Origin of the sequence: Streptomyces sp. HUAS 31, assembly GCF_028198125.1 — a bacterium.
Classification (GTDB): domain Bacteria; phylum Actinomycetota; class Actinomycetes; order Streptomycetales; family Streptomycetaceae; genus Streptomyces; species Streptomyces chartreusis.
The window spans coordinates 7810669-8041354 of sequence record NZ_CP116353.1; the positions used below are offsets into that span (position 1 = coordinate 7810669).

195 protein-coding genes, 1 tRNA gene, 5 pseudogenes and 1 riboswitch (2 of these 202 running past the window's edge) are annotated in these 230686 nt (G+C 71.2%); of the genes and pseudogenes, 120 read left to right on the forward strand and 81 right to left on the reverse strand.

The genetic code is table 11. The features are described from left to right. From PGH47_RS34575 to PGH47_RS34615, 9 genes are all read left to right on the forward strand, one after another. A protein-coding gene (locus tag PGH47_RS34575) for an SCO3242 family prenyltransferase (protein WP_271666672.1) crosses the window boundary here: on the forward strand, nt 1-437 show its 3' end. It extends 679 nt beyond the left edge of the window; the window shows 437 of its 1116 coding nt (coding positions 680-1116); the start codon falls outside the window, past its left edge; it ends in the stop codon at nt 435-437. A gap of 34 nt (nt 438-471) precedes the next feature. Next, nucleotides 472-1332 (forward strand): sugar phosphate isomerase/epimerase family protein, encoded by an 861-nt coding sequence (locus tag PGH47_RS34580; protein WP_271666673.1) that lies wholly within the window; start codon nt 472-474, stop codon nt 1330-1332. A 142-nt stretch (nt 1333-1474) separates the two neighbouring features. Further along, nucleotides 1475-2176 (forward strand): EboA domain-containing protein, encoded by a 702-nt coding sequence (locus tag PGH47_RS34585; RefSeq protein ID WP_271666674.1) that lies wholly within the window; start codon nt 1475-1477, stop codon nt 2174-2176. A 2-nt stretch (nt 2177-2178) separates the two neighbouring features. Further along, a complete protein-coding gene (locus PGH47_RS34590) occupies nt 2179-3033 on the forward strand; it encodes a TatD family hydrolase (protein WP_271666675.1) in 855 nt (284 codons plus the stop codon). A gap of 6 nt (nt 3034-3039) precedes the next feature. After that, nucleotides 3040-4197, forward strand: coding sequence for a metabolite traffic protein EboE (gene eboE, locus PGH47_RS34595; protein ID WP_271666676.1), 1158 nt, complete (start codon nt 3040-3042; stop codon nt 4195-4197). Continuing rightward, a complete protein-coding gene (locus PGH47_RS34600) occupies nt 4194-5582 on the forward strand; it encodes an alkaline phosphatase family protein (RefSeq protein ID WP_271666677.1) in 1389 nt (462 codons plus the stop codon). The genes eboE (PGH47_RS34595) and PGH47_RS34600 overlap by 4 nt, the downstream gene beginning before the upstream one ends. Then, a complete protein-coding gene (locus tag PGH47_RS34605; protein WP_271666678.1) occupies nt 5579-6766 on the forward strand; it encodes a cytochrome P450 in 1188 nt (395 codons plus the stop codon). Before PGH47_RS34600 ends, PGH47_RS34605 begins: the two co-directional genes overlap by 4 nt. A gap of 38 nt (nt 6767-6804) precedes the next feature. After that, complete coding sequence (locus PGH47_RS34610; RefSeq protein ID WP_271666679.1) at nt 6805-7311, forward strand: O-acetyl-ADP-ribose deacetylase; 507 nt, start codon at nt 6805-6807, stop codon at nt 7309-7311. Nucleotides 7312-7550: 239 nt separating this feature from the next. Beyond that, entirely contained in the window at nt 7551-8057 is a 507-nt protein-coding gene (locus tag PGH47_RS34615) for a GNAT family N-acetyltransferase (RefSeq protein ID WP_271666680.1), read from the forward strand. 48 nt (nt 8058-8105) lie between these two features. On the opposite strand, the gene PGH47_RS34620 is transcribed toward PGH47_RS34615, so the two are convergent. Further along, on the reverse strand, nt 8106-8606 hold the full coding sequence (locus PGH47_RS34620) for a DinB family protein (RefSeq protein WP_271666681.1): 501 nt from the start codon (nt 8604-8606) through the stop codon (nt 8106-8108). 153 nt (nt 8607-8759) lie between these two features. Next, nucleotides 8760-9746 (reverse strand): alpha/beta fold hydrolase, encoded by a 987-nt coding sequence (locus PGH47_RS34625; protein ID WP_271666682.1) that lies wholly within the window; start codon nt 9744-9746, stop codon nt 8760-8762. A gap of 211 nt (nt 9747-9957) precedes the next feature. Between PGH47_RS34625 and PGH47_RS34630 the strand changes: the two genes are divergently transcribed. From PGH47_RS34630 to PGH47_RS34640, 3 genes are all read left to right on the forward strand, one after another. After that, nucleotides 9958-10638 (forward strand): hypothetical protein, encoded by a 681-nt coding sequence (locus PGH47_RS34630; protein ID WP_271666683.1) that lies wholly within the window; start codon nt 9958-9960, stop codon nt 10636-10638. After that, nucleotides 10635-12164, forward strand: coding sequence for an FAD-dependent monooxygenase (locus tag PGH47_RS34635; protein WP_271666684.1), 1530 nt, complete (start codon nt 10635-10637; stop codon nt 12162-12164). The genes PGH47_RS34630 and PGH47_RS34635 overlap by 4 nt, the downstream gene beginning before the upstream one ends. Before the next feature lie 149 nt (nt 12165-12313). Continuing rightward, nucleotides 12314-12730: a hypothetical protein gene (locus PGH47_RS34640; RefSeq protein WP_271668220.1), complete on the forward strand. Its 417-nt coding sequence runs from the start codon at nt 12314-12316 to the stop codon at nt 12728-12730. Nucleotides 12731-12754: 24 nt separating this feature from the next. Here the strand turns inward: PGH47_RS34640 and PGH47_RS34645 are convergent, their stop codons facing one another. Next, entirely contained in the window at nt 12755-13117 is a 363-nt protein-coding gene (locus PGH47_RS34645; RefSeq protein ID WP_107908384.1) for an ArsR/SmtB family transcription factor, read from the reverse strand. A gap of 155 nt (nt 13118-13272) precedes the next feature. Between PGH47_RS34645 and PGH47_RS34650 the strand changes: the two genes are divergently transcribed. Next, nucleotides 13273-14754, forward strand: a complete 1482-nt coding sequence (locus PGH47_RS34650) for an AlkA N-terminal domain-containing protein (protein ID WP_271666685.1) — start codon at nt 13273-13275, stop codon at nt 14752-14754. A 10-nt stretch (nt 14755-14764) separates the two neighbouring features. Next, on the forward strand, nt 14765-15247 hold the full coding sequence (locus tag PGH47_RS34655; protein ID WP_271666686.1) for a methylated-DNA--[protein]-cysteine S-methyltransferase: 483 nt from the start codon (nt 14765-14767) through the stop codon (nt 15245-15247). A gap of 10 nt (nt 15248-15257) precedes the next feature. Here PGH47_RS34655 and PGH47_RS34660 read toward each other — a convergent pair whose 3' ends face one another. After that, nucleotides 15258-15626, reverse strand: coding sequence for a VOC family protein (locus PGH47_RS34660; protein WP_271666687.1), 369 nt, complete (start codon nt 15624-15626; stop codon nt 15258-15260). A gap of 151 nt (nt 15627-15777) precedes the next feature. On the opposite strand from PGH47_RS34660, the gene PGH47_RS34665 reads away from it, so the two are divergent. From PGH47_RS34665 to PGH47_RS34680, 4 genes are all read left to right on the forward strand, one after another. After that, nucleotides 15778-16419 carry a hypothetical protein gene (locus tag PGH47_RS34665; protein ID WP_271666688.1) on the forward strand — a complete coding sequence of 214 codons (642 nt, stop codon included), beginning with the start codon at nt 15778-15780 and terminating at the stop codon, nt 16417-16419. 105 nt (nt 16420-16524) lie between these two features. Beyond that, nucleotides 16525-16752, forward strand: coding sequence for a ferredoxin (locus PGH47_RS34670; RefSeq protein ID WP_271666689.1), 228 nt, complete (start codon nt 16525-16527; stop codon nt 16750-16752). Then, nucleotides 16742-18133 (forward strand): NAD(P)/FAD-dependent oxidoreductase, encoded by a 1392-nt coding sequence (locus PGH47_RS34675; RefSeq protein ID WP_271666690.1) that lies wholly within the window; start codon nt 16742-16744, stop codon nt 18131-18133. Before PGH47_RS34670 ends, PGH47_RS34675 begins: the two co-directional genes overlap by 11 nt. A 24-nt stretch (nt 18134-18157) precedes the next feature. Continuing rightward, nucleotides 18158-19396 (forward strand): cytochrome P450, encoded by a 1239-nt coding sequence (locus PGH47_RS34680; protein WP_271666691.1) that lies wholly within the window; start codon nt 18158-18160, stop codon nt 19394-19396. A gap of 122 nt (nt 19397-19518) precedes the next feature. On the opposite strand, the gene PGH47_RS34685 is transcribed toward PGH47_RS34680, so the two are convergent. From PGH47_RS34685 to PGH47_RS34695, 3 genes are all read right to left on the reverse strand, one after another. After that, a complete protein-coding gene (locus tag PGH47_RS34685) occupies nt 19519-20265 on the reverse strand; it encodes an SIR2 family NAD-dependent protein deacylase (RefSeq protein WP_271666692.1) in 747 nt (248 codons plus the stop codon). 161 nt (nt 20266-20426) lie between these two features. Beyond that, nucleotides 20427-20933, reverse strand: a complete 507-nt coding sequence (locus tag PGH47_RS34690) for an NUDIX domain-containing protein (protein WP_030955233.1) — start codon at nt 20931-20933, stop codon at nt 20427-20429. A 115-nt stretch (nt 20934-21048) separates the two neighbouring features. Beyond that, nucleotides 21049-22125: an ADP-ribosylglycohydrolase family protein gene (locus PGH47_RS34695; RefSeq protein ID WP_271666693.1), complete on the reverse strand. Its 1077-nt coding sequence runs from the start codon at nt 22123-22125 to the stop codon at nt 21049-21051. A 192-nt stretch (nt 22126-22317) separates the two neighbouring features. Between PGH47_RS34695 and PGH47_RS34700 the strand changes: the two genes are divergently transcribed. Next, complete coding sequence (locus PGH47_RS34700) at nt 22318-23436, forward strand: glycerate kinase (RefSeq protein WP_107908386.1); 1119 nt, start codon at nt 22318-22320, stop codon at nt 23434-23436. Between the two features lie 169 nt (nt 23437-23605). Here PGH47_RS34700 and pssA read toward each other — a convergent pair whose 3' ends face one another. The 10 genes from pssA to PGH47_RS34750 form a co-directional block, all read right to left on the reverse strand. After that, nucleotides 23606-24421 carry a CDP-diacylglycerol--serine O-phosphatidyltransferase gene (gene pssA / locus PGH47_RS34705; protein WP_107907974.1) on the reverse strand — a complete coding sequence of 272 codons (816 nt, stop codon included), beginning with the start codon at nt 24419-24421 and terminating at the stop codon, nt 23606-23608. 22 nt (nt 24422-24443) lie between these two features. Then, nucleotides 24444-25103, reverse strand: a complete 660-nt coding sequence (locus PGH47_RS34710) for a phosphatidylserine decarboxylase (RefSeq protein ID WP_030948297.1) — start codon at nt 25101-25103, stop codon at nt 24444-24446. Nucleotides 25104-25273: 170 nt separating this feature from the next. Further along, on the reverse strand, nt 25274-26479 hold the full coding sequence (locus PGH47_RS34715; RefSeq protein ID WP_107907975.1) for an acyl-CoA dehydrogenase family protein: 1206 nt from the start codon (nt 26477-26479) through the stop codon (nt 25274-25276). Nucleotides 26480-26481: 2 nt separating this feature from the next. Beyond that, entirely contained in the window at nt 26482-26994 is a 513-nt protein-coding gene (locus tag PGH47_RS34720; RefSeq protein WP_030948303.1) for a MaoC family dehydratase, read from the reverse strand. A 5-nt stretch (nt 26995-26999) separates the two neighbouring features. Continuing rightward, on the reverse strand, nt 27000-27962 hold the full coding sequence (locus PGH47_RS34725) for an HpcH/HpaI aldolase/citrate lyase family protein (RefSeq protein WP_030948307.1): 963 nt from the start codon (nt 27960-27962) through the stop codon (nt 27000-27002). Beyond that, nucleotides 27959-30007 carry a protein meaA gene (locus PGH47_RS34730; protein WP_271666694.1) on the reverse strand — a complete coding sequence of 683 codons (2049 nt, stop codon included), beginning with the start codon at nt 30005-30007 and terminating at the stop codon, nt 27959-27961. Before PGH47_RS34730 ends, PGH47_RS34725 begins: the two co-directional genes overlap by 4 nt. A gap of 17 nt (nt 30008-30024) precedes the next feature. Continuing rightward, nucleotides 30025-31368 (reverse strand): crotonyl-CoA carboxylase/reductase, encoded by a 1344-nt coding sequence (gene ccrA / locus PGH47_RS34735; protein WP_126901226.1) that lies wholly within the window; start codon nt 31366-31368, stop codon nt 30025-30027. Nucleotides 31369-31728: 360 nt separating this feature from the next. Continuing rightward, on the reverse strand, nt 31729-31878 hold the full coding sequence (locus PGH47_RS34740) for a hypothetical protein (RefSeq protein ID WP_271666695.1): 150 nt from the start codon (nt 31876-31878) through the stop codon (nt 31729-31731). A 67-nt stretch (nt 31879-31945) separates the two neighbouring features. After that, on the reverse strand, nt 31946-32758 hold the full coding sequence (locus tag PGH47_RS34745) for a TetR family transcriptional regulator (RefSeq protein WP_030948315.1): 813 nt from the start codon (nt 32756-32758) through the stop codon (nt 31946-31948). Nucleotides 32759-32945: 187 nt separating this feature from the next. After that, the gene (locus tag PGH47_RS34750) at nt 32946-34751 is read right to left on the reverse strand and encodes a 3-hydroxyacyl-CoA dehydrogenase family protein (RefSeq protein ID WP_271666696.1); all 1806 of its coding nucleotides are present in this window, start codon (nt 34749-34751) and stop codon (nt 32946-32948) included. A 378-nt stretch (nt 34752-35129) separates the two neighbouring features. Here PGH47_RS34750 and PGH47_RS34755 point away from each other — a divergent pair, with 378 nt between their 5' ends. Beyond that, entirely contained in the window at nt 35130-35705 is a 576-nt protein-coding gene (locus PGH47_RS34755; protein ID WP_271666697.1) for an adenylosuccinate lyase, read from the forward strand. On the opposite strand, the gene PGH47_RS34760 is transcribed toward PGH47_RS34755, so the two are convergent. The 4 genes from PGH47_RS34760 to PGH47_RS34775 all read right to left on the reverse strand — a co-directional run bounded on the left by PGH47_RS34760 (nt 35696) and on the right by PGH47_RS34775 (nt 39465). Continuing rightward, nucleotides 35696-36232 (reverse strand): GNAT family N-acetyltransferase, encoded by a 537-nt coding sequence (locus PGH47_RS34760; RefSeq protein WP_271666698.1) that lies wholly within the window; start codon nt 36230-36232, stop codon nt 35696-35698. The two genes, PGH47_RS34755 and PGH47_RS34760, sit on opposite strands and share 10 nt — an antisense overlap. A 40-nt stretch (nt 36233-36272) precedes the next feature. Beyond that, nucleotides 36273-36671: a RidA family protein gene (locus PGH47_RS34765; RefSeq protein ID WP_269639486.1), complete on the reverse strand. Its 399-nt coding sequence runs from the start codon at nt 36669-36671 to the stop codon at nt 36273-36275. Between the two features lie 53 nt (nt 36672-36724). After that, nucleotides 36725-38275, reverse strand: coding sequence for an alpha/beta hydrolase (locus PGH47_RS34770; RefSeq protein WP_271666699.1), 1551 nt, complete (start codon nt 38273-38275; stop codon nt 36725-36727). A gap of 146 nt (nt 38276-38421) precedes the next feature. Then, on the reverse strand, nt 38422-39465 hold the full coding sequence (locus PGH47_RS34775) for an Rv2578c family radical SAM protein (protein WP_271666700.1): 1044 nt from the start codon (nt 39463-39465) through the stop codon (nt 38422-38424). 192 nt (nt 39466-39657) lie between these two features. Between PGH47_RS34775 and PGH47_RS34780 the strand changes: the two genes are divergently transcribed. The 5 genes from PGH47_RS34780 to PGH47_RS34800 all read left to right on the forward strand — a co-directional run bounded on the left by PGH47_RS34780 (nt 39658) and on the right by PGH47_RS34800 (nt 48383). After that, entirely contained in the window at nt 39658-40101 is a 444-nt protein-coding gene (locus PGH47_RS34780; protein ID WP_126901217.1) for an SRPBCC family protein, read from the forward strand. A 145-nt stretch (nt 40102-40246) separates the two neighbouring features. Then, nucleotides 40247-42643 (forward strand): MFS transporter, encoded by a 2397-nt coding sequence (locus tag PGH47_RS34785; RefSeq protein ID WP_271666701.1) that lies wholly within the window; start codon nt 40247-40249, stop codon nt 42641-42643. 187 nt (nt 42644-42830) lie between these two features. Beyond that, the gene (locus PGH47_RS34790) at nt 42831-45266 is read left to right on the forward strand and encodes an ATP-binding SpoIIE family protein phosphatase (RefSeq protein ID WP_271666702.1); all 2436 of its coding nucleotides are present in this window, start codon (nt 42831-42833) and stop codon (nt 45264-45266) included. Nucleotides 45267-45448: 182 nt separating this feature from the next. Beyond that, a complete protein-coding gene (locus PGH47_RS34795; protein WP_271666703.1) occupies nt 45449-46174 on the forward strand; it encodes a class I SAM-dependent methyltransferase in 726 nt (241 codons plus the stop codon). Nucleotides 46175-46592: 418 nt separating this feature from the next. Further along, nucleotides 46593-48383 (forward strand): FAD-binding dehydrogenase, encoded by a 1791-nt coding sequence (locus PGH47_RS34800; protein ID WP_271666704.1) that lies wholly within the window; start codon nt 46593-46595, stop codon nt 48381-48383. A 16-nt stretch (nt 48384-48399) separates the two neighbouring features. Here the strand turns inward: PGH47_RS34800 and PGH47_RS34805 are convergent, their stop codons facing one another. The 7 genes from PGH47_RS34805 to PGH47_RS34835 all read right to left on the reverse strand — a co-directional run bounded on the left by PGH47_RS34805 (nt 48400) and on the right by PGH47_RS34835 (nt 53247). After that, entirely contained in the window at nt 48400-48816 is a 417-nt protein-coding gene (locus tag PGH47_RS34805; RefSeq protein ID WP_271666705.1) for a universal stress protein, read from the reverse strand. A 1-nt stretch (nt 48817) separates the two neighbouring features. Then, a complete protein-coding gene (locus PGH47_RS34810; RefSeq protein WP_271666706.1) occupies nt 48818-50314 on the reverse strand; it encodes an APC family permease in 1497 nt (498 codons plus the stop codon). A gap of 113 nt (nt 50315-50427) precedes the next feature. Then, nucleotides 50428-51291, reverse strand: a complete 864-nt coding sequence (locus tag PGH47_RS34815) for an energy-coupling factor ABC transporter ATP-binding protein (protein ID WP_271666707.1) — start codon at nt 51289-51291, stop codon at nt 50428-50430. Then, the gene (locus PGH47_RS34820) at nt 51288-51431 is read right to left on the reverse strand and encodes a hypothetical protein (RefSeq protein ID WP_271666708.1); all 144 of its coding nucleotides are present in this window, start codon (nt 51429-51431) and stop codon (nt 51288-51290) included. The genes PGH47_RS34815 and PGH47_RS34820 overlap by 4 nt, the downstream gene beginning before the upstream one ends. Then, the gene (gene cbiQ, locus PGH47_RS34825; protein WP_271666709.1) at nt 51428-52177 is read right to left on the reverse strand and encodes a cobalt ECF transporter T component CbiQ; all 750 of its coding nucleotides are present in this window, start codon (nt 52175-52177) and stop codon (nt 51428-51430) included. Before cbiQ ends, PGH47_RS34820 begins: the two co-directional genes overlap by 4 nt. Before the next feature lie 3 nt (nt 52178-52180). Continuing rightward, a complete protein-coding gene (locus tag PGH47_RS34830; protein WP_271666710.1) occupies nt 52181-52549 on the reverse strand; it encodes an energy-coupling factor ABC transporter substrate-binding protein in 369 nt (122 codons plus the stop codon). Beyond that, nucleotides 52546-53247, reverse strand: a complete 702-nt coding sequence (locus PGH47_RS34835; protein ID WP_271666711.1) for an energy-coupling factor ABC transporter permease — start codon at nt 53245-53247, stop codon at nt 52546-52548. Before PGH47_RS34835 ends, PGH47_RS34830 begins: the two co-directional genes overlap by 4 nt. A 30-nt stretch (nt 53248-53277) precedes the next feature. Then, nucleotides 53278-53463, reverse strand: a riboswitch (cobalamin riboswitch). A 100-nt stretch (nt 53464-53563) separates the two neighbouring features. Between PGH47_RS34835 and PGH47_RS34840 the strand changes: the two genes are divergently transcribed. From PGH47_RS34840 to PGH47_RS34875, 8 genes and pseudogenes are all read left to right on the forward strand, one after another. After that, nucleotides 53564-54397 (forward strand): M55 family metallopeptidase, encoded by an 834-nt coding sequence (locus tag PGH47_RS34840; protein ID WP_271666712.1) that lies wholly within the window; start codon nt 53564-53566, stop codon nt 54395-54397. Further along, nucleotides 54390-55691: a M20/M25/M40 family metallo-hydrolase gene (locus tag PGH47_RS34845; protein ID WP_271666713.1), complete on the forward strand. Its 1302-nt coding sequence runs from the start codon at nt 54390-54392 to the stop codon at nt 55689-55691. The genes PGH47_RS34840 and PGH47_RS34845 overlap by 8 nt, the downstream gene beginning before the upstream one ends. 17 nt (nt 55692-55708) lie before the next feature. Continuing rightward, nucleotides 55709-57661, forward strand: coding sequence for a S9 family peptidase (locus tag PGH47_RS34850; RefSeq protein ID WP_271666714.1), 1953 nt, complete (start codon nt 55709-55711; stop codon nt 57659-57661). Further along, entirely contained in the window at nt 57658-58593 is a 936-nt protein-coding gene (locus tag PGH47_RS34855) for a S66 peptidase family protein (protein ID WP_271666715.1), read from the forward strand. Before PGH47_RS34850 ends, PGH47_RS34855 begins: the two co-directional genes overlap by 4 nt. A 141-nt stretch (nt 58594-58734) precedes the next feature. Continuing rightward, nucleotides 58735-60513, forward strand: a complete 1779-nt coding sequence (locus PGH47_RS34860) for a CocE/NonD family hydrolase (RefSeq protein ID WP_271666716.1) — start codon at nt 58735-58737, stop codon at nt 60511-60513. A 56-nt stretch (nt 60514-60569) separates the two neighbouring features. Beyond that, nucleotides 60570-60824, forward strand: a complete 255-nt coding sequence (locus PGH47_RS34865; protein WP_107908001.1) for a LapA family protein — start codon at nt 60570-60572, stop codon at nt 60822-60824. A 19-nt stretch (nt 60825-60843) separates the two neighbouring features. Then, on the forward strand, nt 60844-61392 hold the full coding sequence (locus PGH47_RS34870) for a GNAT family N-acetyltransferase (protein WP_271666717.1): 549 nt from the start codon (nt 60844-60846) through the stop codon (nt 61390-61392). A 64-nt stretch (nt 61393-61456) separates the two neighbouring features. Then, nucleotides 61457-62181: pseudogene (locus PGH47_RS34875) on the forward strand (arginase family protein). Here the strand turns inward: PGH47_RS34875 and PGH47_RS34880 are convergent. Beyond that, a complete protein-coding gene (locus PGH47_RS34880) occupies nt 62172-62519 on the reverse strand; it encodes a VOC family protein (RefSeq protein ID WP_271666718.1) in 348 nt (115 codons plus the stop codon). The pseudogene PGH47_RS34875 and the gene PGH47_RS34880 overlap by 10 nt on opposite strands. Nucleotides 62520-62616: 97 nt before the next feature. Here PGH47_RS34880 and PGH47_RS34885 point away from each other — a divergent pair, with 97 nt between their 5' ends. Further along, nucleotides 62617-63117: a phage holin family protein gene (locus PGH47_RS34885; RefSeq protein ID WP_271666719.1), complete on the forward strand. Its 501-nt coding sequence runs from the start codon at nt 62617-62619 to the stop codon at nt 63115-63117. A gap of 69 nt (nt 63118-63186) precedes the next feature. Here the strand turns inward: PGH47_RS34885 and PGH47_RS34890 are convergent, their stop codons facing one another. Next, entirely contained in the window at nt 63187-64278 is a 1092-nt protein-coding gene (locus PGH47_RS34890; RefSeq protein WP_271666720.1) for an enolase C-terminal domain-like protein, read from the reverse strand. Between the two features lie 264 nt (nt 64279-64542). On the opposite strand from PGH47_RS34890, the gene PGH47_RS34895 reads away from it, so the two are divergent. From PGH47_RS34895 to PGH47_RS34955, 13 genes are all read left to right on the forward strand, one after another. Beyond that, nucleotides 64543-66234: an FAD-dependent oxidoreductase gene (locus PGH47_RS34895; RefSeq protein WP_443048626.1), complete on the forward strand. Its 1692-nt coding sequence runs from the start codon at nt 64543-64545 to the stop codon at nt 66232-66234. Then, entirely contained in the window at nt 66231-68078 is a 1848-nt protein-coding gene (locus PGH47_RS34900) for a transketolase (protein WP_271666722.1), read from the forward strand. Before PGH47_RS34895 ends, PGH47_RS34900 begins: the two co-directional genes overlap by 4 nt. Then, a complete protein-coding gene (gene ligD / locus PGH47_RS34905) occupies nt 68075-69001 on the forward strand; it encodes a non-homologous end-joining DNA ligase (protein WP_271666723.1) in 927 nt (308 codons plus the stop codon). The genes PGH47_RS34900 and ligD overlap by 4 nt, the downstream gene beginning before the upstream one ends. A gap of 78 nt (nt 69002-69079) precedes the next feature. Further along, on the forward strand, nt 69080-69412 hold the full coding sequence (locus PGH47_RS34910; RefSeq protein ID WP_271666724.1) for a gas vesicle protein GvpO: 333 nt from the start codon (nt 69080-69082) through the stop codon (nt 69410-69412). 52 nt (nt 69413-69464) lie between these two features. Then, nucleotides 69465-69890 carry a gas vesicle structural protein GvpA gene (locus PGH47_RS34915; protein ID WP_030953062.1) on the forward strand — a complete coding sequence of 142 codons (426 nt, stop codon included), beginning with the start codon at nt 69465-69467 and terminating at the stop codon, nt 69888-69890. After that, nucleotides 69887-70654: a GvpL/GvpF family gas vesicle protein gene (locus tag PGH47_RS34920; RefSeq protein ID WP_271666725.1), complete on the forward strand. Its 768-nt coding sequence runs from the start codon at nt 69887-69889 to the stop codon at nt 70652-70654. Before PGH47_RS34915 ends, PGH47_RS34920 begins: the two co-directional genes overlap by 4 nt. A gap of 4 nt (nt 70655-70658) precedes the next feature. Then, nucleotides 70659-70919, forward strand: coding sequence for a gas vesicle protein GvpG (locus PGH47_RS34925; RefSeq protein ID WP_030953067.1), 261 nt, complete (start codon nt 70659-70661; stop codon nt 70917-70919). Beyond that, a complete protein-coding gene (locus PGH47_RS34930; RefSeq protein ID WP_271666726.1) occupies nt 70919-71530 on the forward strand; it encodes a DNA primase in 612 nt (203 codons plus the stop codon). Before PGH47_RS34925 ends, PGH47_RS34930 begins: the two co-directional genes overlap by 1 nt. Further along, nucleotides 71527-72663: an SRPBCC family protein gene (locus tag PGH47_RS34935; protein ID WP_271666727.1), complete on the forward strand. Its 1137-nt coding sequence runs from the start codon at nt 71527-71529 to the stop codon at nt 72661-72663. The genes PGH47_RS34930 and PGH47_RS34935 overlap by 4 nt, the downstream gene beginning before the upstream one ends. Next, nucleotides 72660-73007: a gas vesicle protein gene (locus PGH47_RS34940; protein WP_271666728.1), complete on the forward strand. Its 348-nt coding sequence runs from the start codon at nt 72660-72662 to the stop codon at nt 73005-73007. Before PGH47_RS34935 ends, PGH47_RS34940 begins: the two co-directional genes overlap by 4 nt. Continuing rightward, nucleotides 73004-73798, forward strand: coding sequence for a GvpL/GvpF family gas vesicle protein (locus tag PGH47_RS34945; protein ID WP_271666729.1), 795 nt, complete (start codon nt 73004-73006; stop codon nt 73796-73798). Before PGH47_RS34940 ends, PGH47_RS34945 begins: the two co-directional genes overlap by 4 nt. Beyond that, on the forward strand, nt 73795-73983 hold the full coding sequence (locus PGH47_RS34950; protein ID WP_030953078.1) for a gas vesicle protein: 189 nt from the start codon (nt 73795-73797) through the stop codon (nt 73981-73983). The genes PGH47_RS34945 and PGH47_RS34950 overlap by 4 nt, the downstream gene beginning before the upstream one ends. Beyond that, on the forward strand, nt 73980-74264 hold the full coding sequence (locus PGH47_RS34955) for a gas vesicle protein K (protein WP_107908016.1): 285 nt from the start codon (nt 73980-73982) through the stop codon (nt 74262-74264). Before PGH47_RS34950 ends, PGH47_RS34955 begins: the two co-directional genes overlap by 4 nt. Nucleotides 74265-74288: 24 nt before the next feature. Here PGH47_RS34955 and PGH47_RS34960 read toward each other — a convergent pair whose 3' ends face one another. The 3 genes from PGH47_RS34960 to PGH47_RS34970 form a co-directional block, all read right to left on the reverse strand. After that, nucleotides 74289-74459, reverse strand: coding sequence for a hydrophobic protein (locus PGH47_RS34960; RefSeq protein WP_107908017.1), 171 nt, complete (start codon nt 74457-74459; stop codon nt 74289-74291). 41 nt (nt 74460-74500) lie between these two features. Further along, the gene (locus PGH47_RS34965; protein WP_271666730.1) at nt 74501-75346 is read right to left on the reverse strand and encodes a methyltransferase domain-containing protein; all 846 of its coding nucleotides are present in this window, start codon (nt 75344-75346) and stop codon (nt 74501-74503) included. Between the two features lie 175 nt (nt 75347-75521). After that, entirely contained in the window at nt 75522-77015 is a 1494-nt protein-coding gene (locus PGH47_RS34970; protein ID WP_271666731.1) for a bifunctional phosphatase PAP2/diacylglycerol kinase family protein, read from the reverse strand. 72 nt (nt 77016-77087) lie between these two features. Between PGH47_RS34970 and PGH47_RS34975 the strand changes: the two genes are divergently transcribed. The 3 genes from PGH47_RS34975 to PGH47_RS34985 all read left to right on the forward strand — a co-directional run bounded on the left by PGH47_RS34975 (nt 77088) and on the right by PGH47_RS34985 (nt 80139). Continuing rightward, nucleotides 77088-77747, forward strand: a complete 660-nt coding sequence (locus tag PGH47_RS34975; RefSeq protein ID WP_271666732.1) for a histidine phosphatase family protein — start codon at nt 77088-77090, stop codon at nt 77745-77747. Nucleotides 77748-77923: 176 nt separating this feature from the next. Next, entirely contained in the window at nt 77924-79543 is a 1620-nt protein-coding gene (locus tag PGH47_RS34980; RefSeq protein ID WP_030956367.1) for an ABC-F family ATP-binding cassette domain-containing protein, read from the forward strand. Nucleotides 79544-79863: 320 nt separating this feature from the next. Then, nucleotides 79864-80139, forward strand: coding sequence for a DUF6158 family protein (locus tag PGH47_RS34985; RefSeq protein ID WP_271666733.1), 276 nt, complete (start codon nt 79864-79866; stop codon nt 80137-80139). Nucleotides 80140-80149: 10 nt separating this feature from the next. Here the strand turns inward: PGH47_RS34985 and PGH47_RS34990 are convergent, their stop codons facing one another. After that, nucleotides 80150-80719: a type 1 glutamine amidotransferase domain-containing protein gene (locus PGH47_RS34990; RefSeq protein ID WP_271666734.1), complete on the reverse strand. Its 570-nt coding sequence runs from the start codon at nt 80717-80719 to the stop codon at nt 80150-80152. Between the two features lie 183 nt (nt 80720-80902). After that, nucleotides 80903-81310 (reverse strand): DUF2795 domain-containing protein, encoded by a 408-nt coding sequence (locus tag PGH47_RS34995; protein WP_271666735.1) that lies wholly within the window; start codon nt 81308-81310, stop codon nt 80903-80905. A 132-nt stretch (nt 81311-81442) separates the two neighbouring features. Here PGH47_RS34995 and PGH47_RS35000 point away from each other — a divergent pair, with 132 nt between their 5' ends. Beyond that, nucleotides 81443-81595 carry a hypothetical protein gene (locus PGH47_RS35000; RefSeq protein WP_271666736.1) on the forward strand — a complete coding sequence of 51 codons (153 nt, stop codon included), beginning with the start codon at nt 81443-81445 and terminating at the stop codon, nt 81593-81595. Here the strand turns inward: PGH47_RS35000 and fxsT are convergent. The 4 genes from fxsT to PGH47_RS35020 are packed head-to-tail and all read right to left on the reverse strand — an operon-like array spanning nt 81580 to nt 90157. After that, nucleotides 81580-85356 carry an FxSxx-COOH system tetratricopeptide repeat protein gene (gene fxsT, locus PGH47_RS35005; protein WP_271666737.1) on the reverse strand — a complete coding sequence of 1259 codons (3777 nt, stop codon included), beginning with the start codon at nt 85354-85356 and terminating at the stop codon, nt 81580-81582. The two genes, PGH47_RS35000 and fxsT, sit on opposite strands and share 16 nt — an antisense overlap. Then, the gene (locus PGH47_RS35010; protein ID WP_271666738.1) at nt 85353-86447 is read right to left on the reverse strand and encodes an AAA family ATPase; all 1095 of its coding nucleotides are present in this window, start codon (nt 86445-86447) and stop codon (nt 85353-85355) included. Before PGH47_RS35010 ends, fxsT begins: the two co-directional genes overlap by 4 nt. Nucleotides 86448-86489: 42 nt before the next feature. Next, nucleotides 86490-88304, reverse strand: a complete 1815-nt coding sequence (locus PGH47_RS35015) for a VMAP-C domain-containing protein (RefSeq protein ID WP_271666739.1) — start codon at nt 88302-88304, stop codon at nt 86490-86492. Between the two features lie 50 nt (nt 88305-88354). Beyond that, nucleotides 88355-90157 (reverse strand): thiamine pyrophosphate-requiring protein, encoded by a 1803-nt coding sequence (locus PGH47_RS35020; protein ID WP_271666740.1) that lies wholly within the window; start codon nt 90155-90157, stop codon nt 88355-88357. A gap of 265 nt (nt 90158-90422) precedes the next feature. On the opposite strand from PGH47_RS35020, the gene PGH47_RS35025 reads away from it, so the two are divergent. Beyond that, nucleotides 90423-91214: an RNA polymerase sigma factor SigF gene (locus PGH47_RS35025; protein ID WP_271666741.1), complete on the forward strand. Its 792-nt coding sequence runs from the start codon at nt 90423-90425 to the stop codon at nt 91212-91214. Nucleotides 91215-91247: 33 nt separating this feature from the next. Here the strand turns inward: PGH47_RS35025 and PGH47_RS35030 are convergent, their stop codons facing one another. Next, nucleotides 91248-92375: a GAF domain-containing protein gene (locus PGH47_RS35030; protein ID WP_271666742.1), complete on the reverse strand. Its 1128-nt coding sequence runs from the start codon at nt 92373-92375 to the stop codon at nt 91248-91250. A 125-nt stretch (nt 92376-92500) separates the two neighbouring features. Between PGH47_RS35030 and PGH47_RS35035 the strand changes: the two genes are divergently transcribed. The 4 genes from PGH47_RS35035 to PGH47_RS35050 all read left to right on the forward strand — a co-directional run bounded on the left by PGH47_RS35035 (nt 92501) and on the right by PGH47_RS35050 (nt 97140). Further along, nucleotides 92501-93217: an ANTAR domain-containing response regulator gene (locus PGH47_RS35035; protein ID WP_271666743.1), complete on the forward strand. Its 717-nt coding sequence runs from the start codon at nt 92501-92503 to the stop codon at nt 93215-93217. Between the two features lie 219 nt (nt 93218-93436). Further along, on the forward strand, nt 93437-94507 hold the full coding sequence (locus PGH47_RS35040; RefSeq protein ID WP_271668300.1) for a hypothetical protein: 1071 nt from the start codon (nt 93437-93439) through the stop codon (nt 94505-94507). 237 nt (nt 94508-94744) lie between these two features. Then, nucleotides 94745-95992, forward strand: coding sequence for an aminotransferase class I/II-fold pyridoxal phosphate-dependent enzyme (locus PGH47_RS35045; protein ID WP_271666744.1), 1248 nt, complete (start codon nt 94745-94747; stop codon nt 95990-95992). Next, nucleotides 95989-97140 (forward strand): MBL fold metallo-hydrolase, encoded by a 1152-nt coding sequence (locus PGH47_RS35050; protein WP_271666745.1) that lies wholly within the window; start codon nt 95989-95991, stop codon nt 97138-97140. Before PGH47_RS35045 ends, PGH47_RS35050 begins: the two co-directional genes overlap by 4 nt. 78 nt (nt 97141-97218) lie before the next feature. Here PGH47_RS35050 and PGH47_RS35055 read toward each other — a convergent pair whose 3' ends face one another. Then, on the reverse strand, nt 97219-97839 hold the full coding sequence (locus PGH47_RS35055) for a DedA family protein (RefSeq protein WP_271666746.1): 621 nt from the start codon (nt 97837-97839) through the stop codon (nt 97219-97221). Then, on the reverse strand, nt 97836-98609 hold the full coding sequence (locus PGH47_RS35060) for an MBL fold metallo-hydrolase (protein WP_271666747.1): 774 nt from the start codon (nt 98607-98609) through the stop codon (nt 97836-97838). The genes PGH47_RS35055 and PGH47_RS35060 overlap by 4 nt, the downstream gene beginning before the upstream one ends. An 82-nt stretch (nt 98610-98691) precedes the next feature. Here PGH47_RS35060 and PGH47_RS35065 point away from each other — a divergent pair, with 82 nt between their 5' ends. The 6 genes from PGH47_RS35065 to dnaK all read left to right on the forward strand — a co-directional run bounded on the left by PGH47_RS35065 (nt 98692) and on the right by dnaK (nt 106909). Next, entirely contained in the window at nt 98692-99099 is a 408-nt protein-coding gene (locus PGH47_RS35065) for a hypothetical protein (protein ID WP_030961912.1), read from the forward strand. Nucleotides 99100-99308: 209 nt separating this feature from the next. Next, nucleotides 99309-101339 (forward strand): phage holin family protein, encoded by a 2031-nt coding sequence (locus PGH47_RS35070; protein ID WP_271668221.1) that lies wholly within the window; start codon nt 99309-99311, stop codon nt 101337-101339. Nucleotides 101340-101420: 81 nt separating this feature from the next. After that, the gene (locus tag PGH47_RS35075) at nt 101421-102482 is read left to right on the forward strand and encodes an ATP-binding protein (protein ID WP_271666748.1); all 1062 of its coding nucleotides are present in this window, start codon (nt 101421-101423) and stop codon (nt 102480-102482) included. Then, the gene (locus PGH47_RS35080; RefSeq protein ID WP_271666749.1) at nt 102479-104290 is read left to right on the forward strand and encodes a vWA domain-containing protein; all 1812 of its coding nucleotides are present in this window, start codon (nt 102479-102481) and stop codon (nt 104288-104290) included. The genes PGH47_RS35075 and PGH47_RS35080 overlap by 4 nt, the downstream gene beginning before the upstream one ends. 65 nt (nt 104291-104355) lie before the next feature. Next, on the forward strand, nt 104356-104784 hold the full coding sequence (locus PGH47_RS35085; protein WP_030946875.1) for an OsmC family protein: 429 nt from the start codon (nt 104356-104358) through the stop codon (nt 104782-104784). Nucleotides 104785-105016: 232 nt separating this feature from the next. Beyond that, on the forward strand, nt 105017-106909 hold the full coding sequence (gene dnaK, locus PGH47_RS35090) for a molecular chaperone DnaK (RefSeq protein ID WP_271666750.1): 1893 nt from the start codon (nt 105017-105019) through the stop codon (nt 106907-106909). On the opposite strand, the gene narI is transcribed toward dnaK, so the two are convergent. From narI to PGH47_RS35120, 6 genes are all read right to left on the reverse strand, one after another. Beyond that, nucleotides 106906-107628, reverse strand: coding sequence for a respiratory nitrate reductase subunit gamma (gene narI / locus PGH47_RS35095; protein ID WP_271666751.1), 723 nt, complete (start codon nt 107626-107628; stop codon nt 106906-106908). The two genes, dnaK and narI, sit on opposite strands and share 4 nt — an antisense overlap. Next, on the reverse strand, nt 107625-108119 hold the full coding sequence (gene narJ, locus PGH47_RS35100; RefSeq protein ID WP_271666752.1) for a nitrate reductase molybdenum cofactor assembly chaperone: 495 nt from the start codon (nt 108117-108119) through the stop codon (nt 107625-107627). The genes narI and narJ overlap by 4 nt, the downstream gene beginning before the upstream one ends. Next, nucleotides 108119-109753 carry a nitrate reductase subunit beta gene (narH, locus tag PGH47_RS35105; RefSeq protein WP_271666753.1) on the reverse strand — a complete coding sequence of 545 codons (1635 nt, stop codon included), beginning with the start codon at nt 109751-109753 and terminating at the stop codon, nt 108119-108121. Before narH ends, narJ begins: the two co-directional genes overlap by 1 nt. Continuing rightward, nucleotides 109753-113445: a nitrate reductase subunit alpha gene (locus tag PGH47_RS35110; protein WP_271666754.1), complete on the reverse strand. Its 3693-nt coding sequence runs from the start codon at nt 113443-113445 to the stop codon at nt 109753-109755. The genes narH and PGH47_RS35110 overlap by 1 nt, the downstream gene beginning before the upstream one ends. 255 nt (nt 113446-113700) lie before the next feature. Next, nucleotides 113701-114516: an SAM-dependent methyltransferase gene (locus tag PGH47_RS35115; protein ID WP_271666755.1), complete on the reverse strand. Its 816-nt coding sequence runs from the start codon at nt 114514-114516 to the stop codon at nt 113701-113703. A gap of 61 nt (nt 114517-114577) precedes the next feature. Next, nucleotides 114578-115438, reverse strand: coding sequence for a helix-turn-helix domain-containing protein (locus PGH47_RS35120; RefSeq protein WP_271666756.1), 861 nt, complete (start codon nt 115436-115438; stop codon nt 114578-114580). Between the two features lie 227 nt (nt 115439-115665). Between PGH47_RS35120 and PGH47_RS35125 the strand changes: the two genes are divergently transcribed. Next, the gene (locus PGH47_RS35125; RefSeq protein ID WP_271666757.1) at nt 115666-116091 is read left to right on the forward strand and encodes a hypothetical protein; all 426 of its coding nucleotides are present in this window, start codon (nt 115666-115668) and stop codon (nt 116089-116091) included. On the opposite strand, the gene PGH47_RS35130 is transcribed toward PGH47_RS35125, so the two are convergent. After that, nucleotides 116073-116903 (reverse strand): helix-turn-helix domain-containing protein, encoded by an 831-nt coding sequence (locus tag PGH47_RS35130; RefSeq protein WP_271666758.1) that lies wholly within the window; start codon nt 116901-116903, stop codon nt 116073-116075. The two genes, PGH47_RS35125 and PGH47_RS35130, sit on opposite strands and share 19 nt — an antisense overlap. A gap of 4 nt (nt 116904-116907) precedes the next feature. Between PGH47_RS35130 and PGH47_RS35135 the strand changes: the two genes are divergently transcribed. From PGH47_RS35135 to PGH47_RS35160, 6 genes and pseudogenes are all read left to right on the forward strand, one after another. Beyond that, nucleotides 116908-117054, forward strand: a complete 147-nt coding sequence (locus PGH47_RS35135; RefSeq protein ID WP_271666759.1) for a hypothetical protein — start codon at nt 116908-116910, stop codon at nt 117052-117054. Between the two features lie 34 nt (nt 117055-117088). Further along, nucleotides 117089-117391 carry a 4a-hydroxytetrahydrobiopterin dehydratase gene (locus PGH47_RS35140; protein WP_107908046.1) on the forward strand — a complete coding sequence of 101 codons (303 nt, stop codon included), beginning with the start codon at nt 117089-117091 and terminating at the stop codon, nt 117389-117391. 3 nt (nt 117392-117394) lie between these two features. Continuing rightward, nucleotides 117395-118138, forward strand: a complete 744-nt coding sequence (locus PGH47_RS35145) for a class I SAM-dependent methyltransferase (protein ID WP_271666760.1) — start codon at nt 117395-117397, stop codon at nt 118136-118138. A 97-nt stretch (nt 118139-118235) separates the two neighbouring features. Next, entirely contained in the window at nt 118236-120110 is a 1875-nt protein-coding gene (locus PGH47_RS35150; RefSeq protein WP_271666761.1) for a rhamnogalacturonan lyase, read from the forward strand. A 109-nt stretch (nt 120111-120219) separates the two neighbouring features. After that, nucleotides 120220-120669 carry a MarR family winged helix-turn-helix transcriptional regulator gene (locus tag PGH47_RS35155; RefSeq protein WP_271666762.1) on the forward strand — a complete coding sequence of 150 codons (450 nt, stop codon included), beginning with the start codon at nt 120220-120222 and terminating at the stop codon, nt 120667-120669. Nucleotides 120670-120720: 51 nt separating this feature from the next. After that, nucleotides 120721-122475, forward strand: a pseudogene (locus PGH47_RS35160) (MFS transporter). Between the two features lie 28 nt (nt 122476-122503). On the opposite strand, the gene PGH47_RS35165 reads toward PGH47_RS35160, so the two are convergent. Further along, nucleotides 122504-125152 carry a cellulose binding domain-containing protein gene (locus tag PGH47_RS35165; protein ID WP_271666763.1) on the reverse strand — a complete coding sequence of 883 codons (2649 nt, stop codon included), beginning with the start codon at nt 125150-125152 and terminating at the stop codon, nt 122504-122506. A gap of 282 nt (nt 125153-125434) precedes the next feature. Next, nucleotides 125435-128350: a glycoside hydrolase family 48 protein gene (locus PGH47_RS35170; RefSeq protein WP_271666764.1), complete on the reverse strand. Its 2916-nt coding sequence runs from the start codon at nt 128348-128350 to the stop codon at nt 125435-125437. 251 nt (nt 128351-128601) lie between these two features. Between PGH47_RS35170 and PGH47_RS35175 the strand changes: the two genes are divergently transcribed. Continuing rightward, nucleotides 128602-130077 (forward strand): cellulose binding domain-containing protein, encoded by a 1476-nt coding sequence (locus PGH47_RS35175; RefSeq protein ID WP_271666765.1) that lies wholly within the window; start codon nt 128602-128604, stop codon nt 130075-130077. 33 nt (nt 130078-130110) lie between these two features. Next, on the forward strand, nt 130111-131829 hold the full coding sequence (locus PGH47_RS35180; protein ID WP_271666766.1) for a glycoside hydrolase family 6 protein: 1719 nt from the start codon (nt 130111-130113) through the stop codon (nt 131827-131829). 85 nt (nt 131830-131914) lie between these two features. On the opposite strand, the gene PGH47_RS35185 is transcribed toward PGH47_RS35180, so the two are convergent. Further along, the gene (locus PGH47_RS35185; RefSeq protein ID WP_271666767.1) at nt 131915-132685 is read right to left on the reverse strand and encodes a phytanoyl-CoA dioxygenase family protein; all 771 of its coding nucleotides are present in this window, start codon (nt 132683-132685) and stop codon (nt 131915-131917) included. A 137-nt stretch (nt 132686-132822) separates the two neighbouring features. On the opposite strand from PGH47_RS35185, the gene PGH47_RS35190 reads away from it, so the two are divergent. Both PGH47_RS35190 and PGH47_RS35195 read left to right on the forward strand, forming a co-directional pair. Then, a complete protein-coding gene (locus PGH47_RS35190; RefSeq protein WP_271666768.1) occupies nt 132823-133731 on the forward strand; it encodes a class I SAM-dependent methyltransferase in 909 nt (302 codons plus the stop codon). 96 nt (nt 133732-133827) lie between these two features. Next, nucleotides 133828-134529, forward strand: coding sequence for an SDR family oxidoreductase (locus PGH47_RS35195; RefSeq protein WP_271666769.1), 702 nt, complete (start codon nt 133828-133830; stop codon nt 134527-134529). 26 nt (nt 134530-134555) lie between these two features. On the opposite strand, the gene PGH47_RS35200 is transcribed toward PGH47_RS35195, so the two are convergent. Beyond that, a complete protein-coding gene (locus PGH47_RS35200; protein WP_271666770.1) occupies nt 134556-135251 on the reverse strand; it encodes a glycoside hydrolase family 75 protein in 696 nt (231 codons plus the stop codon). A 219-nt stretch (nt 135252-135470) separates the two neighbouring features. Here PGH47_RS35200 and PGH47_RS35205 point away from each other — a divergent pair, with 219 nt between their 5' ends. Then, nucleotides 135471-136082, forward strand: a complete 612-nt coding sequence (locus tag PGH47_RS35205; RefSeq protein ID WP_271666771.1) for a hypothetical protein — start codon at nt 135471-135473, stop codon at nt 136080-136082. 120 nt (nt 136083-136202) lie between these two features. Here the strand turns inward: PGH47_RS35205 and PGH47_RS35210 are convergent, their stop codons facing one another. Then, nucleotides 136203-137033 carry an aldo/keto reductase gene (locus PGH47_RS35210; protein ID WP_271666772.1) on the reverse strand — a complete coding sequence of 277 codons (831 nt, stop codon included), beginning with the start codon at nt 137031-137033 and terminating at the stop codon, nt 136203-136205. Nucleotides 137034-137345: 312 nt separating this feature from the next. On the opposite strand from PGH47_RS35210, the gene pqqA reads away from it, so the two are divergent. Genes pqqA through PGH47_RS35245 form a run of 7 tightly spaced genes read left to right on the forward strand, consistent with a single transcriptional unit; the run spans nt 137346 to nt 143692 of the window. Next, complete coding sequence (gene pqqA / locus PGH47_RS35215) at nt 137346-137495, forward strand: pyrroloquinoline quinone precursor peptide PqqA (RefSeq protein ID WP_271666773.1); 150 nt, start codon at nt 137346-137348, stop codon at nt 137493-137495. 22 nt (nt 137496-137517) lie between these two features. Further along, entirely contained in the window at nt 137518-138273 is a 756-nt protein-coding gene (pqqC, locus tag PGH47_RS35220; RefSeq protein ID WP_376059690.1) for a pyrroloquinoline-quinone synthase PqqC, read from the forward strand. Further along, the gene (pqqD, locus tag PGH47_RS35225; protein ID WP_271666774.1) at nt 138270-138524 is read left to right on the forward strand and encodes a pyrroloquinoline quinone biosynthesis peptide chaperone PqqD; all 255 of its coding nucleotides are present in this window, start codon (nt 138270-138272) and stop codon (nt 138522-138524) included. The genes pqqC and pqqD overlap by 4 nt, the downstream gene beginning before the upstream one ends. Then, nucleotides 138521-139606, forward strand: coding sequence for a pyrroloquinoline quinone biosynthesis protein PqqE (pqqE, locus tag PGH47_RS35230; protein ID WP_271666775.1), 1086 nt, complete (start codon nt 138521-138523; stop codon nt 139604-139606). Before pqqD ends, pqqE begins: the two co-directional genes overlap by 4 nt. Continuing rightward, nucleotides 139603-140784 (forward strand): glycoside hydrolase family 88/105 protein, encoded by a 1182-nt coding sequence (locus PGH47_RS35235; RefSeq protein ID WP_271666776.1) that lies wholly within the window; start codon nt 139603-139605, stop codon nt 140782-140784. The genes pqqE and PGH47_RS35235 overlap by 4 nt, the downstream gene beginning before the upstream one ends. A 4-nt stretch (nt 140785-140788) precedes the next feature. Next, a complete protein-coding gene (locus tag PGH47_RS35240) occupies nt 140789-141574 on the forward strand; it encodes a heparin lyase I family protein (protein ID WP_271666777.1) in 786 nt (261 codons plus the stop codon). Between the two features lie 48 nt (nt 141575-141622). After that, nucleotides 141623-143692, forward strand: coding sequence for a PQQ-dependent sugar dehydrogenase (locus tag PGH47_RS35245; RefSeq protein WP_271666778.1), 2070 nt, complete (start codon nt 141623-141625; stop codon nt 143690-143692). 30 nt (nt 143693-143722) lie between these two features. On the opposite strand, the gene PGH47_RS35250 is transcribed toward PGH47_RS35245, so the two are convergent. After that, nucleotides 143723-145549 carry an AMP-dependent synthetase/ligase gene (locus PGH47_RS35250; protein WP_271666779.1) on the reverse strand — a complete coding sequence of 609 codons (1827 nt, stop codon included), beginning with the start codon at nt 145547-145549 and terminating at the stop codon, nt 143723-143725. Nucleotides 145550-145799: 250 nt separating this feature from the next. Then, nucleotides 145800-147299: an MFS transporter gene (locus tag PGH47_RS35255; RefSeq protein ID WP_271666780.1), complete on the reverse strand. Its 1500-nt coding sequence runs from the start codon at nt 147297-147299 to the stop codon at nt 145800-145802. Between the two features lie 126 nt (nt 147300-147425). Between PGH47_RS35255 and PGH47_RS35260 the strand changes: the two genes are divergently transcribed. Further along, nucleotides 147426-148406, forward strand: a complete 981-nt coding sequence (locus PGH47_RS35260; protein WP_271666781.1) for an Lrp/AsnC family transcriptional regulator — start codon at nt 147426-147428, stop codon at nt 148404-148406. A gap of 106 nt (nt 148407-148512) precedes the next feature. Here PGH47_RS35260 and PGH47_RS35265 read toward each other — a convergent pair whose 3' ends face one another. Further along, on the reverse strand, nt 148513-149376 hold the full coding sequence (locus tag PGH47_RS35265) for a LysR substrate-binding domain-containing protein (protein WP_271666782.1): 864 nt from the start codon (nt 149374-149376) through the stop codon (nt 148513-148515). A gap of 180 nt (nt 149377-149556) precedes the next feature. Between PGH47_RS35265 and PGH47_RS35270 the strand changes: the two genes are divergently transcribed. Further along, nucleotides 149557-150567: a bile acid:sodium symporter family protein gene (locus tag PGH47_RS35270; protein WP_271668223.1), complete on the forward strand. Its 1011-nt coding sequence runs from the start codon at nt 149557-149559 to the stop codon at nt 150565-150567. On the opposite strand, the gene PGH47_RS35275 is transcribed toward PGH47_RS35270, so the two are convergent. The 3 genes and pseudogenes from PGH47_RS35275 to PGH47_RS35285 all read right to left on the reverse strand — a co-directional run. Next, nucleotides 150503-151738 (reverse strand): DUF4185 domain-containing protein, encoded by a 1236-nt coding sequence (locus PGH47_RS35275; RefSeq protein WP_271666783.1) that lies wholly within the window; start codon nt 151736-151738, stop codon nt 150503-150505. The genes PGH47_RS35270 and PGH47_RS35275 overlap by 65 nt on opposite strands. 19 nt (nt 151739-151757) lie before the next feature. Continuing rightward, nucleotides 151758-153644, reverse strand: a complete 1887-nt coding sequence (locus tag PGH47_RS35280; RefSeq protein WP_271666784.1) for a sialidase family protein — start codon at nt 153642-153644, stop codon at nt 151758-151760. Between the two features lie 132 nt (nt 153645-153776). Continuing rightward, nucleotides 153777-154249: pseudogene (locus tag PGH47_RS35285) on the reverse strand (zinc-binding dehydrogenase); the annotation flags it as partial. 8 nt (nt 154250-154257) lie between these two features. Here PGH47_RS35285 and PGH47_RS35290 point away from each other — a divergent pair. Continuing rightward, nucleotides 154258-154359 (forward strand): annotated as a pseudogene (locus PGH47_RS35290) (MarR family transcriptional regulator); the annotation flags it as partial. Between the two features lie 19 nt (nt 154360-154378). Beyond that, nucleotides 154379-154906, forward strand: a complete 528-nt coding sequence (locus PGH47_RS35295) for an isochorismatase family protein (RefSeq protein WP_271666785.1) — start codon at nt 154379-154381, stop codon at nt 154904-154906. Between the two features lie 97 nt (nt 154907-155003). Here the strand turns inward: PGH47_RS35295 and fdhD are convergent, their stop codons facing one another. The 5 genes from fdhD to PGH47_RS35320 are packed head-to-tail and all read right to left on the reverse strand — an operon-like array spanning nt 155004 to nt 161442. Beyond that, nucleotides 155004-155852 carry a formate dehydrogenase accessory sulfurtransferase FdhD gene (gene fdhD, locus PGH47_RS35300; RefSeq protein ID WP_271666786.1) on the reverse strand — a complete coding sequence of 283 codons (849 nt, stop codon included), beginning with the start codon at nt 155850-155852 and terminating at the stop codon, nt 155004-155006. Nucleotides 155853-155859: 7 nt separating this feature from the next. Next, nucleotides 155860-156720 carry a 2Fe-2S iron-sulfur cluster-binding protein gene (locus tag PGH47_RS35305; RefSeq protein ID WP_271666787.1) on the reverse strand — a complete coding sequence of 287 codons (861 nt, stop codon included), beginning with the start codon at nt 156718-156720 and terminating at the stop codon, nt 155860-155862. After that, nucleotides 156717-158549, reverse strand: coding sequence for an NAD(P)H-dependent oxidoreductase subunit E (locus PGH47_RS35310; protein ID WP_271666788.1), 1833 nt, complete (start codon nt 158547-158549; stop codon nt 156717-156719). The genes PGH47_RS35305 and PGH47_RS35310 overlap by 4 nt, the downstream gene beginning before the upstream one ends. 5 nt (nt 158550-158554) lie before the next feature. After that, on the reverse strand, nt 158555-160474 hold the full coding sequence (locus PGH47_RS35315) for a molybdopterin oxidoreductase family protein (RefSeq protein WP_271666789.1): 1920 nt from the start codon (nt 160472-160474) through the stop codon (nt 158555-158557). Then, nucleotides 160471-161442 (reverse strand): 2-dehydropantoate 2-reductase, encoded by a 972-nt coding sequence (locus PGH47_RS35320; RefSeq protein ID WP_271666790.1) that lies wholly within the window; start codon nt 161440-161442, stop codon nt 160471-160473. The genes PGH47_RS35315 and PGH47_RS35320 overlap by 4 nt, the downstream gene beginning before the upstream one ends. A 287-nt stretch (nt 161443-161729) precedes the next feature. On the opposite strand from PGH47_RS35320, the gene PGH47_RS35325 reads away from it, so the two are divergent. The 4 genes from PGH47_RS35325 (at nt 161730) to PGH47_RS35340 (ending at nt 165082) form a co-directional block, all read left to right on the forward strand. Beyond that, nucleotides 161730-163061: an OFA family MFS transporter gene (locus tag PGH47_RS35325; RefSeq protein ID WP_271666791.1), complete on the forward strand. Its 1332-nt coding sequence runs from the start codon at nt 161730-161732 to the stop codon at nt 163059-163061. Beyond that, a complete protein-coding gene (locus PGH47_RS35330) occupies nt 163042-163176 on the forward strand; it encodes an MFS transporter small subunit (RefSeq protein ID WP_271666792.1) in 135 nt (44 codons plus the stop codon). The genes PGH47_RS35325 and PGH47_RS35330 overlap by 20 nt, the downstream gene beginning before the upstream one ends. A gap of 149 nt (nt 163177-163325) precedes the next feature. Next, the gene (locus PGH47_RS35335) at nt 163326-164264 is read left to right on the forward strand and encodes a beta-ketoacyl-ACP synthase III (RefSeq protein WP_271666793.1); all 939 of its coding nucleotides are present in this window, start codon (nt 163326-163328) and stop codon (nt 164262-164264) included. A 140-nt stretch (nt 164265-164404) separates the two neighbouring features. Next, entirely contained in the window at nt 164405-165082 is a 678-nt protein-coding gene (locus PGH47_RS35340) for a GntR family transcriptional regulator (protein ID WP_125526584.1), read from the forward strand. Nucleotides 165083-165161: 79 nt separating this feature from the next. Here PGH47_RS35340 and PGH47_RS35345 read toward each other — a convergent pair whose 3' ends face one another. Next, nucleotides 165162-165662 carry a DUF4231 domain-containing protein gene (locus tag PGH47_RS35345; protein WP_271666794.1) on the reverse strand — a complete coding sequence of 167 codons (501 nt, stop codon included), beginning with the start codon at nt 165660-165662 and terminating at the stop codon, nt 165162-165164. A gap of 233 nt (nt 165663-165895) precedes the next feature. On the opposite strand from PGH47_RS35345, the gene PGH47_RS35350 reads away from it, so the two are divergent. The 15 genes and pseudogenes from PGH47_RS35350 to PGH47_RS35420 all read left to right on the forward strand — a co-directional run bounded on the left by PGH47_RS35350 (nt 165896) and on the right by PGH47_RS35420 (nt 187019). Continuing rightward, nucleotides 165896-167077 carry an ROK family protein gene (locus tag PGH47_RS35350; RefSeq protein WP_030948742.1) on the forward strand — a complete coding sequence of 394 codons (1182 nt, stop codon included), beginning with the start codon at nt 165896-165898 and terminating at the stop codon, nt 167075-167077. Nucleotides 167078-167224: 147 nt separating this feature from the next. Beyond that, nucleotides 167225-168745: a sugar ABC transporter ATP-binding protein gene (locus PGH47_RS35355; protein WP_271666795.1), complete on the forward strand. Its 1521-nt coding sequence runs from the start codon at nt 167225-167227 to the stop codon at nt 168743-168745. Next, the gene (locus PGH47_RS35360; protein WP_271666796.1) at nt 168742-169761 is read left to right on the forward strand and encodes an ABC transporter permease; all 1020 of its coding nucleotides are present in this window, start codon (nt 168742-168744) and stop codon (nt 169759-169761) included. Before PGH47_RS35355 ends, PGH47_RS35360 begins: the two co-directional genes overlap by 4 nt. A gap of 48 nt (nt 169762-169809) precedes the next feature. Further along, nucleotides 169810-170847: a substrate-binding domain-containing protein gene (locus PGH47_RS35365; protein ID WP_271666797.1), complete on the forward strand. Its 1038-nt coding sequence runs from the start codon at nt 169810-169812 to the stop codon at nt 170845-170847. 320 nt (nt 170848-171167) lie between these two features. After that, nucleotides 171168-172424: a Gfo/Idh/MocA family protein gene (locus tag PGH47_RS35370; RefSeq protein WP_271666798.1), complete on the forward strand. Its 1257-nt coding sequence runs from the start codon at nt 171168-171170 to the stop codon at nt 172422-172424. A gap of 36 nt (nt 172425-172460) precedes the next feature. Then, the gene (locus PGH47_RS35375; RefSeq protein WP_271666799.1) at nt 172461-173459 is read left to right on the forward strand and encodes a sugar phosphate isomerase/epimerase family protein; all 999 of its coding nucleotides are present in this window, start codon (nt 172461-172463) and stop codon (nt 173457-173459) included. A 302-nt stretch (nt 173460-173761) separates the two neighbouring features. Beyond that, complete coding sequence (locus PGH47_RS35380; RefSeq protein WP_271666800.1) at nt 173762-177484, forward strand: ThuA domain-containing protein; 3723 nt, start codon at nt 173762-173764, stop codon at nt 177482-177484. An 84-nt stretch (nt 177485-177568) separates the two neighbouring features. Then, nucleotides 177569-178696, forward strand: a pseudogene (locus PGH47_RS35385) (inositol-3-phosphate synthase); the annotation flags it as partial. 329 nt (nt 178697-179025) lie between these two features. Next, a complete protein-coding gene (locus tag PGH47_RS35390; protein ID WP_271666801.1) occupies nt 179026-180084 on the forward strand; it encodes an SCO3242 family prenyltransferase in 1059 nt (352 codons plus the stop codon). Between the two features lie 442 nt (nt 180085-180526). Next, entirely contained in the window at nt 180527-181441 is a 915-nt protein-coding gene (locus PGH47_RS35395) for a sugar phosphate isomerase/epimerase family protein (protein WP_271668224.1), read from the forward strand. After that, nucleotides 181438-182328, forward strand: a complete 891-nt coding sequence (locus tag PGH47_RS35400) for an EboA domain-containing protein (protein ID WP_271666802.1) — start codon at nt 181438-181440, stop codon at nt 182326-182328. Before PGH47_RS35395 ends, PGH47_RS35400 begins: the two co-directional genes overlap by 4 nt. Further along, entirely contained in the window at nt 182328-183248 is a 921-nt protein-coding gene (locus PGH47_RS35405; RefSeq protein WP_271666803.1) for a TatD family hydrolase, read from the forward strand. The genes PGH47_RS35400 and PGH47_RS35405 overlap by 1 nt, the downstream gene beginning before the upstream one ends. Before the next feature lie 3 nt (nt 183249-183251). After that, entirely contained in the window at nt 183252-184421 is a 1170-nt protein-coding gene (gene eboE / locus PGH47_RS35410; RefSeq protein ID WP_271666804.1) for a metabolite traffic protein EboE, read from the forward strand. Next, nucleotides 184418-185863: a nucleotide pyrophosphatase/phosphodiesterase family protein gene (locus PGH47_RS35415; protein ID WP_271666805.1), complete on the forward strand. Its 1446-nt coding sequence runs from the start codon at nt 184418-184420 to the stop codon at nt 185861-185863. Before eboE (PGH47_RS35410) ends, PGH47_RS35415 begins: the two co-directional genes overlap by 4 nt. A 115-nt stretch (nt 185864-185978) precedes the next feature. Next, nucleotides 185979-187019 (forward strand): sugar phosphate isomerase/epimerase family protein, encoded by a 1041-nt coding sequence (locus tag PGH47_RS35420; protein ID WP_271666806.1) that lies wholly within the window; start codon nt 185979-185981, stop codon nt 187017-187019. A 65-nt stretch (nt 187020-187084) separates the two neighbouring features. Here the strand turns inward: PGH47_RS35420 and PGH47_RS35425 are convergent, their stop codons facing one another. The 5 genes from PGH47_RS35425 to PGH47_RS35445 all read right to left on the reverse strand — a co-directional run bounded on the left by PGH47_RS35425 (nt 187085) and on the right by PGH47_RS35445 (nt 195077). Further along, complete coding sequence (locus PGH47_RS35425; protein ID WP_271666807.1) at nt 187085-188473, reverse strand: OFA family MFS transporter; 1389 nt, start codon at nt 188471-188473, stop codon at nt 187085-187087. 1 nt (nt 188474) lies between these two features. Further along, complete coding sequence (locus PGH47_RS35430; RefSeq protein WP_271666808.1) at nt 188475-189863, reverse strand: OFA family MFS transporter; 1389 nt, start codon at nt 189861-189863, stop codon at nt 188475-188477. Nucleotides 189864-189984: 121 nt separating this feature from the next. Then, the gene (locus PGH47_RS35435; protein WP_271666809.1) at nt 189985-192129 is read right to left on the reverse strand and encodes an acetate--CoA ligase family protein; all 2145 of its coding nucleotides are present in this window, start codon (nt 192127-192129) and stop codon (nt 189985-189987) included. Between the two features lie 4 nt (nt 192130-192133). Beyond that, on the reverse strand, nt 192134-193384 hold the full coding sequence (frc, locus tag PGH47_RS35440; protein WP_271666810.1) for a formyl-CoA transferase: 1251 nt from the start codon (nt 193382-193384) through the stop codon (nt 192134-192136). Nucleotides 193385-193394: 10 nt separating this feature from the next. After that, a complete protein-coding gene (locus tag PGH47_RS35445) occupies nt 193395-195077 on the reverse strand; it encodes a thiamine pyrophosphate-binding protein (protein ID WP_271666811.1) in 1683 nt (560 codons plus the stop codon). Between the two features lie 146 nt (nt 195078-195223). On the opposite strand from PGH47_RS35445, the gene sucC reads away from it, so the two are divergent. The 3 genes from sucC to PGH47_RS35460 all read left to right on the forward strand — a co-directional run bounded on the left by sucC (nt 195224) and on the right by PGH47_RS35460 (nt 198907). Beyond that, complete coding sequence (sucC, locus tag PGH47_RS35450; protein WP_030950509.1) at nt 195224-196357, forward strand: ADP-forming succinate--CoA ligase subunit beta; 1134 nt, start codon at nt 195224-195226, stop codon at nt 196355-196357. 14 nt (nt 196358-196371) lie between these two features. Next, the gene (gene sucD / locus PGH47_RS35455; RefSeq protein ID WP_271666812.1) at nt 196372-197256 is read left to right on the forward strand and encodes a succinate--CoA ligase subunit alpha; all 885 of its coding nucleotides are present in this window, start codon (nt 196372-196374) and stop codon (nt 197254-197256) included. 109 nt (nt 197257-197365) lie between these two features. After that, nucleotides 197366-198907, forward strand: a complete 1542-nt coding sequence (locus PGH47_RS35460; RefSeq protein WP_271666813.1) for an aldehyde dehydrogenase family protein — start codon at nt 197366-197368, stop codon at nt 198905-198907. Nucleotides 198908-198945: 38 nt separating this feature from the next. Here PGH47_RS35460 and PGH47_RS35465 read toward each other — a convergent pair whose 3' ends face one another. Continuing rightward, entirely contained in the window at nt 198946-200277 is a 1332-nt protein-coding gene (locus tag PGH47_RS35465) for a DUF2254 domain-containing protein (RefSeq protein WP_271666814.1), read from the reverse strand. A 142-nt stretch (nt 200278-200419) separates the two neighbouring features. On the opposite strand from PGH47_RS35465, the gene PGH47_RS35470 reads away from it, so the two are divergent. Together PGH47_RS35470 and PGH47_RS35475 are read left to right on the forward strand one after the other, a co-directional pair. Beyond that, nucleotides 200420-200504, forward strand: a tRNA-Leu gene (locus tag PGH47_RS35470). A gap of 320 nt (nt 200505-200824) precedes the next feature. After that, a complete protein-coding gene (locus PGH47_RS35475; RefSeq protein ID WP_271668225.1) occupies nt 200825-203491 on the forward strand; it encodes a SpoIIE family protein phosphatase in 2667 nt (888 codons plus the stop codon). Nucleotides 203492-203529: 38 nt separating this feature from the next. On the opposite strand, the gene PGH47_RS35480 is transcribed toward PGH47_RS35475, so the two are convergent. Beyond that, nucleotides 203530-204408: an ABC transporter substrate-binding protein gene (locus PGH47_RS35480; protein ID WP_271666815.1), complete on the reverse strand. Its 879-nt coding sequence runs from the start codon at nt 204406-204408 to the stop codon at nt 203530-203532. A 502-nt stretch (nt 204409-204910) separates the two neighbouring features. On the opposite strand from PGH47_RS35480, the gene fusA reads away from it, so the two are divergent. Continuing rightward, nucleotides 204911-206959, forward strand: a complete 2049-nt coding sequence (gene fusA / locus PGH47_RS35485) for an elongation factor G (protein ID WP_271666816.1) — start codon at nt 204911-204913, stop codon at nt 206957-206959. A gap of 322 nt (nt 206960-207281) precedes the next feature. Beyond that, complete coding sequence (gene rph / locus PGH47_RS35490; RefSeq protein ID WP_271666817.1) at nt 207282-209879, forward strand: rifamycin-inactivating phosphotransferase; 2598 nt, start codon at nt 207282-207284, stop codon at nt 209877-209879. A 91-nt stretch (nt 209880-209970) separates the two neighbouring features. Here the strand turns inward: rph and PGH47_RS35495 are convergent, their stop codons facing one another. Next, nucleotides 209971-211791 carry a coagulation factor 5/8 type domain-containing protein gene (locus PGH47_RS35495; protein WP_271666818.1) on the reverse strand — a complete coding sequence of 607 codons (1821 nt, stop codon included), beginning with the start codon at nt 211789-211791 and terminating at the stop codon, nt 209971-209973. Nucleotides 211792-211997: 206 nt separating this feature from the next. On the opposite strand from PGH47_RS35495, the gene PGH47_RS35500 reads away from it, so the two are divergent. The 5 genes from PGH47_RS35500 (at nt 211998) to PGH47_RS35520 (ending at nt 218556) form a co-directional block, all read left to right on the forward strand. After that, nucleotides 211998-213317, forward strand: a complete 1320-nt coding sequence (locus PGH47_RS35500) for an ABC transporter substrate-binding protein (protein ID WP_271666819.1) — start codon at nt 211998-212000, stop codon at nt 213315-213317. A 5-nt stretch (nt 213318-213322) separates the two neighbouring features. Beyond that, nucleotides 213323-214312 (forward strand): carbohydrate ABC transporter permease, encoded by a 990-nt coding sequence (locus PGH47_RS35505; protein WP_271666820.1) that lies wholly within the window; start codon nt 213323-213325, stop codon nt 214310-214312. Between the two features lie 7 nt (nt 214313-214319). Next, on the forward strand, nt 214320-215159 hold the full coding sequence (locus PGH47_RS35510) for a carbohydrate ABC transporter permease (RefSeq protein WP_107908098.1): 840 nt from the start codon (nt 214320-214322) through the stop codon (nt 215157-215159). Nucleotides 215160-215188: 29 nt separating this feature from the next. Then, a complete protein-coding gene (locus tag PGH47_RS35515; protein WP_271666821.1) occupies nt 215189-216553 on the forward strand; it encodes a GH1 family beta-glucosidase in 1365 nt (454 codons plus the stop codon). A gap of 128 nt (nt 216554-216681) precedes the next feature. Continuing rightward, the gene (locus tag PGH47_RS35520; protein WP_271666822.1) at nt 216682-218556 is read left to right on the forward strand and encodes a discoidin domain-containing protein; all 1875 of its coding nucleotides are present in this window, start codon (nt 216682-216684) and stop codon (nt 218554-218556) included. Nucleotides 218557-218612: 56 nt separating this feature from the next. Here the strand turns inward: PGH47_RS35520 and PGH47_RS35525 are convergent, their stop codons facing one another. From PGH47_RS35525 to PGH47_RS35545, 5 genes are read right to left on the reverse strand one after another with little or no spacing between them, the layout of a single operon-like run. Then, the gene (locus PGH47_RS35525) at nt 218613-221423 is read right to left on the reverse strand and encodes a DUF5682 family protein (RefSeq protein WP_271666823.1); all 2811 of its coding nucleotides are present in this window, start codon (nt 221421-221423) and stop codon (nt 218613-218615) included. Next, a complete protein-coding gene (locus tag PGH47_RS35530) occupies nt 221420-222544 on the reverse strand; it encodes an ATP-binding protein (RefSeq protein WP_126898663.1) in 1125 nt (374 codons plus the stop codon). The genes PGH47_RS35525 and PGH47_RS35530 overlap by 4 nt, the downstream gene beginning before the upstream one ends. A gap of 55 nt (nt 222545-222599) precedes the next feature. Continuing rightward, nucleotides 222600-224024: a vWA domain-containing protein gene (locus PGH47_RS35535; protein WP_271666824.1), complete on the reverse strand. Its 1425-nt coding sequence runs from the start codon at nt 224022-224024 to the stop codon at nt 222600-222602. After that, the gene (locus tag PGH47_RS35540; protein ID WP_271666825.1) at nt 224021-225415 is read right to left on the reverse strand and encodes a hypothetical protein; all 1395 of its coding nucleotides are present in this window, start codon (nt 225413-225415) and stop codon (nt 224021-224023) included. Before PGH47_RS35540 ends, PGH47_RS35535 begins: the two co-directional genes overlap by 4 nt. Then, complete coding sequence (locus tag PGH47_RS35545; RefSeq protein ID WP_271666826.1) at nt 225415-225936, reverse strand: hypothetical protein; 522 nt, start codon at nt 225934-225936, stop codon at nt 225415-225417. Before PGH47_RS35545 ends, PGH47_RS35540 begins: the two co-directional genes overlap by 1 nt. Before the next feature lie 207 nt (nt 225937-226143). On the opposite strand from PGH47_RS35545, the gene PGH47_RS35550 reads away from it, so the two are divergent. Next, the gene (locus tag PGH47_RS35550; RefSeq protein ID WP_271666827.1) at nt 226144-226542 is read left to right on the forward strand and encodes a hypothetical protein; all 399 of its coding nucleotides are present in this window, start codon (nt 226144-226146) and stop codon (nt 226540-226542) included. Nucleotides 226543-226578: 36 nt separating this feature from the next. Here the strand turns inward: PGH47_RS35550 and PGH47_RS35555 are convergent, their stop codons facing one another. Then, nucleotides 226579-226908 carry a deoxyxylulose-5-phosphate synthase gene (locus tag PGH47_RS35555; protein ID WP_271666828.1) on the reverse strand — a complete coding sequence of 110 codons (330 nt, stop codon included), beginning with the start codon at nt 226906-226908 and terminating at the stop codon, nt 226579-226581. A gap of 79 nt (nt 226909-226987) precedes the next feature. Then, complete coding sequence (locus PGH47_RS35560; protein ID WP_271666829.1) at nt 226988-227968, reverse strand: ATP-binding protein; 981 nt, start codon at nt 227966-227968, stop codon at nt 226988-226990. 166 nt (nt 227969-228134) lie between these two features. Between PGH47_RS35560 and PGH47_RS35565 the strand changes: the two genes are divergently transcribed. The 3 genes in view from PGH47_RS35565 to PGH47_RS35575 are tightly spaced (at most 3 nt apart) and all read left to right on the forward strand, a layout consistent with a single transcriptional unit that may run on beyond the window. Further along, nucleotides 228135-228668, forward strand: coding sequence for a GNAT family N-acetyltransferase (locus PGH47_RS35565; RefSeq protein ID WP_271666830.1), 534 nt, complete (start codon nt 228135-228137; stop codon nt 228666-228668). Nucleotides 228669-228671: 3 nt separating this feature from the next. Then, on the forward strand, nt 228672-230159 hold the full coding sequence (locus PGH47_RS35570; RefSeq protein ID WP_271666831.1) for an ABC transporter substrate-binding protein: 1488 nt from the start codon (nt 228672-228674) through the stop codon (nt 230157-230159). Between the two features lie 3 nt (nt 230160-230162). Next, nucleotides 230163-230686, forward strand: the start of a protein-coding gene (locus PGH47_RS35575; protein WP_271666832.1) for an ABC transporter permease subunit. It continues 1267 nt past the right edge of the window; only the first 524 of its 1791 coding nucleotides appear in the window; it begins with the start codon at nt 230163-230165; its stop codon lies beyond the right edge, outside the window.

A 230686-nucleotide genomic window follows, 5' to 3' on the forward strand; every position in this document is an offset into this window, starting at 1 on the left:
CACCGTCTCGGCCGGTCGCGCAGTTCCCCGCGCCCCTGAAGGGCGTTGGTGCTGCCGCGCGCCTCAGAGAACTCTGCGCCGTCCCCTCCGAAGTGCTTCGTGCCGCCGCCTCTGAAAGGCTTGGTGCGCCGGTTTCCGAAGGGCTTCGTGCCGCCGTCTCCGGATGGTCGCGCACCACCTCCGCCGGAACGTTGCCCGCTGCCGTCACCGCCGGTGCCGCCCTCGCCTATCTCGGGGCGTACGGGGCCGCGCAGGTCCGGGCCGTGCGGGAGCCCTCGGCCGGCAACGTGCGGCGGGCCGTCGGGGCCGGGATCCTCGGGCTGATGCCTCTTCAGGCCGCGTTGATCGCGCGGGGCGGCTCGCCCCGTGTCGCCGCTGCCCTCGGCGTCGTCCATCCCCTCGCGCGACGGCTGGCACGGCGTATATCCCCCACCTGAGACCCACCCACCTCCGTGTGAGGAACCGGCAAGCATGAGACCTCCCCCCACGCCCCTCAAGTTCGGCTACGGCACCAACGGCTTCACGCACCACAGGCTGGCCGACGTCCTCGTCGTCCTCGCCGACCTCGGCTATGACGGTGTCGCGCTCACCCTGGACCACAACCACCTCGACCCGTACGCCGACGACCTGCCGCGCCGCGTCACCGCGCTCGCCCGGCAGCTCGACCGGCTCCGGCTGGACGTGACCGTGGAGACCGGCGCGCCCTTCTTCCTCGACCCCTGGGGCAAGCACCTGCCCACGCTGATGTCGGACGGCTCCGAGCCCAGGATCGACCTGCTGCGCCGCGCCCTGCGCGTCGCCGCCGACCTCGGTTCGCCCACCGTGCACCTGTGCAGCGGCCCGGCACCGGAGGGGCTGCCGGAGGAGGACGCCTTCAAGCGGCTCGCGGAAGGCGTCGGGGTGGTGCTGGAGAGCGCCGAGAAGCACGGGGTGGCGCTGGCCTTCGAGCCGGAGCCCTACATGTTCGTCGACACCGTCGAGCGATGTCTGCGGCTGGCCCGACTCGTCGGTGGCCACCCGTTGTTCGGGGTCACCCTGGACATCGGCCACGCGCACTGCGTGGAGGAGTGGCCACTGCTGGAGTGCGTCCGCCTGGCCGCGCCCCTGCTGCGCAACGTGCAGATCGAGGACATGCGGCGCGGGGTCCATCGGCATCTGGAGTTCGGCTCCGGGGAGATCGACTTCCCGGCCGTGCTGGCCGCGCTGCGCGACCTCGACCGTCGCGGACTGGTCTCCGTGGAGATCCAGGGCGGCTCGCTCGACGCGCCCGAGGTCGCCCGCCGCTCGATCGAGTTCCTGCGCGCCGCCGAACGCGCCGCCGCCGATCTCTAGCCGCACCACCGCCGGCCCCGGGTCGGGCCCTCGACCTCGTCCGCGTCAGGTCCCACATCGGTTCCGGCTCGGATCTCCCTCTCGGTTCCGATCACCCGCATCACGGCTCAACTCCTCCCCATTAGAAGGAAGTTGTCCCCCCATGGCCGTAACGAACGCCTCACCCTCGCCCCCACCCGATCCCCGCCCCGCCCTCGCCGGTGTACTGGACCCCGCCGCCCGCGCCTGGCTCGACGGCGGTGCCGCCGAAGTGGCCGCCGAACCGGGCGCCGTGCGGCGTCTGTTCCCGGCCGTCCGGCGGCGCTGCGGGCGCGGTCGCCTCACCTCGTACTGGACCGTCGACGAGGCCGCCCGGGCCGTACTGCTCACCGCGCTGCCCCTGCGCGGGCGGGCGCTCGCCGACGAGGTCACCCGGCTCCATCGGCACGGCGACCCTGCCGAACAGCGTGCGGTCCTTCGGGCCCTGCCGCTGCTCGACCTGGGCGACCTCGCGCTGCCCCTGGTCCGGGAGGCCCTGCGGGGCAACGACACCACCCTGATCGAGGCCGCGCTCGGCCCGTACGCCGCCGCGCACCTCCCGGACGCCGAGTACCGCCAGGCCGTACTGAAGTGCGTGTTCTGCGAGATCCCGCTCGCCCGGGTCAGCGGCCTCGACGCCCGCGCCGATCGCGAACTGGCCCGGATGCTCGCCGACTTCGCGCACGAGCGGATCGTCGCCGGACGGGACGTGCCCCAGGACGTCCGGCCCCTCCTGCGCGCTCACCCGGACGTCGTCGACGCCGTGGCCGGGCCCGCGCTCAAGGACGCGTTCACCGAAGCGGACGTACTCAAGGAAGAGGACTGACCGTGCGCATCTTCGATCCCCACATCCACATGACCTCCCGGACGACCGACGACTACGAGGCGATGTACGCGGCCGGGGTGCGTGCCGTCGTCGAGCCCGCCTTCTGGCTGGGCCAGCCCCGGACCTCGCCCGAGAGCTTCTACGACTACTTCGACGGGCTCCTGGGCTGGGAGCCGCACCGGGCCGCCCAGTTCGGCATCCAGCACTTCTGCACCATCGCGCTCAACCCGAAGGAGGCGAACGACCCCCGCTGCCTCCCGGTCCTCGACGAACTCGACCGCTATCTCGCCAAGGACCGGGTCGTCGCCGTCGGTGAGATCGGCTACGACTCGATGACGCCGGAGGAGGACGAGGTGCTCGCCCGCCAGCTCCGGCTCGCCGTCGAGCACGAGCTGCCCGCCCTCGTGCACACCCCGCACCGCGACAAGGCCGCCGGGACGCGCCGCACCCTGGACGTCGTACGGGAGTCGGGCATCGCCCCCGAATTCGTCGTCCTCGACCACCTCAACGAGCTCACCGTCGGCATGGTCCTCGACAGCGGCTGCTGGGCCGGGTTCTCGATCTACCCGAGGACCAAGATGAGCGAGGACCGGATGGTCGAGATCCTCAAGAAGCACGGCACCGACCGGGTGCTCGTCAACTCGGCCGCCGACTGGGGGCGTTCGGATCCGCTGAAGACACGGAGGACCGCCGACGCCATGCTCGCCGCCGGGTTCGACGAGGAAGATGTCGACAAGGTGCTGTGGCGCAACCCCGTCGCCTTCTACGGGCAGAGCGGACGGCTGGAGCTGGAGGAACCCAAGCCCGACGAGACGGCCACCTTCGAGGGCAACTCCATACGCCGCGGGGGAGCGTGAGATCCGATGCGCTTTCTGCACCCGGACGGCAGCACCGTCCACCTCGGCTACTGCAGCAACGTCCACCAGGCGGAGGACCTGGACGGCGTGATCGCCCAGCTCGCCGACCACGCCGAGCCCGTCCGTGAGCGGCTCGGGGCCGGGCGGCTCGGCATCGGGCTGTGGCTGGCCCGCGGCGTCGTCGGTGAACTCGCCGATGACGCAGGCGCGTTGGGGCGGCTCAAGAGCGAGCTGCGGGCGCGCGGCCTGGAGACGGTCACCCTCAACGCCTTCCCGTACGCCGGCTTCCACCGTGAGGTCGTCAAGAAGGACGTGTACCTGCCCGACTGGGCCGACGAGGCCCGCCTGAAGTACACGCTCGACTGCGCCCGCGTCCTCGCCGCCCTCCTCCCCGACGACGTCCAGCAGGGCAGCGTCTCCACCCTGCCCCTCGCCTGGCGCACCCCGTGGCCCCGCGACCGCGCCGAGGAGGCCCGCCGGGCGCTGGACCGCCTCACCACCGGACTCGCCGCAATGGAGTCGAGGACGGGCCGCCGTATCCGCGTCGGCTTCGAACCGGAACCCGGATGCGTCGTCGAGACCACCACCCAGGCGGTACGCGAACTGGGCGGACTGGACCCCGACCGGCTCGGTGTCTGCCTCGACGCCTGCCATCTCGCCGTCCAGTTCGAGGACCCGGCCGCCGCGCTGCACCGGCTCGCGGAGGCCGACCTTCCCGTCGTCAAGCTCCAGGCTTCCTGCGCCGTGGAGGCCGCCCGCCCCGCCGACCCCGACGCCCGCGCTGCCCTGCACCGGCTCGCCGAACCCCGGTTCCTGCACCAGACCCGCACGCCGGCCGACGGCGACGTCCTCGGCGTGGACGATCTGCCGGACGCCCTCGACGGCGGCCTCCCCGACGCCGGCGGGCCCTGGCGCGTCCACTTCCACGCCCCGCTGCACACCCGGCCCGAACCGCCGCTGCGTACGACCTCCGCCCAGCTCGACCAGGTCCTCGCCGGACTGCTGGGCGGCCCTTCCGCCGACTGCGCACACATCGAGGTCGAGACCTACACCTGGTCCGTCCTGCCCGAACCGCCCGCCGACCTGCCCGGCGGCATCGCCGCCGAACTCGCCTGGGCCCGCGACCGGCTCACCGGCCTCGGCCTCAAGGAGGACCCGTCATGAACCGTGTGGTCGTACTCGACATCGTCGGCCTGACCCCGAAGCTCCTGAAGCACATGCCGTCGGTCACCGCCCTCGGCGAACGCGGCTTCCGGGCCCGGCTCGACACCGTGCTGCCCGCCGTGACCTGCACCGTCCAGTCCACCCTCCTCACCGGCGAACCCCCCTCCACCCACGGCGCGGTGGCCAACGGCTGGTACTTCCGCGACCTCGGCGAAGTCATGCTGTGGCGCCAGCACAACGCCCTCGTCGGCGGCGAGAAGATCTGGGAGACGGCCCGGAAGTCGAATCCCGACTACAAGGTCGCCAACATCTGCTGGTGGTACGCGATGGGCGCCGACGTCGACTGGACGGTCACCCCGCGCCCCGTCTACTACTCCGACGGCCGCAAGGAGCCCGACTGCTACACCTGGCCGCCCGCCCTGCACGACGAACTCACCGACCGGCTCGGCCCGTTCCCCCTGTTCACCTACTGGGGCCCCAACGCCGGCATGCCGTCCACCCAGTGGATCCTCGCCGCGGCCCGTCAGATCTTCGACGAGAAGCGCCCCGACCTCACCCTCGTCTACATCCCGCAGATGGACTACGAGCCCCAGCGCTCCGGCCCGGACTCGGACGCGACGATCGAGGCGGCCCGCCGGCTCGACGAGGCCCTGCGCCCGTTGCTCGACCACTTCCTGCGCGAGGGCGCGACCGTAGTGGCGCTCAGCGAGTACGGCATCACGCCCGCCTCCCGCCCCGTCGACATCAACCGTGCCCTGCGCCGGGCCGGCCTGCTGGAGGTGTACACGCAGGACGGCATGGAGTACCTCGACCCGTGGACCTCCCGTGCCTTCGCGGTCGCCGACCACCAGATCGCCCACGTGTACGTCCGTGACCGGGCGGACACCGAGACGGTCGCCAAGCTAGTCGACGAACTGGACGGCGTGGAACGGGTGCTGGACGCCGAGGGCAAGGCGGCGCACGGCCTGGACCACGAGCGCTCCGGCGAACTCGTCGCCCTCGCCGACCCCGACGCCTGGTTCACGTACTACTACTGGCTCGACGACGACCGCGCCCCCGACTTCGCCCGCCAGGTCGAGATCCACCGCAAGCCCGGCTACGACCCCGCCGAGCTGCTCTACGACGAGACGGTCCCCGCGGTGAAGCTGCGCGCCGTCGGCCAGGTCGCCCGCAAGAAGCTCGGCTTCCGTTACCGACTCAAGACGGTGCCGCTGGACCCGTCCGGCGTCCGCGGCAGCCACGGCCGGCTGCCCGCCGACCCCGCCGACGGCCCCGTCCTGCTGTGCTCGCGGCCGGACCGGGCGCGGAAATCCTACGCGGCCACGGAGGTCAAGTCCCTGCTCCTCGCCCTCGCGGACCCGCACACCGAAGGAACCGAGAAATGACGACCCACCCGCCCCTCCCCACGAGCCGCCCCCTGCTCGACCCGGCCCCCGAATACGCCAAGTGGCAGTCCGAGGAGCCGATCAGCCGGGTGACGATCTGGGGCGACAACAGCCCTTGGCTGATCACCCGTCACGAGGACGCCCGCACCGTCCTCGCGGACCCCCGCTTCAGCGCGGACGCCGGCCACCCCGACTTCCCCCACACCCGCCCCGGAGCCCCGCCCCAGGCCCCCGGCCTCTTCCACCAGATGGACCCGCCGGACCACACCCGGCTGCGCCGCATGCTGATCCCCGACTTCACCTTCCGGCGGATCGAGCAGATGGAGGGCGCCATCCAGCGGATCTGCGACGACCTGCTGGACGCGATGACACCGGCCGGCACGACCGAGGCGGACCTGGTGGCGTCGTACGCGCTGCCGCTGCCCACCCTCGCCATCTGCGAACTGCTCGGCGTGCCCTACGAGGACCACGGCTTCTTCCGCGAGAAGTCCAACGCCCTCACCAGCGTCGCCGGCGATCCGGCCGAGGCGATGAACGCCCGCACCGCGCTCTACGGCTATCTGCGCGCCCTGATCGAACGGCGGGCACAGGACCCCGCCGACGACCTGATCTCCCGGCTGGCCACGGAGCGCGTGGCGACCGGCGAGGCCACACTCGACGAGGCAACCGGCATGGTCTCCCTGCTCCTGCTGGCCGGCCACGAGACCACGGCTAACATGTTCCCGCTGGCCGTGATCGCCCTGCTGCACAACCCGGCCCAACTGGACGCGCTGCGCGCCGACGAGTCCCTGTGGCCCGGGGCGGTGGAGGAACTCCTGCGCCATCTGACCGTCATCCACTCCGGGATCCGCCGGATCGCCACGGCGGACGTGGAGCTGTCCGGGGTCCGCATCCGGGCGGGGGAGGGCGTGGTGGTGGCGTTGCAGTCCGCGAACCGCGACCCGGCGCGGTACACCGGCCCCGACGACCTCGACGTGCACCGCGACGCGTCCGGCCACCTGGCCTTCGGGCACGGGCCGCACCAGTGCCTCGGCCAGTCACTGGCCCGCGTCGAACTCCGCCTGGGCCTGGCCACCCTGTTCCGCAGGCTCCCGATGCTGCACCTGACGGCCCCGCCCGACTCGCTCGACCTTTCCACCAGCACGGTCCACGGGGTGCGTTCGCTGCCGGTCGCCTGGCGATGAACCTGCGGTGGCGGTACTGCCCTGCTATAGAGGCAGTCATGACCACCATCAGGCTCGTGCAGGGCGACATCACACGCGAGACGGCCGACGCGATCGTCAACGCCGCGAACTCCTCCCTCCTGGGCGGGGGAGGAGTCGACGGCGCCATCCATCGCCGCGGCGGCCCGGCGATCCTCGACGCCTGCCGGGACCTGCGCGCCTCGCGGTACGGCAAGGGCCTGCCCACGGGACAGGCGGTCGCGACGACCGCGGGGGACCTGGACGCCGGCTGGGTGATCCATACGGTCGGCCCGGTCTGGTCGGCCTCGGAGGACCGCTCGGCGCTGCTGGCCTCCTGCTACCGGGAGTCCCTGCGCGTGGCCGACGAGCTGGGCGCCCGCACGGTCGCCTTCCCGGCGATCTCCACCGGCGTGTACCGGTGGCCGATGGACGACGCGGCGCGGATCGCGACGGAGACGGTGCGGGACACACCGACCTCCGTCGAGGAGGTGCGGTTCGTCCTCTTCGACGACCGCGCGTACGAGGCGTTCGCCGAGCAGACCTGAGCCGTTCGGGGACACTCCCGGGCCCGTGCCGCGTATGCTGCCACGTGGTTGTGTTCGATCAGGAGCCGAGGAATCAGGGAGGTGGGGTTGATGACCGCGCGCAGGGCCACCGTGTGCAGCGTCCGGGTCTCCCTCACGTCCCGGGCCGTGGCCTGACCTCAGCCTGTCCGCCCTCGCCGGGAGCGTGAGCTCGCGGGGCGCCCACCCGAACACGACCATGAAACGGATCTCCATCCATCATGCGCAACTGGATCACCCACGCCGAGACGAGCGCCGACATCCGCGCGGTCCGTGACATCAACCTCGCCGCGTTCCCCACCTCGGAGGAGGCCGACCTCGTCGACGCGCTGCGCGAGGACCCCTCCTGGATCGAGGGCCTGTCCTTCGTCTCCACCGACGACGACGGCCGCCCGGTCGGATTCGCCCTGCTGACCCGGTGCCACATCGGCGACGTGCCGGCCCTGTGCCTCGCACCCTGCGCCGTGCGGCCCGAGTGGCAGAGGGCCGGTGCCGGCTCCGCGGCCGTCCGCGCCGCCCTCGCCGCGGCCCGGGACATGGGCGAGCACCACGTCGTCGTCCTGGGGCACCCGGCCTACTACCCCCGGTTCGGCTTCACCCGCGCCTCCGCCCACGGCATCGGCCTCACCATCGACGTCCCCGACGAGGCCCTGATGGCCCTCGCCCTGGACGCCGGCCATCCGCTGCCCGGCGGAACCGTGCGGTACGCCGCACCGTTCGGCATCTGACCGATCGGTGGGGCGGGGGCGGCACTTCGCATCCGCCCCACCGGCGGTCTAGCGGCCGGTCGAGCCGTCGATCAGCTCCCGCAGGATGTCCGCGTGGCCCGCGTGACGGCCGGTCTCCTCGATCATGTGGGCGAGTGCCCAACGGACGCCGGGACCGGGGCGGTCCGACCCCGGCCGGGGAAGCGGCGCACCCGGGTCGGTGCACCCGTCGAGCACTTCGTTCGCAAGCGCGACCGCGTCGCGGTACCGGGTCACGACATCGGCCACGCTGTCCGTCGGCGCCGCCCGGAAGGTCGCCTTCCAGTCGGGGACGTGCTCCCCGAGGAACATGGAACGCTCGACGAACGTCAGATGGTTGAGCAGGCCGAGCAGGTTCGTACCCGACGCCACCGCGGCGGTGCGCACCTGTGGCTCGGATGCGCCCTCGACCTTCGCGGCGACCGAGGCGCGGAGGTAGTCGAGGAACCCGCGCAGGACCTCGCTCTCGCCGCCTCCGGTCCGGGGCGGCGGGTTGTCACGGCGGCGGGTGCGGCGCGTGGTGCTGCTCATCGGGTCTCCCGGTGTCGGCGGACGGCCAGTGTGGCCAGGCACCCGACGTCCCGGCACGGAATGTTGCGGTTACGGCAACAAGGCGGCCCCCACCGCCGGCACCAGCCTCACCCCGGCGATGTTCTCGGCCCGTCCGCCCCCGCGCACCGCCGACTACGTGGAGGGCCGCGTCGGCTGGGCCCCGCTCCGGGTGAGGAACTCGACGAGCGCCGCGTTCACCTCGGCGGGCCGCTCCTGCTGGGTCCAGTGGCCGCAGCCCGCCAACTCGACGGGCGGGCGCCACAGGTTGGGCATCAGTGCGGGGAGCCGCTCGATGAACTCGGGGGTGCCGGGGAACGCCGGGACCAGGTCGCGGTCGCCGTACATGTACAGGGCGGGCGCGGTGACGACGGCACCGTGCCAGGGCGCCGTCAGTTCCCAGTTGCGGTCCATGTTGCGGTACCAGTTGAGGGCGCCGGTGAAGCCCTGCGAGAAGCTCTCGGTGAGCGCGTCGAGGTCGTCCTCGGTGAACCAGTCCGGCAGCACCTCGGGGTCCGGCATGTCCGCGAGCCAGCCGCGCCCGGGGTCGACCAGCGGCAGCCGGTCCCCGGCCGCGCGGGGAGCGTCGCCGGAGGCCGAGTAGAAGAACTTCCGCAGGGCGGTGCGCGTGTCCTTCGCGAACTCGGCGTCGGCGACACCCGGGCGGGCGAAGTAGTTCCAGTAGAACCGGCCGTCGAACCGCTCCTGCATCGACGCCAGCGGCGGATGGGGTCCCCGGGACGGCGGCGGCACGCTCAGCCCGGCCACCCCGCGCACCAGGTCCGGCCGCAGCAGGGCGGTGTGCCAGGCGACCGGCGCACCCCAGTCGTGGCCGACGACATGGGCCTTCTCCTCGCCGAGGGCCTGGATGAGCCCGACGACGTCACCGACCAGATGCAGGATGGTGTACGCGTCGACGGCCTCCGGCCGGTCACTGCGCCCGTATCCCCGCTGATCGGGGGCGACCACCCGGAACCCGGCGTCGGCCAGCGGCCCGAACTGGTGGCGCCAGGAGTGCCACGACTCGGGGAATCCGTGCAGGAGCACCACGAGCGGCCCGTCCCCCTGCTCGGCGACGTGCAGCCGAACCCCGTTCACGTCAACCATCCGATGCACAACCATGCGGACGAGCGTACGTGGCGCGATGCCGGGGCGACCATGCAGGCCCGCGGAGGCGAAGGGCGTGACAACTGGCCGACTTTCGACGGGAGTCGGGACGAATCCCGGGAACACTCCCGAGACGCCGGCGAGTTCCGGCGCCACGGGGGAGGGGTACGGCGTGAGCGGTGCGGGGGACGGGACGCCTTCGAGGCGGCGGATGAGTGCGGGCGAGATGGCCGCGTTGGTCTCGGCGGCCGCCGCGGTCGTCGGCCTTCTCCTGGCGGTGTTCGGGGTGCCGCTCCTCGGGGGATCCTCGCCCGGCCGGCCCGTCGTCGACGGCGTCGCGGCGGCACCGGCCACGTCGGACACGCCGCAGGCGTCACCTTCGCTCCCGCTGCCGAACGGCTGGCGCCGCATCGCCGCACCGGACCTCAGGGCCGCCTTCGCCCTCCCCGACGACTGGACCCAGGACGTCGACAGTGCCATCCAGAGCAGCTGGAGCTCCCCGGCCGAGGAGCACGCCATGAGCCTCAAGCGCGACTCCTCCTACGGGCCGACGCCGAAGGCCGCCGTCGCCGGTCAGCTGGAGTGGTACCGCGACACACCCAGGTCCGCCATGGCCGACCTGAAGGCCGTCACCCGCCCCACCCGGCAGAACGGCAAGGAAGCCCTGCTGCTGGAGATCGACTACCACTACGCCGACCGGTCGGAGGCCCGCAGACGCGTCGAGGTGTTCGTCGCGGGCAAGGCCGGCCAGGTCTACCAGCTGCTGTTCGACACCGTCGCCACCCGCGAGCGGCTGGCGGAGCAGAAGGAGCTGCTCGCCGCCGCCCGGGGCCGGCTGCTGATCGACACGAGCGTGCGGGGGCGGGAGGAGGCCGGCGGGTCCGCCATGTCTACCGTTGGACCATGACGCCACCACTGGACGTGCTGGTCGTGGGTGCCGGGCCCACCGGGCTCGCGCTCGCCGCTCAACTGCGTTCCTACGGAACCCGGTTCCGTGTCGTCGACCGGTCTCTCGACCGGGTACGGGAGTCCCGGGCGCTCGGCATCCAGCCCCGCACCCTGGAGGCCCTCGCCGGGTTCGGGGTCAGTGAGGAGCTCGTGGCGCGGGGCAACCCGGCGATGGGGCTGCGGCTGCATCTGGGCCGGCGCACGGTGTCCGTGCCGCTCTTCGACATCGGGGCCACCGACACGCCGTACCCCTTCCTGCTGTTCCTGGCGCAGTCCGAGACGGAGAGCGTGCTCGGTGAACACCTGGCCGCGCGGGACGTGACGATCGAGCGTGGCACCGAGGTCGTCGCACTGGAGCGGCAGGGGCCCGACGTCGTCGCACGGCTGCGCGGCCAGGACGGCGCCGAGGAGACCGTGACGGCCCGTTACGTCGTCGGCTGCGACGGCGCCCACAGCACCGTGCGCGCGCGGGCCGGCATCGGGTTCGAGGGGTACTCCTATCCGCAGACCTACCTGCTCGCCGACCTTGAGGTGGACGGGCTGGAACCGGGCGCCGTGCACTCGTACATGACCGGCCGCGGGATGCTGTTCTTCTTCCCGCTCGGCTCGCCCGCGCCCTGGCGCATGCTCGCGATGCGCCCGTCCGACGCCCCCGACACCAAGGTGACCCTGCCGCTGCTGCAAGGGATCGCGGAACGCTACGGCGCGCGGGGCCTCACCCTGCGGGACCCGGTCTGGATGACCGACTTCCGCCTCCACAACCGCGGCGCCGCCCGATACCGCTCCGGCCCGTTCTTCCTGGCCGGCGACGCCGCCCACATCCACAGCCCGGCCGGCGCCCAGGGCATGAACACCGGCATCCAGGACGCCCTCAACCTCGGCTGGAAGCTCGCCCTGGTGTGCCGGGGCGCCGCCCGGGATGAACTGCTGGACACCTACGGCGCCGAGCGGGCGCCGGTCGGCCGTGACGTCCGCCGGTTCACCGACCGTGCCTTCGTCATCGGGACCAGCCGCCACCCGGTCCTGCGTTTCGCCCGGGCCCGGCTCGTGCCCCGCCTCGCCCCGCTGGCCGGGCACGCGACGGCACCCCGCCGACGGGTCTTCCGCACGGTCTCCGAACTCGGCATCCACTACCGTCGCAGCCCCGCCTCGACCACCGGCCCACGCCCGCCCCGCCGAGGCCCACGCGCCGGTGACCGGCTGCCCGACCTGCCCCGCGGGCTCCAGGACCGAGTCGCCGCCCCCGGCTGGCACCTGCTCCTGACGGGCCCGCCGCACCTCTGGCCGGACGAGCGGCTCGCCCCGGTCCTGGCCGGCCGGGCCGACCTCGTCACCGTGCACCGCCTCGGCGACCGGAGCCCCTGGCCGGGCGTCGCCCAGGCACTCGTACGGCCCGACGGCCACCTCGGCTACGTCGCGCGCGGCCCCGAGCCGGACGGGCTGCGCGCCTACGTCGACCGCTGGCTGCCTGCCGAGCCCGCGTGACCGGTGCGGTGAACGGCCGCCGGGCTTGATCCGTACCACTTCTCGTGCACTCACAGCGAGAAGACAAGCGAGGAAACAGCGGAAGCGGAGGCGGCAGAGGGAGCAGAGGCGGCAGCGGAAGCACCCGGCGCCTCACGGCAGCCGGGGTCCTGGTCCTCCTGCTCGCCGCAACCGGATGCGGCGGCGGTGACGACGAAGGAGCCTCCGCGCGGAGCAGTCCGTCCAACGTCGCCGCCACCGTGGCCGGCGTCGTCGCACCGGCGAAGGTCGAGGTGATCGCCGACCTGACCGGATGCAAGGTCAAGATCCGGACCGATGCGGACGAGCTGCGCGAGGGGGTCTGCCACACGAAGCGCGGCGACTACCTCATCACGACGTTCCCCGAGGAGAAGTACAAGCTCACCTGGCTGGACTCGGCCGCGGTCTACGGCGGCAAGTACCTCGTCGGCACCCGCTGGGTGGTCAGCGCCAAACCGAAGCTGCTGGCACAGCTCCGCCCCCAACTGGGCGGAAAGATCCAGGAGTTGCAGGGCGTGGGTCCCGCTCCGGGCCCGAGCGGTTCCTGACGCGCGCGGCGCGTGCGACGCGGCTCACTCGGTCGCGTCGCTGAGGCCCAGCCGCAGATGCTCCACGTGGTACACGGCCTGGTCGAGCAGTTCGGCGACATGGTGGTCGTGCAGCGCGTACACCACCGACCGGCCGCGCCGCTCGCCCACGACCAGGCCCAGATTGCGCAGCAGCCGAAGCTGGTGCGAGCACGCGGACTGCTCCATGCCCACCTCGGCCGCCAACTCCGTGGCCGGCAGCGGCCCTTCGCGCAGGCGCGCCAGGATCAGCAGGCGGGAGGGGGTGGACAGGGCCTGGAGGGTGGTGGCCACCTTGGCCACGTTGGCCGCGTCCAGACGCACGCGCTCGGGGACGTCCTGCGCGGCGGTGACGGCTCCATGACCCATACGCGGCATCTTACCCGGCGTACACAAACACATGAATGATCATTCATGCTTCGAGGTGTGGGCCCCGCAGTGGTGATACGACTGCTCCCAGCGCAGGCCACGTCGATGTCGGATTCTCGCCAGCCCCGGCTGCCGCCGTGGTCGATGCTGGACGTATGCAGAAGGGGATGCACATCGACACGGGGCGCTGTGTGCGCGCCGTTCAGTCCAAGGACGCCCGCTTCGACGGATGGTTCTTCACCGCGGTCGTCACGACCGGGATCTACTGCCGGCCCAGCTGCCCGGTGGTCCCGCCCAAGCCCGAGAACATGCGGTTCCTGCCGAGCGCGGCCGCATGCCAGCAGGCCGGATTCCGGGCCTGCAAGCGCTGCCGCCCGGACACCAGCCCAGGCTCCCCGGAGTGGAACCAGCGCGCCGACCTGGTGGCCCGCGCGATGCGGCTCATCGCCGACGGCGTCGTGGACCGCGAGGGCGTGCCCGGCCTCGCCGCCCGCCTCGGCTACAGCACCCGGCAGGTCGAACGCCAGCTCCTCGCCGAGCTGGGCGCCGGCCCGCTCGCCCTGGCCCGCGCCCAGCGCGCCCAGGCGGCCCGCCTCCTCATCGAGACGACGCCGCTGCCCATGGCGGACGTCGCCTTCGCGGCCGGGTTCGCCTCCATCCGCACCTTCAACGACACCGTCCGCGAGGTCTTCGCCCTCTCACCCAGCGACCTGCGCGCCCGCGCACCCCGCGGCAACCCCGGCAACACCACCGGCGCCCTGACCCTGCGCCTGCCGTTCCGCGCCCCCCTCAACCCCGACAACCTCTTCGGGCACCTCGCCGCGACCGCCGTACCCGGCGTCGAGGAGTGGCGGGACGGCGCCTACCGGCGCACGCTGCGGCTGCCGTACGGCCACGGCATCGTGACCCTGACCCCGAAGCCCGACCACATCGCCTGCCGGCTCACCCTCGGCGACCTGCGCGATCTGACCGTGGCGATCAGCCGGTGCCGCCGCATGCTCGACCTGGACGCCGACCCCGTCGCGATCGACGACCAGCTGCGCACCGACCCGCTGCTCGCGCCCCTGGTCGACAAGGCACCCGGTCGCCGGGTGCCGCGCACCGTCGACGAGGCCGAGTTCGCCGTCCGCGCCGTGCTCGGCCAGCAGGTCTCCACCGCGGCCGCCCGCACCCACGCGGCCCGCCTGGTCACCGCCCACGGCGAGCCGGTCGACGACCCCGAGGGCGGCCTCACCCACCTCTTCCCGGCACCCGAGGCACTCGCGTCGGTGGACCCGGAGTCGCTGGCGATGCCCCGCACCCGCCGTACGACGTTCACCACCCTGGTACGTCAACTCGCCGACGGCGACGTGCGCCTGGGCCCCGACAGCGACTGGCCGGCGACCCGGGCCCGACTGCTGGACCTCCCCGGCTTCGGCCCCTGGACGGTCGACGTCATCGCGATGCGCGCCCTCGGCGACCCCGACGCCTTCCTCCCCACCGACCTCGGCATCCGCCGCGCCGCCCAGGAGCTCGGCCTGCCGTCCACGCCCGCGGCCCTCACCGCACGCGCGGCGGCCTGGCGGCCCTGGCGGGCGTACGCCGTCCAGTACCTGTGGGCGACGGACAGCCACCCCATCAACTTCCTCCCCGTATAAGGAAAGAGCAGTGAAACAGCACACCGTCATCGACAGCCCCTACGGCCCGCTCACCCTCGTCGCCGACGACGGCGTCCTGTGCGGCCTCTACATGACCGACCAGCGCCACCGCCCCGCCGAGGAGACCTTCGGCCTCCGCGACGACACACCTTTCGCGGAGGCCGAGGACCAGCTGAAGGCTTACTTCGCGGGCGAGTTGAAGGAGTTCACCCTCGAACTGCGGATGCCCGGCACGCCGTTCCAGCGCAGCGTCTGGGAACAGCTGAAGAAGATCCCGTACGGCGAGACCCGCTCCTACGGCCGGCTCGCCGACGCCCTCGGCAACTCCGGCGCCTCCCGCGCGGTCGGCCTCGCCAACGGCAAGAACCCGATCGGCATCATCGTCCCCTGCCACCGCGTCGTCGGCGCGAGCGGCAGCCTCACCGGCTACGGCGGCGGCCTGGCCCGCAAGCAGCGCCTGCTGGACTTCGAGAGCGCGGCGGCGCTGTTCTGAGCTCGGCGCCTCAGCCGGCCCGCTCCGCCGCGCTGCGCTCCACGCAGAACTCGTTGCCCTCCGGGTCGGCGAGGACCGCCCAGCCCGTGCCGTCCGGGTTGCGGCGGTCGTCGACCAGCGTGGCCCCGAGGGCGAGGACCCGCTCGACCTCCTCGTCCCGGGTGCGGTCATTGGGCTGAAGGTCCAGGTGCACGCGGTTCTTGACGGTCTTGGGCTCGGGGACGGTCACGAACAGCAGACCCGCGCCCTCGATCAGCACGTCCTCGTCCCCCGGCCTGTTCTCCTCGTGCACGGGCAGACCGAGCACCTGGGACCAGAACCCGGCGAGCCCGAAGGCGTCGGTGGAGTCGATCGTCGTATGGCGGATGTCGGAAGTCATGATCGCAATTCTGGTCCACCGCCGGGGGCCCGCGCAGCGGGTCGCCGTGACCTGTATGGCGCACCTCGCCCCGCCTCCCGGGTGACCCCGGTGGCGGGAGTGCCGCGGCCCCTGGTGTCTGTAAGGGGAAGCAGGCAGAGAGCGGGAGAGCATGGAGCCAGAGCACCGGCACCTCGCGACACCCTGGGCCGCCGGGCTGGCCGGGGTGGTCTTCGCGGTCCTGATGGCCGTGGCGATCGTCCTGGTGCGCGTCGCCCTGCCCCAGGGCGTCGAAGGCAGCGAGGTGAGCATCGACGCCGGACAGCGCGACGCCGTACGGACGGCCCTCGAACTGCTCCCGTTCGCCGGGATCGCGTTCCTGTGGTTCATGGGCGCCCTGCGCGAGCAGGCCGGCCGGGCCGAGGACCGGTTCGTCTCCACCGTGTTCCTGGGCAGCGGCCTGCTCTTCGTCGCCACCCTGTTCGGCGCCGCCGCGGCGGCCGGGACCGTGCTCGCCGAGACACAGCAGGGCTCGCCCTTCGGCCGCGACTACGCCTACGCCCTGCTGACCACGTACGCCATGCGGATGGCGGCGGTGTTCATCCTCACCACCTCGACCATCGGCCGCAGGCTCGGCGTCCTGCCGCGCCCGCTCGTCGTCCTCGGCTTCCTCGCCGGCCTGACGCTGCTCGTGGTGGGCTCCGACGTGCCCTGGTCCGAACTCGTCTTCCCGGGCTGGGCGCTGCTCCTCAGCCTCAACATCCTGTGGGAGCGCCGCCGCCGCACCGGTGCACGGCCGGCCCACCCGACCTGATCGACCCCGCTCACTCGATCGGTCCGCTCTTCGTCGCCGCAACCCGTCCGGGCGCCGAGAGTGGTCGAAGGAGGGTTGACCGGGCCGTTGGAGAGGACCGATCCCGTGGTCAGGATTGCCGTCGATCTGAATCGCTGCCAGGGGTACGCGCAGTGCGCGTTCCTCGCCCCCGACGTCTTCGCCATGCACGGCGAGGAGGCCCTGCTGTACGTCCCGGAGGCCGACGAGGAACAGCGCGAGCAGCTGGCCCGGGCCGTCGCGGCCTGCCCCGTCCAGGCGATCCTCGTCGACGCCTTGGACGTACCGGCCGAGGCGGTGTCCGGTGCGCGGTGACGGGTCCCTGGAACGGCTCAGGCGCGAGGGCCGCATCGTCGTCGTGGGTGCGTCCCTGGCCGGTCTGCGGGCCGCCGAGGCCCTGCGGGACGAGGGCTTCGCCGGGTCGCTGACCGTGATCGGCGACGAGCCCCACGAACCGTACGACCGACCCCCGCTGTCCAAACAGGTGCTGCTCGGCAGGGCCGCGGCCGGGCGCACCGCACTGCCCAGGCTCCGGGCCGTGGACGCCACCTGGCGGCTCGGCGTCGCGGCGAGCGGTCTGGACATGGCCGCCGGGCTGGTGCGACTGGCCGACGGCGACGAGGTGCCCTACGACCGGCTGCTGATCGCCACCGGCGTGCGGGCACGCCCTTGGCCGCAGGAGGCCGAGGCGGAACTCGACGGCGTCTTCGTGCTGCGGACGAGCGACGACAGCGCGGCACTCGCGCGACGGCTCGACGCGGGACCGGAGCGGGTCCTCGTCATCGGGGCCGGGTTCACCGGCTCGGAGATCGCCTCGGCCTGCCGCGAGCGGGGACTGCCCGTCACCGTCGCGGAACGCGCCGCGGCACCCCTGGCCGGCGCCCTCGGCGGCGTGGTCGGGGCGGTCGCCGCCGACATGCAGCGCCACAAGGGCGTGGACCTGCGGTGCGGGGTCATGGTGACCGCCCTGGAGGGCGACGCCTCGGGACGGGTGCGCGCCGCGCGGCTGTCCGACGGCTCCACCGTGCAGACCGACGTCGTGGTCGTCTCGCTCGGTGCCACCCGCAACACCGAGTGGCTCGCCGGGTCCGGACTCGGCGCGGGACCCCGCGGCATCGCCTGCGACGCCGGCTGCCGCGCCTTCGACATCCGGGGGATCGTCACCGACGACATCTACGCCGCCGGCGATGTCGCCCGCTGCCCGCACCCCCTGTTCGGCTACCAGTTCCTGGCTCTTGAGCACTGGGGCAACGCCGTCGCCCAGGCCCGGATCGCGGCCCACAACATGCTCAGCGAGAGCGCCGAGCGCGTGCCCCACATGGAAGTGCCGTCCTTCTGGTCCGCGCAGTTCGGCGTCAACATCAAATCGGTCGGAGTGCCGTCGATGGGGACGGAGATCCTCATCACGCAGGGCTCCCTCGAAAGCCGCCGGTTCGTCGGCGTCTACGGCTACCAGGGCCGCGTCATCGGCGCCGTCTCGTTCGACCACGGCCGCTGGCTGCCGTTCTACCAGGAGCTGATCGAGACGACCGCGCCGTTCCCGCCGCCGTTCGCGACGGTCGACCGGCGCCCCGGCGGACAGCACCCGGTCGACGCGGACTTCCCCGACCCCTCGGTCCCCACCCACGGCCCCACCGTGACCCTCAGCGGCTACTCGCCGGCCGACCGCCGGACGACGTTCACCCCCGCGCACTGACCAGCACGGCCCCGAGGACCCGCCATGACGCAAAGCCTGCTGCACCAGATCCTGGACTACGCCAACCGGGCCGATCCGTACCCGCTGTACGAAGAGCTGCGCAGGACGCCGGTGCACCACGAGGGCGGCGACGGACCGTACGTGATCAGCACCTACCACGAGATCCGCAGCCTGCTGCACGACCCCCGGATCAGCTCCGACGCCCGCAACCTCGCCTCGCCTGCCGACGACCCGCTGCCCGAGGCGCCCCAGGGCGAGGGCGCCCTGCCGCCGGGCTTCCTGAAGCTCGACCCGCCGGAGCACGACCGGCTGCGCCGTATGACGAACCGCCCCTTCGGCCCGCCGCACTCGCCCCGCCGCGTCGACGGCATGCGCCCCGAGCTCCACGACATCGTCACCGGCCTCATCGACGGCATCGGCGACCCGGGCCGGATCGACCTGGTGGAACAGTTCTCGTACCCGTTCCCGGTGACCGTGATCTGCCGGCTGCTCGGGGTGCCGCGCGAGGACGAGGCGCGCTTCCACGGCTGGGCCGACACCCTTGCCGCGAGCCTGGACCCCGACCCGGACGCCGATCCCGCCGAACACGGAAAGGGAGCGCACGACGCCCGGATGCAGCTGGGCATGTACCTGGCCGGTCTGATCGAGGAGCGCCGCAAGAACCCCGGCGACGACATGCTCTCCCAACTGGCCACGGCCGAGGGCGAGGACGGCCCGATGACCACGATGGAGCTGCTCAGCACCGCGGCCCTGCTGCTGATCGCCGGCCACGAGACCACGGTCAACCTCATCACCAACGGAATGCTCACCCTGCTGCGCCACCCCGACGTCCTTCAGCGGCTGCGCACCGAACCACGACTGGCGGTGCCCCTCGTCGAGGAACTGCTGCGCTTCGAGCCGCCGGTGCAGCTGGTGCCGCAGCGCACCACCCTGGCCGACATCGAGGTCCGCGGCGTCACCATCCCCAAGGGCGCCGCCCTCTGGCTGGTCCTGGCGTCGGGCAACCGCGACCCGAAGCGCTTCACCGACCCCGACCGCTTCGACCCGGACCGCCCGGACATCCAGCACCTCGGCCTGGGCAGCGGCATCCACAGCTGCTTCGGCGCCCCGCTCGCCCGCCTGGAGACCCAGCTCGCCCTGTCCGAGCTGGCCCGCAGGCTGGAGAACCCCCGACTGCTCCAGGACCCGCCGCCGTACCGGCAGAACGCGGTGCTGCGCGGCCCGCGCCAACTCCGCATCACCTGCGACGGCATCCGCCCCTAGGGCCTGTCCGGCGGATCAGCTCGGTTCGCGGGGTCCGGCACGCTCGGGTCGGCCGAGATGCGCAGCTCCCTACAGCCGACCTGATCCGCCGGACAGACCCCAGCCCTACCGAGGACCGCCGGTCAGTCCACGTGGCCGCTCTTCACGCCGAGGCCGTGCAGCAGCTCCGGCAGCGCGGTGCCGATGGGCTCGCGGATCACCTCGTCGGCGCGGTCGTCGTACGGTGTCGGCTCGGCGTTGACGATGACGAGCCGGGCGCCGTGGTCGGCGGCGACGCCCGCCAGGCCGGCCGCCGGCTGCACCTGGAGGCTGCTGCCGACGGCGATGAACACCTGGCAGGCCTTGGTGATCGCGAGCGCCTGGCCGAGCACGGACGGGTCGAGCCGCTCGCCGAACATGACCGTCGCCGACTTCAGGACCCCGCCGCACTCCAGGCACGGCGGATCCGCCTCGCCGGCGTCGACCCGGGCCAGGGCGTCCTCCATCGACCCGCGCGCATGGCACTTCGTGCACACCACGCTCCGTGCGCTGCCGTGCAGTTCGAGGACCTTGCGGGCGGGCATTCCGGCGAGCTGGTGCAGCCCGTCGACGTTCTGCGTGATCACCCGCACCGGCACCCCGGACCGCTCCAGCTCGGCCACCGCCCGGTGCGCGGCGTTCGGCTCCGCCTTCAGCGCCCGGTTCCCGCGCCGCATCTGCCAGGAACGGCGCCGGATCTCCGGATCGCCCATGTAGTACTCGTACGTCACGAGCTTCTCGGCCTCCGGGTCCCGGCGCCACAGTCCGTTCGGCCCGCGGTAGTCGGGGATGCCGGAGTCCGTGCTGATACCGGCGCCGCTGAGGAGGGCGACGAGGGGCGGCTTGGTCATGCCCCGAGGGTAGGACGGGGCGATGACGGCGGCTAACGGATTTCCGGGCCGCCGCCACTGCCGTTGACGTCAGTCCTTTTCGCCGTACGGCTCCGGTGGCCCGAACGGCTCGACACGGGGATTCGCGCACGGTCCGCCGGCCCCGGCGCACCCGGCCGGACTCACACGGCGCCGGAGTTCACCCGGTGCCCGTTCTCCAGCTCCACCGTCCCGCCGCCGTCCGCCAGGACGTCCAGCGCGGCCAGGACGCGCCGGCCCAGTGAGCCCGGCAGATGCGCCGTGAGCTCCTCGCGCGCGACCAGCCGCCAGGACAGCAGCTCCTCCTCCTGCAACCGGATCGCCTTGAGTTCGTCCTCGCCGAGGACCCCGCCGTCGTACAGATAGGCCACCAGCGGCGGCCGCCCCGTCCCGTGCACCCAGTCCACCGCGAGCAGCGCGCCCAGCTGCCGGTCCAGGCCGATCTCCTCGGCCGTCTCCCGGCGCGCGCCCTGCCGGGGTGTCTCGCCGTCGTCGGACTCGACCGTGCCGCCCGGAAGCGCCCATCCCTCACGGTAGTTGGGCTCCACGAGCAGCACCCGGCCCTGCGCGTCCCGGAACAGGGCTGCGGCACCGGCGAGGACGCGGGGGAGACCCGCGATGTACGTGGCGAAGTCTTGCGTGGTGGTCATTGGGGAAGCGTAACCAGCCCGCGCAACCACACCCTCGGCCCAGAGCAGCACCCCGCGGAGCGGACCGCGGACGGCGAGCCGTGGAGAGAACCCGGCGCCCGCCCCTCCCGCCGCCCTATTGCTCATCCGCCTCCGCCAGCCGCACCGTCCGCTCCGCCAGCTCGCTGATCCGCGCCCCGTCGAACCCGAACACCGCGCTGCGCACCATGTCCTCCAGCGGCTCGGTCCACTGCCCCGGGATGGCCCGCGCCCCGGTCAGTACACCCGCCACCGAACCGGCGGTCGCCCCGTTGGAGTCGGTGTCCAGGCCGCCGCGGACGGTGAGGGTGATGCTGCGGGTGAAGTCGCCGTCGCCGTACAGCAGCCCGGCGGTGAGCACCGCGGCGTTCGGGACGGTGTGGATCCAGCCGAGCCCCGCGGTCTCCTCGGCCACCGTGGTGAGCGTGTCCTCCCAGGTCATCCGGGTGTCGTGGAGCGAGACGACACGGCGCACGGTCCGCGCGAGACGACTGCTCGCCGGGATCACCGCGAGCGCCTGGTCGACCGCCTCCCGGATGGTGGACGCCGTGAACGCGGCCGCGATCAGCGCAGCCGCCCACATCGCGCCGTACACACCGTTGCCGGTGTGGGAGAGCACCGCGTCCCGGCGGGCCAGCGAGGCGGCGCGCCGCGGGACGCCGGGGCAGGTCCAGCCGTAGATGTCGGCGCGGATGAGAGCGCCGATCCACTCCTGGTACGGGTTGTCGTACGTCGCGGTCAGCGGCGGCTTCAGCCCGTTCGCGAGATTGCGGTACGCGGCCCGCTCCGCCGTGAAGGTCTGGAGGTACGGCAGCCGCAGCAGCCACAGGTCCCCCACCTGCTCGGTGCTGAAGCCGAAGCCGTGGGTCTCCAGCAGGTCGAGGCCGAGGATCGCGTAGTCGACGTCGTCGTCCCGGCAGCTGCCGTGGATACGGCCGCGCACGCACTGGCGCCACTCCGGGCGCAGCTCGAAGCCGTCGGCCTCGCTGGGGGGCTCGGGGAGATAGTCGGTGAGCGGCAGGGCGGCGGCCTGCCGCAGATACTGATCGATTCGGTCCCGCGTCCACAGGTCGCCCTGCTCGACCGGTTTGCCGAGCATGTTGCCCGCGATCCGGCCCAGCCAGCCTCCGAGGACGCGGTCGGCGAGCTCTGGCTCAGTGCCCACAGGGGTCATAGGACCGGTTTACCCAATTCCGGGGGCGTCCGCTCGGGGTTCGGCCGGTACGCACAGCGGGCTCGCACGGCGTTCTCAGGCTCCGGGCAGGGCATGACGCCATGGGCCTCCTCCGGTTAAGGTCGCAGCGGCGCGACTGGCCTTGACGTGCGCGAGGCCCGGAGAGCAAGGGGAAAACAGGTGACACAGCGCGTGCTCATCGCCGCGGACAAGTTCAAGGGGTCGCTGACGGCCGTGCAGGTCGCCGAGCGAGTGACCGCCGGTCTGCGCCGGATCGTGCCGGACGTCCAGGTCGAGGCCATGCCCGTGGCCGACGGCGGCGACGGCACCGTGGACGCCGCGGTCGCGGCCGGCTTCGAGCGGCGGGAGGTCCGGGTCGCCGGGCCCCTCGGGCACGAGGTGAGCGCGGCGTTCGCGCTGCGCGGCGACACGGCGGTCGTGGAGATGGCCGAGGCGAGCGGCCTCCAGAGGCTGCCCGCGGGCGTCTTCGCGCCGCTCACGGCGTCCACCTACGGCTCCGGGGAGCTGCTGCGGGCCGCGCTGGACGCCGGTGCCCGCACGATCGTGTTCGGCGTGGGCGGCAGCGCCACGACGGACGGCGGCGCCGGCATGCTGACCGCGCTCGGCGCGCGCTTCCTGGACGCGGACGGCGAGCCGGTGGCGCCGGGCGGCGGCGGCCTCGGCGACCTCGCCACGGCCGACCTGTCGGGCCTGGACCCGCGACTCTCCGCCGTAGACCTGGTGCTCGCCAGCGACGTCGACAACCCGCTGACCGGCCCGAAGGGCGCCCCGGCCGTGTACGGCCCGCAGAAGGGGGCCTCGCCGGACGACGTGGAGACGCTGGACGCCGCGCTCGCGCACTTCGCGAAGGTGCTGGAGGAGTCGGTGGGCTCCCGGGCCGCCGAACACGCGGCCGCGCCCGGTGCCGGGGCCGCGGGCGGCATCGGCTACGGCGCCCTCCTCCTCGGCGCCCGCTTCCGCCCCGGCATCGAGGTCATGCTCGATGTCCTCGGCTTCGCGCCCGCGCTGGAGCGGGCCGACCTCGTCATCACCGGCGAGGGCTCCCTGGACGAGCAGACCCTCCACGGCAAGGCACCGGCCGGCGTCGCCGCCGCCGCCCGCGCCGCGGACAAGGAGGTCGTCGCGGTCTGTGGTCGCCTTGCCCTGGCGCCGGAGGCACTGGGCCGGGCCGGGATCAGGCGGGCCTACCCACTGACGGAGATCGAGCCGGACGTGGCCAAGTGCATCGCGGAAGCGGGCCCCATCCTGGAACGCTCGGCGGAAAGAATCGCCCAGGACTTCCTGTCCTGACCCCGGGGCTGACCTACTCAGCCCGTCCGGCGTTTGAGGACGAGGCCCGTTCAGGGCCGATGCGGGGGTCTGGGGGCGGCAGCCCCCAGGAGGGCCGGCACCAGCGCCGCGTGCGGACAAGCGAAGGGCCCCGAACCAACCCGGTCCGGGGCCCAAGCCAAGCGCAGCGTTACGGCTGAGCCGCCCGCGCCTCCCTGCGGTTGTCGCGGAAGTTGTTCACCCGGCGAGCCGTGGCGAACAGCGGGATCACCGCGCCCATCACCAGCTGGAGCGCGCAGCCCGTCTGGAGGAGGAGCTGGCCGCTCGGGGCGTCGAACGCCCAGGCGGCGAGCAGACCCATGCTGACCACGATCCAGGCGAGCATCGCCACCGCGAGACGGCCCCGCGGCTTCGGGTACTCGACGCGGCTCACCATCAGCCAGGCCGTACCGAGGATCGCCAGCAGCGTCGCCACGAAGGGCAGCTCCAGCAGGACGATCGACACCACCGTCAGCGCGCCGAACGGCGAGGGCATGCCCTGGAACATGCCGTTCGGCGGTGTCACGCAGGAGAATCTCGCGAGCCTCAGCACCACCGCCAGCAGTACGACGATCGCGCCGACCGCCGCCACCCGCTGGTGGGCGTCATCGGCGACCATGCCGTAGACCAGGACGAAGTACGCCGGCGCCAGACCGAAGCTGATCAGGTCGGAGAGGTTGTCCAGCTCGGCACCCATCGGGGAGGAGCGGAGCTTCCTCGCGACCAGGCCGTCGAACAGGTCGAAGACCGCCGCGCACAGCATCAGGATGACCGCGGTGGCCGCGCTGTGGCGGGCCATGCCGGTCTCCTGGTCACCGGTGAGGTGCGGGATCAGGATGCCGGTGGTGGTGAAGTACACCGCCATGAAGCCGCACGTCGCGTTGCCGAGAGTGAGGGTGTCCGCTATCGACAGGCGAAGAGAGAGGGGCATCTCCTCTTCTTCGTCCACCTCGTCGGCCTCGGGCACCCAGCCCGGCTGGGTCTCAGGATCAATCACGGTCAATGCGAGTCACCCCAGCCACGGTCTTCTGCCCGACCTCGACCGCGACCTCCACGCCCTCGGGCAGGTAGATGTCGACTCGCGAGCCGAAGCGGATCAGACCGATCCGGTCGCCCTGCTCGACCTTCGTCCCCTGCGGGACGTACGGGACGATACGGCGGGCCACCGCGCCGGCGATCTGGATCATCTCGATGTCACCGAGCTCGGTGTCGAAATGCCAGACCACACGCTCGTTGTTCTCGCTCTCCTTGTTGAACGCCGGAACGAACCCGCCGGGGATGTGCTCCACAGAGGTCACCGTGCCGGAGAGCGGCGCACGGTTGACGTGGACGTTCAGCGGGCTCATGAAGATCGCGACGCGGGTGCGGCCGTCCTTCCACGGCATGATGCTCTGCACCACACCGTCGGCGGGCGAGATGACCCGGCCCTGGGCGATCTCGCGCTCGGGGTCGCGGAAGAACCACAGCATGCCCGCCGCGAGAGCGGTGGCGGGCACGGCGACGGCCTTGGCGACGCCGGAGCGGCGTGCGCGCAGCAGGCTGACGGCTGCGGTGGCGACGGTCGGGAGAAGCCACGGCGATGCTCCGCGCGCGAGGCGTACGCCGCCGACCTGGCTGTCGCGTGGTGCAGAGGTTTGGCTGTGGGGCATGGATGACCTTCGTAGCGGATGATGCCGCGCGGTAACAGGGGACGGCGGCTTTCCCGGGATGGTACCGGTCGTGGGCCACAACTGGGCAAGCCAGGAAGCCGAGTCGGCGGCCGAAGAGTGTTGACGGGGTGTGATCTTCTTCTCCAAGAAAACACCCCGTATCCGGACATTCAGCCCTGGAAGCGATACTCTTCGAGCAACCGGCGACCGATGATCATTTTTTGGATCTCGGCAGTTCCTTCACCGATCAGCAGCATCGGAGCCTCGCGGTAGAGGCGCTCGATCTCGTACTCCTTGGAGAAGCCGTAGCCGCCGTGGATCCGGAATGCATCCTCCACGACCTCCTTGCAGTACTCGGAGGCGAGGTACTTCGCCATCCCAGCCTCAAGGTCGTTTCGTTCCCCGGAGTCCTTTTTGCGTGCCGCGTTCACCATCATGGCATGCGCGGCCTCGACCTTGGTAGCCATCTCGGCCAGCTTGAACTGAATGGCCTGGTGCTGGGCGATCGCCTTACCGAAGGTGTGTCGTTGCTGTGCGTACTGAACGCCCAGCTCGAACGCACGCTGAGCGACGCCGCAGCCACGCGCCGCCACATTGACGCGGCCGACCTCGACGCCGTCCATCATCTGGTAGAAGCCGCGCCCGGTGACGCCGCCGAGCACTCGATTGGCCGGAATTCGCAGGCCGTCCATGATGAGCTCGGTCGTGTCGACGCCCTTGTAGCCCATCTTGTCGATCTTGCCGGGGATGGTGAGGCCGGGGCGGACCTCTCCGAAGCCGGGCTCCTTCTCGACGAGGAAGGTCGTCATCGACTTGTGGGGCGCCGTGCCCTCGGGGTGTCCTTCGTCACTTCGGACGAGAACGGCCACCAGACTTGACGTGCCGCCGTTCGTCAGCCACATCTTCTGGCCGTTCAGGACGTACTCCTCGCCGTCCTTCACCGCCTTCGACGTGATCGCCGACACATCCGAGCCCAGGCCCGGCTCCGACATCGAGAAGGCGCCGCGGATGTCGCCGGCCGCCATCCTCGGCAGGAAGTGGTCCTTCTGCTCCTGCGTGCCGTGCTGCTTGAGCATGTACGCCACAATGAAGTGGGTGTTGATGATGCCGGACACCGACATCCACCCGCGGGCGATCTCCTCGACGCACAGGGCGTATGTCAGGAGGGACTCGCCCAGGCCGCCGTACTCCTCGGGGATCATCAGGCCGAACAGGCCCAGTTCCTTGAGGCCGTCGACGATCTGCTGCGGGTACTCGTCGCGGTGCTCCAGCTCGGTCGCGACCGGGATGATCTCCTTGTCCACGAAGTCGCGGACGGTGGAGAGGATCTCCTGCTGGATGTCCGTCAGACCTGCGGTCTGGGCGAGTCGCGCCATGGCTACTTCTCCTGCTCCTTGAGCTCGGGGCGACCGGGCTGCTCGCCGCCGCGCTCCTTGATGTACGTCTCGGTCGGCACCATCACCTTGCGGCGGAACACGCAGACCAGAGTGCCGTCCTGCTTGTAGCCCTTGGTCTCGACGTAGACGATGCCGCGGTCGTTCTTCGACTTGGACGGCCACTTGTCGAGCACGGTCGTCTGGCCGTAGATCGTGTCGCCGTGGAAGGTCGGTGCCACGTGCTTGAGCGACTCGATCTCCAGGTTGGCGATGGCCTTGCCGGAGATGTCCGGCACGCTCATGCCGAGCAGCAGCGAGTAGATGTAGTTCCCGACGACGACGTTCTTGCCGAAGTCCGTCGTCTTCTCCGCATAGTTCGTGTCCATGTGGAGGGGGTGGTGGTTCATCGTGAGGAGACAGAACAGGTGGTCGTCGTACTCCGTGACCGTCTTGCCCGGCCAGTGCTTGTACGTCGCCCCGACCTCGAACTCCTCGTAGGTGCGTCCGAACTGCATCGCGCTCAGGCCTCCGGGATCTCGAACTTCGACGTGCGCTGCATGCCGGCGGCCCGGCCCTTGCCGGAGATGACCAGCGCCATCTTGCGGCTGGCCTCGTCGATCATCTCGTCGCCGAGCATCGCCGAGCCCTTCTTGCCGCCCGCCTCGGACGTGTAGTAGTCGTACGCGTCCAGGATCAGCTCGGCGTGGTCGTAGTCCTCCTGCGACGGCGAGAAGATCTCGTTGGACGCCTCGACCTGGCCCGGGTGCAGCACCCACTTGCCGTCGAAGCCGAGCGCGGCGGCCCGCTGGGCGACCTCGCGGTAGCCGTCGATGTTGCGGATCTGGAGGTAGGGGCCGTCGATCGCCTGGAGGTTGTTGGCGCGGGCGGCCATCAGGATCTTCATCAGGATGTAGTGGTAGGCGTCCGCCGGGTAGCCGGGCGGCTGCTCGCCCACGACCAGCGACTTCATGTTGATGGACGCCATGAAGTCGGCCGGGCCGAAGATGATGGTCTCGACGCGCTGGGACGCCGTAGCGATCTCGTTGACGTTGTTCAGGCCCTGGGCGTTCTCGATCTGCGCCTCGATGCCGATCTTGCCGACCTCGAAGCCCATCGTCTTCTCGATCTGCGTCAGCAGCAGGTCGAGGGCGACGATCTGCTCGGCGGTCTGCACCTTCGGCAGCATGATGCAGTCGAGGTTCTGGCCGGCGCCCTCGACGACCGTGACGACGTCGCGGTACGTCCACTCGGTCGTCCAGTCGTTGACGCGCACGACCCTCGTCTTGCCGGTCCAGTCGCCCTCGTTGAGGAACTTGACGATGGTGTGCCGCGCCTCGGGCTTGGCGAGCGGGGCGCACGCGTCCTCGAGGTCGAGGAAGACCTGGTCAGCCGGCAGACCCTGCGCCTTTTCGAGGAAGCGCGGGTTCGAGCCCGGTACGGCCAGGCAGGAGCGCCGCGGGCGAAGGCGGTTGACGGTCGTCATGCGGGGACCTCCAGGGGGTCGAGCTTGTTCGCTTTCCGGATCTCGTCGGCGATGCGGCCGATGATTCCGGTGATGTCGAAGTCCTTCGGGGTGAAGACGGCGGCCACTCCGGCGGCCCTGAGCTGGTCGGCATCACCATTCGGGATGATGCCACCGGCGATCACGGGTATATCTGTGGCACCGGCCACACGGAGCCGCTCCAGCACGTCGGGCACCAGCTGGGCGTGCGAACCGGACAGGATCGACAGGCCGACCGCGTGCACGTCCTCGGCGAGGGCCGCGTCCACGATCTGTTCCGGCGTCAGCCGGATGCCCTGGTAGACCACCTCGAAGCCGGCGTCACGCGCACGGACGGCGATCTGCTCGGCACCGTTGGAGTGCCCGTCCAGGCCCGGCTTGCCGACCAGGAAGCGCAGCTTGCCGACGCCGAGGTCGTCCGCGGTCAGCTGGACCTTGCGGCGGACGAGGGACAGCGCGCTGCCCTCCTCGGCCGGGACGGCCACCGGAGCCGACGAGACACCCGTGGGCGCCCGGAACTCGCCGAACACCTCGCGCAGGGCCCCGGACCACTCGCCGGTCGTGACACCGGCGCGGGCGCACTCCAGGGTGGCCTCCATGAGGTTGTCGGTGCCCTTGGCGGCCTCCTTCAGCCTGTCCAGCGCCTTGCACGGGCGCGGGTGGTTGAACGGCGGCTGGTAGCGGGTGTCGCGCCAGTGCTCCAGGCCCGCGATGACCCTGGCCTCGACCGCCGGGTCGACCGTCTGGATCGCGGTGTCCAGGTCGGCGGTCAGCGGGTTGGGCTCGGTCGTCTCGAAGATGTTGACGCCGATGATCTTCTCCTGGCCGGACTCGATACGAGCGCGGCGCTCGGCGTGCGAGGAGACGAGCTGCGACTTGAGGTAGCCGGACTCGACGGCGGCCATCGCGCCGCCCATCTCCTGGATCCGCTCGATCTCGGCGAGCGACTCCTCGACGAGCTTTACGACCTTCGCCTCGATGACGTGCGAGCCCTCGAAGATGTCCTCGTACTCCAACAGGTCGCTCTCGTGCGCCAGGACCTGCTGGATGCGCAGCGACCACTGCTGGTCCCAGGGCCGGGGCAGACCCAGCGCCTCGTTCCAGGCGGGCAGCTGCACGGCACGGGCACGTGCGTCCTTCGACAGCGTCACGGCCAGCATCTCGAGGACGATCCGCTGGACGTTGTTCTCCGGCTGCGCCTCGGTCAGGCCGAGGGAGTTGACCTGGACGCCGTACCGGAAGCGGCGCTGTTTGGGGTTCTCGATGCCGTAGCGCTCGCGCGTGACCTGATCCCAGATCCGCCCGAACGCCCGCATCTTGCACATCTCCTCGATGAAGCGGACGCCCGCGTTCACGAAGAAGGAGATACGGGCCACGACGTCCCCGAACTTCTCCTGGGGGACCTGCCCTGAGTCGCGCACGGCATCGAGAACCGCTATCGCGGTGGACATCGCGTACGCGATCTCCTGGACCGGGGTGGCGCCCGCCTCCTGCAAGTGGTAGCTGCAGATGTTGATCGGGTTCCACTTCGGGATGTGGGAGACCGTGTACGCGATCATGTCCGTCGTCAGCCGGAGTGAGGGCCCCGGCGGGAAGACATGGGTCCCCCGCGACAGGTACTCCTTGACGATGTCGTTCTGGGTCGTGCCCTGGAGCTTGGTGATGTCCGCGCCCTGCTCCTCGGCGACGACCTGATAGAGCGCCAGCAGCCACATGGCGGTGGCGTTGATCGTCATCGAGGTGTTCATCTGCTCCAGGGGTATGTCCTGGAACAGCCGGCGCATGTCACCGAGATGGGCCACCGGCACGCCGACCCGGCCGACCTCGCCGCGGGCGAGGATGTGGTCGGAGTCGTAGCCGGTCTGGGTCGGCAGGTCGAACGCGACCGACAGACCCGTCTGGCCCTTGGCGAGGTTGCGCCGGTACAGCTCGTTGGACGCCTCGGCCGTGGAGTGACCGGCATAGGTCCGCATGAGCCACGGCCGGTCCTTCTCCCGCTTGCCTTCGGCGGGCTGACGCTCAGTCATCTATGACCCCGGGTGTCTCAGACGTTGCGGAAGCGGTTGATGGCGTCGATGTGCTTGGCGCGCATCTCCTCGTCGCGCACGCCGAGACCTTCCTCGGGGGCGAGGCACAGCACGCCGACCTTGCCCTGGTGGAGGTTGCGGTGCACGTCGAACGCGGCCTGGCCGGTCTCCTCCAGGGAGTAGACCTTCGACAGGGTGGGGTGGATCTTGCCCTTCGCGATGAGCCGGTTGGCCTCCCAGGCCTCGCGGTAGTTGGCGAAGTGCGAGCCGATGATCCGCTTCAGGGACATCCACAGGTAGCGGTTGTCGTACTCGTGCATGTAGCCCGAGGTCGAGGCGCACGTGGTGATGGTGCCGCCCTTGCGGGTGACGAAGACGCTCGCGCCGAAGGTCTCGCGGCCGGGGTGCTCGAAGACGATGTCGATGTCCTCGCCGCCGGTGAACTCGCGGATGCGCTTGCCGAAGCGCTTCCACTCCTTCGGGTCCTGGGTGCGCTCGTCCTTCCAGAACTTGTAGCCCTCGGCGTTGCGGTCGATGATCGCCTCGGCGCCCATCGAGCGGCAGATGTCCGCCTTCTGGTCGCTGGAGACGACACAGATCGGGTTGGCGCCGCCGGCCAGCGCGAACTGCGTGGCGTAGGAGCCCAGTCCGCCGCTCGCGCCCCAGATCAGGACGTTGTCGCCCTGCTTCATGCCGGCGCCGTTGCGGGAGACCAGCTGGCGGTAGGCGGTGGAGTTGACCAGACCGGGAGCGGCGGCCTCCTCCCAGCTCAGGTGGCCCGGCTTCGGCATCAGCTGGTTGGACTTGACGAGCGCGACCTCGGCGAGGCCGCCGAAGTTCGTCTCGAAGCCCCAGATGCGCTGCTCGGGGTCGAGCATCGTGTCGTTGTGGCCGTCCGAGGACTCCAGCTCGACGGACAGGCAGTGCGCGACGACCTCGTCACCGGGCTTCCAGGAGTTCACGCCGGGGCCGGTGCGCAGGACGACGCCCGCGAGGTCGGAGCCGATGATGTGGTACGGCAGGTCGTGGCGCTTGGCCAGGTCGCTGGTGCGGCCGTAGCGCTCGAGGAAGCCGAACGTGGACAGCGGCTCGAAGATCGAGGTCCACACCGAGTTGTAGTTGACCGAGGAGGCCATGACGGCCACCAGGGCCTCGCCCGGGCCGAGCTCGGGCAGCGGCACCTCGTCGAGGTGGATCGACTTGCGCGGGTCCTTGTCACGGGTCTGAAGGCCCGCGAACATCTCCGTCTCGTCCTTGTGCACGGTGATCGCGCGGTACGACTCGGGGAGCGGCAGGGCGGCGAAGTCGTCCGGCGTCGAGTCCGGCGACTGGATCGCGTCCAGAATGGCCTGAGTGGTCACGGTGTTGCCTCCGGCGATGCGCACCCTGAGGGAGGGGTGCTGAGGGTTACGTCGGTGCTGCTGAGGGATTTTTGGTGGTTGCCGTCGGTTCGGCGGATCTTGCTGTTCGGCAGCGCTTTGTGGCGCGGGAGGTTGCCTGTGACGCAGGCGCCCGGGCGCGCAGGTCCCGGGAGGGACTTGCGGGGACAGCCGACGTACGAAAGGTCTCTGCACGCCGGCCGCCCGGACACTTTCAACGTATGGCACGGCGTGTCACCTGGCAAGGCACCGAGTGCCAGAACTTGCTCTCAGATGAAATCTTTACGTAACAAATGAGCGATGATCGATCAAAGCTACTCGCGAGTAGGTATCAATCGGGCGCTATCGGGCACGAAAAAGCCGCCCCGGTCGCGGGGCGGCTCGGTGTCGGGTGTCGGGCCAGCCGTCGAGGCCGAGCAGGGCGACCTTCAGCGGGAGCATCGGCTCGTCGGGGAGGGCGGGCGGCTCGTCGCCGCGGACGAACGAGCGCACGCGATGGTTCCCGCCGGGGGATCCATCGCGTGCGTACCGAGTCGGGCCCGGGGCCGGACCGGACCGCCTAGGCCCGCTCCTTCAGCGCCTGCTCGATCGTGCGCATCACCTCGTCCAGCGGGGCGTCGGTCCTGGCCACCGTCACCAGCACCTCGCCCTGCGCGGCCACCGAGGCCGGTGTCGTGCGCGGGGTGGTGTCCCGGCCCGCCCCGATGCCCGACCCGAAGGTCCTGCGGACGATCGCGAAGGCGTGGTCGAGCTGTGCCTCCACGTCGCCCTGGCCGCCGGCCCGCAGCCAGCGCCGCAGGACGTGGTTGTGCGCGGTGACCACGGCCGACGCGGCGACCTCGGCCAGCAGCGGGTCGTCGTTGGCGTCGTCGTCGTGGGCGTGCTCGTCGAAGTGGCCGAGAAGGTAGCGGGTGAAGAGGCGCTCGTAGCGGGCGACCGACGCGATCTCCGCCTCGCGCAGGGTGGGCACCTCGCGCGTGAGCTTGTAGCGGGCGACCGAGATCTCCGGCCGGGCCGCGTACATCCGCATGACTTCCTTGATGCCGCGGCACACCGTGTCGAGCGGGTGCTCATGGGCCGGGGCGGCGTTCAGGACCGCCTCGGCGCGGATCAGGGTGTCGTCGTGGTCCGGGAAGATCGCCTCTTCCTTGGAACGGAAGTGGCGGAAGAACGTACGGCGGGCGACCCCGGCCGCGGCCGCGATCTCGTCGACGGTGGTCGCCTCGTACCCCTTGGTCGCGAACAGCTCCATCGCCGCGGCCGCCAGTTCGCGGCGCATCTTGAGCCGTTGAGCGGCCGCGCGACTGCCGGCGGCACTTTCCGGCGCGTCGGGCGTCGTGGGTGTACGTGAGGACTTGGCGGGCTGGGACATGACCCGAACGTACTGCATGTGCGCAGCTTGATGCGCATGCACGGGGTTTCCCCCGCCCTTGGCGGGCGGGGGAGTACCGGGTTCGGCGGTCGGGGCCGGGCCGCGCCGGGCGAGAGGGGGAGAGCTGCCGGGGTCCAGCAGCCCGCCCCACTCCTGACCGTCTCTGAACCAGTCGCCGGGACGTCCCTTAGCGGCGGGCATATTCGCGGAAGCCGCGGCCCGTCTTGCGGCCGAGGCAGCCCGCGGCCACCAGGTGCTCCAGGAGCGGCGCCGGAGCCAGGCCCGGGTCGCGGAACTCGCGGTGCAGGACCTTCTCGATCGCGAGGGAGACGTCGAGTCCGACGACGTCCAGCAGCTCGAACGGGCCCATCGGGTAGCCGCCGCCCAGCTTCATCGCCGCGTCGATGTCGTCGAGGGTGGCGTAGTGCTCCTGCACCATCTTGATCGCGTTGTTGAGGTACGGGAACAGCAGCGCGTTCACGATGAATCCGGCCCGGTCACCGCAGTCCACGGCGTGCTTCTTGATCCTGCCGCAGACCTCGCGGACCGTCGCGTGGACGTCGTCGGCCGTCAGGACCGTGCGGACGACCTCGACCAGCTTCATCGCCGGCGCCGGGTTGAAGAAGTGCATGCCGATCACGTCCTGCGGACGCGAGGTGGCACGGGCGCAGGCGACGACGGGCAGCGAGGAGGTGGTGGTGGCCAGCACCGCGCCCGGCTTGCAGACCTTGTCCAGCGTCGCGAACAGCTGACGCTTGATCTCCAGGTCCTCGGCGACGGCCTCGACCGCCAGATCGACGTCGGCGAACGCGTCGTAGCCGCCGGCCGCGGTGATCAGGTCCAGGGTCCGCGCGGCGGCCTCGGCGGTCATCCGCCCCTTGTCCACGGAACGCGCCAGGGACTTGCCGATCCTGGCCTTCGCGGTCTGCGCCTTCTCCTCGCTGCGGGCGGCCAGCACGACCTGGTACCCGGCCTTGGCGAAGACCTCCGCGATCCCGGACGCCATGGTGCCGGAGCCCGCGACACCGACGGAGGTGACGGTCCGGCCCTGGGTCAGGGCGGCGCCCTCCAGCGGCGTCAGCGCGTCCCGCACGACGGTGGCGCTGCCGGGGGCCTCGTAGGTGTAGAAGCCACGGCCAGACTTACGGCCCGTCAGGCCCGCCTCGCTGAGCTGCTTGAGGATCGGCGCGGGGGCGTGCAGCCGGTCGCGGGACTCGGCGTACATGGCGTCCAGGACCGTACGTGCGGTGTCGACGCCGATCAGGTCGAGCAGCGCCAGCGGACCCATCGGCAGGCCGCAGCCCAGCCGCATCGCGGCGTCGATGTCCTCGCGGGAGGCGTACTTCGCCTCGTACATCGCGGCCGCCTGGTTGAGGTAGCCGAACAGCAGGCCGTCGGCGACGAAACCGGGCCGGTCGCCGACCGCGACGGGCTCCTTGCCGAGGTCCAGGGCGAGGTTGGTGACCGCGGAGACGGCCGTCGGCGCGGTCAGCACCGAGGAGACCACCTCGACCAGCCGCATCGCCGGCGCCGGGTTGAAGAAGTGCAGGCCGAGCACCCGCTCGGGACGGGACGAGTCGGCGGCGAGCCGGGTGACCGACAAGGCGTTGGTACCGGTCGCCAGGATCGTCTCGGGGCGCACGATCCCGTCCAGCTCGCGGAAGATCTGCTGCTTGATCTCGTACGACTCCGGAGCCACCTCGATGACCAGGTCGGCGTCGGCCGCGGCCCGCAGGTCGGTGAAGGTGCGGACGCGGGCGAGGACGTCCGCGCGCTCGTCCTCGGTGAGCCGGCCGCGCTCCACGGCGCGGGCGGTCGAGGACTCCAGTGCGGCGACGGCCTTGGCGGTCGCGGCCTCGCTGATGTCGATGCCGATGACCTCGCGTCCGGCCTTCGCCAGGACCTCGGCGATACCGGTGCCCATGGTGCCGAGGCCGACCACGGCGACGGTCTTGAGCGGGGACTGAGGGGTGTCGGACAGGGGAGTGGCCATCGCGGGACTCCAGGAATGAGGGTGACGACTGGGAGCGCGCCCGGGTGCGCGAAGAGCGCGCACCGGGTGCGGAAAGGAGATTGAGTGCGGGTGTTGCCGGGCTGCTGGCGCACACGCCCGGTTGCCGTCGCCGAGAGCGTGCACACGCCTCGGGGAACAGCGATCCGACCGGCCCTGTCCCGGAGCCGAGTCGTACTGAGGTACCTGAAGTACCGAACCGACCAGCACTCGCGGCGGCTGCGTCACCAGGCCGCTGCAAGCAAGTGTGCGAGTGGGTAACTCGCTCGTATGAGCTTAACCGGTGGGTAACGAGCGCGCCAGCCCCCGTCTTTGTGATGTAGGTCCCGTACGGCGGGCCGCTTGCATACGCTCGGCATCATGGACGAAGAGTTGCGATCACTCACGGAGCGCTTACGGCAGGAGTCGGGAGCGTCGGCCGCGTACGACCGCCTCGTGGCGACCGGGGACCTCGACGAACTGGCGGAGGTGCTGGTCGCGCCGGGGCAGCCGCTGTGGGCCAGGGAGTTGGCCGCGTTCCGGCTGGGCCTCGCCCGGGACCGGCGGGCCTTCGAGTCGCTCGTCCTGCTGCTCAACCATCGCGATCCGGAGCGCTGTGTCTCCGCCGCCCACGCCCTCGCCCGCCTCGGTGACCCGCGCACGGCCCGCGCGGCCGCCGCCCTCGCCACCAACGAACTCCGCGTCGCCTACGCCCTGCACCCCGTCCGGCTCCTGGTCGAACTCCGCGCCCCCGAAGCCGTCCCGGCCCTGATCACCACCCTGGAGCGGCGGCTGCGCCCGCACGACCCCTACCGCCGGGTGGCCCTCGCCTGTGTGGACGGGCTCGGCACGCTGGGCGACGCGCGGGCCCGGCAGGTCCTCAACGAGGCCCTGGCCCATCCGACCCTCGCGGAGGCGGCGGTACGGGCGCTGGCGCTGATCCCCCGTCAGCGGTGAGGCGTCGACTCCCGCGCGTACCGCACCTCCGGCACCTCGACCCCCTCCACCTCGAAGGGCTCCTCGGCGCCGTCCGCGTGGAAGCCCGCCCGCTCGTAGAAGCGGCGGGCGCGGGCGTTGTCCTTGAGCACCCACAGCAGCATCCGGGGATGACCCGCGGCCGTGCAGCGGCGCACCGAGTCCTGGAGCAGGGCGCGCCCGATGCCGGCGCCGTACCGCCCGGGGTCGACGTAGATGGCGTACAACTCGACGTCCTCGGTGCGCGCTTCGCCGTCGCGATACGGGCCGTGGCAGGCCCAGCCGACGACCTCGCCGTCCCTCTCGGCGACCAGGTCGACCACGCTTGTGTCGCCCTGCGAGAAATAGCCGCGCCGGCGCTCGGCGTCCTGCGCCACGTCCAGGGTGTCCAGGTAGGACTGCGGTATCAGTCCCCGGTAGGCGCTGCGCCAGCCGCCGATGCGGATCTCGGCGACCCGGTCGCAGTCGGCCGAGGTCATGGGGCGGATCCGTATGCGGTCGTCGTCCATGAAGGGACCCTAGGCGTGCCGGCCGGGGCGGCGCGGCCCATTAACCCGGCAGCACCGCGTACGCCTCCACCTCCATGAGGAACTCCGGACGCACCAGACCGGCGACCCGGACCGCCGACGCGGCCGGCAGCCGGTCGTCGGGTATGTGCTCGGCGCGGGCCGCGCGGACGGCGGGCATATGGGCCATGTCCGTGACGAAATAGGTGAGTTTGACGACGTCGTCGAAGGTCGCCCCGGCGGCGGCCAGACAGCGCCGCAGGTTCTCGAAGACCTGGCGGGCCTGGGCGGCCGCGTCGCCCTCGCCGACGAGTTCGCCGTCCTCGTCCAGGGCGAGCTGGCCCGAGACGGCGACGAAACGGCCGGTGCCCAGCACGACGTGCGAGTACTGGGCGGCGGGGGCGACGCCGTCGGGGGCGGGAATCCTGGTCAGCTCACTCATGCGTCCATCGTGGACCATGGCACTGACAACGCCCCCGACGGGTCATCGGCCGCTCAGTGCCGGAAACCGAGCAGTCCGTGCAGTTCGGCGCCGCGCGACGCCGTGACCTTGGCCTTGGCGCTCAGCGGCTTCGGGTCGGGCCGCGCGTCGCACACCGCGTCGACCGTGCCCGTACCGCGCGGCACCGTGCCGTCGGCGAGATAGGCCGCGAGGTGCTTGTCCAGGCAGGCGTTCCCACCGAGCGTGACGGCGTGGTTGCCGCCGCCCCGCTCGACGACCAGGCTGGAGCGGGCCAGCCGCCGATGGGCCGTGACGGCGCCCTCGTACGGGGTGGCGGCGTCGTCGGTCGCCTGGAACAGCAGCATCGGCGGCACCTTCGTATTGGCGATGTCCACCGAGCGCAGCGAGTTCGTCGGCCAGAACGCGCACGGCGCGTTGTACCAGGCGTTGTTCCAGGTCATGAAGGGTGCCTTGGCGTACACGGCCCGGTTGTCCGTCCGCCACCGCCGCCAGTCGCGCGGCCAGGAGGCGTCCCGGCACTGCACCGCCGCGTAGACGCTGTAGCCGTTGTCGTCGGAGGCGTCGGCGGCACCGAAGTTCCCGTACGCCTCGGTCAGCGGGGCGGTGTCCTTCTTGTTCACGTACGCCGCGAACGCCTCGGCGAGGTAGGGCCAGTAGCCGTTGTAGTAGCCGCCGGGGAGGAAGGTGTCCTCGAGTTCCGAGGCGCCCACCTTGCCGCCGGCCGGCTTCCTGGCCAGTGCCGCCCGCATCGCGTACCACTTGGCCTCGACCCGCGCCGGATCGGTGCCGAGCCGGTAGGTCGCGTCGTGCTTGGCGATCCAGGCCATGAGGGCGCGGTGCCGGTCGTCGAAGGCGATGTCCTGCGCGAGGTTGGCGCCGTACCAGACACCGGTCGGGTCGACGACGGAGTCCAGGGCCGCCCGGCGCACCCGCTGCGGGAAGAGCTTGGCGTAGACGGCGCCCAGGTAGGTGCCGTACGAGTAGCCGAAGTAGTTGATCCGCTGTGCGCCCAGGGCCGCACGGATGCGGTCCATGTCGCGCACGGAGCTGATGGTGTCGATGTACGGCAGCACGCTCGCGTACTTCTCGGCGCAGGCCCGCGCGAAGGCCCGGGCGCGCGACAGGTTGGCCCGCTCCGTGCGCGGTGTGCCCGGTACGGAGTCGGGGCGCACCGGGGTGAAGTGGCGCGGCTTGCAGTCGAGGGCGGGCTTGCTCCTGCCGACCCCGCGCGGGTCGAAGCCGATGACGTCGTACTGGGCGGCGACGGCCTTGGGCAGCGCCGAGGCGACGAAACCGGCGAGCGTGAGGCCGCTCCCGCCCGGGCCGCCTGGGTTGACCAGCAGGGGTCCCTGGTACTTCTTCGCGGTGTGCGGGACGCGGGACAGCGCGAGGGTGATCCGCCGGCCCTGCGGGGCGCTGTGGTCGAGCGGCACTTCGAGGGACGCGCACTGGAGCCTCGGGTACTTCGCGGTGCCGCACTTCTTCCAGGCGAGGGGCGCTGTCTGCGCCTGCGCGGGGACGGCCGTCACGGTCCCGGCGACGAGGACGGCGGCGCCGCACAGTACGGCTGCGCGTTTTCCCATGGGGTCCTCCCCAGGACGGAGGGTCTGGGGCCGCGAGGGTCGCGGTCCTGGCCGCATCGTCCCGGCATGGACGCCCGGAAGAACTTCTTATGATCACACTTGACCCGATTGGGTCGAGGGATGCCCTCCAATGCCCTCCAATGCCCTTAAATGAGCGAGAGTTGGGTGGGCTCGGTCGTCATCGGCACGTCCTCGGCAGGCTCCGGTTCGCGGATCCGCCGGGGCATCCCCGCCCGCGCGGGGCCGATGCCGTACTCCTGCGCCAGGTCGTGGACCTGACGGGTGATCCGGCGCTGGTACCACTTCGGCGCGTAGGCGCCGTCCGCGTACAGCCGCTCGTAGCGGCGCACCAGGTGCGGGTGCTCGCGGCCCAGCCACGCCATGAACCACTCGCGGGCCCCGGGCCGCAGATGCAGCACCAGCGGGGTGACCGAGGTGGCCCCGGAGGCGGCGATCGCCCGCACGGTGTCCCGCAGTTGCGCCGGGCTGTCGCTGAGGAAGGGGATCACCGGCGCCATCAGCGCCCCGCACCCGAGCCCGTGCTCGGTCAGGGTCCGTACGACGTCCAGGCGCCGCTCCGGGGCGGGCGTGCCCGGCTCCACGGTGCGCCACAGCTCGGGGTCGACGAAGCCGACCGACACCGAGATGCCGACGTCGGTCACCTCGCTCGACTGCTTCAGCAGGTCGAGGTCGCGCAGGATCAGCGTGCCCTTGGTGAGGATCGAGTACGGGTTGGCGTGGTCCCGCAGGGCGGCGAGGATCCCCGGCATCAGCCGGTAGCGCCCCTCCGCGCGCTGGTAGCAGTCGACGTTCGTGCCCATCGCTATGTGGTCGCCCTGCCAGCGGCGCGAGGAGAGCTGGCGGCGCAGCACGTCCGGCGCGTTCACCTTGACCACGATCTGGGAGTCGAAGCCGAGGCCCGTGTCGAGGTCCAGATAGCTGTGCGTCTTGCGCGCGAAGCAGTACACGCACGCGTGCGAGCAGCCCCGATAGGGGTTGACCGTCCACTCGAAGGGCATGCGCGAGGCGCCCGGCACCCGGTTGAGGATCGAGCGGGCCCGGATCTCGTGGAACGTGATCCCGGCGAACTCGGGCGTGTCGAAGGTACGGGTGACCACCGCGTCCGCGCCGAACAGCGCGGAGTCGGCACGGCTGTGGTCGGACTCCAGGGTGAGGTTCTCCCAGCGCATGAGGCCTCCTCGGTAGCACTGCCCACAGAATAGAACACATGTTCCCTTGATCGTGCGACCTCTTGCCGTGCTTCGTTTTCGATCACTGTGCGACCGCTTCGGGGAAGAGTTCGGGACCCCGATTTGGGCGGGCCGGGAGCGGGGTGGTTGGCTTGCTCCAGCCCCCGAGAATTCTGGTCCTGGAGGAAGTCAATGGCGCAGGTCGAGGCCACTACGGAGCGGGTCGTCGCGGCGGACGCGGAGAAGGTGTTCGACGCCCTCGCCGACTACACCGGCACCCGGCAGAAGCTGCTGCCCGAGCACTTCAGCGAGTACGAGGTGCGCGAGGGCGGCGACGGCGAGGGCACCCTCGTCCACTGGAAGCTCCAGGCCACCAGCAAGCGGGTGCGCGACTGCCTCCTGGAGGTCAGCGAGCCCACCGACGGCGAGCTCGTCGAGAAGGACCGCAACTCCTCCATGGTCACCACCTGGCGGGTCACCCCGGCCGGCGAGGGCAGGTCCCGGGTCGTCGTGACCAGCACCTGGCAGGGCGCCGGCGGCATCGGCGGCTTCTTCGAGCGGACCTTCGCGCCCAAGGGCCTCGGCCGGATCTACGACGCGCTGCTGGTCAAGCTCGCCGCCGAGGTCGAGAAGTAAGTCCCAGACGTCCGGGGGCCCTTGGCTCCTCACCGGATCGAGTGGATCTCCATCGAGTCCGGGACTGTGCCGTAACTCGCCGTGCTTGCTCGTAGTTGTCGCCTAATGCGGGAATTGTGAGCAGGCGCGGCGAGGGGAGCGGTACGTGGGCGGCACGACTCTGGTGCAGGACGAAACCGTCACTGCACCCCCTCCGCAGGCTCCGCCCCAAGCCGCCGAGGCCCAACTGGGCCCGCGCCGGGTGCGGTTGGTCTTCTTCGGCCTGATGCTCGCGCTGCTGCTCGCCGCGCTGGAGCAGATGATCGTCGCCACCGCGCTGCCGAAGATCGTCGGCGAGCTGCACGGCCTGGACAAGATGTCCTGGGCGATCACCGCCTACCTGCTCACCGCCACCGTCGGCCTCCCGGTCTACGGCAAGCTCGGCGACCTCCTCGGCCGAAAGGGCGTCTTCCAGTTCGCGATCGTCGTCTTCGTCATCGGCTCCGCGCTCGCCGGCCGGGCCGCGACCATGGACCAGCTGATCGCCTACCGCGCGATCCAGGGCATCGGCGCGGGCGGGCTGATGATCGGCGTCCAGGCGATCATCGCGGACATCGTGCCGCCCCGCGAACGCGGCCGCTTCATGGGCCTGATCGGCGCCGCGTTCGGCCTCGCCTCGGTCGCCGGACCCCTGCTGGGCGGCTACTTCACCGACCACCTCACCTGGCGCTGGTGCTTCTACATCAACGTCCCCTTCGGTCTGGTCACCCTCGCCGTCGTCACGGTCGTGCTGAAGCTGCCGAAGCCCGCAGGCCGGGCCCGCCTCGACATCCTCGGCGCGCTGCTGCTCGCCGCCGCCTCCACCTGTCTGGTCCTGCTGACCAGTTGGGGCGGCACCGAGCACGCCTGGGACTCCCGAGTCATCCTCGGCCTCGGCGCGGGCGCCGCCGTCGCCGCCGTCCTCTTCCTCGTCGCCGAGCACTTCGCCGCCGAACCCCTCATCCCGCTACGGCTGTTCAGGGACTCCGTCTTCAACGTCACCGGCCTTGTCGGCCTGGTGATCGGCGTGGCCCTGTTCGGCGCCGCCAGCTATCTGCCGACCTTCCTGCAGATGGTCGACGGAGCCACCGCCACCGAGTCGGGCCTGCTGATGCTGCCGATGATGGGCGGCATCGTCGGCGCCTCGATCGTCTGCGGCCAGCTCATCAGCCACACCGGGCGGTACCGGATCTACCCCGTGCTCGGCAGCGCCCTGTCGGTCCTCGGCATGTGGCTGCTGTCCCGCCTGGAGACCGACACCCCGCGGCTGCACTACAGCATCTGGATGGCCGTGCTCGGCGCCGGCATCGGCATGGTGATGCCGGTGCTGATCCTCGCCGTGCAGAACTCCGTGCGCCCCACCGACCTCGGTACCGCCACCAGCGCCAACAACTACTTCCGGCAGATCGGCGGCAGCGTCGGCGCGGCGATCTTCGGCACCCTGTTCGCGGCCCGACTCACCGACGCCCTGGACGAACGGCTCCCCGCGCACGCCGGCGCGCACCTGCCCGAGCCCGAGTCCATCACCCCGCAGCTCGTCCACTCGCTGCCCCCGGCGCTGCGCGACGCCTACATCCAGGCGTACGCCGACGCCATGCCGAGGATCTTCCTCTACCTCGTGCCGGTGCTGGTGCTCGGACTGCTCATCGCCTGCTTCCTCAAGGAGATCCCCCTCGTGAACAGCGCAGCGTCCCCCGACGCCCCCGCCCCCGAGACGGCATCCGCCCCGGTGAACTCCCGGGTCCCGCAGGCCCGCTCCGCGCACGCCCCCTCGGTCCCCGTCCACGGCACCGTGCAGCACCCCGACGGGACCTTCGTGGCGCGCGCGGCGCTCACGCTCATCGACGTCGCCGGGCAGCAGGTGGGCCGCGTGGCGAGCGGCCAGGACGGGCGGTACGCGCTGGCGGCGCCCGGCTCGGGGGCGTACGTCATGATCGCCGCGGCGGGCGGGCACCAGCCACAGGCCGTCACCGTGACCGTCGGCGAGCGACCCGTCGAACTGGACATCGTCCTCGGTGGCGCCGGACGCCTCGCCGGAACCGTGCTCACCCCGGACGGCACCCCCGTGGACGCCACCGTCACGCTCACCAACGTCCAGGGCGAGGTCGTCGCCACCACCCGCAGCGGACGCGAGGGCGGCTACGTCATCACCGAGCTGGTCGCCGGCGAGTACACCCTCGCCGCGAGCGCGCCCGCCTTCCGGCCGGCCGCCGTCCCGGCCACCGTGAAGGCCGCCCGCGAGACCCGCCAGGACATCGAACTCGCCGGCGGCGCCCTGCTGCGCGGCACCGTGCGGGCATGCGGCGGACGTCCCGTCGAGGACGCGCGCGTGACGCTGCTCGACGCCGCCGGCAACGTCATGGACACGCTCACCACGGGCCCCGACGGCACCTTCCGCTTCGTCGACCTGCCGTCCGGCGAGTACACCGTCATCGCCGCCGGTTACCCGCCGGTCGCCACCGTGCTCCAGGTCGCCGGAGGAGGCCGAACGGAACGAGATCTTCAGCTGGGTCACGACGACTGAACCGGAACCACCCGCACCCGGGCTGTCCTGCGCGGACGCGCCGGGGGCGGACACCGGCGCACACCGTCGCCCGCCAATGATCCCGATACATCAATTCCCGTATTGAGTCACATCATCGAGGCACGGAGCCGTACGGTGGTGGGGGCGCGCAGATCTTGCGGAGCCTTGGGGAGAGAGGGCCTGGGCCATGAACCGTGGCACCGAGAGGGACGGCGCGGTGACGGAACACGCCACGTCCGGACGCATCCCGCTGGCCGTGGTCGTGGTGGACCGCGAAGGCCTGGTCTCCCACTGGAGCTCCGGCGCACGCCGTCTGTTCGGCGCCACCAAGGAAGAGGCGCTCGGCCGACCGGCCGTCGATCTGCTGCCCGTCTCCGGCGCGCTGCCCGAGGACGACGACCCCTCGCTGTACGGCGCCTACGGGGCGTACGACGGACTCGGCCACGATCTCGAGACGTCCCTGGACGGGCGGTTGTACTACCCCGCCGCGGGTCGCGCCCGGCTCACGGTCCCCGAGCGGGACCGCGTCGACGTGCTGTGGTGGGCCTACCCGCTCATCGGCCCCGGCCCTGAGCGGCTGCTCGTGCTCGGCGCCGACGTGGGCCGCCTCCGGCAGGAGGACGGCGAGGACGACCCCGGCTTCGATCGCGTCGCACCCGGCTTCGCCCTGCACACCGACTTCCCCGGCGCCGAGGATCTCGCGGGCAAGCTCCCCGAGATCCTGCCCAGCATGAGCGTCGACGAGAGTGCCCGCATCGTCGGCCAGATCCTCGAACTGGGCTATCCGGTACTGGAGTTCAGCCAGAACGACCGGGTGCCCGTCACCCCCGACTGGGGCGTGCCCCGGCGCGTGGAGCGCAGGGCCCGCCGTGAGCGCGCCGCCCAGGCGGCCGCCCAGGGCTTACCCATACCGCGGGAGTACTCCGACGAGGCCGAGGACCTCGAGTACGCCGCGGTCCGTGAACGCCTGGAGTTCCTCAACGAGGTCAGCGGCCGCATCGGCACCTCCCTCGACCTGTCACGGACCATCGTCGAGGTCAGCAGAGCCGTGGTGCCCCGGTTCACCGACGTCGCCGGCACCTATCTGCGCGAACAGGTCGTCGCCGGCGAGGGATTCCCCGACGGGGCGCCGGACGCCACCACCATGTGGCACCGGGTCGCCGTCGAGCACACCGACGAACCCGGCCGCTGGGACGACGTCGTACCGGTCGGCGAGGCCATGCCCTTTCCGGCCCACACCCCTTTCTTCCAGTGCATGACCAGCGGTGAGCCCGTCCTCGTGCCGCGGATCAGCGAGCAGATGGGCCACGCCATCGCCTCGCAGTTCGAGAAGCGGGACATCCGGCCGCTCATCACCGGCCGTTCCATGCTGGTGGTGCCGCTGAAGGCCCGCAATGTGGTGCTGGGCTTCATGATCCTGCTGCGTCACCCGGAGCGCGTCGAGTTCAACGACATGGACCGCGTCACCGGCGCCGAACTCGCCGCCCGCGCGGGCCTCGTGCTCGACAACGCGCGCATGTACACCTACCAGGAGAGCGTCGCCGAGACCCTCCAGGACAGCATGCTGCCGCACATCCCGCCGCGCATGGCGGGCTGCGACATCGCCACCCGGTATCTGCCGGGCACCCTCCTCGGCCGGGTCGGCGGTGACTGGTTCGACTCCGTCAAACTGCCCGGCGCCCGCACCGCCCTCGTCGTCGGCGACGTCATGGGCCACGGCCTCAACTCGGCGGCGATGATGGGGCAGTTGCGCACTGCCGTGCAGACCATGGCCGCGCTCGACCTGCCTCCCGCCCAGCTCCTGCGCAACCTCGACGACCTCGCCCAGCGCCTCGGCGACACCTACCTCGCGACCTGCCTGTACGCCGTCTACGACCCCATCGCCGGCGAACTGCACATCGCCAACGCCGGTCACATACCGCCCGTCCTGGTCCGCGCAGGCGACGGTCGCAGCGAGCTGCTCGACCTGCCCACGGGAGCGCCGATCGGCGTCGGCGGGGTGCCCTTCGAGGCGGTACGCGTGCGCGTGCAGCCCGGGGACCGACTGGTGATGTGCACCGACGGCCTGGTCGAGATGCGCGGCGAAGACATCGGTGTCGGACTCGCGACGCTCTGCGAGTCCGCCGCCCACCCGGCCGCGTCCATGGACGACGCCTGCGACACCATCATCCGCGCCCTCAACACCCGCGGCGGCCGCAAGGACGACGTCGCCCTGCTGATGGCCCGCCTCAACGGCATCGAACCCGAGGACGTCGCCTCCTGGCGCATCGGCCTCGACCCCGAAGAGGTCGGCCGGGCCCGCGATGTCGTCCGCGAGCAGCTGCACGACTGGGGCCTCGCCCGCCTCGCGGACACCGCCGAGCTGCTGGCCGGCGAGCTCGTCACCAATGCCGTACGGCACTCCCACGGCCGCCCGGTCGAGCTGCGCCTCGTCCGTGGCGACACGCTGCTGTGCGAGGTGGACGACGACGATCACGATCTGCCGACCCTGCTCAGCGCCGGCCCTTTCGACGACGCCGGGCGCGGGCTGCGCGTGGTGAGCATGCTCGCGCGCGAGTGGGGCACGAGCCGCACGAGCGCCGGCAAGACCGTCTGGTTCGAACTCGCGCTCCCGCGACGCTGATTCCCGGCTTTCGACTCCTCGAAGACCTGCGACTTGTGACGCGCAGGGCGTGCAACGGCGCACGAGTGTCGAATGCGGAGTGAAGGAATGCGCCATGCGCTTGTAGCCACAACTCCGGCGCGATAGACCGTAGTCGCCCGTCATCTGACGGCGGGTCGGCAGCGCTACCTGGGGAGTCGGTCATGAGCGTGACGAGTCGGTACCGGGAGGCCTGGGAGGGCTTCTGGCGTGAAGCCCCCGAGGAGCAGGGGGCGGTGTTCTGGGACGCCGAGCCGGCCCTGACCGCCGGACGCCATCTGGCCCTGTTCGAGGCCCATCTGACCGACCCCGGGCTGGCCATGGTGGACCTGGGCTGCGGCAACGGCACCCAGACCCGGTTCCTGGCCGACCGCTTCCCGCGCGTGGTCGGCGTCGACCTGTCAGCCGCGGCCCTCGATCACGCCCGCCACGCCGACCCCGCCGGGCAGGCGACGTACCGGCTGTTCGACGCCGTGGAGAAGACCGCGGCGGAGACGCTCCACGCCGAGCTCGGGGACGTCAACATCTATATGCGGGGCGTGCTGCACCAGACCGAGCCCGACGACCGGCAGCAGCTGGTGGACGGCATCGCCACGCTGGTCGGCGAGCGCGGCCGGGCCTTCCTCGTGGAGCTCTCCCAGGAGGCCAAGCCCGTCCTCATGGGCCTGGCGCAGAGCCCGTCGGGACCGCCGCCCAAACTCGCGCCGATCTTCCGGCACGGCATCGCCCCGGGCGAGGTGGCCGACGACGCGGTGCCCGAGTTCCTGCGCGCGGCCGGCCTCGGCATCCTCGCGAGCGGCGAAATACCCCTGATCACCGCGGAGTACGGGCCCGACGGCACCCGGATCGAGCTGCCGTCGAAGTGGGTGGTGGCGGGCCGCGCCGTCTGACGGACCGGTGCGGACGACGAACGCCCTCCGGTGCGCGAGCTGCGCGCCGGAGGGCGAACTCGGCGCAGCAGTCCGCCCGCGGCACCGGCGGACCAGGCCGCGTCGTGCGCGGGGTCGACGCCGAGCTGGGAGCCGCCGTCGAGAGTGAGCGTCCGTTCGACCGTGCCGGTCGCGGTCTCGATCTCGGAGAACGCGGGGCCCTGTGCGACCAGGCGCCGAGCTCTGCGACGGTCGTGCCCGCGATCGGCATCCTCGTGGACCGTGTCCACCAAACATGAGAAAAGTTCACAGTTGCAGCATCTGGCGACCCCGACTCCCCCTGGGCTACCGTCGGTAACACCCGCTTTCCCAGCGGCATCCCGTGTGTCTCCCGCCCCTTGCGCACCCCCAGTGGGCGCGTCTCCCCGGAAGGCAGTCCATGGAGAACTCGTCAGTCCCCGGCGCGATCACCCGTCGCCGTGCCCTCACGGTCGCCACAGGAGTGCTCGCCGGTGCCGCGCTCGCGCAGGCGGCGTCACCGGCCTTCGGCGCCACCGCGGCGTCGGACGCGGACGCCATCGTCGTGGGACACGGTCTGGCCGGACTGGTCGCGACCGCCGAACTCGCCGCCGCCGGGCGCAAGGTGCTGCTGCTGGACCAGGAACCGGAGGCGAGCCTCGGAGGGCAGGCGTTCTGGTCCTTCGGCGGCCTGTTCTTCGTCGACTCCGCCGAGCAGCGGCTGATGGGCGTCAAGGACTCCCGCGAGCTGGCCTGGCAGGACTGGCTGGGCACGGCCGGCTTCGACCGGGGCGTCGACGACCCCGAGGGGCAGGACCACTGGGCCTACAAGTGGGCCGAGGCGTACGTCGATTTCGCCGCCGAGGAGAAGCGGGCCTGGCTGGCCGGGCTCGGCATGCAGTGGTTCCCGATCGTCGGCTGGGCCGAGCGCGGCGGCGGACTGGCCGACGGGCACGGCAACTCGGTGCCCCGGTTCCACGTCACCTGGGGCACCGGACCGGCCGTCGTGGAGCCCTTCGAGACGAAGGTACGGGCCGCGGTGGCGGACCGGCTGGTCACCTTCAGGTTCCGGCACCGGGTGGACGAGCTGATCGTCACCGGCGGCGCCGTCACCGGCGTGCGCGGCGCGGTCCTGCAACCGAGCGACGCGGGCCGCGGCAAGCCCAGTTCCCGCACCGTCGTCGGGGAGTTCGAACTCAAGGCCCCCGTCGTGGTCGTCACCTCCGGCGGCATCGGCGCCGACCACGACCTCGTACGCGCCAACTGGCCCGCCCGGCTCGGCAGTCCGCCGAAGTCCATGATCACCGGCGTGCCCGCGCACGTGGACGGCCGCATGCTCGCGATCACCGAGCGGGCCGGCGGACGGATCGTCAACCCGGACCGCATGTGGCATTACACCGAGGGCCTGAAGAACTACGACCCGATCTGGCCCGGCCACGGCATCCGCATCCTGCCCGGCCCGTCCTCCATGTGGTTCGACGCCACCGGTAAACGCTTCTCCAGCCCCGACATCCCGGGCTACGACACCCTGCACACCCTGAAGTCGATCTCCGACAGCGGGCACGAGTACTCCTGGTTCGTCACCACCCAGAAGATCATCGCCAAGGAGTTCGCGCTCTCCGGCTCCGAGCAGAACCCCGACCTCACCGAGAAGAACATCTGGAAGCTGCTGTCCCGTATCTGGCAGACCCCGGAGCCGATCGAGCGGTTCAAGGAGAAGGGCGAGGACTTCGTCGTCGCGAAGACCCTGCCCGAACTGGTCGCCGGTATGAACAAACTGACGGGGGACGACCTGATCGACCTCGCCGGTCTCAAGCGGCAGATCGAGGCCCGCGACCGCGAGATCGACAACCCCTACACCAAGGACGCCCAGGTCATGGGCATCCGCAACGCGCTGGCGTACCCCGGGGACACACTCAGCCGCACCGCCTCCGTGCACCGGATCCTGGACCCGAGCGCAGGACCTCTCATCGCCGTGCGTCTCAACATCCTCACCCGCAAGACCCTCGGCGGCCTCCAGACCGACCTCTCCGGCCGGGTCCTGAACGCCGCCGGCACCCCCATCGCCGGGCTGTACGCGGCCGGTGAGGTCGCCGGGTTCGGCGGGGGAGGCGTCCACGGCTACCGCTCGCTGGAGGGGACCTTCCTCGGCGGCTGCCTCTTCTCCGGCCGCACTGCGGGGCGGGCGGCGGCAGCGGCCACCGCGAGCTGAGCGGTGCGCCGCGGTCTCACGGTTCGGTGGGCACGCACAGCACCGGAGTGCGCGCCAGATGCAGCAGCTTGTGGGGCGTGGCGCCCAGCAGGGCGCCGCGCAGCGGGCTCTCGCCCCAGCTGCCGACCACGATGACCCGCGCCGCATGACGTGTCGCGGCGTCGATCAGGGCCTCCGCCGGCTTCTGGTCGATGACCTCCACGGTGGTGCGCACGCCGGCCTCGTCGGCGACCTGGACGGCGTGCGAGAGCGCGGTGCGCCCGGCCTCCCGGAGGGCGTCGCGGTGGGCCGCGTACTCCTCGCCGAGGGCGCCGGGCGCCGCCGCGCCGTAGACCAGCACGAGCGGTTCGTTGAAGGCGGCCGACACCTCCACGGCGACGTGCAGCGCGCGCACCGCGCCCGGGGACTCGTCGTATCCGAGAACGACCGTCATCTCAGGGCTCCTTGTGGCCGGGCACGAGTGCGGGGTCGGCCACCTCCGGGCGCTCCGACCAGAAGACGGGGGACACGAACCGCCACACGACCATGAGGATCACCCCGGCGAGGGTGATCCCGATGCCGATGACCAGGGGCGGGCCGACGCCGAACCAGGAGACCCCGCTGTAGGAGTTGGCGGGGTCGGACATGTCGCCGACCGACTCGACCAGCAGCCACGCCAGCAGTCCGGCGCCGACCAGCGGGCCGAGACCGATGAGCAGGAAGTTGTGCAGGCTCTCGGTGAGGTGGCGGCGGTAGTAGACCGCGCAGGCCAGGCCGGTCAGCGCGTAGTAGAACGCGATCAGCAGAGACAGCGCGGTCAGCGAGTCGAACAGGGCGTTCTCACTGATCTGGCGCACGACCAAATACCAGGCGATGGCGATGGCGGCCACCCACCACGTGCTCACGTCGGGGGTGCGGAACCGGTGGTGGATGTGCCCGAAGTGCGCGGGCAGCGCATGCCGGCGTGCCATGGACAGCGCGGTGCGCGAAGCGGGGATGATCGTCGTCTGTGTCGACGCAAGGCCGGACGTGGAGACCGCCAGCAGCACGACCCAGTCCCAGGTGCCCATCGCCTCGTCGGCGAGCAGGGCGAAGATGAACTCCTCCTCCGAGGCGTTCTCGGACAGGTACGCCGGTCCGGCGTAGGCGACCACCGCGTAGGCGACCGACACGTACGTCACCAGCAGGATGACCGTCGACCACACGCCGGCCTTGCCGGGAGCGGTGGCGGAGTTCTCGACCTCCTCGGTGAGATTGACCGCCGACTCCCAGCCCCAGTAGATGAACACGCCCAGCAGCAGACCCGCCGTCAGCTCGGCGCCGCCGGCCCCGAAGGGATTGAGCCAGCTGAACGCGGGATCCACGGCGTCGAGCGAACCGGTGTCCGCGTAGACCCGGTAGATCGCCACCACCGCGAACGCCAGCAGGCAGGCGACCTGCGCGAGGATGAGCGCGTTCTGCACCCTGGCCGACACCTCCGTGCCGATCACGCAAAGGGCCGTCATGACGAGGATGACCAGCACCGTCAGCGTCTGGCGCACGAACTCGTTCTCGGCCCAGCTGTCGAGGCCGAAGGCCATCAGCGCGAAGGTCACCGCGACGTCCGCCAGCGAGCCGACCACCAGGACGCCGGTCATCGTGATGGCCCAGCCGCCGAGCCAGCCGGCCCACGGGCCCATCGCCCGGGTGACCCACGAGAACGTCGTCCCGCAGTCCTGGTCCACCCGGTTGAGGTAGTAGAACGCCGACGCGATCAGCAGCATCGGGACGAACGACGCGAGCATGACGCCGGGGGCGTACACACCCACGAGGGCCACGACCGGGCCGATCGCCGCGGCCAGCGAGTACGCGGGCGAGGTGGCGTTGAGCCCGATGACGAGGGCGTCGACGAACCCGATCGCGTCGGCTTTCAGTCCTTCGGGCGGGCTGGTGTCCTCGGTGGCCTCGGCCATGCTGCCTCACTTCGGTCGTGCGTGACCTCATGAAACAGGCAGCCCCGGGGTCCGCCGGGCCTTTGGCGGCCGATCGCGGGATGTATCACCCGTGTGCCCAACGCACGGGTGCCTCAGCCGTCGGCCGCGATCGTGGGAGTGGTGGGCGCCGCCAGGGCGGCCAGTTCCTCCGCGTCACGCGGACCCGGTGCCGAGTCGTCCAACAGGCCGTGCGCCCGCAGCAACCTGGCCGCCGCGATGCCCCAGGGCAGCCGCAGCCCCGCCTCCCTCAAGAGATCCGTGCGGGCCAGCATCGCGTCCGCGGGACCGGTGCGGACACCGGACGGGGTCAGCAGCGCCGCGTCGTCGGCCCAGCGCAGCGCGAGGTCGACGTCATGGGTGGCCATGACGACCGTGGTGCCGCTCGCGCGCAGCCCGCCCAGGGTGGTGAGCAGGCGCTCCTGGCCGTCCGGGTCGAGTCCGGCGGTCGGCTCGTCGAGGATCAGCACGCGAGGCCGCATCGCGACGGCCCCGGCGATGGCCGTGCGCTTGCGCTGCCCGTACGACAGCAGATGCGTGGGCCGGTCGGCCAGCCGGGTGATGTCGAGGGCGGCCAGCGCCTCGTCGACCCGCGCCCGCACCTCTGCGTCCGGCAGGCCGAGGTTGAGCGGGCCGAAGGAGACGTCCTGCGCGACGGACGCGGCGAACAACTGGTCGTCGGGGTCCTGCACCACCAGCTGCACGGTCGTCCGCAGCCGGGTCAGCCCCTTGCGGTCGTACGCGACCGGCGTCCCCTCGACCGTCAACCGGCCGTCGTGCGGCCTGAGTCCGCCGCTCAGCAGCCGCATCAGCGTGGTCTTGCCGCTGCCGTTGCGGCCGAGCAGCGCGAGAGCCCGCCCCTCACGGACGTCGAAGTCGAGGCCGCTGAGCACGACGGGGCCGTCCTCGTAGGCATAGGAGGCACCCCGCAGGGCGACGAGGGCGGTGGGCTCGCTCATGGCAGGGCCTTTTTCGGTGCGGGGGCGGGGGTGGCCGGTGTCGCGAGTGGGGGGTGGCCCGTGGCCGTGAGTGTGGCGGGGCCGGCCTGGTGGGCGTTGGTCGCGTCCCGGGCGGCGACCGGGGCGGTGGGCTCGCTCATGGCAGGGCCCTTTCCAGTACGAGGGTGAGAGCGGCCAGCGCCGCGAGCAGGGCGCAACTCGCGGCCGTGAAACGGACGGAGACCTTCGCCTCGGGCACCAGGACGCGCAGGGTGCCGTCGTAGCCGCGCCCGGCGAGCCCGGCCTGGAGCCGGGTGGCCCTCTCGAAGGACCGCACGAACGCGGTCGCGCCGAGCCCGGCCAGTGAACGCCAGGTCGCGGCGCGGGTGGTGTGCCCGAGGCGGGCCGCCTGTGCCTCCCGCACCCGGCGCACGGAGTCGAGCAGCAGGAAGCTCATGCGGTACGTCACCAGCGCGACGTCCACGACGGGTGCGGGCACTCCCGCCTTCACCAGGCGCGGCAGCAGGTCCGACATCGGCGTGGTGAACGCGAACAGCAGCACCCCGAGCGAGGCCGCCGAGGTGCGCAGCAGCAGTTCACCGGCGCGCAGCGGCCCGTCGGCGGCGAGGGACACGAAGCCCTGCCCGCCGCCGACCTGGACCAGCAGTGTGGCCGCGCCGGTCACGCAGAAACCGAGCGGCACGCGGTACGCCCGCCACAGCCGCCGCCCGGGCACGCCCGCCGGGCCCAGCAGCAGGGTCAGCGCGGTGAGAAGGATCAGCGCGGCCCCCGGCCAGGGCGGCAGGGAGATCGAGAGCACGGTGAGACCGAGCCCGAGCACGGCCTTGTCCACGGGATGACGGCGGCGCCAGCGACTGCTGTGCGCCGCCGCGTCGATCGGCAGCACGTGTCAGACCCTGTCGGCCTTCGACTCCTCGGCGGCACCGGCCGCCGCCTCCTCGCCGACCCGCTCCAGTGCCCGCTGCTCGCCCTGCCTGCGTCCCCGGTGCAGCCCGAAGTAGTAGGCGAGGACACCGGCACCCAGCGCCGCCTGGAGGGAGAACAGAGCCGACTCGATCTCACCGGACGGCGGCTCGTACAGCGGCGAGAACCAGGGCTCGTAGTCCGGCTCGATCTCGGTGATCGCCGTCTCGGCCTCGCCGTCGGCGCCGGTGAACGGCTCCTCCTTGTGGTCGCCCAGGCCGAGCGCCAGCGGCAGCACGGCGAGCGCGGCCACCACGAGCAGCAGCAGGAGGTTGATCTTCGTGTTCCTGCTCATCGGGCCACCGCCTCGGTCTCGCCGCGGGACTGCTTCTTGGTGAGGAGCACGCCCAGCCGGGTCAGTTCGCCCTTGCTGGACTGCACCAGCAGCCGCATCACGAGCACCGTCAGCAGGCCCTCGCTCACCGCCAGCGGGATCTGGGTGATGGCGAAGATGGAGCCGAACTTGCCGAGCGCGCCCACGAATCCGCTGCCCGGGTCGGGGAACGCGAGCGCCAGCTGGACGCTGGTCACGCAGTAGGTGGACAGGTCCGCGACGAACGCGCCGAAGAACACGGCGACCATCAGCGGGACGTCGTAGCGCCGCAGCAGCTTGTAGATCGCGTAGCCGGCCCAGGGTCCGACGATCGCCATCGAGAAGACGTTGGCGCCGAGCGTGGTCAGACCGCCGTGCGCGAGCAGCAGTGCCTGGAACAGCAGCGTGATGGTGCCCAGCACGGCCATGATCGGCGGCCGGAACAGGATGGCGCCCAGGCCCGTGCCGGTGGGATGCGAACAGCTGCCGGTCACCGACGGCAGCTTCAGGGCGGAAAGGACGAAGGTGAAGGCCCCGGATGCGCCGAGCAGCAGTGTGCTCTCGGGATGCTCCCTGACCTCACGGGTGAGTGACCGTACTCCGTGTACGACGAACGGCGCGGACGCGACGCCCCAGGCGACCGCGTGCGCCGGGGGCAGGAAACCCTCGGCTATGTGCATGGCTCAGCAGACCCTCTCCAGCACCTCGTGGATGGTTGACGTGCCTTGGCCGGTCTCCTGGCTGACGGGTGACACCGCCCGTGCTCCGCCTTCCCGGGTCGCAAGGACCCAGTGGCTTGCCCGCGAGGGCAGGAGCCGGACTTCCCGATTCACAGTGGCGAGGGCCGCACCGGCATCACACCGGATTTCCCGTTCACCAAGGCGTGGTGACATTAGTGCCCTTGGCGGGTGGCTGACAAGCACACCCCAAAGGTGTGAAAGCGGCGTTCGTCCGCTTCGTGGCGGGTTCCCTCCCGGGCGCGTAACGTGATCGAGCATGAAGATCCTCATCAGCGCCGACATGGAGGGCGCCACCGGTGTGACCTGGCCGGCCGACGTGCTTCCGGGGACTCCCCAGTGGGAGCGCTGCCGGGCGATGTTCACCTCGGACGTCGATGCCGCCGTGCTGGGATTCCTCGACGGCGGTGCCGACGCCGTCCTCATCAATGAGGCGCACTGGTCCATGCGCAATCTGCTGCTCGAACGGCTCGACGAGCGGGCCGAGATGCTCACAGGTCGGCACAAGACGCTGTCCATGGTCGAGGGCGTGCAGCACGGCGACGTGGACGGCATCGCCTTCGTCGGCTACCACGCGGGCGCCGGCATGGAGGGTGTCCTCGCGCACACCTACCTCGCGAACCAGATCACAGGCGTGTGGCTGAACGACGTCCGGGCCAGTGAGGGCCTGCTGAACGCGCACGTCGTCGCCGAGTACGGCGTGCCCGTGGTGCTCGTCACCGGCGACGACCTGGCCTGCGAGGACGCGCTCGGCTACGCGCCGGAGGCGCTGAAGGTCGCCGTCAAGGACCACGTCTCGCGGTACGCCGCCGTGTGCCGTACGCCGGGCAGGACCGCCGCCGACATCCGTGCCGCGGCCAAGGAGGCGGCCGCTCTGGCGGTCCGTCACGAGCCGGTGTTCGGGGGACCGTTCACCGTCGCCGTCGAGTTCGACGCCGAACACCTCGCGATGGCCGTCACCGTCGTTCCCGGCGTCGAACGTATCGGCGAGCGCAAGGTGGCGTACACCAGCGAGCGAATGTACGAGGGAATCCGTACCTTCAAGGCGGTCACCACGATCGCCTCGGCCTCGGTGGAGGAGCAGTATGGCTGACGGGCAGGCACTGGACGAAGTCGTCACGTTCACCTCCGACCTCATCCGCATCGACACGACCAACCGCGGCGGCGACTGCCGGGAGCGCCCCGCCGCCGAGTACGCGGCCGCGCGGCTGGCCGAGGCGGGTCTGGAACCCGCCCTGCTGGAGCGCACCGAGGGCCGGACCAACGTCGTCGCGCGCATCGAGGGCACCGACCCGTCGGCGGACGCGCTCCTCGTGCACGGTCACCTGGACGTGGTGCCCGCACAGGCCGGCGAGTGGAGTGTGCACCCCTTCTCCGGGGAGATCCGCGACGGCGTCGTGTGGGGCCGGGGCGCGGTCGACATGAAGAACATGGACGCGATGATCCTCGCCGTCGTGCGGTCCTGGGCCCGCGAGGGCGTACGGCCCCGCCGGGACGTCGTGATCGCGTTCACCGCCGACGAGGAGGCCAGCGCCGAGGACGGCTCCGGGTTCCTCGCCGACCGGCACGCCGCGCTGTTCGAGGGCTGCACCGAGGGCATCGGCGAGTCCGGCGCGTTCACCGTCCACGACGGCAGCGGCCGGCAGCTCTACCCCCTCGCCGCCGGCGAGCGCGGCACCGGCTGGGTCAAGCTCACCGCCCACGGGCGCGCCGCGCACGGCTCGCGGCCCAACCGGGAGAACGCCGTCACCCGGCTCGCCGCCGCCGTCACCCGCATCGGCGCCCACGAGTGGCCGCTCAGGCTCACCCCGACCGTTCGCGCGGCCCTCACCGAACTCGCCGCGCTCTACGGCCTCGACGCAGACCTGGACGACGTGGACGGCCTGCTGGAGAAGCTCGGCCCGGCCGCCCGGCTGGTCGAGGCGACCGTCCGCAACAGCGCCAACCCGACCATGCTGGAGGCCGGTTACAAGGTCAACGTCATCCCCGGGGAGGCCGTCGCGTATGTCGACGGCCGATATCTCCCGGGTCACGAGGACGAGTTCCGCGCCACCCTTGACCAGCTCACCGGGCCTGACGTGAACTGGGAGTTCCACCATCACGAGGTGGCCCTCCAGTCGCCCGTGGACTCGCCGACGTACGCCCGGATGCGCGCGGCCGTCGAGGAGTTCGCACCGGAGGGGCACGTCGTGCCGTACTGCATGCCCGGCGGCACCGACGCCAAGCAGTTCTCACGGCTCGGCATCACCGGCTACGGCTTCTCACCGCTGAAGCTGCCGGAGGGCTACGACTACGGGGCCATGTTCCACGGCGTCGACGAGCGGGTGCCCATCGAGGCACTGCACTTCGGCGTCCGCGTGCTCGACCGTTTTCTGCGTACGGCCTAGGGGAGTTGGGGGAGAAAGTGCGGACGCTGGCGTACGGTTCCTGGCCCTCGCCCATCGACGCGGCCGTCGCCGCGGCGCACGAGGGGCGGCCCGACTTCGTGGGCTTCGTGGGGGAGGAGGCCTGGTGGACCGAGGCCCGGCCCACCGAGGGCGGCCGCTACACGCTGGTGCGGCGCCGCGCCGACGGCGGCGAGGAGTCGGTGCTGCCCGCCCCGTGGAACGTGCGCAGCCGGGTCATCGAGTACGGCGGACAGCCGTGGGCCGGTGCCGTCGCGGCCGGCCGGCCGCTCGTCGTCTTCGTCGACTTCGCCGACCAGCGGCTCTACCGCTACGAGGAGGGCGGCGAGCCGCGCCCCCTCACCCCCGTCTCCGAGGTGGGCGGCGGGCTGCGCTGGGTGGAGCCGCGGCTGCGGCTCGACCTCGGCGAGGTGTGGTGCGTGCTGGAGGAGTTCACCGGCTCAGGACCCACCGACGTACGACGCGTCCTGGCCGCCGTACCTCTGGACGGCTCGGCGGCCGAGGACCGCGCTGCCGTGCGCGAACTGACCGACGACGGACGCCGGTTCGTCACCGGCGCGCGGATCTCGCCCGACGGGCGGCAGGCGGCTTGGCTCACCTGGGACCATCCGCACATGCCGTGGGACGGCACGGAACTGCTGATCGCCGACGTCGCGGCGGACGGCACCCTCGGCAGCCCGCGGACCGTCGCGGGCGGCCCGCAGGAGTCGATCGCCCAGGCCGACTGGTCGGCGGACGGGCGGCTGCTGTACACGAGCGACCGCAGCGGCTGGTGGAACCTCTACCGCGACGGCGTACCGCTGTGCCCCCGTGAGGAGGAGTTCGGCGGACCGCTGTGGCAGCTCGGCCTGAGCTGGTTCGCGCCGCTGGCGAGCGGGCTCGTCGCGGTCGTGCACGGCCGTGGCGCGACGGCCCTCGGGGTGCTCGACCCGGAGACCGGCGAGATCGTCGACGCGGCCGGCCCCTGGACCGAGTTCGCGCCCACCCTCTCGGCCTACGGGGAGCGGGTCGTCGCCGTCGGCGCGAGCCCGCGCAGCGCCTACGAGGTGGTCGAGCTCGACGCCAGTACCGGCCGCACCCGGGTGATCGGGGCCGCGCACGACGACGCCGTGGACCCCGCCTACTACCCCGAGCCGCAGATCCGCACCTTCACCGGACCCGGCGGTCAGGACATCCACGCGCACATCTACCCACCGCACAACCCCGGCTACGTGGCCCCCGGCGACACCCCGCCGCCCTATGTCGTCTGGGCGCACGGCGGCCCCACCTCGCGGGCGCCCCTCGTGCTGGACCTGGCCATCGCCTACTTCACCTCCCGAGGCATCGGCGTCGCCGAGGTCGACTACGGCGGCTCCAGCGGCTACGGCAGGGAGTACCGCAACCGGCTGCGCGAGCAGTGGGGCGTGGTCGACGTCGAGGACTGCGCGGCCGTCGCGCTCGCCCTCGCCGACGAGGGCACCGCCGACCGGCGGCGGCTCGCCGTCCGGGGCGGCAGCGCGGGCGGCTGGACCACGGCCGCCTCGCTCACCACGACCGACGTCTTCGCCTGCGGCACGATCCTCTACCCGATCCTCGACCTGGCCGGCTGGGGCAGCGGCGAGACCCACGACTTCGAGTCCCAGTACCTGGAGTCCCTGGTCGGACCGCTCGCCGAGGTGCCCGCACGGTACCTGGAGCGCTCGCCCGCGGAGCACGCCGAGCACCTCACGGTGCCGTTCCTGCTGCTCCAGGGCCTGGACGACGTGATCTGCCCGCCCACCCAGTGCGAGCGGTTCCTCGCCCGGATGGAGGGACGCCGGGTGCCGCACGCCTACATCGCCTTCGAGGGCGAGGGGCACGGGTTCCGCCGGGCGGAGACGATGGTCCGCGTCCTGGAGTCCGAACTCTCCCTGTACGCACAGGTCTTCGGGATCGACCCGCCCGGAATCCCCAAGCTGGAGCTCGCCAAGTGACACAGTCCGTACAGCCCCTCGTGCGGCCCGCCCGACTCGCCGCCGGCGCCCGTGTCGCCGTCGTCGCCCCCAGCGGACCGATCCCCGAGGAACGGCTCCAGGCCGGGCTCGACGTGCTGCGCGGCTGGGATCTCGACCCGGTGGTGGCACCCCATGTGCTGGACCGGCACGGCGAGTTCGACTACCTCGCGGGCACGGACGCCGACCGGGCCGCCGACCTCCAGCGGGCCTGGTGCGACCCGTCCGTGCACGCCGTGCTGTGCGCCCGGGGCGGCTACGGCGCGCAGCGGATGGTCGATCTGCTCGACTGGGAGGCGATGGCCGCGGCCGGACCGAAAGTCTTCGTCGGCTTCAGCGACATCACCGTCCTGCACGAGGCGTTCGCGACCCGGCTGGGCATCGGCACGCTGTACGGGCCGGCGGCGGCGGGCGTCGACTTCATCAAGAACGCGCGGGCGCAGGAGCACCTGAGGGCAACGCTCTTCGAGCCGGAGTCGGTGCGCACGATCACCTCCACCGGCTCCGCACTGGTCCCGGGCCGGGCGCGGGGCGTCACGCTCGGCGGCTGCCTCAGCCTGCTCGCCGCCGACACCGGCACCCCGCACGCCCGTACTTCCGCACGCGGCGGCCTGCTGTGCCTGGAGGACGTCGGCGAGCAGACGTACCGGCTCGACCGCTACCTCACCCAGCTCCTGCGCGCCGGGCTGTTCGACGGCGTGCGCGGCGTGCTGCTCGGGTCGTGGCAGGCGTGCGAGCCGCAGGAGCGGGTGCGTGCGCTGCTCCTGGACCGACTGGGTGGCCTCGGTGTGCCCGTTGTGGAGGAGTTCGGGTTCGGGCACTGTGAGGGAGCGCTGACGATTCCGTTCGGGGTGAGCGCCGAACTCGACGCCGACGCGGGGACGTTGACGCTGGACGAGCCCGCTCTGCGCTGAACCCGATTCACTGAATCTCCGTCAAGAAACCTCCGTCACGGCGATTGACCTCGCCTGACACGTGTCACACCATGACAACCGGCCAGTACTTACTGGTCGGTATGCAGGGCAGTCCAGACGTGCCTCAGTGTGGAGGTCTCCGTGTCCCGTCGTGTGCCCAGATTCCGAGTCCCACTCGCTCTCGTCCTCGGCGCCACGCTCACCGCACCCCTCGCGTTCACCGCACCGGCCGCCGCCGCGACCGGCCAGTACACCGTCACCGCCCTGAAGTTCACCGTCCGCGCGGGCGAGGGCAGCTGCACCGTCGACGCCGACCTGTACCGGCCCGCCGGCGTGGACCGCGCCCACCCCGCACCCGCCGTCGTCGCCACCAACGGCTTCGGCGGCAGCAAGTCCGACGGCTCGACCGACAACATCGGCAAGTCCTTCGCCGAGCGCGGCTACGTCTCCCTCGTCTACTCCGGCCTCGGCTTCGGCAGGTCCGGCTGTCTGATCTCCCTCGACGACCCCACCCTCGACGGCGTCGCCGCTTCCGGTCTGGTCGACTTCCTGGGTGGCCGGCGCGCCGCCGACGACGGCACGAAGGCCGACTACGTCACCCTCGACGCCCCCGGCGACCCGCGCGTCGGCATGGTCGGCGGCTCCTACGGCGGGGCCGTCCAGCTGGCCACGGCCGCCGTCGACCGCCGCCTGGACGCACTGGTGCCGATGATCACCTGGAACGACCTGGCGTACTCCCTCGACCCGAACAACGCCGTCGGCAGCGGCGGTGTCCCCGGCTCCTTCAAATGGCAGTGGGCCAACGGCTTCTACCTGATCGGCGAGGGCCAGCCCCTGCTGGAGCCCAACCTCGACCCCTCCCGTATCAACTCCATGCCCTGCCTGCACTTCGTCACCAAGGCCTGCGACACCATCCGGACCCTCAACTCCGGCCGCTACCCGGCCAAACGGACCGCCGAACTGCTCGCCTACGCCCGCAGTGTCTCGCCGGTCTCGTACCTCAGCCGCGTCAAGGCACCCACCCTCCTCGTCCAGGGCCAGGCCGACAGCCTCTTCAACCTCAACGAGGCGACGGCGACGTACCGCACGCTCAAGGACCAGGGCACCCCGACCAAGATGATCTGGCAGTCCTGGGGCCACAGCGGCGGCATGAGCGACCCCGCGTCCGGTGAACTGAACCTCGGCCAGGGCAACCTGGAGACCAGCTACGTCGGCCGCCGTGTCCTCGCCTGGTTCGACCGCTACCTGCGCGGGCACGCCGTCGACACCGGACCGGCCTTCGCCTACTACCGCGACTGGATCACCGACCCGGACCACACCTACGCCACCGCCGACCGCGTCCCCGCGCTCAGCCGGACGCTCTACCTCTCCGGCGACGGCAAGCTCGTCGACGACCGCCGCAAGGTGAGGCGCGGCAGCCGTACGTACACCAACTGGCTCGTCCCCACCAGCCACTCGGAGAGCTCGCTCGCCGGACTCATCGGCCTCCGCGACCCGGCGCCGTACGACACCCCGGGCACCCACCTCGCCTGGACCAGCGAGCCGCTCGCCCGCACCACCGACGTCGTGGGCGCGCCCCGGGCCACGCTCCGGGTCAGCTCCCCGGTGGCCGAGCGGACCCAGCACTCCGGCGACGCGGCCGACAGGCTCGTGCTCTTCGCCAAGCTCTACGACATCGCCCCCGACGGCACCCGGACGCTGGTGCACCGGCTCGTCGCACCGGTGCGTGTGCCCGACGTGCGGCGGAGCTTCACCGTGACCCTGCCGGGGATCGTGCACCGGTACGAGAAGGGGCACCGGCTGCGGTTCGTGATCGCGGCGAGTGACGACGCGTACTTCGGGAACCGGGGGATCAAGCCGGTGACCGTGGCCGCCGCGCCCCAGGACACCGGGGTGCTCCGGCTGCCGGTGATCGGATGACGCCCGGCGGGCCGCTCACCGTGCGTGATCCCCGCTTCGGGAGCATCCTTGGTGGTATGACCGCGAAGACGTCCGAGAGCGGCTCGAAGGCGGGCGGGAAGCGGGGTGGCCTGTCCGGGGCGATGACCCCCGGCAGGATCACCGTGCTGGTGCTCGCCGCCCTCGCGCTGATCTTCATCTTCGAGAACACCGACAGTACCGAGATCCGGCTGCTGATCCCCCTGGTGACGATGCCGCTGTGGCTGGCGCTGCTGGCCGTGGGCCTCATCGGCGCACTGGTCGGCGGCTACTTCATGCGACGTCGCCGTTAGCGGGTCGTAGGCTGGCGCAATGCCGCAGCCCTCGTCCCGCTACCTCGCCGAAGGCCCCCGCGTGGGCATACGCCATTTCACCCACGAGGACGCCGCCGAGTTCACCGCGCGTGCCCGGGAGAGCAAGGACATGCACCGTCCGTGGCTCTTCCCGCCGGACGGCGAGGCCGCGTACGCCGCTTATGCCGGGCGGCTGATCGAGGATCCGACCAAGGCGGGGTTCCTGGTGTGCGCGAAGGAGGACGGCGGGGGGATCGCCGGGTTCGTCAACATCAACAACATCGTCGAGGGCGCCTTCCAGAGCGGTGCCCTCGGCTACGGCGCCTTCTCCCACGCGGCCGGCCGCGGCCTGATGCGGCAGGGCCTCGACCTGGTGGTCGGACACGCCTTCGGCCCGATGCGGCTGCACCGGCTGGAGATCAACGTCCAGCCGGCCAACACCGGCTCCATCGCCCTCGCCCGCGCCTGCGGCTTCCGCCTGGAGGGCTTCTCGCCGAACATGCTCTTCATCGACGGGGCCTGGCGCGATCACGAACGGTGGGCGATCACCGCCGAGATGCGGCCCTGAAGCCGGTCACCGTCGCGATGCCATCGTATTGAGCGCCGACTTCACGTCGGACAGGATGGGGCGCATGCGGAACATCGTGGTGCTCGACGCCCCCTCCAACCTGGGCCTGCGCCCGCCGGCCCCGGGCACCGTCCCCGGCTGCCACAAGCTCGCGCCGGGGACTTCCCGCTCGTGCTCGGCGGCGACTGCTCGATCAACCTCGGCGCGGCTCTCGCACTGCGCCGCGCCGGCCGGTACGGGCTGGCCGTCGTGGACGCCTCGCCCGACTTCCGGCACCCCGGCAACTCCGACCGGGTCGGCGCGGCCGGCGGCGAGGAGGTCGCCCTGGCCACCGGGCGCGGGCAGGCAGATCTGACGGACCTGGAGGGGCTGCGGCCCTATCTGCGGGACGAGGACGTGCGGTACTTCGGCATCCGCGACTGCTTCGAGGAGGACCGCGCCGAACTCGCCGAGCTGAAGATTCCCGTGGTGACCGTCGGAGACCTGCGCGAATGGGGCGCCGAGGCGCTGGCGACCGTCACCCGCCAGGCCTTCGAGATCCCGGAACTGGACGGCTTCTGGGTGCACCTGGACGCCGATGTCCTCGACCCGTCCGTCATGCCCGCCGTGGACAGCCCCGACCCGGACGGCCTCACGCCCGACGAACTGGTCGCGCTGCTGCGGCCGTTGCCGGCCTCCGAGCACTGCGTCGGTCTCAACGTCACGATCTACGACCCCGACCTGGACCCGGAGGGCACGGCCGGGGCGCTGCTCACCGACGTGGTCGTGACGGCCCTGGGCTACGCCTGACGGTCCACGTACTCGTAGATCGCCCCGTCCGGGTGCATCGCGATCAGATTGCGCCCGACGGGAGTCGCCATCGGCCCGGCGACGATGTGCGCCCCCAGCTCGCTGAGCACCTGCCGGGCCTCCTCGACGTCCTTGACGGCGATGGTCGCGGCGACCTTGCGCAGCACCTCCAACTCGGCCGCGGGGCCGCTCATCAGCAGGAAACAGCCGACCGCGGCCACCTGGACGCCGCCGCGTTCGAAGCGCAGCGCTTGGCCGCCGGCGAGGCGTTCGTAGAAGGGGACCGCGGTCTCCAGGTCGTCGACGCATACGCGCAGCGTGGCTCCCAGAATGTCCATGCGGGAAGCCTAGTTGGGAGCCGCCGGACACGGAGATCGTTTCACGCGATCCCCGCACTCCCCGTTATGCCCATGCCGGCAGGGGTACCCGGCGTCCATGGATCGCTTGGATCATCTTGAGCACCTGGACAAGGAACTGGTCGACGAGCTGGCGCAGGTGGCGCGCGAGACCGTGCGCGACGAACTGCGCGAGCAGACGCGCAGGCAGCGCCGCCGGGCCATGCTGTACGCCGGGTCCGGCGCCGTCGCCCTGTACGCGGGCGCGGCCCTCGCGCTCGCGATGGGGCTCGGCCTCGCCGCCGCACTGCCCGACTGGGCGGCCGCACTGATCACCGCGGTGATCCTCGGTGTGCTGGCGTACCTGCTGCGCGGCGCGGCACGGCCGTCCGCGTCCCGGCCGACGGCGGACACGGCGACCGGAGCCGCACCCGGGCGCACCCTCGGCGGCACGGCGCCGGGCACTCCGCCCAGCGGGCTCGGCATGCCGTATCCGCCGATGCCGCCCGGACCGCCTGAGGCGGGAGCACCGGGCACGGGCGGGACGCGGACACCGCACCCCGACGACATCGACCCCGAGCAGCCGCACCACCGGGCGTGACGCCGGACGCGGCGACGACGAAGGAAAGGCCCTGCCCTCCCGGCAGGGCCTTCGTCATGACCGGGGTCGTCAGGCGACCCGGTACTGCTCCATCTCCTCCGTCCGCAGGGTCAGCCCGTGTCCGAGGCCGTGGGTCGGGGTGACCGTGCCGCCCGTCGGGTCCAGGGCGCCGGTGAAGAACATGTCCTCCAGGCGTACGTGGTCGTGGAACCACTCGATGTGCCGCAGGTTGGGGATCGCGGCGGCCGCGGCGGCGTGGGCGTGCGGGGCACGGTGGGCCGAGACCTCCAGGCCGTGGGCCTGCGCGAGGGCGGCGGCACGCACGAACTCCGTCAGACCGCCGCAGCGCGTGGCGTCGATCTGGAGGCAGTCGACCGCGCCGGCCGAGATCATGCGGGCGAAGTACGGCAGGTCGTAGCCGTGGGCACCGGCCGTGACGTCGCACGGCAGGCTGTCGCGGACCAGCCGCAGGCCCGTCAGATCGTCCGAGGACACCGGCTCCTGGAACCAGCCGACGTCGTGCCCGGCGAGCCCGTGGCCGACCCGGATCGCCTGTTTGCGGCTGTAGGCGCCGCTCGCGTCCACGTACAACTCGGCCTCGGGTCCGATCACTTGGCGTGCCGTGCGCACCCGGTCCAGGTCGCGCGGGGTCGCACGGCCCCGGTCCCCGCCGATCCTGATCTTCACGCGTGGAATGTGCTGGCCGTGCACCCAGCCGTTCAGCTGCGCCGCCAGATGCTTGTCGTGGTACGTCGTGAAGCCGCCGCTGCCGTAGACGGGGACACGCTCACGGCACACCCCGAGCAGTCGCGCCAGCGGCAGCTCCAGGAGCCGGGCCTTGAGGTCCCACAGGGCGATGTCCAGCGCCGAGATCGCGCACCCGGCGACCCCCGGCCGGCCCGCGTCGCGGATCGCGCGGCACATCGCGTCGTGCGCCGCCGGGACGTCCAGGGCGCCACGGCCCTCGATCAGCGGGGCGAGATGGTCGCGCAGGAAGTCGCCGACCGCCGCCGGACCGTACGTCCAGCCGGTGCCGGTCGTGTCGCCCGAGGTCACCTCTGCGATCACCACGGTCGTGGAGTTCCAGCTCAGGGTGCCGTCCGCCTCCGGGGCGTCGGTGGGCACCGTGTACACGGAGACGACGGGGAGACGGAGTTTCATCGCGCCGGCCCGTCCCACTCCACACTCACCGTGACCTGGCCGTACGCGGGCATGCGGGACACCTCCGGTACTGCCGCCTCGGCGGCGCGGACGGATCGCCGCCCGAGTACCCGCATGCTGCGCCGGAAACCGGTCCTGGCAGGTCGGCGCGGCGCGGGCCCGTGGCTGCCCGGCCCGACGTTTGGCGGTCCTGACCTGGGGGACGCGGAAGGCTCCCGAGGTACGCGACAGCGTCGGAGGCGCACTGTGAGTCGACCCCGCATCGTGATCGTCGGCGCCGGATTCGCCGGGTACCGGGCGGCCCGCGTCCTGTCCCGGCTCACCCGACACAAAGCCGACATCACCCTGCTGAACCCGACCGACTACTTCCTGTATCTGCCCCTGCTGCCCCAGGTGGCCGCCGGCATCCTGGAGCCACGCAGGGTGACCGTCTCGCTCACCGGCACACTGCCGGACGTCCGGCTCGTGCTGGGCGAGGCCGACGCCGTCGACCTCGACGGGCACACCGTGCGCTACACCGGCCCCGAGGGCGACGGCGGCACCCTGCCCTTCGACCGGCTGATCCTCGCCGCGGGCAGCGTCAACAAGCTGCTGCCCATCCCCGGCGTCGCCGAGCACGCGCACGGCTTCCGCGGCCTGCCCGAGGCGCTGTACCTGCGGGACCACGTGACCCGGCAGATGGAGCTGGCCGCCGCCGCCGACGACCCCGCGAGCTGCGCGGAACGCTGCACGTTCGTCGTCGTCGGCGCCGGGTACACCGGCACCGAGGTCGCCGCGCAGGGCAAGCTCTTCACCGACTCCCAGGTCCGCAGGCGCCCCCTGCGGGCGGGCATGCGGCCACGCTGGCTGCTGCTCGACATCGCCGAGCGGGTCCTGCCCGAGCTGGACGAGAACCTGTCGCGCACCGCCGACCGGGTGCTGCGGCAGCGGGGCGTCGAGGTGCGGATGGGCACCTCCGTGAAGGAGGCCACGCACCGCGGAGTGCTGCTCACCGACGGCGAGTTCGTCGACACCCGCACCCTCGTGTGGTGCGTCGGCGTACGGCCCGACCCACTCGCCGAGTCGCTCGAACTTCCCTTGGAGAAGGGCCGGTTGCTCGTCGACCCATATCTTCAGGTGCCGGGCAGGCCCGGACTGTTCGCCGCCGGGGACGCGGCCGCCGTACCCGACCTGGAGAAGCCCGGCGCCTACACGCCGATGACCGCCCAGCACGCCTGGCGGCAGGGCAAGGCCGTGGCGCACAACGTCGCCGCGTCGCTGGGCCTGGGGGAGCGGCGCGCCTACCGCCACCGCGACCTGGGCTTCGTCGTCGACCTCGGCGGCGTCAAGGCCGCCGCCAACCCGCTGGGCATCCCCCTGTCCGGAGTGGCCGCGGGCGCGGTCACCCGCGGCTACCACCTCGCCGCGATGCCCGGCAACCGCGTCCGCGTGGCCGCCGACTGGCTCCTGGACGCCGTACTGCCGCGCCAGGCCGTCCAGTTGGGCCTCGTACGGTCGTGGTCGGTACCGCTGGACACGGCCTCGCCGGAGCTGGCCCGGGTGCCGGGCCGCCCCGAGAAGGCACGGGCGGGGAACCCGGGGCAGGCCGGGGGATCGCGTTCCGGTGAGGGCGCCGAACCGGCGGACGCCATACGGGACGCCGACGCCGGCAAGCACGCCGAACCTCCGGGCCCGCTGAAGGAGCCGGACCTCATCCAGGACGCCGACGCAGCAAAGCACGCAGAGCCCCCGGGGCCTGTGAGGGAGCCGGACCTGATCCAGGACACCGACGCCGCCATGCATGCCGAGCCCCCGGGCCCCGTGAAGCAGCCGGACCCGATCCAGGCTCCCGAGCGCACCCCGGGCGCCGCCATCTCCTCCGACGCGCCGGCCGTCCACAAGCATCGCCCCAGGGACCCCTCGACCCTCGCCCCGCCGGAACCGGGCTCGCCCGCCTCCTCGGAAGGAGACTCATGAACACCGCCGAACTCACCGAGCTCGCCCAGCAGTTGCGGGTGGACAGTGTGCGGGCGTCAGCCGCCGCGGGGTCGGGGCATCCGACGTCGTCGATGTCGGCCGCCGATCTGATGGCCGTTCTCCTCGCGCGGCATCTGCGCTACGACTTCGAGCGGCCCACCCACCCGGGCAACGACCGGTTCGTCCTGTCCAAGGGGCACGCCACGCCGCTGCTGTACTCGGCCTACAAGGCCGTCGGCGCCATCGAGGACGGCGAGCTGCTCACCTTCCGCCGGATCGGCAGCCGTCTCGAAGGGCACCCCACCCCGCGCCGGGTGCCGTGGGTGGAGACCGCGAGCGGCTCGCTCGGGCAGGGACTGCCGATCGGTGTCGGCATCGCGCTGGCCGGGAAGCGGCTGGACCGCGCCGGCTACCGGGTGTGGGTGCTGTGCGGGGACAGCGAACTCGCCGAGGGCTCCGTGTGGGAGGCAGCCGAACACGCGGCGTACGAGAATCTGGACAATCTGACGGCCATCGTGGACGTGAACCGGCTGGGCCAGCGCGGCCCGACCCGGCACGGCCACGATCTCGACGCCTACGCCCGCCGCTTCCAGGCATTCGGCTGGCACACCGTCGAGGTCGACGGACACGACGTGGACGCCGTGGACCGTGCCTACGGGGAGGCCCGCTCCACCACCGGGCAGCCCACCGTCATCCTCGCCCGCACCCTCAAGGGCAAGGGCGTCGCCGACGTCCAGGATCGCGAGGGGCTGCACGGCAAGCCGCTCCCGGACGCCGACGCGGCCATCGCCGAACTCGGCGGACCGCGCGACCTGCGCGTCCGGGTCCACGAGCCGCCCGCGACCCGCGCCCTGCACGCCGTGCCCGACGGACACCTCGACTTGCCCCGCTGGGACAAGGGGGAGGAGGTCGCCACCCGCAACGCCTACGGCGAGGCGCTCGCCGCCCTCGGCGCGGCACGCTCCGACGTCGTCGCCCTCGACGGCGAGGTCAGCGACTCCACCCGCGCCGAGTTCTTCGCCAAGGAATTCCCCGACCGGTTCTTCGAGTGCTACATCGCCGAGCAGCAGATGGTCGCCGCCGCGGTGGGGCTCGCCACACGCGGCCGGGTGCCGTACGCCTCGACCTTCGCGGCCTTCCTGACCCGCGCCTACGACTTCGTGCGCATGGCGTCCATCAGCGGCGTCGGCGTCAACCTCGTCGGCTCGCACGCCGGCGTCGCTATCGGGCAGGACGGGCCCAGCCAGATGGGCCTCGAGGACCTGGCGATGATGCGGGCCGTGTACGACTCGACCGTGCTGTACCCGTGCGACGCCAACCAGACCGCGAAGCTCGTCGCCGCCATGGCGGGCCTCGACGGCATCCGCTATCTGCGCACCTCGCGCGGCGCCGGCCCCGTGATCTACGGTCCCGACGAGGAGTTCCCGGTCGGCGGCAGCAAGGTGCTGCGCGCCGGGGACCACGACCGGCTGACCGTCGTCGCGGCCGGAGTGACCGTGCACGAGGCGCTCGCCGCCGCCGACGTCCTGGCCCGCGAAGGCATCGCCATCAGGGTGATCGACCTCTACTCCGTCAAGCCCGTCGACCGACTCACGCTGCGTCAGGCGGCCGAGGAGACCGGCCTGTTGCTCACGGTGGAGGACCACCACGAGGAGGGCGGCCTCGGCGACGCCGTCCTGGACGCCTTCCTCGACGGGCGCCCGGTACCGCGCCTGGTACGGCTCGCCGTACGCATGATGCCGGGCTCGGCGTCCCCGGACGAGCAGCTGCACGCCGCCGGCATCGACGCGGCAGCCATCGCCGCCGCGGGCAAGCTGCTGGTGGAGGAGGCGGTCGTACGGTGACCGACGGCGGTACGAGGAGAGTGCGGGCAGGCCGCCGTACCGTCGAGGTCAAACGGGTCGACAAGGTGCTCTTCCCCGGTTCCGGGGACGCGAAGGAGTACACCAAGGGCGACCTCGTCGACTACCACCGCTCCGTCGCCCGGTTCATGCTGCCCCATCTGCGGGGCCGCCCGCTGATGCTGGAACGGCACCCCGACGGGCTGGACGGGCCCGAGTTCATGCAGAAGAACACCCCGGAGCACTACCCGGACCGGATCACCCGCGTCGAAGTGCCCAAGGAGGACGGCACCGTCCGCCACACGGTCTGCGACGACACCGCGACCCTCCTGTACCTCACCGACCAGGCCTGCCTCACTCTGCACCGCTGGCTCTCCCGCACCAGCAGCATCAACTGCCCCGACCGGCTGGTCTTCGACCTCGACCCGGCCGACGACGACTTCGGACAGGTCCGGGAGGCCGCCGGGTTCCTCGGCGAACTGCTCGACGAACTGGAGCTGCCCTCGGCGCCGATGACCACCGGATCACGAGGGCTGCACATCGTCGTGCCATTGACGGGACGTCAGGATTTCGACGAGGTACGGGAGTTCGCGCGGGACGTCGCCGACACGCTCGCCGCGGCCCACCCGGACCGGCTCACCACCGCCGCCCGCAAGAAGGACCGCGGCGACCGCCTCTACCTCGACGTGCAGCGCAACGTCTACGCACAGACGGTGGTCGCGCCCTATACGGTCCGCGCCCGCCCCGGAGCCCCCGTGGCCACGCCGATCGCCTGGGCCGACCTGGACGACCCGGACCTGCACGCGCGGCGCTGGACCATCGCCGACGCCGTGGAAAAGGCGCGCAGCGACCCGTGGGCCGGACTGATGCGCCGGGCCCGTGCTCTCGGGCCGGCGCGCCGCAGGCTCGACTCACTCAAGGGCTGAAGAAGCCGAATGAGGGCCGAAGAAGCCGTACCGAGTGTTTGACCCGCGTCTCTCAGGCCACTCGGCGTCGGAGGCGCCATGAATGATTCACAGAACACACCCAAGACATCCAGACGGCAGACGGGCGGGGCGAAGAAGCATCCGGCCCCCATGGAGGTCCTGCGACAGGCACGGACCCAGCTCGCCGAACTCACCGGTACGGAAGCGGAGAAGGTGACGTCCTTCGAACAGTCGGAGGACGGCTGGTCCCTCGAGATCGAGGTCCTGGAACTGTCCCGCGTGCCCGACACGATGAGCCTGATGGCGAGCTACCAGGTCGATCTCGACCCGGACGGACAGCTCACCGGATACCGGCGCGTGCGCCGCTACGAGCGTGGGCGTTCCGACGCACACAGGCCGGGCGGCCGCTAGACCGCCCGCCCGCGCCCAGCACACCGTCCCAAGTCAAGGAGGAACGTCCGGCATGACCGTAGTCCCTGCACAGCAGTCCGGCGGCGGAGGCGGCAGCAGCGGCCTCTACGACGTGCTGGAGCTCGTACTGGACAGGGGGCTCGTGATCGACGCGTTCGTGCGGGTCTCCCTGGTCGGCATCGAGATCCTGAAGATCGACATCCGGGTCGTCGTCGCCAGCGTGGACACCTATCTGCGCTTCGCGGAGGCGTGCAACCGGCTCGACCTGGAGGCCGGCCCACGCAAGGACCCGGGCCTGCCCGACCTCGTCGGGGAGATCACCGAGTCCGGTGCGAAGGGCAAGTCGAAGGGCGCGCTCTCCGGCGCCGCCGAAACCATCTCCGACGCCTTCAAGCAGGCACGCGAGGAAGGCGAGGAGCGACCCAGGCAGCGCACCCGTAAGTCCACGACGTCGCGCCGGAAGGAGGAGCAGGAGTGAACACGTACGTGTACGGCATCACCGCGAGCTCCCACCCCGCGCTTCCGAAGGACATGGGCGGCATCGGTGACCCGGCCCGCCCGGTGCGGGTGCTGAAGCAAGGTGCGCTCGCCGCCCTCGTCAGCGACGCGCCCGACGGGCTGCGTCCCAAGCGCAGGGAACTGCTCGCCCACTCCGCCGTACTCGCCGAGGCGGGCGCGGCCGGCTGCGTGCTGCCCATGCGGTTCGGCAGTGTCGCCCCCGACGACGACACCGTCAGCTCGGTCCTGGCAGAACGCTCCGAGCACTACGAGGAACGTCTCACGGCCCTCGACGGCAAGGTCGAGTACAACGTCAAGGCCTCGCACGACGAGGAGGCCGTGCTGCACCGCGTGATGGCCGAGAACCCGGAACTCCGGGCCATGACCGAGGCCAACAGGCAGGCGGGCGGCGGCACCTACGACCAGCGGCTCCACCTCGGCGAGATGGTGGTCGCCGCAGTCAAGGCCCAGGAGGCCGTGGACGCCACCGATGTGCAGCACACCCTGGAACCGGCCGCGGACGCCGTCAGCGTCGGCCCCGACTCCAGCGGCTGGCTCGCCAACGTGTCCTTCCTGGTGGACCGCGACGGGGCGGAGAACTTCCTCACCGCGGTCGAGCAGCTCCGCTCGGGCCATCCGCACCTCGAACTGCGCGTCAACGGCCCGCTGCCGCCGTACAGCTTCGTCGAGCCCGGCCCGGCCGAGCCCGCCATCACGAGCGCCGCGGAGCACGCGGAGGAGTGAGGTCATGGGACTGATCGGAGAGGTACTGCTGCTGCCGTTCGCCCCGGTGCGCGGCAGCGGATGGGTGATCAGACAGGTGCTGAGCGAAGCGGAACGCATCTACTACGACCCGAGTGCCGTGCGCGCCGAACTGGCGCGCCTGGAGGAGCGGTTGACCGCGGGCGAGATCGACGAGGAGGAGTTCGACCGTCAGGAGGACGAACTTCTCGACCGGCTCGAGATCGGCCTGCGCGCAGGCTATGGGAACAGTGACGGGACGGCATGATGAACCGAGTTGGACTGGGCCTCGCGATAGGGGCCGGATACGTCCTCGGACGTACGAAGAAGATGAAACTGGCGTTCGCGCTGGGCACGTTGGTGGCCGGCAAACGGCTGAACCTGACCCCGCAGGGGATCATGGACATGGTCTCCGGGCAGCTGAAGAACAACCCGCAGTTCAAGGAGATCGGGGACCAGCTCCGAGAGGATCTGCGCGGCGTCGGCCAGGCCGCCTCGGGCGCCATGGTCGAGCGGCAGCTCGACGCGTTCGCCGACCGGCTGCATGGACGTACCGCCGAGGTGCGCGAGCAGCTGACGGGCGCGGTGCCGACGCCGGATCTCGGTGCGAAGGACGAGGACGGCGAGGACCGCGACGACGAGCCGGAGGAGTCCGCGCAGGACTCCACGGACGACGAGGAGCGTGAGCGGCCCGCCCGCAAGGCCGCGGCCAAGAAGCCGGCGGCGAAGAAGACCGCGACGAAGGCGGCCAAGAAGGCCCCCGCGAAGCAGTCGGCGCCGAGGAAGAAGACGGCGGCGAAGCGGACCGGCGGCGCCGCCAGGTCGGCGGCCCGGCAGACGGCCGGGGCACGCCGGTCGAAGGGTGGTGACGGGTCATGACCGAGACACTCGGATCCGCGGGCTCCGCGGCCGGCAAGGCGGCGAAACAGCCATTGTCCGGCCTGGCCAACAGCGAGGCGGCCGACCGGCTCAAGGCAGAACTCCAGGAATACCTCGCCGCGCAGGCCACGCGTCTGCTGACCGGCGCGGGCCGCAAGCTCGGCGAGACCACCGGCAAGCTGAACGACATCGCCGAGGGCAACAGCCCGGGCTTCGCACAACTCGCCCTCGACGGCGGGCGCAAGCTCGCCGAGGGCAAGGGGCCGCTGCGCAGCGCGCTGGAACTCGGCGCAACCCGCGCGAAGGACAACGTCGTGAACGCGTTCAAGAACCTCGGCGGGGGCGGCAAGGGCAAGAAGAAGGGCGGGGCGGGCAAGAAGCCCACGGTCATCATCGAGCACATCGACGTGGGCGTGCCGCTGCGCACCGCCTACGACCAGTGGACCCAGTACCAGGACTTCAGCACCTTCGCCAAGGGCGTGAAGAGCGCGAACCGCGCCGACGACACGACCTCCGACTGGCAGCTGAAGGTGTTCTGGTCCAACCGGAGCTGGAAGGCGCACACCACCGAGCAGCTGCCGGACGACCGGATCGCCTGGACTTCGGAGGGTGCCAAGGGGACCACGAAGGGTGTCGTCTCCTTCCACCGGCTCGCCGACAGCCTCACCCGCGTCCTGTTGGTGATCGAGTACTACCCTTCGGGCTTCTTCGAGAAGACCGGCAACATCTGGCGCGCCCAGGGCCGCCGGGCCCGACTCGACCTCAAGAACTTCGTCCGCTTCATCACCATCAAGGGAGAGGCCGAGGACGGCTGGCGCGGCGAGATCCGCGACGGCGAGGTCGTGCGCACCCATGAGGACGCGGTCGCGGAGGAGGACGAGGAGGAGTACCAAGAGAACGAGGACGAAGACGGCGAGGGCGCCGAGAACCGCGAGGAGGGTGAGGACGCCGAGTACTCCGACGACGAGCCGGAGGACGAGTACGAGGAGGACGAGGAGGCCGAGGACGGCGAGGACGGCGAGGGCGAGGAGGAGCCCGAGGACGCGTACGAGGACGAGCCCGAGTACGAGGACGAAGCAGACGCCGAGTACGAGGACGAGGACGAGTACGCAGGCAGTGGGAGCCGGCGATGACCATGTCCAGCAGGCTGCCCGAGCCCTACAGCCAGGGCAGCGGAGCCAACCTCGCGGACATCCTGGAACGGGTGCTCGACAAGGGCATCGTGATCGCGGGCGACATCCGGATCAACCTGCTCGACATCGAGCTCCTGACCATCAAGCTCCGCCTCATCGTGGCCTCCGTCGACAAGGCGAAGGAGATGGGCATCGATTGGTGGGAGGACGACCCCGCGTTGTCCTCCCGCGCCCGCCGCAACGAACTGGCCAGGGAGAACGCCGAGTTGCGTGAGCGACTGGAGCGGCTCGAGCAGCTGGAGCCCGCCAGGGAAGGCGCCCGCGCACAGGAGGAGGCCCCATGACCGCTCTGCGTTACGTCTACGCCGTGTGCCGCCCCTTTCGCTCCGCCCTCCAGGCGCAGCTGACAGGGGTGGCCGGGGCGCCGCCCAAGCAGCTCACCCACCACGGCCTGGTCGCCGTCGTCAGCACGGTGCCCGAGGCGGACTTCGCCGAGGCGCCGCTGCGCGCCCACCTGGAGGACCTGGACTGGCTCACCGTCACGGCCCGCGCCCATCAGCAGGTCATCGACGCGCTCACCGCCGTCACCACGCCGTTGCCGCTGCGACTCGGCACGGTCTTCCGGGACGACAGCGGCGTACGGACCATGATGGAGGCGCGCGAGCAGGACTTCCTGCGCGTCCTTGACCGGCTGGAGGGCCGGGTGGAGTGGGGCGTCAAGGTGTTCGTGGAGAGAGAGCCCGCGGAAGCCGCCGAGCCCACCGCGCCCGGCCCGCCCGAGCACGCGGCGGGGTCGGGCCGTGACTATCTGCGCCGGCGCCGAATGCAGACACGCGCCCACGAGGACGTGTGGCAGCGGGCCACGGAATTCGCGGGCCGGCTGCACGAGACGCTTTCCGCTTTCGGTGAGGAGGCCCGGCTGCACGCCCCGCAGAGCGCCGCGCTTTCCGGGGCGTCCGGACAGAACGTGCTCAATGCCGCCTATCTGGTGCCGCGCGCGGATTCCGAGGAATTCGTGGAACTCGTGGACCGGGAGAAGGACGACGCCCCCGGAATCCGGGTCGAACTGACCGGGCCGTGGGCGGCGTATTCCTTCACCGGTGAGTTCGCAGAGGAGTCGGAGGTGGACCGGTGACCGTCGTCGAACGCCGTGAGGTCGCGCTCGTGGACCTGCTCGACCGGCTGCTCGCCGGGGGCGTCGTCGTCACCGGCGACATCACCCTGCGCATCGCCGACGTCGACCTCGTGCGCATCGACCTGAACGCGCTGATCAGCTCCGTCAACGAGCAGGTCCCGTCGCCCTGGGGAGAGTTGACATGACGTCACCGCGCAACCGGCTGGACCTCGACCCCGACACGGTCGAACGCGACCTCGTGAAACTCGTCCTGACGGTCGTCGAGTTGCTCCGCCAGCTCATGGAACGCCAGGCGCTGCGCCGCTTCGACACGGGCGAACTGGACGAGGAGCAGGAGGAGCGGATCGGGCTGACGCTGATGCTGCTGGAGGACCGGATGGCCGAACTCCGGGAGCGGTACGGGCTGCGGCCCGAGGACCTGAATCTGGACCTCGGGCCGCTCGGACCGCTGCTTCCCAGGGAGTGAATTCCACTCGGGAAGCGGATCAACTCACCATCGATACCAGCGTCCCCTGCCCCCTGCCGTGGTCGTGCCACGCATCACGAATCCCAGAAGCCATACGACGAGAACCACGATCGCGATCCACCAAAGGGCCTTCAACGCGAATCCGGCACCGAACAGAATCAGTGCCAGCAGCAGCACGAGCAGAATAGGAATCATAGTTCAACCTCCTGCTCGACGAGTTACCAATAATTCGCCGTTCAGGCTTCTTTCCGGCACAGAATCTCCCCGTGCAGCACGCTGAACCAGCCGTCGCCGCGCCGCCCCCACTCCCGCCAGGCCGCCGAGACCGCCCGCAGCTCCTCGGCGGTCGCGTGCCCGCCCTCCGTGGCCCGCTCGGCATACGCCGAGGCCAGCGTGCGGTCCGCCCACAGCCCGCTCCACCAGGCCCGCTCCTCCTCGGTCGAGAAGGTCCAGGTGCTCGACGTCGCCGTGACGTCGGTGAGCCCCGCTTGCAGTGCCCAGGACTTCAGCCGGCGTCCGGCGTCCGGCTCACCGCCGTTGGCGCGGGCGACCCGGCGGTACAGATCCAGCCAGTCGTCCATGCCGCGGGACGGCGGATACCAGGACATGGCCCCGTAGTCGGAGTCGCGGACCGCGATGAGGCCGCCCGGCCTGGTGACTCGCGCCATCTCGCGCAGCGCGCCCACCGGATCGCCGACGTGCTGCAGCACCTGGTGGGCGTGGACCACGCAGAACGTCTCGTCCGGGAAATCCAGGGCGTGCACGTCCGCCACCGCGAAGTCGACGTTCGGCACACCCCGCCCGGCTGCCGTGGCCCGGGCCTGCTCCAGGATCCCCGGCGCCCGGTCGACGCCCGTGACCTGTCCGTCCGGGACCAGGGCGGCCAGGTCCGCGGTGATCGTGCCCGGGCCGCAGCCGACGTCCAGGATCCGCATGTGCGGCTTCAGCGAGTCGAGCAGGTAGGCCGCCGAGTTGGCCGCGGTGCGCCAGGTGTGCGAACGCAGCACGGACTCGTGGTGCCCGTGTGTGTAGACGGCGGTCTCCCGCGCCTTGGAGTGTCCGTCCGGCTGTGCCTTCGACATGCCTGATCCCCTCGTCTCGTCGTACCGGCTCACGGAGCGCGCGGCGCCGCCGGGCGGTACTCGACACCGTACGCCCGCATGTCGAATGCTGAGACCTCCGTTTCGCAATGTGGACAGACGGTGTGGGCAGACAGTGTGGACTGACAATGGGGACCGACAGGGTGTCGGAAGCGGATCAGGAGCCGGTCAGCGGACGGTAGACCGTCAGTGCCTCCGGCAGCTTCTCCAGCGTCACCTCGCCGCCCACCTCGGTGACTTCACCGTCGTAGGCGAGCAGCGCCCCCGGAGTGACGCCCGTCAGCCGCAGCCGGCCGACCTGGACCGCCGCGTGCGCGGGGGAGCGGGTCAGCGGCCCCGCGACGGCCGCGGCGAGCAGGCGCAGCGCGGGCCGCCGGCCGCCGTGCACGACCCGTACGTCGAGCACCCCGTCCGCGAGGTTCAGCCGGCGCGCGGGCGCCAGGCCCAGCCGGTGGTAGGTGCCGTTCCCGGCGAACAGCAGCCACAACGGGTGCGAGCGGCCCGCCACTTCGGCCTGGAGCGGATGGCGGTCCCGGCGCAGCACGCGCAGCGCCGCCACCACTCCGGCCGGCCAGTCGCCGATCCGGGGCGCGAAGCGGTCGCGCTCGACCACCAGCTCCGGATACACGCCGAGACTGCACGTGTTGAGGAACAGCCCCTCCTGCGCACCGGACCTGAAGCGGCCCACGTCCACGCGCACCGCCTCGCCGCGCTGGACGGCCCGGCCGAGATCGCGTTCGCTCTCCACACCCAGGTCGAGGGCGAAGTGGTTCAGCGTGCCACCGGGCAGCACGGCCAGGGGCAGATCGTGGCGCAGCGCCACCTCGGCCGCCGCGTTCACCGTGCCGTCGCCGCCGCACACCCCGAGCACCTGGGCGCGGGCCGCCGCCTTGTCCAACTCGGCCGCGATGTCCGCCGGTTCGCACTCGACGAGCTCGGCACGCGGCAGCAGGTCCAGCAGGGCGTGCACCCGGTCGGAGGTGCCCGCCGCCCTGTTGGACACCACGATCAGGCCGTCCCCCTCGGTCAGCGCGGGGACGTCCGTACGGGGCCGGGCCGGCGGGACCTGCCGGGCACGCGTGGGCACCATGCCCCGTACGGCGAAGGCGGCGCCCGCCCCCAGCGCCGCGCCCGCCAGCACATCGCTCGGGAAGTGCACGCCGGTGTACACCCGCGACAGCGCCACCGACCAGGCGATCGGCGCCACCGCCAGGCCCCAGGCGGGCGACTCCAGGGCGACACCGGTGGCGAACGCGGCCGCCGAGGCGGCGTGCCCGGACGGGAACGAGGTCGTGATCGGCTGCCGCTTCAGCTGCCGGACCAGCGGGACGGGATCGAGCGTGGGCCGGGTCCGGCGCACCGACCGCTTGCCGACCGTGTTGATGGTCAGCGAGGCGAGGCTCAGCGAGGCCAGGCCCCGCACCGCGGCCCGGCGGGCCCGTGGCGTACGGCTGGCGGCGATGACGGCACCCGCCGCGAACCACAGCAGCCCGTGGTTCGCGCTCCGGCTCAGCCGCGGCAGGATCCGCTCGGCGTACGGCCAGTGCTGCTCGGCGGCGAACTCGAACAGCCGCGAGTCGAGTGAGAGGAACCGGTCGCGCAGGGCGTGCCGGCCGGGCTTGAGGACGGTGAGGTCGACGTCTGGGCTCATACAGGGCTGGGTACCCTGAAGTGGCCGATTGCTGTCCGGCCGACGGTGACCGACACACGGAGGAACCCGTAGATGCGCATGCTGCTCGTCCGCCACGGCCAGACCCCGACCAATGTGGACTACCTCCTCGACACCGCCGTCCCCGGCCCCGGTCTCACCGAGCTCGGCGAACGGCAGGCCGCCGCGCTGCCGGCCGCTCTGAGCGGCGAGGACATCGAGGCGATCTACGCCTCCACCCTCGTTCGCACCCAGCTCACCGCCGCCCCGCTGGCCGCCGCCCGCGGCCTGGACGTGATCGTCCGCGCCGGCATCCGCGAGGTGTTCGCGGGCGACCTGGAGATGCTGCCGGGCGACACGGAGGCCGGGCACGTCTACATGAGGACGGTGTTCGCCTGGGCGGCGGGCGACACGGAGCTGCGCATGCCGGGCGGCGAGAGCGGTGCGGAGGCACTCGCGCGCTACGACGCGGTGGTCGCCGAGGCCGCCGGCAGCGGGGCCGGGACGGTCGCCCTGGTCAGCCATGGCGCCGCGATCCGTATGTGGACGGCGGCCCGGGTGGCCAATGTCGACGTCGCCTTCGCGGGGGCGCATCCGCTCGACAACACCGGCGTGGTGGTCCTGGAGGGTTCGCCCGAGGACGGGTGGAAGGCGTTGTCGTGGGCGGGCGCGGTCGTGGCGTCGACGGGGGAGAGCGGACCGGCCGGGCAGACCGTGGAGGAGGACCTGCCGTAGCGGCCGTCTCGTAGCCGCCCGTCTCGCGTAGCAGCCCTCTCGTAGAACCCCGCTCGTGGAGGCCCTGTCGTGGAGGCCCTGTCGTGGAGGCCGAAGGAGGCCCGGGGGCGGTTTCTCGCCCGCCTCCGCGGATAACGGTTTGCCCGCGCTCCGAGGCGGCCCGCACAATCCGCTCCATGGGACATCTGGAAGCCGCGCACCTCGAGTACTACCTCCCCGACGGGAGGGCGTTGCTCGGCGACGTGTCCTTCCGTGTCGGGGAGGGGGCCATCGTGGCGCTGGTCGGACCCAACGGCGCCGGCAAGACGACCCTGCTGCGACTGATCTCCGGGGAGCTGAAACCGCACGGCGGCACCGTCACGGTCAGCGGCGGTCTCGGGGTGATGCGCCAGTTCGTGGGATCCGTACGGGACGAGACGACCGTCCGCGATCTGCTGGTGTCGGTCGCGCCGCCCCGGATCCGCGCGGCCGCGCAGGCCGTCGACGCCGCCGAGCACGCCATCATGACCGTCGACGACGAGGCCGCCCAGCTGAAGTACGCGCAGGCCCTCTCCGACTGGGCCGAGGTGCGCGGGTACGAGGCCGAGACGCTGTGGGACATGTGCACCACGGCCGCGCTCGGCGTGCCGTACGACAAGGCGCAGTGGCGGCAGGTGCGCACCCTGTCCGGCGGTGAGCAGAAGCGGTTGGTGCTGGAGGCGCTGCTGCGCGGCACCGACGAGGTGCTGCTGCTCGACGAGCCCGACAACTACCTCGACGTGCCCGGCAAGCGGTGGCTGGAGGAGCGTCTGAAGGAGACCCGCAAGACGGTCCTCTTCGTCTCCCACGACCGGGAGCTGCTGGCCCGCGCGGCCGAGAAGATCGTGTCGGTGGAGCCCTCGCCGGCCGGGGCGGACGCCTGGGTGCACGGCGGCGGCTTCGGCACCTATCACGAGGCCCGCCGCGCCCGGTTCGCCCGCTTCGAGGAGCTGCGCAAACGCTGGGACGAGAAGCACGCGCAGCTGAAGAAACTCGTACTGACACTCCGTCAGGCAGCAGAGAACAGCCCCGACATGGCCTCCCGCTACCGGGCCGCCCAGACCCGGCTGCGCAAGTTCGAGGAGGCGGGACCGCCGCCGGAGCCGCCGCGCGAGCAGGACATCCGGATGCGGCTGAAGGGGGGCCGCACCGGAGTGCGGGCCGTCACCTGCGAGAGCCTCGAACTCACGAACCTGATGAAGCCGTTCTCGCTGGAGGTCTTCTACGGCGAGCGGGTCGCGGTCCTCGGCTCCAACGGCTCCGGCAAGTCGCACTTCCTGCGGCTGCTGGCCGGCGACGACGTGGCGCACACCGGGCAGTGGAAGCTCGGCGCGCGGGTCGTGCCCGGGCACTTCGCCCAGACCCACGCGCACCCCGAGCTGCTCGGCCGGACCCTCCTGGACATCCTGTGGAAGGAGCACGCCCAGGACCGGGGCGCCGCGATGTCCCGGCTGCGCCGCTATGAGCTGACCCAGCAGGCCGAGCAGACGTTCGACCGCTTGTCCGGCGGCCAGCAGGCCCGCTTCCAGATCCTCCTGCTGGAGCTGCAGGGCGTCACGGCCCTGCTCCTCGACGAGCCCACCGACAACCTCGACCTGGAGTCCGCCGAGGCGCTCCAGGAAGGGCTGGAGGCATTCGAGGGCACGGTACTGGCGGTCACCCACGACCGCTGGTTCGCCCGCTCCTTCGACCGCTACCTGGTCTTCGGCAGCGACGGACGGGTGCGGGAGACCGCGGAGCCGGTGTGGGACGAGCGGAGGGTCGAGCGGGCGCGATGACGCACGCGCGCCGGTTCGACCGGCTCGTGCGGCACGGCGCGCCGCCCCGACCGCCCTGTGCGGCAGCCGTTCGCGCACGGCCCGTCACTCCCGGTGCCCGTCGACGACGACAGGCCGGTCTCACCCGCACGGGCGAAGATCGCGCCCCGGGCCGTCGGGCGCCGCGTACGGGCTCTGTCCGCCGTGCGCCCGGTATGCGCCGACACGCACGGAGGCCCGGGGACCCCGCTGTTCGTACAGTGGATGCAGAAGGCGAGACCCAAGGCTGTCTCCCGTACACCGCCCGCGGGCCCGTGCTCACGGGCGGGTACAGGGACCGCATGGTTGAACACGACGAGCGGGGCACCACCATGACCGGAGTCGACCCCGGCCGGCTGGACGACCAACAGCTCATGAAGGAGCTGGAGAACATCCACCGGACGCGCCACGACACGCTGCTGTACGGCTCGAACGACGCGCTTCGGGCCCACAACGAACGGATGGCGCAGCTGGAGGGCGAGTATCTGCGCCGCAACCCACGCCGCACGGTGGCCTCGGGCCGCACCCGCGAGGGCGCCCGCGACCGGGCACCGGGCGGGGCGACGCCGCCGATGTGAGCGTGGCTTCCTACAACGGCCGCCCTTCTCGCACGGTCGCCCTCGACTCCCTGGCGAACACTTCGAGGAACGTCTCGCAGAACGCCTTCAGGTCGTCCGGCCTACGGCTGGTGACCAGCGCGTTCGGGCCGTGGTCGCAGATCCGTACCTGCTCGTCGACCCAGGAACCGCCGGCGTTGCGGATATCGGTCTGCAGGCTCGGCCATGAGGTGAGCACCCGCCCCCGTACGACGTCCGCCTCCACCAGCGTCCAGGCCGCATGGCAGATCGCCGCGACCGGCAGGCCCCGGTCGAAGAAGTCCCGCACGAAGGCGACGGCCTTGCGGTTCATCCGCAGATAGTCCGGGTTGGCAACCCCGCCGGGCAGCACCAGCGCGCCGAAGGTGCCGGCCGACGTCTCGCCCACGACCTCCTGCACGGGGAACTTCTCCGCCTTGTCGAGATGGTGGAACGCCTGGATCGTGCCCGGCTTCGTCGACACGAGCACCGGCTCGTGCCCGGCGTCCACCGCCGCCTGCCAAGGGTCGGTGAGCTCGATCTGCTCGACGCCCTCGGGGGCGGTCAGAAAAGCGATACGCATGATGTCTCAGTGTCCTTCCGCGACCCTGTGAGGGGCCTCGTGACTACGTCGTGCGCCGGCCTTGCCGTCGCGACCGCGGAACCGGCACCGGCGGTCGACCGGTTGCCCCGGTCGACCGCCGGAGGACGCTGAACGCCCGCGCACTCATGTGTCCGAAGCGGGGCGTTGTGCGCCCATCTCGTGCTACCGGCTCCTGCGCCGGGCGGCGGTCTGTCGCTCCTCGCCGGTCACGGCCTCGGCCAGCTCCTGGACGTTTGCATAGTGCGACGTTCGCGACAGCCGCTCCAACGACTCGACCAGGGCGTCGGGCGCGTACCCCCGGCGCAGCTCGCGGATCAGGTCCCGCGGGGTCGCCGGGAAGGCGCTTCGGCCGAGGAACCGCGCGAGCTCCAGCCGTACCGTCGCCAGCGACGCCGCCGACGTCCCCGGAGCCACCGGACCACCCGCGACCTGCGGGTCGTCCTCGGCGGACGGCTCCGGATCGTGCCACTCCTCGGTCCGGGTCGGATGTCCGGACCGCAGCAGCCCTTGGAGTTCGTGCTTCATCTCGTCGTCGCGGTGAACGCTCAGCCGGTCACTGCCTCGCTGCATGACTCCCTCCAGATCTTCGGGTCTGCGGTCCGCGTACCCGATGAGAGAGGACCGACACGGGGGTTTGCATCCCGGAAGGAGGGTGACCCGGACCGGTACCCCCCACGAACGATCCGGGGAAGGACCCAGGCCATGGCACTGCTCACCGTGCTTCTCCCGCTACTGATGCTCGGCGTGGTGCTGGCGTTGGGGCGGTACGAGGACCTCCTGCTGCCACGGGAGCAGGACCCCCTCGACCCGACCGCACCGCCGGCCCCGACAGTGAGCCGTCACGCCTCGGGCTGACCGCTATCAGGTCCGCCATGCCGTAGGGCGGCGAGAACGGACTCGGTACGCCGGGTGTCGGGGTGGTGGATGCCGAGGACCCGTTGCTGACGTCCGTACGTCTCCTCCGCCACGCCCTGCGCCTCGCCCGGCCGCAGGCTCTCGGCGAGCCGCCTGGCGAGGACGGACGCAGTGCGCAGGGTGTCCGGGTGATCGTCCCCGAGAGTCCGGCGGCGACGCTCGTGGATGTCCTGGGTCAGCCGTAGCGCTCTCCCCGACAGTCCCAGCCGTGCCAGGCGGTCGGCGAGATGGGAGGCCGCGGTGAGCGTGCGCGGATGATCGGCGCCGCGTGTCCGGCGGCGACGCTCGTACGTCTCCTCCGCCAGGACCCGGGACTCCTCCAGTTGTCCCGCCTCGGCCAGGACCACGCTGAGGTGGGACGCGACGCGCAGGGTGTCCCGGTGGTCGGGCCCGAGCGAAGCCGTCCAGCCTTCGTGGAGTTCCCGCAGCCGACGCAGGACGATCTCGGTCTCGTCCCGGTCGTAGAGGTAGCGGCAGGCCTCACCGGCGGCTTGCCGGGCTGCCGACGTCGTGAGATCCCGGGGGGCGACGGCCAGCAGATGGGCCAGCAGGGCCGGCCAGTGTGCCCTGGTCGCGGGGTCGGGCACTCCACTGGGGAATGCCGAGGAGAGCAGCCGACCGGCGTCACCGGCGGCCCGGCGACGCTCGTCGGCGGAGAGATCCCCGCGGAGAACGGCCTTGGTGAGCTGATGCAGTTGCAGAGTGCCGTCGGACACCCGGGCCAGCCCGATCTCACTCACCTCCTTCAACAGCCGTTGCCGGGCCCTGAGGTCGGCCAGGGCCCGGCCCAGACGGGAGGCGTCCTTCCCTGCGGGGACGCAGGCGTGCAGGGGGAAGGGCTCCGTGGCCGGCAACAGCGCGCAGGCGTCGAGCAGGTCCGCCGCCACGGGATCGCGCCGACGCAGACGCAGGGCGCTCTGTCGGATCACGGCGACCACCGGCGGTGTCCATCCGGGCTGCCCGGCGACCTCGCGGGCCAGGCCGCGCAGAAAGACTTCCAGGCTCATGGTGGACAGCAGGGCGCCTGCCATCTCCAGGGCCAGCGGAAGATGGCCAAGGGCCTCCGCCAGCCGCTCGGCGTCCCTCGCGGACAACTGCGGCCGTCGGCTGCGCAGCAGTGCCACGGATGCCTTGACCGACAGCACGTCCAGGGAGACGGCCGGGATGTTCAGCCGCAGGTTCGCGTCGCGGGAGGTGACCAGGACGTGCCCGGGCCCGTCGGGAATGTGGGTGACGACCGCAGGGTCGTCGGCGTTGTCGAAGACGAGGAGCCAGCGGGGCCGGGAACGCAGCTCGGCCGCCAGGGCGGGCAGGACGGCTCCCGGCGAGGTGCTGGGTCGGGTCACACCCATGACCAGCGCCAGCCTCTCCATTTGCTCGGGGATCCGCGCGAGCTTGTCGGCCGACACCCACCACACCACGTCGTACTCACCACTGAAGCGGTGCGCGTACTCGACGGCGAGCCTGCTTCGTCCGCCCCCGCCGTGTCCGTGCCGGGCGATGACGGCGACGCGCCCCTCATGGGCCAGCCGCACACGGATGTCGGCGAGCTCGCTCTCCCGGCCGGTGAACCCGGAGCCACGCGCGGGAAGGTTCGACACCCGCGGAGGTGTGCCGGGCAGCTTGGGCCCCCCGTCCCTTCCCCGCCGCAGTCGGCCCGGCCGACCGGCGGGGAGGAATTCCGCACGGCCGCCGAACGGGCTCCGCACCGCGCGCAGCAGGGCCTCCCGGGCCTCCTGCTCACCCAGCCCGGACAGGGTCGGCAGAGGCCGGCCGAGCGGAGGGTACGAGGTCTCGTCGAGGCTGATCGGGACGACGTCACCGACCAGGGTGAGAAAGTCGAGTCCCTTCGGGAAGAGGGGCCGCTCGGGGCCGGGATAGTGCCGGGAGAACAGGGCGAGGACCCGGGTACCGGGCCGCTCCAGCTCGTGCCGCAACCGGCCGACCAGGTCGTGCCCCGGCTCCGGTCCCCACTCGTCCAGCACGGCCTCGTAGCCCGCGTCCAGTACGTGCCAGGCGGCCCACTCGGCCCACGCGCGGTCCCTGCCCACATGGCTGATCAGGACGCACGGTTGGGTGCTTCCCCACCTGCCCGGCCCTTCGCCGCCGGCGGGCGCAAGGGCGTGCCCGAGCCGTGTCACCCCCGCAGCGGAGGGCGCGGCGAAGGCCTCCCCGGCCACGGACACGGTCGCCTGATCGCGGTCGACGCCCATGAGGGCCGCGTCGAAAGCGCGCGGATGCCCGATCCGGGGTTCCAGGAAGGCCGCCACCTCGTCGCGCAGCAGCTCCAGGACCCTGCTCACATCGCTGTGGTACTGAGCGTTGAGGAGTGCGTCGCGGACATCGGGAGTGAACTCGAAGCGCGGCTCGCCGTGTTCGGCGTCCTCGGCCGTGCCCTCGGCCCGGTGCAGCATCCCGCCGAGGAAGACCTCGGCCAGTTCGCTTCGGGACGATTCCGGCAGCATGGCCCGCTGCACCACCCGCGCCACCGGAAGGGTGACCGTGGACAGTGCCGACAGCAGCCCGGCCAGCTGCCAGGACCGGGGCGACGACGATCTGCGGAACCGCAGGATCGCCGCGTCCGCGTCCGTCGTTCCGGTTGGTGGGGTCGGGTGGGACGGCAGTCTCTCGCGACGCCGTCCCCGCGCTCCGTGCCGCAGCAGCAGAGCGGCCGTCGGGGTCCAGTGGCCGCTGCCCGCGGTCATCTCGGCCCAGCCGCGCAGTGGTCCGGGCTCGAGCTCCACCACGGGAACCGCCAGGGCCGGTCGGCGACGTGAGTCGAAGCGGCGGGAGGGCTCAAGGCCCCATCGCGAGTTCGGCGCCCCCGGCTGCGGCACCCGCAGCGACACCGGCGTCGGTGCGGCGCCGCCGCGGCTCCACAGCGAGCTGGGCAGCAGATGCATGAGGCTGACGTGGGAGCGCTGCGCCCAGTCGAGCAACAGGCGTTCCGCCGTCGCATCGTGCCAGATGGAGCCCACCGTGTCGCTGAGGACGACGATGAGCTGGTTCCCGGTGGGGTCGAGGATCTCGCGGTGGTGGCGGGCCGGTCGGCCCACCGACGGATGCGGGCGCACCTCGACCCCGGAGCCGTCGGGGGCGGGGGAGAGGTTCCAGCGGCGGATGTCGCGGAACGCGCCGAGTCGGGCCAGTCCTTGGTGGATTTCCCGGACCTCGTTGTGCCACAGAGCCATTGAGGGGCTCGTGTCGACGACCAGGGTGAGGCAGAGCCGGCGGGCCGGTTCGGGGCGCAGGACGGGGACCATGATGTCCTCGTCCACGAGTCGCGTGACCGTCGCCTCTTCGTCCAGTTCGAACGCGGTGCGGGACGGCACCTTGCGGGTGAGCGGCTTCAACGCCCTTGTCAGCGCAAGACCGTGCGGCAGTGCGGCCTCCGCCGGGACGTGCACGGGGGCCGCGAGCCGCTCCCGTGGCGCAGGCCGGCGGGAGCCCCGGATGTGCAGGGTTGCCTGGCGAGCGGAGCCGGTGCTGTCGACGGGCTCTGCGGGCCGTGGTGTCGGATCCTCCTTGGATTCCGGTGTCTCGGCCGGGGACTCCTCCGGTTCCGCGTCGGGCTCGTCCTCGGTACCGGACGAACGGCCGTCCAGGACGTGCTGGGCGAGCCAGAGGATGTCCGCCAGTTCCTCGGGGCCGGGGTCCTCGACCCCGCCCTCCCGCAGGAGATCCAGGAGGTGGGAGATCACGTCGCGTCCGGCCCGCTGAGCGGCTGCAGGGTCGCGTCTGCCAACTGCCTGATCTCCTCCGGGGCCGTCCACGCTCCGGCCAGGCGCAGCTGCACGGCGTTGAGCAGCTGGTCCGTGCCCAGTTCACCGCGCTCGCGCCGACTCAGGAACGTGCGGATCAGACCATTAGGGCCGGTCGCCGTCGCCACGGCGTCGGGCCCGATGCGCCGCTCGATGATGCGCAGCAACTTCTCCTCCTCCGGCAGGTCGATGGTCAGCCGGATGCAGCGGCGCAGAAACGCCGGCGGGAACTCCCGCTCGCCGTTGCTGGTGAGGACGACCACGGGGAAGGCCCGGCACTGCACCTGACCCGCGGTGATCCGGGCCCGTACGCCGGGATCGTCGGTTCCCACGGTCATGGTCTGCTGGTGATCCGCGAGCCGGGCCAGCTCCGGGATGTCGAAGCGCCCTTCGTCCAGAACGGTCAGCAGGTCGCCCGGCAGATCGATGTCGCACTTGTCGATCTCGTCGACGAGCAGGACGCGAGGGCGCTCGGCGGGCAGGAACGCGGTGCCCAGGGGGCCCAGCCGAAGATAGCGTCCGATGCCGTCCGCAGCCGCCTTCCGGTCCGACGGCCGTTCCTCCTCGGTCTCCCGGTCGCCTTCGTCCGCCTCCGGTGACTCGTCCGAGGCCGCGCGCATGCGCGCGAGGTTGGCGTCCTCCAGGCGCCGTAGCGCGTCGTACCGGTAGAGGCCGTCGCGCAGCGTGGCCCGGCTGGTGATGGGCCACCGCAGCACCGGACCGAGTCCCAGGTCGTGCGCGATGCTGTACGCCAGCGTCGACTTTCCCACCCCCGGCACGCCTGTGACCAGCAGCGGGCGCCGCAGGAGGAGCGCCGTGTTGACGAGGTCGATCTCGTTGTCGTCGGCGAGGTAGCCCGCCCCGCGCTCACGGTCCGCCGCGTACCGCTCGTCGTCGAGCGAGGGCACGATGTGGCCCGGGTCGATCTCGCCCTCGAACACCCGCCATGGCGGCCGGTGTTCGGTGAGCCGGGCGAGGTGCCGGTGCGTCGGCACCGCCGGGTCGCCCTTGTAGATCCACCAGTCCTTCACGGCACCTCCGGTTGGTCTCCGGCAGCGTGCCGGACGGTCGTGTCACGCGATCAGGTTCGTGTCGCTCAACGGGTCCGCGGCCGGCGAGTGGTTGGGGTCGTCCCACAGGAGGACCACGCTCGCCCGGGCCGCGTCGGGCACCTTCGTGCTCCGGCGCAACTTCGCCACCGTGTCCGGCAGTTCCGCCACGTCGGCCACGCTGTGCAGGTCCAGCAGCGCATCCAGCGGCGGTACGTCGGGGTCACCGCGATGGCTGTCGCGCTGCCAGACGATGATCGGCATTCCGGCGTCCAGCGCCGCGTACACGCTCGACCGGGCCGGCGTCGTCGACACCGCGACGCACACCGGGTGGTCGTTCCTGCGCCACTCGCCGACGCGCTCGTCCAGGCTGTCGACGTCCTCCTCCGCCACCCACGCCGTGGGCCGCTCGGCATGGCCGTTGCGCCGGGTCAGCCACTGCCAACGGCGGGACCACAACTGCGGCAGGTCGAACTCGCAGCGCTCGTCCGGGCAGCGGACCACGACCTGGTAGAGCTTGCCGAGCGAGCGCGTCCCCCTGGGAAGTTGCAGTGGCCACTGCTCGAACGCCTCCTCCAGCAGGCCGTCGAAGACGGCGAACTCGATGCGCTCCAGCTTCGTACCCGGGCCCTGCTTCCCGTCGGTGAGCGCCTCCGCGAGATTGCGCATGCATTCCTGAAGCAGGTCGCGCGCCCCGTCCATGTCCACCACCATCGACGACCCGTCCTCGGGTGGCTGAAGGCGGCGCGGCTGTCTACCGTCCGTCGTGCGCAGCCATATCTCCGCGTAGTACCGGTCCGGCCGCTGGGGATGCTCCGTGAGCCGCACGGTCAGCGTCGCCTCACCGCGTTTGATGCCCGGGGCGTCGGGCAGCGTCGGCAGCTCCCGGCTGTCCAGGAACCGGCTCACCCACGTGGCCAGCGCCGATGCGCGCTGCTGGTCGGCCGGGCTCTCACCGGCGGCGTAACCGGCCGCGAGGGCGTGTGCGAAGGCGACCGGCTTGGGCACCGCGCCCGGAGCGTGACGGCGCTCGCCCAGATCCTCGGCCCATGCATACAAGTCGCCCTCGGGTGTGCCGTACGGTGCGGCGGCCTGTCCCGGACCGCCCGGGGCTCCGAAGGACCACTGGTACGCCTGCCCGGCCCAACTCTCCGGCCGCACGTCCTTGAGCAGCCCGGCCAACTGCCGCCAGGCGGCCTCGTCCAGCCCGCCCGACGGCATGCCCGCGGGCGCAGCGGCGGGCGTCACCACGTCTTCGGCGGGGGAGCACGGCGAGGACGCCGCCAGCAAGGACGGGCGGGTGCCGTACACGGGGATCGGACCGAGCGGCGGCTCGACGCGCTCGGGTTGGTCCGTCATGTAACGCACGAGCTGCTCGATGCCCGCCGAGTTGAGCGACGGTACACGGAAGCGGCTGATTCGCACGGCTCCCAGGAACGAGGGCAGTTCCCTCTCACTGCGTCCGGGCAGGATGACCAGGAGGACCTTCCGGAACCAGGCTCTGTAGTTCTCATAGAGCTCCGTGCCCAGCAGAGTGGCCTCGAAGGAGACTCCGAGTCCCACCCCGTCCTGCTCTTCGTGGTCACCGCGGATCTTGTACGCGGGAGACGCGACGACGAGGACGTAGTCCGCGTCGGCGTACTGCCGCATCATCCACCGTGGCCAGTCCTGGGGCTGCACGCCGGCGTAGAGATCGACCTTCGCGTCGAGACCACCCTGTGTGCGCAACAGCTCGTAGAGCGTCTCCACCTTGTCGACGTGATGCTGGTCGTCATGGGCGTAGGAGATGAAGACCCGCGGTCTTCCCGCCCCGACGGCCATGTCCGCCCCGTACTCCATCCCCCGTGCCCCCTCCCGCGCAGGAACTCAGAGTAGTCGGGCGAACCGGTTCAGTTGGGCTTCTTCTCCCGTCCCGACAGGAACTCCTGCATCTTCGACTTGAAGCCCTGGCGGATCATCGAGCCTCGGTCGGGGTCGCCCTTCAGGATGGATGTGGCCGTTGCCTCCAGTTGGTCCCAGGTGGCGTGCGGGGGGATCGGGGGGACGGCCGGGTCCGTGCGGAAGTCGAGTACGGCGGGGCCGTCCGACTCCAGGCCCGCGCGCCAGGCCGGTTCGACGTCCTCGGGCTTCTCCACGCGGATGCCGGTCAGGCCGAGGGAGCGGGCGAAGGCGGCGTAGTCGACGTCGGGGAGTTCCTGGGAGGGAAGGAAGGACGGGGCGCCCTCCATGGCGCGCATCTCCCACGTGACCTGGTTGAGGTCGCGGTTGTTGAACACGGCCACGACCAGGCGCGGGTCATTCCAGAGGTGCTTGTACTTCGCCGCCGTGATCAGCTCCGCCAGCCCGTTCATCTGCATCGCCCCGTCCCCGACCAGGGCGATCGCCGGACGGTCCGGGTGAGCGAACTTGGCTCCGATCGCGTACGGCACACCGCAGCCCATCGTCGCCAGCGTCCCCGACAGCGACGCGCGCATGCCGGACCGCATCGTGAGGTGGCGCGCGTACCAGTTGGCAGCCGAGCCCGAGTCGGAGGAGACGATCGCGTCGTCGGGCAGCAGCGGGTCCAGGGCGCGGGTGACGTACTCCGGGTTGATCGGGTCGGCCGACAGCCCCGCGCGCCGCTCCATGACGTCCCGCCAGCGCACCACGTTGTCGCACACCGTGTCGTACCACTCGCGGCCCCGCTCCTCGGCGGCGATCAGCGGGATCAGCCGCTCCAGCGTCGCCTTCGCGTCGCCGACGAGATTCACCTCGTACGGATACCGCATCCCGACCATGTGCGGATCGATGTCGATCTGCACACCGCGCGCCTTGCCGAAGTCCGGCAGGAACTGCGAGTACGGGAAGGAGGATCCGATGGTCAGCAGTGTGTCGCAGTCCCGCATGAGTTCGTACGACGGGCGGGTGCCCAGCAGGCCGATCGCGCCGGTGACATAGGGCAGTTCGTCGCTCAGGACGTCCTTGCCGAGCAGCGCCTTCGCCACGCCGGCGCCGAGCAGTTCGGCGATCCGCTCCACCTCGGCGCGTGCGCCTGCCGCGCCCTGGCCGACCAGGATCGCCACCTTGTCACCGGTGTTGAGGATCTCCGCGGCCCGCCGCACCGAGTCCTCCGAGGGGACCGCCGTCCAGGAAGTGCGGTCCAGGCTGGAGGGCACCATCTTGAACTCGTGCGTGGGCGGCGTGTAGTCGAGCTCCTGGACGTCGCCGGGGATGATGACGGCCGTGGGGGCCCGGCGCGCGTACGCCGTACGGATCGCCCGGTCCAGGACGTTCGGCAGCTGCTCGGGGACCGTCACCGTCTCCACGAAGTCCGAGGCGACGTCCTTGAACAGCGTGTGCAGGTCCACCTCCTGCTGGTACGAGCCGCCCATCGCGGTGCGGTGCGTCTGGCCGACGACCGCCAGGACGGGCACATGGTCGAGCTTGGCGTCGTACAGGCCGTTCAACAGGTGGATCGCGCCCGGTCCCGAGGTCGCCGCGCACACCCCGAGCCGTCCGCTGAACTTGGCGTATCCGACCGCCTGGAACGCGGACATCTCCTCGTGCCGGGACTGGACGAAACGTGGCTGGTTCTCGGCCCGGCCCCAGGCGGCGAGCAGCCCGTTGATGCCGTCGCCGGGGTACCCGAAGACCTGCTCCACACCCCATTCGCGCAGGCGCTCAAGGACATGGTCGGCGACTTTGCTGCTCATACGGGACCTCCCGGTCCGATCGGGGGCCGGCCCTCCGAGCGAGGGCTGTGCGGCAGGGCTACGAGTGACCCCGGCGGCAAGCGGAAAACCCGCGTGAGTGTTTGAGGACGGTGAGTGAGGGCAGGCGGACGAACAGTGCTTCGGACAGGAGGCACGTCCGTGGGAACGGCGAGATCCGCCACGGGTGTGTCCGATACCGGAGCGCGCCCGCACTCCCGCGGTTGACCGTCCAAGCCAGAGCACAACCAAGGGAGTTGCGACGCACATGCCCACACCAGTGAGCGCGAAGCACCACCCGCACGACGACGCCCCCGACACCGCCGAGGACTTCCGCCGGCTGGCCGCACTGCCCGAAGGACCGCAGCGCGACACCCTCCGCGGGCGGATCGTAGAGGCGTGGCTGCCCATGGCCGACCGGCTCGCCGGACGCTTCCGCAGCCGCGGCGAGAGCTTCGAGGACCTGCGGCAGGTCGCCGCCCTCGGCCTGGTCAAGGCCGTCGACCGATACGACCCCGAGCGCGGCAACGCCTTCGAGAGCTACGCCGTGCCCACCATCACCGGCGAGATCAAGCGGCACTTCCGCGACCACATGTGGACGCTGCACGTGCCCCGCCGGGTACAGGACCTGCGCAACCGCGTGCGGTTCGCCGTGCACGACCTGCAGACCGTCTCCGGCCGCATGCCGTCCAACGCCGAGATCGCCGCGCACGCGGACATGACCGAGGCGGACGTCCGGGTCGGCCTGGAGGCGCTGGAGAGCTTCACCGCCCTGTCGCTGGACGCGGAACTGCCCGGTAGCGACGACGGCTACTCGCTCAGCGACGCGCTCGGCTCGGCCGATCCCGCGCTGGACACCGTCGTCGACCGCGAGTCCGTCAAGCCGAGGCTCGCCGCGCTGCCCGAACGGGAGCGGGCGATCCTCTACATGCGGTTCTTCGGCGACATGACGCAGAGCCGGATCGCGGAGCAGTTGGGCATCTCGCAGATGCATGTGTCCCGGCTGATCAGCCGGTGCTGCAACCGGGTGCGGGAACAAGTGCTCAGTGATGTGGCCTGAGGGCCGCACCTGGAGACGGTCCGAGGGCCGCTCCTAGGGGACTTCGGTGGCCGCCAGCGACATGTGGCGGGACATCGTGTCCAGTGCCTTCGCCTCCGCCATGGAGAACGGGGGCCGGGCCCCGCATCTGAAGAGGGTCAGGGTGCCCCGCACGGTGCCGCCGGCCGTCAGGGGGACGCACAGCAGTGACGTGACGTTCGCCTGGACGAGTACGGGGGCACCCTGCGGGTCCCTCCCGAAGGCGTCCGGGTCCTCCGGACGTACCTGGAGCGACGGGGATCCGGTGCGCGCCGTCTCCGTGACCAGGGGACACGTGGCCGGATCCTGCGCCGCGAGCGCCGTGGCCTCCTCGGGCGAGGGGGCCAGCACCGCCGTACGCGTCATCGGCGAGGCGGTGGCGTCGGCGATCACCCAGTCGGCGAAGCCGCCGTGCAGGACCTGGGCCGCCCGCCGCAGCACCGACTCGCGGTCGCCGCGCGGTGCGCTCAGCAGGGCCGTCGTCATCTCGTCCAGCAGATCCATCAGCGTCGCGTGCCGGGTCGTCTCGGCCAGGTCCGGGACCCGGGTCGTCTGCGGGGCCGGCCGGGTCGGCGGTTCGAGAGCCCCGAGCGCGCCGGGCTGCATCACCACCAGGACCGTGGGGTGCGGCTCCCCGCTCGGACGTACGGCGGTCAGGGTCGCGTGAACCGGTGCCGACGGGTGCTGCTGGAGATGCACGGTCAGACTGCGGTCGCCCTCGCCGCGGGCCACGGCGGCGGCCTGCGAACGGAACGCGGCCCGGTCGGCGTGGGCGAGGAGGCCGGACAGCGGGCGGCCCGTCGCATAGCCCGAGCGGACACCGGTGAAAACGGTCGCCGCGAGGTTCAGCCGGCGTACCACCGCCTCCCGGTCCACCAGCGCGACCGGGAGCGGGAACTGCTGGAACACCGCCCGCAGCAGATGCTGCTCCTGACGGTCGGCGGAGGCCGTACGGGGCAGCCCGGCCGAGGACAGCCGCTCGTACCGGGGCCACAACTGATCGGCGACATGGTCGAGTTCGAAGATGGCCGCGTCGAGGACCGTCGGCAGGTCCTCTCCCGTCACGGACCGCGCCGTTTTCAATTCAGCGACGCGGCGCACGAAATCCGCGAGCTCCTCACCGAATCCGTCCGTCTTCTCCATGGGCATGAACCTAGCTCGCGGCGACGCGTTCCGGGGCAGCGGGGATCCAACCGGTTCCTGCTTGTTCTACGACCGTTTTCCCCGGCCGGGAGGGGGAACGCGCAGAAGAGAGGGAGGAGTTGACGATGCCCGCTCGCGACCGTGTGGGTCACTGGGGAGACGAGTCCGCCGAAGCCGCCCTTCCCGGGCGCAGATTGTCGGCCCTGGCCGAACAGGCCGCGCGCTGCACCGCCGACTGCTGCGGCGCCAGCAGCATGGTGGCCGAGGCGGGAGCCGACCGGCCCGCCGCCGTCACCCACCCCGACCTGGCCGGACTCGTCGCCGTGCAGCTCCGCTCCGGGGACGGGCCCATTCCGGCCGCCCTGGAAGGCGGTGAGCCCGTCGACTCGGTCGATCTGCTGCACGACGAGCGCTGGCCGGAGTACCGCGCGCTGGCGCTCGACTCCGGCGTGCGCTCCAGCGTCACGCTGCCGTTCCGCCGGTCCGGCCTGACGGTGACGCTGAGCCTCTACAGCTTCCGTCCGGGCGCCCTGGACGACGCCCGGCACGGGCCCGTGCACGCGCTCGGCGAATTCGCCGCGAGCTGCATCGTCCGCGACCGCTCCTACCGCGCCGCGCTCACCGAGCTGGACCACCTGGGCGCCGCCCTGCGCTCCCGGCCCGTCGTCGACCAGGCCTGCGGCATCGTCATGCACGTCCTCGGCTGCGACGCCGACGCCGCGTTCGGCGTACTCCGCCGCATCTCACAGGGCACGAACCGCAAGCTGGCGGACGTCGCGGCCGGGGTGGTCAGCAGGCGGGGGCGGGGGCTCGAGCGGGATCTGGCGGCGTTGCTGAACTGATCGGGTGGGGTGAGTGGGGGCCGGGGGCGAGAGGGCCCGGACGGCCCGAGGACGGGAGAGGCCGGCGCGCTCGTCGGGGCGTGTCGTGTCACCCGCTCGGCCCTCCCCAATCCCGCGAATGGGGTCCGGCCGCGCGCGCCAGGGCCGCGGGCGGGCTGTCATGGCTGCGGGGGCACGACCGCCGTTCCCCCGCAGCCGTCGGCCGAAGGAGTTCACCCCATGCGCCGCACCGCCCGCGCCCTGTCCGTCGCCGCTCTGACGGGTGTCGCCCTGGGCGCCCCCGCCTCGGCCGCCTCCGCGGACCCGGCCGCGGAGGTCAGTCCGGGCACGGTCGCGCCGGGCGGCAGCGTCACCGTCTCGGTCACCTGCGACGCCCTCGACGGGTCCGCGCCCGCCACCCTCCAGGCCACCTCCCAGGCGTTCGAGGAAGGCACCGTCGAGCTGAAACGGGCCTCCGGCACGGACGAGAAGGCCGCCGGGCCCGTCTACCGCGGCAGCGCCCGGGTTCCCCCGGCCGAGAGCTTCGAGGGCGACCCGGACGCGGCCGGAGCCGAGTCCGACTGGACGGTCGACGGGACCTGCCCGGCGGCGGGCGGCGGCGAGGGCAAGGAGTGGAGCGCGACGTTCACGGTGGCGCGCGAGAGCGGCGGTGCCGGGAGCGTGGGCGCTGGGAGTGACTCCGATCCGACCGACTCCACTCTGACCGACTCCACTCTGAGCGACTTGAACGTGAGCGACTCCGGCGGGGGCAAGGGGAGCGACACGGGTGGCAAGGGCGAGAGCGGGGGCCACCAGGGTGGCAGCGGCGGTGGTGGCACCGGCGGTGGCCATACCTGCAAGGACCCCGAGTCCGACTGGACCGGAGCCGAGAAGGCCGAGCCCTACGCGGCCGAGTCGGAGGCCGGCAAGGCCGAACCCGGGTGGGACGGCGCCGAAACCGAAGGGACGGGCGGACTCGGCGCGACCGACATCGGGGAACTCGGAGAGGAAGGGCTCGACACCGGCGGCACGGACACCGGCGGGAGCGGGGCCGGCGGGACCGGTGGAACCGACGCCGGTGGAACCGACGCGAGCGGAGTCGCACCCGAGTGGGACGCCGGAGCCGGCAAGAAGGAACCCGGAGCGGACGACTGCGGCGGGGCGACCGACCAGCACGGTGTGCAGGCCGGTACCGGCGGCACCTTCACCGACTCCGTCCCCGCGCTGGTGGCCGGCGGCGTACTGATCGCGGGTGCGTTCGGAGGTGCGGCGTACCGGCTGCGTCGCAGGACGACCACCCCGGAGGACTGATCTCGCAGCATGGATCTCGCCGGACCGAGCCGTACGGCGACCCGGTGACCGGCGCAACCCCGGCGGCCACCCGTGCAGTTGCGCCACGATGGGTACGCGAAGCGCGGAGACACACGATGCACCGCACGTCGCCCCCGGACCGTAGGACCCCACGACCCCCACCCCCCACCAGCCCGCACGGAGCATCGGACGACGTCGACCAGACCCACCACGGCACCAGGCACAGCGGAGGCACGGATGCGCCGGACGGACCCCGAAGGCCACGGCCCCGTCCGTTACGGGCCGCCGCTCCCCGACGACGGACTGCCCGTACTGCCCGAGATCGCGGCAGTCCTCGCTGCCGCCGCAGGCCGCGCCGAGAGCGAGCCGGTCGGCGGTGGCACCGCCCTGCTGGAGGCGGCGTGCGGCTACTGGGGCCGGCGCGGACTGCCGACCGAGCCCGAGCATGCGGTGGCCGGCCCCGGCGCCCCCGCCCTGCTCCTTGGTCTGACCTTCGCGCTCGGCGGCGACGTCCTCGTGCCACGGCCCTGTGCGGCCTGGTGGGCGCCGTACGCACGCCTGTTGGGCCGGCCCGTCTTCCACGTGGCGACCCCGGCCGAGTGCGGCGGCGTCCCGGATCCGTACGCCCTTCTGGAGACCGTCCGCCGGGTCCGTGACGAGGGCGGTGACCCACGGCTGCTCGTGCTGTCGGTCGCCGACGACCCCACCGCCACCGTCGCCCCGCCCGAGGTGCTGCACGAGACCGTGGAGGCCGCCACCGGCGAGGGCCTGCACCTGGTCAGTGACGAGACCTGGCGTGACACCGTGCACGCCCCGCACGACACCGTGCTGGTCAGCCCCGCCGAGATGCTGCCCGAGCAGGTCACCGTCGTCACCGACCTGGCCGGCGCCCACCTCCCGCCGGGCTGGCCTGCTGCGGTCGCCCGGTTCCCCGCGCACAACGCCGGGAACGGCCTCCACGCGCGCGTGCTCGACGTGCTCACCGCACTCGGCGCCCGCGTCGCCGGCCCGGTCGCCCTCGCCGCCGGGTACGCGCTCGCCGAGCCGGAGCCCGTCACCGCGCGGATCGGCGCCGCCGTACGGCTGCACGCGCGCGTGGCCGCCGCCGCGCACGCAGCCGCCGTGGGAGCCGGCGCCCTGTCCCGGCCCCCGCAGGCCGGCCGGCACCTGTACGTCGACCTCGGTCCCCTGCGCGCCGGGCTGTCCTCGCACGGCGTGGGCGACGCGCAGGACCTGGAGGACTTCCTCGCCGCGCGGCTCGGCATGCCCGCGCCGGGCGGGCACCGCTTCGGCGACGACCTCGCGGCGTTGCGCGTACGGCTGTCCACCGGCGCGCTGCTCGCGGGCACCGACGAGGAGCGCGCGGAATGCATCGCTTCCCCCTCGCCGTTGGAACTGCCACACGTGCAACGCGCGTTGATCCACATGAGGTCGGTCTTCGACGATCTCCGCGACGAAGCTCGGCGACGGGAGCCTCCTCGATGACGCAGCAGTACGAGTCGACCACCGGGCGAGCGGCCACCACGCGAACAAGCCCGACGCACAAGGCCACGAAGCACAAGACCACCGCGAGTACGGCCGGCAGGGAAACCTCCGGCACGGGCCCGACCACCCAGGAACCCGGCGATCCGACGGGCCACCCATCACCCCTCGCGCCCTCGCTCCCTCCCCTCGCCGCCCCCCGCCCGCTGGGCGAACGCCGAGTGTGGCCCCGCTCCTTCCACGACCGTCTCACCGCCCCGCTGCCCGGCATCAAGGCCCTCGCCCGCTTCGCCCGCGAGGGCGCCGTACGTCCGGGCCGCGAGGGCCTCGCCGACATCCCGCTCCTGCCCTTCGAGCCGGGCCCGGTGCCCCGCGTGGGCGCCGACACGATCGCCGTCTCCTGGGCGGGGCACGCGAGTTGGGTCGTGCAGATCGGCGGGCTGACCGTGCTCACCGACCCGGTCTGGTCGCGCCGGATCCTCGGCACGCCCGCCCGGATCACCCCCGTCGGCGTCGCGTGGAGCGCCCTGCCGCGCGTGGACGCGGTCGTCGTCAGCCACAACCACTACGACCACCTGGACGCCCCCACCCTGCGCCGACTCCCGCGCGACACCCCCGTGTTCGTGCCGGCCGGCCTCGCGGGCTGGTTCCGACGGCGGCGGTTCACGCAGGTCACCGAGCTGGACTGGTGGGAGGCGGCCGAACTGTCCGGCGTCCGCCTCGACTTCGTGCCGGCCCACCACTGGTCCAAGCGCACCCTCGTCGACACCTGCCGCAGCCTGTGGGGCGGTTGGGTGCTCACCGCGCCCGACGGACAGCGCGTGTACTTCGCCGGCGACACCGGCTACGGCCACTGGTTCACCCGCATCGGCGAGCGCTACCCGGGCATCGACCTCGCCCTGCTCCCCATCGGCGCGTACGACCCCCGCTGGTGGCTCAGCGACGTCCACTGCGACCCGGAGGAGGCCGTACGGGCGGCTCAGGACCTGGGTGCGCGGCGGATGGCACCCATGCACTGGGCGACGTTCGTCCTGTCGGCGGAGCCGGTCCTGGAGCCGCTCACACGGGTGCGGGCGGCGTGGGAGAAGGCGGGGCTGGACAGAGGGGACCTGTGGGATCTGCCTGTGGGGGGATCGCGGGTTCTGAGGTAACCGACGCCAGTGGATGCCGTCAGGGGCGCGGGGAACTGCGCGACCGGCCATGACGGGCCGAGAGTCCGCGACGAGAGCTCACTTGCCAGATCGAATCCGCTTCCACACACTCGGCGCCGCGCTGATGACCAGCGTCAGCGCCACCGCCGCGACGACCCCCTCCCACGGCTCGTCGAACAGCGACCCGCCCAGGATCCCGATCAGCTGGTACGTCACCGCCCACGCCAGGCAGGCCGGCAGGTTCCCCCGCGCGAAGCGTCGCATCGTCCACTCCGCCAGCAGACAGGCCAGCATCACCGGCAGCCGGCCCGCCGGCACCAGCCGGGACAGCACCAGCACCGCCACCCCGTGCTCGGCGAGCTTCTCCTGGGCCTGTGTGAGCCGCTCCTCCGGCGCACGGGAGCGGATCGCCTCCAGCCAGCGCGAACCGTTCTTCGAGCCGAGGCCGCGCCGGCCCAGCCAGTACAGCGACATATCGCCCAGGAACGCGGCCGTCGACGCCGTCACGAACACCAGCGCCAGCGAGAACGGCGCCGTCTGGTGGAACGCCACCACCGCCGCCGAACTGACCAGCGCCCCCGTCGGCACGATCGGCACCAGCGCCCCGATCAGCACCAGCAGGAACAGGGAGGGATAGCCGATCGCCTGCTGCGTCGACTCCGGCGTCACCGTCGTCGTGGCGGCGGCCAGCACCGTCACCGGGCCACCTCCAGGCGCACGCTCTCGCCGTGCGCGAGCCGGTGCACCGATACGCCGGGCGTGCGCTCCGCCGCGAGGCGTGCGAACTCATCGCCGGGCGCATGGAATTCATGGGGGCGCACGGCGTCCATGCCGATCGGCCAGTAGGTGCCGTAGTGCACCGGCACCGCGCTGCGCGGCGCGAGCCTGGCCAGCGCCTCCGCCGCACGCCCCGCGTCCAGGTGCCCCTCCCCGAGATACGGCCCCCAGCCGCCCACCGGCAGCAGCGCCACGTCGACCGGCCCGACCTCCTCCGCCATGCCGTCGAACAGGCCGGTGTCCCCGGCGAAGTACGTGCGTACCTGGCCCTCGATGACATAGCCGAGGGCGGGGGAGCGGTGCCGTCCGACGGGCAGCCGCCGCCCGTCGTGCCGCGCCGGAACGGCCCGTACGGCCACGCCGCCCACCGTCGTCACATCGCCGGGCGCCATCTCGGTCACCCGTAGATGGGTGAGCCGGCGCAGACCCGGGACCGCACCCGGCGCACCCCGGGGCACGAGCAGGCGGGTGCCCTCGGGCAGCCCGGCGAGTGAGGGAACGTGCAGGTGGTCGGCGTGGAGGTGGGAGACGACGGCGACATCGGCGCGCCGGGAGTCGGGCGCCGGGAGCGCACCCCGGCGTCGGCGCAGGTGTGCGAGCCGGCGTGCGAACAGAGGGTCGGTGAGGATGCGCACGTTCGAGTCCTCGACCGTGCAGGTGGCGTGACCCCACCAGGTGATCTCCACCGGCACTTCTTTGCCTCCTTCGCGCGACTCCCCGAAGCGTACGGGCTGGAGTAGGGTCGGCGGCGAAATCCGGAGGTGGGGGGACGCCATGGGGCCATCCATAGTGCGCGTCACGGCGATCGCCAGTCTGACGCCGCTCGAAGAGCTGGACGCCGACCCCTTCCTGGTGGACTCCCGCAGCCAGCACGCCATGTGCACGCGCTGGGCCGCCGAGCACGGGTACTTCGTCGCGCGTGAACTCCTCGTACGGGGGCTGCGGGCGGACCACAGCGTGCTGTGGGAGGGTGTGCGGCCCGGCCTCGATCTGTTCGTGGCGCCCAGCCGGAGGGTGCTGGAGAGCGCGCTGTCGTCCGTCGAGGAGTTCACCGCGGAGTGCGCCCGGCGCGGGGTGCGGGTGGAGACGGTGGGGCGGGCCGAGCCGTTGTACGACGCGCAGATGAAGGCTCGGGTGCATCGGCGGCTGTCGATGCCGACGGCGGGGTACGACGGCCGCTAGGCGCTCCGCTGCGGGGGCCGATGAGGACGCTGCTCGGCCGCGGCGCCTTGGGGGCTGGGGGCGCCCGCGGCGGAGCCGCATATCGATACAGCCCCGCGCCCCTTTCAGGGGCGCTGCCGAACCGGGCGTTGTGCGAGGCTGGGGGCGTGGGCGTGGGCGTGAGTGGGCGTTGGCGGCGGGTCGCCAGTCAGGTCGGGCGGAGCGTGGCCGTGTGGGCGGTCTCGACCGTCACCATGCTCGTGCTCGCCGGGATCCTGCCGGACTTCCAGCTGCAGTCGGCCGACGACGAGAGCACCACCCGGCTCGCCATGACCGCGGCCCTCGGCGCCGGTGCCTTCGGTCTGCTCTCGGCGCTCGTCTGGCCCCTGCTCGTACGGCTGCTGCTGCTCGTGCCCGCGCTCGTGCTCGGCCTGCTGGTGTTCTTCCTGAACGGCTCGCTGCTCATCGTCGCACTGCGCCTGGTGCCCTCCGGCGACAGCGAGGCCGCCCCCGAGACCGCCGTCATCGTGGCCGCCGTGATGTCCGCGGTCGCCTCCGCCACCGGCGGTGCCCTGGCCGTTCGTGACGACGACGCCTACCGGCGCCGGCTGTACCGCCTCGCCGACCGGCGGCGCCGGGCCCTGCCGCCCGGCCCCTCCAGCCCCGGCACGGTCTTCATGCAGCTCGACGGCGTCGGCCACGACCTCCTGCTCACCGCCGTGGGCAAGGGCCTGATGCCCACCGTCGCCCGCTGGCTCGGGGAGGGAACCGGCGCGGGCGAGCGCCCCACCCACCGGCTCACCGCCTGGCGCACCGACTGGTCCAGCCAGACCGGCGCCAGCCAGCTCGGCATCCTGCACGGCAGCAACCACGACGTCCCGGCCTTCCGCTGGTACGAGAAGGCGGCCCGCGAGGTGATGGTCTGCAACCGTCCCACCAGCGCCGCCGAGCTCCAGCGCCGCGCCATCGACCGCACCGGCGACGGCGGCCTGCTCACCGCCGACGGCGCCAGCCGCGGCAACCTCTTCAGCGGCGGCGCCGACGAGCAGGCCCTGGTGCTGTCCATCGCCACCAGACGGCGCGACCGCCGCAACCGCTCCCGCGCGGGCTACTTCGCCTACTTCTCCGACCCGGCCAACGCCGTGCGCACCGCCCTGTCCTTCATCGCCGAGGTCGGCCGCGAGATCGGCCAGTCGAGCAGGGCCCGCGTCCGCAAGGCCAGGCCGAGAGTCTCCCGCGGCGGTCTCTACCCGTTCGTGCGGGCCTTCGCGACCGTCGTCGAACGGGACGTCGTCGTCGCCGCGGTCATGGGCGACATGTTCGCCGGCCGCACCGCCGTCTACGCCGACCTCGTGGCGTACGACGAGGTCGCGCACCACTCCGGGCCGTTCGGCCGCGACGTCGAGAAGGTCCTCGAACGCCTCGACCGGGCGCTGGCGTTGATCGAGAAGGCCGCCGAGCACGCGCCGCGGCCGTACCGGCTCGTGGTGCTGTCGGACCACGGCCAGAGCCCCGGCGAGACCTTCCGCGCCCGCTACGGCCTCGGCCTCGGGGACCTGGTGCGGGCCGGCTGCGGGCTGCCCGTGCCGCGCAGGGCACGGCGCACCCACAGCGGCGCCGAGGCCCGCGCGGCCGTGCGCGCCGCGCTGCGCCGCCCCGTCGAGGAGGGCGGCGAGCAGCACCGCCCATCGCGCCGCCGCTCCGAGCCGATCGTGCTGGCCTCCGGCAACCTCGGCCTGGTGTCCTTCCCGGACGTGCCGCACCGGATGACCAAGGAGGAGATCGACGCCCGCCACCCGGCGCTGCTCACCACCCTCGCCAACCACCCCGGCATCGGTTTCCTGCTGGTGCGCAGCGAGCGGCACGGCGGGGTCGTGCTCGGTGCGTACGGCGCCGAGATCCCCGTGGACCGGCTGGACGGCGAGCCGGGCCCGCTGGAGGTCTTCGGACCGGGCGCGGCCGACGCCGTACGCCGCACGCACTCCTTCCCGTCCGCCGCCGACATCATGGTCAACTCGGCGTACGACCCGGCCGACGGCGAGGTGCTCGCCTTCGAGGAGCAGATCGGCTCGCACGGCGGGCTCGGCGGCGCGCAGGGCAGGCCGTTCCTGCTGTCGCCCCTCGCCCTTTCCGCCCCCGTGGACGACGGGCAGGACCTCGTCGGCGCCGAGCATGTGCACCGGGTGCTGCGGCGCTGGCTGCGCGAGGCGAACGGGCCGCAGGTGCCGGTGGAGGCGGAGCCGCAGGAGCGGGCCGCCTGAATAATCGGCTGCGTCCGAGGGGCCGCGAGCACACACTGTTCGAGTCGCAAACCTCTCGAACACCCCCAAGGAGCCTCTGCGTTGCAGGCTGCAGTCACCGTCACGCCCACCCGTATCCCCGAACTGCTCCTCGGCCTCGCCACCGTGCGGCCCGTGTTCATCTGGGGCGCCCCCGGCATCGGAAAGTCGTCCCTCGTCAGGGACTTCGCCGCGTCGCTGGGGCTGGAGTGCGTGAGTCTGCTAGGTACGCAGCTCGCGCCGGAGGACCTGATCGGCGTACCGCAGATCCGCGACGGCCGCTCGGTGTTCTGCCCGCCGGAGGCCATCGCCCGCGACGAGCCGTACTGCCTGTTCCTGGACGAGCTGAACGCGGCCACGCCCGATGTGCAGAAGGCGTTCTACTCGCTGATCCTGGACCGCCGTATCGGCAACTACGAACTGCCGAAGGGCTCCATCGTCATCGGCGCCGGCAACCGCGCCACCGACAACGCCCTCGCCCGGCCCATCGCGTCCGCGCTGGTCAACCGGCTCACCCACGTCCACCTGGAGGCGTCCGCCAAGGACTGGCTGACCTGGGCCGCGAACAACGGCATCCACCCGTGGATCCTGGACCACCTCACCGACCGCCCCGACCACCTGTGGTCCAAGCCGCCGAAGACCGAGGAGCCGTTCTCCACGCCCCGCTCCTGGCACATGCTCTCCGACGCGCTGCACTCCTTCGGCCGTGACCTCGACGAGGAGACCCTGAAGGTCCTGGCCCACGGCACGCTGACGCCGACGCACGCCACCGCGTTCTGCGGCTACGTCAAGATCGTGCGCAGCCAGTACGGCATCGAGGCGATCATCAAGGGCGAAGCCGGCTGGCCGCACCGTATGCAGGACCGTGATCTGCTCTACTACCTCGCCGAGTCCTTCCGCGGCCGTCTGGTCAAGGAACTGCCGGTCAGCAAGGACCACATGTCGGCGGCCGCCCGGCAGACCGCGTACCGCGCCAAGTCGCAGCTGGTGCAGCTCGCGGAGATCTCCGTCGAGGTCGCCCAGAGCGTCATCGCCTCCGACGCCGACGGCAACCCCGTACTGCCGGCCTGGTTCCTGGTGGAGGCCGCGCGTGACATGCCCCGGCTGGTCGAGGCGCGGCGATGAGCCGCGGCGGCGGCCAGAAGGGCGGCAAGGGGCAGAAGAAGCGGGACCTCGCGGCGGAGGCCTTCGCCGAGGGGCTGCGGCTGGTGCGCGCCAACCCGGCGCTCGCCGCCGTGGAGTTCACCGTCTGCCGCCACGAGAGCTGCGAACAGGCGCCGCGCGACGGCCTCCTTCGCGTCGACTCCGACGGCGTACTGCACGTCCACGCCACTCGGCTCGCCGAACCCGCCACCTGGGCCTGGGCGATCGCGCACGCCGTCCTGCACCTCGGCTTCGGACACGTCCCCTCCAGGAAGGGCGCGCCCGTGCAGCCCGACCGCGCCGACCTCGCGGCACGGTGCGTCGCCGTCAACCGCTTCCTGCTCACCTTCCCCGTCGGCAAGGCCCCGGAGGACCTGCCGCTGACCTACCCGGCCGGCGACGAGGAACGGCTCGCCGCGCCCTGGCGGCGCGACGGCGTCCCCGCCGTGTACGAGGGCTGCGGCACGGCCGGCCCGGAGCCCGACCAGCTCCTCGTGGAGTGGACGGGCTGGTACGGGTCCCCTCCCGACCATCAGCTGGCCTTCGCCACGGCGCTCACCCGGACCGTCTCCACCGCGATGGACATGGCGGGCGGCCGCCGCGACTCCATGGTCGGCGAGCCCGTCAAGAAGCGGCCCTGGCAGTGGGCGCTGGAGTGGTTCATCACCTCCTACCCGCTGCTCGGCGGCATCGCGGCCGGCATCAAGCTGGTCGCCGACGCCGAACTCGCCCGTGCCCACGGCATCGCCGTCGCCGCCGTCAACGCGGAGGCCGGCGAGATCTACATCAACCCGCTGCGCCAGTTCGAGCCCGAGGAATGGCGGTTCATCCTCGCCCACGAGATGCTGCACGCCGCCCTGCGCCACGGCGACCGCTGCGGCACCCGCGACCCCTACCTGTTCAACGTCGCCTGCGACTACGTCATCAACGGCTGGCTGCGCGAGATGCAGGTCGGCGAGATGCCCCAAGGACTGCTGTACGACCAGGAGATGACCGGCCTGTCGGCCGAGGAGGTCTACGACCGGATCGCCGGCGACCTGCGCCGGATGCGCCGTCTCGCCACCCTGCGCGGCAAGGGCGTCGGCGACGTCCTCGGCGCCCCGCTCGGCGTACCCGGCGACTACGTCGACCTCGACGAGTTCTACCGCCGGGGCCTGTCCCAGGGCCTGGACCTGCACCAGCAGCACGAGCGCGGCTTCCTGCCCGGCGGCCTGGTCCAGGAGATCCGGGCGCTCAGCCATCCGCCGCTGCCCTGGGACGCCCGACTCGCCCGCTGGTTCGACGAGTTCGTGCCCCGCCCGGAACCGGTGCGGACCTACGCCCGGCCCTCGCGCCGGCAGGCCTCCACACCCGAAATCCCGCGCGCCGGACGCTACTTCCCGCCCGAGGAGATCGCCCGCTGCACCTTCGGCGTCGTCCTGGACACCTCCGGGTCCATGAGCACCGGCCTGCTCGGCAAGGCCCTCGGCGCGATCGCCTCGTACGCCGAGGCGCGGGACGTCCCGGCCGCGCGCGTGGTGTTCTGCGACGCGGGACCGTACGACGCCGGGTACGTGCCGGTCACCGACATCGCCGGACGGGTGCGGGTACGGGGCCGCGGCGGTACGGTCCTGCAGCCCGGGATCGACCTGTTGCTGCGGGCGGACGACTTCCCGGCCGGGGCGCCCGTCCTGGTCATCACGGACGGCTGGTGCGACGTGCTGCGGGTGCGGCGTGAGCACGCGTACCTGATTCCCCCGGGCCGTCGACTGCCGTTCACCCCGCGTGGGCCGGTCTTCCGGGTGAGTTGAGCCGGAGTGTGATCGGATGGGGGACACGGACCCCGGAAACGGGCCCCCATGCGAAAGGAAGAATCGTGGCTACCACGCGCTCCGCACACACCGTCTGGGAAGGCAACCTGCTCGAGGGCAACGGTGTCGTCAACTTCGACTCCTCCGGTGCCATCGCCGCGCAGCCGGTCACGTGGGCCTCGCGCTCGCAGGACGCGAACGGCAAGACCAGCCCCGAGGAGCTCATCGCCGCCGCGCACTCCAGCTGCTTCTCCATGGCGCTGTCGCACGCCCTGAACGGCGCCGGTACGCCGCCCACCAAGCTCGTCACCTCGGCCGACGTGAACTTCCAGCCGGGTGAGGGGATCACCGGGATCCACCTCACGGTGGAGGGGACGGTGCCCGGCATCGACAACGACGCGTTCGTCGCCGCCGCGGAGGACGCCAAGAAGAACTGCCCGGTCAGCCAGGCGCTGACGGGGACGACGATCACGCTGTCGGCGAAGTTGGCGTAGCGCTCCGCGGGGGAGCCGCGGTGGGTCGTCCGTTGTCTGCGGCGCCGTCGTGGCTGATCGCGCAGTTCCCCGCGCCCCTCGGGGGGCGGCCCTCCGGGCCTGCCCCCCGACCCCTGAGCGCCCGCTCAGTCTCCGTTTGGTACCCACCCCCAGGGTCACTCGCCCCATTGACAAGAGCCCACTCAAGTTTTGTGCTGGAGTTCAAGAGGTGCCCTGGCGGAAGGGGACAGTGATGGCACGCGCGGTCGGGATCGATCTCGGGACCACGAACTCGGTGGTCGCCGTTCTGGAGGGCGGCGAGCCCACTGTCGTCGCCAATGCGGAGGGGGCCAGGACCACACCGTCGGTCGTGGCCTTCGCCAAGAACGGCGAGGTGCTCGTGGGGGAGGTGGCCAAGCGGCAGGCGGTGACGAACGTCGACCGCACCGCCCGCTCCGTGAAGCGCTACATGGGCGACGGGAGCTGGCGCTTTCCCGACCAGGGCGACATCGACGGCACCCGCTACCGGGCCCAGGAGCTGTCGGCCCGGGTGCTCCAGAAGCTGAAGCGGGACGCCGAGGCGTATCTGGGCGAGGACGTCACCGACGCGGTGATCACCGTCCCCGCCTACTTCGACGACGCCCAGCGGCAGGCCACCAAGGAGGCCGGGGAGATCGCGGGTCTGAAGGTCCTCAGGATCATCAACGAGCCCACGGCCGCCGCCCTCGCCTACGGCCTGGACCGCGGCGAGGAGCAGACCGTGCTGGTCTTCGACCTCGGCGGCGGCACCTTCGACGTCTCGCTGCTGGAGATCGGCGACGGCGTCATCGAGGTCAAGGCCACCAACGGCGACACGCACCTCGGCGGCGACGACTGGGACCAGCGGGTCGTCGAGTACCTGGTGAAGAAGTTCAAGGGGCAGAACGGCATCGACCTCGGCAACGACAGGATGGCCGTCCAACGGCTGCGCGAAGGCGCCGAGAAAGCCAAGATCGAGCTGTCCAGCTCCTCCGAGACCACGATCAACCTGCCCTACATCACCGCCTCCGCCGAGGGCCCCCTCCACCTCGACGAGAAGCTGACCCGCGCCCAGTTCCAGGAGCTCACCGCCGACCTCCTCGACCGCTGCAAGACCCCCTTCCACCAGGCCGTCAAGGACGCCGGCATCAAGCTCTCCGCGGTCGACCACGTCATCCTCGTCGGCGGCTCCACGCGGATGCCCGCCGTCACCGACCTCGTGAAGGAACTCACCGGCAAGGACCCGCACAAGGGCGTCAACCCCGACGAGGTCGTGGCCGTCGGCGCGGCCCTCCAGGCCGGCGTCATCCGCGGCGACGTCAAGGACGTCCTCCTGCTCGACGTCACCCCGCTGTCCCTCGGCATCGAGACCAAGGGCGGCATCATGACGAAGCTCATCGAACGCAACACGACGATCCCGACCCGGCGTTCGGAGATCTTCACGACCGCCGCCGACAACCAGCCCTCCGTCGGCATCCAGGTCTACCAGGGCGAACGCGAGATCGCCTCGTACAACAAGAAGCTCGGCGTCTTCGACCTCACCGGCCTGCCGCCGGCCCCGCGCGGGGTGCCGCAGATCGAGGTCGCCTTCGACATCGACGCCAACGGCATCATGCACGTCTCCGCGAAGGACCTAGCGACGGGCCGCGAGCAGAAGATGACCGTGACCGGCGGCTCGGCGCTGCCGAAGGACGACATCGACCGGATGATGCGGGAGGCCGAGCAGTACGCCGAGGAGGACCACAAGCGCCGCGAGGCCGCCGAGACCCGCAACCAGGGCGAGCAGCTCGTCTACCAGACCGAGAAGTTCCTGCGCGAGAACGAGGACAAGGTCCCGGCGGAGACCCGGGCCGAGGTCGGGTCGGCGATCACGGAGCTGAAGGAGCAGCTGGAGCAGAACGTCGAGACGAACGTCCTGCGCACCGGCATCGAGAAGCTCGCCACGGTCAGCCAGAAGATGGGCCAGGCGATGTACGCCCAGTCCCAGCAGGCCCCCGCCGACGGCTCGGCCGACGCCGACGCCGGCACCGGCACCGAGCAGAGCGCCGCGCAGGACGACGACGTGGTCGACGCGGAGATCGTCGACGACGAGAAGGACCAGCGGGACCAGAAGGGCGGGGCCGCCTAGGAGCCCGCCTTCTCCCAGCCGCGCCGCTCCGGCCGCGGCCCCAGCTGCTCGGGGTCGCGGCTGCGGTACACCAGGTACGGCCGGAACAGGTACTGCACCGGCGCGCTGAACATGTGCACCAGCCGGGTGTACGGCACGAGCGCGATCAGCGCCATGCCGACCACCGCGTGGATCTGGTACAGCACCGGCACGCCCGCCATACGGTCCAGGTCCGGCTGGAGGGTGAACAGGCTGCGGGCCCAGGGGGCGATGGACTGCCGGTAGTCGTAGCCGTCGCCGGAGACATGGGTGAGCTTGGCGACCATGCCGAGCACGATCGCGCCGAGCAGGACGACGTACATCAGCTTGTCGTTGGCGGTCGTCGCCCGGAACACCGGCGCGTTCGTGCGGCGCCGGTAGATCAGCAGCAAGATCCCGGCGACGGTCAGGGCGCCGGCCGCGGTACCGCCGTAGAGGGAGAACAGGTGGTAGGTGTGCTCGCTCACGCCGAGCGAGTCCGTCCAGGACGCCGGGACGAACAGGCCCACCAGATGGCCGACCAGCACGAACAGGATGCCGTAGTGGAAGGCGGGCGAGGCGATGCTGAGCAGCCTCGACTCGTAGACCTGGGAGGAGCGGGTGGTCCAGCCGAAGCGGTCGTAGCGGTGCCGCCAGACCAGGCCGGCGACCAGCAGGGCGAAGGTGACGTAGGGCAGGACGCCCCAGAGCAGTGCGGTCATGGACGCACCCCCGTGCGTTCGGTCGGCAGTGTGGCGCACACCGCGTCCAGGACGGACGCGTACGGCGTGCCGAAGTCGGTCAGCCGGGCGCGGAGCTGCTCCAGGCACTCGCGGTGCTCCAGCAGCAGATCGTTCTCGCCGGTGCGGGCCGCGAACTCCAGTACCGCGGGCAGGAAGTCGGGCAGTTCCTCGCCCGTGAACTCCATGCCGTGGGCGCGGTAGACCTCCTTGAAGCGCAGCAGCGACATGCCGCGCCGCCGGGTGTCCCCGTCGAGCCACCAGGTCAGATAGAGGCTGTGCCGGTTCTTGAAGTCGAAGACCTGGACATAGTGCGCGGCCAGTTCGTCCGGCGGGGTGAGTGCCGCGTGGTCGGTGAACTCCCGCAGCTGCGGGGCGGCTTCGCGCAGCAGCGGCAGGCGCGCGCGGAAGTCGTCGTCCGGGTAGGTCAGACAGAGTGCGGCCGCCTGGTAGAGCACCTCGAACGACGGCATCACGCCTCCTCGGTGTCGGCTGTGCGGGTGGGTCCGGCGGCGTCGGCCGCGTCGTCGGAGGTCTGGCGTCTGCGCAGCACGTGGAAGTTCTCGACCGGCATCAGCGGCAGCAGCTTGCGGCCGCCGGAGTCCTGCCCGAAGGGGCCGTCCCCGCCCATCCCGGGCCCGCCCTCGTAGTCGAGGCTGCACCCCTGCGGCAGCGCCGACTCCTCCAGGCGCCGGGCGTCCGCGACCGCCGCCGTCGGAATGACGTACCGGTCCTCGTACTTGGCGACCGCCAGCAGCCGGTACATGTCCTCGATCTCCCCGGCCGCCATGCCCACGGCGGCCGGCACCGAGGGATCCGGTTCCTCGCCGAGGTTGATCGCGCGCATGTGGGAGCGCATCGCGGCGAGCTTCTCCAGCGAGGAGCGGACCGGGCCGATGGCGCCGGCCGTGAACATCTCCGCCAGGTACTCCAGCGGGATGCGCAGCGTGTCGATCGCGCCGAACAGGTTCCCGGCGTCCTCCCCGTCGTGCCCGGTCTCCGAGAGCGCGTCGACCACCGGTGACAGCGGCGGGATGTACCAGACCATCGGCATCGTCCGGTACTCCGGATGCAGCGGCAGCGCCACCCGGTACTTGCTGATCAGCGCGTGCGCGGGCGAGCGGCGTGCCGCCTCCAGCCAGTCGTAGGGGATCCCCGCCTCCTCGCACGCCCGCCGTACCTCGCGGTCCTCGGGGTCGAGGAAGACACCCAACTGCGCCTCGTACAGGTCCCGTTCGCGCGGGACGGAGGCCGCGGCCGTCACCCTGTCCGCGTCGTACAGCACCACCCCGAGATAGCGCAGCCGGCCCACGCACGTCTCCGAGCAGACCGTCGGCAGACCGACCTCGACGCGCGGATAGCACATCGTGCACTTCTCCGCCTTGCCGGTGGCGTGGTTGAAGTACACCTTCTTGTACGGGCATCCGGTCACGCACATCCGCCAGCCCCGGCAGCGGTCCTGGTCGACCAGGACGATGCCGTCCTCCGCCCGCTTGTACATCGCGCCCGACGGGCACGACGCCACACAGGACGGGTTCAGGCAGTGCTCGCAGATACGCGGCAGATAGAACATGAAGCTCTGCTCGAACTCGAACCGCACCTTCTCCGAAGCCTGCGTGCGCGTGCGCTCCACCATCGGGTCGAGGTCGCCGTAGGCGGGGGCGCCGGCGAGGTTGTCGTCCCAGTTCGACGACCACTCGATCTTCATCGGCTTGCCGTCGAGCTGCGAGATGGGCCGGGCCACCGGGTAGTCGTCGCCCAGCGGGGCGTCGGTGAGGTTCTTGTAGTCGTACGTCCAGGGCTCGTAGTAGTCCTTGATCTCCGGCAGTTCGGGGTTGGAGAAGATCCCCGCGAGCTTGCGCAGCCGGCCGCCCGCCTTCAGCTTCAGCGCGCCGCGCCGGTTCAGCTCCCAGCCGCCGCGCCAGCGCTCCTGGTCCTCGTAGCGGCGCGGATAGCCCTGGCCGGGGCGGGTCTCGACGTTGTTGAACCAGACGTACTCCATGCCGCGGCGGTTGGTCCACGCCTGCTTGCAGGTGACCGAGCAGGTGTGACAGCCGATGCACTTGTCGAGGTTCATCACCATGGCGATCTGGGCCATCGGACGCATCAGTACTCGACCTCCTGGCTGCGACGGCGGATCACCGTGACCTCGTCGCGCTGGTTGCCCGTCGGGCCCAGGTAGTTGAACGCCCAGGACAGCTGGGCGTAGCCGCCGACCAGATGGGACGGCTTGAGGATCAGCCGGGTCAGCGAGTTGTGGATGCCGCCCCGCCGGCCGGTGGTCTCCGTCCTCGGGACGGCGACCGTGCGTTCCTGCGCGTGGTGCATGTAGACGGTGCCGTGCGGTATCCGGTGCGAGACGACGGCCCGCGCGACGACCACGCCGTTGCGGTTGACCGCCTCGATCCAGTCGTTGTCGGCGACGCCGATGGCATCCGCGTCCTGCGGGGACATCCAGATGTTCTGCCCGCCCCGGGAGAGCGCCAGCATGAACAGGTTGTCCTGGTACTCGGAGTGGATGGACCACTTGTTGTGCGGGGTGAGGTAGCGGACCGTCACCTCCCGCTGCCCGTCCGGGCCGAGCCGCGGTTCGCCGAACAGCTTGTTCATGTCCAGCGGCGGCCGGTACACGGGGAGCGCCTCGCCGAGCTCGTGGATCCAGTCGTGGTCGAGGAAGAAGTGCTGGCGGCCGGTGAGCGTGTGCCACGGCTTGAGGTGCTCGGTGTTGAGCGTGAACGCGGTGTAGCGACGCCCGCCCGACTCGCTGCCCGACCACTCCGGCGAGGTGATCACCGGCACCGGCGCGGCCTGGGTGTCCGCGTACGTGGTCCGTCTGCCCTCGTGCTCGGCCGCCAGGTGCGCCATTTCCTGCCCGGTCCGCTCCTGAAGGGTGCGGAAACCCTGGGTGGCGAGGCGGCCGTTGGTGGTGCCGGACAGGGCGAGGATGGTGTTCGCCGCCTTCACGGCCGTGTCGAGCAGGGGGCGCCCGTCAGCGGTCGCGCCGTTCAGCAGCCGCAGGTCCTCGACCTCCTCGTCCGGGCGGAGCGTGATGCCCTTGGCAGGCAGGCCGAGTCGCTCCGCCAGCGGGCCCAGCGAGGCGAACTTGGCGCCGATCGCGGTGTAGTCCCGCTCCACGACCGTCAGGTTCGGCATGGTCCTGCCGGGCACCGGATCGCACTCCCCGCGCCGCCAGTCCAGGACCACCCCGCCCGGCTGGGCGATCTCACCCGGGGTGTCGTGCTGGAGCGGCGAGGCCACCAGGTCCTTGCGCACGCCCAGATGGCCGACGGCCAGCTCGCTCAGCCGCTCCGCGAGCGCCTTGAACGCCTCGAAGTCGGTGCGCGCCTGCCACGGCGGATCCACGGCCGGTGTGAAGGAGTGCACGTAGGGGTGCATGTCAGTGCTGGACAGGTCGTGCTTCTCGTACCAGGTGGCGGCGGGCAGGACGACGTCCGACAGCAGCGTCGACGACGTCTGCCGGAAGTCCAGCGACAGCAGCAGGTCGAGCTTGCCCTCGGGCGCCTCGTCATGCCAGGTCACCTCCTTCGGCCGGACGTCCTCGGGGGCCTCCTCGGCCCGCAGCGACGACTGCGTGCCCAGCAGATGCCGCGTGAAGTACTCCGCGCCCTTCGCCGACGAGCCCAGCAGATTCGCCCGCCACAGCGTCACGATCCGCGGCCAGTTCTCCGGCGCGTCCGGGTCCTCGCAGGCGAACTTCAGGGTGCCCGCGCGCAGTTCCGCCACCACCCGCGACACCGCGTCGCCGAACACCTCGCCCAGTTCCAGCGGGTTGCGGTCGAAGGTCGGATACGACGGCATCCAGCCCAAACGCGCCGACAGCGCCAGACAGTCCGCGCCCGTCATCCCGCGAAAGCGCCCCGCGCCCAGCGGCGAGGCGAGCACATCGGCCGTGAACCCGTCGTAGCGCCACTGGTCGGTGTTGAGGAACCAGTACGCCGTGCCGATCATCTGGCGCGGCGGACGCGACCAGTCCGACGCGGCCGCCAGCGTCGCCCAGCCGGTCACCGGGCGGCACTTCTCCTGGCCCACGTAGTGCGCCCAGCCGCCGCCGTTGCGGCCCTGGCAGCCGGTGAGCTGGAGCAGGGCGAGGAAGGCGCGGTAGATCGTCTCGGAGTGGAACCAGTGGTTGGTGCCCGCGCCCATCAGGATCATGCAGCGGCCCTTGGACCGCTCGGCCGTCCGCGCGAACTCCCGTGCGATCCGCACGCACTTGGCCGCCGGGACGGAGGTGTGCGCCTCCTGCCAGGCAGGGGTGCCGGGGGACTCGGCGTCGTCGTACGACGTGGGCCAGCGGCCCGGCAGCCCCGGCCGCGCCACCCCGTACTGGGCGAGCAGCAGATCGAAGACCGTCGTCACCAGCGGGCCGTCCGCCCCGCCGAGCTTCGTCACCGGTACGCCCCGGCGTATGACGTCCCCGCGACCCTGCCCGTGCGGCCCGCCCTCGGTGTCGAAGCGCGGCAGCAGCACCTCGACGCCCGCGGACACCGCACTGCCGTACAGGCTCAACTTCGGCCGCACATCGCCCAGTTCGAGATTCCAGCGGCCCTTGCCCGACTCGGTCCAGCGGAAGCCCACGGAGCCGTTCGGGGCGACCGCGCGACCCGACACCTCGTCCAGCACGACCGTCTTCCAGCCGGCGCCCTCGTCCTCCTGTCCCAGGTCCGAGGCGCGCAGGAACTTCGCGGGGACGTAGGCGCCGTCCCGCTCCTCCAGGGTGACCAGGAAGGGCAGGTCGGTGAACCTGCGCACATAGTCCGCGAAGAACGGCGTCTCGCGGTCGACGAAGAACTCCTTGAGCACGACGTGCCCCATCGCGAGGGCCAGCGCGCCGTCCGTTCCGGGGTGCGGGTGGAGCCACTCGTCGGCGAACTTGGCGTTGTCGGCGTAGTCCGGCGCGACCACCACGACCTTCTGGCCCCGGTAGCGGGCCTCCGCCATCCAGTGCGCGTCGGGCGTGCGGGTCACCGGGACGTTCGAGCCCCACATCATCAGATACGCCGCGTCCCACCAGTCGCCCGACTCGGGGACGTCGGTCTGGTCGCCGAAGACCTGCGGGGAGGCGACCGGCAGATCGGCGTACCAGTCGTAGAACGACAGCATCGGGGCGCCGATCAGGGAGTGGAAGCGGGCGCCCGCCGCGTGCGACACCATCGACATCGCCGGGATGGGGGAGAAGCCGGCGATGCGGTCGGGGCCGTACGTCTTGATGGTGTGCACATGCGCGGCGGCGGCCATCTCGATCGCCTCGTCCCAGGTCGCCCGCACCAGGCCGCCCTTGCCGCGCGCCTGCTGGTAGCGCCGGCGGCGCTCCGGGTCGCCCTGGATGTCCGCCCAGGCCAGGACCGGGTCGCCGAGGCGTTCCCTCGCCTCCCGGTACATCCCGAGGAGCACACCGCGCACGTACGGGTAGCGGACCCGGGTGGGGGAGTAGGTGTACCAGGAGAACGCGGCGCCGCGCGGGCAGCCGCGGGGCTCGTACTCGGGACGGTCCGGGCCGACCGACGGGTAGTCCGTCTCCTGGGTCTCCCAGGTGATGATGCCGTCCTTGACGTACACCTTCCAGCGGCAGGAGCCCGTGCAGTTCACGCCGTGGGTGGAGTTCACGACCTTGTCGTGGCTCCACCGGTCCCGGTAGAACGCGTCCGCCTCACGCCCGCCCGTCAGCGCGATGCTGTGCAGATCGGACGCGGGCGTGCCGGGCCGGAAGAACCTGCCGGCCTTCAGCAACGCCGCACCCGGCTCGGCGGGCGGGGTGGGCGGTACCCGGGTGTCGGTCACGGACGCTCCCTACGTTTGCCCCTAGGGCCTGTCTGACAATTCCCGCCTGCCCCGCGGTGGCTGGCACGCACGCTCGCCGCGTTGCCGAACCGCCCACGTGGCTCCGCCACGAGGACGCTCCGGCGCCTTGCGATCGCACGCACCAGCCACCGCGGGGCCCGCCCTCCGGGCGGACGACGGGAATTGTCAGACAGGCCCTAGTCCCGAACCTAGGGCGGGGCGCGGGAGCGCACCCGTTCACGGCACCCGTACGGGTCAGGGCTTGCGGGCGACCCCCGCGTAGACGGGCACGATGCCCTCCGCCTGGGCCGCCACGTCCGCCGGCTCCGGGCGCCAGCCGTAGACGGGGATGACGCCCGGGCCGAGCAGTTCCAGGCCCTCGAAGAAGCGGGAGAACCCGGCGAGCGAGCGGGGGAAGAACGGGGTGCCACTGCGCCGGAAGTGGTTCGCCGCGTGCTCGATGGCCTGCGGGCTGAGGTCCGGCGTCACCTGCGACAGGATCAGATGGCTGCCGGGGGCGAGCGCGGAGACGTACTTCTCCAGCAGGCCGTACACGTCGTCGCCGTCGGGGTCGTCGCTCAGGTAGTGGGTCAGCGCCACCAGCGACAGCGCGATCGGCCGGTCGAAGTCCAGGGACTCGCGGGCCCGGGCCAGCAGCGCGTCGGCGTCCCGGACGTCGGCGTGCACGTACTCGGTGCTGCCCCGAGCCGACCCGTGCAGCAGCGCCTCCGCGTGCCGCAGCACGATCGGGTCGTTGTCGGCGTACACCACCCGGGACTCCGGGGCCACGCCCTGCGCCACCTGGTGCAGATTGGGCTCGGTCGGGATGCCCGTGCCGATGTCCAGGAACTGGCGTGTCCCGGCCTCGGCGACCGTGCGCACGGCCCGGTGCATGAACCGGCGATTGGCGCGGGCGCCGCGCAGGACCGTGCCGTCCACGGCGAGGATCCTTCGGGCCAGCTCCTCGTCCACCGGGTAGTTGTCCTTGCCGCCCAGCCACCAGTCGTAGACGCGGGCCGGATGCGGCCGGCTGGTGTCGACGCGGGCGGGCACGGACTCGGATCCGGACATGCGCGGTCTTCTCCTCGGAGTCGAATGCCTGGACGGTCCGCTGCCCGGACGGTCCCCTGGCTCAGCAGTCCTCGCGGCGCTCCCGCAGGATCTTCTTGGTGCGCTCGGCGGACGCGGCGGCCGTCGACATGTGGTCCAGCACCTCCAGATGCGCCGCGACCTCCTTGCGGGAGTCCAGATACAGAGCGCCGCTCAGATACTCGGTGTAGACCATGTCGGGCAGCTCCGGCTCGGCGAACCGGAACAGGGTGAACGGCGCGTACGTACCGGGGTGCGGGCCGGAGGCGAACTCGGCGATCTGGAGCGTGACGCGGTCGCGCTCGGCGAACTCCAGCAGCTTGTCCAGCTGCTCGCGCATCACCTCGCCGCCGCTCACCGGACGCAGCAGCACCGTCTCGTCCATGATCACCCACAGATGGGGCGGGTCCTGGCGCTCCAGCAGACGCTGGCGCTCCATGCGCAGCGACACATGCCGCTCTATCGTCTCCGGCCCCGTCTGCCCTATCGTCCCCGCCTCCAGTACGGCGCGGGCGTACTCCTCGGTCTGGAGCAGACCGGGCACGAAGTGCGGCTCGTAGGACCGGACGATCCGGGCGGCGCCCTCCAGACTCACATACAGGCTGAACCAGTCCGGCAGCACGTCGTGGTACCGCTGCCACCAGCCCGGCTGATTGGCCTCCTCGGCCAGCGAGACGAACGCCTCCGCCTCGTCCTCCGGGACGCCGTACGTCTCCAGTAGCACCTGCACGTACGGGATCTTCAGCGCGACCTCGGCGGTCTCCATGCGGCGTACGGTCGCCGCGGTGACCCGCAGGGCCCGCGCGGCCTCCTCGCGTCCCAGCCCGGACGCCTCCCGCAGTTCCTGCAAGCGTTTGCCGAGCACCACCTGGCCCACGGTGGGTGCGGGCCGCCGCTCACTCACGCCACGCCTCCCCTACGCGCCGAAAGTACGGGGTGCAGTGTGCCACGTTCCGGTTATCCGTGGGGGGTGGCCGGTGTTACGGGGCGGAACCCGCATTACCCCGCAGGTAATCGACCCGTCCGCTTCTCCGCGAGACCTTTGACCCACCGGATTCCGGGCCGGCGCACTCCGGTCCGGGATCCGGGTCCTGTCGCACGCCACTCGACCTCGACGGAGGGTGATTCGTCATGTCCGCCACCTCGCTCACCGCGCTCGCCCGGACCTCCGACCCGCAGACCGTGCTGCGCCGCTTCCTGGCCCTGGACGCGGTGGTGACCGGGGCGAACGGGCTCGCCTACCTCGCCGTGTCCGGTCCGCTCGGGCGGCTGCTGGGCGTCGAGTCGTCGCTGCTGCTCGCCCTGGGCGCCTTCCTCGCGGTCTACGCCGGTGCCGTCGCGCTGCTCGCCTCCCGGGCCCGGCCCGCCGATCTCCCGGTGCGTGCCGTGATCGAGGCCAACCTCGCCTGGACATTGCTGAGCCTCGTCGCGCTCGCGCTGTGGCTGTCGCCGACCACGGCGGGCGCGGTGTGGACCGTGCTGCAGGCGCTCACCGTCGCCGGGTTCGCCGGGTTGCAGTACGCCGCCCTGAGGATCCGTCAGGGCAGCAGCGACTGAAGGTACTTGACCGTCGCCGGGTCGGCCGGGAGCAGCGTCTCGATGGCCAGCTCGGCGACGGTCACGTCCATGGGCGTGTTGAACGTGGAGATGGACGAGATGAAGGACAGGACGCGCCCCTCGTGCTCGATCTGCATCGGCAGCGCGAAGTACGGGACGGGCTCGTCCGGTTCCGCGCCGGGTGCGTCCGCCGGCACCGGGTACGCCGCGACCTCCTCGTACAACTCCCGCAGCGGCTCGGAGCGGTGCAGGGCGATCTGCCGCTGCATCTGGGCGAGGAGATGGCCGCGCCACTCGCGCAGATTGCGGATGCGCGGCGCGAGACCGTCGGGGTGCAGGGTCAGCCGCATCGCGTTGAGCGGGGGCTCAAGGAGGTGCTCGGGGATGTCGTCGAGGAGCATCAGGATGCCCCGGTTGGCGGCCTGCACGTTGTACATCGCGTCGACCACGAGTGCCGGGTAGGGCTCGTAGCCCTGGATCAGCTGCTCCATGCCCGCCCGCAGCGCGTCCAGCGCCGGGTCGTCCAGCGGGGTCTCCGGGTAGCGCGGGGCGTAGCCGGCGGCCAGCAGCAGCGCGTTGCGCTCGCGCACCGGCACCTCCAGGTGCTCGGCGAGCCGCAGCACCATCTCCTCGCTGGGCCGGGAGCGGCCTGTCTCGATGAAGCTGATGTGCCGTGCCGAGGAGTCCGCCCGCAGTGCCAACTCCAGCTGGCTGACCCGGCGTTGCTCCCGCCAGGCCCGCAGCAGGGGGCCGACGCCCTGGCCGGTGGGGGCGGTGGCGGGTGCGGCGTTGCCGGACGGGACGGAGGTCATGGGTATGACGGTAGTCGAGGAGCGCGGGGAACGGCCGGGGGCGGGCGCGGCGGTGATCGTCGACGGCTCCGGGCGCCGCCGGGGCGTGCGGCACCGGCCCAGGGGGAACCCCTCTGACCAGGACCGCCGCACCCATGCTGTGGCAGGCTGAAGACGAACCCTCCCGTGCAGGAAGGAGCGAGGCCATGCCCCTCGAACCGCTGTCGCAGAAGGAGATCGAGGACCGGCTCGCGGAGCTGCCGGGCTGGTCGCTTCAGGGCGACCGGATCGCCCGCTCCTACCGGCTCCCCTCGCACTTCGCGGCCACGGCGATGGTCGTGCACATCGCCCAGGTCCAGGAGGAGCTCGACCACCATTCCGACCTCACCCTGGGCTACAACACGGTGTCACTCACCGTGAACACCCACACCGTGGGTGCCGTCACCAAGCGGGACTTCGCGCTGGCCCGCAGGATCGAGGACCTCGCCCCCGGTCACGGAGCGCAGTGAGGCGTGCTCGACTACGACAAGGAAGCGGAGCGGTACGACGCCTCGCGCGGCGGCGAGCCCAGAGCGGCAGCCGCCGCGCGGGCCGTCCTGGGCCTTCTGCCGGACGGTGCCCGGCGGCTGCTCGACGTGGCCTGCGGCACCGGCATCGTGACCCGGCGGCTGGCCACCGGGCGGGACGGCCTGCGTGTGACCGGCGTCGATCTCGCGCCCGCCATGGCCCGGCAGGCCGCCGCCCGGCTGCCCGGCACCGTGGTGCTCGCCGACAGCCGCCGGCTGCCGTTCCGCGAGGGCCGCTTCGACGCCGTCAGCAGCGTGTGGCTGCTGCACCTCGCACCGACCGCCGAGGACGTGCGGGCCATCGTCGGCGAGTGCGCCCGGATGCTGCGGCCCGGCGGCGTCTGGGTCACCACCGTGGACAAGGCCGCCGCGCACAACGTGCGCAGCGACATCGACGCCGTCATGGCCTCCCGCCCGTGCCGCGCGGCCCGGGACGCGGCGGCGCTCGTCGAGTCGTACGCCCTCGACCACGCCCTGCTCCCGGCGGGCGAGGCCCGTTTCACCGGGCACGGCCAGGGCCGCAGCCCCCGCCGCACGGTGGCCGACCTGCGCAGGGGCTGGTTCGTCACCCTTCCGCCCGGCGGCGATCTCGCGGCCGGGTTCGCCGCCCGGCTGGCGGAACTCCCGGACCAGGACCGCCCCAGACCCGATCCGGTGTTCACCGTGCGGGCGTTCCGCAAGCCCGGCTGACATTCCGCGGAACCGGCCGGGAAACACGGCAACTCCCGTACGCACGGCGGCGACTGAGGGAACGGAACCCGTCCGTCCTCCCGAGGAGGTACGTCCCGTGCAGCACCCGCGCAAGCACCGCAGACGCCGGGCCGCACTGTCCGCGGCCGTCGCCGCCGCCGGTCTGATCGCCGCCGGACTCACCACGCTCGGCGGCGCCGGCCCGGCGCAGGCCGCCACCGCCCGCCAGGTCGAGGCCCTCGACCGGGGCGTGGTCAGCGTCCACACATCGGGCGGCAACCTGGTCAGCTGGCGCTGGCTCGGCACCGACCCGAACGACGTCTCCTTCAACGTCTACCGGGCCGGCACCAAGGTCAACTCCGCCCCGATCACCGGCTCCACGAACTACTTCCACTCCGGCGCCCCCGAACAAGCCGACTACACCGTCCGGGCCGTCGTGGGCGGCGTCGAGCAGGCCGACTCCGTGCACGCCGTACAGTTCCGCCCGGGCTACAAGGACGTCCCCATCAGCCCGCCGGCCGGCGGTACGACCCCCGACGGGGTCGCGTACACCTACGAGGCCAACGACGCCTCCGTCGGCGACCTCGACGGCGACGGCGCCCTCGACTTCGTCCTGAAGTGGCAGCCCACCAACGCCAAGGACAACTCCCAGTCCGGCTACACCGGCAACACGATCGTCGACGGCATCAAACTCGACGGCACCCGGCTGTGGCGCATCGACCTGGGCCGCAACATCCGCTCCGGCGCGCACTACACGCAGTTCCAGGTCTACGACTACGACGGCGACGGCAAGGCAGAGGTCGCCATGAAGACCGCCGACGCCACGGTCGACGGGACGGGCACGGTGATCGGCAGCGCGTCGGCCGATCACCGCAATTCGAGCGGGTACGTCCTTGCCGGGCCCGAGTACCTGACCATGTTCAACGGGCAGACCGGCAGGGCGATGGGGACGGTGGACTACGTCCCGGCCCGGGGGACGGTCTCCTCGTGGGGCGACTCCTACGGCAACCGCGTCGACCGGTTCCTCGCCGGCACCGCCTACCTGGACGGCTCCCGCCCCTCGCTGATCATGGCCCGCGGCTACTACACCCGTACGGTCATCGCGGCTTGGGACTGGCGGGGCGGCGCCTTCACCCGCCGCTGGACCTTCGATACCAACTCCTCCACCAACAGCGGCAAGGGCTTCGACGGCCAGGGCTCGCACAGCCTGTCCGTCGGGGACGTCGACGGCGACGGCAGGGACGAGATCGTCTACGGCGCGATGGCCGTCGACGACAACGGCAGCGGCCTGTGGACCACGAAGACCGGCCACGGCGACGCCCAGCACCTCGGTGACCTCGACCCCTCGCACGTGGGACTCGAGTACTTCAAGGTCTCCGAGTCCACGAGCCAGCCCGCCGAGCTGTACATCGATCCGGCGAACGGCACCGTGAACTGGAAGCTCGCCGCCTGCTGCGACAACGGCCGGGGCGTGGCCGGGGACATCTACGCGGGCAACGACGGTGCCGAGGTCTGGTCCGCCTCCGACACCTCGATCCGCGACGAGGCCGGCGCCGCCAAGGGCCGCGAGCCGTCGTCCGTGAACTTCCTGTCCTGGTGGGACGGCGACACCGTCCGCGAACTCCTCGACGGCACCCACATCGACAAGTACGGCACCTCGTCCGACACCCGCCTGCTGACCGGCTCCGGTGTCTCCTCCAACAACGGCACCAAGGCCACACCCGTGCTGTCCGGCGACATCCTCGGCGACTGGCGCGAGGAGGTCGTCTGGCGCACCGGCGGCAACACGGCCCTGCGCATCCACTCCACGCCGTACGAGACGAACACGAGGATCACGACCCTGCTCCACGACACCATGTACCGCACGGGTCTGGCCTGGCAGAACACCGCCTACAACCAGCCTCCGCACCCGAGCTTCTTCCTCGGGAACGGGATGGGGACGGCACCGAGGCCCGCGGTGTACACACCGTGACCCGGTAGGGAGAGGCGGTCACCGCGGTGCGCCGGGTGGCCGCCTCTCTTACCCTATTTTTAATAGGGAACCTATATAGGCACGTGATACGAATGAAGGTGTGGAGCGGATGGAGCCGGAAGAGATCGCCCAGGCGCTCGCCGAGGTCGCGGGAACCGTGATCCGCAGCCTGACGGACCGCCGGGGCATGAGCTTCACGACCGCCTCCACGCTGGGCCGGCTGGAGCGGGAGGGCCCCGTCCGGCTGACCGCGCTGGCGGCGGCGGAAGGCGTCGCGCAGCCGTCGATGACCCAGCTCGTGCAGCGGCTGGAGAGCCAGGGGCTGGCGAGGCGGGTCGGCGACCCCGACGACGGACGGGTGAGCCTCGTCGCCGTCACGGACGCCGGGCGCGAGGTGCTGGCCGAGCGCAGACGGCAACGGGAGGCGCGGCTGGTGAGCCTGCTGGCCGCCCTGACCGAGGACGAGCGGGAAGCGCTGGGCGCGGCCGTGGAGACGGCCGTACCGCTCGTGAGGCGGATGGTGCAGGAGCCGGACCGCCCCGGCGACGTCCAGCGCTGACCGGCCCGACCGAGGAGGACGGCCGGTCCCGGAACGCAGAGAGAGCAGGCCATGGCCACCGAGGAGACGACCGACCGCAGGGCGGGCACACCCGCCGCCCGGCAGCGCGGACGCAGCGCCTGGATCGGCGCCGACCACCCCCGCTACAAGTGGGTGGCGCTGACCAACACCACCCTCGGCATCCTGCTCGCCACCATCAACAGCTCGATCGTGCTGATCTCGCTGCCGGGCATCTTCACCGGCATCCGGCTCGACCCGCTCCAGCCCGCCAACGTCAGCTATCTGCTGTGGATGCTGATGGGCTACATGCTCGTCACCGCGGTGCTGGTGGTGGCCCTCGGCCGGCTCGGCGACATGTGGGGCCGGGTCCGCATCTACAACGCCGGATTCCTGATCTTCACCCTGACCTCGGTGATCCTGTCCCTCGACCCGTTCCAGGGCGCGGGCGGGGCGCTGTGGCTCATCGGCTGGCGGATCGCGCAGGCCGTCGGCGGGGCCATGCTGATGGCCAACTCCGCGGCCATCCTCACCGACGCCTTCCCCGCCCGGCAGCGCGGCATGGCCCTCGGCGTCAACATGGTCGCGGGCATCGCCGGGTCGTTCGTCGGCCTGGTGCTCGGCGGGGCCCTGGTGACCTGGAACTGGCGCTCGGTGTTCTGGGTCAACGTGCCGATCGGCATCATCGGGACGGTGTGGGCGTACAAGTCGCTGCACGAGACCGGCGTACGCACCCCCGGCCGGATGGACTGGTGGGGCAACCTCACCTTCGCCGTCGGGCTGACCGCGCTGCTGGCCGGCATCACCTAGGGCATCCAGCCCTACGGCGGCCACACCATGGGCTGGACCAACCCCTGGGTGCTGGCCGGGCTGATCGGCGGCGCCGCCGTGCTCGCGCTCTTCTGCGTGATCGAGACCAAGGTCGCCGAACCGATGTTCCCGCTGCGGCTCTTCCGCGACGCGGCCTTCGCGGGCGGCAACCTCGCCGCGCTGCTCGGCTCCATCGCGCGCGGCGGGCTCCAGTTCATGCTGATCATCTGGCTCCAGGGCATCTGGCTCCCCCTGCACGGCTACGACTACGCCGACACCCCGCTGTGGGCCGGCATCTACATGCTGCCGCTCACCGTCGGCTTCCTGGTCGCCGGGCCCGTCTCGGGATACCTCTCGGACAAGTACGGGGCGAGGCTGTTCGCCGCCGCCGGGTTCGCGGTGATGGCCGCGTCCTTCGCCGGACTGCTGGCCCTGCCCACCGACTTCGGCTACGGGCTCTTCGCACTGCTCGTCTTCCTCAACGGCCTCGGCGGCGGGCTGTTCGCCGCCCCCAACACCTCGATCATCATGTCCAGCGTGCCGGCCGAGGCCCGCGGCGCCGCCTCCGGGATGCGCGCCACCTTCCAGAACGCGGGCATGGTCCTGTCGATGGGCGTCTTCTTCTCGCTCATGGTCGCCGGACTCTCCGGCTCGCTGCCGGGGACCCTGACCTCCGGACTGACCGCACAGGGCGTCCCGGCCGGCGCCGCGCACACGGTGGCCGGACTCCCGCCCGTCGGCGTGCTGTTCGCCGCGTTCCTCGGCTACAACCCCATCCAGCACCTGCTCGGCGGCAGCATTCTCGGCGGGCTCCCGCCGGAGAACGCCGCGCACCTCACCGGCCGGGAGTTCTTCCCGCACCTGATCTCCCAGCCCTTCCACGACGGCCTGGTCGTGGTCTTCTCCCTCGCCATCGCGATGTCCCTGGCCGCGGCGGCCGCCTCCCTGATCCGGCGCCGCAGGCACCCGGCCACGCCCGCACCGGCGGAACGGCGGTGAAAGCGCGGCCGTCCGGCGCCCCCGGCCGTCACACCACCGTGCAGCTCGTCTCACCCAGCTTGAACGCCGCCGGTTTCGCGTTCGTCCCCGACCAGCTCCCCGTGAACCCGAAGCTCACGGACGACCCGGCCGCAACGCCCCCGTTCCAGCCCGTGTTCCGCGCGGTCACCGCCGAACCCGACTGCGTGTACTCGGCGTTCCACAGCTGATTGATCCGCTGACCGTCCGCGAAGGACCACCCGAGCGACCAGCCGTTCCAGGCCGACGACCCGGTGTTGGCAAGGTGCACCTCCGCCTGGAAACCGTCGGCCCACTGGTTGGTGACCTTGTACGTCACGGTGCAGGCGCCGGTCGGCGTCGGAGTGGGGTCCGACCCGCCACCCGCGTCCGAGGTGTCGCCGTAGACGACCCCGCGGCCGTTCGTGGACACGTACACCCGGCCGTACACCCGCGGATCACCCGTGATCGCCGCACCCGTCCAACCCCACTGATGGGCGTCGTCGTTGACGCGGGTCCAGGTCGCGCCCTTGTCGGTGGAGCGGAAGATGCCGCGCACGCCGCCGATCTTCGCGCTGGTGTAGAGGGTCTGGTACGACGCTCCCGTCGCCGCCTTGCCGAAGCCGATCGTGTCGGCCTGCTCGACACCGGACAGCTTGGTGAACGTCGTGCCCGCGTCGGTCGAGTGCCACAGACCGTACGCCCCGTCCGACGCGCCACCCGCCAGCCAGACATCGCCCTTCGTCCCGGGCAGTGCCTTGAAGCGGACGCTGTCCCCGCTCGGCAGCCCGCTCGCCGACGACGCCGTGAAGCTCGCGCCGCCGTCCGAGCTGACGTAGAACTTCCCGGCCTTGAAGCCGTAGAAGACTTTCGGGTCGACCCGGTCCGACTCCACGACCGCCCCGGCCGGGATCCCGCTCGACGCCTGCCACGACGTTCCGAAGCCCGTCGTGTACTGCACGCCCGCCCCGGCGGGGCTCCACACGAACCGGCTGCCGTCCGCCGCCGCCGCGACGGTGCCGCCGCCGCTGACCCCCGAAGGGTCGGTGCCCGCGAACCAGTTGGCGCCGTTGTCCGTCGAGAACGCGATGTGCGGACCCGAGTCGAGATCGCCCACCCGGACGAACGTGTTCGGGTTGGTCTCGGCAAAGTCCAGGCTGGTCGTCGTGGTGAAGTTCGGCTGGGTGAACATCATCGACGGCACCTTGGCGAGGTCCGTGTGCCGGAAGCCACCGACGTCACCGAGAGCGCTCAGCAGCGGGGCGCCCGACGGGGGAGAGGCGAGGTCGTTGACCGCCGTCTCCTCCAGTCCCTGCACCATCGGCCGGACGGTGAACCGACCGCCGCTGTCCCACTTCGTCAGATCCTCGGTGCCGTAGACCGTCGCACCCGTCCCGTACATCATCCGGTTCGAATCGAAGGGGTCGATCTCCAGCGCCTCCGTCATCCAGCCCAGCTTCGGCGTCTGCTCGGGCGGCGACGGGTTCGCGCCCCAGGTCAGCCACGGCGACGACGAGACGTCCATGGTGTAGCGGTTCGCGCGGTCGGGATACGACGTGTAGTCCCACGCCTTCGTCCAGGTGCCGCCGCTGTCCGTCGAGCGGAAGATCTGCGTGTCCGGCCACCAGGAGCTGTACGCCGTCGCCATCACGGTGCCCGGCCTCTGCCGGTCGACGGTCAGGCCGCTGAAGCCGTAGTAGGTGTCGGCCTCCGCGACCGGGCTGATGTCGGCCCAGGTGCCCGTCGCCGTCGTGTACCGCCACAGCCGGCCCTTGCCGCCGTCGTACGGGCCGCCCTTGTCGCTGTAGGCGAGATAGAGGTAGCCGTTCGCCGCGTCCAGGACGCCCTTGTGCGCCAGGTACCCCGTCGGCTGCCCGGCGACCCGCGACCAGGTCGCGCCCGCGTCCGTCGACCGGTACACCGCGTTGTCCTTGTCGGCGACCCCGACGTAGACCGTCCGTGTCGCGCTCCCGGCCGTGCCCGTGGACTCGTCGAAGGTGACCCACACGATGCCCTGGTTGTCGCTCGCGTACCCGCTCGTGTCGCTCGGATCCTGCACGTAGTTGCCGACGTTGGGGAAGTTCGCCACCTGCGACCAGGACGCCCCGGAGTCGGTCGAGCGCCACAGCCCCTTGCCGCTGGGCGCCCCCAGGTACAGCACGCTGTTCCGGTTAGGGTCCACTGCGAGCCGCTCGCCCATGCCGCGGCCGGGCATGTTGCCGCCCAGCTTGAACGGCAGATCGGCCTTCTGCCAGCTCGCGCCCCGGTCGGCGGAGCGCAGCACGGCGCCGTTCCCCGGGTCCCAGCTGTTGGTGTACGTCCCGACCGCCGCGTACACCCGGTCCGGGTCGACAGAGTCGGACGCCAGGCTCACCACACCCGTGTGCCCCCAGTCGTCCCAGCCGACCGAGTCCAGCAGCGGCGTCCAGGTCTTCGACGACTGCTGCCAGCGGTAGGCGCCGCCGATGTCGGTACGGGCGTAGGCGAGGTTCCTCTCCTTGCGGTTGAAGACGATGCCGGGGACGAAGCCGCCGCCGTCGACGCGGGCGTTCTTCCAGGTGTAGGTGTCGGCGGTGATCGACACGTCCTGCGCGGTGTCGGCGGCCAGTGCGGGCGGGGTGCCCGCGAGCAGGCCGGCCGCGAGCGCCAGCACCGCCGTGAGGATGCGGGTTCTTCGCACGGGGGTCCTTTCCGGAAAGGGGAGTGGGGAGAAGCGGGTGGGGGGTAAGCGCTTTCCGCATGGCGCGAGAGTTGCCGGGCGACCCCCTGTGCGGGAGGGGGCCGCCCGGCGGTTCGGTCCCGCCGTCAGGTGACGGGACCACGCACGAGGAGCCATCAAGCGGTTCCGAGGAAGCACCGTGAACTGCTACGCCCTGCTTTTCAGGGGCGCGGGGAACTGCGCGACCAGCCACAACGGACCCGCAGACAAACACGGCCCAACCCGCGGAGCGCCCGGCGGGGACTATTCGAGAAGCTCCGCGTACGAACCCATGGCCAAGGCGATGTCCGCCTGGGCCCAGAACCGGTGGTACGTGAACGACGGCACCGCACCGCCGGCGAGATACGCCTCGATCTTCGACCAGGCCGGGTCGTCCTCGTAGAACGAACGGATCGAGTCGAAGGTCGACGACGAGCTGATCGCGTCGCCGTTCGGCATGGTGCCGGTCCAGCCGCTCGGGACGTAGATCGCGTCGTCGAAGCGGTTGTAGTCGGCGCGGTTCTCCGGGACGGCGATGCCCAGGGCGTCCTGGTGGTTGTCCCACATGCCGTCGAGGAGCGCCTTGGCGGTGGTTGCGGCCTGCGTGTCACCGGAGCGGTCGGCGTAGTACGTCAGGGTCTTGGCGTACGCGGCCGCCACACCGACGTCGTCGGTGTAGTCGGCGACGGTGACATGAAGTCCGTTGTTGGCGCCCGGACTTGAGGCGTTCCAGGTGTCGGGCTGCCCCGACCACTGGAGCGTCGACGGGATCCGGTACGTGCCGTCCGGGTTGACGGTCGTCTCGGACAGCGCCCAGTCGACCCACTTGTCGAGGACGGCCTTCGCGGCGGCGTTCCCCGTCTGCTGGTAGTACTCGGCGACCCGCTCCATCGACCACGCCTGGAAGCCGAACCACTGGTTCGACGGCGGGTCGTGGTAGACGGGCTGCTGGTCGTAGTACATGCCGTAGAAGGTCGACCTGCCGGTGGGCGGTGTGGCGTAACGGCCCGCCCAGCTGTTCGTCGCCCCGCCCGCGATCGCGCCCTCGCTGGACTGGAGCCAGCGGTAGAACTCGACCTGCCGCTCCAGCGACTTGGCCCAGTCCGCCTGTCCCGTCGCCGACTTGGGCTTCAGATCGGCGTAGGAGGCCAGGGCGTACGCGGCCATCGGATTCTGGTAGCCGCCGTGCGCATGGCTGGAGCCGATGCGCCAGGCCCAGCCCGCCGAGGTGTCGGTGGCGCCGCCCCAGGCGTAGTACCAGGAGAGCAGATAGTGCGAGGCGTCCTTGCCGGTGCCGGCCGGGCAGGTCGACGGACCGACGCAGTTGCCGACCTTCTTGAAGTACTTGTCGTACATGGCGTAGCGCAGATAGTCGCCCATCTTCGCGGCCTTGGCGACGGTCGCGGAGATGTCAGTGCCCTTGCCCTGCGCGTCGGCCCACTTGTCGGCCCAGTAGGCGGCCTGCACCGCACGCGCGTCGGCGTCCGGGGCGTTGGTGAACTTCCACTGCCTGGCGTACGAGGCATCACCGGTGAACAGGTCCAAGTACCCGTTCTTCCCACCGTACTTGAACTGGTCGCAGGTCGGCTGCGGCACCGTCTCCCACACCGACTCCTGCGCGCCGCGCTGGAAGGTGTTGATGTACGACGGCCCCGTGTCCGCCGGCCCCGCCTCGCACTTGCCCGGCGAGTTGCCGTACCCGTAGACGTTGTCGACGTCCTGGAGCCAGTGCATGCCGTAGACGTCGTCCGTGCCGTACGCGCTCTTCAGCTCGGCCGCGATCGGGTCCGGTCCGACCGAGACGGCGGTGTCGAGCTTCGCCGGGTACTCGTTCGGGGTGTCCAGCTCGGGCGCGTAGGTGGCCGGCTTGGAGGCGTTGTAGAAGGAGTTCGTCGGCTGGTCGGCGTGGGTCGGGATCATGTACTTCTCCATGATCTCCCAGGCCCCGTTGAACTTGGACCAGTCGCCGGTGACCTTGCCGTACATCGCCTGCAACCAGAGAAGGTAGCTGTACGCCTCCGACGTGGTCTCGTGACCGTGGTCCGGCGCCTCGACGATCAGCGTCTCGACCGAGTGGTACGGGATGCCCTCGGGGGAGAAGTAGCCGTTCGCCGGATTGGTGATCTTGCCGTACAGCTCCAGGAAACGGGCGTCGTACGCCTTCGTCGCCGCGATCTGGGTCGCCGTCACCGATGCCTTGGCGTGCCCGGTGGCCGTCGACTCGAAGGTCGCCGAGCCCGTGCCGGAGGCGGCCGCGGTGATGGTCACCTTCTGGGCCGTGTTCCAGTTCGAGGACGTGAAGGTGAGCGAGGCACCGCCGGTCACCGACAGACCCGAGTTACCGCTCGTGCGGGCGGTCGTGACGGTCACGTTGGCCGACGGCTGGGTCGACAGCTTCACGTCGTACGTCGCCGTCTTGCCCTGCTGGACCGGGAGTTGGGTCGGCGCGGCCACCACGGCGGGACCCGAGGCGACCGTGATGCCGACCGGTGTGGAGCCCGCGGACGCGCCCAGGCTGTCGTACGCCTTCGCCAGAAGCGAATGACTGCCCACGGTCAAGCTTGAGACCGAGAGCGAGTAGGGCGCCGTCGTGTCCGTGCCCAGCAGGGTCGTGTCGTCGTAGAACTCGACCTTGCCGATCGTCGCGCCGTCCGCGGCGGCGGCCGTGGCCGCGAGCGGGACGGCGTCGCCCTGCGAATAGACGGCGCCGGCCGCCGGGCTGGTCAGCACGGTGATCGGGGGCTGGTGGGCGCCGGTGCAACTCGTGCCGTTGATCGCGAAGTTCGTGGGCGCGGCGTTGCTGCCGCTGTAGGTGAACTGCGCGCCCGTGGTGACCGCGGCACCGGCCGGGATCCGCCCGTTGTAGCCGGCGTCCTTCACGGTGACCGTCTGTCCGGACTGGGACCAGGTGCCGTTCCAGCCGTTGCTGAGCCTCTGGTTGCCCGCGTAGCCGTACGTCAGGGTCCAGCCGTCGATGACGTCCGTACCCCGGTTGGTGATCGTCAGATCCGCGGTGAAGCCGGAGCCCCAGTCATTGGTCTTGTAGTCGACACTGCACTGAACTACCGCTGCCTGAGCAGGTGTCGAACCCGTGCTCAGCATCGTCAAGGGGAGCGCCAGGGCCGCCACGACGGCCGTCCACAACCGTCCTGCGGTTCTGCGTCTGCGTGGGGGATGCACGTGCTGGTTCCTCCTTGCGGCTCGGAGAAGTCAAGGCTTGAACCAGTGGGAGCGCTCCCATAGTGCGGACGGGGGTGCAAGGGGTCAAGGTGCTTGAAGAGTCGAAAAGATTCGACGAGTTCAGTTGAGCGAAAGTCAGTTACTCCTCTGTCCTTCGTCGTCACTTGGCGCTAACTTCATGGGCACCAGTGGGAGCGATTCCATCAGTCGACGCGTCCGTCACGGCGCGCCTGATCTGCAAGGAGTCGCTCATGCGACACCCCCCGCGTTCAGTACTTTTAGCCGTCACCGGAGCGGTCGCCCTTGTCGCGGCCGTGACGGTGCCGGTGGTCACGGCGCAGGGAGCCACACCCCCGTGCACGGTGGAGTACTCCGTCACCGGCCAGTGGGACGGCGGCTTCCAGGGGGCCGTGACCGTCACCAACAACGCAGCACCCGTGAGCGGTTGGAGCCTCGGTTTCGACTTCGCGGGCGGGCAGAAGGTCACCCAGGGCTGGAACGCCAAGTGGTCCCAGTCCGGTACGACGGTGACGGCGACGAACGAGAGCTGGAACGGCTCGCTCGACACCGGCGCGAGCGTCAGCGCCGGGTTCATCGCCTCGTGGTCGGGGAGCAACGCCGTTCCGACCGCGTTCGAGCTCAACGGCACCACCTGCAATGCCGGCGCGGAACCGGACCCGACCGACCCGACCGATCCGCCGGACCCCGGGGACGGCTCGGTGCCGGCGCTGCACGTCGCCGGGAACAAGCTCGTGGACGCCGACGGCACCACCCGTCGCCTGCTCGGCGTCAATCGCTCCGGCGGCGAGTTCATGTGCGTCCAGGGCTACGGCATCTGGGACGGTCCGGTCGACGACGCAGCCATCGGGGCGATCGCCGACTGGAACGCCAACACGGTCCGCATTCCGCTGAACGAGGAGTGCTGGCTGGGCCTGTCCAACATCAAGCCCGAGTACGGCGGCACGAACTACGTGAACGCCGTCAAGGACCTGGTGGGGCGGGTCAAGGCGCACGGCATGACGCCGATGCTCGAACTGCACTGGTCCTGGGGCCAGTACACCGGCAACTCGGCGGGCTGCTCCGACGTGCACGCCACCTGCCAGAAGCCGATGCCGAACATGCAGTACACGCCCGCATTCTGGACGTCGGTCGCAAGCGCCTTCAAGGACGACCCGACCGTCGTGTTCGACCTGTTCAACGAGCCCTACCCGGACCGCGCGACGTCCACGACCACCCAGGCGTGGCAGTGCTGGCGGGACGGCGGCACCTGTCCCGGCATCGGATACGAGGTCGCCGGCATGCAGGACCTCGTCGACGCCGTACGGGACACGGGCGCCGGCAACCCGATCCTGCTCGGCGGGCTCGCGTACTCGAACGACCTGAGTCAGTGGCTGACCTACCGGCCCACCGACCCGGCGGGCAATCTCGCCGCCGCCTGGCACGTCTACAACTTCAACACCTGCGCGAACGAGAGCTGCTGGAACTCCACGCTCGCCCCCGTCGCGGACCGAGTGCCGCTGGTGGCGGGGGAGATCGGGGAGAACACCTGCTCGCACTCCTTCGTCGACCGGGTCATGAAGTGGTTCGACGACCGGGACCTGTCCTACCTCGGCTGGACCTGGAACACCTGGGACTGTTCCTCGGGCCCGGCCCTGATCTCCGGCTACGACGGAACCCCCACGTCGTACGGCATCGGGCTGCGCGACCATCTGCGCGCCCTGGACTGACAACTCCCCTCACTCGAGAAGGAACCCGCACTCATGAGTCGTACCAGAACAGCGATGCTCGCCGCCGCGGCGCTGGTCGCCGGGGCCTCGGGAACCGCGCTCGCCGCGGATCCGGGCGGAGTCGGCCTGGCCGCCGTGCCCTGCACCGTCGACTACAAGGTGCAGAACCAGTGGGACACCGGCTTCACCGCCGCCGTCACGGTCACCAACCAGGGCGCCGCCAAGTCGAACTGGTCGGTGAAGTGGTCGTACGGAGGGAACCAGAAGGTCACCAACGGCTGGAACGCGAAGATCAGTCAGAGCGGCACCGCCGTCACCGCGGCCAACGAGACCTACAACGGCACGCTGGGGACCGGCGGTTCGGTCAGCTTCGGATTCCAGGCCTCCTACAGCGGCACCAACGCCCTGCCGGCCACCTTCACCCTCGACGGCGTGACCTGCAACGTCGACGACGGCGGTGGCGGCCCCACCGATCCGACCGACCCCGGCCCCACCGGCCCCAAGGTCGACAACCCCTACTCCGGCGCCAAGGTGTACGTGAACCCGGAGTGGTCTGCGAAGGCCGCCGCCGAGCCGGGCGGCAGCCGGATCGCCAGTCAGCCGACCGGTGTCTGGCTCGACCGGATCGCCGCGATCAACGGCGTGAACGGCGGCATGGGTCTGCGCGACCACCTCGACGCGGCCCTGACGCAGAAGGGTTCCGGCGAGCTGGTGGTGCAGCTGGTCATCTACAACCTGCCGGGCCGCGACTGCGCCGCCCTCGCCTCCAACGGCGAGCTCGGCCCGACGGAGCTCGGCCGGTACAAGAGCGAGTACATCGACCCGATCGCCGCGATCCTCGCCGACCCGAAGTACGCCTCGCTGCGGATCGTCACCACGATCGAGATCGACTCGCTGCCGAACCTGGTCACCAACACCGGCAGCCGTCCGACGGCCACCCCGCAGTGCGACGTGATGAAGGCCAACGGCAACTACCAGAAGGGCGTCGGCTACGCCCTGAACAAGCTCGGCGACGCGGCCAACGTCTACAACTACATCGACGCCGGTCACCACGGCTGGATCGGCTGGGACGACAACTTCGCCGCCAGCGCCGCCGTCATGAAGGAGGCCGCGACCTCGGAGGGCGCCACCGTCAACGACGTGCACGGCTTCATCGCCAACACGGCCAACTACAGCGCACTGAAGGAGAACAACTTCACCATCAACGACTCCGTGGCCGGCAAGTCCGTCCGTGAGTCGAAGTGGGTCGACTGGAACCGCTACACCGACGAGCTGTCCTTCGCGCAGGGCTTCCGCAACCAGCTGGTCACGACCGGTTTCAACTCCGGCATCGGCATGCTGATCGACACGTCGAGGAACGGCTGGGGCGGCAGCGCACGGCCGGCCGGTCCGGGTGCCACGACCGACGTGGACACCTATGTCAACGGCGGCCGCTACGACCGCCGTATCCACGTCGGCAACTGGTGCAACCAGTCCGGGGCCGGCCTCGGCGAGCGTCCACAGGCCAGTCCCGCGGCGGGGATCGACGCGTACGTCTGGATCAAGCCCCCGGGCGAGTCCGACGGGGCCAGTACGGAGATCCCGAACGACGAGGGCAAGGGGTTCGACCGGATGTGCGACCCGACGTACACGGGTAACCCGCGCAACGGCAACAACCTGTCCGGGGCGCTGCCGAACGCTCCGCTGTCGGGGCACTGGTTCTCCGCGCAGTTCCAGCAGTTGATGCAGAACGCCTACCCGCCGTTGTCGTAGGCGGTGGCGTCGGCTGCGGGCCGTCCGTGGCTGGTCGCGCAGTTCCCCGCGCCCCTGAAGGGGCGCGGCGGGCGCCGGGGTCCGGTCAGTTCTCTCTGGCCAGGCCCCGGCGGATCGCGAACTCGACCGCCGAGTAGTCGCCGTCCGTCCGGTCCAGGTCCAGTGGCTGCGACGGGTGCAACGGTGGCTGGGCCATGAAGCGGGGGCGGGTGCCGTGGTGGGGCTGGGCGGCGTGGACCAGGAAGGGGTGGCAGAGGTAGACGTCGCCGGGGCGGCCGGTGGCATGGGCGAGCGGGCGGTGCGCGGAGGCCTCGGCGACCTTCGGGCCCAGCTCCAGGAAGGTCGCGCCGGCCTCGCCGTACGGTGCCAGGACCTCCGGCACGTCGAGGTGCGAGCCGACCCGGATGCGGGTCGGGGCGTCGTCCTCGCCGACCTCGCTGAACAGGAACAGCATCAGCAGGGCACGGCCCTTGGAGTGCACGTTCGTGTGCACGTGCTCCGCTCCCTCGGGCAGATAGCTGCCCTCGATGTGCCAGCCCGCGTCGTCAGGTTCCTCCTCGTGCGGAAACCGCAACGGGAAGCTGCCCAGCGAATAACGCGACTGCCAGCGGTCCTCGCCCACCAGCACATCGAAGGCCTCGTGCAGGACGGGCGTGTTCACGGCGGCCGCGAAGGGGCCCTGCGCCATGTCGTACACCCAGTGCACGGGGTCCTTCCAGGTGCCCGGGTCCTCCGGGTCGCACCCCGTCTCGCGCCACAGCAGCCGCGCGCAGTGCTCGGCGACACGTGGCGGAAAGGCGCCCTCGATCCTCACGAAACCGTCCTCGAGGAAGCGCTCCACCATCTCGTCGTCCATCGGGCCATGGTGGGCGAGGCGCACCGGTCCTCGCACCCCATTTTCTTTGCCTCGTTTTTGCCGCCACGGCAAGGACAGTGGCACCGGGGCGGTGCGGCGGAGCAGGCTGGCGGCAACCGGACGAGAGGCTGACCACCATGGCGCACGAGGAGCACCCGCACCACCGGCACGAGCACCCGGGACACGGGCACCACCACGACCACACCGACGTCGACTGGGCCGGGATGGGCCCGATGCTGGAGACGCAGGCCGAGCTGTTCCTGCCGCTGTACGAGCACGCCATGGCCTGGCTGGGCAAGCGGCAGACCGAGCCGGGCCTGATCGTGGACGTGGGCAGCGGTCCCGGAGTCGTGTCCTGCCTGCTCGCCGACACCTTCCCCGGCGCCCGGATCGTCGCCGTCGACGGATCCGAACCGCTCCTGGAGCGGGCGCGGGCACGCGCGGACCGGCTGGGTGTGGCCGACCGTTTCGGCACGCTGGCCGGTGAACTACCGGATGTACTCGGGGAGTTGGACTACCCGGCCGATCTGCTCTGGGCCGGCCGCAGTCTGCACCACCTCGGCGACCAGCGGGCCGCCCTCGCCGCGTTCGGCGACCGTCTCGCCTCCGGCGGCACGCTGGCCCTCCAGGAGGGCGGTCTGCCGACGCGGTTCCTGCCCCGGGACATCGGCTTCGGACGACCCGGGCTCCAGGCGCGGCTGGACGTGCTGGAGACGGAGTGGTTCGCGCGGATGCGGGCCGACCTCCCCGGCTCCGTCGCCGAGACCGAGGACTGGCCCGCGCTGATCACCGCCGCCGGTCTGCGGCCCACCGGTACTCGCACCTTCCTCCTCGACCTCCCCGCCCCGACCACGGACCGCGCCCGCGCCTACGCCGCCGACGTGCTCACCCGCACCCGTGACGGTGTCGGCGACCGTCTCGACGCCGAGGACCGCGCGACCCTCGACCGGCTGCTCGACCCGGACGACAAGGCGAGCGTGCACCACCGCCCCGATCTGTTCGTGCTGGCGGCGCAGACGGTGTACACGGCGGTGCGGACCAGGTGACACCGGGCGCGGCGGCCGGCGGCGGGGCTTGACTTCGAGAGCTCTCCAAGTGATGGACTCCCCCTCGTCCCGAACCGAGACACAGGGGGAACCACCATGAACGACTCTCCGGTCGCGCTCATCACCGGCGGCGGCAGCGGTATCGGCGCCGCCGTCGCACGGCAGTTGCTGGACGCCGGGCACCGGGTCACCGTCACCGGCCGTGGCGAGGCGCGGTTGCGGGCCTTCGCCGCGGAACTCGGGGAACCCGAGGGTCTGTTGACGGTTGTCGGGAACGCCGCCGAGTACGCGGACGTACAGGCGGCGGTCGAGGCCACGCTGAAGGCGTTCGGGCGGCTGGACACCGTCGTGGCCAACGCCGGGTTCGCCACCCACGACAGCGTCGCCGAGGGCGACCCGGCCGGCTGGACCGAGATGGTGCTGACCAACGTCCTCGGCCCGGCCCTGCTCATCAGGGCCTCCATCGACGCCCTCAAGGAGACCCGCGGCCGGATCGTGCTGGTCGGCAGCGTCGCCGGGTTCGTGCCGGGGCCGGGCAACATCTACGGGGCGACCAAGTGGGCGGTGGCCGGGCTCGCCGAGAACACCCGGCGACAGGTGACCGACTGGGGCGTGGGCGTCACCCACATCGCCCCGGGCCGGGTGGAGACACCGTTCTGGGACAGCTACGGCAGCCTGCCGCCGGGGCATCTGCTGACCGCCGACCAGATCGCCGACTCGGTGGTGTGGGCCATCCGGCAGCCCGACGGAGTGGACGTCAACACCGTCGTCGTACGGCCGCTCGGACAGCCCAACTGACCTGCCGCAGCGCTGAGTCGACCGACTCAGTTATTGGCTATGAACTCCTTCGCCAGCCGATCGCCCGTCGAGACCGCCGTGCTGTGGTTCTCGATGGGCGAGACCCGGGAGTTCTTGAAGAGGATGTAGGTCACCCCGGAGTCGGTGCCGCCGGTCTCCGGGTCGGGGTCGATGCCGAGCTTCTCGGCGGCGGAGTAGGAGGCCTCGCCGATGATCGGCTGGGGGCCGGTGTCGCCGACGACGGCGTACACGACCTGGTTGTTGTAAACGATGGCCACCACTCCCGCGCCCTGGATGCCGGCGGCCGAGTAGTTCCAGGTGCCGCTGATGCTGGGGACCACGACATAGGGCAGTGTGTCGGAGCGCAGCGGCTTGCCGTCGGACTGGTGGAACGCGGTGTCCGGCTGGAACCAGGGGTCGGTGTCCTCGTTGCACTTGGCGGTGCGCTGGCCGTCGCAGTCGATGTCCATGTCGGCCTTCCAGAAGACCGCGCCGTTCTTGCCGCAGACCGGGACGGTGGCCGACGTCTCCTCGTCGGTGCGGTACTTGCCGTTGGAGATCTGCGAGCAGGACGTCACCTTCGCGAGCAGGGCGGCCGCGCTGACCGAGCCCTCCCGCAGGGACGGCGACTGCGGATGGCCGGAGGCGCTGGTGGGGAGCAGTCCGGCGGCGAGCAGCGCGGCGCCGGAGGCCGCGGCGAGGGTCAGTGTTCGGATGCGCACTGTGGGGGGACCCTTCTGTGAGGAAGTACTTCTGTTAGGAAAGTTTCCTGACTGGGTGCCGTACAAGGTGGCCCTCTTTGCATGGCCCCGTCAAGCCCCCCGTCAAGCCGTCGTGTGCGACCGCGGGTCCCCGGTGCTGATTGCGGCGCGATCGCGCCGGTAGAAGACTGGAGATTGCCGAAGATTTCGGATGTGTGCCCCGGAATTTCGGGAGGTGCCATGTTCGTACGCGCGATCTACACGACCGGCGATCCCACGAAGATCGACACGGCCATCCGGGCGATGAACACCGAGGGGCGGGATCTGCTGGAGGACCGTCCGGGATACCGCGGGGCGAGTGTCTTCGTGGACCGGACGCTCGGGAAACTGCTCGCGGCCAGCTGGTGGGAGTCGGAACGGGCCCGGCAGAACAGCGACGAGGTGCTGCGCGAGCGGCGGGCGGCGATGCTGGACCCGTTCGCGGGGACGCTCGCCGTCGACAACTACGAGGCGCTGGTCTTCCACCAGGCGCGCCCGCCGCAGGCGGGCGGCGGACTGCGGCTGACCAGGCTGGAGTTCGACCCGAGGGACACCGACCTGCTCGCCGACACGTTCCGGGCGACGGTGGTGCCCCGGCTGGAGACGCTCCAGGGGCTGGCCCGGGCGTCCCTGCTGGTCGACCGGGAGCGCGGGCGCGGGATGGTCGGAGTGATCTTCGTCGACCAGCCGTCCCTGGCGGCGTCGCGCTCGGGTCAGGCGGCGGCCCGGCACGAGGGCGCGGCCAAGGCGCATGTGAGCGTCATCGGGCTGGAGGAGTTCGAGGTCGTCTTCACGGACGTGCGCGGGGACTGAGACGCCCCGCGCGGTCGACCGAGGTCCGAGCGCCCTGCTGCGCACCGGCTCTCCATATGCGTCCGCCCGCCGCTCGGATCGCTGAGCGGCGGGCGGACGGACGGTCGCGGTGGAGCGGCGTCAGTTGACGTCCGCCGGGTCGCTGCCGATCCGCCGGTCCTCGTTGAGCGCGCTGATCGCCGCCAGGTCCTCGTCGTCCAGGCTGAAGTCGAAGACCTCGATGTTCTCCTTGATCCGCGACGGCGTCACGGACTTCGGGATCACGACGTTGCCGATCTGCAGGTGCCAGCGCAGCACGATCTGAGCCGGGGTGCGGCCGTGCTTCTGCGCGATGGCGACGATCGCCGGGACCTCCAGCAGGCCCTTGCCGGAACCGAGCGGCGACCAGGCCTCGGTGGCGATGCCCCGCTCGGCGTGCAGCGCGCGGGAGGCGTGCTGCTGAAGGTGCGGGTGAAGCTCGATCTGGTTGACGGCCGGGACGACCGACGTCTCGCCGAACAGCCGCTCCAGGTGCTCCGGAAGGAAGTTGGAGACGCCGATCGCGCGGATACGGCCGTCGGCGTGCAGCTTCTCGAAGGCCTTGTAGGTGTCGACGTACTTGTCGCGCGACGGCGCCGGCCAGTGGATGAGGTACAGGTCGACGTACTCCAGGCCCAGCTTCTCCAGCGATGTGTCGAAGGCGCGCAGGGTGGAGTCGTAGCCCTGATCGCCGTTCCAGAGCTTGGTGGTGACGAAGATGTCCTCGCGGGGGACGCCGGAGGCCGCGATGGCCCGGCCGGTGCCCGCCTCGTTGCCGTAGATCGCCGCTGTGTCGATGCTGCGGTACCCGGCCTCCAGCGCGGTGCCGACCGCCCGCGTGGCCTCGTCGTCCGGCACCTGCCAGACGCCGAAGCCCAGCTGGGGCATCTCGACGCCGTTGTTCAGGATGATCGGGGGGACCTTGCTGCTCACGAGCTCTTGATCCTTACGGTTGTCGTCAGGTGGTAACTCATATCGTCAACGATCACGAGGCGTGATGCATTCCTGACCGCCCGATCCGCCCGGGAAGTCGCCGCAACTGACCGGCGGGTCAGTGGGTGGCGGCGAGATTGGCCGGAAACGCATCCGACGTTATCGGTCCGGACCATTGACCCTCGCTCGTCCTGCCGCGACTCTGTATCGCGCCACCGAACGTGTTGATGAACTCTGTGCATGCACGTGAACACCGGCCGCCTGTCTGGGCTCTGAGACCCCCCACTTCCTCAGGAAAGCAGGTATGCGCACATGGACGAGAAGCTGCTCCGCGCCCTCCCGGCCCGCCCGGCGGACCAGGCCATTCAGGAAACATCGGATGAAAAGGTCTGGCAAAGCCCGGGTCACACCGTCGTGGACACCGCGCTCGAAGTGACCGCCTACGCCCTCACCGACCGCTAGCCGCCCGCACCGCGAGAGCATCGTGACCGCGACTCGCGTGCACGCCGACGGCGCCGCAGCCCCCTGGACGGCCACCGAGTTCACCGGGCGGCTGCGCGCCGTCACCGCGGCCCGCTACCACGACCGCCACCCCTTCAACCTCCGTATGCACAAAGGCGAGTTGGCGCCGGCCGAGCTGCGCCGCTGGATTGCCAACCGCTTCCACTACCAGCGCCACATCCCCGTCAAGGACGCCCTGATCCTCGCCAAGCTGGAGCGGCCCGCGCCGCGTCGCGCCTGGCTGCGTCGCATCCGCGACCACGACGGCACCGCCGAGGGCGAGGGCGGCATCGAGCGCTGGCTGCGCCTCGGCGAAGCGGCCGGCCTCGACCGGGAGGCACTGTGGGACACCTCCCGCGCACTGCCCGGGGTCCGGCTCGCGGTCGACGGATACATCAACTTCTGCCGGCTGAGCCCCGTCGTCGAAGCCGTCGCCGCGTCCCTGACGGAGCTGTCCGCACCGGACCTGATGCGCACCCGCATCGCCGCCTTCGAGACCCACTACCCCTGGATCGACCCGGCCGGCCTCGCCTACTTCCGCACCCGTGTCGGCCAGGGCGCCCGGGACGGCGAGGAGGCTCTCGCCCTGGTCCTGGAGCGGGCCCGCACCCGTGAGCAGCAGGAGCGGGCGGTGGCCGCGCTGGCCTTCAAATGCGACGTGCTGTGGGCGCTGCTGGACGCCGTGGACCGAGGCGAGGGACGAGGCACGGGCGCAGTGGCCGGGGGAGGCGGCCCATGACCTGGCGTCCCGCCCTCGCCCGCTCGGTAGTGCTGCGCCACGACCGGGTGCGCGGCACCGACCTGTTGCTGCTGCCCGAGCGGGTGGTCGTCCTGCACGGCAGCGCCGGCGGCGTGCTGCGGCTGTGCGACGGCAGCAGGGCGGTGGACGACATCGTCGCCGAACTGGGGGCGCGGTTCCCCGGCGCCCCCGTCGCCGACGAAGTGCCCGAGTTCCTCAGGACGTTGCGGAAGGAGGGCTGGCTGCGATGACCGCCGACCCGCCGTGGGCCCTGCTCGCGGAACTCACTCATCGCTGCCCGCTGCGCTGCGGGTACTGCTCCAACCCCGTCGAACTGGCCGGTCGGTCAACAGAGCTGACCGCGGACGAGTGGGCCGGGGTGTTCCGACAGGCCGCCGACCTGGGCGTCGTACAGACCCATCTGTCGGGCGGCGAACCGCTGCTGCGGCGCGAGCTGCCGGACATCGTCGCCGCCGCCGAGCGCTCGGGCCTGTACACCCAGCTGGTCACCAGCGGCGTCGGACTGGGGGAGCGGCGGCTCGGCGGGCTCGTCGAGGCCGGGCTGCACAGCGTCCAGCTGTCCGTGCAGCACGCCGACCCGGACACCTCCGACCGCGTCGCGGGCGCCCGCTCTTTCGCCGCCAAGGAGCGGGCCGCGCGGCTGATCCGGGCCGCGGGGCTGCCGTTCGGCCTGAACGTCGTCCTGCACCGCGCCAACATCGACGCCCTCGACGACCTGATCGCCCTGGGCACGGCCTGGGGCGCCGACCGGATCGAGCTCGCGCACACCCAGTTCCACGGCTGGGCCCTGCGCAACCGTGCCACCCTGCTGCCCACCCGGGATCAGGTCGACCGCGCCCGCACCACCCTGACCCGTTGGCGTGAACGCCCGGACCCGGTACCGGAGTTGATCTGGGTCACCCCCGACTACGTCGACGGAGTCGCGAAGCCCTGCATGGGCGGCTGGGGCGCCCTCTCGCTCACCGTCGCCCCCGACGGCACGGTCCTGCCCTGCCCCGCCGCGGCCGCTCTCCCCGGCCTCGACCCGCCCAATGTGAGGGACCGCCGACTCTCCTGGATCTGGCGGGAGTCGAGGGCTTTCAACGCCTACCGCGGCGATTCCTGGATGCGCGAACCCTGCCGGAGCTGCGCCCTCGCCGCCACCGACCACGGGGGCTGCCGCTGCCAGGCGTACGCCCTCACCGGCGACGCCACCAGAACCGACCCCGCGTGCCGGCTCTCCCCCGACCACGCCCTGGTCAGGGACCTGGTCGACGACGCATGCCCGCCGACCGGAAACCCCGTCCACGCCTACCGCGAAGGAGCACCATGAGACGCCTGCACGCGCTGCTGACGACGACCGTGCTCGCCGCAGCGACCCTCACCGCCGTCCCGGCGGCCACGGCCGATCCGGCCACGACCGCGCCCGCCCTCGACACCCCCGCCGCCGCGGCGGACTGGTCCGTCGCCGTGGTCGACTCCACCACGGCCCGCTACACGCCGACCACCATCGGCGGCTGGTCGTACCCGGTCGGCCTCTACCTCTACGGCCAGTACCTGGTCTTCCGCCGCACCCACAACCCGCGGTACCTGTCGTACATCAAGAGCTACGTCGACCGGTTCGTGGCCGCGGACGGCTCCATGAGCCAGGGCTTCAACAGTCTCGACAGCATGCAGGCCGGGCGACTGCTGACGGTCCTGCACCACGAGACCGGCGAGGACCGCTACCGCGTCGCGGCGAAGAGGGTCCGCGACCGCCTCGACACCTACCCGCGCACCGAGGACGGCGGCTTCTGGCACGCCGACACGGCGAGCCGTGCGCACCAGTTGTGGGCCGACGGCGTCTACATGGTCAACCCGTTCCTGGTGGAGTACGGCAAGGAGTTCCACGACTCCGCCTACGCGAACGACGAGGCGGCGGAGCAACTCCAGCTGTACGGCAGCCATCTCCAGGTCGCGGGCGGCCTGCTCCGGCACGCCTACGACGGGTCGCGCACCGCGACCTGGTCGGACCCGGCCACCGGACTCGCCCCCGAGCACTGGTGCCGGGCCGTGGGCTGGTACTCGATGGCGATGGTGAACGTCCTGGACGCCGTCCCGGCCGGCCACCCGCGCCGCCCGGCGCTGCTGCGCATACTGCGCGCTCTCGCCGCCGGCCTGGAGCGCCACCAGGACCCGGCCACCGGACGCTGGTTCCAGGTGATCGACAAGGGCGACCGCGCCGACAACTGGACCGAGACGTCCTGCTCCGGCATGTTCACCTACGCCCTCTCGCGCGGCGCACAGCGCGGCTATCTGGACCGGCACTACGCGGCCGTCGCCGAACGCGGCTACCGGGGCGTCCTGCGCAAGGTCTCGCTCGGCGCCGACGGCCGTACCGAACTCACCGACATCTCCGTGGGCACCAACGTCGGCGACTACGCGTACTACGCCGCCCGCACCCGGGCGACCAACGACTTCCACGGCCTCGGAGCCTTCCTGATCATGAACGAACAGCTGAGGAGTGATTAGTGTCATGAACACATCCAGAAGGATGCTGCTGGGCGCCGCGCTGGGCGGGGCGGCCTCGGCCGCCGTCGGACTGCCCGCCGCGCAGCCCGCGCGGGCCGCGTCCTGGCAGCTCAAGTGGTCCCCGTCCGCGAGCGACGGGCTCGGCGCCTTCGAGACGATCGAGGACGACCGCGCCGACTCCCACCCCGGCGGGCAGCCGCACATCTACGCCACCGGCAACAACTGGCGCTTCAACATGCACATGTCCGACCGGGACACCTCGACCGACCGCCAGCGCCAGGAGGTCACGGGACTGCGCACCTCCTCCTCCAGCTATCTGAAGTGGACCTCGGGCCAGACCTGGCGGATCACCTACTCCATGTACATCCCGAGCTCGCTGAAGGCGACCACCAGCTTCACGCACATCATGCAGATGAAGCAGCCGGGCACCGGCTCCTCGCCGATCGTCGTGCAGTCCCTGCGCCGGGTGAACGGCGTACAGACCATCGAGCTGAAGCTCTTCGACAGCGACACCCTCGTCGGCCGTACCGACCTGGAGCCGCTGCACGACAAATGGACCGACGTCGACTTCCAGATCAAGGTCGGCAACGGCTCGGCGGGCTCCGTCCGCTGGATCCTCAAGAGCGGCGGCACCACCGTGATCGACAAGTCCAAGACGGGCGTCGACACCTTCCTGGCCGACCGGGTGCGTCCCAAGTGGGGCATCTACCGCTCCCTGGGCGACACCTCCGGCTCCCTCCAGGACTGCCACCTGCTGCTCACCGACCTGCGCGGCTACCAACTCGTGTGAGCGGACGGCCCGATGAGACCGACATCCCCCACCTGGAGGTGGACCTCCATGCATGTCATCCCCACCGGACGGCGTCCTCGCCGGGGCGTGCTCACCGCCGCTCTGGGCGGTCTGCTGCTGTCCCTCCTCACGGTCTCCCCACCGTCGAGCGCCGCTGCCGCCGCCGCGAGTGACCACCAGGCCGAGACCGCGACGATCTCCCAGGGCACGGTCGCCTCGAACCACAGCGGCTACACCGGCTCCGGCTTCGTCGACTACACCAACGTGACCGGCTCCTACGTCGAGTTCACGGTGAGCGCGGACGCGGCGGGCGGTGCCTCACTGACCTTCCGCTACGCCAACGGCACCGGCGCCGACCGGCCCATGGACATCGCGATCGGCGGCAGGGTCGTAGCACCCAACGTGTCCTTCCCGCCCACCACGAACTGGACCACCTGGGTCACGAAGACGATCAACGCCGACCTCGCCGCCGGCGGCAACAAGATCCGCGCCACCGCGACGACCCCGGCCGGCGGACCCAACCTCGACAAGCTGACCGTGGACACGGCCGCCGACACCCAGGCCCCGACCCGCCCCGGCACCCCGAACTGCTCCGCCGTCACCGAGGACGGCCTCACCCTGAACTGGGGCGCCTCGACGGACGACGTGGCGGTGACGGCGTACGACATCTACGAGCACGGCAACAAGATCGGCGAAGCCGCGGGGAGCGCGACCGCCAAGAACCTCACCGGGCTCACCCCGGCCACCACCTACAACCTCACGGTCATCGCCCGCGACGCGGCCGGCAACGCCTCCCTCGCCAGCCCGGCCGTGGACTGCACGACCCGGCCCAGCTCCGACACCAGCCCGCCGACCGGGCCCGGCACCCTGTCGTACACCGACGTCACCGCGAACAGCGCCAAGCTGAACTGGGGTGCCGCGACGGACGACAAGGCGGTCACCGCGTACGACATCCGCAGCGGCTCCACCGTCTACAAGACCGTCACCGGCACCCCGCCCGCCACCTCGACCACGGTCACCGGGCTGGCCTGCAACAGCCCCTACACCCTGAACGTCGTGGCACGCGACGCCGCCGGGAACGCCTCACCGCAGAGCAACGCGGTCACCTTCAGCACCCGGGCCTGCGCCACGGACGGCGGCGTCCCGTCCTCCATCGGCACCGTGTCGTCCGGCTGGAGCATCCCCTGGGGCACCTACTGGATGCCCGACGGCAACAGCGCCCTGGTCACCGAACGCGACAGCTTCAAGGTGTTCAAACTGACCAAGGACGGAACGAAGACGCAGGTCGGCAGCGTGCCGAACGCGGTCACCACGGACGGCGAGGGCGGACTGCTCGGTGTCGCCGTCGACCCCGGCTGGGCCACGAACCACCGCGTGTACTTCATGCACACGGCCGCCGAGGGCAACCGCATCGCGCGCATGACCTACGACGGCAGCTCCCTCGGCGGCTACACCGTCCTGTTGCAGGGCATCAAGAAGAACCGCTACCACAACGGCGGCCGCCTCGCCTTCGGTCCGGACGGCCTGCTCTACGCCTCCACCGGCGACGCCCAGACCTCCTCCCTCGCCCAGGACAGGAACTCCCTCAACGGCAAGATCCTGCGCCTGACGACCGACGGCAAGCCGGCCCCCGGCAACCCGTTCGGCACCTATGTCTACTCCCTCGGTCACCGCAACCCCCAGGGACTGGCCTTCGACCGGGGCGGCCGGCTGTGGGAGGCGGAGTTCGGCAACAGCTCCTTCGACGAGCTCAACCTCATCAAGCCGGGCGCCAACTACGGCTGGCCGACCTGCGAAGGCACCTGCTCGGTCGCCGGGATGACGAACCCCAGGAAGACCTGGCGCGTCGCCGAGGCCTCTCCGAGCGGCATCGCCATCGTCCGCAACGTCATCTACATGGCCGCCCTGCGCGGCGAGCGCCTCTGGCGCATCCCGATCGACGGCGACACCGAGAACGTCGGCGCGGCCACCGCCTACTACGTCGGCACCTACGGCAGGCTGCGCACGGTCACCAAGGTGCCGGGCGCCGACCAGCTGTGGCTGTCCACCACCAACAGCGACAACAACGGAGGCGAGCCGGACGGCGCGGACAAGATCTTCCGCGTGAGCATCGACTGACAGCCGGAGCGGGCCGGCCGGGGCCCTGCCTCAGGCCTGGTACAGGGCCTCGACCTCGCCCGCGTACGCGTTCTCGATCGCCTTGCGCTTCAGCTTCAGCGACGGTGTGAGCAGCCCGTGCTCCTCGGTGAACGGCTGGGCGAGGATGCGGAAGGTACGGATCGACTCGGCCTGCGAGACCAGGGTGTTGGCGGCGACGACGGCGCGCCGCACCTCGGTCTCCAGGTCGGCGTCCCGCACCAGCTGGGCCGCGGTCATCTGGGGCTTGTCGCGCATCATCAGCCAGTGCTCCACGGCCTCCTGGTCGAGCGTGACCAGGGCCGCGATGTACGGGCGGTCGTTGCCGACGACGATGCACTGGGAGACCAGCGGGTGGTCCCGGACGCGCTCCTCCAGCACCCCCGGCGAGACGCTCTTGCCGCCGGAGGTCACCAGGATCTCCTTCTTGCGGCCGGTGATCGTGAGATAGCCGTCCTCGTCGAGGGAGCCCAGGTCACCGGTGGCCAGCCAGCCGTCGTGCAGGGACTCGTCGGTGGCCTTCGGGTTGTTGAGGTAGCCCTGGAAGATGTTGCTGCCGTTCAGCCAGATCTCCCCGTCTTCCGCGATGTGCACGGTCATGCCGGGGATGGGCCGGCCGACGGTGCCGTAACGGGTGCGCTCAGGCGGGTTCGCCGTCGCCGCCGCCGTGGACTCGGTCAGGCCGTAACCCTCGTAGATGTGCACGCCCGCGCCCGCGAAGAACAGCCCGAGGCGCCGGTCCATCGCCGAGCCGCCGGACATCGCGTGCCGGATGCGGCCGCCCATCGCCGCCCGCATCTTGGAGTACACGAGCTTGTCGAACAGCTGGTGCTGCATCCGCAGCCCCGCCGACGGGCCGGGCCCGATGCCCCACGCCTTGGCCTCCATGGCGTCCGCGTACCGCACGGCCACCTCGACGGCCTTCTCGAACGGGCCGGACCTGCCCTCCTTCTCGGCCTTGCGCCGGGCGGCGTTGAAGACCTTCTCGAAGATGTACGGCACGGCGAGGAAGAAGGTCGGCTTGAACGCGGCGAGGTCCGGCAGCAGGGCGGCGGCGTTCATCTGCGGCTGGTGCCCGAAGCGGACCCGGCCGCGGATCGCGGCGACCTGCACCATCCGCCCGAAGACATGCGCGAGCGGCAGGAACAGCAGGGTCGCCGCCTCGTCACCCTTCTTCGAGTGGAACACCGGCTCCCACCGCTCGATGACCGTGTCCGCCTCGTACATGAAGTTGCCGTGCGAGATCACACAGCCCTTGGGGCGCCCCGTGGTGCCCGAGGTGTAGATGACCGTGGCGGTCGAGTCCGGCGTGACCGCCTGCCGGTGGCGGTGGACGACGTCGTCGTCGAGGTGCGCACCGGCGTCGTACAGCTCCTGCACGGCGCCCGAGTCCAGCTGCCACAGCTGGTGCAGCCGGGGGAGCCGGTCGATGACGGTCGCGATGGTCATCGCGTGGTCCTCGTGCTCCACGATCGCCGCCGAGCACTCGGCGTCGTACAGCATCCAGAAGCACTGCTCGGCCGAGGAGGTCGGATAGATCGGCACCACCTGCGCGCCGATCGTCCACAGCGCGAAGTCGAAGAGCGTCCACTCGTAGCGCGTGCGGGCCATGATCGCGACCCGGTCGCCGAACCGGATGCCCCGGGCCAGCAGGCCCTTGGCCAGGGCCAGGACCTCGTCACGGAACTCGGCGGCGGTGACGTCCCGCCACTGGTCGTCCTCGTCCTTGCGGCCCAGGACGACATACAACGGGTCCTCCTGGGCATGCTGGAAGACGACGTCGGCCAGGCCGCCCACCGGCGGTGCCAACGCCAACGGAGGGTTGGTGAACTCGCGCAAACCCCGCTCCCCGCTCCGAATGCCTCGGCTGAAAAGCTCCGCTCAGCGCCGTGAAAGCTACCCCACCCGCCGTGAGGGCGGGAGGGGGTGCAAAGCCGAGCGGTGCTCAGGTACGCACAGGTCAGCGCAGGAAAATGCGCTCACATGGGGAAGGGTCGGACAGAAAGCTGACGGTTGAGTAAGTTTCGGGCCCGTAATCTCCACCGAATCTGTACGACCCGATTACCGGGTACGGGCCTTGTCGATCATGTCATCCCCTGCGTACCGGCGTCTCCTCTGTCAGCGTACGAGGAGCCCCAGGTGTCACTGCGGTTTTCGTCACGGCCGGCCGCCTGACCAGGGCGAGCACCAGCAGCCCGGCCACCACGCCCGTGATGCCCGCCGCCACCGCCACCGCGTTCAGACCGTCCGCGAAGGCCGCGCGCAGCGTCTCCTCGCCGAAGGCGCCCCGCAGCGCACCGGCGCCGCCGCCCGCCAGGGCGTGGGCCGCCCCCTCCGGCAGCGAGTCGCCCATCCGCGAGGTCAGCACCGTGCCGAACAGCGCGATGCCGAGGGCGTACCCGAGCTGCCGGAACGTGTTCACCGCGCCGCCCGCCATGCCCGAGCGCTCCGCCGGCACCGAGGCCAGCGCGGCGCCCGCGATGCCGGGGGACACCAGCCCCGTCCCGACGCCCACCAGCACCAGCCCCGGTATCAGCGCGCTCGCGCTCGACCCGGCGTCCAGGAACGCCATGCAGAACTGGCCCGCGCCGATCAGCAGCAGCCCGACCCCGATGGTGAGCCGCGCCGACACCCCGTGGAGCAGGCGACCGCCGACCGCGGCGACCACGAACGACGCGAGCGACAGCCACAGGAAGACCGCTCCGCCGCGCACCGGGCTCATCCCGAGCAGTGTCTGGAGCCAGATCGAGGTGTAGGCCATGGCCGCGAACGCCGCCGCGTTGAAGGCGAGCGAGCCCGCCATCACCCCGGAGAACGCCGGCCGCAGGAACAGCCGCGGATCCAGCAGCGGATCGGCGACCCGCCGCTCCACCAGGACGAAGCAGACCAGCGCCAGGGCCGCCCCCGTGAACCACAGCAGGGTCCCCGGCTCGCCCCACCCGTGGCTCCCGGCCCGCACGGCGCCGTACGTCACCGCACCCGCGAACGCCGCGAACGTCACCGTGCCCGCCCAGTCGATACGACGGCCCCGGGCACCCCGCGACTCCGGCACCACCCGCAGCGTCAGCCACACCGCGGCCACGCTCACCGGCAGATTGACGTAGAAGATCCACCGCCAGCCCGGTCCGTCGGTGAGCAGTCCGCCGGCGATCGGTCCGACCGCGGCCGCCGCCCCGCTGACCGCGCCCCACACGCCGAGCGCGACCGAGCGCCGCTTGCCCTGGTAGACGGAGCCGAGCAGCGGCAGGGTCGTCGCGAACATGGCCGCCGCGCCGATCCCCTGCAGCCCCCGGGCGGCGACCAGCATCTCCGGCCCGGTCGCGAGGCCGCACAGCAGTGACGCCGCCGCGAACACCACCACGCCCACGACATGGACGCGCCGGCGCCCGAGCACATCGGCGGCGGCCCCCACACCGAGCAGCAGCGCCGCCAGCGCCAGCGCGTACCCGTCCATCACCCACTGAAGATCGCTGAGCGAGGCGTCCAGCGCCCGCGCCATGTCCGGCAGCGCGACGATCGCGATCGTCACGTCCAGCAACAACATGAACGTGCCCAGGCACACGGCCGTGAGCGGCCCCCATGTGCGCATGACTGATTCCCCTCCGAGTGCGAGACACGTACGCGAGCCGCGTACGTGTCCGTACGATGGGCCGCGCGCGGTCGATCACGGCCGTGCCGGGCGGCCGATCGCCGGAATCCGACAGGGGAGGCGCCCATGGAGATGGAATCCGACGTCTTCGACCGGCTGGACCTTCAGCTGCTGTACGCGCTGGAGGTGAACGGCCGGGCGTCCTTCGCCCTCATCGGCTCGGTGCTCGGTGTCTCCGACCAGACCGTCGCCCGCCGCTACCGCCGGCTGTGCGCCGAGGCCGGCCTGAGGGTGGTCGCCGTCCGCGACCCGGAACGCCTCGGCCAGGACCACTGGACGATGCGGCTGCGCTGCGTGCCGGACAGCGCCCAGGCCATCGCCCAGGCCCTGGCGAAACGGGACGACACCAGCTGGATCGGCATCGCCTCGGGCGGCACCGAGGTCATCTTCGGCACCCGGCCGCGCAGCCCCGGTGACCGCGACGACCTTCTGCTCGGCAAACTCCCGCGCACCCCGCGCGTCCTGGAGATCCGGGCCCACCAGATCCTGCACCGCTTCTACGGCGGCCCGAGCGGGTGGCTGCGCAAGTTCTGGGCGCTGACCGAGGACCAGGTCGAGGCACTGCGCCCCGATCCCGTCCCGGAGCCGGGCCCGGCCCGTATCGACCCCGCCGACGAGCCGCTGATCACGGCCCTGGAACGCGACGGACGCGCCACCTACCCCGAGCTCCAGCGCGCCACCGGCCGCTCGGAGTCGGCGGTGAAGCGCCGGCTGGCCGCGCTGCTGGCGTCCGGGGCGGTGTACATCGACGTGGAGTACCTGTCCGAGAGATTCGGCTATCCCTTCGCCGCCCTCCTGTGGATCACGACCACCCCGGCCGCCCTGACCTCGGTCGGCGAGGCGCTCGCCACCCACCCCGAGATCGCCCACGCGGCGGCGACGGCGGGGCCCTGCAACATCCTCGCGACGGCCGTCGTACGCAACAGCGCGGACCTGTACGGCTACCTGAGCGGCCCGATCGGCCGCCTCGAGGGCGTCCAGCACGTGGAGGCGTCACCGTTCCTGCGGCGCGTGAAGCAGCTGACCTATCAGGTGCCGTCGCGTTGAAGCGCCCCTCAGGGGCGCGGGACTGTACTGGATCTGCGGCTGCCGCCGCGCGGGCGCGACAAGCCAAGACGGACCGGCACCCGACCACGGACCTCCCGGCGAAGTCCTAACGCCGGTGCAACCGGTCCCCGCCCGCCAGGATCGCCGCCGCGAGCGCATCCGCCGCCCCCTGCGCGGCCGTCCGCCGCGGCCCGTGCACCAGCACGAAGTCGACCCGCCCCAGCTCCGGCAGCCCCGACCGCTCCGGCATCCGCACCAGCCCCGGCGGAACCAGCCCCCGCGAGTGCGCCATCACCCCGAGTCCGGCCCGCGCCGCCGCGATCAGCCCGTTCAGGCTGCCGCTGGTGCACACGACCCGCCAGTCCCGCCCCGCCCGCTCCAGCGCCTCCATCGCCAGCGCCCGGGTGATCCCCGGCGGCGGATAGACGATCAGCGGCACGGGACGATCCGGCTCAAGGCGGAGCCTCTCCGTGCCGATCCACACCAGCCGGTCGTGCCAGACCAGTTCGCCCCGCGGCTCCTCGGGGCGCCGCTTGGCCAGCACGAGGTCCAGCTTCCCGGCGGCCAGCTGCTCGTGCAGGGTGCCCGAGAGCTCGACCGTCAGCTCCAGGTCGACCTCGGGGTGTTCGTAGCGGAAGCCCTCCAGGATCTCCGGCAGCCGGGTCAGGACGAAGTCCTCGGAGGCGCCGAAGCGCAGCCGGCCGCGCAGCCGGGTGCCGGTGAAGAACGACGTCGCCTGCTCGTGCACCTCCAGGATCCGGCGGGCGAACCCGAGCATCGCCTCGCCGTCCTCGGTCAGCTCCACGGAGTGGGTGTCCCGGGTGAACAGCGGCCGGCCGGTGGCGTCCTCAAGGCGTCGGACATGCTGGCTCACCGTCGACTGGCGCAGCCCCAGCCGGCGGGCGGCCTGCGTGAAGCTCAGCGTCTGGGCCACCGCGAGGAACGTGCGAAGGTGGGAGGGGTCGTACACACCGTCAGAGTACCCGCGGCTATCGCGGAACGTGATGACAGTCAGAGTGGTATGCCGGATTCCCGATCGCTGATCGCCGGAGGACGATGGGGAGGGCACGTCCGTGCCCGCAACCGGAAGTTCAGCGAAGCGACAGCGAAGTAGTGGAGCACAGTGAAACGCCTGCAATGGCCGCGTTGGATGCCGATCGACCCGTACATCCTGCTGCTGCTCGGGACCGTGGGCCTCGCCGCCCTGTTCCCGGCGCGCGGGGCGGCCTCCGATGTGGCATCCGGTGCCTCCACGGCCGCGATCGCCTTCCTCTTCTTCCTCTACGGCGCCCGGCTGTCCACCCGTGAGGCGCTGGACGGGCTGAAGCACTGGCGGCTCCATGTCACCGTCCTGGCCTGCACCTTCCTCGTCTTCCCGCTGCTCGGCCTGGCCGCCCGCGGCTTCGTCCCGGTGCTGCTGAACGAGCCTCTCTACCAGGGCCTGCTCTTCCTCACCCTCGTCCCGTCGACCATTCAGTCGTCGATCGCCTTCACCTCGATGGCCCGCGGCAACGTGCCCGCGGCGATCTGCGCCGGCTCCTTCTCCTCGCTGGTCGGCATCGTCGTCACCCCGCTGCTCGCCGCGGCCGTGCTCGGCAGCGGCGCCGGCTTCTCGGCCGACTCGCTGGTCGAGATCGTGCTGCAACTGCTGGTGCCGTTCGCCGCCGGGCAGCTGCTGCGCCGCTGGATCGGGAGCTTCGTCACCCGGCACAAGAAGGCCCTCGGACTCGTCGACCGCGGCTCGATCCTGCTGGTCGTCTACACCGCGTTCAGCGAGGGCATGGTCCAGGGCATCTGGCACCAGGTCAGCCCGCTGCGGCTCGGCGGCCTGCTCGCCGTCGAGGCGGTGCTGCTGGCCGTGATGCTCGCCCTGACCTGGTACGGCGCGAAGGCCCTGCGCTTCGGCCGGGCGGACCGCGTCGCGATCCAGTTCGCCGGTTCGAAGAAGTCACTGGCCGCCGGGCTGCCCATGGCCAGCGTCCTGTTCGGCGCCCACGCCTCGCTGGCCGTGCTGCCGCTGATGCTCTTCCACCAGATGCAGCTGATGGTGTGCGCGGTCATCGCCAAGCGCCGCGCCCGCGACGCCCAGGAGACGATCACCGTGTCGGAGCCGCCCGCAGCGTCACGAACCGCGGTCGGTACAGGGACACGTTCCGGCTGAGCTGCGCCGCCGCGCCGCCGGGGTCCAGCCAGTTGACGTCGTAACTCAGCACCAGGCGCCCGCCGCCGCTCAGTTCCGGGTGCACCTGCGGGTTGTAGGCGGCGACCTGGCCGCCCGGCGGCAGCGCCGGGCTGAAGTCCTTCGTCGGCCCGTGCCACGGGCCGACGGGGGAGCAGGACCAGTACGACGTCACGCTCGTCAGCCCGTCGGTGCCGGCGGCCATCGTGAACAGCACGTACGTCCCGTCCACCCGCGCCACCGAGAACGCGCTGCCGACGCCGGTGCGCTGCCCGTCCCCCAGCACCGGCCGGAAACGTGGCTTCGCCTTCGACCACGCGGAGCCGTCCCAGTACCGCCAGGCCCCCGGCTCGCCGAGCCGCCCCTTCGGCACCCGCGCGACATAGGCGCGCGAGACCGGACGGGAGGCCGCCTGACCGTCGTCGCCGCCGAAGACGTACGTCCAGCCGTTCTCCTCGACCAGGGTCGTGCCGAACAGCACCCGCCGCGAGGGGTCCGGCACCAGCTGCTGGTCGAGGACCTTCACGATCGACTCGACCCGCAGGTCGGGCAGCGAGAGCGTGGCCACCTCGGTCGCGGTCGGCACTCCGAAGATCCACGGTGACTGCCCGGCCGTGCGCACCCACAGCAGCACCCGCAGCACCTGCTCCGACGAGCCGGGGGAGCGGGGCTCGACGCGGGCCGCGACCGGCCAGCGCCACTGGTTCGGGGCGGGATCGGGGAACGGCGGCGCGGGGAGCGTGCGCTGAAGGCGGCCGTCGCGCATGACGACCGCCGAGTTGCGCACCAGGGGAGCGGACGCCTCCCGCCAGGTGAAGGACTCGCCGAACGGGTTGGGCGGCGCGTGCACCTGTCCCAGGTAGGTGTCCGAGAACAGCCACAGCACCCGGCCGTCCGGCAGCCGCACCGAGTGCGTGCCGTCGCCGCCGGTCCAGTCGTCGGTGCGGGAGGGGTCGTCGCCGTAGCGGGCGAACTCGGCGGTCAGGTTTTTGTGCGCCGACCAGGACGCCACCGAGCGCGGTGCGCACGCGCCACCGCCCTCCCGATCGCCGTCGTCCGGGAGGGCGGTGAGCAGCACGGCCGCGAGAACCAGGGCCAGCAGGAGTCCGAGGCCGGTTCCCGTGCGCTGCCGTGCACGTGCGTCGTCGGGCACGCCCGGGACGTTAGTGGCCTCAGCCCACTTGGTCCATGGGCAGCCACAGAACGGTGTCGCGGGTGTTCACCTTCTTGCGGGTGTCGGCCCGGGTCGCCGACGCCGCGGTGAGTTCCGCGTCGCCGAGCGCCCGGTTCCACACGCGCACGTCGTCGAGGGTGCCGGTGAGGAAGGCCCGGCTGTCCATGCGCTGGCCGACGTGCACACCGAACGGCGAGTTCCGGCTGACCGAACCGGGCACGTCCGTGGTGCTGACCGCCCTGCCGTCGACGAACAGCGTCAGCCGGCCGTCGCCGCGCCGCAGGGCGAGATGGTGCCACTCGCCGTCGTTGGCGGCACCGCCCGCCCACACCGACGAGGTGTGCACGGTCCCGTACCCCTCCCGCGTGGTGATCAGGGCACGGACCCGGTCGTTGGCGGGCTCGCCGCGCATCCAGACCTGGGGCTGGGTGCTGCCGATCCCGCCCATCCACAGGAACGGCTGCTCACCGCTCGTCGCGGAGTAGCGGAAGAACAGCGACACCGTGAACTCGCCGCTGCCGAGCGGAAGTTGGGTGCGGTAGGGCAGGCGTACGGCGTCGTCGCGGCCGTCGAACTCCAGGGCGCCGCCGAAGACGCCGTCGGTCTTCGCGGGGCCGCCCAGGACGGTCGCGCGGGGTGCGCCGATGGCGAGGTCGGGGGTGGTCGGGTCGGGGCCGCGCCGGGGTCCGAGCCAGTCCTCATTGAACCGGGCGAAACGGATCTCGTCCCGTGCGTCGACGGCGCCGCCCTCGTACATCAGGCCCACCGTGGACGCGTCGATCTCGGCCATGTCGGAGTACCCGGACCAGTCCGTGGTGACGACCTTGCCGCGGTCCACGCTCTCCCAGGTCTCGCCGCTGTCGTAGGAGCTGCGGATCATCATGGTCCGCCGGCGGTCCGGGTCGCCCGGCGCGGAAAGCAGTATCCGGTTGCCCAACCGCAGTGTGGCGCCCTGGACCTGGGGCGTGTACAGGTCCGGCTGGTCGCGGAAGGGCCCGGTGAAGCTGTCGCCGCCGTCGCTGCTGTACGTCTGCGAGCGGTGCCCGAGGTCGGTGCCGTCCTGCTCCCGGCCGCTGATGACGATCCTGCCGTCGGCGCGCTCGGTGAGCGTCACCTCGGACGGCTTCTGCCGGAAGGTGCCGTCGGCGGCGGAGATGGGCCAGGAGTCGGTGGCGCCGACCCGCCAGTTGTCGCCGCCGTCGTCGCTGACGATGAGCGCGGCGTGGTTGGCGCTGACCCGACTGCCGTCCCAGGTCTCGGTGTTGACGCCGAAGACGAGCCGGCCGGCGTGCTTGCCCTTGGTGAGCTGGATGCCGTGGACGGGGCCGGTGGCGTACCAGGAGTTCCAGTCCGCGGGCAGTATCTGCGGGCTCAGGTCGCGCGGCTGCGACCAGGTCCGGCCGTCGTCGTCGCTGTACTGGAGATGGGGCGTGCGATCACAGGGGACCGAGCAACTGCCGCTGTCCGTACGCCCCGTGTTGTACGTCTCGGCCAGCAGGATGCGCCCGGTCTCGTGGTCCACGATCGGCGCCGGGTTGCCGTGGGTGTCGCCGTTGCCCTCGTTGACGACCTGGAGCGGGCCCCAGGTGCGCCCGCCGTCGGTGGAGCGCTTGAGCACGATGTCGATGTCGGCGGAGTCCCCGCAGTTGAGCACCCGGCCCTCGGCGAACGCCAGCAGCGTGCCGTCCTTGGTCTTCACGATCGCGGGAATGCGGAAGCAGGCGTACCCGGGGTCCTGGGACGCCTTGAACAGCACCTGCTGCTCGAACAACGGCGCCGTCTTGGCCGGTTGGGACTCCGCGGGACCTAATGCCGCGGCCGTCGCGGTGGTGGCGACGGCCGCGACGAGGGCAGCTCTGAGACGTGCGCGAACTCTTGACGGCATGGTGCGGCCCGCCCTTCATCGTCTGGTCATGCGTCCAGGCATCTGAACATTCGGACATCCCACGTCCAAAGTGCGCATCACAGACGTTAGTTGGGCTATCGCATTCATCACAAGAACCGTGCACGTGTCATGTCACGGATGGAGTACCGCTTTCCCCCGGTTGACCCGCGACTCGACTGCCGCGTGCGCCTCGGTGGCCTCCTCCAGTGCGAACTCCCCATGTACGACGGGCTTGACGGCCCCTCTTCAAATGGCCTCCACAGCTCCTGCCGCCCTCGCTCGTACGACTCCGGCTCTTCGCGAGCGATCCGCGCCATCGGTGATCCAATGGCGGACTTGGCACTGACAAGAAGGTCATATGCCCGAATCGTCCCATCGCTCGAACTGTATGCCACAAGTCGTCCGCCGGCCGTGAGCGCCGCGAGGGCGTGGCTCGGCATGTCGCCGTCGACGGCGTCGAGGGATCGCACGAGGCCGGCCTTCGCCGGATCGGACACGGCACCCACCGCCCGCCCGGCGCCCCGTACCCGCGCGAGCCGCACGGCGAGATGTCCGACCCCGCTCGCCGCCGCGGTCACCAGCGCCGCCTCTCCCCGCTCCGGCCGCCGGCCTGGCGGCCCGCGAGGCCGGCGACATGCTCCTCGCCCCGCTCTCGTCCGCCGAACGGGACCGATTCACGGACCTGTTGATCCGGATTTCCGGTACGCAGCGCTGACGGCGGATAACGTTCCGTCATGACCGCACCAATCGTGCTCCGGCCCGCACAGACCGCCCTCGTGCTGGTCGACCTGATGGACCGCATCGTCGCGCTGCCCCTGGAGCCCCGAAAGGGGACCGAAGTCCTCGCCGTCTCGCAGGAGTTGGCGGCCGCGTTCCGCGCCGCGGGGGCGACCGTCGTCCTCATCCGCGTGGAACGCCCCGGAGCCGCCGAGCAGCCGCCCGGCAGCGGGCTGGCCGCGGGTCTGCGACAGGAGGGTGACATCGAGATCGTGAAGCGGACGATCGGCGGCTTCCAGGACACGGGGCTGCACGACCGGCTCCGCGCACGGGGTATCGGCACGCTGGTGTTCGGCGGCATCGCCACCAATCTCGGCGTCGAGTCCACCGCCCGCGCCGCCGCCGACCTGCGCTACGACCTCGTCTTCGTCGAGGACGCGATGACGGCGTTCACGGCACCCGAGCACGAGGCATCGGTACGGCTGGACTTCCCGAGGCTGGGCTCGGTGGTGCGGGCCGCGGACGTGTCCTTCACGAGCGGCTGAGCCGCCGGCCCGGTCATGAAACAGCGGGGCCCCAGCTACGGCGCAGGGGGCGCTCCCCGCCGGTTCGGGGCCCCGCCGCCGTGTCGCGGGGAGCCGGTCAGGCCTGGACGGCCGCGGTCCGCAGGGCGAGCCGGTGTTCGCCCGCGTACACGTTCATGGAGCTGCCCCGCAGAAAGCCCACCAGTGTCAGCCCGGTCTCCGCGGCCAGATCCACGGCCAGCGAGGACGGTGCCGAGACCGCGGCGAGCACCGGGATGCCCGCCATCACCGCCTTCTGCGCCAGCTCGAAGCTGGCCCGCCCCGAGACCAGCAGGATCGTCCGGGACAGCGGCAGGTCGTCGTTCTGCAGGGCGCGGCCGACCAGTTTGTCGACCGCGTTGTGGCGGCCCACGTCCTCCCGTACGTCCAGCAGCTCACCGTCCTCGGTGAACAGGGCCGCCGCGTGCAGGCCCCCGGTCCGGTCGAAGACCCGCTGGGCCGCGCGCAGCCGGTCGGGGAGGCTCGCGAGCAGTTCGGGATCGACCCGGACCGGGGGAGTGTCGGCTATCGGCCAGCGGGCCGTCGTACGGACGGCGTCCAGGGACGCCTTGCCGCACAGCCCGCAGGACGACGTCGTGTACACGTTCCGTTCGAGAGTGATGTCCGGTATGGCCACGCCCGGCGCGGTCCGCACGTCCACCACGTTGTACGTGTTCGAGCCGTCCACCGTGGCGCCCGCGCAGTAGACGATGTTCTGCAGGTCCGAGCCCTCGGCCAGCACGCCCTCGCTCACCAGGAAACCGGCCGCCAGCGCGAAGTCGTCGCCGGGGGTGCGCATGGTGATCGCGAGCGGCTTGCCGTTCAGGCGGATCTCCAGCGGTTCCTCGGCCACCAGCGTGTCGGGGCGGCTGGAGACCGCCCCGTCCCGGATCCGGATGACCTTGCGTCGTTCCGTGACTCGTCCCATATGTCTCTCAGTCCCGGTTCTGTACGTGCTGATAGCCGAAACGGCCCTTGATGCAGAGGTTGCCGTGGGTCACCGGGTTGTCGTGCGGTGAGGTGACCTTGACGATCTCATTGTCCTGTACGTGCAGTGTGAGGTTGCAGCCCACACCGCAGTAGGCGCACACGGTGGTCGTCTCGGTCTGCTCGGTCTCGTCCCAGGTACCCGCGGCCCGCATGTCGAACTCCGACTTGAAGGACAGGGCGCCCGTGGGGCAGACCTCTATGCAGTTTCCGCAGTACACGCACGCCGAATCGGTCAGCGGGGCGTCGTGCTCCACCGCGATGCGCGCGTCGAACCCGCGCCCCGCGACCGAGATCGCGAAGCTGTTCTGCCACTGGTCCCCGCACGCGTCCACGCACTTGTAACAGAGGATGCACTTGTCGTAGTCCCGTACATACAGATCGTTGTCGACCTTCGGTTCCTCGTTCAGCCGGGCCGCGTCCGGGCCGAAGCGGTCCGGCTTGGCCTCGTACTCCTTGAGCCACTCGGCGACCCGCGGGGTCGTCGACAGGTCGACCGAGGAGGCGAGGAGCTCCAGGACGATCTTGCGGCTGTGCCGTGCGCGCTCCGTGTCGGTCCTGACCTCCATACCGGGCTCCGCCTTGCGGGAGCAGGCCGGGACGAGGGTGCGCGAGTCCTCGACCTCGACGACACAGACCCGGCAGGCGTTCTTGGGCCGCAGCGTGTCCCCTTCGCACAGTGTCGGGACGTCCTTCCCGGCCGCCCGGCAGGCGTCGAGGACGGTCGAACCCTCGGGTGCGCGCACCGGCTCCCCGTCGATGGTGAACTCCAGCAGCCGGCGCGGAATCCCCAGCGGTGTCACGGTCATTCGTACGCCCCCAGTCGGTCGATGGCGGATTCCACGGCGTTCCACGCGGTCTGTCCGAGACCGCAGATGGAGGCGTCCCGCATGGCGCGGCCGACCTCCCTGAGCAGGGCGATGTCATCGGCGGCGGCCGCACCCGTCCGTTCGGCGATCCGGTGCAGCGCCTCCTCCTGCCGGACCGTCCCGACCCGGCAGGGCACGCACTGCCCGCACGACTCGTCACGGAAGAACTCGGCGATGCGCAGCAGCAGCCGGGGCAGCGGCACGGTGTCGTCGAAGGCCAGGACGACACCCGAACCGAGCGTCGTGCCCGCCTCGCGCGTGCCCTCGAAGGTGAGCGGGATGTCCATCTCGTCCGGCCGGACGAAGCCGCCCGCGGCGCCGCCCAGCAGCACCGCCCGCAGCCCCTCGCGGACCCCGGCCAGCTCCAGCAGCTCGCCGAGCGTCGCACCGAACGGCAGCTCGTAGATCCCGGGCCGGGCGACGCTCCCGGACACGCAGAACAGCTTCGGCCCGGTGGACCGCTCGGTACCGATCGCCGCGTACGCCGGGGCTCCCATGGTCAGGATCGGCAGGACGTTGACCAGCGTCTCGACGTTGTTCTCCACCGTCGGCTTGCCGAACAGGCCCTTCTCCACCGGGAACGGCGGCTTCGAGCGCGGCTCGCCCCGGTAGCCCTCGATGGAGTTGAACAGGGCCGTCTCCTCGCCGCAGATGTACGCCCCGGCGCCGCGCCGGATCTCGATGTCGAAGGCGTAGCCCTGACCGAGGACGTCGTCGCCGAGGAAGCCACGCGCGCGTGCCTGCGCGATGGCGTGATCCAGACGGGCGAGGGCGCGCGGGTACTCGCCGCGCAGATAGAGGTAGCCCTTGCGGGCGCCGGTCGCGTACGCCGCGATCGTCATGGCCTCGACCAGCGCGTACGGGTCGCCCTCCATGAGCACGCGGTCCTTGAAGGTGCCGGGCTCCGATTCGTCGGCGTTGCAGACGAGGTAGTGCGGATGGTCGGGCTGCGACGCCGTGGCCTGCCATTTGCGGCCGGTGGGGAAGGCGGCGCCGCCACGCCCGACCAGGCCGGAGTCGGTGACCTCGCGGATGACTCCGGCGGGACCGAGCTCGAAGGCCCGGCGCAGTGCGCTGTAGCCGCCGTGGGCGCGGTAGTCGTCGAGACTCGTCGGGTCCACGACACCCACGCGCTTCAGCAGCACCAGCGCGTCGCCGCCCGCCTGCGGGACGGCCATCGCGGCCGACGGCTCCTCGGGCGCGGAGTCCGGGGTGCTCGCGGCGAGGACGGCGTCGTGCACGGTCGCCGGTGCCGAGACCGCCGTACGCACCGGGTCGCCGGCCTTGATCGCGAGCGCCGCCGGCGCCCGTTCGCACAGCCCCAGACACGGGCTGCGCTCGACCGACACCCCGCTGCCGAGCCCGAGCCGTGCCTCGATCCCGGCGCACAGCTCGTTCGCGCCGGCCGCCGCGCAGGCGAGGTCCGTGCACACGTGCAGCACGGTCGCGGGACGCGGCTTGACGGAGAACATGGCGTAGAAGGTGGCGACGCCGTACGCCTCCGACGGCGGCACCGTCAGCCGCCGGCACAGGTAGTCGAGGGCGCCCTCGCTGATCCAGCCGATCCGGTCGTTGATCGCGTGCAGCCCCGGCAACAGCAGGTCGCGGCGGTCCCGGGCCGCGCGCCCGCCCTTGGCCCACCTGAGGTCGGCGGCCCGCATCTCATCGCGGGCGGCGCCCTCCCAGGACGACTCGGGCGGCCCGAGCAGGGCGTCGACGGCCGCCCGTTCGTCGTCCGTCGGTTTGCTGTCACCGAAGTGCAGGTCCACTTATGTCACCTCACGATGGTCGCGACGGGGAGCTTCTCGATCCGGATCGCCGACGCCTTGAACTCCGCCGTCCCCGCGATCGGGCAGTTCGCCTCGATCGTCAGCTGGTTGGTGTCCACCTCGTCGGGGAAGTGCATGGTCATGAAGGCGAGCCCGGGCCGCAGGGCCGTGTCGACCCACACCGGCGCGACGACCGAGCCGCGCCGGGAGGTCACCTGGACCTCCTCGCCGACGACGACCCCGTACCGCTCGGCGTCCTCCGGGCTGATCTCGACGTACTCGCCGCGCCGCAGCGGGGAGGCAAAACTCCCGCTCTGCACACCGGTGTTGTAGGAGTCGAGCCGCCGCCCCGTGGTGAGCCGGACCGGGTAGTCCTCGTCGGTCAGATCGACCGGCGGATCGTGCTGGACGAGACCGAACGGCGCCGGCATGCCGCGTTCCGCCGGGTCGCTGTCCCACAACCGGCCGTGCAGATAGCTCGGTTCGATCCCGTCGGTGCTCGGGCACGGCCACTGGATGCCCTGGTGCTCCTCCAGGCGGTGGTACGTCATCCCGTAGTGGTCCGGGGAGACCGAGCGCAGCTCGTTCCAGACGGCCTCGGAGTCCGCGTACTTCCATTCGTGGCCGAGCCGTCCCGCCAGCTCGCAGATGATGTCGATGTCCTCGCGTGCCTCACCGGGCGGGGTGACCGCCCGGCGCACCCGCTGGACCCGGCGCTCGCTGTTGGTGGTGGTGCCGTCGGTCTCGGCCCAGCCGGCGGTCGCGGGCAGGACGACGTCGGCGAGCTCGGCGGTCTTCGTCAGGAAGATGTCCTGCACGACCAGGAAGTCCAGCTGCCGCATGCGCCGTACGGCCTGCTCGCTGTCCGCCTCCGACTGCGCCGGGTTCTCACCGATGCAGTAGACGGCCTTGAGGTCGCCGTCCTCCATCGCCTCGAACATCTCGGTGAGGTTGAGGCCGTAGTGGGGCTGGATGACGGTGTCCCAGGCGGACTCGAACTTCAGGCGGGTGTCCGGGTCGAGGATGTCCTGGAAGCCGGGCAGCCGGTTGGGGATCGCGCCCATGTCGCCGCCGCCCTGCACGTTGTTCTGGCCGCGCAGCGGCTGGAGCCCGCTGCCGAAGCGGCCGACATGCCCGGTCAGCAGGGACAGGTTGATCAGCGCGCGGACGTTGTCGGTGCCGTTGTGGTGCTCGGTGATGCCGAGAGTCCAGCACAGCTGGGCGCGCTCGGCGCGGGCGTAGGCGTGCGCGAGTTCCTTGATGGCGGCGGCCGGTACGCCCGTCACCTTCTCGGCCAGCGACAGCGTCCACGGTTCGACCAGGGCCTTGTAGTCCTCGAAGCCACTGGTCGCCCGCTCGATGAACGCCTTGTTCGCCAGGCCCGCGCGAATGATCTCGCGGCCGATCGCGTGCGCCATCGGGATGTCGGTGCCGACGTTCAGCCCCATCCAGCTCTCCGCCCACTCTGCGGTGGAGGTGCGGCGCGGGTCGACGGCGTACATCCGGGCGCCGTTCCTGATGCCCTTCAGCACGTGCTGGAAGAAGATCGGGTGCGCGAAGCGGGCGTTGGAGCCCCACATCACTATGACGTCGGTGTGCTCGATCTCCTCGTACGACGAGGTGCCCCCGCCCGACCCGAAGGCCGCCGACAGACCGGCGACGCTCGGTGCGTGACAGGTGCGGTTGCAGGAGTCGACGTTGTTCGTGCCCATGACGACGCGGGCGAACTTCTGCGCCACGTAGTTCATCTCGTTGGTGGCCCGGGCGCAGGAGAACATGCCGAAGGCGCCCCGGTTGCGGGCCAGTCCGGCGGCCGCCCGGTCGAGGGCCTCCTCCCAGGTCGCCGGCCGGAACGGCTCGTCGCGGGAGTCGCGGACGAGCGGGTGGGTCAGCCGGGTGTAGTTCTTCGGTTGCCGTTTCCTCATGCGGCGCTCCTCAGCGCGAGCAGGTCCGAGATGGCGTGCACGGTGCGCAGGGTGGGCACCGACACGCCGGTGATCTCCGCCAACTCGACGACCGCCGCGAGGAGTACGTCGAGTTCGAGCGGCTTGCCGCGCTCCAGGTCCTGGAGCGTGGAGGTGCGGTGGTCGCCGACCTTCTCGGCGCCCGCGAGCCGGCGTTCGATGGAGATGCCGACCTCGCAGCCGAGGGCCTCGGCGACCGAGAGCGTCTCGGTCATCATGATCTCGATGACCTTGCGGGTGCCGCCGTGCAGGCACATCTGCCGCATGGTGGCGCGGGCCAGCGCGCTGATCGGGTTGAAGGAGATGTTGCCGAGCAGCTTGAGCCAGATGTCGTTGCGCAGGTCGGGTTCGACCGGGCACTTCAGACCGCCGGCGATCATGGCCTCGCTGAGATCCAGACAGCGCTTGGACACACTGCGGTCGGGCTCGCCGATGGAGAACCGGGTGCCTTCCAGGTGCCGTACGACACCCGGGCCTTCGAGTTCGGTCGCGGCGTAGACGACGCAGCCGATGGCCCGTTCGGGGGCGAGCACCGCACTGACCGTGCCGTCGGGGTCCACGCTCTCGACGCGGTGGCCGTCGTGGGGTCCGCCGTGGCGGTGGAAGTACCACCAGGGGATGCCGTTCTGGGCGGCCACGACGGCCGTCGTGTCGTGCAGCAGTGGTTCGATCAGCGGCCCGCACGCCGCGTACGAATTGGCCTTCAGGCCCAGGAAGACGAAGTCGACCGGGCCGATCTCGGCCGGGTCGTCGGTGGCGTGGGCGCGCGCGGTGAAGTCACCGCGCGGACTGAGCACGCGCACTCCGTGCTGCCTCATGGCCGCGAGATGCGGTCCACGGGCGATCAGGTGCACGTCGGCACCCGCACGATGCAGCGCGGCTCCGACGTAGGCGCCGATGGCACCGGCGCCGAGGACTGCAACTTTCACTTCGGAACGCTCCGTTCGGTCGAGGGAGTACCGCGGAGGTGGCTGGGAAGTTCTCGGACCGGCCGATGGCACACGGGGGCCGAATCCTGTCGACGGAATATTGTCTACAGTATGGATAAGGGGTCAGCAAGGGTTCGCGCACGGCCTTCGCCAAGGCTTTGCGCCCGGCCTGCGCCGCGGCCTTCCGGACAGTGTTCGACCGTTCGTCGCGCCCTGCATACCGCTCACCGCATACGGTCGACGCGCCGACTTCTCAACGGACTTGCCCGTCCCTACCGTTCGGGATCATGAGTCCACCGCTCGCGCCCCCGGGATGGAGCCGCTGGCTGGTTCCGCCCGCCGCTCTCTCGGTTCATCTGTCCATCGGCCAGGCCTACGCCTGGAGCGTGTTCAAGCCACCGCTCGAATCCGCGCTCGGCCTCAGCGGCACCCAGAGCGCGCTGCCGTTCCAGCTCGGCATCGTGATGCTCGGCCTGTCCGCCGCCTTCGGCGGCACCCTGGTCGAGCGCAACGGTCCGCGCTGGGCCATGACGGTCGCCCTGGTCTGCTTCTCCTCCGGCTTCCTGCTCTCCGCGCTCGGCGCGGCCACCGAGCAGTACTGGCTGATCGTCCTCGGCTACGGCTTCGTCGGCGGCATAGGCCTCGGCATCGGCTACATCTCACCGGTCTCCACACTGATCAAGTGGTTCCCCGACCGGCCCGGCATGGCCACCGGCATCGCGATCATGGGCTTCGGCGGCGGCGCGCTCATCGCCTCGCCCTGGTCGGCGCAGATGCTGGAGTCGTTCGGCAGCGACAGCTCCGGGATCGCCCTGGCGTTCCTGGTGCACGGGCTGTCGTACGCCGTCTTCATGCTGCTCGGTGTGCTGCTGGTCCGGGTGCCGCGCACCGAGAAGCCGGTCGGCGACGCCCCCGGCGTCTTCGAGGGGCCGCAGGTGTCCGCCCGCAACGCCGTGCGCACACCGCAGTTCTGGTGTCTGTGGGTCGTGCTCTGCATGAACGTGACCGCGGGCATCGGCATCCTGGAGAAGGCCGCGCCGATGATCACGGACTTCTTCGCGAACACCTCCACACCGGTGTCCACGTCGGCGGCGGCCGGCTTCGTCGCCCTGCTGTCCGCCGCCAACATGGCGGGCCGGATCGGCTGGTCGTCGACCTCCGACCTGATCGGGCGCAAGAACGTCTACCGGCTGTACCTGGGCGCGGGCGCGCTGATGTACGGCCTGATCGCGCTGGCCGGCGACTCCTCCAAGCCGCTGTTCATCCTGTGCGCGCTGGTGATCCTGTCCTTCTACGGCGGCGGCTTCGCGACGATCCCGGCCTATCTGAAGGACCTCTTCGGGACCTACCAGGTCGGTGCCATCCACGGGCGGCTGCTCACCGCCTGGTCCACGGCCGGCGTCCTCGGGCCGCTGATCGTGAACTGGATCGCCGACCGGCAGGAGGAGGCGGGCAAGGGCGGCTCGTCCCTGTACACGACGTCCCTGTTCATCATGATCGGGCTGCTCGTCGTCGGCTTCGTCGCCAACGAACTCGTCCGGCCCGTCCACCCCCGCCATCACATCCCCGTGCCGGCGCAGGCCGAGAAGGAGGCCGCGGATGTCCAGCGACAGCAGTAGCCCTCCGCCCGACCGGCGGGGGCTCATCGCCTTCGCCTGGGTATGGGTGGGCGTACCGCTCGCCTACGGGCTCTACGAACTCGTGCAGAAGGCGACGCAGCTGTTCACCGGGTAGGTGTTCGGAAGTTGTTCGGGCGTCCGAGGGCCTGATGGAAGCTGACAACGCGGGCGCTCGTTTCCTGTGGCATCACGTGCCGCCGTACCCGTGAGTCACTGATCAGACTGGTGAATCCCGCTACCCGAGGTTCGAGGGGATCACCAACGATGAACGGCTCGCGCATCGCCGCAGTCGGCCACTATCAGCCCGCCAGGGTGCTCACCAACGAGGATCTGGCGGGCCTGGTCGACACCAGTGACGAGTGGATCACATCTCGGGTGGGTATCCGTACGCGCCACATCGCCGGGCCCGACGAACCCGTCGACGAACTCGCCGGTCACGCCGCCGCCAAGGCGCTCGCGGCGGCGGGCCTCACGCCCGGTGACATCGACCTGGTCCTGGTCGCGACCTCCACCGCCATCGACCGGTCCCCGAACATGGCCGCGCGGGTCGCCGCCCGGCTCGGCATCCCGTCGCCGGCCGCGATGGACGTCAACGTCGTCTGCGCCGGATTCACCCACGCCCTGGCCACCGCCGACCATGCCGTGCGGGCGGGGGCGGCGACGCGGGCGCTGGTGATCGGTGCCGACAAGATGTCCGACGTGACCGACTGGAGCGACCGCACGACCTGTGTGCTGGTCGGGGACGGTGCCGGGGCGGCCGTCGTGGAGGCGTCCGAGGACGCCGGCATCGGGCCGGTGCTCTGGGGATCGGTGCCCGAGATGGGGCACGCGGTGCGCATCGAGGGGCAGCCCGCGCGGTTCGCGCAGGAAGGGCAGAGCGTCTACCGCTGGGCGACGACACAGCTGCCGGCCATCGCCCGCCGGGCCTGCGAGCGGGCGGGCCTCGGACCCGAGGACCTCGCCGGAGTCGTACTGCACCAGGCCAACCTGCGCATCATCGAGCCTCTCGCCGAGAAGATCGGCGCGGTCAACGCCGTGGTCGCGCGCGATGTCTCCGAGTCCGGGAACACCTCGGCCGCGAGCATCCCGCTGGCCCTGTCCAAGCTGGTGGAGCAGGGGCGTATCTCCAGCGGGGACCCGGTGCTGCTGTTCGGGTTCGGCGGGAACCTTTCGTACGCCGGACAGGTCATCCGCTGCCCCTGATGCGGGTGTGATGTGACCAACTCCCCGTTTCCCTGGCCTTTGTGCGCCGTAGACTGTAGACGAAAGACAATCGATACTGGCTTTCAGTGACGATCGGCTACGGGACGCAGTCGCCCGGCGTTCGCCCAGGAGGGGAACCGATGTTGTCGACAGGACTACCGCAGGGTGCGGTGCCCAAGCTCGAACGTCCCGGCCCGCTGCGCGACCGTGTCTACGAGGCGCTGCTCGAACTCATCACGACCCGCGCCCTGCAGCCCGGCCAGCATCTGGTCGAGAGTGAACTCGCAGGTCACCTCGGTGTGTCGAGGCAGCCGGTGCGGGAGGCGCTGCAGCGGCTGAACACCGAGGGCTGGGTGGATCTGCGGCCCGCGCAGGGCGCGTTCGTGCATGAGCCGACGGAGGAGGAGGCCGACCAGCTCCTCACCGTCCGCACCCTCCTCGAGGCCGAGGCGGCCCGGCTCGCCGCGGCCCACACGGACAGCGCCGGCATCAAGGTGCTGGAGGAGCTGTGCGCGGAGGGGGAGAAGGCCGTCGCGGCGGACGACGTGGACGCGGCCGTCGCCCTCAACGCCCGCTTCCACGCCAAGATCATGGAACTCGCCGGCAACGCGGTCCTCGCCGAACTCGCCGCCCAGGTCGACCGCCGGGTCCGCTGGTACTACACCCCGGTCGCCCGCCAGCGCGGCCACCAGTCCTGGATCGAACACCGCGGCATGATCGCCGCGATCACCGCCCGCGACGAACAGCAGGCCACCCAGCTGATGCGCGAACACACGGAACACACGCGACGGTCGTACCACGCCCGGGGCGACTCCTGACCGGAGCCGTACTGCCGTAGTCACAGCTGTGGTCGTCGTGGCACTCGGGCGCGGTGTTCAGGATCGCGCCGTTCCACGGTCAGGGCAGCGCGTTGGTCCCCGTGGTGTCCGCGCGGGGACCGGACAGTTGGACCCAGGTGCCCATCTCCCGGTGTTCGATGCGGGTGACGGCGGCGGCGAGGGCCTGGTCGCGGGTCGCGGGATCGGCGTACGGCTGCGCCCCTGTGTTGTAGAAGCGGCGTTCCGCCTCGACCGCCTCGCGGGCCTCGGTGAAGCGCAGGTAGTCGTCCTGCCAGTGGAAGACCGAGCGCAGACCGGTGATCACCACGACGATGCCGCCCAGGACGGCTGGAATCTCTGCGTTCTTGGACCACAGGACCGCCGAGACCGGGATGGCGGCCGAGATGAGCAGCAGCAGGGTCTCGGAGAGCCGGAAGTTGCGGCGCGCCCTGCCTGCGGCGCCCTGGTACCAGTCGTACGAGCGGTTCGCCAGGCCCATCGCGTAGCCCGGGCCGGCTTCGGATGTGCCGCCTGACCTGGGCGTCGTCGTCGGTTCGCCGGCCGATGAATCCTGAGCCATTCGCGCTCCCCCCAAAGCACCCGCTGTCGGCAGGGAAAGCGTAGCCAACGGCGCTCCGTCGCGCCCCGGGCCCCTTCTTTGTCCTGTGAGTGGAGAAAGTTGACGGCAATCTCTGCTCAAGTTCTTCCCAGTCCCGGCGGCCACTGCTACGTTCCCCTCGAAAGCAGGTCACGGATGTGGCCGAAACCCGGCGCGCTCAGGCCGATTGAGGCGGGGAGGGGCTCGTGAGACGTATGACGGCGCGACCCGCTAACGGTCATCAGGCCAAGCTGCTCAGGCTGCTGCGCGACGGCGGGCCCAACTCCCGGGCCCAGCTGGGCGATCAGATCGATCTCTCACGGTCCAAGCTGGCCGTGGAGGTGGACCGCCTGCTGGAGACGGGACTGGCCGTGGCCGACGGACTCGCCGCCTCGCGCGGTGGCCGCCGGTCGCACAACATCCGGCTCAACCCCGATCTGCGCTTCCTCGGCGTCGACATCGGCGCGACCTCGGTCGACGTCGCCGTCACCAACCCCGAGCTGGAGATCCTCGGACACCTCAACCAGCCCATGGACGTACGCGAGGGCCCCGTCGCGGTCTTCGAGCAGGTCCTGTCCATGGCAGCGAAGTTGAGGGCCTCCGGGCTCGCGGAGGGATTCGACGGCGCCGGCATCGGCGTCCCGGGACCGGTCCGCTTCCCCGAGGGCGTCCCGGTGGCCCCGCCGATCATGCCGGGCTGGGACGGCTTCCCCGTGCGGGAGGCGCTCAGCCAGGAACTCGGCTGCCCGGTGATGGTCGACAACGACGTGAACCTCATGGCGATGGGGGAGCAGCACGCGGGCGTCGCACGCTCCGTGGGCGACTTCCTCTGCGTCAAGATCGGCACCGGCATCGGCTGCGGCATCGTCGCGGGCGGTGACGTCCACCGCGGCGTCACCGGCAGCGCGGGCGACATCGGGCACATCCAGGCCGTGCCCGACGGCCGCCCCTGCGCCTGCGGCAACCGGGGCTGCCTGGAGGCCCACTTCAGCGGGGCGGCCCTCGCCCGGGACGCCGTGGAGGCGGCCCAGCAGGGACTGTCGGAGGAACTCGCCTCGCGGCTGGAGGCGAACGGCACCCTGACCGCCGTCGACGTCGCCGCCGCGGCCGCCGCCGGCGACGCCACCGCACTCGACCTGATCCGCGAGGGCGGCAACCGCGTCGGCCAGGTCATCGCCGGACTCGTCAGCTTCTTCAACCCCGGCCTGGTGGTGATCGGCGGCGGGGTGACCGGCCTCGGCCACAACCTGCTCGCCGCGATCCGCACCCAGGTCTACCGCCAGTCGCTGCCGCTCGCGACCGGCAACCTCCCCATCGTGCTGGGGGAGTTGGGCCCCACCGCCGGAGTCATCGGCGCGGCCCGGCTCATCAGCGACCACCTGTTCTCACCCGCGTAGGCCACTCGCCCCGCACGGCTCACCGAACACCGCACGGCTCACCGAAACAGCACCTCGCACAGCGCTCAGCTCTGCCCTGCCCTGCTCTTGCCCTGCTCTGCCTCGCCCCGCCCTGAAACCGGCCCGCACGCCCGCCAAGGGGACCTCATGGCACCAGAACCATCGCTGCTCAGCATGAACGGCATCACCAAGTCGTTCCCCGGAGTCCGCGCCCTCGACGGCGTCGACCTCGACGTCCAGGCCGGTGAAGTGCACTGCCTGCTCGGCCAGAACGGCGCCGGCAAGTCCACCCTCATCAAGGTGCTGGCCGGCGCCCACCAGCCCGACACCGGCACCATCCGCTGGCGCGGCGAGGAGGTCACCCTCCGCTCGCCGATCGCCGCCATGCGCCTCGGCATCGCGACCATCTACCAGGAACTCGACCTCGTCGAGCACCTGTCGGTCGCCGAGAACGTCCACCTCGGCCATGAACCCACGGCCGCCGGATTCGTCGTACGCGGAAAGGCCGCGCGGTCGTCAACCGCCCAGCTGCTGAAGCGACTTGGGCATCCCGAGATCGACCCGGGCCGGCTGGTCGGGGAGCTGTCGGCGGCCCAGCAGCAGATCGTCTCCATGGCACGGGCGCTCTCCCACGACGTACGGCTGATCGTCATGGACGAGCCGTCCGCCGCTCTCGACCCGGACGAGGTCGACAACCTCTTCCGCATCGTCGGCGACCTCACCGGCGCCGGAGTCGCCGTCGTCTACATCTCGCACCGCCTGGAGGAGATCCGCCGGATCGGCGACCGGGTGACCGTCCTGAAGGACGGGCGGGCCGTGGCCGGCGGACTCCCGGCGAAGACGACGCCGACGCGCGACGTCGTGGCGATGATGACGGGACGCAACGTCGAGTACGTCTTCCCCGAAAGGCCCGCGAAGGACGCCACCGGCGGCGAGCCGCTGCTGGAGGTCCGCGGACTCGCCCGGGACGGCGAGTTCGAGTCCCTGGACCTGAACGTGCGGCCCGGGGAGATCGTCGGCCTCGCCGGACTCGTCGGCTCGGGACGCTCCGAGATCCTGGAGACGATCTACGGCGCCCGCAAACCCAGCGCCGGTCAGGTCCTCGTGGACGGGCGGGCGCTCAAGCCCGGCAGCGTGCGCGCCGCCGTACGCGCCGGCCTCGGGCTCGCCCCCGAGGAACGCAAGGCACAGGCGCTGCTGATGCTGGAGTCCGTCACCCGCAATGTGTCGGTGTCCTCCATGTCCCGCTTCTCGCGCGGCGGTTGGATCGACCGCGCCGCCGAACTCGGCGCGGCGCGCGCCGCGACCCGGGAGCTGTCGCTGCGGCCCGACAACCCGTCGGTGCCGGTGCGCACCCTCTCCGGCGGCAACCAGCAGAAGGCGGTCCTGGCCCGCTGGCTGCTGCGCGGCTGCCGTGTCCTGCTGCTCGACGAACCCACCCGCGGCGTCGACGTCGGCGCGCGGGCCGAACTGTACGCGGTCGTGCGGCGGCTGGCCGACGAAGGTCTCGCCGTGCTGCTGGTCTCCAGCGAGGTGCCCGAGGTACTGGGCCTCGCCGACCGCGTCCTGGTGCTGCGCGAGGGCCGTGTCGTGCACACGGCACCCGCGCGTGAACTCGACGAACACCGCGTACTCGACCTCGTCATGGAAGGAAGCCCGGCGTCATGACGCAGCACGCCTCCCCGCCGCGGGACAGCACCGGCAAGGTGCAGTCGGCCGAAGGACCGCCCGCCTGGCGCGGCCTGATGGCCCACGCCGACGTGCGCACGCTCTCCCTGCTCGGCGTCCTCGCCGCGCTGATCGTCATCGGCGGCATCACCAAGCCTGACGAGTTCCTGGACACCCGCAACCTCCAACTGGTCCTCACCCAGGCCTCCGTGATCGGCGTCGTCACCGTCGGCATGACCTTCGTCATCATCTCCGGCGGCATCGACCTCTCCGTCGGCGCGATCGTCGCGCTGGCCTCGGTGTGGGCGACGACGGTCGCGACCCAGGAGTACGGCTTCGCCGGCATCCTCTTCACCGCGGTGCTCGTCGGTGTGGGATGCGGGCTGGTCAACGGGGTGCTGATCGCGTACGGCGCGATGGTGCCGTTCATCGCGACGCTCGCCATGCTGGCCTCGGCCCGCGGCCTGGCCCTGCAGATCACCGACGGCAAGACGCAGATCGTCACCATCCCCTCGGTGCTCGACCTCGGTGAGCGTGACGCCTATGTCCTCGGCATCCCGCCGCTCGTCATGGTGTTCGCGGTCGTGACGATCATCGGCTGGCTGGTGCTGAACCGCACGACCTTCGGACGGCGCTCCGTCGCCGTCGGCGGCAACGCGGAGGCGGCCCGCCTGGCCGGCATCGACGTCCGCCGCCAGCGGCTCTACCTCTACCTGCTGTCCGGACTGTGCTGCGGCATCGCGGCCTTCCTGCTGATCATCCTGTCCGGCTCCGGCCAGAACACCAACGGCAACCTCTACGAACTCGACGCCATCGCGGCCGCGATCATCGGCGGCACCCTGCTCACCGGGGGCCGCGGCACCATCGTCGGCTCCGTGCTCGGCGTCCTGATCTTCACCACGATCACCAACATCTTCGCCCTGAACAACCTGCAGAGCGACGTCCAGCAGATCGCCAAGGGCGCGATCATCGTCGCCGCCGTGCTGGTCCAGCGCCGTACCGCAAGCACGACCTGAGGGTCGTACCGACACCCCCGAGCACGACCTGAGGAAAGGTTCACCGCCATGCCAGAGCTCACCAGTCGCAGAGGGCTGCTGTTCGGGACCGCCGCCATAGGTGCCGGTGCCCTCCTCACGGGTTGCACCAGCAACGAGTCCAGCGACGAGCCGGCCGCGAACGACCAGCCGGCCGCCGACGACAAGCCCGGCAAGGAGGTCACGATCGGCTTCGCCGGTCCGCAGGCCGACCACGGCTGGCTCAACGCGATCAACGACAACGCCAAGAGCCGGGCGAAGAAGTACTCCGACGTCACCCTGGAGATCACCGAGGGCTCCAACGACACCGCCGCACAGATCGGCCAGATCGAGACGCTGATCAACAAGAAGGTCGACGTCCTGGTGGTGCTGCCCGCCGACGGCAAGGCACTCACCCAGGTCGGCCTGAAGGCGATGCGAGCCGGCATCCCGGTCATCAACCTCGACCGGATCTTCAACACCCCGCAGGCGTACCGCTGCTGGATCGGCGGCGACAACTACGGCATGGGCCTCAACGCCGGCCACTACATCGGCGAGAAGCTCAAGGACAAGGCGGACGCCAAGGTCATCGAGCTCGCCGGCCTGGACAACCTGGAGCTGACCAAGCAGCGCACCCAGGGCTTCGACGACGCGCTGAAGAACTACCCGAACATCAAGAAGGTGGCCCGCCAGGCCGCCGAGTTCACGGTCGAGTCCGGCCAGGCCAAGATGGCGCAACTGCTCCAGGCCCAGTCGAAGTTCGACGCCCTGTGGAACCACGACGACGACCAGGGCGTCGGCGCCCTGCGCGCCATCGAGCAGGCCGGGCGTGACGACTTCCTGATGGTCGGTGGTGCGGGCGCGCTGTCCGCCTTCCAGGCCATCAAGCAGGACGACGGCGTCCTGAAGGCCACGGTCCTGTACCCGCCGACCATGGCCGCGTCCGCCATCGACCTGGCCCGTGCGCTGGGCCAGGGCAAGGGCGTCGGCGGCATGGCCGAGTTCGAGATCCCCGCCTCGATCACGCTGTACTCGGCGGTCGTCGACAAGGAGAACGTCGACCAGTACATGTCCACCGGCTTCAAGTGAGGCGCACCCTGTCCGACGCGGCCGAGGGGCCCGTCGGGCAGGGCCGGGAGCGTCCGGCGGATCGGGCCGGCCCCGGCCGTGGTGCCGGGACACGGGCCGACCGGCCGGGGACCGAGGGCGCCGGGCACGGGGGCGGCGGTCGGGTCAGGGATGCCGCCGAAGCGGCTGAGGCACGGCGAATCGTTCGCCGGCGAGCGCACGAGCGTGCTCGCCGCGCGGGAACGGCCCGCCGCCCCCGCTCCGGCGGGCCCGACAGGTGACGATTGCGCAGGACGCCCCGAAACCCCCCACCGCGGCACGACGACGAGGAGGACCATCGCATGGGACAGCCGCAGCAGCCCGAAGAGGCCGAGGCGGAGGCACGGGCCACGGCCGGCGAGGCGGGAGTGCCGGTCACGGGGACCCACAAGCCACCACTGCGCGTCGGGATGGTCGGCTACGCCTTCATGGGCGCCGCCCACTCGCAGGGCTGGCGCACCGCGGGCCGTGTCTTCGACCTCCCTCGCACCCCGGTCATGACCGCGATCTGCGGACGGGACGCCACGGCCGTGCGCGCTGCCGCCGAACGCCACGGCTGGGAGTCGGCGGAGACCGACTGGCGTGCGCTGATCGCACGCGACGACATCGACCTCGTCGACATCTGCACCCCGGGCGACAGTCATGCCGAGATCGCCCTCGCCGCGCTGGCCGCGGGCAAGCACGTCCTGTGCGAGAAGCCCCTCGCGAACACCGTCGAGGAGGCCGAGGCGATGGCCGCGGCCGCGGAAGAGGCGTACGGGCGCGGTCAGTTGGCGATGGTCGGCTTCAACTACCGCCGGGTGCCCGCCACCGCGCTGGCCCGCAGCATGGTCGCCGAGGGTCGCCTGGGCACCCTGCGCCATGTGCGGGTGACGTACCTCCAGGACTGGCTGGTGGACCCCGAGTTCCCGCTGACCTGGCGGCTGCGCAAGGAGCTGGCCGGTTCGGGCGCGCTCGGCGACCTGGGCGCGCACATCATCGACCTGGCGCAGTACCTGGTGGGGGAGCAGCTCGGCGGGGTGTCCGCGATGACGGAGACCTTCGTGAGGGAACGGCCGCTGCCCGGCGGACCCACGAGCGGTCTGTCCGCCGTCTCCGCGCACGGCACCGGCCAGGTCACCGTCGACGACGCCGCCGTCTTCACCGGCCGCTTCCCGTCCGGCGCTCTCGCCTCCTTCGAGGCCACCCGCTACGCCACCGGCCGCAAGAACGCCCTGCGCATCGAGCTCAACGGCGAGCTCGGTTCGATCGCGTTCGACCTGGAACGGCTCAACGAGCTCTCCTACCACGACGGCAGGGAACCGGGCGCGCACGCCGGCTTCCGCCGCATCCTCGTCACCGAACCCGACCACCCCTACCTGGACGCCTGGTGGCCGCCGGGTCACGGCCTGGGCTACGAGCACACCTTCGTCCACCAGGCCCGCGACCTGGTCCACGCCGTCGCCGAGGGCCGCCGGCCGCAGCCGTCCTTCGCCGACGGGCTCCAGGTGCAGCGCGTGCTCGCGGCGGTGGAGGAGAGCGCCGAGAAGAACTCCGTCTACACCCCGATCGCCGTCTGAACCACCCCGATAGCGGCCTGAGGAGGCTGACGCGCAATGCCGCGTACGTTCACGCTGTTCACCGGTCAGTGGGCCGACCTGCCGCTGGAGGAGGTCTGCCGGCTCGCCCGCGACTTCGGCTACGACGGGCTCGAACTCGCCTGCTGGGGCGACCACTTCGAGGTCGACAAGGCCCTGGCCGACCCGTCGTACATCGACTCCAGGAAGGCCCTGCTCGACAAGTACGGCCTCAAGTGCTGGGCGATCTCCAACCACCTGGTCGGCCAGGCGGTGTGCGACGCCATCATCGACGAGCGCCACCAGGCCATCCTGCCGGGCGAGGTGTGGGGCGACGGGGACCCGGAGGGTGTCCGGCAGCGCGCCGCGGCCCGTATGAAGGACACGGCGCGAGCCGCGGCCGCCTTCGGCGTCGACACGGTGATCGGCTTCACCGGCTCCGCGATCTGGCACCTGGTCGCCATGTTCCCGCCCGCGCCCGAGTCGATGATCGAGCGCGGCTACGAGGACTTCGCCGAGCGCTGGAACCCGATCCTGGACGTCTTCGACGCGGAAGGCGTGCGCTTCGCGCACGAGGTCCACCCGAGCGAGATCGCCTACGACTACTGGACGACACAGCGCGCCCTGGAAGCCGTCGGCCACCGGCCCGCCTTCGGCCTCAACTTCGACCCCTCCCACTTCGTGTGGCAGGACCTCGACCCGGTCGGGTTCCTGTGGGACTTCCGCGACCGCATCTACCACGTCGACTGCAAGGAGGCCCGCAAGCGCCTCGACGGCCGCAACGGCCGTCTCGGCTCACACCTGCCGTGGGGCGACCCGCGCCGCGGCTGGGACTTCGTCTCGGCCGGGCACGGCGACGTCCCCTGGGAGGACGTCTTCCGGATGCTGCGCTCCATCGACTACCAGGGGCCCATCTCCGTGGAGTGGGAGGACGCCGGCATGGACCGGCTCCAGGGCGCCCCCGAGGCGCTGAAGCGGCTGAAGGCCTTCGACTTCGAGCCGCCCAGCGCGTCCTTCGACGCCGCGTTCAACAGCTGAACCACGGACCCGGCGCAGGTCGGGGAACGGGGACCGGAGATACCGCCGGTCCCCTCTCCGACCTGCGCGAATCCCGCTTTGTCCTGCGATGGGAAAAAGTTCAACAGATCCTGACGCAAGGGGTGTTCGCCCCGGACGTACGCGGATACCGTCCCTGAAGTGTTCAGGACACACGGAAGTGTTCATCGCACACAGAAGTGTTCAGGGCACAGCCACCTCCGGGGTGACGGCGCACCCCGGCGCCCGCACCGCACGTCCACGCACCCACCCCGTACGGCACACCCCGTTCCCGGAGGGACTTCGTGCACAGAACCAGACCCCGAAGCACCCGCACCCCCAGGCGCCCCAGCCTTCGTACCGCCGTCGCCCTGCTCACCGGCCTGCTCCTCGCGGTCGGCACCCCGGCGACCGTCGCCGGCGCCCACCCCGGCCACCCGGAACACGACGAACCGGCAGCCGCCGAGGGCCAGTTCCAGCAGGTACCGCTCGCCAAGGGCGAACCCGAGATGGGCGAGCCGATGTCGCTCGCCGTACTCCCGGACCGCAGTGTCCTGCACACCTCGCGCGACGGCACACTGCGCCTCACCGACCAGGGCGGCGTCACCAAGGTCGCCGGCAAGCTCGACGTCTACAGCCACGACGAAGAGGGCCTCCAGGGTGTCGGCATCGACCCGGACTTCGAGAACAACCGGGCGATCTACCTCTACTACGCTCCGCCGCTGGACACCCCCGCGGGCGACGCCCCGGAGACCGGCACCGCCGACGACTTCAAGAAGTTCGACGGCGTCAACCGCCTCTCCCGCTTCACGCTGAACGCCAATGGCACACTCAACACGGCCAGCGAGAAGAAGGTCATCGACGTCGCGGCGTCCCGCGGCACCTGCTGCCACGTCGGCGGCGACATCGACTTCGACGCGGCCGGCAACCTGTACCTGTCGACCGGCGACGACACCAACCCCTTCGCCTCCGACGGCTACACGCCGATCGACGTCCGCGAGGGCCGCAACCCCGCCTTCGACGCCCGCCGCAGCTCCGGCAACACCAACGACCTGCGCGGCAAGATCCTGCGCATCAAGGTCGCCGAGGACGGCTCGTACACCGTCCCGGAGGGCAACCTCTTCGCCGCGGGCACCGAGAAGACCCGTCCCGAGATCTACGCGATGGGCTTCCGCAACCCGTTCCGGATGAGCGTCGACGACAAGACCGGCATCGTGTACGTGGGTGACTACGGCCCCGACGCGGGTGCCGCTTCGGCGACGCGCGGCCCGGCCGGACAGGTCGAGTTCGCGAAGGTCACCAAGGCCGCGAACTTCGGCTGGCCGTTCTGCACCGGCAACAACGACGCCTACGTCGACTACGACTTCGCCACCGGCACCTCCGGCGCGAAGTTCGACTGCGCCGCGCCGAAGAACACCTCGCCGTACAACACGGGCCTCACCGACCTGCCGCCCGCGCAGGCCGCCTGGATCCCGTACGACGGCGGCTCCGTGCCCGAGTTCGGCACCGGCTCCGAGTCCCCGATGGGCGGCCCGGTCTACCGCTACGACCCCGACCTCGAATCCAGCGTGAAGTTCCCCGAGTCCTACGACGGCGACTTCTTCGCCGGCGAGTTCGGCCGCCGCTGGATCAAGCGGATCGAGCAGAACGAGGACGGCTCCGTCGCGAAGATCAACGACTTCCCGTGGACCGGTACCCAGATCATGGACATGGAGTTCGGCCCCGACGGCGCGCTCTACGTCCTCGACTACGGCATCTCCTGGTTCCAGGGCGACGAGCACTCCGCGCTGTACCGGATCGAGAACGCCGAGGACGGCTTCTCCCCGATCGCCGAGGTGAGCGCCGACAAGACGTCCGGCGCGGCCGGCCTGAAGGTCAAGTTCACCGGCTCCGCCAAGGACGCCGACTCCCCGGACCTCACCTACAGCTGGGACTTCGGCGACGGCACCAAGGGCGAGGGCCTCAACCCCACCCACCAGTACAAGAAGGTCGGCACCTATACCGCCACCTTCACCGCCAAGGACCCCGAGGGCAACACCGGCAACGCCAGCACCCGGATCGTCGTCGGCAACACCGAGCCCAAGGTGAGGATCGACATCCCGGGCAACGGCGCGCTGGCCGAGTTCGGCAAGCCGGTCCCGTTCAAGGTGACCGTCACCGACCCCGAGGAGACGGTCGACTGCTCCAAGGTCAAGGTCGCCTACAGCCTCGGCCACGACTCCCACGCCCACGAGCTGACCAGCGAGATGGGCTGCGAGGGCACCCTGACGCCGCCCGCCGGTGACGGCGGTCACGACCCCAACGCCAACATCTACGGCGTGGTCGGCGCCAGCTACACCGACGGCGGGGCGAACGGCCAGGAGGCCCTGACCGGCACCGCCCGTGCCGTGCTCCAGCCGCTGCACCGCCAGGGCGAGCACTTCACCACCCAGTCGGGCGTGTCGGTGATCGACAAGACCGGCGCCAACGGGGGCAAGACCGTCGGAAACATCGACGACGGCGACTGGATCGCCTTCACCCCCTACCGGTTCGACGGACAGAAGAAGATGACCGTGCGGGCCTCCTCCGGCGGCGCGGGCGGCTTCATCGAGGTGCGCACCGGCTCCCCCGAGGGACCGCTGCACGGCTCGGCGTACATCCCGCCGACCGGCGGCTGGGAGACCTTCCAGAACGTCGACGTGCCGCTGCGGGCGCTGCCGAAGAAGACCACGGAGGTCTACCTGGTCTTCAAGGGCGGTGAGGGCGCGCTCTACGACGTGGACGACTTCGAGTTCTCCAAGGAGCCGTTCAAGGGCGGCAAGAAGGTCCTGGTCTTCTCCAAGACCGCCGGCTTCCGGCACGACTCCATCCCGGCCGGCGTCGCGGCCCTGAAGGAGCTCGGCGGCCCGGCCGGTATCACGGTCGACGCCACCGAGGAGGCCAAGCAGTTCACCACCGCCAACCTCGCCAAGTACGACGCGGTGGCCTTCCTGTCCACCACCGGTGACGTGTTGAACGCCGAGCAGCAGAAGGCGTTCGAGAACTACGTGGCCGGCGGCGGCGGATACATGGGCATCCACGCGGCCGCCGACACCGAGTACGACTGGTCGTTCTACGGCGGCCTGGTCGGCGCCTACTTCGACTCGCACCCGGCCATCCAGAAGGCCACGGTCCGCGTCGAGGACCACGACCACCCGTCCACCGCGCACCTCGGCGACGCCTGGGAGCGCACCGACGAGTGGTACAACTACCGCACCAACCCGCGTGCGCAGGCCAAGGTCCTCGCCACCCTGGACGAGACCACCTACCAGGGCGGGAACATGAAGGGCGACCACCCGATCGCCTGGTGCCAGAGCTACGGCGGCGGCCGGTCCTTCTACACCGGCGGCGGCCACACCAAGGAGTCCTACGCCGACGAGGCCTTCCGGGCCCATCTGCTCGGCGGCCTCCAGTACGCCACCGGCCAGGTGAAGGCGGACTGCAAGCCGAGCAAGGACTACCGGAAGATCTTCAACGGCCAGAGCCTGGAGGGCTGGAAGCAGGCCGGTCCCGGCAAGTTCAACGTCAAGGACGGCACCCTGGAGACCGAGGGCGGCATGGGCCTGCTCTGGTACCAGGCCAAGGAGCTGAAGTCGTACTCGCTCAAGCTCGACTGGAAGATGCAGGGCGACGACAACTCCGGGATCTTCGTGGGCTTCCCGGCCTCCGACGACCCCTGGTCCGCGGTGAACAAGGGCTACGAGATCCAGATCGACGCGACAGACGCGCCCGACCGCACCACGGGCTCCGTCTACTCGTTCAAGTCGGCGAACATCAAGGCCCGTGACCAGGTTCTGCGGCCGCCCGGCCAGTGGAACTCCTACGAGATCAAGGTCCAGGGCGAACGCCTCCAGGTGTTCCTCAACGGAGTCAAGATCAACGACTTCACCAACAAGGACCCCGAGCGGAGCCTGACCGACGGCTACGTCGGCCTGCAGAACCATGGCGCCGACGACCAGGTCTCCTTCCGCAACATCCAGTTGAAGGAACTGCCCGTCCAGGGCGACTGAACGGCGGCGGGCGGGGGACGCCGGACCCCCGCCCGCCGTCTCCACCCCTCCCCTTGAGGCTCGCGCACGACCAGGAGGCTGCCCATGTCCGCGTCCCTCTCCCGACCGCGTGTGGGAGTGTGGCTGATCGGAGCCCGAGGTTCCGTCGCCACCACCGTCGTCACGGGGTGCGCCGCCATCACGGCGGGGCTGCATCCGCCCACCGGCATGGTGACCGAGACCTCGGCGTTCACCGGCAGCGGCCTGCCCGCGCTGTCCGACCTCGTCTTCGGCGGCCACGACACCCTCGACTGCCCCCTGCCAAAACGCGCCGAGACCCTGACCGCCGGCGGCGTCCTCCCGCCGGGCGTCGCCACCGCCGTCGCCGCGGAACTCGCCGCCGCCGACCGCGAGATCAGGCCCGGCGGCCCCACGCCCGGGGACACCCGGAGCGAGGCCGAGCTGATCACGGCCTTCAGCGACGACATACGCGACTTCGCGCGACGCCATGAGCTGGAGCGGACGGTCGTGGTGAACGTCGCCTCGACGGAACCCGCGTCCGCCGGGCCCGGCACCCCGCTGCCCGCCAGCACCCTGTACGCGCTGGCGGCGCTGCGCGCGGGCTGCTCCTACGTCAACTTCACGCCCTCCGAGGGCATGCACCACCCCGTCGCCGCGGCCGAGGCCGAGCGGAGCGGGCTGCCGTACGCCGGCCGGGACGGCAAGACCGGACAGACACTGCTGCGGGCCGTCCTGGGCCCGATGTTCGCGCAGCGGGCGCTGAACGTGCGGGCCTGGTCCGGCACGAATCTGCTCGGCGGCGGCGACGGCGCGGCACTCGCCGACCCGGCCGCGGCGGCGGCGAAGAACGCCGGCAAGGAACGCGTCCTCGCCGACACTCTCGGCACTGTCCCCGAGGGCGAGGTCCACATCGACGACGTCCCGGCCCTCGGTGACTGGAAGACCGCCTGGGACCACATCGCCTTCGACGGCTTCCTCAGCACCCGCATGATCCTCCAGACCATCTGGCAGGGCTGCGACTCGGCCCTCGCGGCCCCCCTGGTACTGGACCTGGCCCGCCTCACCGCCCGAGCCCACGAGACCGGCCTGACCGGCCCCCTCTCCGAACTGGGCTTCTACTTCAAGGATCCGGTGGGAGAGGGCCCGGCGAGCTTGGGGGAGCAGTACAGGGGGTTGGTGGGGTTGGGGGTTCGCCTCCGGCGGGCGGGGGGTGATCCTGATGCGCTGGGGGCGGCGGTCGGGGCTGCGGTCGGGGGTGAGCGCGGCGGGCATCGCGAGGCGGGGGAGGAGAGTGCGGCTCAGGGCGCCGGCCGGCTCGGGGGTGCCCGGGATGCTGCCGCTGAGGGCGTCGGCCGACTTGGGGGTGCCCGGGATGCTGCCGCTCAGGGCGCCGGCCGGCTCGGGGACGCCCATGGGGCTGCAGCCGTGGGTGCGGTGACTCGGGGTGAGGCCCCCGGCGGGGGCGCGGGGCGCCGCGAGCACAACGAGGAGCACGCCGCCCAGGGCGACGATCCGCGCGAGCCCGCTGAGGGGGAGCGCCCGTGAGCCGTAGCCCTATCCGTGCCTGGGCCGAACTGCTCCGGCTGCCCGCCCTGTTCACCGTCCCCGGCGACGCACTCAGTGGTGCCGCCGCTGTCGGCGCCCGGCCCAACTCCCGGACCTTGCTCGCCATCGGCTCCTCCCTCTGTCTCTACGAGGCCGGCATGGCCCTCAACGACTGGGCGGACCGCGCGGAGGACGCCGCCGAACGCCCCCACCGCCCCCTCCCGTCCGGCCGCGTCCACCCGGTGGCCGCCTTCACCGCAGCCTGCGCTCTGACGGGTGCCGGCCTGGCCCTGGCCGCTCGCGCCGGCCGCCCCGCTCTCGCCGTCGCCGTGCCCCTCGCGGCCACCGTCTGGGCGTACGACCTCGCCCTCAAGCACACCCCGTGCGGCCCCGCCGCCATGGCCACGGCCCGTGCCCTGGACCTCGTCCTCGGCGCCGCGGCCACCACGGGCCGCACCCGCGCGGCACTCCCGTCCGCCGCCCTGCTCGGCACCCACACCCTCGCGGTCACCGTGGTGTCCCGCCAGGAGACAAAGGGCGGTTCACCCCTGGCACCCCTCGCGGCCCTGACGACGACGGCCCTGCTGAGCCGCCTGCTGGCCCACCGCCCGACCGGCGTCCCGTCGGAACGCCCCTCGACCGCGGGACCGGGCGATGCCGATGGGGTGGCGACCGCCACCGGCCGCCCGTCGGTCATGTCGGGCTCCCTGCTTGCCATTGCCGAGCCCGCGGCCGACGGCCGTGAACGACCTGGGCCCGCCCACGCCCGGCGGATCACCCCACCGCGGTCTGCCGACTCCGCCTGGTCGCCGGGCCGAGCCCTGACCATGGCCCTCGCCGCCACCTACGCCGCGACCGCCGGTCGTCCTTACTTCCACGCCACCCTCAACCCGTCACCTCCGCTCACCCAACGAGCCGTCGGCGGCGGCATCCGCGCCACGATCCCGCTCCAGGCCGCACTGTCCGCCCGCTCCGGAGCCGGCCTCACCGCCCTGCTCATCGCAGGACTCGCCCCGCTCGGCCGGCGGTTCGGAAGGAAGGTGAGCGTGACATGAGCCGGACGACGACCGTGCCGGGTCACTCGGGCGGGGTGGCCCCGCGAGGCGAGGGGCGACAGGAAGGTGAGCGGCGTATGAGCAGCGTGACGGCGGTCCCGTGTCTCTCCGCGGGGGCGGCCTCGCGATGCGAGGGGCGACAGGAAGGTGAGCGGCGTATGAGCAGCGTGACGGCGGTCCCGTGTCTCTCCGCGGGGGCGGCCTCGCGATGCGAGGGGCGACAGGAAGGTGAGCGGCGTATGAGCAGCGTGACAGCGGTCCCGTGCCTCTCTGCGGAGGCGGCCACGCGAGGCGACGGCAGCAGGAAGGGCAGCGTCAAATGACCCCGACGACGCCCACCCCCGGGCACTTCGCCGCCCCGCGAGCCGACGGCGACCTTCACGGCACCGGCACCGGCACCGGCACCGAACGCGCCCCCGCCCCCGTCGCCGATGCACCCGCCATGACCCCCCTCCGCTTCGGCTACGGCACCAACGGCCTCGCCGATCTCCGTCTCGACGACGCCCTCGCCCTGCTCGCCGACCTCGGCTACGACGGCGTCGGCCTGACCCTCGACCACATGCATCTCGACCCGCTCGCCCCGGACCTGGCCGCCCGCACCCACCGCCTCGCCAAGCGGCTGGACGCGCTCGGTCTGGAGGTCACGGTGGAGACGGGCGCCCGCTATGTGCTCGACCCGCGCCGCAAGCACGGCCCCTCCCTGCTGGACCCCGACCCGGAGGACCGAGCCCGCCGCGTCGACCTGCTGATCCGTGCCGTCCGCGTGGCCGCAGACCTCGGCGCCCACGCCGTGCACTGCTTCAGCGGCATCACCCCGCCGGGAACGGACCCGACCACCGCCTGGCACCGCCTGACCGACGCGCTCACCCCGGCCCTGGAGGCCGCCACCACCGCCGGCGTCCCCCTCGCCGTCGAACCCGAACCCGGTCACCTCCTCGCCACCCTCGCCGACTTCGACCGGCTCCGCCGCACACTCGGCGACCCGGAACACCTCGGGCTCACCCTCGACATCGGCCACTGCCAGTGCCTCGAACCCCTCTCCCCGGCCGACTGCATCCGAGCCGCCGCCCCTTATCTGCGCCACGTCCAGATCGAGGACATGCGCCGCGGCATCCATGAACACCTCCCCTTCGGCGACGGTGAGATCGACTTCCCACCCGTCCTCGCCGCCCTCGCCGCCACCGGCTACCTCGGACTCACCGTCGTCGAACTGCCCCGCCACTCCCACGCGGGCCCCCACTTCGCCGAACGCTCCCTCCCGTTCCTCCGCAACGCCGAGGCCGCGGTCACCAGAACACCCGTACTCGTCCCACCCCATGGCGATCCCTCCGCCACCCCCGAAGGGAGCACTTCATGACCCACCCCCGCACCACCCCGGCCACCCCGGACGCGGACACCGAAAGCCACCCGCCCACCGAGGGCCACGCACCTGCCGACGCCCACGCACCCACCGAGGGCCCCTCGCCCACTGAGGGTCATCAGCCCACCGAGAACCCCCTGCCTACCGAGAGACAGGCGGACAGCGAAGCCCAGGCGGATGCCACGCACCCGGCAGACCCCGAGGACGACAGACCCCTCGCTCTCACCCCGCCCACCGAGCTACGCGCCCACCTCGCCGCCCGCCTCCACACGGCCGCCCGCGCCTGGCTCCACCGAGCCCTCGACGAGGCCGCCGCCAACCCCGGCACCCACGGCCCCATCTCCGTGTGGGAGCTGCGCATCGCCGAGGCCGGCCGCCGCTGCGGCCCGGACCACGCCGACGCCGCCCGCGTCCTCATCCTGCACGCGGCCCGCGCCGACACGGACGCCCTCAGCCGGGTCTACTTCCAGGGCACCGGAGCCGAACGCCGCGCCGTCCTGCACGCGCTGCCCCACCTCGTCACCGGGCCACAGGCCCTCCCGCTCGTCGAGGACGCCCTGCGCACCAACGACACCCGGCTCCTCGCCGCCGCCGTCGGCCCGTACGCCGCCCGGCACCTCGACTCCCACCAGTGGCGGCACGCGGTCCTGAAGTGCCTGTTCACCGGCGTCCACGTCGAGACGGTCGCCGAACTGGACCGCCGTGCCCACCGGGACACCGAACTCGCCCGCATGCTCGGCGACTACGCCGCCGAACGCACCGCCGCGGGCCGCCCCGTGCCCGAAGACCTGTACCGCGTCCTGACCTTGACCGACCCCACGGCCACCCCACCCGCGCCCGCCGCCCAGCGCGGCGACCGCGGCACCGACGGCAAGGAGTCCTGATGCGCCTCTTCGACCCCCACATCCACATGACGTCGCGCACCACCGACGACTACGAGGCGATGTACGCCGCCGGCGTCCGTGCCGTCGTCGAGCCCTCCTTCTGGCTCGGCCAGCCCCGCACCTCTCCCGCCTCCTTCCTCGACTACTTCGACTCCCTCCTCGGCTGGGAGCCCTTCCGCGCCGCGCAGCACGGCATCGCCCACCACTGCACGCTCGCCCTCAACCCCAAGGAGGCGAACGACCCGCGCTGCGTACCCGTCCTAGACGAACTGCCCCGCTATCTCCTCAAGGACCAGGTCGTCGCCGTCGGCGAGATCGGCTACGACTCGATGACCCCCGCCGAGGACATCGCCCTCGCCACCCAGCTCCAGCTCGCCGCCGCCCACGAGCTGCCGGCGCTCGTCCACACCCCGCACCGCGACAAGCTGGCGGGTCTGCGCCGCACCCTCGACGTCGTCCGGGAGTCGGCCCTGCCCGCGGACCACGTCCTGGTGGACCACCTCAACGAGACCACCGTCAAGGAGGCCAAGGACAGCGGCTGCTGGCTCGGCTTCTCCGTCTATCCCGACACCAAGATGGACGAGGAGCGGATGGTCGCGATCCTGCGCGAGTACGGGCCCGAGCAGGTGCTGGTGAACTCCGCCGCCGACTGGGGCAGGAGCGACCCCCTGAAGACCCGCAAGGTCGCCGACCTGATGCTCGCGGAAGGCTTCGACGAGGACGACGTCGACCGGGTGCTGTGGCGCAACCCCGTCGCCTTCTACGGACTCAGCGGCCGCCTCGACCTCGACGTCGCCGCCCCGGACGCGACCCACGAGGGCAACTCCATCCTCCGTGGCGCCCCGAAGGACCTCGACGAAGGGCCGGGCAGAGCACCGGGACAGGGGGACGCTCCCGTCGCCCCGGCCCCGGGAGCGTGAGCCATGCGCTTCCGCCACCCCGACGGCTCCACGGTCCACCTCGCCTACTGCACCAACGTCCACCCGGCCGAGACCCTCGACGGCGTCCTCGCCCAACTCCGTGACCACTGCGAGCCGGTCCGCCGGCGGCTCGGCCGCGACCGCCTCGGCATCGGCCTTTGGCTCGCCAAGGACGCCGCGCACGCTCTCGTCACCGACCCGTCCGCACTGCGCGGCCTGCGCACCGAACTCGACCGGCGCGGCCTCGAGGTCGTCACCCTCAACGGCTTCCCTTACGAAGGGTTCGGCGCCGAGGAGGTCAAGTACCGCGTCTACAAGCCGGACTGGGCCGACCCCGCACGCCTCGAGCACACCACCGCGCTGGCCAGGGTCCTCGCCGGTCTCCTCCCCGACGACGTCACCGAGGGCAGCATCTCCACCCTTCCCCTCGCCTGGCGCACCGCCTACGACGACCACCGTGCCGAGACGGCCCGCGTCGCCCTGCGCACCCTCGCCGAACGCCTCGACGCCCTCGCGGAGTTGACCGGCCGCGACATCCGCATCGGCCTCGAACCCGAGCCCGGCTGCATAGTGGAGACCACCGGCGATGCCCTCGCCCCGCTCGCCGCAATCGGACACGACCGCATCGGCGTCTGTGTCGACACCTGTCACCTCGCCACCTCCTTCGAAGATCCGCTGCCTGCGCTGGACGCACTTACAGAAGCCCGCGTCCCCGTCGTCAAATCCCAGCTGTCGGCCGCACTGCACGCCGAGCACCCGCACCTCCCCGAGGACCGCGAGGCCCTCGCCGCCTTCGACGAACCCCGCTTCCTGCACCAGACCCGCACCGCCACCGCCGCCGGCCTGCGCGGCACCGACGACCTCGGCCAGGCCCTCGACGGCGAGGCACTCCCCGACGCCTCCCCGTGGCGCGCCCACTTCCACGTCCCGCTCCACGCGGCCCCCGCCGCACCCCTCACCTCCACGCTCGACGTCCTCAAGGGCGCCCTGGCCCGCCTCGTCGGCGGCCCGCACCCGCTCACCCGCCACCTCGAGGTCGAGACCTACACCTGGCAGGCCCTTCCGGCCGAGCTGCGCCCCCGCGCCCGAAGCCAGCTCACCGAGGGCATCGCCGCCGAACTCACCCTCGCCCGCGACCTGTTGACCGACCTCGGCCTCAAGGAGCTGCCATGACCGAGCCACCAGAACCGGCAGCCCCGGCCACCCACCGCGCAACCGGCGCGGACGCCACCGCCGCCGGCCGACCCACCCCCCTTCTCGTCCTGGACGTCGTCGGCCTCACCCCCCGTCTCCTCGACCACATGCCCCACCTCAAGACGCTCGCCCGGTCCGGCTCGCAGGCTTCCCTCGGCACCGTCCTGCCCGCCGTCACCTGCGCCGCCCAGTCCACGTTCCTCACCGGCACCCACCCGTCGGAGCACGGCATCGTCGGCAACGGCTGGTACTTCCGCGACCTCGGCGACGTACTCCTGTGGCGCCAGCACAACGGCCTTGTCACCGGCGACAAACTCTGGGACGCCGCCAGGCGCGCCCACCCCGGCTACACCGTCGCCAACATCTGCTGGTGGTACGCCATGGGCGCCGACACCGACATCACCGTCACCCCCCGTCCGATCTACTACTCCGACGGCCGCAAGGAACCCGACTGCTACACCCGGCCGCCCGCCCTGCACGACGAACTCACCGAGGAACTGGGCACCTTCCCGCTCTTCCACTTCTGGGGCCCCGGCGCGGACCTCGCCTCCAGTCGCTGGATCATCGACGCCACCCGCCACATCATCCGCACCCGCCACCCTGATCTGACGCTGTGTTACCTCCCGCATCTCGACTACGACTTGCAGCGCTTCGGCCCCGACGACCCGCGCTCCCTCAAGGCCGCCGCCGACCTCGACGCGGCCATGGCCCCGCTCCTGGACGACGCGCGGGCAGAGGGACGTACCGTCGTGGCGCTCTCCGAGTACGGCATCACCCGCGCGGACCGGCCGGTCGACATCAACCGGGCCCTGCGGCGCGCCGGACTGCTGGAAGTGCACACCCAGGACGGCATGGAGTACCTCGACCCGATGGCGTCACGCGCCTTCGCCGTCGCCGACCACCAGATCGCCCACGTCTACATACGCAGGCCGGAAGACCTCGACGCGACCAGGGAAGCGCTCGCCGGACTGCCCGGCATCGAGCAACTCCTCGACGACGAGGGCAAGAAGGCCCACCATCTCGACCATCCGCGCTCCGGCGAACTCGTCGCCGTGGCGGAGCCGGACGCCTGGTTCACGTACTACTACTGGCTCGACGACGCCCGCGCGCCCGACTTCGCGCGACTGGTCGAGATCCACCGCAAACCCGGCTACGACCCGGTCGAACTCTTCATGGATCCCCTCGACCCCTACGTCAAGGTCAAGGCAGCGACCGCGCTCGCACGCAAGAAGCTCGGCATGCGCTACCGCATGGCGGTCGTGCCCCTGGATCCGTCACCTATTCGCGGCAGCCACGGCCGCCTTCCCGCGAGCGACGACGAAGGTCCGCTCCTCATCTGCTCCACCCCCCGCGCTGTCGGCGACCGTGTCGCGGCCACCGACGTGAAGTCACTCCTGCTCCAACTCGCCGGTCTCGGCTGACGGGTCACGACCGGCGCGCACCAGCTCGCCGGTCCCACCGGCCCGTCACTTCCGACTGGTCCCCAGTGAAGCACTCACCACTGACAACGGCCTTCGATCACAAGGAGTTCCAGGCATGAGCCGCTTTTCCCAGACGGACCCCGAACTCACCCACCGCCTCAGCAGACGAGGCATGCTCGGCGTTGCGGCGGGCGCCACGGCCGCCGCTCTGGTGGGCGCGGCCACCACCCCCGCTACCGCTGCCCCCGCCGCGGCATCCCACGGCGGCGGCCGCGGCCGTCCCGTCCTGCCGCCCGGGCGCCTCGGCATCCAGCTCTACAGCCTGCGGGACAAGGTCTCCACCCTCGGCTTCGCACCCGTCTTCGCCGAGCTGGAGAAGTACGGCTACGACGAGGTGGAGTTCGCCGGATACACCCAGGGCTCGGCCGGCCCGATCACCCTCGCCCAGCTCAAGCGGCTGGCCAGGAACCACGGCCTGAACCCGATCGGCAGCCACGTCGGCTACTACTCCGACGACCCGAACGCCTACACCTTCGCCCAGAACCTCACCAAGGTCCTGGACGATGCCCAGGCCCTCGGCCTCAAGCACATAGGCACCGCGTCCGGACCGTTCCGCTACGGCTCCACCGTCGACGCGTGGAAGCGCGCCGCCGAGGAGTTCAACACCTACGGCGCGGCGGCCAGGGCGCGCGGCATGAAGTTCTACCAGCACAACCACTCCGAGGAGTTCTCCTTCGCCACCGACAACCCCAAGGTCCGGCTCTACGACGTGCTGCTCGCCGAGACCGACCCCGACCTCGTCTTCCTGGAGATGGACATCTACTGGGCCTACTCGGGCCAGTTCCGCTTCTCCAAGCGCCCCGACGGCTCACCCGCCCCCTTCGAGCCGCTGAACTACGTCCTGAAGCAGCCCCACCGCTACCCGCTCTTCCACGTCAAGGACGGCGTGAGCGACCCGTCCGACACCTACGGCTACCGCATGGTGGACGTCGGCGACGGCGACATCGACTACAAGAAGTTCATCTCCGCCGTGACCCGGCTGCGCGGCCGGCACACCGACCACCACTGGCAGGCGGAGCACGACAACCCGACCGAGTCCTTCACGTTCGCCCGCCGCTCCAGCGAGCACCTGCACTCGCTGCGGGACAAGTGCTGACGGACGTACCACGATGAGGAGGCCCTCCCCGGGATCGGGGAGGGCCTCCTCATGTGAGCGACTCGTCAGCGAGCGGGACTCGGCACCGCCGTGCGCCCCGGTTGGCGCAGCAGCAGCGCGATGGCCGCCGCCACGATCGACACGCCGCCGGCCAGCGCGTAGGCGCCGTCGTAGCCCCAGGCCGCGACGACCACGGAGCCCAGACCGCCGCCGAACAGGCCGCTGATCAGCTTGCCGCTGTAGACGAGGCCGTAGTTGGTCGCGTTGAAGTTCTCCCCGAAGTAGTCCGGGGTGAGCGCCGCGAACAACGGGTAGAAGGCGCCGCCGCCGAACCCGGACAGGAACGCGAAGAACAGGAACAGCCACTCGCTCCTGAGGTCTCCGGCCCAGATCACGCCGAACTGGGCGAGACCCAGCACGACGATCACGAACACCAGGGTCGACTTACGGCCCCACCGGTCCGACAGCCAGCCCACGACGCCGCGGCCGATGCCGTTGATGACCGCCATCACGCCCATCGACGACGCCGCGACCAGCGGGCCGAAGCCCACCTCCTTGGCGTAGTCGACCTGGAAGGAGATGCCGAAGATCGACACCCCGGCGGTCAGCACCACGGACAGCCACATCAGTGGCAGCATGCCCGTCCTGATGGCCTCCCGCGGCGTGTACTGCTTCACCGCCGGAGGGTTCTTGGCCAGGCTCGTCGCGTTCTTCTCGCTGCCCGCGTACGACAGGGGATCGATGTCCGCGGGCCACCAGTTCTTCGGCGGGTCCTTGAAGAAGAACGCGCACCCGAACACGACGATCATGATGTAGCAGCCGATGAGGTCCAGCACCCGGTGGTAGTTCGCGGTGTCGAACCCGTAGTTGAAGATGAAGATGAACGGCAGCGATCCGTAAGCGAACCCGCCATTGACGAACCCGGTCCGGGCGCCGCGCCGCTCGGGGAACCATTTGCCGACCATGTTGATGCAGGTCGCGTAGACCAGGCCGGCACCGATGCCGCCGATGACGCCGAAGCCGAGGATCGCCAGCCAGACGTTGCCCATGTGCGACAGGGCGAGGAACCCCAGCAGACACATGCCGGAGCCGATGTACATGGCGGACCGGGCCGTCAGGATGCCCTTCTCGCGCAGCCAGCCCGCCGGGAAGGCTATGCCGGCCTGGAAGAACACCCAGACGCTCAGGATCCAGAAGGTGTTGCTCTGCGTCCAGCCGTGCGCGTGGGACAGGGTGTCCTCCGCTGAGCCGTACGCGTATTCGAAGACGCTGATGGCCATCATGGCGATCCACGGGAGATACACCATGATCTTGCGCGAGTGGCCGAGGAGGTCGCGGTCGGTCTCGCCGACGCGGTAGACGCGACCTCGTGCGTCGGTCACCTCGCGGTAGGGACGGTGTGCGGCGTCGGATTGTGCGGACGAGCTGTTTGCTGCGTACGGATCTGCCGTCATGTCAGGCCGTGTCCTCGCCGAGAGGTTGGGGGTTGGGTGCGATTTCGCGCGAGTTCTTGTCGCGTCCCGGCGGACTGAGGAACAGGGCCACGCAGCCGGCGAACAGGGAGATGGAGCCGGCCAGGATGAAGGCACCGGAGTGCCCCCAGGCGCTCACGACCACGGCGCCCATGCCCGCGCCGAGACCGGAGACCAGCTTGGCGCTGTAGACCATGCCGTAGTTGGACGCGTTGTTGTTCTCACCGAAGTAGTCGGCGGTGAGGGCCGCGAACATCGGGAAGATGGCGCCGCCGCCGAAGCCGGAGATCGCCGAGAAGATCAGGAAGAACGTCAGGTGCTTTGCCTCGGCCGACCAGAGGATGCCGTACTGGGCGAGGCCCAGGATGACGCAGACGGCGAGCAGGCACCGCTTACGGCCGTACAGGTCGGACAGCCAGCCGATCACGCCGCGGCCGGTGCCGTTGACGACCGCCTTCAGCGACATGGCCGTGGCGACGATGCCGCCCGCGAACCCGGCCTCCTCGCCGATGTCCACCTGGAAGGCGATACCGAAGATGTTCACGCCGGAGGTGCACGCCAGGCAGAACCACATCAGCGCGACCCGGCCGGTCTTCCAGGCCTCCAGCGGGGTGTACTGGCGCACCGCGGGCGGGTTCATCCGCAGCGAGCGGGCCGCGCGCGGGTCCTTCGGAGGGTTGAGCGGGTCGATCTCCGCGGGCCACCAGTTCTTCGGCGGGTCCTTGAAGAAGAAGCCGGCCGCCCCCACCATCAGGGCGAGGAAGACACCGACCGAGACCAGCACCCAGCGGAAGTTGGTCAGGTCCATGTAGCCGGTGAAGAGGAAGACGAAGGGCACCGAGCCGTAGGCGAAACCGCCGTTGACGAAGCCGGTCTTGCCGCCCTTGCGCTCCGGATACCACTTGCCGACCATGTTGACGCAGGTGGCGTACACCATGCCCGCGCCCATGCCGCTGAACATACTGAAGCCGATGTAGGCGACCACGACATGTGGTGCGTAGGCCAGCGAGAGATAGCCCAGGAACGTACCCGCCGCACCCAGCATCATCGCGAAACGGGCCGGCAGCTTGCCGGACTCGCGCAGCTTGCCTGCGGGGAAGGCCACCGCGGCCTGGAAGAACACCCAGACCGTCATCATCCAGAAGATGTGCGCACTGGCCCAGTGGTGCGCTGTGTGGAGCGTGTCCTCGGCGGACGCGAACGCGTACTCGGCGGAGGAGATGCCCATCATGCCGACCCAGGGCAGGATCACCATCCACTTGCGCTTGCGCCCCATGATGTCGACGTCTGTCTCGCCGACGCGGTAGACGCGTCCGTTCTTGTCGGTCACCTCCCGATAGGCGGCGACTCGCGTAACGTCAGTAGTAGTCACGTTAATTGCACCCCTTGCGTCGAAAGTTCTGGCCAGCGCCCCCTGTCCAATGCCTTTCGTGCGCGCGCGGGTCCCGGGGCCGGCCGACGCGCACCGTCGGCCGGCCCCCCGCTGCCTCACCTCATGAACCGCCCCCCAACAGTCCCGCCGCCCGTGCCCAGCGGTACTTGGCGCCGAGCACGGCCACCGGCTTCTCGGTCGTGTACGGGTACGCCACGACCCCTCGCTCGTACAGGTACTGGCAGGCCTCCTCGACCTCCACGTCACCCGCGAGCGACGCGACGACGGGCTTCTCTATGCCGCGCTCCCGGAACTCGGCCACCACGCGCGCGGTGAGCTCCGCGAAGACCATCGGGGGAGTGACGATCGTGTGCCAGTAGCCCAGGACCAGCGAGTGGATGCGCGGGTCCTCCAGGCCGAGCCGGATCGTCGCCTCGTACGTCGACGGCGGCTCGCCGCCGGTGATGTCGACCGGGTTGCCCGCCGCCCCGAAGGGCGGGATGAACTTCCGGAAGGCATCGTCCAGGTCCGGCGGGATCTCCATCAGGGTCAGGCCGTTGTCGGTGACGGCGTCCGAGAGCAGCACACCGCTGCCGCCGGCGCCCGTGATGATCACGACGTTGTCGCCCTTGGGAGCCGGCAGGACCGGCAGCCCGCGTGCGTACTCGAGCATGTCGTTCAGTCCGGGCGCCCGGATGACACCGGCCTGCTTCAGGATGTCCTCGTACACGGCGTCGTCGCCGGCGAGGGCTCCGGTGTGCGACCCGGCTGCCTTCGCGCCCGCGGCGGTACGACCCGCCTTGAGGACGACGACCGGCTTCTTCGGCACGGTCGCCCGCGCGGCCTCGACGAAGGCGCGCCCGTCCTTGAGGTCCTCCAGGTGCATCGCGATGCACTCGGTGTGCGGGTCCTCGCCGAACCAGGTCAGCAGGTCGTCCTCGTCCAGGTCCGACTTGTTGCCGAGGCCCACGATCGCCGACACGCCAGTCTTCGTGGTCCGCGCGAAGCCCAGGATGGCCATGCCGATGCCGCCGGACTGCGAGGTCAGCGCCACCCCGCCCTTGACGTCGTACGGCGTGCAGAACGTGGCACACAGGTCCTGCCACGTCGAGTAGTAGCCGTAGATGTTCGGACCGAGCAGCCGGATGCCGTGCCGCTCGGCGATGGCCACGATCTCGTCCTGGAGTTCGTGCTCACCGGTCTCCGCGAACCCGGAGGGGATCAACACGGCGTTGGGGATCCCCTTGCGTCCCACCTCCTCCAGGGCCGAGGCCACGAACTTGGCGGGGATAGCGAAGACCGCCACATCCACCTCACCGGGAACGTCCGTGACACTCTTGTACGCCTTGCGGCCCAGAATGTCATCGGCCTTGGGGTTCACCGGGTGGATGTCCCCGGCGAAACCTCCGTCGATGAGGTTGCGCATGACCGAATTGCCGATCTTGCCCTGCTCGTTGGACGCGCCGATGACCGCGACCGACGACGGCTGCATCAGCCGGCGCATCGAGGTGAGGATCTCCTCGCGCGAGTAGCGCCGGCGCGGCTTCGCGGGCGCCTCGGAGAGGATCACGCGGATGTCGGCGGCGATCGCGCCCTCCGCGGTGGCGATCACCGGGTTGAGGTCCACCTCGGCGATCTCCGGGAAGTCCGCGACCAGCTGCGACACCCGGCGGATCTGCTCGGCGATCGCCCACCGGTCCACGCCCGCCTGGCCGCGCACGCCGTGCAGGATCTCCGCCGACCGGATCGAGTCCAGCATCGACAGCGCCTCGTCGGCGCTCACGGGCGCGAGCCGGAAGGTGACGTCCTTGAGGACCTCGACGAGCACTCCGCCGAGCCCGAAGGCGACCACCTTGCCGAACGTCGGGTCGGTGACGGCGCCGACGATGACCTCCTGCCCCTGCGGCAGCAGTTCCTGCACCTGGACGCCCTCGATGCGGGCGTCCGCGTCGTACGCGCGAGCGTTGTCGACGATCTTGTGGAACGCCGCCCGTACGTCCGTCGCACCCTCGACGCCGACGATCACGCCGCCCGCGTCGGTCTTGTGGAGGATGTCCGGCGAGACGATCTTCATCACCACGGGACCGCCGAAGCGCGCCGCGTAGGCCACCGCCTCGTCGACGTCCGTCGCGAGCTCCTCGCCCGGTACGGCGATCCCGTACGCGTCGGCGATCACCTTGCCCTCGGGCGCGGTCAGCGCAGTACGTCCCTCGGCCCGCACGGAGTCGAGGAGCGCCCGCACCCTGAGCTCGCGGTCTTCGGCCATCACGTCAGATCACTCCGTTCGACTTGAGCAGGCGCAGCTCCTCGTCACCGAGGCCGAGCTCGCCGATGTAGACCTGTTCGTTGTGCTCGCCGAGCAGTGGCGAACTGCTCACCTCGACCGGGGAGTCGGAGAGCTTCAGCGGGCTGCCGACGGTCACGAACTCGCCCCGCTCGGGGTGCGGCACGGTGACGACCATCTCGTTGTCGACCAGCGAGGAGTCCTCGATGATCTCCTTGGTCGAAAGGATCGGCCCGCACGGGATGTTGTGCGTGTTGAGCCGCTCCAGCACCTCCCACTTGGGCAGGGTCGAGGACCACTCCTCGATCAGCTGGAACATCTTGTTGAGCTTGGGCAGCCGGGCCTCGGGCGTCGCCCACTCGGGGTCGTCGGCGAGTTCGGGCCGGCCGATGAGCTCGCTCATCGGCTTCCAGCCGACGGGCTGCACGATGACGTACACGTAGTCGTTCGGGCCGCCGGGCGCGCACTTGACCGCCCAGCCCGGCTGGCCGCCGCCGGACGCGTTGCCCGAGCGGGGAACTTCGCTGCCGAAGTCCTCGTTGGGATATTCAGCGAGCGGCCCGTGTGTCAGGCGTTGCTGATCCCTCAGCTTCACCCGGCACAGGTTGAGTACGGCGTGCTGCATGGCCACGTTGACCCGCTGCCCACGCCCGGTGTTCTCGCGCTGGAACAGCGCCGCGAGAATCCCCGCGACGGCGTGCACACCCGTCCCCGAGTCCCCGATCTGGGCTCCGGTCGCCATCGGCGGCCCGTCCTCGAAACCGGTGGTCGACATCGACCCGCCCATGGCCTGCGCGACGACCTCGTACGCCTTGAAGTTGGTGTACGGGCCTTCGCCGAACCCCTTGATGGAGGCGTAGACGATACGTGGATTGATCTCCTGGATGCGGTCCCAGGTGAAGCCCATCCGGTCCACCGCGCCCGGCCCGAAGTTCTCGACCATGACGTCGGAACGCCGGATCAGCTCGGTCAGGATCTCCTTGCCGCGCTCGGTCTTGGTGTTGAGGGTGATGCTCCGCTTGTTGCAGTTGAGCATCGTGAAGTAGAGGGAGTCGACGTCCGGGAGGTCGCGCAACTGCTTGCGCGTGATGTCACCGGTCGGCGCCTCCAGCTTGACGACGTCCGCGCCGAGCCAGGCGAGCAACTGGGTCGCGGAGGGCCCGGACTGGACGTGGGTCATGTCCAGGACGCGGATGCCTTCGAGAGCCTTGGACGGAATACCCGTCGTGCCGGTCATGCAGGCCTCCTCACTTGTACATGGTCTGGTTCATGGTTCCGGGGGCGTACGCGTCCGGGTCGACCCAGACGTTGATCAGCGACGGCTTGCCGGACTCGCGGGCACGCTGCAGCGCGGGGCCGATGTCGGCGGGGTCACGGACCTCCTCGCCGTAACCGCCCAGCATCTGCGCGAACTTGTCGTAGTGGACGTCGCCGAGGGTGTTGCCGACCCGCTCGCGCTCCAGGCCGTACTTCTGGGCCTGGCCGTAGCGGATCTGGTTCATCGAGGAGTTGTTGCCGACGATGCCGACGAAGGGGAGGTTGTAGCGGACGAGCGTCTCGAAGTCCCAGCCGGTGAGGGAGAACGCCCCGTCGCCGAAGAGCGCGACGACCTCCTTGTCGGGCCGCGCCTGCTTGGCCGCGAGCACGAACGGCACCCCGACGCCGAGCGTGCCGAGCGGACCCGGGTCCATCCAGTGGCCCGGCGACTTGGGCTGCACGACCTGACCGGAGAAGGTGACGATGTCGCCGCCGTCGCCGATGTAGATCGAGTCCTCGGTGAGGAAGTCGTTGATCTCGCTGACCAGTCGGTACGGGTGGATCGGCGAGGCGTCCGACTTCAGGCTGGGCAGCCGCTTCTCCAGGGCGGTCTGCTCGGCCGCGCGCAGCTCGTCGAGCCACTCCTTGCGCCTGGACGCGCCGCCGTTGACGCGCCCGGAGGCGGCCTCGGTGACCGACTTCAGCACCAGTCCGGCGTCGCCGACGACACCGAGGTCGATGTCGCGGTTCTTGCCGACGGTGCGGTAGTCGAGGTCGATCTGCACGACGGTCGCGTCCGGGGACAGCCGCTTGCCGTAGCCCATGCGGAAGTCGAAGGGCGTGCCGACGATGACGATGACATCGGCGTTGGAGAACGCGTACCGCCGCGACAGCTGGAAGTGGTGCGGGTCGCCGGGTGGCAGAGTGCCACGGCCGGCGCCGTTCATGTAGGCCGGAATGTTGAGGGTGCGTACGAGCTCGATGGCCGCCTCGGTGCCACGTGTCGTCCATACCTGGCTGCCGAGCAGAATGGCCGGCTTCTCGGCGTGGACCAGCAGGTCGGCGAGCTTCTCGATCGCCTCGGGGTCGCCGGCCGAGCGGGTGGAGGCACGGTAGGCCCCCTCCTTCGGCACACGCGCCTTGCTCACCGGCACCTTCGCGTCGAGCACGTCGCGCGGGATCTCCAGGAAGGAGGGCCCGGGCGCACCGTGGTAGCACTCGCGGAACGCCATCGACACCATGTCCGCCGCGCGTGCCGTGTCCGGCACGGCCGCCGCGAACTTGGTGATCGGCGTCATCATGTCGACGTGCGGGAGGTCCTGGAGGGACCCCATCTTGTGCTGGGTGAGCGCGCCCTGGCCGCCGATGAGCAGCATCGGTGACTCGGCGCGGAAGGCGTTGGCGACTCCGGTGACGGCGTCGGTGGTGCCCGGGCCCGCGGTGACCACCGCGCATCCCGGCTTGCCGGTGAGACGGGCGTAGCCGTCGGCGGCGTGGGCGGCGACCTGCTCGTGACGGACGTCGACGACCTCGATGCCCTCGTCTACGCAGCCGTCGTAGATGTCGATGATGTGGCCGCCGCACAAGGTGTAGATGCGGTCGACCCCCTCGGCCTTCAGAGCCTTGGCAACGAGATGACCACCGGAAATGACGTCCTGGGTGTCGTCGGGCATGGCGAAGTCCTGTCCCTTCGTAGGGGGGGTGGAACGGCTCTCGCGGTACATTGCATACAGTCGACGAATACTGTATGAACCTTGTTATCCCGCATCCAGTGGGTGGTGTCCAGGGGGCGTGCGGCACTTTTGAGTCAGGAGCCGGAATGGACCTGTACGAACACCAGGCAAGGGAACTCTTCGAAGAACACGGCATCTTGGTGCCACGGGCGGAGGTCACGGACTCACCCAAGGAAGCCCGCGAGATGGCCCGCAGGCTCGGCGGCCGAGTGGTGGTCAAGGCGCAGGTGAAGACCGGTGGCCGGGGCAAGGCCGGCGGTGTGAAGGTCGCCGCGGACCCGGCGTCGGCCGAGATCACGGCCCGCCAGATCCTCGGCATGGACATCAAGGGCCACACGGTCGGCAAGGTGATGCTGGCCCAGCCCGTGGACATCGAGACCGAGTTCTACGTGTCCTACGTACTCGACCGCGCGGCGGGCGGCTTCCTCGCGATCGCCTCCGCCGAGGGCGGCATGGAGATCGAGGAGGTCGCCGCCACCCGGCCCGAGGCCGTGGCCCGTATCCCCATCGACCCGGCCGAGGGCGTAACCTCGGCGAAGGCCGGCGAGATCGCCGAGGCGGCCGGCCTGCCGCCACAGACCGTCGACGTACTCGTCAGACTCTGGGAGGTGCTGGTCCGCGAGGACGCGCTCCTGGTCGAGGTCAACCCTCTCGTGCGCACCGAACAGGGCCAGATCCTGGCCCTCGACGGCAAGGTCACCCTCGACGACAACGCCCGCTTCCGGCAGGCCCGATGGGGCGCCGAGGGCGTCGAGCACGACGACGCGCTGGAGGCGGCGGCCGCGGCCAAGGGCCTCAACTACGTCAAGCTCGACGGCGAGGTCGGCATCATCGGCAACGGCGCGGGCCTCGTCATGTCGACGCTCGACGTCGTCGCGGGCTGCGGCGCCCGACCCGCCAACTTCCTCGACATCGGTGGCGGCGCCTCGGCCCAGATCATGGCCGACGGACTCTCCGTCATCCTCTCCGACCCGGACGTGAAGTCCGTCTTCGTCAACGTGTTCGGCGGCATCACCGCCTGCGACGCGGTCGCCGACGGCATCGTGCAGGCCCTGGACAGCGTCCAGTTGACCAAGCCGCTCGTCGTACGCCTCGACGGCAACAACGCCGCCCGTGGCCGCGCCATCCTCGACGGCCGCGCCCACCCCCTGGTCCAGCAGGCCACCACCATGGACGGCGCCGCGCTGCGGGCCGCCCAACTCGCCTCCGCCACAGCCTGAGGAGACACGACGACATGGCGATCTACCTCACCAAGGAGAGCAAGGTCCTCGTCCAGGGCATGACCGGCGGCGAGGGCATGAAGCACACCCGGCGCATGCTCGCCGCCGGCACGAACGTCGTCGGCGGCGTCAACCCGCGCAAGGCCGGCCGCACCGTCGACTTCGACGACCGCGCCGTCCCCGTCTTCGGCTCGGTCGCCGACGGCATGCGGGAGACCGGCGCCGACGTCACCGTCGTCTTCGTGCCGCCCGCCTTCGCCAAGGCGGCCGTCGTGGAGGCGGCCGACGCCGGCATCGCGCTCGCCGTCGTGATCACCGAGGGCATCCCCGTCCACGACTCCGTGGCCTTCACCTCCTACGCGAACGGACGCGGCACCCGCGTCATCGGCCCCAACTGCCCCGGCCTGATCACCCCCGGCCAGGCCAACGCGGGCATCATCCCGGCCGACATCACCAAGCCCGGCCGCATCGGCCTGGTCTCCAAGTCCGGCACGCTCACCTACCAACTGATGTACGAGCTCCGCGACATCGGCTTCTCCACCTGCGTCGGCATCGGCGGCGACCCCGTCGTCGGCACGACCCACATCGACTGCCTGGCCGCCTTCCAGGACGACCCCGACACCGAACTCATCGTCCTGATCGGCGAGATCGGCGGCGACGCCGAGGAACGCGCGGCCGCGTACATCCGCGACCACGTCACCAAGCCGGTCGTCGGCTACATCGCCGGATTCACCGCACCCGAGGGCAAGACGATGGGCCACGCGGGCGCGATCGTGTCCGGCTCGTCCGGCACGGCGGCGGCGAAGCAGGAAGCGCTGGAGTCGGTCGGTGTGGGAGTCGGCAGCACGCCCACCGAGACCGCCCGCCTGGTGCTGGACCGCCTGGGCGTCGAGGCGTGATGTCACTCATAGTCGGCGTGAGGTCACTTTCAGGAGTTGCCGCACGCCGCTAACTTCCGCCGTAGCCATCAACGACCGCCCCCGACTGTGCACCGAGAGCGGAGCCCCCATGGCAACCCACCTCACCCTCAAGTCCGGCACCTCCTGGGCAGATGCCTGGCAGCGCTGCCTGGCCGCCGCCCCGGAGGCATTCCGGGACGACCGTGTCCTCAATCTCTGGAACGCCACCTGGCAGGCCGACGGCCGCGCCCTGCCCGCCACCAGCCCCGTCGACGGCAGCCCGATCGCCGGCCCGCCGCGCCTGGACGGAGACACCGCCCACCGGGCCGTACGCGCCTCGCTCGACCAGCACCGCGCGTGGCGGCACATCCCGCTGGAGGAACGCCGGGCACGCGTCGCGGCGACCCTCGACGCCCTGACCCAGCACCGCGAACTGCTCGCCCTGCTGCTCGTCTGGGAGATCGGCAAGCCCTGGCGGCTCGCGCAGGCGGACGTCGACCGTGCCATCGACGGCGTGCGCTGGTACGTCGACGGCATCGAGCCGATGGTCGCCGGCCGGGCCCCGCTGAACGGGCCGGTTTCCAACATCGCGAGCTGGAACTACCCGATGAGCGTGCTCGTTCACGCAATGCTGGTACAGGCACTGGCAGGCAACGCGGTCATCGCCAAGACCCCGACCGACGGCGGTGTCGCCTGTCTGACCCTGGCCTGTGCGCTCGCCGCCCGCGAGGGGCTGCCCGTCACCCTCGTCAGCGGCAGCGGCGGCGAGCTGTCCCAGGCGCTGGTGCGGGCGCCCGAGATCGGCTGCGTCTCCTTCGTCGGCGGCCGCGACACCGGCGCCGCGGTGGCCACGGCCGTGGCCGACCTCGGCAAACGACATGTACTGGAACAGGAGGGACTCAACACCTGGGGCATCTGGAACCACACCGACTGGGACGCGCTCACCGCGGTGATCCCCAAGCTCTTCGACTACGGCAAGCAGCGCTGCACGGCGTACCCGCGCTTCGTCGTCCAACGTGAGCTGTTCGACGAGTTCCTGGCGGCCTACCTGCCGGCGGTGCGCACGCTCAAGGTCGGGCACCCCCTTGCGGTCGAGGAGCGCGACGGCCCGTATCCGCAACTGGACTTCGGGCCGGTGATCAACGCCGCCAAGGCCAAGGAGCTGCACGACCAGGTCGCCGAGGCGATCGACCGCGGCGCCGTCCCGCTGCACCGGGGCGACGTGTCCGACGCCTGCTTCCTGCCCGGCCAGGACACCTCGGCGTACGTCCAGCCCGTCACCCTGCTGAACCCGCCGCCGTCCTCGCCGCTTCATCACGCGGAGCCGTTCGGCCCGGTCGACACGATCGTGCTGGTCGACACGGAGGCGGAACTGCTGGCGGCGATGAACGCCTCCAACGGCGCGCTGGTCGCCACGCTGTCCACGGACGACCCCGCGACGTACGAGCGACTCGCGCCGCAGATCCGCGCGTTCAAGGTCGGCCACGGCAAGCCGCGCTCCCGCGGTGACCGTGACGAGCTGTTCGGCGGGTTCGGCGCGTCCTGGCGCGGCGCGTTCGTCGGCGGCGAGCTGCTGGTGCGCGCGGTGACACAGGGGCCGGCGGGGGAGAGGCTGCCGGGGAACTTCCCGGAGTACCAGCTCCTTCCCTGAGCGGAGGGTGCCGGGGCATCGGCCGGCCGGTGAACCGGTCAGCCGATGCCCTGCCGGTCGGGGTGCAGCGCGAACGCGCGGTCCGTCGGGTTCGGGGCGGACTCGTCGACCGCCTGGTGAAGCAGTTCGCGGTGCCGCAGCAGCGGCTCCCGCCGGTCCGGATGGGCGAGCAGCAGCAGGTCGTCCAGACCGGCCAGCATGCGGCGCGACACCTGCGGACTCCCGAGGGCACAGCGGCGCACCTCGGTGAACCCGAGATCCACCAGTTCGGTCCACCCCGGCACCGGCTGCACCAGCCGCACGGTTCCGCCCCGGTCCCGGTGCAGTGCGACGTCCAGCGGATGCCGGGTCAGCGCCGCGAGGAACTGCACCGTGCGGTCCAGCGCCTGCACTGCCGTCGTCGGATCGTTGATCGCGGGCGACAGGGCGCGCAGCGCGATGTCGCACAACTGCCGGAGCCCGAAGCCGAGATCCTGGTGGTAGGTCCGCTCCACCCCGACGGAGGTGGTGTAGCGCAGCGCGCCGGGCGGCGGGGCCGCTCCGCCGTGGACCGCCAGGAGGGGTGTGCCGGGCACCACGAAGTCCCCGATCCGCGGGATCAGCCGCAGCACGACGCCGTGTCTGCGGGCCACCCGCACCAGCCGTGCGATGTGCACGTCCCGCAGCACCCCCGCCCGGCCCTCGTGCGGCACCCACGCCGTCGCGGAGCCCAGTTCGGGGATCTCCGCGCCACTCGCGGGCGGGGGCATCGAAGAGATCGCCCGGAAGGACTCGGTGGCGATCCGCGCGATCACATGGCTGATCCGCATGAGCCGCAGGGTGGAGTTCACGTACAGCACGAACAGCAGGAGGCTCAGCGCGACCATGCCGAGCGTGAGGATCGACTGCACCAGGGGCAGCGTCGTCACGTCCCGGGGGTCGTCGACCGTGTCGAAGGCGGTCAGCACCAGCAGGGTCAGCACGAACGTGGCCAGAAAGACCGCGAAGGTCGCCTTGGTGATCCGGCTGCGGACGAAGAGCCGCACCACCCGCGGGGTGAACTGCCCGCTCGCCATCTGCACGGCCACCAGCGAGATGCTGAAGACCACGCCGATGAAGGTCATCATCGCCGACCCGACGGCGCTCACCACGGCCTTCGCGTCCTGCGCGAACCGCAGCAGTTCGTCGAGCGTCTCGTAGTCGCCGTCGTCCCGCAGCGCGTCCACGATGGCCGTGTCGAGCGCCTGGGCCGCGAGCCAGACCACGAAGACCGCCACCATCGCGGCGGTCGGGGCGAACCAGAACGTGTCCCGCAGATGCTCCCTGAGGGGCGACAGCGCCCGCGGGCGACGGCGCACTGGAGGGCTCTGCGTAACCAGCCAGTCACTCATGGTGTGACCATAGGTGCAACGGGGCGGGAGGTCCCGGACCCCCGCCCTGTCGAAGGAAACGCAGGTGAAAGGCACTCCGAAAGCTTGGTATTGTTGTCCACGTCGCCGAGGGGAACACCCCCGGCAAGGCGGCAGACACCTGGTCCGGGTGGCGGAATGGCAGACGCGCTAGCTTGAGGTGCTAGTGCCCTTTATCGGGCGTGGGGGTTCAAGTCCCCCCTCGGACACTCTCAATCGACTTCAGCACCCCCGCATGGTTCACATGTGGGGGCTTTTGCTTTTCCGGAGCGCTGCGGCCCACTTCGGCCCGTCCTGAGCCGCGCCCGTCTACTCGGTCGCTGATACTGAGGAAATGGGCAAACTTGGGCGATATGCCCCAGCGAGCCGCCGGGGCGACGACGTGCCACCGAAGGGCGGGCCACAAGAAGCCGGTCGGACGGCCGGGCCACCGGAAGGCGGTCGGACGAACGGGCGGCCGGAAGGTGGTCCGACGGCCGGACCACCGGAAGCCGGCCCGACGGCCCGTCGCCCTTCGGTCGGCCGACGTCTGCTGTCGCTGCGGAAGCCGCGCACAGTCGCCGGTCAGGTCTTCCTGCTGCAATTCGTCGTCGTCCTGCTGCTCATCGCCACGGCCGTGACGGCGCTCGTGATCCAGGACCGCAACCGCGCGATCCAGGAAGCCAAGGACCGGTCCCTGGTGGCGGCCGAGTCGTTCGCGAACGCCCGCGGCACCGCGGAGGCGATGGAGAGCGACGACCCGACGGCGGAACTCCAGCCACACGCCGAGGCGGTGCGCAAGAAGACCGGCGTCGACTACGTCGTGGCGCTGAGCCCCTACGGCTTCCGGTGGACCCACCCGGACACCGACCAGATCGGGAAGCACGTCTCGACCTCCTACGGTCAGGCGCTCGAGGGCGAGCCCCACCAGACCACGTTCGACAGCAGTCTGGGGAAGGCGGTCGACTCGACGGTGGCCGTCTTCAACGACAAGGGGACCGCGGTCGGCCTGGTCACCGTGGGGGTCACGGTGGACAAGGTGACCAGCGTGGTGCAGCAGCAACTGCCGGTGATCCTCGCCGCAGGCGGTGTCGCGCTGCTGCTGGCCGCGGGTGGATCGGCACTGGTCAGCGGGCGTCTGCGGCGTCAGACCCGGGGCCTTGGGCCGGTGGAGATGACCCGCATGTACGAGCACCACGACGCGGTGCTGCACGCGGTCCGGGAAGGCGTGATCATCCTGGACGGCGACGGAAGGCTGCTGCTGGTCAACGACGAGGCGCGCCGGCTGCTCGCACTGCCGCCGGAGGTCGAGGGCAGGCCGGTCACCGGACTCGGTCTGAGCCCCGCTCTGGCCGGACTGCTGGGATCGGGCCGGGCGGCCACCGACAAGGTCTTCCTGGCGGGGGACACCCTGCTCGCGGTCAACGTGCGGCCGGTCGGCCCGAAGGCGGGCTCCGTGGCCACCCTGCGCGACACCACGGAGCTGCGCGCCCTCGCCGGCCGGGCGGACGTGGCGGGCGGGCGCCTGCAACTGCTCTACGAGGCCAGTACGCGGATCGGTACCACCCTCGACATGAGGCGCACCGCCGAGGAGCTGACCGAGGTGACGGTCCCGCGATTCGCCGACTTCGCCACTGTCGAGCTGGCGGAGCCCGTGCTGCAAGGCGGTGAACCGACGGGGGCCAGTACGGCGATGCGGCACATCGCAGCCGCCGGCATCCGGGCGGACGCGCCCCTGCACCCCGTCGGGACGCTGGTGAGCCACGCCCCCGGCAACCCCGTGGCCACCGGTATCGCCACCGGCCGGCCGGTCCTGGTGGCGCACCTCGCCTCGGCCGACGACTGGCGGGCCCAGGACCCGGAGCGGGCCCGGCAGGTCATCGCGTACGGCATCCACTCCATGATCTCGGTGCCGCTCCAGGCCCGGGGCCAATTGCTGGGGGTCGTGGAGTTCTGGCGTTCGGACCAGGACCCCTTCGAGCCGGACGACGTGTCCCCGGCCGAGGAACTCGCCACCCGGGCGGCCGTGTGCATCGACAACGCGCGCCGCTACACCCGCGAGCACACCACGGCCGTCACCCTCCAGCGCAGCCTGCTGCCCGGCGCGCTCCCCGAACTGTCCGCCCTGGAGGTCGGGCACCGGTACCTGCCCGCCCAGGCAGGGGTGGGCGGCGACTGGTACGACGTCATCCCGCTGCCCGGGGCCCGGGTGGCCCTGGTGGTCGGCGACGTGGTCGGACATGGTCTGCACGCCGCCGCGACGATGGGCCGCCTGCGGACCGCGGTGCACAACTTCGCCGCTCTGGACCTGCCACCGGACGAGCTCCTCGCACACCTCGACGACCTGATCAGCCGGATCGACCAGGACGCCGAGGCCGAGGGCAAGACCGAAGCCGTAACCGGCGCCACCTGCCTGTATGCGGTCTACGATCCGGTCTCCGGGCAGTGTGTTCTCGCCCGGGCCGGTCACCCAGGTCCGGCGCTGGTCTCGCCCGACGGCTCGGTGACCTTCCCCGACATCCCCGTCGCCCCGCCGCTCGGCGTGGGAGGAGGTCTGCCGGGTGAGAAGGCCGTGCTCCGGCTGGCCGCCGACAGCCGGCTGGTGCTCTACACCGACGGCCTGGTCGAGGCCCGGGGCCGCGACATCGACGTCGGGCTCGACATGCTGAAGGAAGCGCTGGCCCGTACGCACGGTGCCACCCTGGACGACACCTGTCAGACCGTGCTCGACGCGATGCTGCGCACCAGGCCGAGTGACGATGTCGCCCTGCTCGTCGCACGCACCCGGCTGCTCGACCCGGATCAGGTCGCGGAGTGGGAGGTGCCCGAGGACCCCGCGGCCGTCTCCCGGATCCGCGCCGAGGCCACCCGCAGGCTGGAGTCCTGGGGGCTCGGGGAGACGGCCTTCACGACCGAGCTGATCCTCAGCGAACTGGTCACGAACGCCATCCGGTACGGGAGGAGCCCCATCAGCCTGCGGCTGCTGCGCGACCACGACAGCCTGTTCTGCGAGGTCGCCGACGGGACCAGCACCTCCCCGCACCTGCGCCGGGCAACCCTGACCGACGAGGGCGGCCGTGGCCTGTTCCTCGTCGCGCAGCTGTCCCGCAGGTGGGGCACCCGGTACACCGACCGAGGCAAGATCATCTGGGCCGAGCAGGCGATCGACGGCCGAGCCACCGGGGACGTGAGCGGTCTCCTGACGGCGAGCCTGTGAAGCGGGACGGAGACCGGGGTGCGCGGCATCCGGAGCGTTCAGGAGCCGTCGTCGACCGTGATGTACGGGATCTTGGCCGGGTCCTGGCCGAAGGCGGCCCCGAGATACACGGCCGACAGTTTCGCGAGTGTCCCGTCGTCGATCAACTGCTTGATGACCCGGTCCAGTTCGTCCCGGTTGGGAGACCCCGTCGGGTACAGGGCGCCGTAACCCTGGTCGGTCCTGTACTGGCCCACCAGGCTCACCTTGCTTCCCGGCTTCTGGGGATACGCCAGCAGGATGGTCGTGTCGTGGATGACCGCGTCGATCCGGCCCTCCTCCAGCGCCGTGATCATCTCCGGGTCGTTGGCGTAGGCGGTGACGGGCCTGGTCGGTTTGATGCGGTCCTTGACGAACTCCTCGCCCGTCGTGCCCTCGGCCACGCCGATCCGGACGTCACGGACGTTGTCCTGGTTGATCTTCTCGCCGTCCCTGATCAGCAGTCCCAGGGTCGAGGAGAGGTAGGGCGGGGAGAACTCGGCGACCTTGCTCCGTTCCGGGGTGATCGTGATCTGCGCGAGGGCCAGGTCGAAGTCCTTCGTCCGGCCGGAGACGACCTCCGGGAAGGGGGCGTTCTTCACCTTGACCCGGTCGAGTCCGGACCGGTACGCGATGTTGGCGGCCATGCAGTACTCGTAGCCGCTCTTGACCGACTCGGGCGTGTCGCCGTTCCACCAGCCGGGTGCGGGCAGGGTCGTCTTGACCGTGAGCGCGCCCGCCGTCTCGGGCGACAGATGAAACTCCCCGTGATGCCCCGAGACCTCGCAGTCGCCGTAGCGGGCCTTCGACGCCTCCGACCCGCCCTGGTCGCATGCCGATGTCGCGACGATGAGCGCCCCGCTGACAGCCAGAGAGACGATCGCTGCCGCGGCGCGCATCTTTGCACCTCCGGTAGGGGCATACTCCTCGATTCACCATAAATCACCCGTGGCCATACGGTCGCAATGGCCACGTGGGAGGACTCCCGGGCGCGGGTCGGGTCGCCCACGGGGCATGGCTCCCCGGCGCTTCGCTGTGCCAGGGGCCAAGGAGCCGTCGGAAATTCTGTGGCCCCGCCGCCCCGCCTCTCCCTACACTCACCACGACATCGAGACCAGTGAGGGGAGCCCGGCCGTGCGTGCACACGTCGCTGTCGCCGCTCCCCGTTCCCGGTCCTTCCGGTCCGAGGTGATCCTGGTGTCTTCGTCCTCCCGGTGCCCGCTGCGCGGCCGGCACCGGATGCCCGTGACGAACCTCTGACAGCGCCCGAGCACCTCGACCGCCCTGCCCCGGCCCACTGCCGACGGGCGGCCGGCCCTGCTCGCGTGCGCCCACGCACCGTCGTCCGGGAATCGCGCTGACCCCTTTTCCGTCTCCGGAACATCCGAAAGGCCAAGGGCCGTGCGCACCAACCGAAACAGCCTCGCCGTCGTCCGCAACCTCGGCATCCTCGCCCACGTCGACGCGGGCAAGACCACCGTCACCGAGCGGATCCTGTACGCCACCGGGACCACGCACAAGCGCGGCGAGGTCCACGACGGCACCACCGTCACCGACTTCGACCCGCAGGAGCGCGACCGGGGGATCACCATCTTCGCCGCGGCCGTGAGCTGCGCCTGGGACGGTCACCGCATCAACCTCATCGACACCCCCGGCCACGTCGACTTCGCCGACGAGGTCGAGCGTGCGCTGCGCGTACTGGACGGCGCGGTCGCCGTGTTCGACGCCGTCGCGGGCGTCGAGCCGCAGAGCGAGTCCGTGTGGCGGCAGGCGGACCGGCACGGCGTGCCGAGGATCGCCTTCGTCAACAAGCTGGACCGTGCCGGAGCGGACCTCGACCGGGCCGTGGAGTCGATCAGGGCACGGCTGCATCCGACGCCGCTGGTCGTGCAGTTGCCCATCGGCGCGGAGGACGGCTTCCGCGGTGTCGTGGACCTCGTACGGATGCGGGCGCTGGTCTGGGCCGACGGCGCCGACACCTTCGTCGAGGAAGAAGTGCCCGGAAAGCTGCGTGAGGAGGCGCAGCGGCGCCGGCGGTTGCTGGAGGAGGCCGTCGCCGAACTGCACGCGGGAGCGCTGGAGGAGTTCTGCGCACGGTCGACGGTCTCGCCCGAGACGCTGGTCGGTGCTCTGCGTGAGCTGACCCGCACGGGCGAGGGCGTGGTCGTGCTGTGCGGCTCGGCCTACCGCAACCGCGGTGTCGAGCCGTTGCTCGACGCGGTCGTGGCGTATCTGCCGTCGCCGCTCGACGTGCCTGCCGTACGCGGTGTGCACGACGGTGCCGACGTGGAGCGGCCCGCCGATCCGGCGGCGCCGTTCGCGGGGCTGGCGTTCAAGGTGAGCGCGACCCCGACCGGCCGGCTGACCTACCTGCGGGTGTACTCGGGAACGATCGCGAAGGGAGACACGGTGCTGGACGCGGGTGCGGGGCGCACCGAGCGGATCGGGCGCATCCTGCGGGTGCAGGCCGACCGTCACGCCCAGGTGGACGTGGCCCTGGCCGGAGACATCGTGGCCGTGGTCGGTCTGAAGTCGGCTCGCGCGGGCTCCACGCTCTGTGCGCCGGGCGCGCCGCTCGTCCTCGAACCGCCCGGTGTGGCCGAGCCGGTGGTGTCGGTCGCGGTCGAGACCCGCAGGTCCACCGAGACCGACCGGCTGGCCTCCGCGCTGGCCCGGCTGGCGGAGGAGGACCCGTCGCTGGTCGTACGGACCGACGCGGAGACCGGGCAGACGCTGCTGTCCGGGATGGGAGAACTGCATCTGGAGGTCGCGGTGGAGAAGATCCGGCGGGAGGCCGGGCTGGACGTCAACGTCGGCCGCCCCAGGGTGTCGTACCGCGAGACCGTGGGACGCGGCGTGACCGGCTTCGTCTTCCGGCACGTCAAACAGGACGGCGGCGCGGGCCAGTTCGCGCATGTCGTGCTCGACGTCGAGCCCCTGGAGACGGGGTCCGGCTTCGAGTTCCGCTCGGCCGTCGTCGGCGGTCGGGTGCCGCAGGAGTACGTCCGTGCCGTGGAGGCCGGGTGCCGGGACGCCCTGGGTGAGGGCCCGCTCGGCGGTCACCCGGTGACCGGGCTGCGCGTCACCCTCACGGACGGGGCGACCCATGTGAAGGACTCCTCCGACACCGCCTTCCGCACGGCCGGCCGCTTCGGCCTGCGCGACGCCCTGCGCACCTGCGCGATGGTCCTGCTGGAGCCGGTCGTCGAGGTCACGGTCACCGTGCCGGACGACGCCGTCGGCAGTGTGCTCGGCGATCTGGCGGCACGCCGCGGCCGGGTCTCCGGCTCGGTCAGCCGGGCGGGCGCGACGGTCGTCACGGCGACCGTGCCGCTGGCCGAACTCTTCGGCTACGCGACCCGGTTGCGCAGCCGGACCCAGGGCCGCGGCACGTTCACGGCCCGGCCGACGGGCTATGCGCCGGCACCGGTGACGGCACCGGTTCGGTGAATGACGGGGGCGGCCCCACTCGTACGCGGGTGGGGCCGTACCCGTGCGCGGCCTCTGGCGGGCGGCAAAGGGCGCGGCCCCTGACGGACGGCAAAAGAAAGGGCAAGGAGAACTCTCTCCCTGCCACTCTCAACGTATAGCGCACAGGGGGGCTTGCCACAAGGGCCGGGTCACGGCGCAGAATCGTCGGCCGATGCCGCGATCCGGCATCGGAAGTGCGGATGAGGCCATGCCCGACAAGGGGTTCGACAGACTTGGAGGCGCCGGTGATCACGTCGGCCATCGCGGCCAGACGGACCACGGCAGCTCCGGAGGGATCGCGTTGACTGAGCAGCACGTGTTGGGTCTTCAGGAGATCGACGAGACGCAGGTCGCCGTCGTCGGCGGCAAGGGCGCGCAGCTGGGCGGGCTGTCGCGGATCGACGGCATCAGCGTGCCGGGCGGCTACTGCGTGACGACGGGCGCCTTCAGACGGGTCATGGCGGAGGCGCCGTCGATCGACGAGCTGCTCGATCGGCTGTCGCGCTCGGACCCGGACGACCGGGAGACGATCCGCACGCTCAGCGCGCAGATCCGCCGGGCCGTCGAAGAGACCGCAGTCCCGGACGACCTCGCGGCGGCGATCACCGGCGCGCTCGCCGAGCTCGGCGAGGACGTCGCCTGCGCCGTCCGCTCCAGCGCCACGGCGGAGGACCTGCCGACGGCCTCCTTCGCCGGCCAGCAGGACACATACCTCAACGTCGTCGGGTCGGAGGCGATCCTCCGGCACGTCAGCCGGTGCTGGGCCTCGCTGTTCACCGAGCGGGCCGTGATCTACCGGCAGCGCAACGGCATCGACCACCGCACGGTCCACATGGCCGTGGTCGTGCAGCGGATGGTCCTCCCGGACGCGTCCGGGATCCTGTTCACGGCCGACCCCGTCACGGGCAACCGCAGGGTCGCCACCGTGGACGCCGGCTTCGGCCTGGGTGAGGCCCTGGTCTCCGGCCTGGTGAACCCGGACGTCTACAAGGTGCGGGACGGCGAGATCGTCGCCAGGACGATCGCCGCGAAACAGCGTGCCGTGCATGCCCTGCCGGCCGGCGGCACGCACGAGGTGACGGTCGACTCGCAGCGGCAGGAGCAGCCCGCGCTGACGGACGCGCAGGTCCTGCGGCTTGTGCGGCTCGGGCGGCGGATCGAGGCACACTTCGGCCGCCCGCAGGACATCGAATGGTGTCTGGCCGACGACGGCTTCCAGATCGTCCAGAGCCGCCCGATCACCACGCTGTTCCCGGTTCCCGAGAGCGGCGACCAGGAGAATCACGTCTACGTCTCCGTCGGCCACGGGCAGATGATGACCGACCCCATGAAGCCCCTGGGGCACTCCATGTGGCGGCTGACGGCCATGGTGCCGATGCACGAGGCCGGCGGCAGGCTGTTCGTCGACGTCACCCGGCGCCTGGCCGCGCCCACGAGCCGCGCCGGTCTCCTGGACGTCCTGGGGAAGGGCGATCCGCTGATCAGGGACGCGCTGGAGACCGTCCTCGACCGCGACGGCTTCGTCCCGACGCTCCCGGACACCGGCCCCGGCGGGCCCCCGGCAGGCGGCCCGCCCGCCCCGCTCGAGACCGACCCGGCCGTCGTCACCCGGCTGATCGAGCGCAGCGAGACATCCGTCGCCGCCCTGGAGCGCGGCATCAGGACGAAGACCGGACCGGCGCTCTTCGACTTCCTGATGGAGGCCTTCGAGGAGCACAAGCGGGTCCTCAGCGATCCGTTGAGCATCCAGGCGATCATGGCGGGGATGGAGGCCACGTGGTGGCTCAACGACAAGCTGCTGGAGTGGCTGGGCGAGAAGAACGCCGCTGACACCCTCACGCTGTCCGCTCCCGGCAACGTCACCTCGGAGATGGGGCTCGCGCTGCTCGACGTCGCGGACGTGATCCGCCCGCATCCGGAGTTGGTGACGTTCCTTCAGGGCGTCGAGGACGACGGCTTCCTCGACGAGCTGGCGAAGCTCCCCGGCGGGACCGAGGCGCGCGACGCCATCCAGGCCTACCTCGACCGGTACGGCATGCGCTGCGTCGGCGAGATCGACATCACGAGGCCACGGTGGAGCGAGCGCCCCACGACGCTCGTGCCCGTGATCCTCGACAACGTCAGGAACTTCGAGCCGGGCGCCGCCGAGTTGCGTTTCGAGCAGGGGCGGCGGAAGGCGCAGGAGAAGGAACAGGAGGTGCTGTCCCGCCTGCGGGCCCTGCCGGACGGGGACCTCAAGGCCGACGAGGCCAAGCGGATGATCGACCGGGTCAGGACCTTCATCGGCTACCGGGAGTATCCCAAGTACGGCATCATCAGCCGCTACTTCGTCTACAAGCGGGCCCTGCTGGCGGAGGCGGAACGCCTGGTCCGAGCGGGTGTGCTGCCCGAGGCGGAGGACGCCTTCTACCTCACCTTCCAGGAGTTCCACGACGCCGTGCGCTCGAACCGGGTGGACGACCGGCTCGTCCGGCGGCGCAAGGAGGCGTTCCGGTCGTACCACGCGCTCACCCCGCCCCGCGTGCTCACCTCGGAGGGTGACGCCCTCACCGGGGCGTACCGGCGCGACGACGTCCCGGCCGGCGCCCTGGTCGGCCTGCCGGTCTCCGCCGGGACCGTCGAGGGCAGGGCCCGCGTCGTCCTCGACATGGCCGACGCGGACCTCGAAGCGGGCGACATCCTGGTCACGGCCTTCACGGACCCCAGCTGGTCGCCGCTGTTCGTCGGCATCGCGGGCCTGGTGACGGAGGTCGGCGGCCTGATGACCCATGGCGCGGTGATCGCCCGGGAGTACGGCCTGCCCGCCGTCGTGGGCGTGGAGCAGGCCACCCGGCTGATCCGGGACGGGCAGCGGATCCGCGTGCACGGAACCGACGGGTACGTCGAGATCCTGCCCTGACCCGGTGACCCGGTGACCCGGTGACCCGCAGCCGCTCTCCCCGGAGCGTCCTTCCGGGGAGAGCGGCTGGTCACCGGAGCACGGCGGCATCTCAGGGATACGACACCACGGTCGACGGCACCGTCGAGGTCCCCGACGTCGGCGACCCCGTGTCGTTGATCACGCACTCGTACTGCCCCTGGCCGCCCAGCGACACGACGAGCAGGTTGTGGAAGCGCACCCCGGACCGCACGGGCGCGGCGAAGCCGTGGTGCTGGACGATCGACGGGTTGACGTTGTAGTAGCAGTAGCTGCCCAGTCCCCAGCCCTCGTGGGTCGTCACGCCGTCGCCGACCTTGTAGGCGGCGTAGCCCTTGACGGCGCCGTTCTGGATGGCGGCCTGGTTCGGGGCGTCGTACGCCTTCTCGTTCTGGAAGAAGATCGTGCGGCCGCGCTGGCCGTTCCACTGGACGTCGTACTTGTTGAAGTGCTCCACGAACAGGCCGGTCGCGAGCACGTCGTCGCCGTTGACGACCACGCCGTAGTCGGCGCGGTTGGTCTCCCAGCCGACGCCCTCGCCGTGGTCGGCGCGCCACACCCAGGTGTGGTCGACGATGGTGTGCCGGCTGTTGATCACCATGCTGGTGGTGGCCTTGCCGGCGCCGGCGCCGCCGATGCGCACGAACACGTCCTGGACGGTGGTCGGGTTGGCGGAGTGGTCCCGGGACGCGCCCCGCGGCCCGATCTCCAGCAGCGTCGTGGAGTTGACCGGTCCGGCGTCGACCAGGAACCCGGCCAGGCGGACCCCGTCGACGTCGGCGACCTGCACGGCCGTGACGCCGCCGTCGGGGATGAGGGTCGCGTAGCCGAGGCCGAGGACCACGGTGCCCGCGCGGTTGACCTGGATCGGCCGGTCGAGGTGGTAGATGCCCGGGGTGAGCAGCAGGTGCAGCCCTTCCGCGAGCGCCTGGTTCAGGGTGGCCGCCGAGACGCCGGGCCGGGCGACGTAGAACTGCGACAGCGGCAGCGAGGTGCCTCTCGGCGTGCCGTTGCCCCAGGTCACACCGCGGGCGTTGGTCCGCTTCTCCGGGAGGAAGACCCGGTAGTCGTTGCCCTGGAGGTACAGGAACGGCTTCTCGCGCGAGATCGGGGTGGTGCCGAGCGTGGTGTACGGCGGGTTGGGGAAGCTCTGCGCCGGGGCGCCCTCGACGCCGGAGAACACCATGTTCCACACGCCGTTGAGCCAGCTGCCGATCGCGCTGTCGCGGGTGTACCACTGCTGCTGCGAGTACGGTCCGACCTGGCCGTCGATCCGGCTGTCCGCGATGTAGCCGCCGCTCGCCCAGCCGTAGCCGTCGGGGGAGAGGTTGAGGCCGCCGCGGACGTGCATCCGGCGGAAGGGGGCCGCCTGCGCGACCGCCCACCGGTTGGTGCCGTTGACCGGGACCAGGGCCAGGTTCTCCGCCGAGCGCCAGAAGTTCTGTGTCGCGTTGCCGTTGAACCAGCCGGCGTCGACCGTGACGTCGCCGTTGATGGTGGTGTCGTCGGGGGACAGGCCGAGGCCCGCGATGGAGGTGTAGAAGCCGAGCTGGGCGTTGAGGCCGTTGTAGGTACCGGGCTTGAACAGCAGCGCGTAGCGGCCGGTGCCGAACTGCGCGGACTCCTGCTGCCGGAACACCTGGTCGAGCCGGGCCTGGATACCGGGGGTCGACGGGTCGAAGACGATGACGTTCGGGCCGAGGTCGCCGCCGCCGGGCAGGGCGCGCGGCTTCTTGCGAGCGGCCGCGGCCGCGGGCCCGGCCGCAGCTGAAGACGGTGCCGCGGCGGCCGGCGTGGCCACGCCGAGCACGGCCGGGGTTGCCGCGGCCGCGGCGCCCAGCAGCGTGCGACGGCCGATCGAGGGCGGCCGGGAATCCGGGGAGGAAGCAGACATGGGCGGCTCTCCTTGTTCAGGAAATGAACATGGTGGGGTGTGGGAGCGCTCTCTCGCCGCTGAATGGTTCATCTGTAAAACGATGGAGTCAAGACTTTGGACCAGAGTCCGGCGACTGTGTCAAAAGCCTTGACGCGGGCTCTTCTTAGGGCTTAACTCACGCTCTAAATTAAGCAGCAGTACTCCCGGAAGGGACACCTGGAGCCATGCGCACAACGCGAGCCGCGGCCGTAGCTGCCGTCACCATGTCTCTCGCCCTGGCCGCCACGGCCTGCGGAGGCGGTTCGTCCACCGATGGTGGAGGGTCGAACGACTCACCCAAGACCCTCACCTACTGGGCCTCCAATCAGGGCGCCAGCATCGAGGTCGACAAGAAGGTCCTCCAGCCCGAGCTCGACAAGTTCGAGAAGGAGACGGGCATCGAGGTGAAGCTGGAGGTCGTGCCCTGGTCGGACCTGCTCAACCGGATCCTGACCGCGACCACCTCCGGCCAGGGCCCCGACGTCCTCAACATAGGCAACACCTGGAGCGCCTCCCTCCAGGCCACGGGGGCGCTGCTGCCGTGGAACGCCGAGAACTTCGGCAAGATCGGCGGCAAGGACCGGTTCGTCGACTCCGCGCTCGGCTCGACCGGCGCCGAGGGCAAGGACCCGGCCGCGGTGCCGCTGTACTCGATGTCGTACGCGCTCTACTACAACAAGAAGCTGTTCGCCGACGCCGGCATCTCCAAGCCGCCGGCCACCTGGGAGGAGCTGGTCGCCGACGGCAAGAAGCTGTCCAAGGGCGGCAAGTGGGGCCTGGGCGTGGAGGGTTCGAACCCCTCGGAGAACATCCACCACGCCGTCGTCTTCGCCAAGCAGCACGGCGCCGACTTCTTCACGGCCGACGGCAAGCCCGACTTCACCTCCGACAAGGCCGTCGAGGGCGTCAAGCAGTTCGTCGACCTGATGGCCAAGGACAAGATCATCGCGCCCGGCAACGCCGAGTACGCGCAGAACCAGTCCGTCAGCGACTTCGCCAAGGGCAAGACGGCGATGCTGCTGTGGCAGTCCGCCTCCGCCAACCTCAAGTCGCAGGGCATGAGCGAGGACGATTACGGCATCGCGCCGGTGCCGGTGCAGTCCGGCACCCCGGGCTCCGACACCAGCGTCAACTCCATGGTCATGGGCATCAACCTGGCCGTCTTCAAGAACACCGACAACCTCGACGGTGCCACGAAGTTCGTGAAGTTCATGACCAGTGACGACGAGCAGAAGATCCTCAACGAGGCCTACAGCTCGATCCCGCCGGTCAAGGGCGCGCAGTCGGACGAGTCCTTCAACACCCCCGCGAACGCGGTCCTGAAGGACACCCTCGCCAAGAGCGCCATCGCGGCTCCGCAGGTCGCCGACGAGTCCCAGTTCGAGACGGCCGTCGGTACGGCCATCAAGGAGCTGTGGGCCGACGCCGCCGCCGGACGCCCGGTGACCACGGACTCGGTGAAGGCGGCGCTGGAGAAGGCCCAGCAGCAGATGCCGACGAAGTGAGCACGATGACGACCACGGTTCCCGCCAAGGCCGAGGTGCGTCAGAGCTCCCCCGGGACGGCGGACGGCCCCCGCCGCCGTCCCGGGCGGATCCGCCGCATCGGCCTGCCCTATCTGCTGCTTCTGCCCGCCCTGCTCCTGGAACTCCTGGTTCATCTGGTGCCGATGGTGATCGGCGTCCTGATGAGCTTCAAGGAGCTCACGCAGTTCTACATCCGGGACTGGACCACCGCGCCCTGGAACGGCATCGACAACTACCGGATGTCGGTGGACTTCAACGCCCCCGTCGGGGAGGCGCTGCTCCACTCGTTCCTGGTCACGCTCGCGTTCACCCTGCTGTCGGTCGGCCTGTGCTGGCTGATCGGTACGGCCGCGGCGATCTACATGCAGGACAACTTCCGCGGCCGGGGCCTGCTGCGCGCCCTGTTCCTGGTGCCGTACGCGCTGCCCGTCTACACGGCCGTGATCACCTGGGTGTTCATGTTCCAGCACGACAACGGCCTGGTGAACCACGTGCTGGACGACCAGCTCGGCATCACCGACAAGCCCTCCTTCTGGCTCATCGGCGACAACAGCTTCATCGCGCTGCTGACGGTGTCGGTGTGGAAGGGCTGGCCGTTCGCCTTCCTCATCGTCATGGCCGGCCTCCAGAACATCCCGAAGGAGCTGTACGAGGCCGCGGCCCTCGACGGCGCCGGTATGTGGCAGCAGATCCGCCGGATCACCCTGCCGTCGCTGAGCCCGGTCAACCAGGTACTCGTCCTGGTGCTGTTCCTGTGGACGTTCAACGACTTCAACACGCCGTACGTCCTGTTCGGCAAGACCGCGCCACAGGCCGGAGACCTCATCTCCGTGCACATCTATCAAGCCAGCTTCGTCACCTGGAACTTCGGCACCGGTTCCGCGATGAGCGTGCTCCTGCTGCTGTTCCTGCTCGTGGTGACGGGCGTGTACCTCGTCCTCACCTCGCGCGGACGGAGGACCAAGAATGCGTAACTCGCCCATGGCACCGCCGCGTTCCTTCCTGTGGTCCCGGCGGATCTTCCTCACCCTGCTCACCGGCTTCGTCCTGGTCCCCGTCTATGTGATGGTCTCCAGCTCGCTCAAGCCGCTGGCGGACGTCTCCGGCCAGTTCCGGTGGCTGCCCAGTGGACTGACGATCCGCCCCTACATCGACATCTGGTCGACGGTGCCGCTCGCGAGGTACTTCGTGAACTCGCTGATCGTGGCGGGCGCGGCGACGGTGTGCTCGGTGGTGATCGCGGTGTTCGCCGCGTACGCCGTCAGCCGCTACAACTTCCGCGGCAAGCGCGTCTTCACGGTCACCGTCCTGTCCACGCAGATGTTCCCGGGCATCCTCTTCCTGCTGCCGCTGTTCCTCATCTACGTCAACATCGGCAACGCCACCGGCATCGCCCTGTTCGGCTCGCGCGGCGGCCTGATCCTGACGTATCTGACCTTCTCGCTGCCGTTCTCGATCTGGATGCTGATCGGGTACTTCGACTCGGTGCCGCGCGATCTGGACGAGGCGGCGCTGGTCGACGGCTGCGGCCCGCTCGGCGCGCTGTTCCGGGTGGTCGTGCCGGCCGCGATCCCCGGCATCGTCGCGGTCGCCGTCTACGCCTTCATGACGGCCTGGGGCGAGGTGCTCTTCGCGTCCGTCATGACCAACGACACCACCCGCACCCTCGCCGTCGGCCTCCAGGGCTACTCCACGCTCAACGACGTGTACTGGAACCAGATCATGGCCGCCTCCCTCGTCGTCAGCGTGCCCGTGGTGGCGGGCTTCCTCCTGCTCCAGCGCTATCTGGTCGCCGGCCTGACCGCGGGCGCCGTCAAGTGATCCACACCCCCCGTTCCGAGAGGATTTCTGTGTCCGACCGCATCGACCTCGCCGCACTTCCGAACGACTTCCTGTGGGGCACCGCCACAGCGGCGTACCAGATCGAGGGAGCCGTGGCGGAGGACGGCCGTTCCCCGTCGATCTGGGACACCTTCTCGCACACCGCCGGAAAGATCGACAACGACGACAACGGCGACGTCGCCTGCGACCACTACCACCGCTGGCGCGAGGACATCGGCCTGATGCGCCGCCTCGGCACGAACGCCTACCGGTTGTCGGTCGCCTGGCCGCGCGTGGTGCCGGGCGGGGACGGCCCGGTGAACGCCAAGGGCCTCGCCTTCTACGACGAGTTGGTCGACGGTCTGCTGGAGGCGGGCATCGCCCCCTCCGTCACCCTCTACCACTGGGATCTGCCGCAGGCGCTCCAGGACCGGGGCGGCTGGCCCGAGCGGGCGACCGCCGAGCACTTCGCCGAGTACGCCTCGGTGGTCGCCGCCCGGCTCGGCGACCGGGTCACCCAGTTCGCCACCCTCAACGAGCCCTCCTGCTCCGCCTGGATCGGCCACCTGGAGGGCAAGATGGCGCCCGGTCTGACCGACCTCACGGCCGCCGTCCGCGCCTCCTACCACCTCCTCCTCGGCCACGGTCTCGCGACGCAGGCGATCCGTGCCGCCGCGCCCGGCGCCGAGGTCGGCATCGTCAACAACCTGTCGACGGTGTACGCGGCCGGCGACCGCCCCGAGGACGAGGCCGCCGCCCGCCGCCAGGACGGCCACGTCAACCGATGGTGGCTCGACCCGGTGCACGGCCGCGGCTTCCCGGCCGACATGGTCGAGACGTACGGCGTCGAACTCCCCGAGCGTGCCGGTGACCTGGAGACGATCGCGGCCCCGCTGGACTGGCTCGGCCTGAACTACTACTTCCCGGCCCATGTCGTCGACGACCCCGAGGGCCCGGCGCCCTACGCCCGCGCGGTCCGCCGCCCGGACGTGCCGCGCACCGGCATGGACTGGGAGATCGACGCGAGCGGCATCGAGACGCTGCTGCTGCGGCTGACCGAGGAGTACGGGCCGCGGAAGATCTACGTCACCGAGAACGGCTCCGCCTTCCCGGACGTCGTACGCCCCGACGGCACGATCGACGACCCCGAGCGCCAGGACTACCTGGTCCGGCACCTGGCGGCCTGTGCCTCCGCCGCCCGCAAGGGCGCCCCGCTGGCCGGGTACTACGCCTGGTCGCTGCTCGACAACTTCGAGTGGGCGTACGGCTATGCCAAGCGCTTCGGCCTGGTCCACGTCGACTACGAGACCCAGGTCCGCACGATCAAGGGCACCGGTCACCGGTACGCGGACATCGTCCGCGAGCACGGGGCGGGGGCGAAGCGGGCGGCCTGACCTGACCGCGGTGGGCGTGGGAGCCGGAGCCCACGCCCACCGCATCCACTCCCTCGGACTGTCATGCGCACCAGCGACCGGCACTGATCTGTCATGTCCACAACATCAACGACACTCAGGAGAGCCGCATGCCGACCCGCATCCCCCGTACCCTCCTGGCCGCCCTCGCGACGGCGGCCCTGCTGTCCTCGGGCACGGCCCTCGGCGCTCCGGCGTCCGCGGCGGCCGCCGCCGTCGCCTGGGACACCGACCGCGCGAACACCGCCTACGCCGCGAACCCGAACGCCGTCACCGCGTCCGGCAGCGAGAACGGCGCCGGCGCCCCCGGCCTCGCCTTCGACGGCGACGGCGCGAGCCGCTGGTCCAGCAACTTCGCCGACGACGCCTGGATCCGCGTCGACCTCGGCACCACGATCCGGGTGGACCGGGTGGTCCTCGACTGGGAGGCCGCCTACGGCAAGAGATACGTCCTGGAGGTCTCGAAGAACGGCACGGACTGGACCCCCTTCTACACGGAGACCGCCGGCACCGGCGGCTCGGTCACCGCGCACACCTACCCACAGGAGGTGACCGGCCGCTACGTCCGCATGCGCGGCGTCGAACGGGCCACGCCCTGGGGCTACTCGCTGTACTCCTTCAAGGTCTACGGCGGCGAACCGGCCCCGGCGTCGACCACCCGCACCAACCTCGCCCTGAACCACCCCGCGTACTCCGACTTCTACCAGCACGCGGGCAATTCACCGGCGTTCGTCACCGACGGCGGCCGGCCGGCGGACCTGAAGGCCGACGCGAGCCGCTGGTCCAGCGACTGGAACGCGAACCGCTGGATCTCGGTGGACCTGGGCGCCACGTCCACGATCTCCTCCGTGGACCTGTACTGGGAGGCGGCCTACGCGGTCGACTACCAGCTCCAGGTCTCCGACGACAACCGCACCTGGCGCACGGTGTACCAGCCCTCGGCCGCCGACGTCGCCGCCCGCCGGGCGAACGTGAAGTCCCCGGCGGAGGCGGTGGGCGTGCACGACACGATCACCCTCCCCTCGCCCGCGACCGGCCGCTACGTCCGCATGCTCGGCAAGGAACGCCGCAGCTTCTACAACCCGGCCCCCGCCACGGCCCAGTTCGGCTACTCCCTCTACGAGTTCGAGGTCTGGGGCACGGGCGGCAGCGCCGCGGCGGTCTACCCCGCGCTCCCGGCCGAACAGCCGGGGACGTACCGGACCACGTTCTTCGACGACTTCACCGGCGGGGCGCTGGACCGCGGCAAGTGGCGCGTGGTCCGCACCGGCACCGAGATGGGCTCGGTCAACGGCGAGTCGCAGGCGTACGTCGACTCCGCCGACAACATCCGCACGGAGAACGGGGCTCTGGTCCTGCGGGCGAAGTACTGCAAGGGCTGCACCCGGGCGGGCGGCGGCACCTACGACTTCACGTCGGGCCGCATCGACACGAACACCAAGTTCGACTTCACGTACGGCAAGGTCAGCGCCCGTATAAAGCTCCCGGTCGGCGACGGTTTCTGGCCCGCCTTCTGGCTGCTCGGCAGCAACGTCGACGACCCCTCGGTCTCCTGGCCCGCGTCCGGCGAGACCGACATCATGGAGAACGTCGGCTACCGCGACTGGACCAGCACCGCCCTGCACGGCCCCGGTTACTCGGCCGACGGCAACATCGGCGCCCGCCAGATCTTCCCGAACGGCGGCACCGTCGACCAGTGGCACACCTACTCCGTCGAGTGGACCCCGACGGGCATGCGCTTCCACGTCGACGACCGCCTGGTCCAGGAGACGACCCGCAACAAGCTGGAGTCGACGCGGGGGAAGTGGGTCTTCGACCACAACCAGTACGTGATCCTGAACCTGGCCCTGGGCGGCGCCTATCCCGCGGGCTGGAATCAGGTGACGACCCCTTACTGGGGCCTGCCGCAGTCGAGCGTGGACCGGATCGCGGGCGGGGGAGTGCAGGCTGAGGTGGACTGGGTGCGGGTGGAGCAGAAGGGCTGACCCGTCTGCGGCCGGTGGCCGGGCCCGGGTAACTCCGAACCGGACCACCGCCTGCCTCATCCGCCGGCGAGCAGGGACTCCAGGGCGTCGCAGGTCGCCGGGTGCGTGGACAGCAACGCCACGCCCGACGGGAGCGGGGCCCCGGACCGCGCCCATACGCCGTCGCAGCCGAGCAGTTCCGCCACCGCGTCGCAGGTCGCCGGGTGCGTCGTGAGGAGCGTGGCGCCGCGGTGGACGTCGGGTGCGGGCTTCTGCCGGGTCGCGGTGAACGGATCCGTCTGCGGCATCCGCCACGGTGGTACCCATGTGTCCAGTGCCGGCAGCCGGCCGGGGAAGATGCGACCGGCCTCGCGGATCAGCAGGGGAGCGAGGTCGGACGCGCCGGAGCGCAGGGTGGTGATCAGGAGCGGCAACCACGGCAGCAGCACCGTGTCCGGCAGCCGCCCGAACGCGTTCGACACCGCCTCAACGACCACGTCCGCCAGCCCCGGCACGGGCTCCAGCGCGTGTACGAAGCCGCTCAGGTAGCGCGGATAGGCGGGCACGACCAGCGGATTGTCCAGCAGCCCGTCGCACCGCGCCCGCAGCTCGGCCCGGGACAGCGTGCCGAGCTGCACCTGCGCCGCCCACAGCAGTGCTGTCTTCGACGGCTCGTCGGGGTGCGACTGGGCCACCGCCAGCTCCAGCTGGGTCCGGTCGCAGCCCAGCGACAGGGCCAGGCTCTCCATGCTGAACAGGAAGCCGAGCATCGCCGCGACCTGCCCGACCGTCGCGTCCTCGTCCCTGAACGCCGTCGGCAGCAGCGTGCAGTAGTGGGCGTAACCCGTCTTGACGAAGGACTCGATCCACGACGGCAGCACCGGCTCGCTGGTGCGGTAGTACGCCAGCAGCGCACGCACCCGGCGCAGCACCTCCGGCGCGCCGTCCACGCTGCGCTCGGTGGCGAGCAGCTTCAGCGCATGCGTGCCGAGCTCGTCGGAGAGGCGGCGGCTGTTCAGGTACAGGGTCGCGTCCTCGACCGCGGCCAGCACCGTCGCCGTCGTCGCCTGCGCCCCGTACGCGTCGCGCCGCAGCCGCTGCTCCAGGACCTGCTCAAGGCTGACACCCTCGTAGCCCAGCTCGATCAGAGCCCGCTGGTGCGTGCCGAGCGCCAGGTCCCAGGACTCCTGGATCGACCGCTCACCGAGCCCCCGCTCACCCATGATCGGCCGTGCCGCGCCCTGCGGCAGCAGCCGCCGCAGCATCCACAGCACGTCCGAACACGCCCGGAGTTCCGGCCGGGACGCCATGTCCAGCAACGCCCGGCGCACCCCGCGCTGCTCCAGCTTCAGCTCCAGCGGTGCGAGCCGGTCGTACACATCCCGCGCCAGCGGCGGCAGCGAGTCGTAGCCGACCTGGCCGATCCGGTCGCCGCCCATCATGATCTCGACGAGACGCCGCACGTCCCGCCGCCCCGGCACACTGTCCTTCTCGATGCAGGTGACCGCCGCGTCCTGGAAGTCGTACGGCGTCGGCTTGGCCCGGTCCCGCATGCCGGCGAGCAGGATCGACGTCTCGAAGACGGCGATGGCGTCGGCGGTGGAGGCCAGATAGCCGTTGCGCCGGGCCGCGCGCACGATGTCGACCGACCAGCCGAGCAGTTCGGCCTCGTCCAGACCGTCGAGCACGGGCGGTCTGCGCAGGAAGCCGGTCAGCTTGTCCGCGGCGACGGCGGACTGAGGTGCCATGGCGACGGCAGGGAGTGCCGTCTTCTTACCGGACTTCTTCGTCCCCGCCTGGCCCTCCAGCCGGAACGGCTTCACACGGGTCCGCTTCAGGCTCTTCGCCCACGCCGTCGCCGCGATCGACACCGAGCCCGCGGCGAGCCCGAACTGCGCCTCGATCGCCGCGTGACTGGACGGGATCAGACCGTACTGCCAGGTGGTGGCCGTACGAGGGGAGATCACGAAGGTGTCCGAGGCGCCGTCCACACCGAACTCCTCGACACGGCTGGCCGCGTGGAAGGCGCCACACACGTACAGACAGTCCTTCGGATCCGTGCCGGTGGCCGTCAGGTGTTCGCGCATCCGGGTCCACATGTACCGCTCGCGGTCCTCGTCCACCCGGACTCGGGACCCCACGCCGGGGGCGAGCCGCCGGAACAGGCTGCCGATGAGGAACATGACCTGGCGGTAGGTGTCGTGATCGCTGTCCCCGAGCGGGACTTCGACGTACTGGTGCCACCACTCCGACCAGTGCCGCACCTTCCCGTGGCGGAGCAGATGCTCTTCCAACTCGGCGAAGCGGGGCCGCAGGTCGCCGATCTCGACGCCGACGGCCTCGCCGTGCAGCGCGGCCTCGGCCTCTTCCGGAGGCGCGGCATCCTCCTGGGCGTGCCCGCCTCTCCTGTCCCACTGGAAGACGTGGTCCGAGGACCGGTCGACGAGTACCAGCTCGACGCCCGGGGTGTCCAGGGCGTACGCGATCGCCTGGTACTCCGCGGACGCCTCCGTGACCGGCGCCACGACCGACAGCGGGGCCCAGTCGGCGGGAAAGCCGTCGACGTCGCCGGCGAACGCCTGTACCGCCACCGGCAGCCGGCAGTTGCGCAGCTCGGTCAGGAGCGGCGCCATGTCCTCGCACAGCTCCAGGTACACCACCTTGGGCTGTTTCTCGCGCAGCCGGCGGGCCATGGCGAGAGCCGAGGCGGGGGAGTGGTGGCAGACGGGGAAGATCTCCAGCGGCTCACGCACCGCGCGGTCGACGTCGTCGACCATGCCGAGGAGGATGCCCTCCAGGGCGTCGGGTCCCCCCGCGAACGTGGCCGCGGCCTCCTGCAGTTGGCCGCGGAGCGCGGCGAACGACGTGCTCTCCCGGGGCCCGCTCATGACAGTGTGGCGATCGCGTCGCGGCCGCCCTGAAGGAACTCGGGCCAGGAGCCGCCCTCCTCCTTGCTGCGCGGCTCGACGACACCGTGCAGGTACTTGTTGAGTATGGCCAGGTCCTCGGGCTCGCGCCGGGTGAGGGAGCCGACGAGGGAGGACGCCAGGGTGCGGGCTGTCAGGGCGCGCTCGCCGAAGAAGTTGCTGTGCAGGACGGCGTCCTCCAGCACACCGATCTGTTCGGCCGTCGACAGCGCGGACTCCAGCTTCTCGTCGTCGCTGCCGGCCGCGGCGGCGGACGCCCGCAGGTCGGCGAAGCTCTGGAGCAGCACATCGAGGAGGGTCGGCGGCACGTCGAGGTCGATCGAGTGCCGGCGCAGCAGCTCCTCGGTGCGGAAGCGGACGATCTCCGCCTCGCTCTTCTTGTTCGTCACGACCGGGATGCGGACGAAGTTGAACCGGCGCTTCAGCGCGGACGACAGGTCGTTGACACCCCGGTCGCGGCTGTTGGCGGTGGCGATGATCGAGAAGCCGGGCTTGGCGAAGACGATGTTGTCGTCACCGCCGCCGCTCTCCAGCTCGGGGACGGAGATGTACTTCTCGGAGAGGATCGAGATCAGCGCGTCCTGGACGTCGCTCGTCGACCGGGTCAGCTCCTCGAAGCGGCCGATCGAGCCGCCCTCCATCGCGGTCATGATGGGCGAGGGGATCATCGACTCCCGCGACTGGCCCTTGGCGATGACCATCGACACGTTCCACGAGTACTTGATGTGGTCCTCGGTGGTCCCGGCCGTGCCCTGCACCACCAGCGTGGAGTTGCGGCTGATCGCGGCGGACAGCAGTTCGGCCAGCCAGCTCTTGCCCGTGCCGGGGTCACCGATGAGCAGCAGACCGCGGTCGGAGGCGAGGGTGACGATGGACCGCTCGACGAAGCTTCGGTCGCCGAACCACTTCTGCGACACCTCGCGGTCCAGTCCGTCGGCACGCTCGGAGCCGAGGATGAACAGGCGGACCATCTTCGGGGACAGACGCCACGAGAACGGCTTGGGGCCGTCGTCGATCGACTCCAGCCAGTCGAGCTCCTCGGCGTACTTGATCTCGGCAGGAGCGCGCAGCAGGTCTGACATGTTGGAAAGCCTTCCGTACGGGGATCACAACGAGACGTGGACGTACGCCGGTTGATCAGGTGAGAAACGTCTTGAGCTCGTGCACGAGCTTCTTGATGTGGCCGGAGATCACCGGCGTACCGAGGTCCTTGAACTTCTCCCGGAACCACGGGTTGACGCTGCCGCGCCCGGAGCTGGTCACCGAACCCACCGGGATGAACCTCGCCCCCGAGCGGTGGACGGCGGCCATGCTCTCGAACAGCTCGTCCGTGCGCCATTCGTAGAAGTCGGAGATCCACACGACGACGGTGTTGCGCGGCTCGGCGATCTTCGGCTGGGCGAGCGCCATGGCGACGGTGCCGTCGGTGCCGCCGCCGAGCTTGGTCCGCAGCAGGGTCTCGAACGGGTCGTGTGCCCAGGGCGTCAGGTCCAGCGCCTGTGTGTCGTAGGCGATGAGGTGGACGTCGACCTTCGGCAGCCCGGCGAAGATGGATGCCAGGATGGTGCAGTTGACCATCGAGTCGACCATCGAACCCGACTGGTCCACGACCACGATGAGCCGCTGGGGTGTCGTCTTTCGGCTGGTGTGCCGGTAGTAGAGACGGTCGACGTAGAGCCGCTCGCCCTCCGGATCCCAGTTGGTGAGGTTCTTCCAGATGGTCCGGTCGAGGTCGAGGTTGCGGAAGACCCGCTTGGGCGGGACGGACCGGTCGATGTCACCGACCGTGGCCTTCTCCACCTGGGTGCGCAGCACCTGGGCGACCTCGTCGACGTAACGGCGGATCAGCGACTTGGCGTTGGCGAGGGCGACACCGGAGAGGTTGTCCTTGTCGCGCAGCAACTGCTCGATCAGGGACATGCTCGGCGTCAGCTGCGAGGCCAGCGCGGGATCGGCCAGCACCTCGCGCAGATGCATGCGCTTGACGAGACCGGCCTCCAGGGCACCGAGCTCCGGCCCGATCTCGGGGATCAGACGGCTCAGGTCGGGCGTGGGTCCGCCGAAACCGGTACCGGTCGGGCTGACGCCCGGCCCGCCTCCCGCACCGGCGGCACCGCCACGTCCGCCGCGCAGCTCGCCGGGCCGGCAGCCCAGCGCCCGCTCCAGCCATCCCGCGTCGGACTGCCAGCGCGCCAGTTGCTCGGCGGTGACGGTGCCGGAGCCGGTCGCGAAGACGTTCAGCAGCACCTTCGACACGAGCGCCGCGCGTCGCACCTCGGCGGCCCGGTCACGCGCACCGTCCTCGTCCGGCTCGGGTGCCATCAGTCCGTCGAACTCGGCTTCCAGCTCCGGATGCCGCTGTACGACGGAGTCGACGGACGTCCCCGGGTCGAGCAGTGCGGACGGCAGACCGATGTCCTCGACCACGGCGAGGCTCGCCGACTCCAGGCCGGCCTGCTCCTCGGGGTCGAACAGCCGGGCCAGCAGCCGCCAGTACAGCACCTGTCGCCGGTTCTCCTCCGCGTCGGGCACGGGGGCACCTTCGATGATCTGCTCGCTCATTTCCGCAGCAGCCTCCCCGCCCGCTCGCGCAGCACGGTGACGGCGTCGGTGGCGGCCTTCTCGGCCCGTACGCCGGCCTTGTCGGTCGTACCTCCGGCCCAGGCCCCGGCGTGCACGGCGACGGACTTCTTCCGCACGGTCCGCTCGACGGCGAGCGGCTGGACCAGAAACGCCCCGGCGTCCCAGCGGAGCAGCCCGACACACGCGGCGGACGAGGCGACGACCTCTGGGGTGAGCGGTCCGGCGGCCGGAACCCGGTCGGTGTCCACGGCGAGACGCTGCCCCGCGACCTGGAACGCCACCCCGTCCTCGCCCTCCTCCACGGCATACCCCTCCAGCAGGACGGGCACGGCGATACGTGCCGGATGCCGGTCGAGCGGCGCTGCCGGGAAGGCGGCAGCGGTGGGCAGCGCCACCCGCGCGGTGGCGAACACCTCGGCGGGCTCACCCGTGCGGGCCCTGGCGTCGTCCCAGATCAGATCGCCCTCACCGGTGAGGGGCATCGCGTCGAGCTCCATCGCCCGCCCCTCGCTCACGGCGGCCAGCAGGGACATGTGCGGCCGCAACAGCTGCCACAGCCCGGCACCGACGACGGTGTCGGGCTTCGGCGCGGACACCGAGGCCCGCACCAGCCGCGGTGTGCCGCCGTCCGCCGGTTCGAACACGGCATGAACCTGGGCCTGTACGGCGGTGGCGTGCTCCTGGACGTCGACACCGAGCGGCAGCAGACGGCCGGTCGCCTCGCTGACGCCGGGAGCGGAGGCCGCTGCTCCGGGCATCGTCAGCAGCATGGCGCGCGACCACAGGTCGGCCCACCGCCGCACCGGCACCCGCTCCAGGGTCGCTCCCGGGCAGGACGCGGCCAGCTCGGCGGCGAAACCGTCCAGCAGCGTGGCCGGGCGGCGCAGCGCGGTGTCGGGCAGCATCGCGGACACGACGGGCGCCGCCCCGCCGACGAGTTCATGGTCGATGCCCTGCCATCCGGCCCGCGCGACGTCGCACAGCCAACTGCGCGCCGCGGTCAGCAGATTGACGGCGTACTCCGCATCGCCGGCCGTAGCGGCGCGCCCTTCGTCCCGAGGCCGCCCGACCGCCTCCTCGACACGAAGGACCAGCGCATCGTGCACGGAACCCAGCAGGGCGGTGCGGGCGGCGGCGAGCGCGACGAAGTGATCCTCGCCGGCGGCCCCGGCAGCGGTCTTCTCGGCGGCCTCGGCGACCCGCGCCGCCAGCGGCGAGCCCGAGACGGCCTCGGCGAGTGCGGCCAGCCCGTGGGCCTGGGCGGGCTGCGGACGCAGTAGACCGGCGACCAGTACTTCGTCGAAACCGTCCACGGCGGCAAGGGCACCGTCGAGCCCGTCGACGGCGTCGGTCAGCAGATCGGTATGCATCAGGCCACCGCCCTCGTCGTCGGGAACCACTGCATCTCCGGCAACGGAGCGGTACTCGGGGCGAGTTCGAGATACGCCAGATGCCGCAGGAACCGGCTGAACACCTGAGCCGCGGCCGAACTGTCCCCCTGCCCCGGCCGAACGGCGGTCATCGCATCGGTGAGGGTGCCCGCATCGGCGGACGCGCCGCCGGCGACCTCGACCTTCAGATACCGGCCCACGCGCTCGACGCCGTACTGAAGCACCGCCTCACCGATCAGCGCACGTATGTGGTTGCAGAACCATCCGCGCGCCCCACCGCAGGGACGGTTGTTGTTGGTGCTGCACGCGAACGCGTACGTCCCGGCCTCGACCGACGACACATACACCCGCCCGATGTCCGACCCACTGGACACCACACCCTGCAACCGCCCGTCGGCCAGTTCCACGAAGGGCACCTTCGCGAGCTTCCTCGGGCGCGCGGACGGCACGACCCGCGCCGTACTCGACTTCTCCCACACCGACAACGCACCATCTCCCATGCATGCGAAAGGGGACGTCAACGCCAGATCGGCGCAACGGGATCAAGCTATCGGCACCCACTGACAACGCCGCTGACACCGGGCGACGGCCGCGGACCGACCGACGGTCCCGGAAAATGTGTATGCCTGGGGATCGTGGCCTGGCACGATGAGGCACCGCACCATGCGCCTTGCCGCGGGCCGAGGGCCCTGACCGAAGGGGATCCCATGGCGGACTGGATCTACATTCTCGATCCGCGCAAGGACTCGTTGGACGGGGAGCCGTCCGACAAGGAGACGATGCGGCAAGTGGCGGAGGAGGAGCCGGAACTGGAGCTCTGGCTCAGCCGTCGCTACCGGATGCAGCCGGGCGACCGTCTCTGGTTCTTCTTCGCCCAGCCGGAGTCGGCGGTCGCCGCGGTGGCCGAGGTCGACGAGGAACCCCGGGCGGACGACGAGGACCCCGACGTTTTGTACCTGGTCGCCGTGACCATGATCACCGAGGCGACGAAGGCGCTGTACCGCGAGCCGGTGAGCCGCGAGGAACTCGGACTGGGCCAGGTGCGGTCGGTACAGAAGGTCAAGCCGGAGGCGCTGCCGGTGCTGCTGGCGCGGGCGGGGCTGTGAGACAGCCGGGATGAAACCCGGTCACCGGGGTGTGCGTCAGGGCATCTCGGGACGGACGAGTGCCCGGGCGAAGGGTTCACCGGTACGGCGCGCACAGGCCAACCGCTCACGCACCTCCCGCAGAGTGCGCGGGCGGTAACCGGGCCCGCCGCAGCAACTCTTGTGGAACCGGACGCCCGCGTGCAGCAGCACGGACAGGGTCCGCCAGGCCGCGCGGTCACGGCGTGGCGGCGCGGCGAAGGCGGAGCCGACGTGGATCAGCGGCTCCGCGCAACGGGGGCAGATCCGCTGCCTGTCCTTGTCGTACGGCTGCTTGTACGAGGCCCGGCAGGGCAGGCAGACGTACGAGGTCTTCGCGTGGGCCATACCGCCAGGGTAGGCAGCCGCCGGACCGAACTCGACGGAATTTCGGGATGATGCCTGATCTCATGCCATGTGCGTGCGGTCACAGGCGCCGTGGTCCGTGCGTGTCCGCGCGTCCGCCGAGTGCGGAAGGGCCCGGCACGAAGTCCGGGTCCACCTGGGTGGCCAGGTCGGCGCCCGTTCTGTCGTCCGCCCAGGCGCGGGCGTTGCGCAGGTGGAAGTCGACGGCGTGGCGGTGGGTCGTCGGCCAGTCCTTGTCGCAGGCGTCCACCGCCTCGCGCAGCACGTTCAGGGCATGGACGTTGTGGGCCTCCAACTCGCCCTGTTCCCTGCCCTGTTCGGCCGCGCGGATCCAGGAGGAGTGGACGAGGTGAGTGAGTAGGTCGTCGCCGACCTCCTCCTTGAGGAAGATCAGGTCGTCCTCGCCGGTCACCTTGTTGCCGACGACGGCGACGCGGACGCCGAACTCGCGGGCGTGGTCGCGGTACTGGCGGTAGACCGAGACGCCCTTGCGGGTCGGCTCCGCGACCAGGAACGTCATGTCGAAGCGGGTGAACAGACCGGAGGCGAAGGCGTCCGCGCCCGCGGTCATGTCGACGACCACGTACTCGCCGGGGCCGTCGACCAGGTGGCCGAGGTAGAGCTCGACCCCGCTGAGCTTGGAGTGGTAGCAGGCGACCCCGAGGTCGCTCTCGTCGAACTCGCCCGTGACCATCAGCGGCACATCGCCGACGCGCCGGACGTGACGGGTGTGCAGTTCGTCGTCGCCGAGGAGACGCAGCAGGCGGGAGCCGCGGCCCGGCGGGGTGGTCTTGATCATGGCGTCGGCGGAGGGGATGCGCGGGTTGGTGCCGCGCAGGTACTCCTTGATGTCCCGGACATGGGCGCCGAGGGGCGGGGCGTCCAGGGCGGCGCCGGTGTGGCCCAGCGCCTCGGCGAGGTGCTGGTTGATGTCGCCGTCGATGGCCAGCACCGGCGCGCCGGAGCGCGCGAGGTGGCGGGTGAGGAGTGCCGACAGGGTCGTCTTGCCGCTGCCGCCCTTGCCGACGAACGCGATGCGCATCAGCGGCCCGCCCTCGGGGCCAGGGCCCCCTTGTTGAAAATGGATGTCATGTGGCTAGACTGGTCGCGGCTCATGATCACTGTCAAATCGCTTGGGCCGTAAGGGGGGTGCGGAGACCGTGGCGGCGTCGCGATCTTTCCTTGTGCTTAATGCATATGATGTGCAAGTGCATGACTACAGCATCAGGGCGGCGAGCCCGGACGACCTGGACGGTGCGCGAGCCCTGATGCTCGACACCGTGTACCGCGACTTCGGCACCGGCTATGTGCCCCGCTGGCACGCGGACATCATCGATCCGGCCGCCGCCTACCTCGCCTCGCCCCGCCACACCCTCCTCGTCGCGCTCGACGCCCGGGGCGGCGTCGTCGCCACGGCGGCGCTCGACTCGCGCGGCCCGGCCCACCCGCCGAACCCGCGCGACCTCGCCGAGCGCTACCCCTCCGGCGCGACCGCGCAACTGCGCCGCGTCTACGTCCGCCCCGAGCACCGCAGACGCGGCCTCGCCCGGCGGCTCGTCCATGAGCTCCTCGCCTTCGCGGCGGCCGACGGCGGCTACCGCGCCGTCTATCTCCACACCGACCCGAAGGTGCCCGGCGCCGAGAGCTTCTGGCGCTCGCTGGGCAAGGTCGTGCACGACGAACGCGAGGACACCGGCGGCGGCAACGGCGTCGTCCACTTCGACATACCGATGGAGCGATAGACCGTGCGACGCCGACTCCGCCCGATCCTCGCCCTCTTCCTCGGCCCGGTGCTGGCCGGTTGCTTCGCCTCCGGCGGAGGCGGCAGCGACTCCGCCGACACCGGCTCCCGCCTCCGCGTCGCCCTCGCCTTCCCGCCCGCCGAGAACCTCTCGCCCTACGGCGCCGACTCCACCATCCTCAGCCGCCTCGGCGTCACCGAGGGCCTGACCGCGCTGGACGCCAACGGCACCGCCGCCCCCGCCCTGGCCGCCTCCTGGCGCCAGGAGGACGAGAAGACCTGGCTGTTCACCCTCCGCGAGGCCACCTTCCAGGACGGCTCCAAGGTCACCCCGGCCGCCGTCGCCGCCGCCCTCACCCACGCCACCCGGGCCGCGCCCGCCCCGGCCGCCGTCGCCGGAGTCACCCTCACCGCGAAGGCCGAGGGCGCCGACGACGTACGCATCACGACCGGCGCCCCCGACCCGATCCTGCCGCTGCGGCTGTCCAGCCCCTCCCTCGCCGTCCTCTCCGCCAAGGCGTACAAGGAGAAGGACGACGTCGACCCGGTCGGCACCGCCACCGGGCCCTACGAGATCACCAAGGTCATGGGCGACACCGCCGCCACCCTCGACCGCTACGACGACTACTGGGGCGGACGCGCCCAGGCCACCGGCATCGACGTCAAGTTCGTCGCCGACGGCACCGCCCGCGCGAGCGCGCTGCGCACCGACCAGGTCGACCTCGCCGAGGCGATCCCCGTCGCCCAGGCCGCCACCCTCGACAAGGGCACCCGCGAGGCGACCGCCACGACCCGCACCACGAGCCTGCTCCTCAACTCTCAGAAGGGCCCCTTCGAGGACGCCGCACTGCGGGCCGCTGCCCGCGCCGCCGTCGACACCTCCGCGCTCGCCGAGGACGTCCACGAGGGATACGCCGACCCCGGCACCGGCATCTACGGCCCCGCCGTCACCTGGGCCGCGGGCAAGCGGACCGAGCCGGTCGGACGGGCGGAGCCCGGCAGGCCCGACGGGACCCGCGTCACGCTCGCCACGTACGACAACCGGCCCGAACTGCCCGAGGTCGCCCAGGTGCTGAAGCAGCAGCTGGAGAAGGCCGGCTTCGAGGTCACGCTGGAGGTGCGCGAGTACTCGCGGCTGGAGAGCGACGCGCTGGCCGGAAAGTTCGACGCGTTCGTCCTCGCCCGCAACACCCTCGTCGACACCGGCGACCCCGTGTCCGTCCTCGCCAGTGACTACACCTGCGACGGCGGCTACAACCTCGCCCAGCTCTGCGACAAGGACGTCGACCGTGCCGTGGCCGAGGCCGAGCGCGCCACCGACACCGCCGGGCGGCAGGACGCGGCGATGGCCGCCGAGGCCCGCATCCTCGGTACCGACACCGTCGTACCGCTGGTCCACCAGCGGATCATCACCGGCGTCGGGAGTTCCGTCAGCGGCGCGCTCCTCGACCCGTACGAGCGCACCCTCGTCGGCATCGGCACCCGGCGCTGACCCGTGCGGCACCAGGCAGTCACGCTCCTGTGGCGTGCGGGCATCGCGGCCGCCCTGGTGTGCGCCATCGGCGTACTGCCGTGGCTCTCGCACACCGACCCGGCGCTCACCGTCCTCAAGGCCCGGTCGGCGGACCGCGACCCCACGCCAGAGGTACTGGCCGACATCCGCGCCCAACTCGGCCTGGAAAAAGGCCCGTTCCGGCTCCTCGGGGACTGGCTGGGCGGGCTGTGGCAGGGGGACGCCGGACGGTCCTGGATATCCGGCAGCGAGGTCACGCCCGCCGTGCTCCAGGCACTCGGCGTGTCCCTGCTGCTGATGGCGGTGGCCCTCGCGGTCGCCGCCGGCACCGCCGCGCTGATCTGCGCGCGCACCCTGCGGCTCGGCGCCGCGCTGCGACTGGACGGACGGCGGGCCGCGGGCAGCGGCTCCGCGGTCCTCGCCGCGCTGCCCGAGTTCCTCACCGCGTCCGTCCTCGCCACCGTCGTCGGCGTGCAGCTCGGCTGGCTGCCCGCGCTCGGCTGGTA

Coding starts and splice junctions, on each gene's coding strand:
- PGH47_RS34665 (WP_271666688.1), top strand. CDS start 15,778: ATGGAGCCAGAGCACCGGCACCTCGCGACACCCTGGGCCGCCGGGCTG.
- PGH47_RS34745 (WP_030948315.1), bottom strand. CDS start 32,758: ATGTCCCAGCCCGCCAAGTCCTCACGTACACCCACGACGCCCGACGCG.
- PGH47_RS35255 (WP_271666780.1), bottom strand. CDS start 147,299: ATGCGCACATGGGGGCCGCTCACGGCCGTGTGCCTGGGCACGTTCATG.
- PGH47_RS34750 (WP_271666696.1), bottom strand. CDS start 34,751: ATGGCCACTCCCCTGTCCGACACCCCTCAGTCCCCGCTCAAGACCGTC.
- sucC (WP_030950509.1), top strand. CDS start 195,224: ATGGACCTGTACGAACACCAGGCAAGGGAACTCTTCGAAGAACACGGC.
- PGH47_RS34960 (WP_107908017.1), bottom strand. CDS start 74,459: ATGATTCCTATTCTGCTCGTGCTGCTGCTGGCACTGATTCTGTTCGGT.
- PGH47_RS35240 (WP_271666777.1), top strand. CDS start 140,789: ATGAACACATCCAGAAGGATGCTGCTGGGCGCCGCGCTGGGCGGGGCG.
- PGH47_RS34730 (WP_271666694.1), bottom strand. CDS start 30,007: ATGACTGAGCGTCAGCCCGCCGAAGGCAAGCGGGAGAAGGACCGGCCG.
- PGH47_RS35040 (WP_271668300.1), top strand. CDS start 93,437: ATGCGCCGCACCGCCCGCGCCCTGTCCGTCGCCGCTCTGACGGGTGTC.
- PGH47_RS34765 (WP_269639486.1), bottom strand. CDS start 36,671: ATGAGTGAGCTGACCAGGATTCCCGCCCCCGACGGCGTCGCCCCCGCC.
- PGH47_RS35460 (WP_271666813.1), top strand. CDS start 197,366: ATGGCAACCCACCTCACCCTCAAGTCCGGCACCTCCTGGGCAGATGCC.
- PGH47_RS35395 (WP_271668224.1), top strand. CDS start 180,527: ATGACCCCCCTCCGCTTCGGCTACGGCACCAACGGCCTCGCCGATCTC.
- PGH47_RS35465 (WP_271666814.1), bottom strand. CDS start 200,277: ATGAGTGACTGGCTGGTTACGCAGAGCCCTCCAGTGCGCCGTCGCCCG.
- PGH47_RS34620 (WP_271666681.1), bottom strand. CDS start 8,606: ATGAGCAGCACCACGCGCCGCACCCGCCGCCGTGACAACCCGCCGCCC.
- PGH47_RS35205 (WP_271666771.1), top strand. CDS start 135,471: ATGTTCGTACGCGCGATCTACACGACCGGCGATCCCACGAAGATCGAC.
- PGH47_RS35180 (WP_271666766.1), top strand. CDS start 130,111: ATGAGTCGTACCAGAACAGCGATGCTCGCCGCCGCGGCGCTGGTCGCC.
- PGH47_RS35195 (WP_271666769.1), top strand. CDS start 133,828: ATGAACGACTCTCCGGTCGCGCTCATCACCGGCGGCGGCAGCGGTATC.
- PGH47_RS35190 (WP_271666768.1), top strand. CDS start 132,823: ATGGCGCACGAGGAGCACCCGCACCACCGGCACGAGCACCCGGGACAC.
- PGH47_RS35000 (WP_271666736.1), top strand. CDS start 81,443: ATGGCACTGCTCACCGTGCTTCTCCCGCTACTGATGCTCGGCGTGGTG.
- narH (WP_271666753.1), bottom strand. CDS start 109,753: ATGCGTCCGATGGCCCAGATCGCCATGGTGATGAACCTCGACAAGTGC.
- PGH47_RS34725 (WP_030948307.1), bottom strand. CDS start 27,962: ATGACGACCGTCAACCGCCTTCGCCCGCGGCGCTCCTGCCTGGCCGTA.
- PGH47_RS34605 (WP_271666678.1), top strand. CDS start 5,579: ATGACGACCCACCCGCCCCTCCCCACGAGCCGCCCCCTGCTCGACCCG.
- PGH47_RS35495 (WP_271666818.1), bottom strand. CDS start 211,791: ATGTCTGCTTCCTCCCCGGATTCCCGGCCGCCCTCGATCGGCCGTCGC.
- PGH47_RS35115 (WP_271666755.1), bottom strand. CDS start 114,516: ATGTCCGGATCCGAGTCCGTGCCCGCCCGCGTCGACACCAGCCGGCCG.
- PGH47_RS34975 (WP_271666732.1), top strand. CDS start 77,088: ATGCGCATGCTGCTCGTCCGCCACGGCCAGACCCCGACCAATGTGGAC.
- PGH47_RS34965 (WP_271666730.1), bottom strand. CDS start 75,346: ATGTCGAAGGCACAGCCGGACGGACACTCCAAGGCGCGGGAGACCGCC.
- PGH47_RS35340 (WP_125526584.1), top strand. CDS start 164,405: ATGTTGTCGACAGGACTACCGCAGGGTGCGGTGCCCAAGCTCGAACGT.
- PGH47_RS34775 (WP_271666700.1), bottom strand. CDS start 39,465: ATGCGCTGGGAGAACCTCACCCTGGAGTCCGACCACAGCCGTGCCGAC.
- PGH47_RS34990 (WP_271666734.1), bottom strand. CDS start 80,719: ATGCGTATCGCTTTTCTGACCGCCCCCGAGGGCGTCGAGCAGATCGAG.
- PGH47_RS35125 (WP_271666757.1), top strand. CDS start 115,666: ATGTCCGCCACCTCGCTCACCGCGCTCGCCCGGACCTCCGACCCGCAG.
- PGH47_RS35325 (WP_271666791.1), top strand. CDS start 161,730: ATGAGTCCACCGCTCGCGCCCCCGGGATGGAGCCGCTGGCTGGTTCCG.
- pqqA (WP_271666773.1), top strand. CDS start 137,346: ATGGACGAGAAGCTGCTCCGCGCCCTCCCGGCCCGCCCGGCGGACCAG.
- PGH47_RS35375 (WP_271666799.1), top strand. CDS start 172,461: ATGCCGCGTACGTTCACGCTGTTCACCGGTCAGTGGGCCGACCTGCCG.
- PGH47_RS35425 (WP_271666807.1), bottom strand. CDS start 188,473: ATGACGGCAGATCCGTACGCAGCAAACAGCTCGTCCGCACAATCCGAC.
- PGH47_RS34865 (WP_107908001.1), top strand. CDS start 60,570: ATGACCGCGAAGACGTCCGAGAGCGGCTCGAAGGCGGGCGGGAAGCGG.
- PGH47_RS34955 (WP_107908016.1), top strand. CDS start 73,980: ATGACGTCACCGCGCAACCGGCTGGACCTCGACCCCGACACGGTCGAA.
- PGH47_RS35365 (WP_271666797.1), top strand. CDS start 169,810: ATGCCAGAGCTCACCAGTCGCAGAGGGCTGCTGTTCGGGACCGCCGCC.
- PGH47_RS34645 (WP_107908384.1), bottom strand. CDS start 13,117: ATGGGTCATGGAGCCGTCACCGCCGCGCAGGACGTCCCCGAGCGCGTG.
- PGH47_RS34840 (WP_271666712.1), top strand. CDS start 53,564: ATGAAGATCCTCATCAGCGCCGACATGGAGGGCGCCACCGGTGTGACC.
- PGH47_RS35355 (WP_271666795.1), top strand. CDS start 167,225: ATGGCACCAGAACCATCGCTGCTCAGCATGAACGGCATCACCAAGTCG.
- PGH47_RS34815 (WP_271666707.1), bottom strand. CDS start 51,291: ATGAGCGAGCCCACCGCCCTCGTCGCCCTGCGGGGTGCCTCCTATGCC.
- PGH47_RS35435 (WP_271666809.1), bottom strand. CDS start 192,129: ATGGCCGAAGACCGCGAGCTCAGGGTGCGGGCGCTCCTCGACTCCGTG.
- eboE (WP_271666804.1), top strand. CDS start 183,252: ATGCGCTTCCGCCACCCCGACGGCTCCACGGTCCACCTCGCCTACTGC.
- PGH47_RS35045 (WP_271666744.1), top strand. CDS start 94,745: ATGCGCCGGACGGACCCCGAAGGCCACGGCCCCGTCCGTTACGGGCCG.
- PGH47_RS34710 (WP_030948297.1), bottom strand. CDS start 25,103: ATGCCCCACAGCCAAACCTCTGCACCACGCGACAGCCAGGTCGGCGGC.
- PGH47_RS35065 (WP_030961912.1), top strand. CDS start 98,692: ATGGGGCCATCCATAGTGCGCGTCACGGCGATCGCCAGTCTGACGCCG.
- pqqD (WP_271666774.1), top strand. CDS start 138,270: ATGACCTGGCGTCCCGCCCTCGCCCGCTCGGTAGTGCTGCGCCACGAC.
- frc (WP_271666810.1), bottom strand. CDS start 193,384: ATGACCGGCACGACGGGTATTCCGTCCAAGGCTCTCGAAGGCATCCGC.
- PGH47_RS35545 (WP_271666826.1), bottom strand. CDS start 225,936: ATGGGAGATGGTGCGTTGTCGGTGTGGGAGAAGTCGAGTACGGCGCGG.
- PGH47_RS35235 (WP_271666776.1), top strand. CDS start 139,603: ATGAGACGCCTGCACGCGCTGCTGACGACGACCGTGCTCGCCGCAGCG.
- PGH47_RS34600 (WP_271666677.1), top strand. CDS start 4,194: ATGAACCGTGTGGTCGTACTCGACATCGTCGGCCTGACCCCGAAGCTC.
- PGH47_RS35020 (WP_271666740.1), bottom strand. CDS start 90,157: ATGAGCAGCAAAGTCGCCGACCATGTCCTTGAGCGCCTGCGCGAATGG.
- PGH47_RS35345 (WP_271666794.1), bottom strand. CDS start 165,662: ATGGCTCAGGATTCATCGGCCGGCGAACCGACGACGACGCCCAGGTCA.
- fdhD (WP_271666786.1), bottom strand. CDS start 155,852: ATGGGACGAGTCACGGAACGACGCAAGGTCATCCGGATCCGGGACGGG.
- PGH47_RS35330 (WP_271666792.1), top strand. CDS start 163,042: ATGTCCAGCGACAGCAGTAGCCCTCCGCCCGACCGGCGGGGGCTCATC.
- PGH47_RS34980 (WP_030956367.1), top strand. CDS start 77,924: ATGGGACATCTGGAAGCCGCGCACCTCGAGTACTACCTCCCCGACGGG.
- PGH47_RS34770 (WP_271666699.1), bottom strand. CDS start 38,275: ATGGGAAAACGCGCAGCCGTACTGTGCGGCGCCGCCGTCCTCGTCGCC.
- PGH47_RS34970 (WP_271666731.1), bottom strand. CDS start 77,015: ATGAGCCCAGACGTCGACCTCACCGTCCTCAAGCCCGGCCGGCACGCC.
- eboE (WP_271666676.1), top strand. CDS start 3,040: ATGCGCTTTCTGCACCCGGACGGCAGCACCGTCCACCTCGGCTACTGC.
- PGH47_RS34760 (WP_271666698.1), bottom strand. CDS start 36,232: ATGGACGACGACCGCATACGGATCCGCCCCATGACCTCGGCCGACTGC.
- PGH47_RS35550 (WP_271666827.1), top strand. CDS start 226,144: ATGGCGGACTGGATCTACATTCTCGATCCGCGCAAGGACTCGTTGGAC.
- PGH47_RS34625 (WP_271666682.1), bottom strand. CDS start 9,746: ATGGTTGTGCATCGGATGGTTGACGTGAACGGGGTTCGGCTGCACGTC.
- PGH47_RS35185 (WP_271666767.1), bottom strand. CDS start 132,685: ATGGACGACGAGATGGTGGAGCGCTTCCTCGAGGACGGTTTCGTGAGG.
- PGH47_RS35155 (WP_271666762.1), top strand. CDS start 120,220: ATGGAGCCGGAAGAGATCGCCCAGGCGCTCGCCGAGGTCGCGGGAACC.
- PGH47_RS35335 (WP_271666793.1), top strand. CDS start 163,326: ATGAACGGCTCGCGCATCGCCGCAGTCGGCCACTATCAGCCCGCCAGG.
- PGH47_RS34880 (WP_271666718.1), bottom strand. CDS start 62,519: ATGGACATTCTGGGAGCCACGCTGCGCGTATGCGTCGACGACCTGGAG.
- pqqE (WP_271666775.1), top strand. CDS start 138,521: ATGACCGCCGACCCGCCGTGGGCCCTGCTCGCGGAACTCACTCATCGC.
- PGH47_RS35360 (WP_271666796.1), top strand. CDS start 168,742: ATGACGCAGCACGCCTCCCCGCCGCGGGACAGCACCGGCAAGGTGCAG.
- PGH47_RS34935 (WP_271666727.1), top strand. CDS start 71,527: ATGACCGAGACACTCGGATCCGCGGGCTCCGCGGCCGGCAAGGCGGCG.
- PGH47_RS35445 (WP_271666811.1), bottom strand. CDS start 195,077: ATGCCCGACGACACCCAGGACGTCATTTCCGGTGGTCATCTCGTTGCC.
- PGH47_RS34680 (WP_271666691.1), top strand. CDS start 18,158: ATGACGCAAAGCCTGCTGCACCAGATCCTGGACTACGCCAACCGGGCC.
- PGH47_RS35500 (WP_271666819.1), top strand. CDS start 211,998: ATGCGCACAACGCGAGCCGCGGCCGTAGCTGCCGTCACCATGTCTCTC.
- PGH47_RS35135 (WP_271666759.1), top strand. CDS start 116,908: ATGACGGTAGTCGAGGAGCGCGGGGAACGGCCGGGGGCGGGCGCGGCG.
- PGH47_RS35370 (WP_271666798.1), top strand. CDS start 171,168: ATGGGACAGCCGCAGCAGCCCGAAGAGGCCGAGGCGGAGGCACGGGCC.
- PGH47_RS34585 (WP_271666674.1), top strand. CDS start 1,475: ATGGCCGTAACGAACGCCTCACCCTCGCCCCCACCCGATCCCCGCCCC.
- PGH47_RS35505 (WP_271666820.1), top strand. CDS start 213,323: ATGACGACCACGGTTCCCGCCAAGGCCGAGGTGCGTCAGAGCTCCCCC.
- PGH47_RS35405 (WP_271666803.1), top strand. CDS start 182,328: ATGCGCCTCTTCGACCCCCACATCCACATGACGTCGCGCACCACCGAC.
- PGH47_RS34930 (WP_271666726.1), top strand. CDS start 70,919: ATGAACCGAGTTGGACTGGGCCTCGCGATAGGGGCCGGATACGTCCTC.
- PGH47_RS34845 (WP_271666713.1), top strand. CDS start 54,390: ATGGCTGACGGGCAGGCACTGGACGAAGTCGTCACGTTCACCTCCGAC.
- PGH47_RS35035 (WP_271666743.1), top strand. CDS start 92,501: ATGCCCGCTCGCGACCGTGTGGGTCACTGGGGAGACGAGTCCGCCGAA.
- PGH47_RS35555 (WP_271666828.1), bottom strand. CDS start 226,908: ATGGCCCACGCGAAGACCTCGTACGTCTGCCTGCCCTGCCGGGCCTCG.
- PGH47_RS34795 (WP_271666703.1), top strand. CDS start 45,449: ATGAGCGTGACGAGTCGGTACCGGGAGGCCTGGGAGGGCTTCTGGCGT.
- PGH47_RS35560 (WP_271666829.1), bottom strand. CDS start 227,968: ATGCGCATCGCGTTCGTCGGCAAGGGCGGCAGCGGCAAGACGACCCTG.
- PGH47_RS34835 (WP_271666711.1), bottom strand. CDS start 53,247: ATGCACATAGCCGAGGGTTTCCTGCCCCCGGCGCACGCGGTCGCCTGG.
- dnaK (WP_271666750.1), top strand. CDS start 105,017: ATGGCACGCGCGGTCGGGATCGATCTCGGGACCACGAACTCGGTGGTC.
- PGH47_RS35315 (WP_271666789.1), bottom strand. CDS start 160,474: ATGAGGAAACGGCAACCGAAGAACTACACCCGGCTGACCCACCCGCTC.
- PGH47_RS35540 (WP_271666825.1), bottom strand. CDS start 225,415: ATGCATACCGATCTGCTGACCGACGCCGTCGACGGGCTCGACGGTGCC.
- PGH47_RS35295 (WP_271666785.1), top strand. CDS start 154,379: ATGACCGCACCAATCGTGCTCCGGCCCGCACAGACCGCCCTCGTGCTG.
- PGH47_RS35175 (WP_271666765.1), top strand. CDS start 128,602: ATGCGACACCCCCCGCGTTCAGTACTTTTAGCCGTCACCGGAGCGGTC.
- PGH47_RS34755 (WP_271666697.1), top strand. CDS start 35,130: ATGGACGAAGAGTTGCGATCACTCACGGAGCGCTTACGGCAGGAGTCG.
- PGH47_RS34695 (WP_271666693.1), bottom strand. CDS start 22,125: ATGACCCCTGTGGGCACTGAGCCAGAGCTCGCCGACCGCGTCCTCGGA.
- PGH47_RS34610 (WP_271666679.1), top strand. CDS start 6,805: ATGACCACCATCAGGCTCGTGCAGGGCGACATCACACGCGAGACGGCC.
- PGH47_RS34660 (WP_271666687.1), bottom strand. CDS start 15,626: ATGACTTCCGACATCCGCCATACGACGATCGACTCCACCGACGCCTTC.
- PGH47_RS34890 (WP_271666720.1), bottom strand. CDS start 64,278: ATGAAACTCCGTCTCCCCGTCGTCTCCGTGTACACGGTGCCCACCGAC.
- PGH47_RS35520 (WP_271666822.1), top strand. CDS start 216,682: ATGCCGACCCGCATCCCCCGTACCCTCCTGGCCGCCCTCGCGACGGCG.
- PGH47_RS34915 (WP_030953062.1), top strand. CDS start 69,465: ATGACCGTAGTCCCTGCACAGCAGTCCGGCGGCGGAGGCGGCAGCAGC.
- PGH47_RS35535 (WP_271666824.1), bottom strand. CDS start 224,024: ATGAGCGAGCAGATCATCGAAGGTGCCCCCGTGCCCGACGCGGAGGAG.
- PGH47_RS35080 (WP_271666749.1), top strand. CDS start 102,479: ATGAGCCGCGGCGGCGGCCAGAAGGGCGGCAAGGGGCAGAAGAAGCGG.
- PGH47_RS34940 (WP_271666728.1), top strand. CDS start 72,660: ATGACCATGTCCAGCAGGCTGCCCGAGCCCTACAGCCAGGGCAGCGGA.
- PGH47_RS34580 (WP_271666673.1), top strand. CDS start 472: ATGAGACCTCCCCCCACGCCCCTCAAGTTCGGCTACGGCACCAACGGC.
- PGH47_RS34635 (WP_271666684.1), top strand. CDS start 10,635: ATGACGCCACCACTGGACGTGCTGGTCGTGGGTGCCGGGCCCACCGGG.
- PGH47_RS34820 (WP_271666708.1), bottom strand. CDS start 51,431: ATGAGCGAGCCCACCGCCCCGGTCGCCGCCCGGGACGCGACCAACGCC.
- PGH47_RS34780 (WP_126901217.1), top strand. CDS start 39,658: ATGGCGCAGGTCGAGGCCACTACGGAGCGGGTCGTCGCGGCGGACGCG.
- PGH47_RS35245 (WP_271666778.1), top strand. CDS start 141,623: ATGCATGTCATCCCCACCGGACGGCGTCCTCGCCGGGGCGTGCTCACC.
- PGH47_RS35480 (WP_271666815.1), bottom strand. CDS start 204,408: ATGCGCGCCGCGGCAGCGATCGTCTCTCTGGCTGTCAGCGGGGCGCTC.
- PGH47_RS35260 (WP_271666781.1), top strand. CDS start 147,426: ATGGAGATGGAATCCGACGTCTTCGACCGGCTGGACCTTCAGCTGCTG.
- PGH47_RS34910 (WP_271666724.1), top strand. CDS start 69,080: ATGAATGATTCACAGAACACACCCAAGACATCCAGACGGCAGACGGGC.
- PGH47_RS34805 (WP_271666705.1), bottom strand. CDS start 48,816: ATGACGGTCGTTCTCGGATACGACGAGTCCCCGGGCGCGGTGCGCGCG.
- PGH47_RS35030 (WP_271666742.1), bottom strand. CDS start 92,375: ATGGAGAAGACGGACGGATTCGGTGAGGAGCTCGCGGATTTCGTGCGC.
- PGH47_RS35140 (WP_107908046.1), top strand. CDS start 117,089: ATGCCCCTCGAACCGCTGTCGCAGAAGGAGATCGAGGACCGGCTCGCG.
- PGH47_RS34790 (WP_271666702.1), top strand. CDS start 42,831: ATGAACCGTGGCACCGAGAGGGACGGCGCGGTGACGGAACACGCCACG.
- PGH47_RS34720 (WP_030948303.1), bottom strand. CDS start 26,994: ATGCAGTTCGGACGCACCTACGAGGAGTTCGAGGTCGGGGCGACGTAC.
- PGH47_RS35270 (WP_271668223.1), top strand. CDS start 149,557: ATGCCGATCGACCCGTACATCCTGCTGCTGCTCGGGACCGTGGGCCTC.
- PGH47_RS34800 (WP_271666704.1), top strand. CDS start 46,593: ATGGAGAACTCGTCAGTCCCCGGCGCGATCACCCGTCGCCGTGCCCTC.
- sucD (WP_271666812.1), top strand. CDS start 196,372: ATGGCGATCTACCTCACCAAGGAGAGCAAGGTCCTCGTCCAGGGCATG.
- PGH47_RS34995 (WP_271666735.1), bottom strand. CDS start 81,310: ATGCAGCGAGGCAGTGACCGGCTGAGCGTTCACCGCGACGACGAGATG.
- PGH47_RS35280 (WP_271666784.1), bottom strand. CDS start 153,644: ATGCCGTCAAGAGTTCGCGCACGTCTCAGAGCTGCCCTCGTCGCGGCC.
- PGH47_RS34830 (WP_271666710.1), bottom strand. CDS start 52,549: ATGAGCAGGAACACGAAGATCAACCTCCTGCTGCTGCTCGTGGTGGCC.
- PGH47_RS35015 (WP_271666739.1), bottom strand. CDS start 88,304: ATGGAGTACGGGGCGGACATGGCCGTCGGGGCGGGAAGACCGCGGGTC.
- PGH47_RS35510 (WP_107908098.1), top strand. CDS start 214,320: ATGGCACCGCCGCGTTCCTTCCTGTGGTCCCGGCGGATCTTCCTCACC.
- narI (WP_271666751.1), bottom strand. CDS start 107,628: ATGACCGCACTGCTCTGGGGCGTCCTGCCCTACGTCACCTTCGCCCTG.
- PGH47_RS35420 (WP_271666806.1), top strand. CDS start 185,979: ATGAGCCGCTTTTCCCAGACGGACCCCGAACTCACCCACCGCCTCAGC.
- PGH47_RS34885 (WP_271666719.1), top strand. CDS start 62,617: ATGGATCGCTTGGATCATCTTGAGCACCTGGACAAGGAACTGGTCGAC.
- PGH47_RS34685 (WP_271666692.1), bottom strand. CDS start 20,265: ATGACCAAGCCGCCCCTCGTCGCCCTCCTCAGCGGCGCCGGTATCAGC.
- PGH47_RS34925 (WP_030953067.1), top strand. CDS start 70,659: ATGGGACTGATCGGAGAGGTACTGCTGCTGCCGTTCGCCCCGGTGCGC.
- PGH47_RS35350 (WP_030948742.1), top strand. CDS start 165,896: ATGACGGCGCGACCCGCTAACGGTCATCAGGCCAAGCTGCTCAGGCTG.
- PGH47_RS35415 (WP_271666805.1), top strand. CDS start 184,418: ATGACCGAGCCACCAGAACCGGCAGCCCCGGCCACCCACCGCGCAACC.
- PGH47_RS35130 (WP_271666758.1), bottom strand. CDS start 116,903: ATGACCTCCGTCCCGTCCGGCAACGCCGCACCCGCCACCGCCCCCACC.
- narJ (WP_271666752.1), bottom strand. CDS start 108,119: ATGCCGTCGTTCGAGGTGCTCTACCAGGCGGCCGCACTCTGTCTGACC.
- PGH47_RS34810 (WP_271666706.1), bottom strand. CDS start 50,314: ATGGCCGAGGCCACCGAGGACACCAGCCCGCCCGAAGGACTGAAAGCC.
- PGH47_RS34690 (WP_030955233.1), bottom strand. CDS start 20,933: ATGACCACCACGCAAGACTTCGCCACGTACATCGCGGGTCTCCCCCGC.
- PGH47_RS35305 (WP_271666787.1), bottom strand. CDS start 156,720: ATGACCGTGACACCGCTGGGGATTCCGCGCCGGCTGCTGGAGTTCACC.
- PGH47_RS35525 (WP_271666823.1), bottom strand. CDS start 221,423: ATGAGCGGGCCCCGGGAGAGCACGTCGTTCGCCGCGCTCCGCGGCCAA.
- PGH47_RS34900 (WP_271666722.1), top strand. CDS start 66,231: ATGAACACCGCCGAACTCACCGAGCTCGCCCAGCAGTTGCGGGTGGAC.
- PGH47_RS34985 (WP_271666733.1), top strand. CDS start 79,864: ATGGTTGAACACGACGAGCGGGGCACCACCATGACCGGAGTCGACCCC.
- PGH47_RS34630 (WP_271666683.1), top strand. CDS start 9,958: ATGGCCGCGTTGGTCTCGGCGGCCGCCGCGGTCGTCGGCCTTCTCCTG.
- PGH47_RS34870 (WP_271666717.1), top strand. CDS start 60,844: ATGCCGCAGCCCTCGTCCCGCTACCTCGCCGAAGGCCCCCGCGTGGGC.
- PGH47_RS34650 (WP_271666685.1), top strand. CDS start 13,273: ATGCAGAAGGGGATGCACATCGACACGGGGCGCTGTGTGCGCGCCGTT.
- PGH47_RS35050 (WP_271666745.1), top strand. CDS start 95,989: ATGACGCAGCAGTACGAGTCGACCACCGGGCGAGCGGCCACCACGCGA.
- PGH47_RS35400 (WP_271666802.1), top strand. CDS start 181,438: ATGACCCACCCCCGCACCACCCCGGCCACCCCGGACGCGGACACCGAA.
- PGH47_RS34715 (WP_107907975.1), bottom strand. CDS start 26,479: ATGGCGCGACTCGCCCAGACCGCAGGTCTGACGGACATCCAGCAGGAG.
- PGH47_RS34945 (WP_271666729.1), top strand. CDS start 73,004: ATGACCGCTCTGCGTTACGTCTACGCCGTGTGCCGCCCCTTTCGCTCC.
- PGH47_RS34615 (WP_271666680.1), top strand. CDS start 7,551: ATGCGCAACTGGATCACCCACGCCGAGACGAGCGCCGACATCCGCGCG.
- PGH47_RS35025 (WP_271666741.1), top strand. CDS start 90,423: ATGCCCACACCAGTGAGCGCGAAGCACCACCCGCACGACGACGCCCCC.
- PGH47_RS35530 (WP_126898663.1), bottom strand. CDS start 222,544: ATGTCAGACCTGCTGCGCGCTCCTGCCGAGATCAAGTACGCCGAGGAG.